Annotated in this window: 216 protein-coding genes, 2 pseudogenes and 1 riboswitch (2 of these 219 only partly in view); of the genes and pseudogenes, 84 read left to right on the forward strand and 134 right to left on the reverse strand. The window is 69.1% G+C overall.

The window, feature by feature from the left end; translation table 11 throughout:
* Positions 1-712, reverse strand: the 5' portion of a protein-coding gene (locus HQ308_RS06690) for an MFS transporter (RefSeq protein WP_027503756.1). 440 nt of this gene lie to the left of the window's left edge; only the first 712 of its 1,152 coding nucleotides appear in the window; it begins with the start codon at positions 710-712; its stop codon lies beyond the left edge, outside the window.
* A 296-nt stretch (positions 713-1,008) separates the two neighbouring features.
* A riboswitch (SAM riboswitch) is annotated at positions 1,009-1,127 on the forward strand.
* Between the two features lie 226 nt (positions 1,128-1,353).
* Here HQ308_RS06690 and HQ308_RS06695 point away from each other — a divergent pair.
* From HQ308_RS06695 to HQ308_RS06715, 5 genes are all read left to right on the forward strand, one after another.
* On the forward strand, positions 1,354-2,709 hold the full coding sequence (locus tag HQ308_RS06695) for a bifunctional o-acetylhomoserine/o-acetylserine sulfhydrylase (protein ID WP_081821014.1): 1,356 nt from the start codon (positions 1,354-1,356) through the stop codon (positions 2,707-2,709).
* A gap of 56 nt (positions 2,710-2,765) precedes the next feature.
* A complete protein-coding gene (locus HQ308_RS06700; RefSeq protein WP_222627242.1) occupies positions 2,766-3,857 on the forward strand; it encodes a homoserine O-acetyltransferase in 1,092 nt (363 codons plus the stop codon).
* 177 nt (positions 3,858-4,034) lie between these two features.
* The gene (locus HQ308_RS06705; RefSeq protein ID WP_222646007.1) at positions 4,035-14,540 is read left to right on the forward strand and encodes a non-ribosomal peptide synthetase; all 10,506 of its coding nucleotides are present in this window, start codon (positions 4,035-4,037) and stop codon (positions 14,538-14,540) included.
* Positions 14,537-15,541, forward strand: coding sequence for an ATP-binding cassette domain-containing protein (locus HQ308_RS06710; RefSeq protein WP_222646236.1), 1,005 nt, complete (start codon positions 14,537-14,539; stop codon positions 15,539-15,541). Before HQ308_RS06705 ends, HQ308_RS06710 begins: the two co-directional genes overlap by 4 nt.
* The gene (locus HQ308_RS06715) at positions 15,538-16,377 is read left to right on the forward strand and encodes an ABC transporter permease (RefSeq protein WP_056447645.1); all 840 of its coding nucleotides are present in this window, start codon (positions 15,538-15,540) and stop codon (positions 16,375-16,377) included. The genes HQ308_RS06710 and HQ308_RS06715 overlap by 4 nt, the downstream gene beginning before the upstream one ends.
* On the opposite strand, the gene HQ308_RS06720 is transcribed toward HQ308_RS06715, so the two are convergent.
* Positions 16,374-16,640 carry a DUF3017 domain-containing protein gene (locus HQ308_RS06720; protein WP_222646191.1) on the reverse strand — a complete coding sequence of 89 codons (267 nt, stop codon included), beginning with the start codon at positions 16,638-16,640 and terminating at the stop codon, positions 16,374-16,376. The two genes, HQ308_RS06715 and HQ308_RS06720, sit on opposite strands and share 4 nt — an antisense overlap.
* Positions 16,641-16,762: 122 nt before the next feature.
* Positions 16,763-17,635, reverse strand: coding sequence for a bifunctional methylenetetrahydrofolate dehydrogenase/methenyltetrahydrofolate cyclohydrolase (locus HQ308_RS06725; protein ID WP_027503763.1), 873 nt, complete (start codon positions 17,633-17,635; stop codon positions 16,763-16,765).
* Positions 17,636-17,689: 54 nt separating this feature from the next.
* On the opposite strand from HQ308_RS06725, the gene HQ308_RS06730 reads away from it, so the two are divergent.
* Positions 17,690-18,154, forward strand: coding sequence for a tRNA (cytidine(34)-2'-O)-methyltransferase (locus tag HQ308_RS06730; protein ID WP_222646008.1), 465 nt, complete (start codon positions 17,690-17,692; stop codon positions 18,152-18,154).
* A 20-nt stretch (positions 18,155-18,174) separates the two neighbouring features.
* Here HQ308_RS06730 and HQ308_RS06735 read toward each other — a convergent pair whose 3' ends face one another.
* Positions 18,175-21,486 carry an error-prone DNA polymerase gene (locus HQ308_RS06735; protein WP_222627247.1) on the reverse strand — a complete coding sequence of 1,104 codons (3,312 nt, stop codon included), beginning with the start codon at positions 21,484-21,486 and terminating at the stop codon, positions 18,175-18,177.
* Positions 21,487-21,697: 211 nt separating this feature from the next.
* On the opposite strand from HQ308_RS06735, the gene HQ308_RS22495 reads away from it, so the two are divergent.
* The 3 genes from HQ308_RS22495 (at position 21,698) to HQ308_RS22500 (ending at position 23,839) form a co-directional block, all read left to right on the forward strand.
* The gene (locus tag HQ308_RS22495; protein WP_261769653.1) at positions 21,698-21,832 is read left to right on the forward strand and encodes a hypothetical protein; all 135 of its coding nucleotides are present in this window, start codon (positions 21,698-21,700) and stop codon (positions 21,830-21,832) included.
* Positions 21,833-22,332: 500 nt separating this feature from the next.
* Positions 22,333-23,403 carry a DUF3644 domain-containing protein gene (locus HQ308_RS06740; RefSeq protein ID WP_222627255.1) on the forward strand — a complete coding sequence of 357 codons (1,071 nt, stop codon included), beginning with the start codon at positions 22,333-22,335 and terminating at the stop codon, positions 23,401-23,403.
* Between the two features lie 304 nt (positions 23,404-23,707).
* A complete protein-coding gene (locus HQ308_RS22500; RefSeq protein ID WP_261769654.1) occupies positions 23,708-23,839 on the forward strand; it encodes a hypothetical protein in 132 nt (43 codons plus the stop codon).
* A gap of 109 nt (positions 23,840-23,948) precedes the next feature.
* On the opposite strand, the gene HQ308_RS06745 is transcribed toward HQ308_RS22500, so the two are convergent.
* On the reverse strand, positions 23,949-24,929 hold the full coding sequence (locus HQ308_RS06745) for a hypothetical protein (RefSeq protein WP_222646009.1): 981 nt from the start codon (positions 24,927-24,929) through the stop codon (positions 23,949-23,951).
* A gap of 262 nt (positions 24,930-25,191) precedes the next feature.
* Positions 25,192-26,610, reverse strand: a complete 1,419-nt coding sequence (locus tag HQ308_RS06750; protein WP_308115701.1) for a hypothetical protein — start codon at positions 26,608-26,610, stop codon at positions 25,192-25,194.
* A gap of 30 nt (positions 26,611-26,640) precedes the next feature.
* Between HQ308_RS06750 and HQ308_RS06755 the strand changes: the two genes are divergently transcribed.
* The 3 genes from HQ308_RS06755 (at position 26,641) to HQ308_RS22505 (ending at position 28,466) form a co-directional block, all read left to right on the forward strand.
* Positions 26,641-27,315, forward strand: coding sequence for a hypothetical protein (locus tag HQ308_RS06755; protein ID WP_222646010.1), 675 nt, complete (start codon positions 26,641-26,643; stop codon positions 27,313-27,315).
* Positions 27,316-27,537: 222 nt separating this feature from the next.
* Positions 27,538-27,891 carry a hypothetical protein gene (locus tag HQ308_RS06760; RefSeq protein ID WP_308115702.1) on the forward strand — a complete coding sequence of 118 codons (354 nt, stop codon included), beginning with the start codon at positions 27,538-27,540 and terminating at the stop codon, positions 27,889-27,891.
* 365 nt (positions 27,892-28,256) lie between these two features.
* On the forward strand, positions 28,257-28,466 hold the full coding sequence (locus HQ308_RS22505; RefSeq protein WP_261775839.1) for a hypothetical protein: 210 nt from the start codon (positions 28,257-28,259) through the stop codon (positions 28,464-28,466).
* Between the two features lie 41 nt (positions 28,467-28,507).
* Here HQ308_RS22505 and HQ308_RS06770 read toward each other — a convergent pair whose 3' ends face one another.
* From HQ308_RS06770 to HQ308_RS06810, 9 genes are all read right to left on the reverse strand, one after another.
* Positions 28,508-29,137, reverse strand: coding sequence for a hypothetical protein (locus tag HQ308_RS06770; protein ID WP_222646011.1), 630 nt, complete (start codon positions 29,135-29,137; stop codon positions 28,508-28,510).
* A gap of 259 nt (positions 29,138-29,396) precedes the next feature.
* The gene (locus HQ308_RS06775) at positions 29,397-29,630 is read right to left on the reverse strand and encodes a DUF2188 domain-containing protein (RefSeq protein WP_222627267.1); all 234 of its coding nucleotides are present in this window, start codon (positions 29,628-29,630) and stop codon (positions 29,397-29,399) included.
* Between the two features lie 959 nt (positions 29,631-30,589).
* The gene (locus HQ308_RS06780) at positions 30,590-32,086 is read right to left on the reverse strand and encodes an LGFP repeat-containing protein (RefSeq protein WP_222627268.1); all 1,497 of its coding nucleotides are present in this window, start codon (positions 32,084-32,086) and stop codon (positions 30,590-30,592) included.
* 503 nt (positions 32,087-32,589) lie between these two features.
* Positions 32,590-33,288 (reverse strand): hypothetical protein, encoded by a 699-nt coding sequence (locus HQ308_RS06785; RefSeq protein ID WP_222627270.1) that lies wholly within the window; start codon positions 33,286-33,288, stop codon positions 32,590-32,592.
* Between the two features lie 536 nt (positions 33,289-33,824).
* Complete coding sequence (locus HQ308_RS06790) at positions 33,825-34,577, reverse strand: hypothetical protein (protein ID WP_222627272.1); 753 nt, start codon at positions 34,575-34,577, stop codon at positions 33,825-33,827.
* Positions 34,578-34,629: 52 nt separating this feature from the next.
* Positions 34,630-35,142, reverse strand: a complete 513-nt coding sequence (locus HQ308_RS06795; protein ID WP_308115394.1) for a DUF4913 domain-containing protein — start codon at positions 35,140-35,142, stop codon at positions 34,630-34,632.
* Positions 35,139-37,139, reverse strand: coding sequence for a type IV secretory system conjugative DNA transfer family protein (locus HQ308_RS06800; protein WP_222646012.1), 2,001 nt, complete (start codon positions 37,137-37,139; stop codon positions 35,139-35,141). Before HQ308_RS06800 ends, HQ308_RS06795 begins: the two co-directional genes overlap by 4 nt.
* Positions 37,136-37,444: a transposase gene (locus HQ308_RS06805; RefSeq protein ID WP_222644318.1), complete on the reverse strand. Its 309-nt coding sequence runs from the start codon at positions 37,442-37,444 to the stop codon at positions 37,136-37,138. Before HQ308_RS06805 ends, HQ308_RS06800 begins: the two co-directional genes overlap by 4 nt.
* Complete coding sequence (locus tag HQ308_RS06810) at positions 37,441-38,574, reverse strand: ATP/GTP-binding protein (protein ID WP_222627278.1); 1,134 nt, start codon at positions 38,572-38,574, stop codon at positions 37,441-37,443. The genes HQ308_RS06805 and HQ308_RS06810 overlap by 4 nt, the downstream gene beginning before the upstream one ends.
* A gap of 235 nt (positions 38,575-38,809) precedes the next feature.
* Between HQ308_RS06810 and HQ308_RS06815 the strand changes: the two genes are divergently transcribed.
* Positions 38,810-39,751 (forward strand): 1-phosphofructokinase family hexose kinase, encoded by a 942-nt coding sequence (locus HQ308_RS06815; protein ID WP_222627280.1) that lies wholly within the window; start codon positions 38,810-38,812, stop codon positions 39,749-39,751.
* Positions 39,752-39,780: 29 nt separating this feature from the next.
* Positions 39,781-40,587 (forward strand): 5'/3'-nucleotidase SurE, encoded by an 807-nt coding sequence (gene surE / locus HQ308_RS06820; RefSeq protein WP_222627282.1) that lies wholly within the window; start codon positions 39,781-39,783, stop codon positions 40,585-40,587.
* A 10-nt stretch (positions 40,588-40,597) separates the two neighbouring features.
* Here the strand turns inward: surE and HQ308_RS06825 are convergent, their stop codons facing one another.
* From HQ308_RS06825 to HQ308_RS06835, 3 genes are all read right to left on the reverse strand, one after another.
* Entirely contained in the window at positions 40,598-41,902 is a 1,305-nt protein-coding gene (locus HQ308_RS06825; RefSeq protein ID WP_222627284.1) for a DUF6297 family protein, read from the reverse strand.
* Entirely contained in the window at positions 41,893-42,516 is a 624-nt protein-coding gene (locus HQ308_RS06830; RefSeq protein WP_222627286.1) for an ABC transporter ATP-binding protein, read from the reverse strand. The genes HQ308_RS06825 and HQ308_RS06830 overlap by 10 nt, the downstream gene beginning before the upstream one ends.
* A 64-nt stretch (positions 42,517-42,580) precedes the next feature.
* The gene (locus HQ308_RS06835) at positions 42,581-42,892 is read right to left on the reverse strand and encodes a DUF6412 domain-containing protein (RefSeq protein WP_261769657.1); all 312 of its coding nucleotides are present in this window, start codon (positions 42,890-42,892) and stop codon (positions 42,581-42,583) included.
* Positions 42,893-43,006: 114 nt separating this feature from the next.
* Between HQ308_RS06835 and HQ308_RS06840 the strand changes: the two genes are divergently transcribed.
* From HQ308_RS06840 to sigJ, 4 genes are all read left to right on the forward strand, one after another.
* Entirely contained in the window at positions 43,007-45,121 is a 2,115-nt protein-coding gene (locus HQ308_RS06840) for an MMPL family transporter (protein WP_204866919.1), read from the forward strand.
* Positions 45,122-45,157: 36 nt separating this feature from the next.
* The gene (locus HQ308_RS06845) at positions 45,158-47,164 is read left to right on the forward strand and encodes an SDR family oxidoreductase (protein WP_222646013.1); all 2,007 of its coding nucleotides are present in this window, start codon (positions 45,158-45,160) and stop codon (positions 47,162-47,164) included.
* Positions 47,165-47,242: 78 nt separating this feature from the next.
* A complete protein-coding gene (locus tag HQ308_RS06850) occupies positions 47,243-47,998 on the forward strand; it encodes an SDR family oxidoreductase (RefSeq protein ID WP_222646014.1) in 756 nt (251 codons plus the stop codon).
* A complete protein-coding gene (sigJ, locus tag HQ308_RS06855) occupies positions 47,995-48,888 on the forward strand; it encodes an RNA polymerase sigma factor SigJ (RefSeq protein WP_222627294.1) in 894 nt (297 codons plus the stop codon). The genes HQ308_RS06850 and sigJ overlap by 4 nt, the downstream gene beginning before the upstream one ends.
* Here the strand turns inward: sigJ and HQ308_RS06860 are convergent.
* From HQ308_RS06860 to HQ308_RS06870, 3 genes and pseudogenes are all read right to left on the reverse strand, one after another.
* The gene (locus HQ308_RS06860; RefSeq protein WP_027503771.1) at positions 48,885-49,325 is read right to left on the reverse strand and encodes a 6,7-dimethyl-8-ribityllumazine synthase; all 441 of its coding nucleotides are present in this window, start codon (positions 49,323-49,325) and stop codon (positions 48,885-48,887) included. The two genes, sigJ and HQ308_RS06860, sit on opposite strands and share 4 nt — an antisense overlap.
* Positions 49,322-49,612 (reverse strand): putative quinol monooxygenase, encoded by a 291-nt coding sequence (locus HQ308_RS06865; RefSeq protein ID WP_027503772.1) that lies wholly within the window; start codon positions 49,610-49,612, stop codon positions 49,322-49,324. Before HQ308_RS06865 ends, HQ308_RS06860 begins: the two co-directional genes overlap by 4 nt.
* Positions 49,613-49,763: 151 nt before the next feature.
* Positions 49,764-50,048 (reverse strand): annotated as a pseudogene (locus tag HQ308_RS06870) (VOC family protein); the annotation flags it as partial.
* A 72-nt stretch (positions 50,049-50,120) separates the two neighbouring features.
* Here HQ308_RS06870 and HQ308_RS06875 point away from each other — a divergent pair.
* Positions 50,121-50,945: a helix-turn-helix domain-containing protein gene (locus HQ308_RS06875; RefSeq protein ID WP_308115703.1), complete on the forward strand. Its 825-nt coding sequence runs from the start codon at positions 50,121-50,123 to the stop codon at positions 50,943-50,945.
* Between the two features lies 1 nt (position 50,946).
* On the opposite strand, the gene HQ308_RS06880 is transcribed toward HQ308_RS06875, so the two are convergent.
* The 6 genes from HQ308_RS06880 to HQ308_RS06905 form a co-directional block, all read right to left on the reverse strand.
* Positions 50,947-51,903: a sensor histidine kinase gene (locus HQ308_RS06880; protein ID WP_027503775.1), complete on the reverse strand. Its 957-nt coding sequence runs from the start codon at positions 51,901-51,903 to the stop codon at positions 50,947-50,949.
* 42 nt (positions 51,904-51,945) lie between these two features.
* Positions 51,946-52,494, reverse strand: a complete 549-nt coding sequence (locus HQ308_RS06885) for a hypothetical protein (RefSeq protein WP_222646015.1) — start codon at positions 52,492-52,494, stop codon at positions 51,946-51,948.
* A gap of 61 nt (positions 52,495-52,555) precedes the next feature.
* Positions 52,556-53,335, reverse strand: a complete 780-nt coding sequence (locus HQ308_RS06890; protein ID WP_222638769.1) for an alpha/beta fold hydrolase — start codon at positions 53,333-53,335, stop codon at positions 52,556-52,558.
* 28 nt (positions 53,336-53,363) lie between these two features.
* Positions 53,364-54,599, reverse strand: coding sequence for a DNA polymerase IV (gene dinB, locus HQ308_RS06895; protein WP_222646016.1), 1,236 nt, complete (start codon positions 54,597-54,599; stop codon positions 53,364-53,366).
* Entirely contained in the window at positions 54,596-56,173 is a 1,578-nt protein-coding gene (locus tag HQ308_RS06900) for a DNA polymerase Y family protein (protein WP_027503778.1), read from the reverse strand. The genes dinB and HQ308_RS06900 overlap by 4 nt, the downstream gene beginning before the upstream one ends.
* On the reverse strand, positions 56,170-56,976 hold the full coding sequence (locus tag HQ308_RS06905) for a hypothetical protein (protein WP_222646017.1): 807 nt from the start codon (positions 56,974-56,976) through the stop codon (positions 56,170-56,172). Before HQ308_RS06905 ends, HQ308_RS06900 begins: the two co-directional genes overlap by 4 nt.
* 186 nt (positions 56,977-57,162) lie before the next feature.
* Between HQ308_RS06905 and HQ308_RS06910 the strand changes: the two genes are divergently transcribed.
* Positions 57,163-58,413: a protein kinase gene (locus tag HQ308_RS06910; RefSeq protein ID WP_308115704.1), complete on the forward strand. Its 1,251-nt coding sequence runs from the start codon at positions 57,163-57,165 to the stop codon at positions 58,411-58,413.
* Between the two features lie 89 nt (positions 58,414-58,502).
* Here the strand turns inward: HQ308_RS06910 and HQ308_RS06915 are convergent, their stop codons facing one another.
* Genes HQ308_RS06915 through HQ308_RS06925 form a run of 3 tightly spaced genes read right to left on the reverse strand, consistent with a single transcriptional unit; the run spans position 58,503 to position 61,401 of the window.
* Entirely contained in the window at positions 58,503-59,459 is a 957-nt protein-coding gene (locus HQ308_RS06915; RefSeq protein ID WP_222646018.1) for an endonuclease/exonuclease/phosphatase family protein, read from the reverse strand.
* The gene (locus HQ308_RS06920; protein WP_037184132.1) at positions 59,456-60,091 is read right to left on the reverse strand and encodes a response regulator transcription factor; all 636 of its coding nucleotides are present in this window, start codon (positions 60,089-60,091) and stop codon (positions 59,456-59,458) included. The genes HQ308_RS06915 and HQ308_RS06920 overlap by 4 nt, the downstream gene beginning before the upstream one ends.
* Positions 60,092-60,093: 2 nt before the next feature.
* On the reverse strand, positions 60,094-61,401 hold the full coding sequence (locus tag HQ308_RS06925) for a sensor histidine kinase (protein ID WP_374198523.1): 1,308 nt from the start codon (positions 61,399-61,401) through the stop codon (positions 60,094-60,096).
* A gap of 149 nt (positions 61,402-61,550) precedes the next feature.
* Between HQ308_RS06925 and HQ308_RS06930 the strand changes: the two genes are divergently transcribed.
* Together HQ308_RS06930 and HQ308_RS06935 are read left to right on the forward strand one after the other, a co-directional pair.
* Positions 61,551-62,822, forward strand: a complete 1,272-nt coding sequence (locus HQ308_RS06930; protein WP_222646020.1) for a PspC domain-containing protein — start codon at positions 61,551-61,553, stop codon at positions 62,820-62,822.
* Complete coding sequence (locus HQ308_RS06935; protein WP_056442488.1) at positions 62,812-63,048, forward strand: hypothetical protein; 237 nt, start codon at positions 62,812-62,814, stop codon at positions 63,046-63,048. The genes HQ308_RS06930 and HQ308_RS06935 overlap by 11 nt, the downstream gene beginning before the upstream one ends.
* A 37-nt stretch (positions 63,049-63,085) precedes the next feature.
* Here the strand turns inward: HQ308_RS06935 and guaA are convergent, their stop codons facing one another.
* The 4 genes from guaA to guaB form a co-directional block, all read right to left on the reverse strand.
* Positions 63,086-64,684, reverse strand: a complete 1,599-nt coding sequence (gene guaA / locus HQ308_RS06940) for a glutamine-hydrolyzing GMP synthase (protein WP_056442621.1) — start codon at positions 64,682-64,684, stop codon at positions 63,086-63,088.
* Between the two features lie 28 nt (positions 64,685-64,712).
* Positions 64,713-66,503 (reverse strand): FAD-dependent oxidoreductase, encoded by a 1,791-nt coding sequence (locus tag HQ308_RS06945; protein WP_051612917.1) that lies wholly within the window; start codon positions 66,501-66,503, stop codon positions 64,713-64,715.
* A gap of 80 nt (positions 66,504-66,583) precedes the next feature.
* Entirely contained in the window at positions 66,584-67,726 is a 1,143-nt protein-coding gene (locus HQ308_RS06950) for a GuaB3 family IMP dehydrogenase-related protein (RefSeq protein ID WP_027503786.1), read from the reverse strand.
* Between the two features lie 69 nt (positions 67,727-67,795).
* Complete coding sequence (gene guaB / locus HQ308_RS06955) at positions 67,796-69,262, reverse strand: IMP dehydrogenase (protein ID WP_027503787.1); 1,467 nt, start codon at positions 69,260-69,262, stop codon at positions 67,796-67,798.
* Positions 69,263-69,549: 287 nt separating this feature from the next.
* Here guaB and HQ308_RS06960 point away from each other — a divergent pair, with 287 nt between their 5' ends.
* Positions 69,550-69,954: a DUF5319 domain-containing protein gene (locus tag HQ308_RS06960; protein WP_027503788.1), complete on the forward strand. Its 405-nt coding sequence runs from the start codon at positions 69,550-69,552 to the stop codon at positions 69,952-69,954.
* 87 nt (positions 69,955-70,041) lie between these two features.
* Here the strand turns inward: HQ308_RS06960 and HQ308_RS06965 are convergent, their stop codons facing one another.
* The 3 genes from HQ308_RS06965 to HQ308_RS06975 form a co-directional block, all read right to left on the reverse strand.
* The gene (locus HQ308_RS06965; RefSeq protein ID WP_222646021.1) at positions 70,042-71,064 is read right to left on the reverse strand and encodes an anti-sigma-D factor RsdA; all 1,023 of its coding nucleotides are present in this window, start codon (positions 71,062-71,064) and stop codon (positions 70,042-70,044) included.
* Entirely contained in the window at positions 71,057-71,635 is a 579-nt protein-coding gene (locus tag HQ308_RS06970; RefSeq protein WP_027503789.1) for a sigma-70 family RNA polymerase sigma factor, read from the reverse strand. The genes HQ308_RS06965 and HQ308_RS06970 overlap by 8 nt, the downstream gene beginning before the upstream one ends.
* 136 nt (positions 71,636-71,771) lie before the next feature.
* The gene (locus HQ308_RS06975) at positions 71,772-72,527 is read right to left on the reverse strand and encodes a hypothetical protein (RefSeq protein WP_222646022.1); all 756 of its coding nucleotides are present in this window, start codon (positions 72,525-72,527) and stop codon (positions 71,772-71,774) included.
* A gap of 298 nt (positions 72,528-72,825) precedes the next feature.
* On the opposite strand from HQ308_RS06975, the gene HQ308_RS06980 reads away from it, so the two are divergent.
* Positions 72,826-73,119 (forward strand): WhiB family transcriptional regulator, encoded by a 294-nt coding sequence (locus tag HQ308_RS06980; RefSeq protein WP_222646023.1) that lies wholly within the window; start codon positions 72,826-72,828, stop codon positions 73,117-73,119.
* Between the two features lie 64 nt (positions 73,120-73,183).
* On the opposite strand, the gene groL is transcribed toward HQ308_RS06980, so the two are convergent.
* From groL to HQ308_RS22510, 3 genes and pseudogenes are all read right to left on the reverse strand, one after another.
* Complete coding sequence (gene groL, locus HQ308_RS06985; protein WP_027503791.1) at positions 73,184-74,800, reverse strand: chaperonin GroEL; 1,617 nt, start codon at positions 74,798-74,800, stop codon at positions 73,184-73,186.
* A gap of 87 nt (positions 74,801-74,887) precedes the next feature.
* Positions 74,888-75,187: a co-chaperone GroES gene (gene groES / locus HQ308_RS06990; RefSeq protein ID WP_027503792.1), complete on the reverse strand. Its 300-nt coding sequence runs from the start codon at positions 75,185-75,187 to the stop codon at positions 74,888-74,890.
* 316 nt (positions 75,188-75,503) lie between these two features.
* A pseudogene (locus HQ308_RS22510) lies at positions 75,504-75,686 on the reverse strand (LLM class flavin-dependent oxidoreductase); the annotation flags it as partial.
* Between the two features lie 233 nt (positions 75,687-75,919).
* Here HQ308_RS22510 and HQ308_RS07000 point away from each other — a divergent pair.
* The gene (locus HQ308_RS07000; RefSeq protein WP_222646024.1) at positions 75,920-77,485 is read left to right on the forward strand and encodes an Hsp70 family protein; all 1,566 of its coding nucleotides are present in this window, start codon (positions 75,920-75,922) and stop codon (positions 77,483-77,485) included.
* Between the two features lie 7 nt (positions 77,486-77,492).
* Here HQ308_RS07000 and tsaD read toward each other — a convergent pair whose 3' ends face one another.
* Genes tsaD through HQ308_RS07035 form a run of 7 tightly spaced genes read right to left on the reverse strand, consistent with a single transcriptional unit; the run spans position 77,493 to position 83,887 of the window.
* Positions 77,493-78,539, reverse strand: coding sequence for a tRNA (adenosine(37)-N6)-threonylcarbamoyltransferase complex transferase subunit TsaD (tsaD, locus tag HQ308_RS07005; RefSeq protein WP_056442507.1), 1,047 nt, complete (start codon positions 78,537-78,539; stop codon positions 77,493-77,495).
* Positions 78,536-79,018, reverse strand: a complete 483-nt coding sequence (rimI, locus tag HQ308_RS07010; RefSeq protein ID WP_027503796.1) for a ribosomal protein S18-alanine N-acetyltransferase — start codon at positions 79,016-79,018, stop codon at positions 78,536-78,538. Before rimI ends, tsaD begins: the two co-directional genes overlap by 4 nt.
* A complete protein-coding gene (gene tsaB / locus HQ308_RS07015) occupies positions 79,015-79,671 on the reverse strand; it encodes a tRNA (adenosine(37)-N6)-threonylcarbamoyltransferase complex dimerization subunit type 1 TsaB (protein WP_222646025.1) in 657 nt (218 codons plus the stop codon). The genes rimI and tsaB overlap by 4 nt, the downstream gene beginning before the upstream one ends.
* A 21-nt stretch (positions 79,672-79,692) precedes the next feature.
* Entirely contained in the window at positions 79,693-80,163 is a 471-nt protein-coding gene (tsaE, locus tag HQ308_RS07020) for a tRNA (adenosine(37)-N6)-threonylcarbamoyltransferase complex ATPase subunit type 1 TsaE (RefSeq protein ID WP_051613037.1), read from the reverse strand.
* Positions 80,156-81,205 carry an alpha/beta fold hydrolase gene (locus tag HQ308_RS07025; RefSeq protein WP_222646196.1) on the reverse strand — a complete coding sequence of 350 codons (1,050 nt, stop codon included), beginning with the start codon at positions 81,203-81,205 and terminating at the stop codon, positions 80,156-80,158. The genes tsaE and HQ308_RS07025 overlap by 8 nt, the downstream gene beginning before the upstream one ends.
* 20 nt (positions 81,206-81,225) lie before the next feature.
* Positions 81,226-82,416 carry an alanine racemase gene (gene alr, locus HQ308_RS07030; RefSeq protein ID WP_222646026.1) on the reverse strand — a complete coding sequence of 397 codons (1,191 nt, stop codon included), beginning with the start codon at positions 82,414-82,416 and terminating at the stop codon, positions 81,226-81,228.
* 40 nt (positions 82,417-82,456) lie between these two features.
* Entirely contained in the window at positions 82,457-83,887 is a 1,431-nt protein-coding gene (locus HQ308_RS07035) for an NAD(P)H-hydrate dehydratase (protein ID WP_222646027.1), read from the reverse strand.
* A gap of 56 nt (positions 83,888-83,943) precedes the next feature.
* Between HQ308_RS07035 and HQ308_RS07040 the strand changes: the two genes are divergently transcribed.
* Entirely contained in the window at positions 83,944-84,312 is a 369-nt protein-coding gene (locus HQ308_RS07040) for a plastocyanin/azurin family copper-binding protein (RefSeq protein WP_037184149.1), read from the forward strand.
* Here HQ308_RS07040 and glmS read toward each other — a convergent pair whose 3' ends face one another.
* Positions 84,313-86,175, reverse strand: coding sequence for a glutamine--fructose-6-phosphate transaminase (isomerizing) (gene glmS, locus HQ308_RS07045; RefSeq protein WP_056442516.1), 1,863 nt, complete (start codon positions 86,173-86,175; stop codon positions 84,313-84,315).
* A 90-nt stretch (positions 86,176-86,265) separates the two neighbouring features.
* On the opposite strand from glmS, the gene HQ308_RS07050 reads away from it, so the two are divergent.
* The gene (locus HQ308_RS07050) at positions 86,266-87,132 is read left to right on the forward strand and encodes a dienelactone hydrolase family protein (RefSeq protein WP_027503804.1); all 867 of its coding nucleotides are present in this window, start codon (positions 86,266-86,268) and stop codon (positions 87,130-87,132) included.
* Here HQ308_RS07050 and HQ308_RS07055 read toward each other — a convergent pair.
* From HQ308_RS07055 to HQ308_RS07065, 3 genes are read right to left on the reverse strand one after another with little or no spacing between them, the layout of a single operon-like run.
* On the reverse strand, positions 87,105-87,341 hold the full coding sequence (locus HQ308_RS07055; protein WP_222646028.1) for a hypothetical protein: 237 nt from the start codon (positions 87,339-87,341) through the stop codon (positions 87,105-87,107). The genes HQ308_RS07050 and HQ308_RS07055 overlap by 28 nt on opposite strands.
* On the reverse strand, positions 87,338-88,933 hold the full coding sequence (locus HQ308_RS07060) for a hypothetical protein (protein WP_222646029.1): 1,596 nt from the start codon (positions 88,931-88,933) through the stop codon (positions 87,338-87,340). Before HQ308_RS07060 ends, HQ308_RS07055 begins: the two co-directional genes overlap by 4 nt.
* The gene (locus HQ308_RS07065; protein ID WP_222627337.1) at positions 88,930-89,274 is read right to left on the reverse strand and encodes a hypothetical protein; all 345 of its coding nucleotides are present in this window, start codon (positions 89,272-89,274) and stop codon (positions 88,930-88,932) included. Before HQ308_RS07065 ends, HQ308_RS07060 begins: the two co-directional genes overlap by 4 nt.
* A gap of 168 nt (positions 89,275-89,442) precedes the next feature.
* Between HQ308_RS07065 and HQ308_RS07070 the strand changes: the two genes are divergently transcribed.
* Complete coding sequence (locus HQ308_RS07070; protein ID WP_222627338.1) at positions 89,443-90,483, forward strand: LLM class F420-dependent oxidoreductase; 1,041 nt, start codon at positions 89,443-89,445, stop codon at positions 90,481-90,483.
* 11 nt (positions 90,484-90,494) lie between these two features.
* Here HQ308_RS07070 and glmM read toward each other — a convergent pair whose 3' ends face one another.
* From glmM to eccCa, 8 genes are all read right to left on the reverse strand, one after another.
* Positions 90,495-91,832, reverse strand: coding sequence for a phosphoglucosamine mutase (gene glmM / locus HQ308_RS07075; RefSeq protein WP_056442532.1), 1,338 nt, complete (start codon positions 91,830-91,832; stop codon positions 90,495-90,497).
* A gap of 113 nt (positions 91,833-91,945) precedes the next feature.
* Entirely contained in the window at positions 91,946-92,431 is a 486-nt protein-coding gene (rpsI, locus tag HQ308_RS07080; protein ID WP_371831715.1) for a 30S ribosomal protein S9, read from the reverse strand.
* Between the two features lie 50 nt (positions 92,432-92,481).
* The gene (gene rplM / locus HQ308_RS07085; protein WP_027503810.1) at positions 92,482-92,925 is read right to left on the reverse strand and encodes a 50S ribosomal protein L13; all 444 of its coding nucleotides are present in this window, start codon (positions 92,923-92,925) and stop codon (positions 92,482-92,484) included.
* 172 nt (positions 92,926-93,097) lie between these two features.
* On the reverse strand, positions 93,098-93,496 hold the full coding sequence (locus tag HQ308_RS07090) for a TraR/DksA C4-type zinc finger protein (protein WP_222646030.1): 399 nt from the start codon (positions 93,494-93,496) through the stop codon (positions 93,098-93,100).
* A 102-nt stretch (positions 93,497-93,598) separates the two neighbouring features.
* Complete coding sequence (locus HQ308_RS07095; protein ID WP_027503812.1) at positions 93,599-93,877, reverse strand: WXG100 family type VII secretion target; 279 nt, start codon at positions 93,875-93,877, stop codon at positions 93,599-93,601.
* A 51-nt stretch (positions 93,878-93,928) separates the two neighbouring features.
* Entirely contained in the window at positions 93,929-94,231 is a 303-nt protein-coding gene (locus HQ308_RS07100) for a WXG100 family type VII secretion target (protein WP_162246747.1), read from the reverse strand.
* Between the two features lie 114 nt (positions 94,232-94,345).
* Positions 94,346-95,782: a type VII secretion-associated protein gene (locus tag HQ308_RS22905; RefSeq protein WP_222646031.1), complete on the reverse strand. Its 1,437-nt coding sequence runs from the start codon at positions 95,780-95,782 to the stop codon at positions 94,346-94,348.
* Complete coding sequence (gene eccCa, locus HQ308_RS07110) at positions 95,779-99,693, reverse strand: type VII secretion protein EccCa (protein ID WP_222646197.1); 3,915 nt, start codon at positions 99,691-99,693, stop codon at positions 95,779-95,781. Before eccCa ends, HQ308_RS22905 begins: the two co-directional genes overlap by 4 nt.
* A gap of 315 nt (positions 99,694-100,008) precedes the next feature.
* Here eccCa and eccD point away from each other — a divergent pair, with 315 nt between their 5' ends.
* Both eccD and mycP read left to right on the forward strand, forming a co-directional pair.
* Positions 100,009-101,487 carry a type VII secretion integral membrane protein EccD gene (gene eccD, locus HQ308_RS07115; RefSeq protein WP_222646032.1) on the forward strand — a complete coding sequence of 493 codons (1,479 nt, stop codon included), beginning with the start codon at positions 100,009-100,011 and terminating at the stop codon, positions 101,485-101,487.
* A gap of 44 nt (positions 101,488-101,531) precedes the next feature.
* On the forward strand, positions 101,532-102,851 hold the full coding sequence (mycP, locus tag HQ308_RS07120) for a type VII secretion-associated serine protease mycosin (RefSeq protein ID WP_222646033.1): 1,320 nt from the start codon (positions 101,532-101,534) through the stop codon (positions 102,849-102,851).
* On the opposite strand, the gene eccB is transcribed toward mycP, so the two are convergent.
* Positions 102,836-104,224, reverse strand: a complete 1,389-nt coding sequence (eccB, locus tag HQ308_RS07125) for a type VII secretion protein EccB (protein WP_222646034.1) — start codon at positions 104,222-104,224, stop codon at positions 102,836-102,838. The two genes, mycP and eccB, sit on opposite strands and share 16 nt — an antisense overlap.
* A gap of 119 nt (positions 104,225-104,343) precedes the next feature.
* Between eccB and HQ308_RS07130 the strand changes: the two genes are divergently transcribed.
* Positions 104,344-105,987, forward strand: a complete 1,644-nt coding sequence (locus tag HQ308_RS07130) for a type VII secretion protein EccE (RefSeq protein ID WP_222646035.1) — start codon at positions 104,344-104,346, stop codon at positions 105,985-105,987.
* Here HQ308_RS07130 and HQ308_RS07135 read toward each other — a convergent pair.
* The 11 genes from HQ308_RS07135 to HQ308_RS07185 all read right to left on the reverse strand — a co-directional run bounded on the left by HQ308_RS07135 (position 105,952) and on the right by HQ308_RS07185 (position 112,641).
* Positions 105,952-106,494 (reverse strand): NADPH-dependent FMN reductase, encoded by a 543-nt coding sequence (locus tag HQ308_RS07135; protein WP_222646036.1) that lies wholly within the window; start codon positions 106,492-106,494, stop codon positions 105,952-105,954. The two genes, HQ308_RS07130 and HQ308_RS07135, sit on opposite strands and share 36 nt — an antisense overlap.
* A gap of 11 nt (positions 106,495-106,505) precedes the next feature.
* Positions 106,506-107,345: a tRNA pseudouridine(38-40) synthase TruA gene (gene truA, locus HQ308_RS07140; RefSeq protein WP_222646198.1), complete on the reverse strand. Its 840-nt coding sequence runs from the start codon at positions 107,343-107,345 to the stop codon at positions 106,506-106,508.
* Between the two features lie 62 nt (positions 107,346-107,407).
* A complete protein-coding gene (gene rplQ, locus HQ308_RS07145; protein WP_027503821.1) occupies positions 107,408-107,995 on the reverse strand; it encodes a 50S ribosomal protein L17 in 588 nt (195 codons plus the stop codon).
* A gap of 39 nt (positions 107,996-108,034) precedes the next feature.
* A complete protein-coding gene (locus HQ308_RS07150) occupies positions 108,035-109,096 on the reverse strand; it encodes a DNA-directed RNA polymerase subunit alpha (protein ID WP_027503822.1) in 1,062 nt (353 codons plus the stop codon).
* Between the two features lie 117 nt (positions 109,097-109,213).
* Positions 109,214-109,819 (reverse strand): 30S ribosomal protein S4, encoded by a 606-nt coding sequence (gene rpsD / locus HQ308_RS07155; RefSeq protein WP_027503823.1) that lies wholly within the window; start codon positions 109,817-109,819, stop codon positions 109,214-109,216.
* Between the two features lie 20 nt (positions 109,820-109,839).
* Positions 109,840-110,253, reverse strand: a complete 414-nt coding sequence (gene rpsK, locus HQ308_RS07160) for a 30S ribosomal protein S11 (RefSeq protein ID WP_027503824.1) — start codon at positions 110,251-110,253, stop codon at positions 109,840-109,842.
* Positions 110,253-110,627, reverse strand: a complete 375-nt coding sequence (gene rpsM / locus HQ308_RS07165; RefSeq protein WP_027503825.1) for a 30S ribosomal protein S13 — start codon at positions 110,625-110,627, stop codon at positions 110,253-110,255. The genes rpsK and rpsM overlap by 1 nt, the downstream gene beginning before the upstream one ends.
* Positions 110,628-110,800: 173 nt before the next feature.
* Entirely contained in the window at positions 110,801-110,914 is a 114-nt protein-coding gene (gene rpmJ / locus HQ308_RS07170; RefSeq protein ID WP_009679193.1) for a 50S ribosomal protein L36, read from the reverse strand.
* A gap of 99 nt (positions 110,915-111,013) precedes the next feature.
* Positions 111,014-111,235: a translation initiation factor IF-1 gene (gene infA / locus HQ308_RS07175; protein ID WP_005140011.1), complete on the reverse strand. Its 222-nt coding sequence runs from the start codon at positions 111,233-111,235 to the stop codon at positions 111,014-111,016.
* Between the two features lie 141 nt (positions 111,236-111,376).
* Complete coding sequence (locus HQ308_RS07180; RefSeq protein WP_056442557.1) at positions 111,377-111,796, reverse strand: glyoxalase/bleomycin resistance/extradiol dioxygenase family protein; 420 nt, start codon at positions 111,794-111,796, stop codon at positions 111,377-111,379.
* 167 nt (positions 111,797-111,963) lie between these two features.
* The gene (locus HQ308_RS07185) at positions 111,964-112,641 is read right to left on the reverse strand and encodes an AraC family transcriptional regulator (protein WP_261775843.1); all 678 of its coding nucleotides are present in this window, start codon (positions 112,639-112,641) and stop codon (positions 111,964-111,966) included.
* 74 nt (positions 112,642-112,715) lie between these two features.
* Between HQ308_RS07185 and HQ308_RS07190 the strand changes: the two genes are divergently transcribed.
* From HQ308_RS07190 to HQ308_RS07215, 6 genes are read left to right on the forward strand one after another with little or no spacing between them, the layout of a single operon-like run.
* Positions 112,716-113,402: a hypothetical protein gene (locus HQ308_RS07190; protein WP_222638143.1), complete on the forward strand. Its 687-nt coding sequence runs from the start codon at positions 112,716-112,718 to the stop codon at positions 113,400-113,402.
* A 3-nt stretch (positions 113,403-113,405) separates the two neighbouring features.
* Positions 113,406-114,356 carry an ATP-binding cassette domain-containing protein gene (locus HQ308_RS07195; RefSeq protein WP_222646037.1) on the forward strand — a complete coding sequence of 317 codons (951 nt, stop codon included), beginning with the start codon at positions 113,406-113,408 and terminating at the stop codon, positions 114,354-114,356.
* Complete coding sequence (locus tag HQ308_RS07200) at positions 114,353-115,132, forward strand: hypothetical protein (protein ID WP_222646038.1); 780 nt, start codon at positions 114,353-114,355, stop codon at positions 115,130-115,132. Before HQ308_RS07195 ends, HQ308_RS07200 begins: the two co-directional genes overlap by 4 nt.
* On the forward strand, positions 115,129-118,989 hold the full coding sequence (locus HQ308_RS07205) for an ABC transporter ATP-binding protein (protein ID WP_308115706.1): 3,861 nt from the start codon (positions 115,129-115,131) through the stop codon (positions 118,987-118,989). The genes HQ308_RS07200 and HQ308_RS07205 overlap by 4 nt, the downstream gene beginning before the upstream one ends.
* Positions 118,990-119,025: 36 nt before the next feature.
* On the forward strand, positions 119,026-122,820 hold the full coding sequence (locus HQ308_RS07210; protein ID WP_222646040.1) for a multifunctional oxoglutarate decarboxylase/oxoglutarate dehydrogenase thiamine pyrophosphate-binding subunit/dihydrolipoyllysine-residue succinyltransferase subunit: 3,795 nt from the start codon (positions 119,026-119,028) through the stop codon (positions 122,818-122,820).
* A gap of 10 nt (positions 122,821-122,830) precedes the next feature.
* Positions 122,831-123,541 carry an AAA family ATPase gene (locus HQ308_RS07215; protein WP_308115707.1) on the forward strand — a complete coding sequence of 237 codons (711 nt, stop codon included), beginning with the start codon at positions 122,831-122,833 and terminating at the stop codon, positions 123,539-123,541.
* A 5-nt stretch (positions 123,542-123,546) separates the two neighbouring features.
* On the opposite strand, the gene HQ308_RS07220 is transcribed toward HQ308_RS07215, so the two are convergent.
* Complete coding sequence (locus tag HQ308_RS07220) at positions 123,547-124,578, reverse strand: beta-ketoacyl-ACP synthase III (RefSeq protein ID WP_027503832.1); 1,032 nt, start codon at positions 124,576-124,578, stop codon at positions 123,547-123,549.
* A 103-nt stretch (positions 124,579-124,681) separates the two neighbouring features.
* Positions 124,682-125,308 (reverse strand): TetR/AcrR family transcriptional regulator, encoded by a 627-nt coding sequence (locus HQ308_RS07225; RefSeq protein WP_027503833.1) that lies wholly within the window; start codon positions 125,306-125,308, stop codon positions 124,682-124,684.
* Positions 125,309-125,377: 69 nt separating this feature from the next.
* Between HQ308_RS07225 and HQ308_RS07230 the strand changes: the two genes are divergently transcribed.
* Genes HQ308_RS07230 through HQ308_RS07240 form a run of 3 tightly spaced genes read left to right on the forward strand, consistent with a single transcriptional unit; the run spans position 125,378 to position 128,730 of the window.
* Positions 125,378-126,961 (forward strand): NAD(P)/FAD-dependent oxidoreductase, encoded by a 1,584-nt coding sequence (locus tag HQ308_RS07230; protein ID WP_027503834.1) that lies wholly within the window; start codon positions 125,378-125,380, stop codon positions 126,959-126,961.
* Positions 126,958-127,797, forward strand: a complete 840-nt coding sequence (locus HQ308_RS07235; RefSeq protein ID WP_056442564.1) for an SDR family oxidoreductase — start codon at positions 126,958-126,960, stop codon at positions 127,795-127,797. Before HQ308_RS07230 ends, HQ308_RS07235 begins: the two co-directional genes overlap by 4 nt.
* A 21-nt stretch (positions 127,798-127,818) precedes the next feature.
* The gene (locus tag HQ308_RS07240) at positions 127,819-128,730 is read left to right on the forward strand and encodes an alpha/beta hydrolase (protein ID WP_222646041.1); all 912 of its coding nucleotides are present in this window, start codon (positions 127,819-127,821) and stop codon (positions 128,728-128,730) included.
* On the opposite strand, the gene HQ308_RS07245 is transcribed toward HQ308_RS07240, so the two are convergent.
* Positions 128,710-129,549, reverse strand: coding sequence for a glycine betaine ABC transporter substrate-binding protein (locus HQ308_RS07245; RefSeq protein ID WP_222646042.1), 840 nt, complete (start codon positions 129,547-129,549; stop codon positions 128,710-128,712). The two genes, HQ308_RS07240 and HQ308_RS07245, sit on opposite strands and share 21 nt — an antisense overlap.
* Positions 129,550-129,629: 80 nt before the next feature.
* Between HQ308_RS07245 and HQ308_RS07250 the strand changes: the two genes are divergently transcribed.
* The 4 genes from HQ308_RS07250 to HQ308_RS07265 are packed head-to-tail and all read left to right on the forward strand — an operon-like array spanning position 129,630 to position 133,088.
* Complete coding sequence (locus tag HQ308_RS07250; protein WP_027503838.1) at positions 129,630-130,601, forward strand: ABC transporter substrate-binding protein; 972 nt, start codon at positions 129,630-129,632, stop codon at positions 130,599-130,601.
* On the forward strand, positions 130,598-131,734 hold the full coding sequence (locus HQ308_RS07255; RefSeq protein WP_222646043.1) for an ABC transporter ATP-binding protein: 1,137 nt from the start codon (positions 130,598-130,600) through the stop codon (positions 131,732-131,734). The genes HQ308_RS07250 and HQ308_RS07255 overlap by 4 nt, the downstream gene beginning before the upstream one ends.
* Positions 131,734-132,411, forward strand: a complete 678-nt coding sequence (locus HQ308_RS07260) for an ABC transporter permease (RefSeq protein ID WP_056442575.1) — start codon at positions 131,734-131,736, stop codon at positions 132,409-132,411. Before HQ308_RS07255 ends, HQ308_RS07260 begins: the two co-directional genes overlap by 1 nt.
* Positions 132,408-133,088: an ABC transporter permease gene (locus HQ308_RS07265; protein WP_027503841.1), complete on the forward strand. Its 681-nt coding sequence runs from the start codon at positions 132,408-132,410 to the stop codon at positions 133,086-133,088. Before HQ308_RS07260 ends, HQ308_RS07265 begins: the two co-directional genes overlap by 4 nt.
* 6 nt (positions 133,089-133,094) lie before the next feature.
* On the opposite strand, the gene HQ308_RS07270 is transcribed toward HQ308_RS07265, so the two are convergent.
* The 4 genes from HQ308_RS07270 to HQ308_RS07285 all read right to left on the reverse strand — a co-directional run bounded on the left by HQ308_RS07270 (position 133,095) and on the right by HQ308_RS07285 (position 136,366).
* A complete protein-coding gene (locus tag HQ308_RS07270) occupies positions 133,095-134,243 on the reverse strand; it encodes an NADP-dependent malic enzyme (RefSeq protein ID WP_374198524.1) in 1,149 nt (382 codons plus the stop codon).
* 347 nt (positions 134,244-134,590) lie between these two features.
* On the reverse strand, positions 134,591-134,848 hold the full coding sequence (locus tag HQ308_RS07275) for a hypothetical protein (protein ID WP_027503843.1): 258 nt from the start codon (positions 134,846-134,848) through the stop codon (positions 134,591-134,593).
* Positions 134,845-135,723, reverse strand: a complete 879-nt coding sequence (locus tag HQ308_RS07280) for a PHP domain-containing protein (protein WP_222646045.1) — start codon at positions 135,721-135,723, stop codon at positions 134,845-134,847. The genes HQ308_RS07275 and HQ308_RS07280 overlap by 4 nt, the downstream gene beginning before the upstream one ends.
* 28 nt (positions 135,724-135,751) lie before the next feature.
* Positions 135,752-136,366 (reverse strand): suppressor of fused domain protein, encoded by a 615-nt coding sequence (locus tag HQ308_RS07285; protein ID WP_222646046.1) that lies wholly within the window; start codon positions 136,364-136,366, stop codon positions 135,752-135,754.
* 60 nt (positions 136,367-136,426) lie between these two features.
* On the opposite strand from HQ308_RS07285, the gene HQ308_RS07290 reads away from it, so the two are divergent.
* Positions 136,427-137,137, forward strand: coding sequence for a metallophosphoesterase (locus tag HQ308_RS07290; protein WP_027503846.1), 711 nt, complete (start codon positions 136,427-136,429; stop codon positions 137,135-137,137).
* Positions 137,127-137,975 carry a hypothetical protein gene (locus tag HQ308_RS07295; protein WP_027503847.1) on the forward strand — a complete coding sequence of 283 codons (849 nt, stop codon included), beginning with the start codon at positions 137,127-137,129 and terminating at the stop codon, positions 137,973-137,975. Before HQ308_RS07290 ends, HQ308_RS07295 begins: the two co-directional genes overlap by 11 nt.
* A gap of 67 nt (positions 137,976-138,042) precedes the next feature.
* Here HQ308_RS07295 and HQ308_RS07300 read toward each other — a convergent pair whose 3' ends face one another.
* The 6 genes from HQ308_RS07300 to HQ308_RS07325 all read right to left on the reverse strand — a co-directional run bounded on the left by HQ308_RS07300 (position 138,043) and on the right by HQ308_RS07325 (position 144,012).
* Positions 138,043-139,203, reverse strand: a complete 1,161-nt coding sequence (locus HQ308_RS07300) for an ABC transporter ATP-binding protein (RefSeq protein WP_056442586.1) — start codon at positions 139,201-139,203, stop codon at positions 138,043-138,045.
* Positions 139,204-139,207: 4 nt separating this feature from the next.
* Complete coding sequence (locus tag HQ308_RS07305) at positions 139,208-140,038, reverse strand: carbohydrate ABC transporter permease (RefSeq protein WP_027503849.1); 831 nt, start codon at positions 140,036-140,038, stop codon at positions 139,208-139,210.
* Positions 140,039-140,041: 3 nt separating this feature from the next.
* On the reverse strand, positions 140,042-140,980 hold the full coding sequence (locus tag HQ308_RS07310; protein WP_027503850.1) for a carbohydrate ABC transporter permease: 939 nt from the start codon (positions 140,978-140,980) through the stop codon (positions 140,042-140,044).
* A complete protein-coding gene (locus tag HQ308_RS07315) occupies positions 140,977-142,350 on the reverse strand; it encodes an extracellular solute-binding protein (protein ID WP_308115709.1) in 1,374 nt (457 codons plus the stop codon). Before HQ308_RS07315 ends, HQ308_RS07310 begins: the two co-directional genes overlap by 4 nt.
* Positions 142,351-142,522: 172 nt before the next feature.
* Entirely contained in the window at positions 142,523-143,014 is a 492-nt protein-coding gene (locus HQ308_RS07320; protein WP_027503852.1) for a general stress protein, read from the reverse strand.
* Positions 143,011-144,012 carry a CoA ester lyase gene (locus tag HQ308_RS07325; RefSeq protein WP_308115710.1) on the reverse strand — a complete coding sequence of 334 codons (1,002 nt, stop codon included), beginning with the start codon at positions 144,010-144,012 and terminating at the stop codon, positions 143,011-143,013. The genes HQ308_RS07320 and HQ308_RS07325 overlap by 4 nt, the downstream gene beginning before the upstream one ends.
* Positions 144,013-144,067: 55 nt before the next feature.
* Between HQ308_RS07325 and HQ308_RS07330 the strand changes: the two genes are divergently transcribed.
* The 5 genes from HQ308_RS07330 (at position 144,068) to HQ308_RS07350 (ending at position 149,302) form a co-directional block, all read left to right on the forward strand.
* Entirely contained in the window at positions 144,068-145,345 is a 1,278-nt protein-coding gene (locus tag HQ308_RS07330; RefSeq protein WP_027503853.1) for a magnesium transporter MgtE N-terminal domain-containing protein, read from the forward strand.
* On the forward strand, positions 145,338-145,955 hold the full coding sequence (locus HQ308_RS07335; RefSeq protein ID WP_081821023.1) for a DUF1003 domain-containing protein: 618 nt from the start codon (positions 145,338-145,340) through the stop codon (positions 145,953-145,955). The genes HQ308_RS07330 and HQ308_RS07335 overlap by 8 nt, the downstream gene beginning before the upstream one ends.
* A gap of 65 nt (positions 145,956-146,020) precedes the next feature.
* A complete protein-coding gene (locus HQ308_RS07340) occupies positions 146,021-147,142 on the forward strand; it encodes a lytic transglycosylase domain-containing protein (RefSeq protein WP_222646048.1) in 1,122 nt (373 codons plus the stop codon).
* 150 nt (positions 147,143-147,292) lie between these two features.
* The gene (locus HQ308_RS07345; RefSeq protein WP_027503854.1) at positions 147,293-148,141 is read left to right on the forward strand and encodes a lytic transglycosylase domain-containing protein; all 849 of its coding nucleotides are present in this window, start codon (positions 147,293-147,295) and stop codon (positions 148,139-148,141) included.
* Between the two features lie 24 nt (positions 148,142-148,165).
* Positions 148,166-149,302, forward strand: coding sequence for an Mrp/NBP35 family ATP-binding protein (locus HQ308_RS07350; RefSeq protein WP_027503855.1), 1,137 nt, complete (start codon positions 148,166-148,168; stop codon positions 149,300-149,302).
* 13 nt (positions 149,303-149,315) lie between these two features.
* Here the strand turns inward: HQ308_RS07350 and tatB are convergent, their stop codons facing one another.
* The 4 genes from tatB to sigE all read right to left on the reverse strand — a co-directional run bounded on the left by tatB (position 149,316) and on the right by sigE (position 152,375).
* Positions 149,316-149,735 (reverse strand): Sec-independent protein translocase protein TatB, encoded by a 420-nt coding sequence (gene tatB, locus HQ308_RS07355; RefSeq protein ID WP_222646049.1) that lies wholly within the window; start codon positions 149,733-149,735, stop codon positions 149,316-149,318.
* Positions 149,736-149,744: 9 nt separating this feature from the next.
* Positions 149,745-151,241 carry a trypsin-like peptidase domain-containing protein gene (locus HQ308_RS07360; protein WP_222646050.1) on the reverse strand — a complete coding sequence of 499 codons (1,497 nt, stop codon included), beginning with the start codon at positions 151,239-151,241 and terminating at the stop codon, positions 149,745-149,747.
* A 9-nt stretch (positions 151,242-151,250) separates the two neighbouring features.
* The gene (locus HQ308_RS07365) at positions 151,251-151,595 is read right to left on the reverse strand and encodes a hypothetical protein (protein WP_056442598.1); all 345 of its coding nucleotides are present in this window, start codon (positions 151,593-151,595) and stop codon (positions 151,251-151,253) included.
* 117 nt (positions 151,596-151,712) lie between these two features.
* Positions 151,713-152,375, reverse strand: a complete 663-nt coding sequence (gene sigE, locus HQ308_RS07370) for an RNA polymerase sigma factor SigE (protein WP_204866810.1) — start codon at positions 152,373-152,375, stop codon at positions 151,713-151,715.
* A 239-nt stretch (positions 152,376-152,614) separates the two neighbouring features.
* Here sigE and HQ308_RS07375 point away from each other — a divergent pair, with 239 nt between their 5' ends.
* On the forward strand, positions 152,615-153,232 hold the full coding sequence (locus tag HQ308_RS07375) for an O-methyltransferase (RefSeq protein WP_027503859.1): 618 nt from the start codon (positions 152,615-152,617) through the stop codon (positions 153,230-153,232).
* 1 nt (position 153,233) lies between these two features.
* Here HQ308_RS07375 and glgC read toward each other — a convergent pair whose 3' ends face one another.
* Positions 153,234-154,448: a glucose-1-phosphate adenylyltransferase gene (gene glgC, locus HQ308_RS07380; protein ID WP_027503860.1), complete on the reverse strand. Its 1,215-nt coding sequence runs from the start codon at positions 154,446-154,448 to the stop codon at positions 153,234-153,236.
* Between the two features lie 77 nt (positions 154,449-154,525).
* On the opposite strand from glgC, the gene glgA reads away from it, so the two are divergent.
* Positions 154,526-155,692: a glycogen synthase gene (gene glgA, locus HQ308_RS07385; RefSeq protein WP_056442603.1), complete on the forward strand. Its 1,167-nt coding sequence runs from the start codon at positions 154,526-154,528 to the stop codon at positions 155,690-155,692.
* Here the strand turns inward: glgA and HQ308_RS07390 are convergent.
* The 10 genes from HQ308_RS07390 to dapE form a co-directional block, all read right to left on the reverse strand.
* Complete coding sequence (locus tag HQ308_RS07390; protein ID WP_222638159.1) at positions 155,671-156,519, reverse strand: methyltransferase domain-containing protein; 849 nt, start codon at positions 156,517-156,519, stop codon at positions 155,671-155,673. The two genes, glgA and HQ308_RS07390, sit on opposite strands and share 22 nt — an antisense overlap.
* Before the next feature lie 108 nt (positions 156,520-156,627).
* Entirely contained in the window at positions 156,628-156,795 is a 168-nt protein-coding gene (locus HQ308_RS07395; protein ID WP_003406247.1) for a DUF3117 domain-containing protein, read from the reverse strand.
* Positions 156,796-156,952: 157 nt separating this feature from the next.
* Positions 156,953-157,516 carry a DNA-3-methyladenine glycosylase I gene (locus HQ308_RS07400; protein ID WP_027503863.1) on the reverse strand — a complete coding sequence of 188 codons (564 nt, stop codon included), beginning with the start codon at positions 157,514-157,516 and terminating at the stop codon, positions 156,953-156,955.
* Between the two features lie 13 nt (positions 157,517-157,529).
* The gene (locus tag HQ308_RS07405; protein ID WP_222638160.1) at positions 157,530-157,853 is read right to left on the reverse strand and encodes a DivIVA domain-containing protein; all 324 of its coding nucleotides are present in this window, start codon (positions 157,851-157,853) and stop codon (positions 157,530-157,532) included.
* 85 nt (positions 157,854-157,938) lie between these two features.
* Positions 157,939-158,886, reverse strand: coding sequence for a glucosyl-3-phosphoglycerate synthase (locus HQ308_RS07410; protein ID WP_222646201.1), 948 nt, complete (start codon positions 158,884-158,886; stop codon positions 157,939-157,941).
* An 11-nt stretch (positions 158,887-158,897) separates the two neighbouring features.
* On the reverse strand, positions 158,898-159,710 hold the full coding sequence (gene folP / locus HQ308_RS07415) for a dihydropteroate synthase (RefSeq protein ID WP_222646202.1): 813 nt from the start codon (positions 159,708-159,710) through the stop codon (positions 158,898-158,900).
* A gap of 106 nt (positions 159,711-159,816) precedes the next feature.
* Positions 159,817-161,589: a long-chain-acyl-CoA synthetase gene (locus HQ308_RS07420; RefSeq protein ID WP_027503865.1), complete on the reverse strand. Its 1,773-nt coding sequence runs from the start codon at positions 161,587-161,589 to the stop codon at positions 159,817-159,819.
* Positions 161,590-161,646: 57 nt separating this feature from the next.
* Complete coding sequence (locus HQ308_RS07425; protein WP_222627391.1) at positions 161,647-162,225, reverse strand: TIGR00730 family Rossman fold protein; 579 nt, start codon at positions 162,223-162,225, stop codon at positions 161,647-161,649.
* Positions 162,222-163,019, reverse strand: a complete 798-nt coding sequence (locus HQ308_RS07430) for a TIGR00730 family Rossman fold protein (RefSeq protein WP_027503866.1) — start codon at positions 163,017-163,019, stop codon at positions 162,222-162,224. Before HQ308_RS07430 ends, HQ308_RS07425 begins: the two co-directional genes overlap by 4 nt.
* A 10-nt stretch (positions 163,020-163,029) precedes the next feature.
* Positions 163,030-164,142: a succinyl-diaminopimelate desuccinylase gene (gene dapE / locus HQ308_RS07435; RefSeq protein ID WP_027503867.1), complete on the reverse strand. Its 1,113-nt coding sequence runs from the start codon at positions 164,140-164,142 to the stop codon at positions 163,030-163,032.
* Positions 164,143-164,196: 54 nt separating this feature from the next.
* Between dapE and dapD the strand changes: the two genes are divergently transcribed.
* The 7 genes from dapD to HQ308_RS07470 all read left to right on the forward strand — a co-directional run bounded on the left by dapD (position 164,197) and on the right by HQ308_RS07470 (position 172,753).
* Positions 164,197-165,147 (forward strand): 2,3,4,5-tetrahydropyridine-2,6-dicarboxylate N-succinyltransferase, encoded by a 951-nt coding sequence (gene dapD / locus HQ308_RS07440; RefSeq protein WP_222638162.1) that lies wholly within the window; start codon positions 164,197-164,199, stop codon positions 165,145-165,147.
* Positions 165,148-165,180: 33 nt separating this feature from the next.
* Positions 165,181-165,738 carry a GNAT family N-acetyltransferase gene (locus HQ308_RS07445; protein WP_222646051.1) on the forward strand — a complete coding sequence of 186 codons (558 nt, stop codon included), beginning with the start codon at positions 165,181-165,183 and terminating at the stop codon, positions 165,736-165,738.
* A gap of 73 nt (positions 165,739-165,811) precedes the next feature.
* On the forward strand, positions 165,812-166,435 hold the full coding sequence (locus HQ308_RS07450; protein WP_222646052.1) for a TetR/AcrR family transcriptional regulator: 624 nt from the start codon (positions 165,812-165,814) through the stop codon (positions 166,433-166,435).
* Positions 166,432-168,069, forward strand: coding sequence for an acyl-CoA dehydrogenase family protein (locus tag HQ308_RS07455; RefSeq protein ID WP_222646053.1), 1,638 nt, complete (start codon positions 166,432-166,434; stop codon positions 168,067-168,069). The genes HQ308_RS07450 and HQ308_RS07455 overlap by 4 nt, the downstream gene beginning before the upstream one ends.
* Positions 168,066-169,052, forward strand: a complete 987-nt coding sequence (locus HQ308_RS07460) for a crotonase/enoyl-CoA hydratase family protein (RefSeq protein WP_235578829.1) — start codon at positions 168,066-168,068, stop codon at positions 169,050-169,052. The genes HQ308_RS07455 and HQ308_RS07460 overlap by 4 nt, the downstream gene beginning before the upstream one ends.
* A gap of 91 nt (positions 169,053-169,143) precedes the next feature.
* On the forward strand, positions 169,144-170,949 hold the full coding sequence (locus tag HQ308_RS07465; RefSeq protein ID WP_222646054.1) for an ABC transporter ATP-binding protein: 1,806 nt from the start codon (positions 169,144-169,146) through the stop codon (positions 170,947-170,949).
* Positions 170,942-172,753, forward strand: coding sequence for an ABC transporter ATP-binding protein (locus tag HQ308_RS07470; protein ID WP_222646055.1), 1,812 nt, complete (start codon positions 170,942-170,944; stop codon positions 172,751-172,753). The genes HQ308_RS07465 and HQ308_RS07470 overlap by 8 nt, the downstream gene beginning before the upstream one ends.
* 15 nt (positions 172,754-172,768) lie before the next feature.
* Here the strand turns inward: HQ308_RS07470 and HQ308_RS07475 are convergent, their stop codons facing one another.
* The 9 genes from HQ308_RS07475 to HQ308_RS07515 are packed head-to-tail and all read right to left on the reverse strand — an operon-like array spanning position 172,769 to position 182,094.
* Entirely contained in the window at positions 172,769-173,953 is a 1,185-nt protein-coding gene (locus HQ308_RS07475; RefSeq protein WP_056447435.1) for an alpha/beta fold hydrolase, read from the reverse strand.
* Between the two features lie 16 nt (positions 173,954-173,969).
* Positions 173,970-174,986, reverse strand: coding sequence for an NADP-dependent oxidoreductase (locus HQ308_RS07480; RefSeq protein WP_222646056.1), 1,017 nt, complete (start codon positions 174,984-174,986; stop codon positions 173,970-173,972).
* Positions 174,987-174,997: 11 nt separating this feature from the next.
* Positions 174,998-176,395, reverse strand: a complete 1,398-nt coding sequence (locus HQ308_RS07485; RefSeq protein ID WP_222646057.1) for an acyl-CoA synthetase — start codon at positions 176,393-176,395, stop codon at positions 174,998-175,000.
* 13 nt (positions 176,396-176,408) lie between these two features.
* Positions 176,409-176,621 carry a hypothetical protein gene (locus tag HQ308_RS07490; protein WP_056447430.1) on the reverse strand — a complete coding sequence of 71 codons (213 nt, stop codon included), beginning with the start codon at positions 176,619-176,621 and terminating at the stop codon, positions 176,409-176,411.
* 56 nt (positions 176,622-176,677) lie between these two features.
* The gene (locus tag HQ308_RS07495) at positions 176,678-177,217 is read right to left on the reverse strand and encodes a DUF6584 family protein (protein ID WP_056447428.1); all 540 of its coding nucleotides are present in this window, start codon (positions 177,215-177,217) and stop codon (positions 176,678-176,680) included.
* Between the two features lie 8 nt (positions 177,218-177,225).
* Positions 177,226-178,314 carry a succinyldiaminopimelate transaminase gene (dapC, locus tag HQ308_RS07500; RefSeq protein WP_222646203.1) on the reverse strand — a complete coding sequence of 363 codons (1,089 nt, stop codon included), beginning with the start codon at positions 178,312-178,314 and terminating at the stop codon, positions 177,226-177,228.
* Between the two features lie 53 nt (positions 178,315-178,367).
* Complete coding sequence (fdxA, locus tag HQ308_RS07505) at positions 178,368-178,691, reverse strand: ferredoxin (protein WP_027503879.1); 324 nt, start codon at positions 178,689-178,691, stop codon at positions 178,368-178,370.
* Positions 178,692-178,702: 11 nt separating this feature from the next.
* A complete protein-coding gene (locus tag HQ308_RS07510) occupies positions 178,703-179,530 on the reverse strand; it encodes a hypothetical protein (RefSeq protein ID WP_155956891.1) in 828 nt (275 codons plus the stop codon).
* Positions 179,527-182,094 carry a bifunctional FO biosynthesis protein CofGH gene (locus tag HQ308_RS07515; RefSeq protein ID WP_222646204.1) on the reverse strand — a complete coding sequence of 856 codons (2,568 nt, stop codon included), beginning with the start codon at positions 182,092-182,094 and terminating at the stop codon, positions 179,527-179,529. Before HQ308_RS07515 ends, HQ308_RS07510 begins: the two co-directional genes overlap by 4 nt.
* A gap of 60 nt (positions 182,095-182,154) precedes the next feature.
* Here HQ308_RS07515 and HQ308_RS07520 point away from each other — a divergent pair, with 60 nt between their 5' ends.
* From HQ308_RS07520 to HQ308_RS07530, 3 genes are read left to right on the forward strand one after another with little or no spacing between them, the layout of a single operon-like run.
* Positions 182,155-182,673: a PH domain-containing protein gene (locus tag HQ308_RS07520; protein ID WP_027503881.1), complete on the forward strand. Its 519-nt coding sequence runs from the start codon at positions 182,155-182,157 to the stop codon at positions 182,671-182,673.
* Positions 182,674-182,729: 56 nt separating this feature from the next.
* Positions 182,730-184,184: a PH domain-containing protein gene (locus tag HQ308_RS07525; protein ID WP_222646205.1), complete on the forward strand. Its 1,455-nt coding sequence runs from the start codon at positions 182,730-182,732 to the stop codon at positions 184,182-184,184.
* Positions 184,181-184,939 (forward strand): uracil-DNA glycosylase, encoded by a 759-nt coding sequence (locus HQ308_RS07530; protein ID WP_222646058.1) that lies wholly within the window; start codon positions 184,181-184,183, stop codon positions 184,937-184,939. Before HQ308_RS07525 ends, HQ308_RS07530 begins: the two co-directional genes overlap by 4 nt.
* Here HQ308_RS07530 and HQ308_RS07535 read toward each other — a convergent pair.
* The 5 genes from HQ308_RS07535 to typA form a co-directional block, all read right to left on the reverse strand.
* Complete coding sequence (locus HQ308_RS07535) at positions 184,912-185,313, reverse strand: hypothetical protein (RefSeq protein WP_027503883.1); 402 nt, start codon at positions 185,311-185,313, stop codon at positions 184,912-184,914. The genes HQ308_RS07530 and HQ308_RS07535 overlap by 28 nt on opposite strands.
* A 28-nt stretch (positions 185,314-185,341) precedes the next feature.
* On the reverse strand, positions 185,342-185,494 hold the full coding sequence (locus HQ308_RS07540; RefSeq protein WP_162246780.1) for a glycoside hydrolase family 6 protein: 153 nt from the start codon (positions 185,492-185,494) through the stop codon (positions 185,342-185,344).
* A gap of 129 nt (positions 185,495-185,623) precedes the next feature.
* Positions 185,624-186,505, reverse strand: coding sequence for an N-acetyl-1-D-myo-inositol-2-amino-2-deoxy-alpha-D-glucopyranoside deacetylase (mshB, locus tag HQ308_RS07545; protein ID WP_308115712.1), 882 nt, complete (start codon positions 186,503-186,505; stop codon positions 185,624-185,626).
* The gene (locus HQ308_RS07550) at positions 186,502-188,256 is read right to left on the reverse strand and encodes an ABC transporter family substrate-binding protein (RefSeq protein ID WP_222638172.1); all 1,755 of its coding nucleotides are present in this window, start codon (positions 188,254-188,256) and stop codon (positions 186,502-186,504) included. The genes mshB and HQ308_RS07550 overlap by 4 nt, the downstream gene beginning before the upstream one ends.
* A gap of 2 nt (positions 188,257-188,258) precedes the next feature.
* Positions 188,259-190,190, reverse strand: coding sequence for a translational GTPase TypA (gene typA, locus HQ308_RS07555; protein WP_037183854.1), 1,932 nt, complete (start codon positions 190,188-190,190; stop codon positions 188,259-188,261).
* Between the two features lie 178 nt (positions 190,191-190,368).
* Between typA and HQ308_RS07560 the strand changes: the two genes are divergently transcribed.
* Positions 190,369-190,539, forward strand: a complete 171-nt coding sequence (locus HQ308_RS07560) for a hypothetical protein (RefSeq protein WP_204866762.1) — start codon at positions 190,369-190,371, stop codon at positions 190,537-190,539.
* On the opposite strand, the gene HQ308_RS07565 is transcribed toward HQ308_RS07560, so the two are convergent.
* Entirely contained in the window at positions 190,540-190,932 is a 393-nt protein-coding gene (locus HQ308_RS07565; protein WP_269320087.1) for a (deoxy)nucleoside triphosphate pyrophosphohydrolase, read from the reverse strand. It lies immediately after the preceding gene.
* Between the two features lie 9 nt (positions 190,933-190,941).
* On the opposite strand from HQ308_RS07565, the gene HQ308_RS07570 reads away from it, so the two are divergent.
* Complete coding sequence (locus tag HQ308_RS07570) at positions 190,942-191,226, forward strand: 4a-hydroxytetrahydrobiopterin dehydratase (protein ID WP_027503888.1); 285 nt, start codon at positions 190,942-190,944, stop codon at positions 191,224-191,226.
* Here HQ308_RS07570 and HQ308_RS07575 read toward each other — a convergent pair.
* Positions 191,174-192,403, reverse strand: a complete 1,230-nt coding sequence (locus tag HQ308_RS07575; RefSeq protein WP_222646059.1) for a mannosyltransferase — start codon at positions 192,401-192,403, stop codon at positions 191,174-191,176. The two genes, HQ308_RS07570 and HQ308_RS07575, sit on opposite strands and share 53 nt — an antisense overlap.
* A 350-nt stretch (positions 192,404-192,753) precedes the next feature.
* On the opposite strand from HQ308_RS07575, the gene HQ308_RS07580 reads away from it, so the two are divergent.
* On the forward strand, positions 192,754-193,521 hold the full coding sequence (locus HQ308_RS07580; RefSeq protein ID WP_222638176.1) for a hypothetical protein: 768 nt from the start codon (positions 192,754-192,756) through the stop codon (positions 193,519-193,521).
* Positions 193,522-193,678: 157 nt separating this feature from the next.
* Here the strand turns inward: HQ308_RS07580 and HQ308_RS07585 are convergent, their stop codons facing one another.
* From HQ308_RS07585 to HQ308_RS07620, 8 genes are all read right to left on the reverse strand, one after another.
* Positions 193,679-194,416 carry a DUF1906 domain-containing protein gene (locus tag HQ308_RS07585; RefSeq protein ID WP_222646060.1) on the reverse strand — a complete coding sequence of 246 codons (738 nt, stop codon included), beginning with the start codon at positions 194,414-194,416 and terminating at the stop codon, positions 193,679-193,681.
* Positions 194,417-194,556: 140 nt separating this feature from the next.
* The gene (locus HQ308_RS07590; protein ID WP_222646061.1) at positions 194,557-195,330 is read right to left on the reverse strand and encodes a site-2 protease family protein; all 774 of its coding nucleotides are present in this window, start codon (positions 195,328-195,330) and stop codon (positions 194,557-194,559) included.
* Positions 195,331-195,348: 18 nt separating this feature from the next.
* Positions 195,349-196,680, reverse strand: coding sequence for a wax ester/triacylglycerol synthase domain-containing protein (locus HQ308_RS22910; RefSeq protein ID WP_222646062.1), 1,332 nt, complete (start codon positions 196,678-196,680; stop codon positions 195,349-195,351).
* A gap of 1 nt (position 196,681) precedes the next feature.
* Positions 196,682-197,161, reverse strand: a complete 480-nt coding sequence (locus HQ308_RS07600; protein WP_222638179.1) for an SRPBCC family protein — start codon at positions 197,159-197,161, stop codon at positions 196,682-196,684.
* Between the two features lie 23 nt (positions 197,162-197,184).
* Complete coding sequence (locus HQ308_RS07605) at positions 197,185-197,550, reverse strand: VOC family protein (protein WP_027503894.1); 366 nt, start codon at positions 197,548-197,550, stop codon at positions 197,185-197,187.
* Between the two features lie 9 nt (positions 197,551-197,559).
* Positions 197,560-198,174, reverse strand: a complete 615-nt coding sequence (locus HQ308_RS07610; protein ID WP_027503895.1) for a bifunctional 2-polyprenyl-6-hydroxyphenol methylase/3-demethylubiquinol 3-O-methyltransferase UbiG — start codon at positions 198,172-198,174, stop codon at positions 197,560-197,562.
* Positions 198,171-198,461, reverse strand: coding sequence for a hypothetical protein (locus HQ308_RS07615; protein WP_027503896.1), 291 nt, complete (start codon positions 198,459-198,461; stop codon positions 198,171-198,173). The genes HQ308_RS07610 and HQ308_RS07615 overlap by 4 nt, the downstream gene beginning before the upstream one ends.
* A gap of 10 nt (positions 198,462-198,471) precedes the next feature.
* On the reverse strand, positions 198,472-199,710 hold the full coding sequence (locus tag HQ308_RS07620; RefSeq protein WP_308115713.1) for an acyl-CoA dehydrogenase family protein: 1,239 nt from the start codon (positions 199,708-199,710) through the stop codon (positions 198,472-198,474).
* A gap of 108 nt (positions 199,711-199,818) precedes the next feature.
* Here HQ308_RS07620 and HQ308_RS07625 point away from each other — a divergent pair, with 108 nt between their 5' ends.
* Positions 199,819-200,985: a lipase family protein gene (locus HQ308_RS07625; RefSeq protein WP_222646063.1), complete on the forward strand. Its 1,167-nt coding sequence runs from the start codon at positions 199,819-199,821 to the stop codon at positions 200,983-200,985.
* Here the strand turns inward: HQ308_RS07625 and HQ308_RS07630 are convergent.
* Positions 200,982-202,892: an alpha-amylase family protein gene (locus HQ308_RS07630; protein WP_222646064.1), complete on the reverse strand. Its 1,911-nt coding sequence runs from the start codon at positions 202,890-202,892 to the stop codon at positions 200,982-200,984. The two genes, HQ308_RS07625 and HQ308_RS07630, sit on opposite strands and share 4 nt — an antisense overlap.
* A 73-nt stretch (positions 202,893-202,965) precedes the next feature.
* On the opposite strand from HQ308_RS07630, the gene HQ308_RS07635 reads away from it, so the two are divergent.
* On the forward strand, positions 202,966-203,160 hold the full coding sequence (locus HQ308_RS07635; RefSeq protein ID WP_037183861.1) for an antitoxin: 195 nt from the start codon (positions 202,966-202,968) through the stop codon (positions 203,158-203,160).
* 8 nt (positions 203,161-203,168) lie between these two features.
* Entirely contained in the window at positions 203,169-204,134 is a 966-nt protein-coding gene (locus HQ308_RS07640) for an SDR family NAD(P)-dependent oxidoreductase (protein ID WP_285188402.1), read from the forward strand.
* A gap of 182 nt (positions 204,135-204,316) precedes the next feature.
* On the opposite strand, the gene HQ308_RS07645 is transcribed toward HQ308_RS07640, so the two are convergent.
* Positions 204,317-204,670 (reverse strand): VOC family protein, encoded by a 354-nt coding sequence (locus HQ308_RS07645; RefSeq protein ID WP_222646065.1) that lies wholly within the window; start codon positions 204,668-204,670, stop codon positions 204,317-204,319.
* Positions 204,671-204,730: 60 nt separating this feature from the next.
* Here HQ308_RS07645 and HQ308_RS07650 point away from each other — a divergent pair, with 60 nt between their 5' ends.
* Positions 204,731-206,233: a DUF222 domain-containing protein gene (locus tag HQ308_RS07650; protein ID WP_222646066.1), complete on the forward strand. Its 1,503-nt coding sequence runs from the start codon at positions 204,731-204,733 to the stop codon at positions 206,231-206,233.
* Positions 206,234-206,240: 7 nt separating this feature from the next.
* Here HQ308_RS07650 and HQ308_RS07655 read toward each other — a convergent pair whose 3' ends face one another.
* Entirely contained in the window at positions 206,241-206,675 is a 435-nt protein-coding gene (locus HQ308_RS07655) for a VOC family protein (RefSeq protein ID WP_056447390.1), read from the reverse strand.
* A 71-nt stretch (positions 206,676-206,746) separates the two neighbouring features.
* Here HQ308_RS07655 and HQ308_RS07660 point away from each other — a divergent pair, with 71 nt between their 5' ends.
* Positions 206,747-207,766, forward strand: coding sequence for an LLM class flavin-dependent oxidoreductase (locus HQ308_RS07660; protein WP_222646067.1), 1,020 nt, complete (start codon positions 206,747-206,749; stop codon positions 207,764-207,766).
* Positions 207,767-207,775: 9 nt separating this feature from the next.
* Here HQ308_RS07660 and ychF read toward each other — a convergent pair whose 3' ends face one another.
* Together ychF and HQ308_RS07670 are read right to left on the reverse strand one after the other, a co-directional pair.
* Positions 207,776-208,855, reverse strand: coding sequence for a redox-regulated ATPase YchF (gene ychF / locus HQ308_RS07665; RefSeq protein WP_027503913.1), 1,080 nt, complete (start codon positions 208,853-208,855; stop codon positions 207,776-207,778).
* A 37-nt stretch (positions 208,856-208,892) separates the two neighbouring features.
* Entirely contained in the window at positions 208,893-209,324 is a 432-nt protein-coding gene (locus tag HQ308_RS07670; protein WP_308115714.1) for a CD225/dispanin family protein, read from the reverse strand.
* A 199-nt stretch (positions 209,325-209,523) separates the two neighbouring features.
* Between HQ308_RS07670 and HQ308_RS07675 the strand changes: the two genes are divergently transcribed.
* The 4 genes from HQ308_RS07675 to HQ308_RS07690 all read left to right on the forward strand — a co-directional run bounded on the left by HQ308_RS07675 (position 209,524) and on the right by HQ308_RS07690 (position 214,308).
* Positions 209,524-211,797 (forward strand): carbon starvation CstA family protein, encoded by a 2,274-nt coding sequence (locus HQ308_RS07675; protein ID WP_056447384.1) that lies wholly within the window; start codon positions 209,524-209,526, stop codon positions 211,795-211,797.
* Position 211,798: 1 nt separating this feature from the next.
* Entirely contained in the window at positions 211,799-211,990 is a 192-nt protein-coding gene (locus tag HQ308_RS07680) for a YbdD/YjiX family protein (RefSeq protein ID WP_051612930.1), read from the forward strand.
* A 12-nt stretch (positions 211,991-212,002) separates the two neighbouring features.
* Entirely contained in the window at positions 212,003-212,914 is a 912-nt protein-coding gene (locus HQ308_RS07685; RefSeq protein WP_308115715.1) for an AlkA N-terminal domain-containing protein, read from the forward strand.
* Between the two features lie 98 nt (positions 212,915-213,012).
* A complete protein-coding gene (locus HQ308_RS07690) occupies positions 213,013-214,308 on the forward strand; it encodes an AI-2E family transporter (RefSeq protein ID WP_082544615.1) in 1,296 nt (431 codons plus the stop codon).
* Positions 214,309-214,312: 4 nt separating this feature from the next.
* On the opposite strand, the gene HQ308_RS07695 is transcribed toward HQ308_RS07690, so the two are convergent.
* Complete coding sequence (locus HQ308_RS07695; protein ID WP_222646069.1) at positions 214,313-217,294, reverse strand: AAA family ATPase; 2,982 nt, start codon at positions 217,292-217,294, stop codon at positions 214,313-214,315.
* Positions 217,291-218,475: an exonuclease SbcCD subunit D gene (locus tag HQ308_RS07700; RefSeq protein WP_222646070.1), complete on the reverse strand. Its 1,185-nt coding sequence runs from the start codon at positions 218,473-218,475 to the stop codon at positions 217,291-217,293. The genes HQ308_RS07695 and HQ308_RS07700 overlap by 4 nt, the downstream gene beginning before the upstream one ends.
* Positions 218,476-218,554: 79 nt before the next feature.
* On the opposite strand from HQ308_RS07700, the gene HQ308_RS07705 reads away from it, so the two are divergent.
* Both HQ308_RS07705 and HQ308_RS07710 read left to right on the forward strand, forming a co-directional pair.
* Positions 218,555-219,733 carry a DNA recombination protein RmuC gene (locus tag HQ308_RS07705; protein ID WP_222646071.1) on the forward strand — a complete coding sequence of 393 codons (1,179 nt, stop codon included), beginning with the start codon at positions 218,555-218,557 and terminating at the stop codon, positions 219,731-219,733.
* A gap of 20 nt (positions 219,734-219,753) precedes the next feature.
* The gene (locus tag HQ308_RS07710) at positions 219,754-220,587 is read left to right on the forward strand and encodes a DUF6542 domain-containing protein (RefSeq protein ID WP_261775844.1); all 834 of its coding nucleotides are present in this window, start codon (positions 219,754-219,756) and stop codon (positions 220,585-220,587) included.
* Between the two features lie 19 nt (positions 220,588-220,606).
* Here the strand turns inward: HQ308_RS07710 and HQ308_RS07715 are convergent, their stop codons facing one another.
* Complete coding sequence (locus HQ308_RS07715) at positions 220,607-221,653, reverse strand: 4-hydroxy-3-methylbut-2-enyl diphosphate reductase (protein WP_222646072.1); 1,047 nt, start codon at positions 221,651-221,653, stop codon at positions 220,607-220,609.
* An 87-nt stretch (positions 221,654-221,740) separates the two neighbouring features.
* On the opposite strand from HQ308_RS07715, the gene HQ308_RS07720 reads away from it, so the two are divergent.
* From HQ308_RS07720 to HQ308_RS07730, 3 genes are read left to right on the forward strand one after another with little or no spacing between them, the layout of a single operon-like run.
* The gene (locus HQ308_RS07720; RefSeq protein ID WP_027503920.1) at positions 221,741-222,364 is read left to right on the forward strand and encodes a lipid droplet-associated protein; all 624 of its coding nucleotides are present in this window, start codon (positions 221,741-221,743) and stop codon (positions 222,362-222,364) included.
* 13 nt (positions 222,365-222,377) lie between these two features.
* A complete protein-coding gene (gene xseA / locus HQ308_RS07725; RefSeq protein WP_222646073.1) occupies positions 222,378-223,619 on the forward strand; it encodes an exodeoxyribonuclease VII large subunit in 1,242 nt (413 codons plus the stop codon).
* A 39-nt stretch (positions 223,620-223,658) separates the two neighbouring features.
* Positions 223,659-223,868, forward strand: coding sequence for an exodeoxyribonuclease VII small subunit (locus HQ308_RS07730; RefSeq protein ID WP_027503922.1), 210 nt, complete (start codon positions 223,659-223,661; stop codon positions 223,866-223,868).
* A gap of 9 nt (positions 223,869-223,877) precedes the next feature.
* Here the strand turns inward: HQ308_RS07730 and HQ308_RS07735 are convergent, their stop codons facing one another.
* Positions 223,878-224,450 carry a DUF4245 domain-containing protein gene (locus HQ308_RS07735; protein WP_027503923.1) on the reverse strand — a complete coding sequence of 191 codons (573 nt, stop codon included), beginning with the start codon at positions 224,448-224,450 and terminating at the stop codon, positions 223,878-223,880.
* A gap of 193 nt (positions 224,451-224,643) precedes the next feature.
* Here HQ308_RS07735 and glpX point away from each other — a divergent pair, with 193 nt between their 5' ends.
* The 3 genes from glpX (at position 224,644) to HQ308_RS07750 (ending at position 227,611) form a co-directional block, all read left to right on the forward strand.
* Entirely contained in the window at positions 224,644-225,684 is a 1,041-nt protein-coding gene (glpX, locus tag HQ308_RS07740; RefSeq protein ID WP_027503924.1) for a class II fructose-bisphosphatase, read from the forward strand.
* 44 nt (positions 225,685-225,728) lie between these two features.
* The gene (locus HQ308_RS07745; RefSeq protein ID WP_027503925.1) at positions 225,729-227,129 is read left to right on the forward strand and encodes a class II fumarate hydratase; all 1,401 of its coding nucleotides are present in this window, start codon (positions 225,729-225,731) and stop codon (positions 227,127-227,129) included.
* Positions 227,130-227,200: 71 nt separating this feature from the next.
* Positions 227,201-227,611 carry a hypothetical protein gene (locus HQ308_RS07750; RefSeq protein ID WP_222646074.1) on the forward strand — a complete coding sequence of 137 codons (411 nt, stop codon included), beginning with the start codon at positions 227,201-227,203 and terminating at the stop codon, positions 227,609-227,611.
* Here the strand turns inward: HQ308_RS07750 and HQ308_RS07755 are convergent, their stop codons facing one another.
* Together HQ308_RS07755 and HQ308_RS07760 are read right to left on the reverse strand one after the other, a co-directional pair.
* A complete protein-coding gene (locus HQ308_RS07755; protein ID WP_027503927.1) occupies positions 227,612-228,478 on the reverse strand; it encodes an acyl-ACP desaturase in 867 nt (288 codons plus the stop codon).
* Positions 228,479-228,624: 146 nt separating this feature from the next.
* A complete protein-coding gene (locus HQ308_RS07760) occupies positions 228,625-229,941 on the reverse strand; it encodes a PhoH family protein (RefSeq protein ID WP_222646075.1) in 1,317 nt (438 codons plus the stop codon).
* A gap of 304 nt (positions 229,942-230,245) precedes the next feature.
* Between HQ308_RS07760 and HQ308_RS07765 the strand changes: the two genes are divergently transcribed.
* Positions 230,246-230,686, forward strand: the 5' portion of a protein-coding gene (locus HQ308_RS07765) for an alpha/beta hydrolase (RefSeq protein ID WP_261775847.1). It continues 384 nt past the right edge of the window; only the first 441 of its 825 coding nucleotides appear in the window; it begins with the start codon at positions 230,246-230,248; its stop codon lies beyond the right edge, outside the window.

A 230,686-nucleotide genomic window follows, 5' to 3' on the forward strand; every position in this document is an offset into this window, starting at 1 on the left:
TCAGCGCCAGGGGCACCGCGGCCTTGGACAGACCGGCCACGTCCGTCAGAGTCGTGGCGATGTAGGTGTACACGGCGAACATGCCGCCGAAGCCCACCATGCCCACGAAGAGGGTCATCCACACCTGCGTGCGCCGGAAGGCGCCCAGCTCGGTCCGCGGGTTCGTGGTGGGCATCGAGTCCAGTCGCGGCAGCCACACCGCGAGGGCGGTGACGGTGAGGGCACCGATGACGGCGACGATGCCGAACGCGCTGCGCCAGCCGAACGCCTGGCCGATCCACGTGGCCGCCGGCACACCGACGACATTGGCGACGGACAGTCCCATCATCACCATGGCCACCGACTTGGCACGCGCACCGGGATCGGCGAGGTGGGCGGCCACCAGCGCTGCCACACCGAAGTACGCGCCGTGCGGCAGTCCGGCGACGAAGCGGGAGGCCATCAGCTCGTGGAAGCTGGGCGCGAACACCGTGCCCAGGTTGCCGAGAGTGAACGCCACCATGAGGGCGAGAAGCAACGTCCGCCGCGGTACCCGCGCCGCGAGCGCGGCGATGACGGGCGCACCCACCACGACACCGACGGCGTAGGCGGAGATGAGGTGGCCGGCGCTGGGCTCGGACACCCCCATCGTGGTCGCCATCTCCGGGAGCAGGCCCATCGAGACGAACTCCGTGGTGCCGATGCCGAAACCGCCGAGCGCGAGCGCCAGCATCGCGACGCGTCGGCGGCGCACCCGCAGCCGATCCGCCGCGGGGTCCGCGGCAGCAGCGGGAAGGACGTCGAACGCGACGGAGGGGGGTGTCACGAGCTCACTTTCGGGTCTGCGCCCGTCGTCGATCGTTCATGATCGATTCAGAAGCGCTCGGGTGGTCAACGACGACGGGCGCCCCGAGAGGCGCCCGATCACCTGACCAGTCTGACCGTCGGCAGGATCATTCGCCAATCGAACGATCGTGAGTTCGGCCACCCTCGTGCCGTCGACACCCGACCCGCTACCATTCCCGCCAAGGTCATGAGTGCCAGCATCGAGCCCCGGCTTGCTGGCCGGCAACCCTCCAACCGCGGTGGGGTGCCCCGGGTGATGACCGGGTTACTCGGCCCGCACGGGCCGAGAGCAAGCGCGGGCCCGTCTCCTCGGGCCCACCGACCGACGATCTCGGAGGTACCCATGTTCACCCACCGACTGTGTTGTAGCCGGCGATAGGCCCCGACCCTTCTCTCCACGAAGATCGGCTCGCCTACTGCGCTCTGCACACGGTGAGGTGCCTCTCGTGCTGCGGGCGTGGCGCTGCCGACGTGGATCCCACTCGAGCACTCCACTCGAGCACCACCCCCACGAGGAGCACGACACCCATGACCGATCACACTTCCGACACCGGTGCCACCGAGGGCGACGTCGTCGACGCAGCCGGAGCACCCGTCGAGGATCCGGCACTGAACTGGAGCTTCGAGACGCGGCAGGTGCACGTCGGACAGGTTCCCGACGTCACCACCCACGCGCGCGCCCTGCCGATCTACCAGACGACGTCCTACACGTTCGACAACACCGACCACGCCGCCGCGCTGTTCGGGCTCGCCGAGCCGGGCAACATCTACACCCGCATCATGAACCCGACGCAGGACGTCGTCGAGCAGCGCATCGCGTCGCTCGAGGGCGGCGTCGCCGCACTGCTCGTCTCGTCCGGCCAGGCCGCCGAGACGCTGGCGATCCTGAACATCGCCGAGACCGGCGACCACGTCGTCTCCAGCCCCCGTCTGTACGGCGGCACGTACAACCTCTTCCACTACACGCTGCCCAAGCTGGGCATCACCGTGTCCTTCGTCGACGATCCGGACGACCTCGACCAGTGGGAGAAGGCCGTCCGCCCCGAGACCAAGGCGTTCTACGGCGAGACCATCTCCAACCCGAAGAACGACATCTTCGACATCCGCGGAGTGTCCGACGTGGCACACCGCCACGGCATCCCGTTGATCGTCGACAACACCGTGGCGACGCCGTATCTGATCCAGCCTCTGAAGCACGGTGCGGACATCGTGGTGCACTCGGCCACCAAGTACCTCGGCGGCCACGGCACCGCGATCGCCGGCGTCATCGTCGACGGCGGTGGCTTCGACTGGACACAGGGTCGCTTCACCAATTTCACCACCCCCGATCCCAGCTACCACGGTGTGGTGTTCGCCGATCTCGGCGCTCCGGCCTTCGCACTCAAGGCCCGCGTGCAGCTGCTGCGCGACATCGGCGCGGCGGTCTCCCCGTTCAACGCGTTCCTCATCGGCCAGGGCATCGAGACACTGTCCCTGCGCCTCGAGCGACACGTGCAGAACGCGACGGCGGTCGCACAGTTCCTCGAGCAGCGCGAGGAGGTGACCAGCGTGAACTACGCCGGGTTGCCGTCCTCCCCGTGGTACGAGCGCGGACAGGAACTCGCCCCGCGCGGAGCGGGTGCCATCGTGGCGTTCGAACTCGCGGGCGGTGTCGACGCGGGCAAGCGTTTCGTGGATGCGCTGGAGCTGCACAGCCATGTCGCTAATATCGGAGACGTGCGTTCACTGGTGATCCATCCCGCGTCGACGACGCACTCGCAGTTGACGCCCGAGGAGCAGCTGGCCTCCGGAGTCACTCCGGGCCTGGTGCGACTCGCAGTCGGTATCGAGGGAATCGACGACATCCTGGCCGATCTGGAGAAGGGTTTCCGGGCCGCATCTTGACACTCGATCTCCACTCGCCTGCCCGTCCGTCGGCATTTCCGCCGGCGGACGGGCAGGTGGGCACCGTGCACATCGGCGACGTTCCCCTCGAAAGCGGACGCGTGGTTCCCGACGCGACGGTCGCCGTGCAGCGGTGGGGCGAGGTCTCGCCCGCGCGGGACAACGTCGTTCTCGTCCAGCACGCGCTCACCGGGGACTCGCACGTCACCGGACCGGCCGGACCGGATCACCCGTCGCCCGGGTGGTGGACCGGCATGGTGGGTCCCGGCGCACCCCTCGACACCGATCGCTGGTGCGTGGTGGCGACGAACGTGCTCGGCGGATGCCGAGGTACCACGGGTCCCGCGTCGCTCGATCCGGACGGTGTCGCGTGGGGATCCCGATTCCCGGCCATCTCCATCCGCGACCAGGTGGCGGCGGAGCGCATGGTCGCCGACGCCCTCGGCATCGACCGCTTCGCGGCGGTCGTCGGCGGCTCCATGGGCGGTATGCGCACTCTCGAGTGGCTGGTCTCCTACCCGGACCGTGTCGCCTCGGCACTGGTGCTCGCCGTCGGTGCGCGCGCGTCCGCGGACCAGATCGGCACCCAGACCACGCAGATCGCCGCCATCACCGCCGACCCCGACTGGCAGGGCGGTGACTATCACGCCTCCGGTCGCGCTCCGCGTGCCGGACTCGCCGTCGCTCGGCGCATCGCGCACCTCACCTACCGCACCGAGCACGAACTCGACGCCCGGTTCGGCAACGAGCCCCAGATCGGCGAGGACCCGCTGAACGGCGGGCGCTACGCGATCGCGAGCTACCTCGAGCATCAGGCGACCAAGCTCGTCGACCGCTTCGACGCCGGGACCTACGTGCTGCTGTCGGAGGCTATGAACCGGCACGACGTGGGCCGCGGGCGAGGCGGGCTCGAGGCGGCCCTGGGGTCGGTCCGCACGCCCACCATCGTGGGCGGCGTCGACTCCGACCGGCTGTACCCCCTGCGGCAGCAGCAGGAGATCGCCGATCTGATCCCCGGGTGCGACGGGTTGCGCATCATCTCCTCGCGCGACGGCCACGACGGCTTCCTCACCGAGCCCGACGCGGTGTCCACGATGCTCGTGGCCACCATGGCGTTGGCCTCCGACGCACTCGCGGCGAAGGACTGACCCTCACGCTCCCCTGAGCTTGGCAACTCTCACAAAGAAACCTGAAGTCCTCGAGGACGAGGGAAATCAAGTTTCTGGTTTGTTAGTGTTCGACATCGTGTGGTCTGCACCGCAGCGCTCGACGCTGCGGTGACCGAAGGGCCCACCGTGGGGATGCGAGCGAGCCGGGGGAACAGCATGTCGGACGATCACCCGGGCTCGGGCGCGGGAGCGGACGACTACACGGAGGTCTTCGATCTCACCCGCGCGCAGCGGGACATGTGGTTGCTGCAGGAACTCGACCCCGAGGTCACCTTCGCCGTCGCGCACTACATGGACATCCGCGGCCCGCTCGACGTCGACCTTCTCGAGCAGGCCATGCGCCTCGCCACTCTCGACACCGGCTCGATGCTCACCCGACTCGTCACGAGTGACGCGCAGGACGAGCGCGTCGACTCCGACTCGCTCCGCCAGCGGCTCGACCTCTCGCTCCTCGACATCGACCTCGATCGCATCGACGTCAGCGACGACGAGTTTCCCGACGAGGCGGCGGCCGAGATCATGACGGAGTTCACCCGTCCCCTCGACATGTATCGGGACGCGCTGGGCTACACCGCCGTCATCACCCTGGCCGAGGACCACCACTACTGGTACGCCCGCGGCCATCACGTGGCCATCGACGGCTACGGAGCCTCGGTCGCCGCCGCTCGCACCGCCGAGATCTACACCGCGCTGGTACGCGGCGAGGATCCACCGCCGTCGCGAGCACGGCATCCCCGAGCCTTCGCCGAGGCCGAGGCGCGCTACCGGGCGTCGTCGCGGTACGAGCGCGATCGAGCCCACTGGGCCGGTCTGCGCGACGTCCTCGGCGAGCCGGTTTCGATGTCCGGGCGGGTCGCGCCGCCGTCCGCGTTCAACCACCGCTGCGACACGCTGCTCGGTACCTCGGCGGACCGGACGGTTCACGACGCGGCGGAGCGTCACGGATCCACCGTCGCGGTCGTCGTCGCCGCCGCGTTCGCCGCGTTCCTCGCGCGTGTCACCGACACACCCGACGTCGTCCTGACGATGCCGATGGCCGCCCGCGTGACGTCGTGGATGCGCGAATCGGCGTCCATGGCCGCCAACGCGGTACCCGTGCCCGCGCACTGCGGCGGCGGCGTCGACATCGGCTCGGTGGTCCGCGAGGTCGGGAACCGCGTCAGCGAATCACTCCGTCACCAGCTGCTTCCCGCCTCGGAGATCGCCCACCTGCTCGGTGCCCCCGGCGTCACCCTCGGTCCCACCATCAACCTCATGATGTTCGGCGAACGTGTGGTGCTGGGCGACATCCCGGCCGATCTCGAACTACTGACCTCCGGACCGACCGCGGACATGGCCGTGACGGTGCACGAGAGCACCACCACGGGTCGCCTGCGGGTGGACCTCGAGGGCAACCCCGCCCTGTACACGGCCGACGAACTGGTCGTCCACAGCGAACGGTTCGCCCGCTTCCTCGTCGACTTCGCCGAGGCCGACGTCGACACACCGCTGCGCGCGCTGTCCCTCGTGACCGACGAGGACCGCGCCGCCGTCCTGCCGGCACTCGATCCGCTGGTGCCGCCGTTCGCCACGTTCGCCGACATCCTCACGCACGGGCTGGTGCTGGGCGAGAAGGTGCCCGCCGTCGTCGACGGCGACATCGCACTCTCCTATCCCGAGCTCGACCGCCGCTCGGACGCCCTGGCCCGCGAGTTGCTGGATCTGGGTGTCGGTCCCGACGTCATGGTCGTGTCCGCGCTCCCCCGCTCCCACGCGTCCGTCACCTCGGCCTGGTCCATCGCGAAAGCGGGCGGCGCATACGTGCCGGTCGACCCCGCCCTGCCTGCCGACCGGATCACCACCATCATCGGCGACAGCGGCGCACTGGTCGGTATCACGACGAGCGCACTGGTGAATTCGCTTCCCGCGCAGGTCGAATGGGTCCTCGTCGACGAGGACAGAGCACCGCTCACCGGCGAGGGCCTCGTGGGAGCACGGCGCCCCGGACCGGACGACCTCGCCTACGTGATCTACACCTCCGGCAGCACGGGGACGCCGAAGGGCGTCGCGGTGACGCACCGGGGCTTCGCCGCGATGACGTACGCGGCCGTCTCGGCGCATCGTCTGCCGCGCGGCGCGCGGGTGATGCACTTCGTGTCACCGGGATTCGACGCCTCCGTCCTCGAGATGGTGCTGGCCTTCGGGTCCGGCGGGACGCTGGTCGTCGTGCCGACCGACGTGCACGGGGGCGAGGAGCTGGCCGAGGTGCTCGACTCCCAGCGCATCGACGCCGGTTTCATCACGCCCTCGGCCCTCGCCACCGTTCCCGTGGCGCCGGGCGCGGGTCCGCGTGCCATCGGAGTCGGCGGGGACGTCGTCCCGGTCGCGCTGGTGGACGAGTGGGCGCCCGGACGCCGGATGGTCAACGTGTACGGGCCGACCGAGAGCACGGTGGCGGTGACGTTCGGTCCCCTGGTCGCCGAACACGAGGTGGAGCTGGGGTCGCCCTTCCCGGGTATCCGCGCCTTCGTCCTCGACAGCTCGCTCGCACTGACACCGCCCGGCTGTGTGGGTGAGCTCTACCTCGGCGGTACCGGCATCGCTCGCGGGTACCTCGGCCGTACCGCCCTCACGTCCGAACGTTTCGTCGCCGATCCGTTCGGACACTCCGACAGGCTCTACCGCACAGGCGATCTGGTGAAGTGGACCTCCCGCGGCACCCTGGTCTACCTCGGGCGCCGGGACAGCCAGGTGAAGGTGCGCGGATTCCGGATCGAGCTCGGCGAGATCGAGGAGGCGCTGCGCGCGCTGCCCGACGTCGCGGACGCCGCCGTGGTGGTCCGCGGTGACGGCACCCTCCGCACCGTCGAGGGCTACGTGCGCATGACGCACGCGGGCGCCGTCGCCGACACGCTGCTCGACGATCTCGCTCTTCTGCTCCCCCACTACATGGTGCCGAACCGGCTCACGATCCTCGACGAGATGCCGTTGACGCCGAACGGCAAGATCGACAGGCGACGCCTCCCCGAACCGCGTGCCCGTGAGAGCCGTCCCGCGCGCGCTCCGGAATCGGAGAACGAACTCCTGGTGGCGAGCGTCCTCGCCGACGTCCTCGGCCTCGACGACGTGGCCGCCACCGACGACTTCTTCGAACTGGGCGGCAACTCCCTGCTCGCGACGAGAGTCGCCGCCCGGATCTCCACGGTGGGGGGCCATGCCCTCGGGGTTCGCGAGGTGTTCCGGCATCCCGTGGTCGAAGCGCTCGCACTGCACCTGGACGACGGCACCCCGTCCACCGGCGATCAGGACGGGCCCGTGCCCGTCGACCGTTCCGTGCCGATCCCCGCCTCGCCGCCCCAGCGCAGCATGTGGTGGATCGAGCAGTACCGGCCGTCGGCGACCTATCACGTGCCGCTCGCTCTCCGCGTCACCGGTACGTTCTCGGTCGAGGCGGCGCGGGCCGCGCTTCTCGACGTCCTCGATCGTCACGAGAGCCTGCGCACACTCTTCGACCGCGACGACGCCGTCGACGGCCCCGTGCAGCGTGTCCTCGACATCGACACGGCCACAGCTCTGTTCGATGTCGACGTGCTCGACTCGCCGGACACGGACGCCGTCCTCCCGGCACTGACGGACGTCGCCTCCCGCCCCTTCGATCTCGCCGTCGACCTGCCCCTGCGCGCCCGGATCGTCCGCGTCGCCGGCACCTCCGGACCGGCGGCCGATCACGTCCTGGCTCTCGTCCTCCACCACGTGTGTGTCGACGGGTGGTCGCTCGGCGTGCTGGCCACGGACCTCGTCGTCGCGTACTCCGCGCGGCTCGAGGGTCGCACCCCGGCGTGGTCCCCGCTGCCCGTGCAGTACGCCGACGCCTCGGAATGGAAGCGGCTGGCACTCGGGTCCGCGGACGATCCGGAGTCGGCTCTCGCGACGTCCGCGGCCTGGTGGGCCGACGCGCTCGCGGATCTCCCCGACGTCCCCACGCCCGGTGCCGATCGCCCGCGTCGCGCGGAACCGTCCGGACAGGGCGCGACGGTGTCCGTCGTCCTCGACGGCGATCGTGGAGTGCACGTCGATGCCCTCGCCCGCCGAGTCGGCCTGTCCCACTTCATGATCGTGCACGCCGCACTGGTCCTGGTGCTGAGTCGGTCCGGAGCAGGCGACGACGTCACCATCGGCACTGCCGTCGCCGGACGCGATCACCCGGACCTCGACGGGGTCGTCGGCATGTTCGTCAATTCCGTGGTGCTGCGCACCGTGGTCGACGGCGCGGCGACCGTCGCCGACCATCTCGACGCCGTGCGGGCGGCCGACCTGGACGCGTTGGCCCGAGCGGACATGCCCTTCGACACCCTCGTCGATCTCCTCGACCCACCGCGCACTCCGGGCCGCCACCCGCTGTTCGACGTCATGCTCACCACCCGCAGCACGCCGGACACGTCGGGCGCGGTGGGCGATGCACGGGTGACCGCCCACGGGATCGACGTCGCGCGGGCGAAGTACGACCTGGAACTGGTGCTCGACGAGTCACCCGGGCATGCCGGCCCCCGGTCGAGCATCGATCTCACCTATGCCACCGACCTGTTCGACGAGCGCACCGCGCGGGCAGTCCTCGATCGACTGCTGGCCGTGCTCGACGCGATCGCCGCCGACCCCGACGCGCTCGTCGCCGACATCGACGTCCTGCTGCCTCCCGAGCGCGCGGCGACGGTACCGATGCGGGAACGAGCGCGAGCTCGGTCGACGGACTCGACCTCCGCGCTCGACGCTCTCGTGGCGCATCACGCCGCGGTCACTCCGGACGCGGTGGCCGTGGTCGAAGGCGACCGGCGGACCACCTACGCAGAGCTCGAGGCACTCGTCGCCCGCGGCGCTGCACGCCTCGTGGACAACGGCGTCTCCGCCGACACGCGTGTGATCGGCCTGTTGCGACGCTCGACCGAGTCGGTGGCCGCGATCCTCGCCGTCTCACGCGCCGGCGGTGCCATCGTGCCGGTCGATCCCGACTACCCGGCGGACAGGCGCTCGTTCATGGTGCGGGACAGCAAGACGCTGCACGCCGTGTGCTCCGATCCCTCGGACGTCCCGAGCGACGGCTTCCTGTGGTCCACGACCGACTCACTGTTCGCCGAGGAGAACGTCCCGACGTGTCCCGACGACGGTGGCTGGGTCGTTCCGCTCGGCTGCACGGCCTACGTCACCTACACGTCGGGAACGACCGGACGCCCCAAGGGCGTCCAGGTCACACGTCAGGGATACGCGAACATCACCAGCGAACTGGTGCGCGCCTACGGGGCGGACACCGACGCCCGCGTGCTCGCCTTCGCCTCTCCCAGTTTCGACGCCTCGATGCTGGAACTGGGCCTCGCCTTCGGATCCGGAGGCGCGCTGGTGGTGGTGCCCCCCGGAGTCGTGGGCGGTACGGAACTGGCGACGCTGCTGCGCCGCCACGACGTGACGCACTGCTTCCTCACCCCCTCCGTCCTGTCGACGCTGTCCGCCGACGACCTCGTCCCCGGCGACCCGGTGCTGCTGTCCGCACTCGGCGTCGGCGGCGAGAACTTCGGCTCGGAACTGCTCGATGCGGTCGCGCCCGGACGCACCGTCATCAACATCTACGGGCCCACCGAGACCGCGATCTGCACCCACGCCAGGACGCTCCACGAGGGTGACGACGTCGCACTCGGGCGCCCCGTCGCCGGGATGCGGGCAACCGTGCTCGACGCCTCGCTGCAACCGGTGCTGCCCGGAGTCGAGGGCGAACTGCACCTCGCCGGAGTACAACTCGCACGGGGTTACCTCGACCGGCCGGGCCTCACGGCGACACGCTTCGTCGCCGACCCGTTCGGCCCGCCGGGAAGCCGGACCTACCGCACCGGCGACCTGGCCCGGTGGACCTTCGCGGCCGATCCCGACAGCACCGAACCGGTCGTCCGCATCACCGGTCGCAGCGACTTCCAGGTCAAGATCCGTGGTCTGCGGATCGAGCTCGGCGAGATCGACGCCGTGCTCGCGTCGGCACCGGGTGTCGGTGGAGCCGTCACGCTGACGACGCCCGGACCGACCGGCGAGACCCTGCTCGTCTCCTTCGTCCATCCCGTCGTCGACGAGCCGGCCGCCCTGCGATCGAACGATCTGCTCCGCCTCGCCCGCACTCGGCTGCCGCGTCACATGGTGCCCACCGCGATCGTCGTCGTGGACGCGTTTCCGCTGACACCGGTGGGCAAGCTCGACCGTGCGGCGTTGCCGATGCCGTCCGTCCTCGTCGACGAGGACGACCGCGCTCCCGGAACCGCCGCGGAGGCAGCCCTCGCGGGTGTGCTCGCGCAGGTCCTGGGTGTCGAGCGGGTCGGTGTCACAGCGGACTTCTTCGCGCTCGGCGGGACGTCGCTGACCGCGACGCGCTACGCCGCGCGCATCACCGAGGTCACCGGTGTGCCCGTCGCCGTGCGCACCATCTTCGATCGACCCACGGTCGCCGAGCTCGCCGAACTGCCCGAGTTCGCCGACGTGACAACAGATCCGGGCACCCTCCCATCGGCCGCCGCGGTGACACCCGCGGAGCGACCCGATCCCGTCCCGCTGACCCCGGCGCAGCTGTCGATGTGGTTCTCGTCGAAGGTGGCGAGCACCGCCACGGCGTACACGATCGTGGCCGGACTGCTCGTGGAGGGTCCGCTCGACGTCGACGCCGTCGGTGCGGCCGTGAACGCCGTGATCGCGCGGCACGAATCGCTGCGCACCGTGTATCCCACGGTCGCGGGCGAGCCGGTGCAGGTGGTCCTCGACGCCGCTCCCGTCTCCGTCGAGCTGGTCACACCCTCCGACTCCGACCTCGATCCGTCGGCGCCCGAGGTGCAGGCGGCACTCGACGAGGTCGCCCGGCGACGGTTCGATCTCGCGACCGAGGCTCCCGTCCGTGCCGTCGTGGTGCGCCTGTCGGAGCACAGCCACGTCGTCGGCGTCGCGGTCCATCACATCGCCGCCGACGGCGAATCGGTGGCGCCGCTCACCACCGACCTGCTGCTGGCCTACGAGGCTCGCCGCACGGGAGTCGCACCGGTGTGGCCGACGGAGCCGGTGCAGTACATCGATCACGCGCTGGCACTCACACTCTCGGTGGGCAGCGCCGACCACACCCGCGCCGTCGACTTCTGGCGCTCCGCCCTGGACGGCGCTCCCCCCGTGCACTCGGTACCGCCGGACAGCCCGCGCCCCGACCGGCCCACCGGCCGCGCCGACGTCGTCGACGCGGTCCTGAGTCCGCAGGTCCGCGAACGCGTGCTCGCCTGTGCGGCCGATCACCGCGGTACCGAGTTCATGGTGGTGCACGCAGCACTGGCCGCCGTGCTGGCCGCGCACACCCCCGGGATCGACCCGCTGCTCGGAACGGCGGACGTCGTCGTCGGCACCCCCTACGCGGACCGCGCCGGAGCCGAGTCGATGGTCGGCATGGCGGTGAACACCCTCGCGCTCCGGGTGCCGGTGTCGTTGGCATCCACCTTCGACGAGATCGTCGAGCTGGTGCGGGACCGCGATCTCGCGGCGCTTGACCATGCCGCGGTTCCGTTCGAGACGCTGGTGTCGACACTGCAGCCCGAACGTCATCCGGCACGCCACCCGATCGTCCAGATCATGCTCTCGGTCCACGCCGCACCGCCGCTGCACCTCGACCTCGGCGGGCGCACCGTCTCCGCGCTCCGCCTGCCCGTGGAGCGATCCGCCTTCGATCTCGTCGTGACCGTCCGCGCCCGGACGGACGGTGGTGCCGACGTGTCGGTCACCTATGCCCGAGACCTGTTCCTGCCCAGCACCGCTCGTCACCTGGCCGACGCCGTGGTGGACACCTTGGACCGCGCCACGTCCGATCCCGCACTGTCGATCGCGAGCCTCACGGGCCCGTCCCGCCTCCCGTCCGAGACGGAGTTCCTGGACGTACTCGTCGAGCGTGTCGCGCGCGACTCCCCGGAGCGCGTGGCCGTCGTCGCTCCCGAGGGCACCCGCACCTACGGTGAACTCCTCACCACTGCAGACGCTCTCGCCGACCGCCTCCGCGCGGCCGGCGCCGGGCCCGGACGCACCGTGGCGCTCGCGATGAGCCGGTCCGCGTCCTCGGTGACGGCGTTCTGGGCCGTCGCGAGGACCGGCGCGACGATCCTCCCTCTCGATCCGACATATCCCGAGGAACGTCTGAGCTACATCCTCGACGACGCGGAACCCGTCCTGGCATTGCGAGCGGCCTCGGATCCCGTGGTCGCGCCGGACGCCGTCAGGTGGTGGACCCTCGACACCGACGGAACGCCCGATCACCCCTCCACGCCCGACGCGGCCCTGCCGGCCGCGGTCCGGCGCAGCCTCGACGACGTCGCCTACCTCGTCTACACCTCGGGAACGACCGGGCGCCCGAAACCCGTCGGCGTCACCCATCGCGGCATCGAGAGCCTCGCCGTCGCCCTCGGAACCGCGTTCGACACCGACCGGACGTCTCGCGTCCTGCACGCGGCGTCACCGGGGTTCGACGCGGCGATCCTCGAGATGTTGCTGACGGTGATCCGCGGATCGACGTCCGTGGTCGCGCCGCCCGCCGCCTACGCCGGCAGGGCGCTCGAGGCCCTGATCGAGCGTGAGCGCGTGGACGTGCTGTTCCTGACGCCTGCCGCGCTGGCGACCCTGGATCCTCACACCGTGTCCGGCGTGCGGTCGGTGGGCACCGGCGGCGAGGCGCTTCCCGCGGCTCTGCTCGAGGCGTGGGCCCCGGGTCGCCGCATGGTCAACGCCTACGGCCCCAGCGAGACCACGGTGGCGGCGACGACGGGCGTCCAGCGCGCCGGCCGCGCACCCCACATCGGACTCGCCGTGCCCGGGACCGCCCTGCGCGTGCTCGACACGACACTTGCCGAGGTCGCCGACGGCGACGTGGGTGAGCTGTACGTCTCCGGACCCGGAGTGGCACAGGGCTATCCGGGACGCCCGGGGCTCACGGCGGCACGCTTCGTGGCCGACCCGTCCGGCCGCCCGGGCGGCCGGACGTACCGCACCGGCGACCTGGTGCGGGTCGCATCCGACGGCATGGTCGAGATGACGGGCCGATCGGACACCCAGAGGAAGATCCGCGGTGTCCGCATCGAACCCGCCGAGGTGGAGGCCGTGCTGGCCGCACATCCGGCCGTGACGTCGGTGGCCGTCGTCGTCGAGGAGAACTCCGTCGGCGCGGCGCTCGCGGCACACGTCACGGTGCACGGCACCGTCGACTCCGCCGCCCTGCGGAGCTTCGCCGCCGAGAAGCTCCCCCGTGCCCTCGTCCCCGCGACGGTCACCGTGCATTCGTCGTTGCCGCGCACCCCGCACGGCAAGGTCGACCGACGCGCACTGCTCATCCCCCTGGGCCGGCTCGAACCGCTGGCTCCGGATCATCTGAGCGCCGCACCTACCCGGACGACCACCGCCACGGCGATCGCGCCCGCCCGGTCGTTGCTCGACACCGTCCGGAGCGTCTTCGCCGACGTGCTCGGGGTGGACGCCGTCGGCCCGGACGACGACTTCTTCGCTCTCGGCGGGAACTCCCTCGCCGCGGTGCGGGTCATGGACGTCCTACGTGAGCGCCTCCGTGCCGACATCGCTACCGACGTCGACCCCGATTCCATCGACGTCACCTGGTTCTTCGACGCAGCCACCCCGGCTGCGTTGTCCGCTCGCTTACAGGAGCTGATCATGCTCGACGACAATCACGGCACCCGAGGCGACGGCGGCAGCCACGCGAACGGTTCCTCCACGAACGGCTCGGGCACGAACGGGTCCGCAGCCAACGGAACCGCCACGAGGACCGGATCACACGCGGCACCCCCGCCCGTCGCCGAGCCGTCCGCTCGCACCCCGAAGCCGCCGGTCCGCCGCACCAGCACCGACGCGGTGCTGCCGTTGCGTGCCGGCGACGACGGTGTGACTCCCCTCATCTGCGTGCATCCGGCGATCGGTCTCTCCTGGAGCTACACCGGACTGCTGCCACACCTCGATCCGTCGATCCCGGTGCTGGGTCTGCAGGCCCGCGGCATCGGCATCCCCGCACCCGAGCCCGCGTCGGTCGCGGAGATCGCGCGCGACTACGTCAACACCGTGCGCGCCCAGTTCCCCACCGGCCCCTACCGACTCCTCGGGTGGTCACTCGGCGGTCTCATCGCCCACGCGATGGCCGTGGAGATCGAGAAGCTCGGCGACGAGGTCGAACTGTTCGTCATGGACGCGTATCCCCTCGCCGGCAGCGACCGCCCGCGCACCGAGATGTCCGTGGCGTCGCTGATGCGTGAGTTCCTTCCTCTCGAGGTGACCGTCGACGACGACATCGATCTCGACGAGGCCATCGCCATGATCCGCGGCGCGGGGGGACCGACCGCCCATCTCGACGAGGGGCAGATGCGACGGCTGTACGAGCGCTACCAGCTTTTCGTCGACCTCGGCCACGACCACACCCCGGCCCGGTTCTCGGGCGATCTCCAGTTCTTCTCCGCGACCGTCGATTCCGATCCCACCCTCACGCCGTGGGCATGGCGGCGCTACATCGCCGGGTCGATCACCGACTACCCCGTCGACGTCCCGCACAACGCGATGGGCACGCCGGACGCGCTGGCCGCCGTCGCACGTCGCCTCGGCGGTGTGCGTCCGGCGCTGCTCGCCGGTGTCCGGTGACCGCCGGACTCTCCGGAGGAGCGACTCTCGCCGTCGACGTCCGATCGTTGGTCAAGGACTACACGGGACGACGTAACACGCACCGGGCCCTCGACGGCGTCGACCTCACGGCCGCTGCGGGACAGGTCACCGCGGTGCTCGGCCCCAACGGCGCAGGCAAGACCACCACCGTGCGGATCGTCGCGACACTGATTCGGCCCACGTCGGGTTCCGTCCACGTCGCGGGCGTGGACGCCGTGAAGGACCCGCGCACCGTGCGTGGGCTCATCGGGCTGTCCGGCCAGTACGCCGCCGTCGACGGTCGGCTCACCGGCTACGAGAACCTCCGTATGCTCGGGCGGCTCTACGGGCTCAGCAGCCGAGACGCACGCGCGCGGGCGCGCGATCTCCTCACCCGGTTCCGCCTCGACGACACGGGAACCCGCTCGGTCTCCACATTCTCCGGCGGTATGCGCCGTCGTCTCGATCTGGCGGGCGCGCTGGTGGCGCGGCCACCCCTCATCGTGCTCGACGAACCCACCACCGGTCTCGACCCCCGCAGTCGGAACGACATGTGGGACATCGTCACCGACCTCAAGGCGGACGGAACGGCAGTGCTGCTCACCACCCAGTATCTCGAGGAGGCCGACCGACTGGCCGACGCGATCGTCGTCGTCGACGGCGGTGTCGTCGTGGCCAGGGGCACCCCGTCCGATCTGAAGTCGCGCGTCCGTCCGCCGTCCGTCGAGGTGCGCCTCGCCGACCCTCGTGACCTGCGCCTGGCAGCGGATCTGCTCCCGCGGATGAACTTCCGCGTGCACCGCGCCTCTGCGTCCGCCGGGTGGTTCACGGTGGATGCGCCGTGGGGCAGCGAATCCATGGTCGACGTGCTGAGTCGCCTGCACGGCACCGGTATCCGTGTCGGCGACGCGCGGGTGAACGTGCCCGATCTCAACGACGTCTTCTTCCAGTCGACCGGTAGCGCGTCCCCCGCCGCCGCCCTCGCGACGGCCACCGCATGACCGCCGAACTGGTCGGTCCCCGCGGAGTCCGGGAGCAGAACGCCTCGAGCTTCCTCGTCGACTGCGTGACCATGACCCAGCGCAATCTGCTGACCATCCTGCGGGTCCCACAGTTGTTGCTCGGAGCGACGATTCAGCCCCTCATGTTCGTCCTGCTCTTCAGCTACGTCTTCGGAGGAGCACTGGGCGGTGCCACCTACCGCGAGTTCCTCATGGGCGGCATCTTCACGCAGACCGTCGTGTTCAGCGCCGCGTTCACGGCCATCGGGCTCGCGACCGACAGCAAGGAAGGCATCGTCGACCGGTTCCACTCGCTGCCGATGTCGCGTCTGTCCATCGTGCTGGGGCGCACTCTCTCCGACATGCTCGTGTCGGTGGTGAGCATCGCCGTGATGATCGGCGCGGGCTACGCCGTCGGGTGGCGTATCCGCGGGAGCGCTCTCGACGCGCTGGGCGCCGTACTGCTGCTGATGTTCTTCGGCTTCGCCATGTCGTGGATCGGCGCCGTGGTCGGATCCGTCGCCAGCACTGCCGAGAGTGCCCAGAGCGCGCTCATGATCATTCTGTTCCCGATCACGTTCATCTCGTCCGCGTTCGTGCCGTCCTCGACGCTGCCGGGTCCGCTCCGCGCTGTCGCACAGTGGAATCCGATCACCTCGGTGGCCCGGTCGACGCGCGAGTCGTTCGGCAATCCCACCGCACCGTCCGTCGCGATCCGCGAACCGATCAACTGGGCGTCGACACACCCGATGCTGTACTCCGTGATCGTCTCGCTGCTGATCCTCGCGATCTTCGTCCCGTTGACGTTACGGGTGACCCGCTCACGCGAGGGCTAGTCCGTCCCGAGCGGATCGATCGAGACGGCGAGCCACACCACCGCGCTGCCCACAGCAGCCAGGGAGAAGGTGTCGAAGGCACGCGACCGCACGGCCAGGATCCCGACACGCTCACTTCCGAGGCATAACCGGCACCCGGCGGCGATCAGGGTCGCGACACCGAACACGAACGCGCCGCGGCGCCACCGGTCGGCGAGCACCAGGACCACGGCGACGACGATCACCAGCACGACGGCGACCACCGGGATGCTGCGCCGGAGCATGTCCCGCGCCGGCCTCCGCCGCGTCGGCTTTCTCACGAACGGCCGGCCTCCGGCCTTCCCGCCCGTCACCGACCGGCCTCCGGCCTTCCCGCCCGTCACCGACCGGCCTCCGGCCTTCCCGCTCATGACGAGACCGACTCCGATGCGGCCAGCATGCGCTCCGCGCGCTCGACGACGTTGCTCAGCAGGAACGCGCGCGTGAGGGGTCCGACGCCGCCGGGATTCGGGGACAGGAAGCCGGCGACCTCGTCGACACCGTCGGCCACGTCGCCCTTCAGCCCGTCGTCTGTGCGTGAGACGCCGACGTCGATGACCGCGGCACCGGGCTTGACCATGTCCGGGGTGATCAGTCCGACGACGCCGGCACCGGCGACGACGATGTCCGCGCGCCGCACCTCGGTGGCCAGGTCACGGGTACCGGTGTGGCACAGCGTCACGGTGGCGTTCTCGGAGCGGCGCGTGAGGATGAGCCCGAGAGGCCGGCCGACGGTCACACCGCGTCCGACGACGACCACATGAGCACCGGCGATGGGGACGTCGTAGCGACGCAGCAGGTGCACGATGCCGCGGGGAGTGCACGGGAGGGTGGAGTCCTCGCCCAGGACCAGTCGGCCGAGGTTGACGGGATGCAGGCCGTCGGCGTCCTTCTCGGGGTTCACGCGTTCGAGGGCGCGGTTCTCGTCCAGGTGCTTCGGCAGCGGGAGCTGCACGATGTAGCCGGTGCAGGCCGGGTCGGCGTTCAGCCCGTCGATGACGGCGTCGAGCTCGTCGCTGGACACGTCCGCCGGGAGGTCGCGCCGGATGGAGGCGATGCCCACCTTGGCGCAGTCGTTGTGCTTGCCTCGCACGTAGGCAGCGGAGCCCGGATCGTCACCGACCAGCACCGTCCCCAAGCCGGGGGTGATCCCACGCTCGCGCAGTGCGGTGACCCGCGCGGTGAGGTCGACGAAGATCTCGTCGCGGGTGAGTTTGCCGTCCAGTCGCGTTGCGGTCACACCGCACAGTTTCCCACGCTCGGGCAGGCGGGTGGGACGTGGCAGGCTGAACGGGTGTTCCGTCTGATGTTCCACGAACCGCGTATCCCGCAGAACACGGGAAACGCCATCCGCCTCGTCGCCGGTACGGGGTGTGAGCTGCACCTGATCGAACCGCTCGGCTTCGACCTGTCCGAGCCCAAGCTGCGGCGCGCCGGTCTCGACTACCACGACCTGGCGTCGGTCACGGTGCACCCGAACCTCGAGGCGGCGTGGGACGCCCTCGCGCCCGAGCGGGTCCACGCCTTCACCGCCCATGCCACCACGTCCTACGCGTCGGTGTCGTACCGGCCCGGCGACGTGCTGCTGTTCGGGCCCGAGCCCACCGGCCTCGCACCGGAAGTACTGGCCGACGAGCACGTGACCGACCGCCTGCGCATCCCGATGCTGGCGGGGCGCCGGTCGATGAACATCACCAACGCCGCGTCGGTCGTGGTCTACGAGGCGTGGCGTCAATACGACTTCGAGGGCAGCGTCTGACGGTCGGGCAGACCGCAGGATCAGCGGAAGTCTCGCGAACGCAGGAGGACGCGGAGGTCCAGCGTCTCGAGCTTGTCGGCCACCAGCGTCACGACGCCCTCGGCGTTCTGCACGATGCCCCGGATGAACAGGGCCTGCGACAACTGCGCCGCCGAGCGGTACTTCTGCCACAGTCCCACCGAGCAGACCACGTTGATCATCCCCGTCTCGTCCTCGAGGTTGATGAACGTGACGCCCGCCGCGGTGGCCGGACGTTGGCGGTGGGTGACCGCCCCGGCCACGAGCACCCGATCTCCGTCGGCCACCGACAGCAGGCGGTCGGCGGGGACGACATCCATCTCGTCGAGCCGCTCGCGCAGGAACTGGGTGGGGTAGCTGTCGGGCGAGACACCGGTGGCCCAGATGTCCGCGGCGGCCAACTCCCACGCACTCATTCCCGGAAGCGACGGCGCGCGGGTGGACGCACCCAGCGCCGGGAGTCGATCGGGGCGTTCGGCTGCGGCGGCACCGGCTGCCCACAGCGCCTCTCGACGTGTCACACCGAAACACGCCAGGGCGCCGGCGGTGGCGAGGGACTCTGCTTGCGTGACGGAGAGTTCGACACGTCCGGTGAGATCGAGCAGAGACGTGAACTGCCCGCCGGACTCCCGCGCCGCCACGATCTTCTCGGCCAACGCCGTCCCGATGGACCGCACGTCGGACAGCCCCAGGCGCACCTCGGTGCCGTCGTTCTCGACCGTGGCATGGGCGAGACTGGCACGGACGTCGGGCCCGTGCACCAGGACACCGTGCCGTCGAGCGTCGGCCACCAACGATTGCGGCGAGTAGAAACCCATCGGCTGAGCGCGGAGCAGCCCGGCACAGAACGCGGCCGGGTGGTGCAGCTTGAACCACGACGAGTAGAAGACCAGTGACGCGAAGCTCTGCGAATGACTCTCGGGGAAGCCGAAATTGGCGAAGGCGTAGAGCTTGTCGAAGATGCGGTCGGCCTTCGCGCCGGTGATGCCGTGTAGGTCGCGCATCCCGTCGTAGAAGCGTTGCCGCATGCGGTCCATCTTCTCCGGACTGCGCTTGGACCCCATGGCTCGACGCAGTTGGTCCGCCTCGGTGGCCGAGAACCCGGCGACGTCGACGGCCATCTGCATCAGCTGCTCCTGGAACAGCGGTACGCCGAGAGTGCGCTCGAGTGCCCGCTCGAGCGACGGGTGATCGAAGGTGACGGGCTCGAGTCCGTTACGGCGCCGGACGTACGGGTGCACCGAATGCCCTTGGATGGGTCCGGGTCTGATGAGGGCGACCTCGACGACGAGGTCGTAGAACTCCCGCGGTTTGAGTCGCGGGAGCGTCGCCATCTGAGCACGTGACTCCACCTGGAACACCCCGACCGAATCCGCGCGCTGCAGCATCTCGTACACCGCGGCCTCGCCGAGGTCGAGTTCGGCGAGATCGACGTGTAGTCCCTTGTGCTCCTTCACCAGGTCGATCATGTAGTGCAGCGCCGAGAGCATGCCGAGTCCCAGCATGTCGAACTTCACCAGTCCCACTGCGGCACAGTCGTCCTTGTCCCACTGCAGCACGGTGCGGTTCTCCATGCGCGCCCACTCGACGGGGCACACGTCGGCGATGGGTCGGTCGCAGATCACCATGCCACCGGAGTGGATGCCCAGATGTCGCGGGAAGTTCTCGATCTGCGCGGCCAGCTCCAGCACCGGCAGCGGGATCGTGGTCTCGCGGGCCTCGGCGGACAGGTCGCGGCCCGGCACGCCGGACCAGCGGGTGATCTGCTTGCTCCACGCGTCCTGCTGCCCCTGCGATGCACCCAGCGCTCGGGCCATGTCCCGCACGGAGGACTTGCCGCGATAGGTGATCACGTTGGCCACCTGCGCCGCGTACCCGCGCCCGTACTTGGCGTAGACGTGCTGGATGGCTTCTTCACGACGGTCGGACTCGATGTCCACGTCGATGTCGGGTGGGCCGTCGCGCTCGACGGAGAGAAAACGTTCGAACAGCAGCCCGTTGCGCACGGGGTCGACGTTGGTGATGCCGATGGCGTAACAGACCGCCGAGTTGGCCGCGGATCCTCGCCCCTGACACAGAATGTCGGCGCGTTTGCAGAAGTCGACGATGTCGTGGACCACCAGGAAGTACCCGGGGAAATCCAACTCGGTGATGACGGTGAGTTCGCGGTCGATCTGGGCGTAGGCCGCAGGTTCGTCCTCGCGTCGACCGTAGCGCCGCTCGGCACCGCGCATCGTCAACTCGTGGAGCCACGTGATCTCGGTATGGCCTTCCGGGACATCGAAGGGCGGAAGCTGCGGCGCGATGAGGTGCAGGTCGAACGCGCAGTCCTCCCCCAGTGCCGCGGCATGGGACACGGCAGTGGGATACGCCGAGAACAGCTGTGCCATTTCTGCGCCGGAGCGCAGGTGCGTCCCACCCAGCGGCGGAAGCCAGCCCGACGCGTCGTCGAGACTGCGCCGCGCACGGACCGCGGCCATGGCCATCGCGAGCCGGCGCCGACTCGGCCGCGCGAAGTGTGCCGACGTCGTCGCGATGACCGGGAGCGAGAGGCGCGCGGCGATGTCCGCCAGGGTGTCGTTGCGATCGTCGTCCTCGGCGACGCCCTGCCGCGTCAGTTCCACCGTCACACGGTCTGCGCCGAACCGGTCCACCAGGTCGCGCAGCGCCTGCTCGGCAGCCGCGGGACCACCCTCGCTCAGCGCGCGACGCACGCTGCCCTTGCGGCACCCCGTCAGGATCTGCCAGTGCCCCCCGGCCGCCTCGGCCAGCGAATCGATGTCGTATCTGGGACGACCCTTCTCCCCACCGGCCAGATGCGCGGCGGCGATCTGGCGGGACAGGCGCCGGTACCCCTCCTGTCCGCGCGCCAGCACCAACAGATGCGTTCCGTCCGGATCGGCTGCGCCGGTGCGTGATTCGGTCGGCATACCTGGATCACCGAGCGACAACTCGGACCCGAAGACGGTCTTCATCTCCAACTCACGTGCCGCCTCCGCGAACCGCACGACGCCGTACATGCCGTCGTGATCGGTCAGCGCGATGGCGTCCAGACCCAGCCGTACGGCCTCCTCGACCATCTCCTCGGGCTGGGAGGCGCCGTCGAGAAAGCTGAAGGACGAGTGGGCGTGCAGTTCCGCGTAGGGAACGGTGTCGCGCGGCCGCACCACCGCACCCTCGTAGGGATCACGCTTGCGCGACCAGGCCGGACTGTCACCGCCGTCACCCATCGCCAGCGGATCGATGACACGAGGCTTGCCCGAGAGCAACCGCTCCATCTCGGTCCACGTGGGCGGTCCGTCGTTCCATCCCATGACGCACCCTCGTCCGCTTGCTGGAGAACTTGTGTTCGAACGTATGTTCCCATTGGACCACCACCTCCACTCCGGCGGCAAGTCGACGGAAACCGTGGTCTCGCCCGGAACCACACCCCCACGGGGGCACCCGGTACGAAAGGTGCCGAACGGTCCGCTTCCGTTGCACACTTCCCCTGGAAGCGACCATCGACGACGAAGAGGACATGCCGTGCGGAAACTCACCCGAACCCTTCTCGGCACTGCAGCAGCGATTCCCCTGGCCCTCGCCACTCCCGGTCTCGCTGCCGCGGCGGAACCCACCGACGTCACCTACGCGTTCGCTGTCGACGGCACCCGCACCTGACGGCGTCCTGCCGCCGCTGGAACCGTTCTCGGGACCGATCGGCGAGGGGGGTACCCGCCACCGGCAGAGCGATTACAACGATCACGTTTCTAGCAGCAACTATGTCATAATATAAATTATCGGCAATGACTATCATTATTGAATATCGAACTCGGAAGGTGCCCAGTACCGACCGTGTGACGGCGGTTCACGGTGTGCGAAGGTCGCTACTGACTGCGTCAGGGCAGAGGCGATGGACCTCGTCCTGGGGCGTTCCGGGGCGGCGGGCCGGAACTGAACTCGGGGCAGCCCCATTCACCCTCTTATGTTACCGGCTGAGCCATATCGTCACCAGTGACCTTTCGCGGGGACCGCGCGGTTGTGGCGCTCAGTCGGAGCAGGACTCGTGATCTCCCCGTAGCGACACCGTGAGCCGAGTCGTAGTCGTCTGGCAGACTCGACGCACGCTATTGAGACGTTCAACTGGAGCGACCTGGCGTCGATAGGAGTCGGGTCTACAGATGGCGCGTCCTCAGCGTTGGGAACTCCTGCTACGCGCGTCGCAGCAAGAGGCCATGCTTGCTGTCAGCTTGTTCAACGATCCAGGTCGAGAGCGAGCACTCGAAGGCTTCATCATTCACATGCACATCGCCTGGCTCTACGCGTTCCAGTCGAAGTGGATGCAGGAGGGCAACAACTACCACGTGCTGCGTTCCGAGCAGCCTCGCCGGTACAAGTACATCAACGGTGAACGCATGTCGCAGCCGCTGGAGTGGTTCGTGAAGGAGGAGTGGCCCAGCGAGAAAGCCACTGTGCGCGCCAACCTTGAGTTCTTCATCAAGCTGCGGAACAAGATCGAGCATCGCCACACCGGTACGGATGTAGCACTCCTGACGATCGTGAACGGGGAGTGTCACTCGATGCTGCTCAACTACGAGGAGTTCGTGACTGGGTTTGCGGGTACCGGCTACTCACTGGCTCACCGGCTGCACTTCCCGGTGTTCATCGGCGGGTTCACTGACCAAGGAAAGGAGGATCTGCTTAAGCTCACCAAGACCCTGCCGAAGGACCTGCGTACCTTCCTCGCGGAGTACGACGCCGGACTCGATGACGCGGTCTCCCGCGACCCCCGCTACTGCATGCGACTCACCATCGTCTTGGAGAGCGGCAACCGTAAGGGCGATCTTTCGCTTCAGTTCGTGAACGACAAGGATCTGTCTGACGAGGAGCGCGCGGTGATGGAAGAAGTTGCTGCGAACAAGGGATACGTCATCACCAAGCAGAAGAAGGTCCCGGTAGCTAATATCGGGAAGCATCGACCAGGGGCAGTTGCGAAGATGGTTTCCGCCGCGATCCCCTATCACTTCGGTGCGTCATCTCAGATGGCCGCCGCGTGGAGGAAGCACGGATGGCGACCAGCCGCCGGCGCAGCAGAACCCGAAGCGACGAAGTCTGAATTTTGCGTCTACGACGACGCTCATAACGATTACCTGTACACCGATTCCTGTGTGAAGTGGCTCATCAAGAAGTGCAAGACTGCGGAGGGGTTCCGAGAAGCCACAGGACATGAACCTCGTATGAAAGCGGAGTGATCAGTGGTGCATGAGAAACGCTGCTAGACAACCATTCGAACGTTACCTGCCATAATAACTATTATCGGCAATGAATACAGATAGCGTTCATCGCACCACGAGCTGCTGGGTGGCGCGTTTCATGGCAACTTAGCGGTCGACGGTGCGATCCACACCCGATCGGTCGACGAGGATGACAAGATTGAAATCGAGTCACTCAGCCGACCGTGCGCTCAGCGATGGGATTCTTTCGGTGTGCTGAAGAGATGGCATTTGAATGACGCGTGCCTGGTGGTAGTCCGACTACCACGGCATCAAGGAACACGTGGAAAACCTCGTGCCGTGGACGACGTACACCGTCCAGCAGGAGTGCTCCGTCATCACCATCGACGAGGAGGCGTTGGCGGAGCCGGTGGTTTCCGAAAACGGCGATCTCAGGGACGCGTTCGGCAGCTAGGAGCCGGGGCAGGGCCGCTCGCTTTCGGCAGATCTAGTGGTGAGCTGGATCAAGTGGGACGATGCAGTGATCTCTTACACCGGAGGTCCGAGGCTGCCGGAATCGCGCTCTATTCTAGGGATGCAACATCCACCAAGGTCTGTCCGCTGACGGGCGAGGCGTCGGTCAACGCATCGAGCCAAGGCAAGGCAATCGGTGTACCGATTGTGGCGCCAGTCCGGAGGTCGTGCTGCGAATATCTGGCATTTCGTCCGGGCACTACCACGTCTACTTTGCCATTGTCTACCGAAGCGACAGCATTGCCTTCAACTCCCGGCAGCGACCACTCGCGCCTGACTATTCCCGCAGCGTCGGACAGGTCAACGCTTAACACCTCTTTGGCGGCGTTGATCCAGTACGCTCTGCCGTCGAGAACGCTCATTGTCCCAGATACGACGCTCCAATCGAGGCCGGCCATGCCCAATGGTGTATCTGTTCTGGAGCCTGTACTGGTGTCGACTCGTGCGAGCGTCAGACCGGGCATACCGTTTTGTGAGTTCGAGGTTGCATTGTCTGCGTAAAGCGCATAAATCGCTTCTCCGTTCGGCCCGCACGCTGCCGTTCGGGAGATGGGCTTGAAATCTGCGGGATAGTCCCAAGCTGCGGTCAGCCGTATGCCATTGCTGTCGGCTCGATACAAGCCGCTTCGTGTTGATTCCTCGCCAACTCCGGTAGCTATATCCTGAATGATTGAATACGCGAGATCCCCACACTGCGCAACGGTGCGAGTTAAGCCATTCACGGTGCCACCGAATAGCTCACCCTGTGAGCTTATAGAGGCGTAGGAGTTTGTGTAGATGCCGGACACCATGCCACTGTTGTACCAATATGTCGCTGTGCCGGCGCGCTTGTCTGAGGTAGATGCTTGGACGATATTCTCAAACCCAATTGCGAATTCGGATTGTCCGCTCGGTGTTGTTAGCGTCAGCTGTTTCGACGACGTGGATGCCAGTTTGTCGCCTAGCGAGGAGACGCTGTTCGCGTAGATGGCGGGCCCGGTTATTGCTCCAACGAGCGATCCCGATGCATCAAAGGTGTAAACACTCGACACGTCGTCGGACTTTATGCCCTCCATAGTCGACGGACCCAGGGCCACGGCAGCGAGAGTGTCTTGGAGTGACGTGAGTTCTTTGGGTTCAATTGCTGCATTGTCTTGCCCGCAGGACGTCACTGCTAGCGCGGCCACCGCAGTGAGGAGAACAAGATGGGGTCCGCGTCTGCTAATCAACTCGTAACTCCTAGAGTGCGTGCCACGACGCGGGCGCCTTTCCCGGCGTTATGAGCAGGCGCCCGCGGGTGACTTGTGCCCGCAGTTACGGGTACAGGGTTGTCCAGTCGGACTTTACTATCTCGTTAGGGAAGATGCCTGAAGGGGTGGCATCTTCGCCGCCGCCTGGCTCTTGGTCTAGATCTACACCACCACCGGACGCTGACTGGAACGCCGCCCAGACCAGGGATGAGCAATTGTAAGCATCGCCGTTGATGAACCGCTTGTTGAAAGCGAAGTTACTGTTGTAGTCCTTCCCGACCTGATTAAGCGCAAAAAACACAGCATTCGCGCGGACACCGCTTGACGTGTTCACGAACATCATCTTGGGGCCGTAGACCGTACGGCGTGTCCCATCAGGATTTCCGGTCGTGTTGTCCGTCAGCTGGACGCCCTTTGTCGGATTGAGCGCCTCAACGGTTTCAGTTGTCGAAATGAAGATGCCGTTGTGCCCGTGGTTGACGTTGGCGGTATCAGCATCTGCGTAAAAGATGTCGCCTGCGCCACGGGCGAAAGGCAGGGTTGTCGGGGAGCCAGTGACCGGATCGGAAGCAAGGGTCTCGATCCGGCCACCTTCGACGGCCTCGAGAATCACGTCAGCGACGTCGAGAGCTCGCTGTTGCGCGTTGAAAATCGCCTCATCGATCATCTCCTGGGCAGTGGTTCCAGGATTCTGGGTTGCGAGCTCGACAGCGTTAGCTCCAGGGGTCTCCAACTTTCCACCCTGAAAGCTCTGCTCAATAGTGACGCCGTTGTCTACCTGTTCTGCGGTCGGGTAGCGCAGTGGTCCAGTCTCGTAACCGACACCAGCCCACTGGTCCAAGATCCTGCCCGTGACCGGCCACGCGCCAGTCGCGGGTGACCAGTAGATGACGCCGTTTTGGAAGCGTGCCATCTGGCCTTGGCCGTCGGGCAGTGTTCGGATGTGGTCGCCTGTGAGGTAGCCGAGGAAGCTGCTGCCGGGGGTGAGTCCGCCGACGCTGTTGTATTTGTCGCGGAGTGGTCCGTTCTGGATGGCGGAGCCGATGGCGTTCTGGAAGGCGACGTAGATGGCGCCGTCCTGGAATTCCTGGCGGCGGCCGCCGTCGGGGAGGACGATTTCGTCGGTGGTGGGGTACTTGAGGTAGCTGCCTTCGTATCCGAGGATGCCCCAGCGGTTGAGGAAGCTGTTGACGACGGGGTGTGCTCCGCCGGCGGCGGACCAGTAGATCGGTCCGTTCATGAAGGTGACGCGTTCGCCGGTGTTGCCGGGGTTGACGATGTTTCCGCTGGTGGGGAGCAGCAGGAAGCTGAACTGTGCGCCGAGGGAGTTGTACTTGTCGCGGATGGCGCCGCACACGTCGAAGTTCGACGGCCAGTATCTCTGGCAGGTCACCGCGGCGCGGGAGGTGCGCTGCTTGGCGAGCAGTCGGGCTTCCCCGATCTCGGCCTGGTCGGCTTCTTCCTTGGTGAACGGCTCGGCCACTCCTCGCGGTCCGAGCGCATCTTGCCCGGAATGAGGGTGCTGTTCGGGTTCTCCGTCGGCAGCCCGGTGTACGGGATCCGCTCACCGGTCGGGGTAGGCGCGGTGGCCTCCGCGCTCGGAGTCAGGCTCGAGGTGGTCGGTGCGGTCGTGCTCGCCGGGGCGGGTGTCGGTGCGTCCGCGACACTCGGTGCCTCGGACGCTGTCGTGGGTGCCTGCGAGGTGGCCGGGGCCGGTGCCGGCACTTCGGCGCAGGAAGTCGGCGTCGCCGGTGTGATGGTGGACGGTGCCGTGGTCGTGGTCGTGGTGGTCGGTGCCGTGGTGATAGCGCACGGGTCGACCGGTGCTGGTGCCTGCTGCTGCAACGCTGTCGGCGCGGAGCTGGTCGGCGTGGCCGGGATGGCGGACGGTTGCGCGGTGGCCACCGCTCCCCCGCCGGTGGCGACGAGGACTGCGATCATGCCGGCGGTCAGAACCGCCCGCGGCGTCGAGGAGAACATCGGTTTCCGCCGTGGCGGCCGAACAAGGGTCGTCATGGATGCTGCTCTCTCGGAGAGGAATACGACCGGTCCGAATGGTGGTCGCCTGAGCATCCTGAAGGCAAACCACGGGATTCACAACTTCACCAGCAGACGCAAACCGCGCAAACAGACCAGGAGGTTACTTACCGTGGCGAAGAACGGGTGTCGCAATTATGGAGGGGCGTAATAACCGAACGATCGACTATGACGCGCCGAGAGCGGTTGTTCTGCAACCCGTTTCGGGGCGCGTAAAGGCGTTCGGTGGTCGAGTCGTTGTGGCGACAGAGGGTCGCCGGCGCTGATAGCGTCCGACAAGTCCGACATCAGACCCCACGGTCTCCCTTTTCGTGATGGCCGGAGTCGACGAACCTGTGAGCTCATCGCACACCCCTGCAAAGGAGCCCTCCTCGTGACCACCACCCCCACCCCCACCCGCCGCAACACCGGCTTTCGTGTCCGTCTCGCCGCCGCTGGCGTTCTCGGCACCGCTCTCCCTCTCACCGGCGCCGCCCAGGCCATGGCCCAGCCCGCACCCACCGCCCCGCAGGCCACTGCGGCAGCGACGTGCGAGTCCTTCTGGCCCAGCCGACACCAGGTCTGCGGTGAGATCCTCGACCTCTACAACTCCCTCGGCGGACCCACCAGCACTCTGTCGTACCCGCAGGGCCCGGAAGCTCCCGCCGGCGACGGCGTCGGCACCCGCCAGGCATTCTTCGGTGGCACCGTCTACTACTCCCCCACCACCGGCGCCTACATCGAATAGCCAGACCAACCGAACGCCACCGGACAGCAAGGAGCACACCGTGCGAATACCCAGACGCGTAGCGATGATCGCAGCCATCGCGGTACCCCTGGCACTGGCGGCACCCGGCAGCGTCTCCGCAGCCGAGCCCTCCGACATCACATACTCCTACGACGTCGTCGGCGATACCGTCACCAACACCATCACCAACACGGCCGACGGCACCGTCCTGTGCACCACAGGCCTGGCATCGGCACCCGAAGGTGTCCTCCCCCCCGGTCGAGACAGTGCTCTCGCAAACGCACGAGTACTACGACACTGGTTCAGTCGAACCCGGCACCACCGCGACTCAGACGGTCACCGACATCCCACCCGGCTCGTACGTCGTGCTGGCCACCTGCACGCTCGGCGAGTTCGACTCCACCGAAGCCTGGTGGTTGTCTGACTATCCCGGCATCAAGGAACACGTGGAAAACCTCGTGCCGTGGACGACGTACACCGTTCAACAGGCATCCGTCGTCATCACCATCGATAAGGCGGCGCCGGAGCCGGTACTTCCCGCGATCGGCGATCTCACAGACGCGTTCGGCAGCTAGATCGAGGCCGGGCCGTTCGCGTCACCCCGGACGCCCCGGCGTCAACGCCACCGGGTTCGCCACGATCCCGGTGGGTCGGCATGGCGCCGATAGATCTCCGTGTGCGGAAAGGCCTTGGCCCGGATGTAGGCGTCCTGCCACAGTTGTTGCGAATCGGTCGAATCCGCGACAGCGCGTTGCGAATCGGTCACCGGGAAGTGGAACCGCACTGCGTCCATCAGCGTCTGCTCCACAGTCAGGATGCGCCGCAAACGGAGCCCCAGACCGTCCAACCAGTCGACGACCGAGAAAACGGGCTGCTCGTATCCAGGGGGGCGCGATCCGTCTCGCGGATGCTCTCCGCCCTCTTCGAAGAACGCCCTCATCTCTGACAGTTCGGTGGCGATGTCGTCGATGTGATCGAGAAGCCGGCCGGAATCGATCACCAGCCGCGCGTAGAACGACGATGCTTCCGCTGCCGTGAGTGCATCTTGTACGTCACCGGACAACCGGTCCAGCTCGCGGGAAGGGACGCCGTTTACGAACGAGTTCGGTTCGCGCGCAACGGCGTCGAACGCCGCCAAAGGTCTGCGCACCGCCACGATCGTGGACCACAGATCCGCAACCGCCCGGGCCGTCTGCTGATTCGCAGTGAACGCGCGGTCTCGTCTGTTCGTCGTGAGCGCGACCACGACGGCGCCGGCTGTCAGAATGGCGCCGACCCAGGCTGCGAGTGGGCCGAGGACTTCGAGCGTGAGTGCCCCGTATGCAGCGGTAGCCACGACAACCGAAAGCACGTAGCCGACTACCAGAACGGTGGCCGCGGCCAGCCGACTGGTCTTGATCCGAGCCCACCGCTCACCGAGGGTTCTGCCCGCCGCCCCTCGACGAGCTTTTGGGGAACGCTGCCGACGCCACTTTCGGCCCATATCGGTTCCTTCGATGGGTAGCTCAGCCCTTCGGGGGGTGCGGATCCTTCTTGCCGATCGTGTCGGTGTTCCTGATCTGGTTGTTGTCCTTGCGGTGGTCCCGTACTTCGCCGCCGCCGCTGCGCTCGGCGTACCCGGCGGCCGCGTCGTGCGCGTCGGCCTGCGTATCGAATCGGCCAGCTGCTCGGGACGCCCCCGCTCGCTTCGCGGTCCAATCACCGGAATCGTGGTCGTACTGCACGTCGTAATCAGCCACCTGCGCTCCTCTGCACGGGAAACCGTCGAACTGGATGTACCGACCGTACCGTTCGGCGTGGTCGCCGACGCTGACTTCCGTCCGTGTCACAGGTAGCCCCGACAAGGACTCGGCCTTTAGCTGACAGAACCCAAATATCGGCGATGGTTGACGTTATTGATGATGTGCCGGGTGTGGTGGTGGTGGTTCGCCATAGGCGCCCATGCGAAGTGCCGGCGTCGAGGCGACGATGGCCACTTGTTTCAAGGAGCCAGCACGTCGACGTCGGCGTTCACATCGACAACGAACCCGTCGGAAGTGTGGACGGTTACGTCGTGAGACGCCACGTTCAAGGACATCGATGATGGTGCCGTCCGGTTGAGATACACGATCGTCGCCGTGGGCGGCAAAATGCGTGCCGGCGGCCTCCCGGCGTCTGCTGCTGGTAGCATAGCTGCCGTATTCAACGGATCACGATCGCAACGGATCAGCGAACGTAAATAGCTTAAGCCTTTGAAAGGCGAATGGGTAAGCGAAAGACTCGTGTCGTAGCTCGAGCCGAGGAGGTTGAGTTTCGTGGATGACCCGTCAGTTAAATACGAAGTTTCGTACGACCCGGCGGCGTTTGCTTCCGACCTCGAAAAACAACCATTTGCGGAAGTTGGCACTGGCTGGCGAATGGAGTTTTTCAGCGCCTTGGTGGCAGCGTTGCGTCGAGGTGAAGCCAAGTCGCAATTTCGGGTCGACCAAATTACTCTGCGCAATTGTATAGTCACTACCGTATTAACGACTTTCGAACAAGGTCGGTATCGCACATACGGAAAGAATGCGGATATCGAATACGTACAATCGAAATACCACTCCTCTGCTTCTGTAGCTGCAGAGGAGTGGTATTCCGATCTATCGAGTCCAAAGTGGGATGCGGCCCGAGTTGTTGATGGAATCTGTTGGCGGGATTACCCAGCAGGGCCCGTGGCGACTCAGTAGAAAGCGTCGATGATCCACTGATCGCATACTGTCATTCCGCCACAGAATGCTACTTCCACGCCGATGGGGTCGCCGGCGGGTAATCCTTTATGAGTTGGCGCGTTCCGTGGGTCGTACACGACGTAGAAGTTGTTCTTAGTCCGACCGTCTAGTAGTCGAATTCGGGTCACAGTCGCACCGAAAAGGTTTCCCGGTACATCAGCATCACGCCTGTCCAGGACCACGCCATTCTCAAACGTGTCGACGATGGGCTCGTATGCGTGTTCACCGTTTTCGCGCTTCACGCCGTGTTTGTTGTAGGCCTTGTCGTAACCCCAACCCACGTCTGAATCCTCATTGTAGTATCCAACCCGCAGGGGCAGTTCGGGACCGTAAGTGATACCTTCTTCGCGCGATGCCGTTGCGAGAACTGATGAGCTGTCGTAATCGTCGTCGTCCTCATCGTCTTGTCGACGCAACTGCGATTCGAGTTCGCTATCGGTGGCGAACGCATTGTCCCCATCGGGGAACACTCCGTCCGGATCGAATCCGACAACGAATCTGGTGCCTTCAATGTCGATGGATATACGCCCCCGTTGAAACGCTTGTTGGGCTCTGACAGCGATCGAGTCGATTACGGACGTCGGCGCCGTATCGACGTCGCCAGTAGGGAACCCCGGGTCGAATCCTGCTGATCGCTCCTGATTCCACGCGTCGAGCAGTTCTGCAGAAATGAACCACGCGCCCGTTACCTGACTCCAAATTATGCTCGACCCGCTCTCGAAAGGCGCGATACGGGCGATATCGTTGTCAAGGACTTGCTCGTCAGAAGTGGGATAAACGTGGGGGCCATCTTCCCGCCCCGACTCTGCCCACTTGTCGCGTAGCGGCTTGAACAGTAATCGCGGACCCGTGGGTCCTGACCAGGTGATGGTGCCGTTGCCGAAGTTGTTGTATCTACCGCTGTACTTCGTGACTCCGATTTCATCGGTTGACGGGTACCCGAGTGGTCCTGATTCGGCGCCGGTAGTGTTCCATTTGTCGCGAATCGCCCCGCCAATGGCGTATGCCTCGTTCAGGCGCCAGTAGACAGCGGCGCCCTGAAATTCTTGCCGCCGTCCGACGCCGTCAGGGTTGACGATCTCGTCCGTCGTTGGATAACCCAGGACTCCGCCCTCCCAGCCCAGACGCTGCCAAGCTGCGAAAAAGTGGTTGACGACGGGGTGTGCGCCACCCTGAGGGGACCAATAGATGGGTCCGTTGATGAATGTTTGTCTGCGTCCGAATCCGTCCGGGTTGACGAGCTCCTCAGAAGTGGGCACGAACAGAAAGCTGAACTGGGCTCCCATCGAGTTGTACTTGTCCCGGATTGCCCCGCAGACCCAGTTTTCCAATGGCCAGTACTGCTGGCAGTCGGGGCCGGGGGCAGGGATCGCGCGGGACGCAGCGCGTCGAAGCTGAATCTGCTGCAGCCGCAGATCGTTGATGCCCTCACCTCCCGACCGGGTCATTCATCGACGATGCGCCGGAATGCGATACTGTGCAACTTATTTCAGCTTGTGTCACGACTTTGGTAGTGGAGTCGTTGTCGCGACAGGGGGTCGTGGGCGCTGATAACTGTCGGACCACCCCCGGCATCAAGGAACATGTGGAAAACCTCGCGCCATGGACGACGTACACCGTCCAGCAGGAGTCCGTCGTCATCACCATCCGGTGCCTGGCCGTCAATCGATGCATCGTCGACCACCACCCTGAGTAGGGGCTCAGGGATCGACCTGCCCCGGCTGACCATCGCGTCCAAACGGACAGTGGTGCGGGGTCGAACGTGCAGTCGAGAATGTAGAACGGTCGGTCTCGCCAGCCAGCACAATTAGTGACATTCGCGGGAAAGTTGGGACCGTGAGCCACCTCTGTAACCGCAAGCTAAGGACGGCGACCGAGTAGACACCACATATATAGCGCTGCTCCGGAACAGGATCCCGTTCCGGAGCAGCGTCTCACACTAGTTCTGTCTCTATCTCACGGGCTCGCCGTCCACCTGCGGAGGTAGGTCAGGCCCCTCCGGCAGTTCTGCCTCGGATCCGTCACCTAGCCCTGTGTTGTTCGGATCGAACGGAATTTCGTTCTCAACTGCGGACACAGCTTCCTGCACCTCTTCGGGCAATCCTGCAGCGACACCGCCGCGTTGCGCGAGTTCTGGATCGAGGTTTACAACATCTGCGGTGTCAACTGGCACTGCACCGACAATGGGGATGAAGTTCTCGGCGGATATTGCCGTATCTAACACGGTCGAGAAGATGTAACTCTGGCCGATGTTGAGTGGGGTATCGCCTTCGGTATAAATTGCCTGATCAGATACAGGGTCGTAGCCCCCTTGCTGATTGACGACTACGTCACCCGCTAGATCACCTTTTATTACACTCAACACCGTTACGGAGAACTGAGTCTCCGGCATTACTGTCCGGTTGACGGTTCCGATCACCTGATTAACTGTCCCCACGAATACAGAATCAGCCGCGCCAACTACCCGTCGCTGATCGTATATGTCGAAGGCCCACGAGGGCTCCAGGTATACAGTCTGGGGCGCAGTTGTAGAACGTAGCTCCTCGTTGGGATTGGTTGCTGGTGCGGGAGATGACGTGCAGGCGGTTGCAACCGCAGTGAAAGCTACGCCTGCGGTGACAACTAAAATCTTAGTAAGGGTGTTGTTCATTTCATCCCCAAAGTCTTCTGAGTGATTCGATATCAATCTGCCCAAGGTCGCCAGTCGGTCCGGAGCCAATGCCCATGAGCTGAGGAACAAGTGTGAGAACGACCGAAAGCGTGCCCGAGTTCATGTGTCACGATCGCTTGGTTCTTTTGGGCCCCAAGTTTGGACATATATGCATCGTTGTAATAGATCTGGTCGACGCCGTTAGGAAACCACGAGTACAGCCCTTGATGGTGCCAGTGCGAACTCTGGCGATAGCCACAGTAGCGACGATCGGGCGCTATGTCTGGTTCTGGACCGTGTGTTGCAACTATTCTCCAGTAGGCGCAGTGTTCCAAATGTCGTTACGGCACGATATTAAGTTGTTGATGAGTCTACGCCGTCCGAAACGGTATATGATGCTGCTCATACCGTAATTTCGCCGAAATTGGATTGTTTGTGGCCGCTGGTCGTTCAACGCAAGCTGGTTTATGTCGCGGATCGGCCAATACTGGCTCCGGCCTTCGCGTCGTGGCCTGTGCGCAGGGCTCTCATCGGGCCTATCTGCCGCCGCGGTCCATGCTGGAATCGAGCTCCCGCCCTCGGTCCCCTGGTGTGGCCGCAGGCGTAGCTGTCGGCATGCGCATGGAGTTGATGTCGAGTGCAGCGGCGTTGGCGGTGTCGGTGAGCAGATGGGCATCGATTGCCTCGGTGTCGAGGCCCGCGATGGTGAGTTGGACTCTGTGTTGTTCCCGGCGTTGCGCGGTGTCCCAAGCAACAGTGCTCAACGGGAGATGTTGTGTTGGCGGGTTGGTTCGCGATCCCGGGTCACCGAGAACTGACCGGTCGGCGTTTTGATCGACCTGGCGTTCGTGTTCGGCACGGTCCGCCAGCTCACGTTCCACGGCAGTTGCGACGAACGCGGTGTTCACGGTGTCGCGCAACGACGTGAGGTCGATGCCCTTGTCGGTACGTAGCCGGTTCTCGATGGTGATCGCTGCCCGGTCGGCGACAGGGGAAGCGTCCTTCCAGGTGTGCGCGATCCGGACGGCGTCAACGATCTGCGCATCCTGGGCAGTGGCCCACCACTGCCGGTCACCCGTGCGGCGCAGGAACGCTTCTGCCGAACGTTGTTCGGCGTTCAGCCGCCCGGCCAGGGCTTGTGAGCGTGACTCCGACGCGGCGGCCGCGGTGCGCAGGGACTGCTCGCGGCGTCGGGCGAGAGCCTCGGCGACCTGCATCGCGACCTGGATCGATGTGCGCAGGACCATGCCGGTCTGGCGGGAGAGCTGTTCGTGTTCGTCGTCTGCCACGAGGGCTCCTCAGGTCAAGGGTGGTTGAGCGAAATCCGCGAATCGGATGACATCAGGCGGGTGGGACGGGTGAATCGGCAGTGTCAAGCGCCAACAGTTCGGCGGGGATGGTGATGCTCGGAAGTGGGTGCACCTGCCGGTGGTCGGGGGTGCAGTCCTTGAAGGTGCCGTCCGGGGACAGCAGTCTCGACATGTGGTGATCAGCGTGGTCCTTCCACCACACACTCATCCCGGTGGCCGGGTCGAGCCGTAGGTACTCCCATGCCCGCCACAGTGCGTCGACGCGGGCGCGGGCTTCGGGGTGCAGGAACCAGCTCGGGCACCACCGCATCGCCGGGTGGTCGACGGTCTTGCGCCGGTACGCGGGGGCGAGGAAGTCGGCGAAGAACCGGTACGCGTTCGGGTAGTACGGGCCCCGAGCCGCGGAATCGGCCCGCTCCCCCGCCCCGCCCGCCTTGTCGTCGTCGGTGTGACTGTCCCGCAGCTCGTCCCGATCATCGGTGGGTGATGCATCACCCGGACAGGCGCTGTCCATGTCGGCGTCGAGGTCGAACTCGTCGCTCACGAGACGGTCACCGCTCCCGACCGGGGCGCTGCGACCGGATGCTTGGTCGGGGACGGGAGCAGCGATGTCGCGTCCGTCGGATCCGGGTCGTCGGCGCTGGGATGTACGGCGGGGTCCTGGCCGGCGCGGATCTGGGCGTCGGCGACGGCGGCGGCGAACGGTCCGGTGTACCAGGGCATCGTCTCGATCAGCGCAGGTGGGCATTTCGCGGCGCGCAGGATCGCCCGCCCCGCGGGCATCGCTTCGAGAGCATCCGCGGGAAGGGTGCGGATCTTCTGCCGCTGCTGCGAACTCGACCGACCGGATGAGTTGGTGGAGACGGTCTGGCTCATCTCCCAGTGATCACCGAGGGCTGCGGAGGTGTTCTCGAGGAACCGGCCGTCGTCGGTCGACCCGCCGCCGCCGTACACGCGGATCGTCGACGCGCCCCACAGTTTCTTCATCCCACCCTGACCGAAGCACTCCTCCCCTTGGGGCCAGGACTGCAGGATGGTGGTGACGGTGATGCCGCGGGAGCCGAAGTGGCTGTACAGGTTCGGCAACTGCCGCCACCGCACCACATTCGCCGCCTCGTCCAGCGCATAGGTCGCCGGCACCCGCAGCCGACCCGCCGGCAGCGATTCCTCCGCGGGTGTGGCGGTGGCACGGTCCACCAGGGCGTCGGTGACGGCGACGGTCAGCGCGGTGACCAGGGCGCCGCACTCGTCGGCGGCGTCCTCCATCGACAAGCAGAACAAGGTGGGGGCGTCCTCGGCGGCGAATCCGGCCGGGTCGAACTCCGGGCGTGTGTCGCGCTCCCCCATCCGGGAGATCCACGGGTGGATCTCGGCGTAGGCGAGGGCGCCGAGCATGTTCGCCGCGGTGGCGAACACTCCCCCGCGTTGCTTGTCGGGGGCGTTGTACTGGGCGATCATCGACTCCGCCCACCGCCCGAACCCGTGCGCTCGCAGCAGCCGCACCGGTTCCTGGTTCTCCGGGGTCGTCGCCCACGTGTAGACGATCGGCAACGGCAGATGCTCCAGCGCGGCGGCGAGGAGGAACCCGGTGACCAACCGTTGCCCCATGGGGTCGAAGAACGGCTCCCGCTTCGTGTTCTCCCCCGTCAACGACGACGCGAAGATGCCGGCGAGGGTCGCGGCTTTCGTCTCCTGCGCCGACTGGCCCATCGTCGCCACAACATCCTCGCCGAGCAGCTCCGCCAGCTCCGTGCGTCGGCTGTCGGATTCGCCTCTGTCGGTGATGCCCTGCGTGGTGGACGGCCGGGCGGAGCGCACCCAGGTCAGCGGGTCGTAGAACCACCGTGGCAGCTCCTGCGCGACTCCTTGTGGGTCGAAGACCCACACGGTGCCCTTCTCGGCCCGGTACGCGCGAGTGGTGTCGACGACGTCCCGTTTGTTGGAGGTGGTCAGCACGGCGCCGCGGGCGGCGAGGAGCTGCGGAATGATCACGCAGCTCGTCTTGCCCATCCGCGGTCCCCAGATGTGGGTGGCGACGTCCTCCGGCCCCGCGTACAGGGTGATACCGAACCTGTTCGGCCCCAGCACCAATCGGCCCAGCGGCGCCGCGACGGGCTGGTCGGCGGCGACGGGGTCTCCCAACCGGGCGATCTCCGCCCGCAGTGCCTTCTCCCCCAGCCGCGCCACCTCCCGGGGGCGGCCGAGGAACCGGCCGGCGTCGTCGACGCGGGTGATCCGCCGGCGCCGCGTTATCGCCCATACCGTTCCGACGACGATCACGACCAGGCCGACGATGCCGAAGGCTACAGCGATGATCGTCGCCCCCACCGGCCACACCAGCGACCCCTTCGCCAGCGCTGCCACCAGAGCGAACGGCGACCCCGGCACGTCCTGATCGACACCGGACAACGGGCCACCGAGCCGCAGCGCTGCTTCGGCGCCCCCGTACGCGAGGGCGGCGATGACGATCGCGCCGCCGGTCAGGGCCAGCGTCGGGTCGACACCGGCGTTCGGGTTCCTCGCGCCTCTCCCTGTGCTCATGCGATGACTCCTTCTCTCGGGTGTGACTGCGCCGAGCCGACGAGGTCGGCGATGAGACGTTGCGCTTCGACCAGTTCCGCCCGGAGCCGAGCGATCTCACCGTTCTGCTCACTCGGCATCAGGGGCCGCTCGTCGGTGACGCCTTGGGCTTGCCGGTACCACCACCGGACGGTGTTGGGGTGCAGGGACAGGTGCGCGGCGACCGCTTCGATGGCCGCCCACGTCGAGCGGGCCGTGGGAAGTCGGTCTGTCACCATCTGCACCGCCCGGGTCCGGATCTCCGCCGGATACGGCTTGCCTCTCATCGCCCGCCGCCGCCGACGTGGGCGAAGCGGGCGTTCGTGTCGTGGTACCCGGCGGCGGCTTCGGTGGCGGTGATGACGGTCTGCAGCACCACCCCGGGTCGGCGGGCGGTGCCGATGCGCAGCAGGAACTTCCCGCGCCCGGGTGGAGGCAGTTCGCGTCCGGTGTCGTCGATGCCGGCCGGGGTGGACCACGACGACACCAGATCCCGGTCCTGTTGCGTGAACGGGATGATGCCGTCGAGCTTGTCCATCTCCTGCGTCGGCAGTCCCCCGACGATGACGGCCCCGGCGCGCTCGATGAAGCCCTTGGCGCGGCTGATGTCGACGGCGGTGGCGAGGGTTTCCAGGTCCGCGACGGTGTGGGTGATCGTCAGCAGCGCCGTTCCCATCGTGCGGGTCAGGCGGGTGAGCTGATCGACGCGCAGCACCATCTGCGAGCCTCCGGCCAGAACCCGCCACAGCTCGTCGAGCACCACCAGGAACGTGCGCTTCTCTCGCAAGCCGACGTCGGCGAGGACGTGGGCGGCTTCGACGGCGCCGAACGCGTCCGACCAGCAGGCGAGCATGATCGCCGCCTCCAGGGTCGGGTCCTCGGTGCCGATGGAGGACACATCCACGCACACCGCCACCGGCGGCCGCTCCCCCGCGAGATCGAGAGCCGTGGTGGTCTGACGGGAGAACACTTCGCCGAGCTCGCCGTCGAGGAGACCGATCAACGTCTCGAGCAACCCCTCGACCTTGGCGGCGTACTTGTCGGGGTCGTCGACGCTGATCGTCTTACGGGCCAGTTCCGGCGACCCTTTCTCGATGAGGGTGAACAGATCCGACAGCAGCGGCGGATGCTCCGGAGTGAACCGGGGGTCGGCGTCGAGGACGCGCAGCGCCACGGCGAGGACGTTCGACTCGGACTGGGTGAGCGGGCCACCGCGTTCGAGCTCGCACAGTCCCGACACCAAGCGACGGCGGCGTTGGAGCACTTGGGCGGCGACCTTGCGCTGCACGTCAGGGACATCGTCGAGCAGCGGGAGGATCGAGCCGAGTGCGCCGACGGCGAGCGGGTTGAGGTAGCCCTCGCCGTGGCCGAGCCGGATCACCAGGCCGCCGTAGTACTCGACCCGTTCGCCCACCATCGCGGCGCCAGGCGATGTGGGTGTCCGACTACCCCGGCTCTGCGGAGTACATGGCCACCGTGTCGCCCTGGACCGTGACACGGTCCAGCAGGCGTCGACGGTGATCACGGTGCCCGAGGCAACACCGGAACCGGCTTTCCCGTCGCTCGACGACCTCGCGGACGCCTTCGGCAGCTGACCTGTCGACCGTTCGACGTCGGGTTTGGGGAACGGACGAATCGGGCACATCACGGCGATGTCGACTGCCGAACACGCGCCCACCGCCACCGTCTTCGCGCCGTCCCCGCTGCTCACCATCACCCTGGACGCAGCGCCGAACGGCGACACCGAACTCCACGTGCACGCCGGCGGCCAAGGCCACTGGATCGCCCGCATGGCCACCAACCTCGGCATGGACGTGACGCTGACCGGCGCGTTCGGCGGCGAGAGCGGCGGCGTACTGCGGGATCTGATCCACCGCGAGGGAATCACCGTGCGTGCCGTGGACATCGGTCACGAGTCCGGGTCCTACATTCACGACCGGCGGGACGGCGACCGCACCGAGGTGGCGACGATCGATCCCCCGCACCTCGCCCGGCACGCGCTCGACGACCTCTACGGGATCACCCTCGAGTCCGGAGCCTCGTCCGACATCGTGCTGCTGGGGGGCCCGCACACCGGGTCGGTGGTGCCCGCAGACTTCTACCGACGGCTCACGACCGATCTGCGATCGCTGTCGAAGCCCGTCGTCGCGGACCTGTCCGGACCGACCGCGACGGCGGCTCTGCAGGGCGGGCTCACCGTGCTCAAGATGAGCCATGAAGACCTCATCGAGGACGGGCGCGCGGAGTCGGAGGACCCCGACGTCCTCATCGAGGCGATGCGCGCCCTGCACGACGAGGGTGCCGACATCGTGGTTCTGTCCCGCGCGGCGGACCCGGCGCTCGCCCTCGTCGACGGCACGGTGCTCGAGGTGGTCACTCCCGACCTGGAACAGACGGACCACCATGGTGCGGGCGACTCCATGAGCGCCGGCATCGCCACCGGACTCGCCCGCGGCATGTCCATCGAGGAGGCACTCGCCCTCGGCGGCGCCGCCGGCACCGCCAACGTAACCCGCCGCGGACTGGGTACAGGACAGGTGGGGCTCGTCGAGACCATCATGTCGACGGTCGAGGTACGCCCCTTCTCGTCCTGACCGGCTGCACCCACTCGCAGGAGGCACACGTGCGCGTGCTCATCACGAACGACGACGGAATCGACAGTCACGGGATCGCCGTGCTCGCTCGGGTCGCCGTCGAGGCCGGTCACGACGTCGTGGTGGCGGCGCCGCACGAGGAGCGCAGCGGTGCGAGTGCGTCGCTGTCGGCGCTCCAGAACCGCGACCAGCTCGTGGTCTCCCGCGCGTCGGTCGCCGACCTGGACGTCGACGCGTTCGCCGTACAGGCCTCGCCCGCCATGATCGCGTTCGTCGCGACGCGCGGAGCATTCGGTCCGCGGCCGGACATCCTGCTGTCCGGCATCAATCACGGTCCGAACACCGGCTCCGCCGTTCTGCACTCCGGCACCGTGGGGGCGGCCCTCACCGCGTCCACCCACGGGGTTCCGGCGATGGCCCTGTCCCTCGCCGGCCTCGACACGGCGTCTCTCGCCGCGCCTGGCGACATCCACGACCAGATCGACCGTGAGGTCGCCTCGGGCGCTCCGAGCTGGGACACCGCCCACCTCGTGGCCCGGCGCGCACTCGACTGGTTCGTCGACCACGGTGCAGCGGACTGGGTTCTCAACGTCAACATCCCCCCGGTCGCGCCATCGGAGCTCCGCGGCATCCGCCCGGCCGACCTTGCAGCCTTCGGCGCCGTCCAGGCGGAGATCGGCGACACCGACGACGAGTTCGTCACCGTCCGCTTCGACGCCATCCACGCGCGGGACGACGACGACAGCGACGCCGGCCTCGTCGCCCGCGGATGGGCGACGACCACTGCACTGCGACCCCCGTCGAGGGTGGACGTCGACCTGGCCGGGTTGGAGTGATCGCGTCCCGTCACAGCAGGAGCAGCACGGCACCGACGAGGAGCAGGCCCGGGCCCCGCAGGACCTGACGAATCACGTCGACCGGCACTGTGCCGAACATGGTCACCACGGCGAGGCCGTCGTAGACACGGGGCGGCGCTGTTCGGGACCGAACCACGGCGACCAGCGTCGTCGACCCGACCACGATGCCCGCCCACCACGACACCGCTGCCGCCACCGTGACGGCGACGGTGAGTGCCACGATCGACGGCACCACGAGGAACGCACCAGTCACAGTGCGGTCTGGCAGGGCGAGCGCGAACCGTAATGCTCTGTCCATCATGATGTCTCGGAATCCGATACTGGCCGCCGACGTCGCCACGTATCCGGCGAGAAGGCCCACGACGCCCGCCCAGTACGGCATCGACACCGCCGACGCGGCGAGCACGAGACCGAGTCCGGTCACCAGAACCGCCGACAGCATCGTGTTCCGGCGGTGTCGTACGACGTCGGAACGCACCAGGGCGCGGACCGGGCCGACCGATCTCCCGGCACGACCCCGCGGACGCACCGCCCCTCGGCGTCGGTGGGCTCTGATCTCCAGCGCGGACACGAGGAACCCGACGTCGAGGAAGGACAGTCCCGCCGACCCGGCCGCCAGCAGATCGGCTCCCGACGTCAGGGACGTCCGGCGAATCCGCCCCAGGCGGGAGACGGCCGCCCACCCTGCTGCGACGGTCACGACGCAGAGCACGACAGCGGACACCGTGGCCGGGGCCGGCGGTAGGAGCGTTGCGACGCCCGCCGATGCGATGATTCCGACCTCGATCATCGGCAGCGCGGACGACCATCCGCGGGACTGCTGCCCCAGCACCGCCAGGCCGACCACAAGCGCACCGGCCGCCGCCCCGACGACGGCCAACGGCCACCAGGACGTCGCACCCGCGACCAGTGCCAGCAGGCGAGCTGCCAGCACTCCGAGTGCGACGAGCGCAACGGTCCAGGCGAGCACTCTGCCGCGTAACAGAGTGCGCCGATCGAGCGGCGCCGACACGAGCCAATGCGTCGTGGCCGCATCGGTACCGATCGGTCCGACGGCGCGCAGGACATGGAGCGCGGCCGCCGCGATGAGGATTCCGACACCCGACGATGCCGACGCCGACAGCACCGGCTCCAGCGTGAATCCCGTCCCACGGCCGGACAGCACCCACAGCGCTACGGCCACCGTCGACAAGGCGCCGCCACCCCAGATCGACAACCGCTCGACCGCACTCTCGGTGCCGCGGCGGCGTCGGCGGAACTCTCGGTGCAGATCGGCGGCGGAGGTCATCGCCATGCATCCGCATCGACGACGACGTCGGCGACCGAGTCGACCATCGCCCTGTCGTGCGAGACGAACAGCACGGCCACTCCGGACTCCTTCTCCGCCGTCAGCGTACGGGCGAGCCACGCGCGCCCGCTCGAGTCGAGATGCTGCTCCGGTTCGTCGAGCACGAGGACGCGACGAGGTCGCACGAAGGCGGAGGCCAAGATCAACCGCCTGCGCTGACCGCTGGACAGGGTGACCGGGAGCTGATCGGCCGCGGCAGACAGGGCGAGTCCGTCGAGGATTGCCGTCACGACGGCCTCCGCGTCGTCGACCTCGTGGGCCGTGGCGATCAGTGTCAGATGTTCGCGCACCGACAGGTGAGGAAACATGCCCCCGTCGTCGAGGACGGCCGCGATCGCCGCGCGGGTGGCGGGATCGGTCTCGTCGAGGTCGGTGCCGTCGAGGAGCACGCGCCCCTCGTCGACGTCGTCTGCGCCGACGGCGCAGCGGAGAAGCGTCGATTTTCCGGAGCCGTTGGCACCGACCACGGCGCAGGCCGAGCCGGGACGAGCGGTGAGGTCGACGTGCCGGAAGACGGTGAACTCTCCGTGGACACGGGTGATGCCGGACAGGTGCAACATGTGGTCTCTCTCCCACGATCCGAGAAGTGAACGGTGTCGTCGGTGCGGAGACGCACGGCGCCGATCAGTTCGGCTGCGCCTCCGCGAGAGCTCCGGGTGCTCGGGGCATGGGACGGCCCGGCGTGGCGGGATGGGACTGACGGCGGAACGATCCGCGCAGGCGGCGTTCGTCGGCGGGAGGACCACCTGCCGACGCGACATCGATCAGCGGTCCGGGTCGCAAGAACACCACAGCGATCAGAGCTGCCGACACGGTGACCGCCACGGCTACGGCGACCTCGATGGGTTGCGGCATCGCGACGATCAGGACGAGTCCCAGGGACAGCATCATGAGTGCGACCGTCAGGCGGCTGAGATGCACGCTCCCTGATCGCATGGCTCGGAACTTTACCGCCCGGACTCTGTCCCCGCTCTCAGAGCTTCCCCAGAACTGTTCACTACAGTCACAGACGACCGTCGATGCTCGACCTGACCGAGATGGGGATTTTCTGTGACTCGCTGGGCTTCGTTCGTGGTGTCGCGGGCACGGTGGGTCCTGACCGCCGCGATCGTCATCGTTCTGGCAGGTGCCACGTGGGGACTCGGGGTCTTCGGCAGCCTCAGCCAAGGCGGATACGAGGATCCCGGCAGCGAGGCCGTGCAGGTCGCCCGACAGATCCAGGGCCTGGGAACCGCCGCACCGGACATCATCGTCATCTACTCCGCGCCCGACGGCCGCACGCTCGACGACATCGGGGCGGACGTCACGCCGGTGCTCGACGCGTTCCGGGCCGAGGTGGGCCCGAACGACATCACCTCCTACTGGACAGCCGGGCCGGTGCAGAAACCGTTCCTCGAGAGCAAGGACGGCACGAAGGGACTCGCAACCGTCACCCTGGGAGACGCCAGCGGCATCACCGTCGCATCGTTCTCGGAGTTGCTGCCGAAGCTCGAAGTCGCCGGCATCGACACGCAGTTCGCGGGCGCCTCCGTCGCGGGGGTCTCCTTCAACACCCAGCTCCAGGAAGATCTGGTCCGCGCCGAGATCATCGCGATCCCGATCACGCTGATTCTTCTGGTCATCATCTTCGGCGGCGTCGTGGCCGCCGCCGTCCCGGTCATCGTGGGCGCGCTCTCGGTGGCCGGCGCGCTGACCGTCCTGCGCCTCTTCACAACGTTCACCGAGATCAGTTCGTTCGCCGTCAACGTCGCCAGCCTGCTGGGTCTCGGCCTCGCCATCGACTACGGACTCTTCATCGTCAGCAGGTTCCGCGAGGAACTCAGGGGCGGAGCCACGTCCCACGAGGCCGCACGACGCACGATGCTGACCGCCGGGCGCACCATCGTCTTCTCCGGTCTGCTGCTGATCTGCGCCTTCGCAGGGATGCTCGTCTTCCCGCAGGCCATCATCAGATCCCTCGGCTTCGGTGCGATGGCGGCTGTCGGATGTGCGGCTCTGCTGTCGTTGACGGCTGTGCCGGCCGTCCTCGCCATGCTGGGTCACCGCATCAATGCCATCACGTGGTCGAGGACCGCCTCGGATCGCGGAGATGCACGCGCACACAAGTTCTGGGGCGGCGTTGTCACGAAGGTGATGAAGCGCCCCATCACCGTCGCCACCCTCATCATCGTCGGCCTGCTGGTCGTCGCCGCACCGCTGGTCAAGGCTCAGTTGGGCGAGGTGTCCTACACCGCGCTCCCCGCCGACGATCCCGCGCGTATCGCGTTCGAGACCCTGTCCTCGGACTTCAGCAGCACCGGCGACAGCGCCACCATCGTGTTGGACGGAGAGTCGGCGCGGCCGGACGGCCCCGCCATCAACGCGGTCACGACGGCTGCTCGCGCGGTGAGCGGTATCGCGAACGTCCAGTTCGGCACGGCCAGCGGCGACTTCGTGGTCATCAACGCGACGTTCTCTTCGGACGTGTCCCAGGAAGCGCAACAGGATGTGGTGCAGCAACTCCGCGCGATTCCGGCACCCGACGGAACCGACCTGACGGTGGGCGGAGCGGCGGCCCTGGTCCTCGACGGCAACAACGCCATCGTGAACTGGCTGCCGGTGATGCTCACCATCATGGTGGTGTCGACGCTGATCCTGCTGTTCCTGGCGTTCGGCTCGGTGGTGCTGCCGATCAAGGCAGTAGCGATGGCGGGACTGAGCATGGCGGCGACGTTCGGAGCTCTGACGTTCATCTTCCAGGAGGGTCACGGGGCGGGCCTGCTCGGCGTCACACCGGCACCGCTGGAGGCGACCTTCGTGGTTCTCATCCTCGCTGTCGTGTTCGGGCTGTCCACCGACTACGAGGTGTTCCTGATGTCCCGCATGGTGGAGGCGCGCACCGCCGGCGCCACCACCGAGGAGGCGGTGCTGATCGGCGCCCAGCGGACCGGCCGCATCGTGACCGCGGCGGCGTTGATCCTGATCATCGTGACGGGGGCGTTCTCGATGTCCGGACTGTCCATCATGCGATTCCTGGGTGTCGGCATGATTCTGGCGTTGATCATCGACGCCACGATCATCCGTATGCTGCTGGTTCCGTCGCTGGTCAAGCTCATGGGCGAGGCCAACTGGTGGGCACCGGCCTGGATGCGGAAAGTCCACGCGAAGGTGGGTATCGGTCACTGACACCGCCCGTTCTTACTGCGCGGTAAGGTGCCCGCCATGAGCGACTACGTGGTCACCGGCGGCACGGGATTCCTCGGCCGGGCGGTCGTGCGGAGAATCCTGGAGCGGGACGCGAGTGCGACGGTGCACGTGCTCGTGCGCCCGGGCTCGGTCGACCGTCTGCGAGCCTTCGCGGACGGGGCGGCAGGCGGCGAGCGGATCAGCCCGCTGGTCGGCGACCTCGAGGAACCCGGCCTCGGTATCGACGCGTCGGCCCTGCCCGACGTCGGCCACGTGGTGCATCTCGGCGCCGTCTACGACCTCACGGCAGGCGACGAACAGCAGGCGACCAACGTGCAGGGCACCGCGGCGGTGGCCGCGCTCTCCGTCCTGCTCGGGGCGACGATGCATCACGTGTCGTCCATCGCGGTGGCCGGAGACCATCGAGGGGTGTTCACCGAGAACGACTTCGACCTCGGTCAGAACTTTCCGACGGCGTACCACCGCACGAAGTTCGAGGCGGAGAAGGTGGTCCGCGAGACTCCGGGCCTCACCTGGCGGGTCTACCGACCGGCAGCAGTGGTCGGTGACTCGACCACCGGCGAGATCGACAAGATCGACGGCCCGTACTACCTCTTCCGGCTCATCTCCCTCCTCGCCGAGTTGCCCTCGGCCCTGCCGATGACGGTGCCCGCACTCGGCGCGACCAACATCGTCCCGGTCGACCACGTCGCCGACGCGATGGTCGCCCTCCTGCACGCCCCGGATCTCGACGGCCGCGTGTTCCACCTCGTCAACCCGCGTCCGCAACCGATGCGGGAGATCTACTCCGCTCTCGCCGACGCGGCCGGCGCACCCCGCGCCGTGGGGAGCATCCCCGGCTCCGTCGTCACGCCGCTGCTCCGCTCGACCAATCGTCATGTCGTTGCCGCCCGCGACGCGGTGTTCGAGAACTACGACATCCCGCCCGTCATGGCCGAGCACCTCACGCTGCCAACCCGGTTCGACTCGACCCTCACCCGTGCCGCACTGAACGAGGCGATGGGCGAGAACGCGGCCCGCGTACCGGAGTTCCGCACGTACGCACCCGCACTGTGGTCGTACTGGCGTGCGCATCTCGACCCGTACCGGGCGCGACGCGACGATCCGGCCGGGCCACTGGTCGACCGACACGTCGTCATCACCGGCGGTTCCTCGGGTATCGGCAAGGCCTCTGCCTTCGCTGCGGCCCGCAAGGGCGCGCGCGTCATCATCGTCGCCCGCGACGAGGCCAAGCTGGCGGCCGTCGTGGAGGAGATCCGGGCGACCGGCGGCGACGCGCACGGCTACGTCTGCGACATCACCGACGACGCGTCCGTCGCCGAGACCGTGGCCGCGATCCTGCGCGGCCACGACCACGTCGACATGCTCGTCAACAATGCGGGCCGATCGATCCGGCGCTCACTCACCCTGTCGACCGACCGTCTGCACGACTTCGAGCGGACCATGGCCGTCAACTACTTCGGGGCACTCCGCCTGATTCTCGCGCTGCTCCCCCACATGCGCGAGCGGAAGTACGGCCACATCGTCAACATCAGCAGCGCCTCGGTGCAGAGCCACCCGCCGCGCTTCGCCGCGTACGTGGCGAGCAAGTCGGCGCTCGACGCCTTCACCTCGGTCGCCGCGTCGGAGACCCTGGCGGACGGTGTCTCGTTCACCACCGTGCACATGCCCCTCGTGGACACCCCGATGATCGCTCCGACCGGCAACAAGAACGTCAACAAGGTCGAGACGCCGGAGAAGGCCGCCGCGATGGTGATGCGGGCACTGATCGAGAAGCCCAAGCGCATCGACGTTCCCACCGGAACCGCCGCGGAGTGGGGCAACCTGCTGATGCCTCGCTCGAAGGACCGCGTGCTGGCGTCGTACTACAAGGCGTATCCGGACAGTGCCGCCGCCAGAGGAATCACCGACACCAGCTCGTGGTCGTCCGGTCCCCGTGCACCGAAGAAGAACCGACGCGAGTTCCGGATGCCCCGGGTCGTGCGGCGGGCCGGACGATGGGTTCCCGGCGCCCACTGGTGATGTCACAGATGACGGCTCTCTCTCGTCCTACTCTCGAACGGGTTCCACCGAGGACTCGCACGAGGGAAGGATGACGCCATGCGGATCGCAGTGGCAGGCGGAACGGGCGCAGCGGGGCGGCACGTGGTGGAGCAGGTGCGGGCGCGAGGACACACTCCCGTGGTACTCGCGAGATCGGCCGGAATCGATCTCGTGCGGCCGACGCCGGAGCTCGACCGGGCACTGACGGACGTCGACGCGGTGATCGACGCCGCGAACGTCACGACGATGTCGGCGCGCGCGTCCGAGAAGTTCTTCGGCGCCGTCACGTCGACGTTGCTGGCCGCCGGTGAGCGCGCGGGAATCCGTCACCACGTGGCGTTGTCCATCGTGGGGTGCGATCGTGTCGACTACGGCTACTACGCCGGTAAACGTCTGCAGGAGAAGCTCGTACGCGAGTCGACGCTGCCATGGACGATCCTCCGTGCGACGCAGTTCCACGAGTTCACCGATCAGGCTCTCGCGATGACTCCGGGTCCGGTCGCGATGGTCCCGACGATGCGGAGTCAGCCGGTCAGCACCGCCGAGGTCGCCGCCCACATCGTCGACCTGGCGGTGGGGACACCGCTCACCTCGATCGTGGAGTACGCCGGTCCGCGCCCGGAGTACCAACCCGATCTTGCCCGGAGGCTGCTGCGCGCGCGTGGATCGAAGCGTCTCGTCCTCCCCCTGCGGCTGCCGGGCGCCGGGGGTCGCGGCATGGCGAACGGTGGGCTCCTTCCCGGTCCGGACGCTGCGCACGGTGACGAGACGTTCGATCAGTGGCTCGCGCGCGTGGGTGCCTCGACCCGGTGAGTGTCACCGACGACTTCGTCCGCGTCCGCCCACGGCTGGTCCGCATCGCCTACGCCGTCCTCGGTTCGCACGCCGACGCCGAGGACGTCGTGTCCGACTGCTGGCCGAAACTGGTCGCGGCCGATGCGACGTCACCCGTTCTCGACGTCGAGGCGTGGGCCGTGGTCGCTGTCTCGCGCGCAGCACTGGACGTGCTGCGGTCGGCCCGCGTGCGACGAGAGACGTACGTGGGACCGTGGTTGCCCGAGCCGTTGGTCGGACCGGCCGACTCGCCGCCCGACCGGGTGACGCTCGACGAGAGCGTGCGCTTCGCGCTCATGGTGGTGCTCGAGACGCTGTCCCCGGCCGAACGCACGACATGGGTCCTGCACGACGTGTTCGACGTCCCGTTCGACGAGATCGCGCGGATCGTGGGCCGCACTCCGAATGCCGTGCGGCAGCTCGCGTCTCGTGCACGACGGCACGTGACGGAGGGGGCTCCACGTTTCGCGGTGTCGCCCGAGCTGCATGCCGGCGCCGTGCGTGACTTCACCCGTGCCGCCGGTACGGGAGTGCTCGCCGATCTGCTGACGACGTTGGACCCCGACGTCGTTCTCGTCAGCGACGGGGGCGGAGTCGTCTCGGCGGCACGGCGTCCCGTGATCGGCGCCGACCACGTCGCGAGATTCCTCCTCGGCATCGCGGCGAAGGCGGGAGACGGTCTGCGGGTGCGTCCGTGCCGTGTGAACGGCAGAACGGGACTCGCCCTCGTGGCGGGCGACGGGTTGGTCGGCGTCGTCTCGTTCGAGGTGTCGTCGACGGGCCTGGTGTCGCGGATCGACATGATCCGGTCACCAGCCAAGCTCGCGCTCGTCGACCCCTCGGTCTGGCAGGACCGACCCGACAGCTAGCGGCCGATCGAGTCGAGGGACGCGAGCGTGCGCACCACCGCGCTCGCCGCCTCGACACCCTTCTTCTCGAGGTGCTCCGCGAAGAAGCTCGTGTGGTCGGCATGCTCGTGGAAGTGGTGCGGGGTCAGCACCACCGAGAACACGGGCACATCGGTGTCGAGCTGCACCCGCATGAGTCCGTCGATGACGGCCGTCTCGACGAAGTCGTGCCGGTAGATACCGCCGTCCACCACCAGCGCCGCCGCGACGACGGCCGAGTACCGGCCCGTGAGCGCGAGTCGCTTGGCGTGCAGGGGGATCTCGAACGCACCGGGCACCTCGAAGGTGTCCACGTCACGCCCGAACTCCCGCACGAAACCCTGGCGCACCCGGTCCACCAGTTCGCGATGCCAGGTGGCCTGGACGAAGGCCACCGAGGGAGTCGCGTCCGTCGTCATCGAACGGGCGCCAGCACGGTCAGCACCGGCGCCGCGGTGACGATCGAACCGAGTTCACTGCGACCCTCGGGCGTCGCCCGGAACGCGCGGTAGGCGGCGTCGGCCTCGACGCTGGCCCAGCTCTCGACGATGACGACGTGCGCCGGATCCTTCACGTCCGCCGTCACCTCGACACCGAGGCATCCCTCGAACGCGCGGGTGGCGACGAGGGTCTCGTCGATGATGCGGTGCGACTCCTCGAGGCGGGCGGGATCGAGACGCAGTTCGAGCAGAGCGGTGATGGCCACGGGACGTCCGTTCGGTCGGGGATCGCTGTCGATGCCAGTTCACCACGCGTGTGGTCAGCCCCAGTTGGCGGCATCCGTCAGGCAGAACGGATGGCCGGCCGGCCGGATCGAGGAGAACGCGCCACGTCTCGCCCGGCTGCGGCTCGGCGAGCGTCGCCCCCAGCTCGATCGCACGGGCCTCGGCCACTGGCATGTCCTCGACCGCGATGTCGAAGTGGAACTGCTTGCTCCCGTCGGGGTTCGGCCAGGCGGGTGGCCGATAGCCGTCCACGCGGCCGAAGCCCAGCGCCGGGCCCCCGTTCGCGGGAGAGAGCATGGCGTAGTTCTCGCCGTCACCCATCGTCTGGGTCAGACCGAGGAACGCCGCCCAGAATTCGGCCACCGGAGGAACCTCGGCACAGTCCAGGGTCGTCATCGCCAGTCGCGTCGTCGTCATGACCTCAGCCTCCCTCACGATCGGCACCGTGACTTGAACAAACGCGCCAGCCCGAGCGGTACGGTTCGCTCCGTGACGGAGGATCCGTTGACCCGAGCAGGCCGACGCGCGCAGTCGGCGATCCTGCACCCCGCGCGTGCGGAGGGTCGGATCACCGTCGGCCGCTCCCGCCCTCCCGACGACCTCTCGACCCTCGTCGACTACTTCTGGTGGGTGGAGTGGCACTGCCCCGAACCGCACGTGCAGGAGGTCGTCCCGCGCCCGGTGGTCCATCTGACGGCGGAATCTCGGGACGGCGCTCCGCGGCTGCTGGTGCACGGCGTGATGCGACGTCGCTTCCAGCGCACCCTCGTCGGCGACGGGCGCACGGTCGCCGCAGCGTTCCGTCCCGCAGGTTTCCGCCCCGTTCTCGGCCGGCCCGTGAGCTCGATGACCGATCGGGTCGGGACCGTCGCGGACGTGCTGGGCACCGACGATCGCCGACTCGCCGGTCTCCTCCTCGACCCGGACGCGGACGTCACCACGTGTGTGGACCGACTGTCCTCGTGGCTGATCGAGCGGACCGCGACGGCCGACCCCGTGGCCGCCGACATCGCGGACCTCGTGGAGCTGGCCGAGACGGACACGACGGTCATCCGGGCGCAGCAGCTCGCGGATCGTGCGGGAGTGAGCCTGCGGACGCTGCAGAGACAGTTCGCCGACCATGTCGGCGTCGGGCCCAAGTGGGTGGTGCAGCGGTGCCGACTCCTGGACGTCGCGGGTGCCGCGCACACCGACGGCACGGTGGACTGGGCGGCGCTCGCCGCCGACCTCGGATACGCGGATCAGAGCCATTTGATCCGGGCGTTCACCGCCCTGGTGGGTGGTCCCCCCGCGCGCTACCGAGCGGACACCTGAGTCACCCGTCCCGCGTGTGCGCCTCCCGCGCCTCGTCGACGAGGCGGTGGATACGGCGTGCGACCTCGTCCAGCTGATCGACGATGTCGCGCCGAAGTTGGTCCACCGCATCCTGATCCAGCGGCACCGCGGGCGCACGATCGGGGTCACCGATCTCGATGAGCAACTCGATGTTGGTGCGCAAGGCGGTGAGCGGCGCCAGCAGCTCGGTACCCGCGTCGACGATGAGGTGGTTCTGTGCGAGCCGCGAGCGTTGCAGGGCCGCCAGCATGTCGTTGAACCGATCGGCGAGATGCGCCAGCTCGTCGTCACCCACCACGGCCACCGGACTGAGGTCGCCGGTCTCGGTGATCCGCCGCGTGGCGCGGGTGAGTCTTCCGACCGGGCGCAGGCCCGTCCGCGCCACCAGGTACCCCGACAGCCCTGCCAGCACCACCAGTGCGCCGCCCACCGTGACGAAGATGAGGAGCAGTCCACTCATCACCCCGTCGAGCGACCGGTAGGACTCTCCGACCAGCACCGTCGACCCGCTCGGCGCCTTCTCGATGGCCACCGCGTAGCCGTTCAGGTCGGTGACGACGCGGTCCGACTCCCCCGCGACCACCGACGCGACCACCGGTTCCAGCACGCCGTCGGGAGAGGCGAACGGAGTGAAACTTCCGGACGCGGAGTACACGTCACCGTCCTCGCTGACGATGCCCACCTGCAGATAGCGTCCCGCGCGAGGTCCGGCAGCGAAACCGAAGGCCGCGGGCGAGAGTCCGGAGGAGTCACTGGCGATCAACTTGTCGGCGTCCCGGCCCACCCGATCTGCGAGCTGCGCACGCAGAGCGTCCTCGGTGACCATGTAGATCACGAAGGAGCAGATCGCGACGGCCAGCGCCGCCACGCTCACCGTGAGAAGTCGGATGCGACTCCGCAGCGACAGCGTCGCCGCGCGGGGCCGGGTGACGGTCATGACACGACGGTAACCGGCGGATCGTTCGGCGGCTGTGCGGTCCTATCGACCGCGTGCGAACCGGTCCCGCACGGCTCGGCCCCAGATCGGGAGGAAGCCGACCGTCATGTAGGCCAACGGTCCCACCGTCCCGCCCCACTTGACGATGCTGAGCGCACTCGACACGGTCGCGGTCGTGTCGGTGATGCGGCGGGTGTCGCGGTGGAGGTAGAGGTTGACGACGTTCTCGGTGATGTCCGCGGTGGCCGCGACGGCCGGGGCGGCGACGAGCACCGCGCGCAACGACCGCGACATGGGAACCAGCTCGGCGAGCCGCACGGCGCCCAGCCGCAGCGCCGCCGCGTAGAGCACCGGGTGGTGGAAGTTGGCGTGGTATCCGTTGGTCAGCTCCCGCGCGGCGCGTGGACTCATCCCGTCGACGACCGACCGGTAGCGCGCACCCGACGGACACACCTGCAGGTGCGCGTAGGCGGCCCCGCCCTGGCCGGTGACCCTCATGAGGCTGAGCTCGGACACGGCGTACATCAGGGCCCGAGCAGCGAGTTCGCCGTCGGTCCGGGTCACGGTGAACTGCTGGGTGGGTGCCGTCATGCGCCGACGGTAACGACTGTGGTCGCCAGGGACGGCGAGGACGTCGTCGGTTCTGGACGCCTCACAGGGCGCGGGGAGTTTCCTGGTGCTCGGCGAGGAACGGGCCGACCGCGGCGTCGAACTCGGCGAACCGATCCCGATGCACACTGTGGCCGCTGTCCACGGCGACGACCCGGCTGCGCGGCACCAGCGCCGTCATCGCCTCGAGGCGCGCGCGGTCGACCATGCCGGTGGGACCACCCACGACCAACAGCACATCACTCTCCATGTGCGTAAGCGCCTCCCACCACAGCGGATCGGGGGCGCGGAACTGGGTGAGCGCGGACGAGGTCATCGACCGATCGAAGGCCAGCACGGCGCGGGGGTGTCGGATCACGCTGGTCGTGGCGTGCAACAGTTCGCGCGCGGACGGGAACTTCGTCGTGATCGACGGGGTCTCGTCACCAGGACGGATGGGGAGTGGGGCCTCCTCGACCACGAGCTTGCGCACCGTCGTCGGACGGCGTTGGGCGACGAGCGTCGCGGCGTGGCCTCCCAGGGAGTGGCCGACGAGGTCGACGCGAGTCAGCGAGAGATGATCCAGGAGCGCCTCGAGGTCGTCGCCGAACTCACCGAACAGGTAACTCCGTGCGCGTCCGCTGCGGCCGTGCCCGCGGAGGTCCGGGACGACGACACGGCGGCCCCGCCGAACCAGCGTGCGCGCGAACGTGTCCCAGGTGTGGCCGTCGCCGCCCATGCCGTGCACCAGCACGACGGGCGACCCCAGCACGTCGGCACCACCGGAATCTCGATAGTGCAGCCGCACGCCCTCGGCGTCCACCACGCCGTCCGTCATGATCATCGAGCCATCCTCCCAGAGGCGCCGACCCTCACTCGTGGAGCATGGCCACCGATGTCTGCTCCTCTCGCCCGAGCAGCACACCGCGCGTGAGCGCGGAGGTGCCGAACCGGCGCTGCACTCCGTCGAGCGCCTCGTCCAGGGCCGTCCGGTCGATGGTCGGATGCTCGTCCTCCGGCGTCTCGAACGGCAGCTCGAGCTGCATCGCGGCGCCGTCCTCGAGATTCGACACCGCCACGCCGACAAGGGTGAGGCCCTGCATCGTGATGGTCGACATCGATGCGCCCAGCAGCGATCGGGCCGCGGTGAGCACGACGTGGGTGTCGGCCGTCGCGCGGCTCAGCGTCGTGGATCGCGTCGCTCGCGTGAAGTCGTCGAAACGCAGGCGCAGCGTGATCGTGCGACCTGCCCGGTGACCCTTCCGCATGCGGTGAGTGACACGGTCGACCAGTCCGACGAGGGCTGCGTCGATGTCCGCCGGGGTCTTGTGACGACGCCCCAGAGCATGTTGGGCGCCCACCGACCGCCGGCTCCTGCCGGTGCTCACCCGGCGCGCGTCGACACCGTTCGACAGGGCGTGCAGGTGCCGACCCGCGGCCGATCCGAGGACGGCGGCCAGCGCGCCCTCGCGGTGCGCGGCGAGGTCACCGATGGTGCGGATGCCCTGCGCGTACAGCTTGTCGGCGGTGATCCTGCCGACGCCCCACATGCGCTCCACCGGAAGCGGATGCAGGAACTCGAGCTCACGGTCCGGCGGAACCTCCAGCAGGCCGTCGGGCTTGGCGACGGCACTGGCGATCTTGGCGAGGAACTTGGTGCGCGCCACCCCGACGGTGATGGGGAGACCGACGTCCTCCGCCACCGTGCGACGCAGGTCCCGAGCGATGTCCGACGGCGATCCGGACAGCCGCGCCAACCCGGTGACGTCGAGGAAGGCCTCGTCGATGGAGATGCCCTCGACCAGCGGGGTGACGTTCTCGAACACCTCGAAGACGTCCTTGCTCGCCTGCGAGTAGGCGGCCATCCGGGGCGGCACCACCACCGCCTGCGGGCACAGAGCGCGCGCCTGCCGGCCACCCATGGCCGTCTTCACGCCGAAGGCCTTGGCCTCGTAGCTCGCCGCCAGAACCACACCACCGCCGACGATGACGGGTCGCCCGCGCAGCGACGGGTCGTCCCGCTGCTCCACCGAGGAGTAGAAGGAGTCGAGGTCCGCATGCAGGATCGTGGCCTCGCCCGTGCGTTCCCGTGCGCGTTCCGCCGTCATTCGTAGATCCCTTCCACGAACCATCGTCCACCGTCGTGCAGGACCAGCAGGGCACGGGTGTCCTCCAGCAGCACCTGCGCCCGTGCCACCTGGCGGGCCGTGGAGGTGGCGCCGAGATCCCACCACCGCTCGTCCGCGGCCCACGGTCCCGCCCAGCCGTGCAGCACCCAGCTCCGCGATCCCCAGTCGACCCGGCCGGGCACGCGATCGAACATGCCGCGCTCGGTGACCTGCACCGCCACTCCCGACTCGTCGGTCACGGCGATCTCCGGACGCGTCGGCATCAGCGCCGAGGGCGACGGGGACGGCAACCGGCCGGGCCACGGAGCGGAGGGATCAGCATCGGGCACCGGCTCGTCGCCCCACGGCAGCATCGTCACGCGCTCACCCGGCCCCCGACCACCGCTGAGCACACCCACCTGGACGGCGTCGCCGCCCAGCAGACCCTGCACCCGCACCAGGGCACGGCGGGCCCGCTCGTCCTCGTCGCCGACTCCGCCCCACAGTCCCAGCTGCAGCGCACCCGCCGACACCACCTCCACCGGCTCGAGACGCAGCAGGACGATGCCGGCGGTCGGCTTGTTCTCACTGCGGCCGGTGAGCCAGCCGTCGAGCTGCCATCGCACGCGATCCGCGGTGCCCTCGGGAGTGAGCGGTTCCGCGCATCGCCACGTGCGGGAGAGGTGTTCACCGTTGGCCGTGGTGGCCTGCACCAGCAACCGGGTGCAGGCCACGGCCGCGGCCGACAGCGTCACGTGCAGTCTCTCGGCCAGGGCGCGACCCGCGAACGCCGCCGCGTCGACGCGATCGATCGGAGGGTCGCAGCGGTACTCGACCTCGAGATCGGGAGGAAGTACCCGCGCCGAGGGCGGCCGCTCCGGCTCACCTCGCGCGCTGCGGTGCGCGAGGACCGCGTCGGTGCCGAAGCGGGAGGCCACGTCCACCGGTGACAGTGCCCCGAAGTCCCCCACCGTGCGCAGACCCAGCCGCACCAGCAGATCCACCAGGTCCACCCGCTCCGGCGCCGCGAGAGACGGTTCCGCCGACAACTCGGCCACCGGGAGCGGAGCCAGGAACTGCGCGCCGCTCCCCCGCGGCACGATCGCGCCGTGCCGAGCCGCGACGACGGCCGTCGACACCTCGTCGGCGATCCCCACCTGGCACTCGACACCGACCGCCGCGACGGTGTCCACCAGTCGCTCCGCCGCGGCCTCCTCCGAACCGAAGTACCGCGCCGCACCGCGCGCCGACAGCAGCAACAGGCCGGGCCGCAGCACCTCGATACCGGGCACCACCTCGTCCACCGCCGACGCGACCGGCTCGAACAGTCGCGCGTCACGATCCGGATCCGCCCGCGCCACATACAGTTCCGGACAGCGGGCCTGCGACTCACGGCGTCGGCCGCCGCGACGGACCCCCTCGGCGCGTGCCGTCGCGGAGCAGGCGACGACACGATTGGCGGAGACCACCGCCACCGGCGACGAGGCCGGGATCTCCGCCGCGGCGGCAGCGGCCACGGCCGGCCAGTCGGGGCACCACAGAGCCAGCACCCGGCTCCGACGGTCGGTGCTCACGACGGCAGCGCTTCCAGCACCGGATCCTGATGCGACACGGCGGAGTCGGCCGATCCCCACTCGACCCCGTCGCCCGTGGACGTCAGGATCAACCGCCCGGTCCGCGGCCGGACGGCACGGCCCTGCACCTCGACGCCCAGATGCACGGCGCGCACCCGGCCGTGACCCGTACGGGCCCCCGAGCCGAGCCCGCCGTACCCGCGGATGCGGGCGTCCAACCGGAGCTCGGCGCCGTCCCAGCGTCCGTCGGTGACGATCAGCGTGGCGCCCTTGTTGCGCGCCCGAGCGACCACCGCCCGCGCTCGCGACGGCGGCACCGACATGCCGCCCAGCCCCAGCACCACCAGATCGATGCCGTCGAGCAGCACGGCGGCGACCTCCACCGGGTCCGGCCCGGGATCCGGGACCAGCGCCACCCGCTGCAGATGCGCCCCCATCTCCGACGCCGCCAACAGTCCCAGCCGCGGCAGACCGATGACGGCGGCGTGCCGTCCCGATCCGGTGACCGACGCCAGGATCCCGAGGAGCAACGATCCGGCGCCGGACACCGAGACCACCGTGCCGCGGGCCAACCCACCCTCGGGGAGCAGCGCCGACAACGCCTCCGGGACCGGGAGAACCGGGCGGACCCGGGCCGGCGCAGGATCCGGGGCAGGCGCGGTGGCCGTGAGGGTGACCGGTGCGGCAGGAGCGGGGGCATCGGCCACACGCGCAGGTGAGGACCGGATACGACGCCGCAGGAACTCGATCCGCTCGGTGCGGGACAGCCCTTCGAGGCCTTCGAGATCAACGGAAACAGGCATACTCACTCCCCGGTCGGGACGGTCGAGACTGCGTTGGAGACCCGGGGGAAGACCGAGAATTCGAACATACTTTCGAACGCTCACACAAGTAAAGCCGCTGCCCGTTCGAACGTCAAGACGCCCGGAAACGTCCTGGTGACAGCCCTGCCCGGCACTCGATCGGCTCGTCCGATAACCTCGAACACCGTGACTGATCACCAGCAGCCCAGCGGAGCGGTGGCCGGCTCGGGGCGCACGCGACCGGTCATCGGACCCGACTACCTCCTCGCCGGTCGCTACCGACTCGACTCCAAGCTCGGCGGCGGCGGAATGGGCGCGGTGTGGCTCGCGAGCGACACGTTGCTCAGCCGCAAGGTGGCCGTCAAACAGGCCACCTCGACCGTGGACCTCACTCCCGAGGCCGCCCGCGAGATCCGCGAACGCGCCATGCGCGAGGGGCGGATGGCGGCCCAGCTGAACAACCCGCACGCCATCGCCATGCACGACGTCGCACTCGACAGCGGCGAGCCCTGGCTCATCATGGAGTACCTCCCCGCCCGCAGCCTCGCGATGGCCCTCAACATCGCCGAGTCGCTGCCCCCGGACGAGGTCATCCAGATCGGTGCCCAGATCGCCGACGCCCTCACCGCCGCCCACGCCGCCGGCATCGTGCACCGCGACATCAAGCCGGGCAACATCCTGGTCGCCGATCGCGGCAGCGCGCTGGGCATGGTCAAGATCAGCGACTTCGGCATCTCGCGCGCCAAGACGGACACGCACGAGGAGAACAGCGCCGTCATCACCGGCACCCCCGCGTACTTCGCACCCGAGGTGGCGCGCGGCGCGGACCCCACCGAGGCCAGCGACGTCTTCTCGCTCGGCGCCACGCTGTACACCGCGACCGAGGGACAACCACCCTTCGGCATCGACGCCGACTCCATCCCCCTGCTGCACCGCGTCGCCGGGGGGCGCATCATCCCACCGCGCAAGAGCGGACCGATGACGGCCACGTTGCTGCACATGCTCGAACCCGACCCCGCGCGCCGCCCCACCATGGCCGAGGTCCGCACCCGCTTCGTCACCCTCGCCGTGGGCAAGAACGGCAACGCCGGATCGGTGATCAACCACCCGCTGCGCGCGGCCGACGGTCAGGTCCCGTTCTGGGCGCTGCGCGGCTCCCGAGTCCCGGGCACCTCCCGGCGAGGCGAACGCATCCACGGCCGCACCATGACGGGGCTCCCGGCAGCGGACACCGCCACCCCTCTGGATCGGGTTCCGCGTCCGACGGCGGCGTCCACCACGCCGGCACCCGGGCCGGCTCCGCGCCCGACGTACTCCCCGCCCGCGTTCGAGACGAAGGAACCCAAGTCCTTCAGCGCCCCCGCCGGGCTGCCGCTCTACCTCGCGATCGGCGGCGCGGTGCTGCTCCTGCTCATCGTCCTGCTCCTGGTGCTCTGACCCGCTCCCGACCCGGCGAATACGGCCGTACTGTCGCGAACATCCACCACAGGACGACAGTTCGGACGTACTCGCGAGATCGAGGTGGGTCAGGGGACGTCGATGGTCGCGACGAGCCCGCGGTGGTCCGATCCCACGATGTCGATGGGCTCGAGGGAGCGCACCTGCGCGTCCCGCACCACGACGTGGTCGATCCCGACCACCGGTGGGTACCACGTGTCCATCGGGTAGGTCGGGATCAGCCCGGCACCGACGGCGTCCGCGGCGTCCACGTATCCACCGGTGAGCAGATCGCGGAACCGCTTGTGCGCGTGCGTGGAATTGAAGTCACCGCCGACGATCACCGCTCCCGGCGACGCCTGCGCCAACTCGTCACCGAGCATGTCGAGCTCCGACGCCCACACCGGGGTGGGTGTCGGCCAGGGCGGCACCGGATGCACCGCGTAGACCCGGAGCGGCTGCGCCGCACCGACATCGAGATCTGCCGTCACGCTCGCGAGCAGGTAACCGGGCAGTTCCCGGCCGTTCGACAGCGGGAACCGGCTGTAGATCGCGGCGCCCGCGCCGCCCTGATACGGCGCCACGAACCGGTAGGGCAACGCGGCGGAGAGCCCGGCGGCGTCGAACACCCCCACCGACTCCTCGGTGAGCTCCTGCACGGTCAGGACGTCGATGCGGCGCTCCCGCACCGACGCCACCAGTGCCTGTGGATCCGCCTCTCCCAGTTTGACGTTCGCCTGCATCACGCGCAGCGGCTCACCGGGGGCGGCATCGGCGACTCCCGCGGCGCCCGGTACGTACAACGGCACCACGACCACTGCGGCCGACCCCAGGAGAACGGCCGACGCCGCGGCGATCCACCACCGCCGCGCGAGCAGGCACACCAGGACTCCGACGACGGTCACGCACAACAGGATCGGCGCCGCGGAAGCGGGACCCACGACCACCATGCTGCGGGTCTCGAGCATCGACGAGACGACGGCCACCAGACCCGCGGCGAGCCCACCGAGGCCGACGACGACGGGCGCGACCGCACGGGCCCTCATTCGATGCGCCGTCGGTGTGCCCAGCGGGTGAGGGCGTTCCTGTTGGACTGCTGCGTCTTCCGCAACACGTTCGAGGCATGGGTCTCGACGGTCTTGATCGAGATGAAGAGCGTCTCGGCGATCTCGCGGTAGGTGTAGCCACGGGCGAGCAGACGCAGCACCTCCATCTCGCGCGGCGTCAGGGAGTCGAGCTCCGGATCGAGCGGCGGTTCCGGTGCCGCGGAGCGACCGGTGAACGAGTCGAGGACGAACCCCGCCAACCGCGGTCCGAACACGGCGTCACCGCCCGCGACGCGGCGCACCGCGTCGGCGAGATCGGACCCCGAGATGGTCTTGGTGACGTAACCCCGAGCACCGGCGCGGATCACGGCGATGACGTCCTCGGCGGCGTCGGACACGCTGAGCGCCAGGCACACCGGGCCCTCCGCGATGGACTGTAGAACGGCGACCCCACCGCCGTCGGGCATGTGCACGTCGAGCAGGACGACGTCGGGACGGATCTCGTCGATACCGCGGACCGCGTCCGCGACGCCCCCGGCCTCACCGACCACCTCGATGTCGGTCTCGCGCCCCAGTTCCGCGCGCACCCCCGACCGGAACACTCCGTGATCGTCGACCAGGAAGACTCGCAGGGTCACGCGGACCGTTCCTCTCTCGCGGTGTCGGGCACGGAGTCCGCGTGCCCGGTGGTACCCGTGCCGCGCACCCGCGGCACACAGATGTGGATCTCGGAACCCTGCCCGGGTGCGGACCGCACCCGCACCGAGCCGCCGCGGCGTTCGATGCGTGCCCGCACACTGCGCGCCAGGCCCTGGCGATCCTGCGGCACGCTGTCCGGATCGAATCCGCACCCGCGGTCGCGGACGAAGACCTCGACGGTGTCGCAGCCCGCCTCGGCGTACAGGTCGACGGAGGTCACCCCGGAGTGCTTGGCGGCGTTGACGAGTGCCTCGCGCGTGGCTCCGAGCAGAGCAGTGGCGACCTCACGGTTCAACCCCGAACTCTCGACCGGCTCGTCCAGAGCCACGTCGCCCACGGTCACGGGATCCACGGTCACACCGTAGTGGTCCTCGACCTCACCGGCGATGGTGGCCAACGCGCGGACGAGAGACGCGTGGTCGTCCCGGTCTCCCCCGAACAGCCACTTGCGCAGCTCTCGTTCCTGACTGCGCGCGAGGCGCATCACCTCGGCGGAGTCGGTGGACTGCTTCTGGATCAGGGCGAGGGTCTGCAGCACGGAGTCGTGCAGGTGCGACGCGATCTCCTCGCGTTCGTCGTTCCGGATGCGTGCCGCGCGCTCGTCACCGAGGGCGCGCCACAACCGCATCCAGAGCGGGACGGTGAGCAGTACCGCCCCGACCAGCGTCACGACGACGGCGAGCAGGGACGACTGCAGCGCCCGCACGTCCACGCGGGCGACGAGCACGACACAGAGCCCGATGATCACGAGCGTGACCCCGGCGACGATGCGCGCCCACCCGAGTACCGACGTGCGTGCGTGCCGAGGCCGGGTGTCCGCCGTCCGGGTCCCGGCCGCGTCGAACTCCCGCCACACCAGCGCGGCGCCGAGCGCGACGACGACGACAGGGGCGATGATCGTGGACGAGCTGCCCGTCAGCCCGGACCCCAGCGCGACGGCGCCGCCGATCCCGAGGGCGATCAGCCCGTACGCGCGACGCTTCTCCGAGCGGTCCGGCCTGCGGACGTCGGTACCCGCGGAGGTGAACATCCACAGCAATCCGTAGGCGACGGCACCGGCGCCGGCCGCCGCGCACAGCACCGCGAAGACGACCCGCACCCGGAACACGTCGACGTCCAGATGGTCGGCGACACCACCCGCGACACCGCCGACGACACGTCCGGCGGCACGGCGACGGAGCGCCGGCGTCGGCAACGGCGGACGGCCGGGGGGCTCCCGCGTGTGCGGAGGCTGTGCGGGCAGGGTGGACACGCCTCGATACTGGCACGGCTCACGGCTCCGCGGTATCGGGGTTCTCCCCCATCTCGGTCGAGTCGCACGACGCGTGGACACCGGCGAAATCAGGGTTCGCCCCGATGTGCCGGGACGCCTCGGCAGCCCAGGATGTATCCATGACCCACGCCACCGCGTCCGCCCAGCTGTCCGAGATCTGGCGAACCCGACCCGTGCGCCTGCCCGATCAGGGCCCCGGTGCCGGTGTCGCCGCCGGAATCGGCCACCGCTACCGCGTCGACCCCGTTCTCGTCCGTGTCGCGTTCGTCGTCTCCACCCTGTTCGGTGGATCCGGCCTGGTCCTGTATCTCGCTGCCTGGCTGGTCCTTCCGCGCCGCGGCGACGTCGTGTCGCCGGCGGAGTCGCTGCTCGGCCGCGGCCGCACATCGGACTCCCACACGACGGCCGTGGTGCTGTCCGTCGCTCTCGTCATCTCGGTCCTCACGGTCGGACCACTCGGAATGGGATCGGGGCTGGTGTCCACCATCGCCATGCTGGGGGCCCTGTACCTGCTGTTCCGTCGGACTCCGAACGCGCCGACACCGGCCGTGCTCGCCGGCGCTCCCCTCTCCGCGCACGATCCGGCCGCACAGCAGTGGAACGCCTACTCGACGCTCCCCGACCAGTACGTTCCGGAACCCGCCGCCCACCGCGCGCCCGTCTCGTTGTCGAAGGACGACCCGGACACACCGTCCACTCCGCCGCCGCCGCCGAGCTGGGATCCTCTGGGAGTCGCTCCGTTCGCCTGGGACCTCCCCGAACCGGGTCGGCCCGTTCTCCCGGTCCCCGCACCGACGCGGAAGTCGCACCTGACGTCCACGGTGATCGGCCTCGCCATCATCGCCTCCGCCGTGACCATCGGCATCGGCGCCGCCACGGGCGCCGCCGTCGTGACCGCTCCCCGTGTCGGCGCGGTGGCGCTGACCGTCGTCGGCATCGGACTGTTCATCGGCGCGTTCCTGCGGCGCGGCTACGGCTTGCTCGTTCTCGCGGCCCCGCTCGCCGGGTTCGTCCTCGTGTCGTCCCTGGTCGACGTGCAGGACCTGCGCGGTGTCGAGTCCCCGAATATGGGCAACGTGACGATCGCGCCCACGTCGATGGCCGCGCTGGCGCCCGCGTACGAGTCCGGTGTGGGGAACTTCGTCCTCGACCTGCGCGGGCTCGACCTCACCGAGGACCGCACCGTGACCGTGGAGAAGGCCGTCGGCAACACCGAGATCCTGCTGTCACCGACCATGAACGTCGTCACCGACTGCAGTAGCGCCGTCGGCAACGCGAACTGCATCGGCGCCGGCGGGGTCGACGGCGGATCCGACGGGACGGCAGGACCGACCCTGACCATCGAGGCCAGCACTGCGCTGGGAAATCTGGAGGTGCACCGTGACCGATGAGACCGGACACGACACGAGCGGTACCGATCGCCGCGGACCCTCACCGGTCCTGCTGATCGCCGGTGTGGCGGCACTGCTGCTGGCGATCCCGACGCTCGTCGGCGCGGACCCCACCGCGATCGTCGCCGGCGCCGCGTCGGGCTGGACCCTGGTGATCGCCGCGATCGTCGTCGGCGTGGTCCTCGTCCTGGCACCCGTCAGGCGCCGAAAGTCCCGCTCGCAGTAGAGCTCGCCGTTCGACCGCAGGCGGTCCGCCGCCGGGCTCACTCCCATTCGATGGTGCCCGGCGGCTTGCTCGTCACGTCGAGCACCACCCGGTTCACCTCGCGCACCTCGTTGGTGACCCGAGTGGAGATCCGTTCGAGCACGTCGTACGGCAGCCGGGTCCAGTCCGCGGTCATCGCGTCCTCGCTCGACACTGGACGCAGGACGATGGGATGACCGTAGGTCCGGCCGTCGCCCTGCACACCCACACTGCGGACGTCGGCGAGCAGCACCACGGGACACTGCCAGATCTGGGAGTCCAGACCCGCCATCGTCAGCTCCTCGCGGGCGATGGCGTCGGCATGGCGCAGCGTCGCCAGGCGATCGGGCGTCACGGATCCGATGATGCGGATGGCCAGACCCGGGCCGGGGAACGGTTGCCGCGCCACGATCTCCTCGGGCAGGCCGAGCTCCCGGCCGACGGCGCGGACCTCGTCCTTGAACAGCAGCCGGAGCGGCTCCACGAGCGAGAACTGCAGATCCTCGGGCAGACCGCCGACGTTGTGATGGCTCTTGATATTGGCGGTACCGCTCCCGCCGCCGGACTCGACCACGTCCGGGTAGAGCGTGCCCTGGACGAGGAAGTCGATCGACTCCCCGTGCGCCGCACTGTCACCCAGTTCCGCGCTCACCGCACCCTCGAACGATCGGATGAACTCGCGGCCGATGATCTTGCGCTTGGTCTCCGGATCCGAGACGCCGTCGAGCTCGCGCAGGAAGGTGTCCACGGCGTCCACCGTCACCAATCGGGCGCCGGTGGCGGCGACGAAGTCCTGCTGGACCTGCTCGCGCTCTCCCGCTCGCAGCAGTCCGTGATCGACGAACACACACGTCAGGCGGTCACCGATCGCGCGCTGCACCAACGCCGCGGCGACCGCGGAGTCGACACCGCCGGAGAGACCGCAGATGGCCCGGCCGTCGCCCACCTGCTCGCGCACCTGCTCGACCAGCGCGTCCGCGATGTTCGCCGCCGTCCACGTCGGCGCGATGCCGGCGATGTCGTGCAGGAACCGGGACAGCACCTGCTGACCGTGCGGGGAGTGCAGGACCTCCGGGTGATACTGCACCCCGGCGAGGCGTCGTGCCCGGTTCTCGAAGCCGGCGACGGGGGCGCCGGCACTGGTCGCCACGACCTCGAAGCCCTCGGGAGCTTCGGTGACGGCGTCGCCGTGACTCATCCACACGGGCTGCGTCGACGGCAGCCCGTCGTGCAGCGTTCCGCCGGAGACGTCGATGTCGGTGCGCCCGTACTCGCGGGTGCCCGTGTGGGTGACGGTGCCTCCCAGCGCGCCCGCCATTGCCTGGAACCCGTAGCAGATACCGAAGACCGGGACGTCCAGGTCGAACAGCGCCGGATCGAGCTGCGGCGCACCTTCGGCGTAGACGCTCGACGGACCACCGGACAGCACGATCGCCGCGGGCTTCTTCGCCGCGATCTCGTCGACCGTCATCGTGTGTGACACGACCTCGGAGAACACCCGTGCCTCACGGACGCGCCGCGCGATCAACTGGGCGTACTGCGCGCCGAAGTCGACGACGAGCACCGGATTCGCGTTCTCGAGGGGCGGGACGGGATCCTGCTGCGGGGAGTCGGTCACGCGCACAGTCTAGAGAGCGCGTCCGCCCTCATGCCGCGCCGGTGCTGCCCGCGTGGCTGGCGACCCGCGTCGAGGACGGCGGCGTACTCGTCGGCGTCCGGATCTCGACGATGGGCAGCACGAGCGCCGCCGGTGCGTGCGCGGGAACCACCGGGCTGCGGGGTGCGATGGGTTCGATGCGCTCGTACGGCAGACCCTGCGCGGGCCGAAGGTCCTTCTCCCCCTTGTTCGGCCACAGCGACGCGGCCCGCTCGGCCTGCGCGCTGATGGTCAACGAGGGATTGACGCCCAGGTTGGCGGACACCGACGAGCCGTCGACGATGCTCAGCGTCGGGTAGTTGTGCACGCGGTGGTACGGGTCGATGACGCCGTTCTCGACGTCCTCGGAGATGACGCAGCCGCCGAGGAAGTGGGCGGTGAGCGGGATGTTGAAGACTTCTCCCCACGTCCCGCCGGCGATCCCGTCGATCTTTTTCGCGATGCGCCGGGTGGCCTCGTTGCCCATCGGGATCCACGTGGGGTTCGGCTCGCCGTGTCCCTGCCGGCTGCTGACGTGGCGACGCCCGAACGGACCACGCTTGGTGAAGGTGGTGATGGAGTTGTCGAGGTTCTGCATCACCAGCGCGATGATGGTGCGCTCGCTCCAGTGCCGCGTGTTCATCATGCGCAGGAACCGGACGGGGTTCTTGACCACCTCGGCGAGGAACTTGAGCCACCGCGGCGTGCGGCCGCCGCCGTCCGTCATGAGCGTCTGCAGCAGGCCCATCGCGTTCGAGCCCTTGCCGTAGCGGCACGGTTCGATGTGCGTGTCTGCACTGGGGTGGAACGACGACGTGATCGCGACACCGCGGGTGAGATCGATGGACGGGTCGTAGGTCAGCTTGCCCGCGCCGACGATGGACTCCGAGTTGGTGCGCGTCAGGCGCCCGACCGTGGGCGAGAGGTTCGGCAGCGAACCCGTGTCGCGGAACTTGTGCATGAGCTGCTGGGTGCCCCACGTGCCGGCGGCGAGGACGACGTGCCCCGCGGTGTAGGTGGCACGGCCCTTACGCAGGCGGGCACCGGTCCGCTCGGTGGACACGACCCACGAGCCGTCCGGTCGCGGTGTCAGGTCGGTGACGGTGGTCATCGGCACGATGTCCGCGCCGGCCTTCTCCGCGAGGCCGAGGTAGTTCTTGAGCAGCGTGTTCTTGGCGTTGTGGCGGCAGCCCGTCATGCACTCGCCGCACTCGATGCAGCCGGTGCGGTCCGGGCCCATGCCGCCGAAGTACGGATCGGGCACCGTCTTGCCGGGCTCGTCGCCGAAGAACACGCCGACGGGCGTCTGGATGAAGGTGTGGCCGACGCCCATGTCGTCCGCGACGGACTTCATGACGTGGTCCGCCGGGGTCATGTGCGGGTTCTGCACGACACCGAGCATCTTCTGCGCCTGCTCGTAGAACGGCGTCAGCTCGGAGTGCCAGTCGGTGATGTGCGACCACTGCTGGTCCTGGAAGAACGTCCGCGGCGGCTGGTAGAGCGTGTTGGCGTAGTTCAGCGACCCGCCGCCGACACCGGCGCCGGCGAGGATGAGGCAGTCACGCAGCAGGTGGACGCGCTGGATGCCGAAACAGCCCAGCTTCGGCGCCCAGAGGAACTTCTTCAGGTCCCAGCTGGTCGCCGCGAAGTCGTCGTCCTCGAACCGACGCCCGGCCTCGAGAACGCCGACCGAGTACCCCTTCTCGACGAGCCGCAGCGCCGTGACACTGCCACCGAAGCCGGACCCCACGACGAGGACGTCGTAGTGCGGGGTGGCGCTCGTCGTGGTTGCGTCGCTCATCGAGACCTCCTGATAGACCCGGACGTGATCGGCACCACGATACCGTACGTGTGAATCCGGGTGACAGGAACTGGTCGCGACTATCCGCGGATGTTGAGGCCCACCTTCTGGAACTCCTTGAGATCGGAGTAGCCCGACTTGGCCATCGACCGTCGCAGGCCGCCGACCAGGTCCAGCGAACCGAACGGGTCCGTCGACGGACCGGACAGGACGCGGTCCAGCGACGGACGGTCCTCGCCGAACGACACGGGCAGGAACGCACCGCGCGGCATCGACGGGTGCGCCGCTGCCGACGGCCAGTACCAGCCGCGGCCGGGAGCCTCGTCGGCCAGGGCGAGCGGTGCGCCGAGCACGGCGGCGTCCGCACCGCAGGCGATGGCCTTCGCGAGATGACCCGATGTCGAGATCCCGCCGTCGGCGAGCACGTGCACGTACCGGCCGCCGGTCTCGTCCAGGTAGTCACGACGGGCGGCGGCGGCGTCGGCGATCGCGGTGGCCATCGGGACACCGATACCGAGGACCTCGCCCGTGGTGGTGGCACCCTCGGTGGATCCGTAGCCGACGATGACACCCGCGGCGCCGGTCCGCATCAGGTGCAGGGCGGTGCGGTGGTCGCTCACGCCGCCGGCCACGACGGGAACGTCGAGCTCGGCGATGAACGTCTTCATGTTGAGCGGTTCCTCGCTCGGGTGTCCCACGTGCTCCGCGGAGATGATCGTGCCCTGCACGACCAACAGGTCGATGCCCGCGGCCACCAGTGCCGGAGTCAGCGACCGTGCGTTCTGGGGACTGACGCGCACGGCGACCGTGACACCGGCCTCCCGCACCTGCGCGACGGCGGCGGCCAGCAGATCCGGCTGCAGGGGTGCGGCGTGAAGCTTCTGCAGCATCTTCACCGGCGCGTCCGCGTCGACGTCCGATTCCGCGAGCTCGACGAGCTGATCGATCACCGACTCCACGTCGGCGTGGCGGCTCCACAGGCCCTCACCGTTGATGACGCCGAGGCCACCGCGCTTGCCCAGCTCGATCGCGAACGACGGAGACACCAACGCGTCGGTCGGGTGCGCGACGATCGGGATGTCGAAGCGGTAGGCGTCCAGTTGCCATGCCGTCGACACCTCCTTCGACGACCGGGTACGCCGGGACGGGACGATGTCCACGTCCTCGAGCTCGTACGTCCGTCGAGCCGTGCGGCCCATGCCAATTTCCACCAGGTCGCGCACGCGCGTCCTCTCTCGTAAGCCTCCCGGACCTCGTGGGTCGGGTGGCGCTCGACTCCGGCCGGAATCGAGTCAGCGGGCAGTGTAGTTCGGTGCCTCGACGGTCATGGTGATGTCGTGCGGGTGGCTCTCCTTGAGTCCGGCAGAGGTGATCTGCACGAACTGCGCCTCCTGCAGCTCCTCCACCGAGTTCGACCCTGTGTAGCCCATCGCGGCCCGCAGTCCGCCCGTGAGCTGATGGATGACCTGGGACAGCGGGCCTCGGAAGGGCACACGCCCCTCGATGCCCTCGGGCACGAGCTTGTCCTCTGCCAGCACGTCGTCCTGGAAGTAGCGGTCCTTGGAGAAGGACTTCGTCGCGCCGCGTCCCTGCATGGCGCCCAGCGAACCCATGCCGCGGTAGCTCTTGAACTGCTTGCCGCCCACCAGGATCAGCTCACCGGGTGACTCGGCGGTGCCCGCGAGCAGGGATCCGAGCATTGCGGTGGAGGCGCCGGCGGCGAGAGCCTTGGCGATGTCACCCGAGAACTGCAGTCCGCCGTCGGCGATGACGGGCACACCGGCAGCCTTGCACACCGCGACCGCCTCGAGGATGGCCGTGATCTGCGGGGCACCGACGCCGGCGACGACGCGGGTGGTGCAGATGGAACCGGGACCCACGCCCACCTTCACGGCGTCCGCACCCGCCTCGACCAGGGCGCGCGCTCCCGAGCGGGTGGCGATGTTGCCGCCGACGACCTGGACACGCTCGCCCACCTCGGCCTTGATCTTGCTGACCATCTCGAGGACCTGGGAGTTGTGCCCGTGCGCCGTGTCGACGACGAGCACGTCGCACCCTGCCTCCGCGAGAAGCATCGCGCGGGACCAGGAGTCGTCGCCGACGCCGACGGCGGCACCGACCAGCAGGCGACCGTCGCGGTCCTTGGTGGCGTAGGGGTGCTGCTCGGTCTTGACGAAGTCCTTGACGGTGATCAGACCGGTGAGCCGGCCGTGTCCGTCGACGATGGGCAGCTTCTCGATCTTGTGACGACGCAGCAGCCCCAGCGCGGCGTCGGCCGTGACACCCTCGCGCGCGGTGACCAGCGGAGCCTTGGTCATGACCTCCGCGACGGTGCGGTTCTGGTCGACCTCGAACCGCATGTCGCGGTTGGTGATGATGCCGACCAGTTCGCCGCGCTCGTCGGTGACGGGCAGGCCGGAGATGCGGAACTTGGCGCACAGCGCGTCGACCTCGGCGAGCGTGTCCGACGGCGAGCACGTCACCGGATCCGTGACCATGCCGGCCTCGGACCGCTTGACCACCTCGACCTGCGCCGCCTGATCGGCCGCGGACAGGTTGCGGTGCAGGACGCCCATACCGCCGGCGCGAGCCATGGCGATGGCCATGCGTGCCTCGGTGACGGTGTCCATGGCGCTGGACACCAGGGGGACGCGCAGCCGGATCTCGCGGGTGAGCTGGCTGGACGTGTCCACCTTGCTCGGAATGAGATCCGATGCGGCGGGTATGAGGAGAACGTCGTCGAAGGTGAGGCCCAGCATGGCAACCTTGTTCGGGTCGTCGCCACCGGTGCGGACACGGGTCGCCTCGACGCGGGCGGTCGAGTCCTCTGCGGCGGTCACGGGCCTGTCGGGGGTACTCATACGGATCGGGCCCTCCTGAGCTGCGGTCGATCGATGTGCGAGCCGGGGACTTCCCTCGTCCGCTCGCGGTACATCGTATCGGTCCCCCGCCCGGCGCAGGTCACCCCGTGCGCCGGAGGCCGCCGGACCCCCGCGGAGCCGTGTAGCGCTGGCGCAGACCGGCACTTGCTGCGTACCGTGGACGTGTGCGCGATCAACTGCCTCCAGGTCTGCCGCCGGATCCCTTCGCCGGCGATCCAGCCGACCCCTCGGCCGCCCTCGACGCCATCGAGCCCGGACAGCCCCTCGATCCCCAGGAACGCCTGGCGGTCGAGGAGGATCTCGCGGATCTCGCCGTCTACGAGGCACTGCTCGCCCATCGCGGCGTGCGAGGCCTTGTCGTGTGCTGCGAGGACTGCCAGCAGGACCACTACCACGACTGGGACATGCTGCGCGCGAACCTGCTGCAGCTGCTCGTCGACGGCACGGTGCGTCCCCACGAGCCCGCGTACGACCCCATTCCCGACGCGTACGTCACGTGGGACTACTGCCGCGGATACGCGGATGCGTCCATGAACGACGCGCTCCAGGGCGACGGGTACGACTCCTAGGACGTCGGCGCGCGACACCACCTCACGACGAAGGCCCGCAGACAGTGTCTGCGGGCCTTCGTCGTGAACGAGAGTCGTGATCAGAGCTCAGTTGGGCACCACGGACGTGTCCGGGGTGACCGCCGCCGTCGTCGAGGGCGCGGGCGCGGGGGCTCGCAGGATCTCGGGCGACAGCGTGACCGTGGTGGTGGGGGCCTGCGGGAAGAACGGCAGGTCCGTCGGCACCGGGAACGGCAACTGGATGTCCGTCGGCAGCTGCGGAATCTCCGTCGGGAACGGGACCTCCGGGAGCTGCAGACTCGGATCGACGGGGATCTCCGGGATGATGTCCTGCGGCACGGTCGGCACCGTGGTGACCGACGTGGTCGTCGGCACCGGCGGCGGAACGGCAGCCGGTGCGGTCAGCTTCGCCAACTCGTCCGACAGGCGCGTCCACCACATCTGCAGCTGGGCGCGCTCGTCCTCGTCGCGGATGCTCTCCGTGCGCTGTGCGGCCTCGGCCAGACGAGTCTTGGCCGTCTCCGCGTCACCGCGAGCGAGCAGATCCTCGACCTCCTGCAGCGCCGACGTGGTGTCGACCTGAGCGACCGTCGAATCGGCCTGCTGAGTGAAGACGACCTCCTTCACCTTCCACAGGGGATCGCCCGGCATCGCGCTGTACGAGAATGCCGTGACACCACCCGCGAGGAACGCCACGGCGGCCGCGGCACCGGCGACGGGACGCAGGAAACGCATGCGGCTCCGCGTGCGCTGACGGTGCAGTGCGTCCTCTGCCAGAGCGAGATCGATCGCCGCGGCGACCTGATCGAGATCGGGACTCTCGGGGAGCGGGTCGGCGAGGATGTCGGAACGCCATTCGGCCAGCAGACTGGCCAGGCGATACTCGTCGGAGTCGACGGTCGCGACGGGACCGTCGCTCGCGATCGCATCGATGAGCGCGTCGTCACGGCGCACGGCCATGATGTCGACGGGGCCGGACGACTCGAGGTCGTCGACGGCTCGGGGATCGACGCCACCTGCGCCGGAGGCGTCGGGGCGGCCGGTGGATCCGTGTCCGGAGGCGCCGTGCCGAGAATCTCCAGCGCTGCCGCGCCACGAGTCCCTAGCCATACTTGTCACCTGCTCCCACTACTTCGTTCTTCAGCTTCGCTATTGCCCGGTGCTGCGCCACACGAACGGCGCCTGCGGTACTACCCACGGCGGCGGCCGTCTCCTCTGCCGACAACCCGACCACCAACCGGAGCACCAGGATCTCGCGGTGTTTCTCCGACAGCGTCGACAGCAGTTCGTTCATGCGGCGTCCTGCCTCCGAATCCAGCGCCCGTTGCTCGGGGCCGTCCTCGATGGACATGACATCCGGTACATCGGCCATCGGTTCGGATTTGTTACGCGACGAGCTGCGATGGGCGTCCGCGACCTTGTGCGATGCGATCCCGTACACGAACGCCATGAAGGGGCGGCCCTGGTCCTCGTAGCGCGGCAGCGCTGTCATGACCGCGAGGCACACCTCCTGGGCGACGTCATCAGCAGACAGCTGACCCCTCTCACCTGCACCGACGCGCGCGCGGCAGTACCGGACCACGATCGGCCTGATGGTTTCGAGGACGACGGAGAGAGCCCTTCGGTCGCCGCGAGCAGCTGCGGCGACGGCCGAGTCCAGCCCCTCACCCGTGGCAATCATCGTCAGAGTGTTTCCCACCTCACATCGGGCCCGCTCCGGAATCGAGCGCGCTTCCTCCCGGTCCCCGACGGCCCGGTGCGGAACCTCTCAAGGATAGTCGCCGCCCGACGCGGCTCGACCGAACCGTACGGTTCGGTCACGAGAATTGCCCACCGCGTGACCGGATCGCAACCTCGAACCCTCGTCGGACAGCGCCGGCGTCGCGGTCACCGCACGCTTCGGACAGGCAGGCGGAGGCCCACGCGAGCGGGAGCAGGTCGGCGGCGACGGCGTCGTCGCGCACCGCGCGCGCTGCCGTCGCGGCGCCCGCGTGATCACCCCCCACCAGCAGGGCCGCGGCGTGCACCACACGGGACTTGACGAGGTGCCGCGGCGACCGGAACTCCCGTGCCGCCCGAACGGATGCCTCCGCCGCGTCGAGGGCGCGCCGCGCGTCACCCGACGCCATCGCCACCTCCGCCCGGACCCACATCACGCGGAGTGACACTCGCTGGTGCCCCGGCCGGGTGGCGAGCACCGACTCCGCCCGGGCGAGGAGGACGTCGGCCCGCGCGAGGCGGCGGGGACCGATGGCATCGGCGGCGAGACCGACGAGGGCGTCCACGGCGGCGTCGACGTCGATCGCCCGGCGCGGACCTGTCCCACGGGAGAAGCCGCTGTCGACGAGCGCCGCGCCGTCACGCACCGCGGCGTCGGTGTGGCGGCCGAGTTGGCGCAGCAGCGACCCCTCGAGGCTCGCGCTCAGGGACCGCACGGCCGGATCGGCGTCGCGCCGCAGCGACCGGGCCCGGGTGAGCGAGGCGGCGTACCACCCGCGGGCCCCGGCGTCGACGGCCTCCGACCACCGTGTCAGGGAGTCCGGACCGGGCACGGGAGGACACGAGGACTGCACGGGAAACAGAATAGTCTTCGGGCGTTATCCAGGAATTTACACACGAAATGTCACGACATTTCCGGGCACAGTGTGTCGGTGTCTTGTCGACGATGTGACAGGGACATTACGAGGACTCCCCTACCGGCTCGACACCAGAGAAAAGTGTCGTACGAGTTAATTAATGCCTGCTCGGAGTATGCAGATCACCACGATCGAGACTGTTGACGGTGAAACTCGCCCGGCTCTACGGTTGCGACAGATCGTGAACTGCACCAGAAGAATTCACGACCGTGCGTGAGAGTCCTAGGAGTACACAATGCCCCAGCCCAATCACCTTCCCGGACCCAATGCCGATATGTGGGATTGGCAGATGCACGGATCGTGCCGCGGCGAGGACTCGTCGATGTTCTTCCATCCCGATGGTGAACGAGGACGAGCGCGAGCGCAACGCGAGATGAAGGCCAAGGAGATGTGCCGCGCGTGCCCCGTCCTCGCCCAGTGCCGGAGCCACGCGCTCGCCGTGAGCGAGCCGTACGGCATCTGGGGCGGCATGTCCGAGACCGAGCGAGAGGTCTTCGCGCGGCGCAACCGTCGCCGTCTGGCCTCCTGACCCCACGAACGAGCGAGGCCCCACCGGACAGTGTCCGATGGGGCCTCGCTCGTCGAGAGGGTGGTCAGTGGTTGTGGCCGTGACCGTGGCCGCCCTCGTCCTCGACGACCTCGGGCTTGTCGACGACGGTCGACTCGGTCGTGAGGATCATCTTCGCGACGGACGCGGCGTTCACCACGGCCGACCGAGTGACCTTGACCGGGTCGATGACGCCGTCGGCGACCAGGTCGCCGTACGTCAGCGTGGCGGCGTTGAAGCCGGTGCCGTCGTCCGCGTCGACGAGCTTGCCGACGACGACGGAACCGTCGATTCCGGCGTTGCTCGCGATCCAGTACATCGGGGCCCGCAGCGCGAGGCGCACTGCCTCGACGCCGATGGCCTCGTCGCCCGTCAGACCGAGGTGGTCCTTCAGGCCGCGGCTGGCGTGCACGAGTGCGGCGCCTCCACCGGAGACGATGCCTTCCTCGACAGCTGCCTTGGCGGCGTTGACGGCGTCCTCCACGCGGAACTTGCGCTCCTTGAGGTCGGTCTCGGTGGCGGCACCGACCTTGATGACCGCGACTCCGCCGGCCAGCTTCGCCAGACGCTCCTCGAGCTTCTCGCGGTCCCAGTCGGACTCGGTCGCCTCGATCTCGCGACGGAGCTGTCCGACGCGGTCGGCGATGGCCTCCGCGGTGCCCGCACCCTCGACGATGGTGGTCTCGTCCTTGGTGACGACGACGCGGCGTGCGCTGCCGAGCAGGTCGAGGCCCGCATCCTTGAGGCTGAGGCCGATGTCGGAGTTGATGACGGTGGCACCGGTGACGATGGCGAGGTCCTCGAGGAACGCCTTGCGGCGGTCTCCGAAGAACGGCGCCTTCACCGCGACGGCCTTGACCGTCTTGCGGATCGAGTTCACGACGAGCGTGGACAGTGCCTCGCCCTCGATGTCCTCGGCGATGATGAGAACCGGTTTGCCCGACTCCGCGATCTTCTCCAGGAGCGGCAGGAAATCGGGAAGGGACGAGATCTTCTCGCGGTACAGCAGGATCTGCGCGTCCTCGAAGACCGCTTCCTGGCTGTCCGGATCGGTGACGAAGTACGGCGAGAGGTAGCCCTTGCCGAACTGCACGCCCTCGGTGATGACGAGTTCGGAGACGAGCGAGCTCGACTCCTCGACCGTCACGACACCGTCGGCGCCGACGCGGGTGAGCGCCTCGCCGACCATCTGGCCGATGACCTCGTCGCGGGACGACACGGTGGCGACCTGCGCGATGGACTTCTCGCCCTGCACGGGAACCGCGGCGGCGAGCAGTGCCTCGGACACGTGCTCGACGGCCTTGGTGATGCCGGCGCCGAGCGCGATGGGGTTGGCACCGGCGGCGACGTTCTTGAGCCCCTGCTTGACCAGGGCCTGCGCCAGCACCGTCGCCGTCGTCGTGCCGTCACCGGCGACGTCGTTGGTCTTGGTGGCGACGCTCTTGACGAGCTGTGCGCCGAGGTTCTCGAAGGGATCCTCGAGGTCGATCTCACGGGCGATGGACACGCCGTCGTTGGTGACGGTGGGACCACCGAAGGCCTTGGCCAGCACCACGTGCCGGCCGCGGGGCCCGAGGGTGACCTTGACGGCGTCGGCGAGCTTGTCGACGCCCCTCTCGAGGCTGCGTCGTGCGACCTCGTTGAATTCGATTTGCTTGGACATGTGGCCTACCAACTCCTCATCAGTACGGCGTGACGCATTCCGCCCCGGGTCCTCGAGACAAGGACACCGGGGCGGAAGGCGTGGGGCTTACTTGGAGATGACTGCCAGCACGTCGCGTGCGGACAGGATCAGGTACTCCTCGCCGGCGTACTTGATCTCGGTGCCGCCGTACTTGCTGTAGATGACGGTGTCACCCTCTTTGACGTCGACAGGGATGCGATTTCCCTTGTCGGTCACTCGGCCTTCACCCACGGCCACCACGGTGCCCTCCTGGGGCTTCTCCTTGGCGGTGTCGGGGATGACCAGGCCGGAGGCGGTCGTCGTCTCGGCCTCGACGGCCTGGACGAGGATCTTGTCCTCGAGCGGCTTGATGTTCACGCCTGCCACGATGAGCCCTCCACTTTCACGATTGTCGGTCCGGGGCTGGTCCCCGGCACGGATTGTGCTGGTGTTCGTCCTGCTGGGTACTGCTCTGGTTCACGACGCACGATTGCGGTGGCCCGTCGTCGCGGGTGCCGGGTCACTGAACCTGTCGTCGACTAGCACTCTATACACGCGAGTGCCAGCACTCAACCTTCACGAGTGCACATTCTCGTGTCGCGTCGAGGACGCCATCGCCTCGCGGACCAGAGGCGCGACCTCGCGGCCCAGAACTTCGATGGAGCGCAGCACCGTCTCGTGGGGCAGCGTGCCGACGCTGATGCGTCAGACGGATGCGCTCGGTCCGCGCCGCGATCGCCGCGAGCACGACGGCAGGCGCGGACGCGGCGAAGTCCTCACGGTGATGCTCACCGACGCCGTACACGTCCAGTCCCACCTCGTCGGCGAGCTGGGCCTCCTCGACCACCTCGCGCAGTCGTCGACCGTGGCCGCGCACCTCCTGCACCCCCTCCTCCGGGTAGGTCTCGGCGAAGGTGGTGATGCCGATCTCGACGCTCGCAGACACGGTGACGCGCCCCTTTCTCACCTTCGTGACGTCTCGTCATTGCACTGGTCAGGAAGGGGTTCGGTGTCCTTCCGCGGGTGGAACCACCGCGGGATGTGCACTATTTCCGGCGGAGTTCGGTAACATTCGTATAACGGCAGCGTAGGAACGATCGCCCGAGGAGGTGCATGCACGTGTCGGACACACAGCAGGAGAGTGTGGTCCCCGAACCCACCATCGGGGTCTCGGCAGGATCCGAGGTGGTGTGCTGCGCCGTCCTCACCACCGCTCCCGACGGTACCGAGACCTTCGACTACCGCACCGTGACCGCCGAGGGCGCCCGCTCCGACATCGGTGACCTGGTCGCCACCTCACTCGATCTCGCGTCCCACCACCTCGTCGACGACGACACCCGCCCCGCCACGTCGGGCGGACGTATCGCCGTGGCGCATCGCGGCGGCCTCGGATCGCGGTCCATTCTGTCGGCGACCCGTCGTCATCACGTGACGGACGACCATCTGGTGACCGACACCGACGCTCTGCTGTGCTGGCTCCGGCACACCGGCGAGGTGGCGCGGTACGGCCACGTCCTGCTCGTCGACGTCGGCGCCTCGGGCACCACCACGACGGTGATCGATCAGGTCGACGGCACCGTGCGCGCGGTCCGGCGCACCGACGAGGTCAGCGGAGCCGTCCTCGACGCGCACCTCCTCGCCCTGACCGCCGAGAGGCTGCCCGCGGTCACCACCTCGGATCGCCCGGTGGTCGCGGCACGTCTGCGCACGGCCAAGGAGCAACTGTCCTTCCACGAGTCCGTCACCGTGGATCTGCCCGGAGCCGAGACGCTCACCGTGACTCGCGCCGAGATGGTCGTCGCCATCGCCGCACCGTTGGCTGCGCTGCGCGAGCTGGTTCTCGAGGTGCTCGACGAGGCCGGCCCGACCGCACGCCCCGAGGCGGCCGCCGTTGTCGGCGGCGGCGCCCACGTGCCCGCCGTGGTCGAGACCATCACCCACGCCGCCGACGTGCCCGCGGTGCCGACGCCCGAACCCGATGCCGCCGTGGCCAAGGGCGCAGCCCTGCTGGCCCGCGACCTCGGCCACTCGGTGCTGCCCGCGTCCACCCGGCCGCCCACCTCGATCGCCGGGGGCCTGCGAACGGTCGGGCTGCTCGCCGCGGCGTGCGCGGCCATGGCCGTCGTGCTCGCGTACGGCGTCCAGGCCCTGACCCCGTCGAGCGAGCCGGCCGTCACCACGGTGGCCACCTCGGAACTCCCGAACTCGACCACGGAGGAGACGGCCACCAGCGCGTCGGCACCCGAGGCGGCGCCGCCGGCTCTGACCGGTGGCTGGGAGGACGACGCTCCGGAGCCCACGGCCGCGGAACCGTGGCCGACGACCGACTACACCTACACCCCCGAGGTGCGTCCCTACCCGACGCGCTCGTCGTCACCGTCGGCCACGGCGACGACGACCGTGGCGCCGCCGACGTCCACCACCCCGACACTCCGCCCGGCTCCCGATCTTCCGGTCATCGTCCTGCCGGACGTTCCCAGCATCCCGCCGTGGTGGACGGACCTGACCAGTGTGCTGCCGACCCCGCCGGTGACGACGCCGGAGAGCACGCCCGAGTCCGGATCGACACCGGTGTCGCCCGCGCCCGGTGCCGTGGTGCCGGAGTCCGTGCTCCCAGAGGGCCTCGTTCCCGTACCGACCACGTCCGCTCCGGCGGTCACACCGTCGACTGCACCGCCCGCCTGACGGGCCGTCAGACGACCTGGCTGACCGAGACGGGCAGGCCCGGATCGGTCGCCGCCGTCAGTGGTGACGGCTCGGCTCCGGATGCAGCGATGTGCGCCCCGAGCGTGGCGATCATGACGCCGTTGTCGGTGCATCGACGCGGAGTGGGCACGCGCAACGTCACCCCGGCCGCGGCGCACCGCTCCTCGGCGAGCGATCGGATACGCGAGTTCGCAGTGGCACCGCCGCCCAGGACGAGGGTGCCGATCCCCCGGTCGGTCACAGCGCGCAGCGCCTTCATCGTCAGGACATCGGCGACGGCCTCCTGGAACGACGCGGCCACGTCGGCCACCACGATCGGACGGCCGGCGCGCTGCGCCGACTCGACGTGGCGAGCCACCGCGGTCTTGAGGCCGGAGAACGAGAAGTCGTAGCGGGAGTCGCGTGGTCCGGTCATGCCGCGAGGAAACGCGACGGCGCGCGGATCACCCTCTGCGGCGAGCGCGTCGAGCACGGGACCGCCGGGATACCCGAGTCCGAGGAGCCGGGCGACCTTGTCGAAGGCCTCTCCCGCCGCATCGTCGACGGTGCTGCCCAGTTCGACGATCGGTTCGGCGAGGGAGGACACCTCGAGCAGGTGCGTGTGTCCGCCCGAGACCAGCAGCGCGACACACTCCGGCATCGGGCCGTGCTCGAGGGTGTCCACCGCGACGTGACCACCGAGATGGTTGACCGCGTAGAACGGCACGTTCCACGCGGCCGCGTAGGCCTTCGCCGCCGCGACACCGACGAGGAGCGCTCCGGCGAGGCCCGGTCCGATGGTGACGGCGACGGCGTCCGGGCGACGGATGCCCGCCTGCGCCAACGCTCGTCGCATCGTGGGCACGATGGCCTCGAGGTGTGCGCGCGATGCGATCTCGGGGACGACACCACCGAAACGGGCGTGCTCGTCGACACTGGACGCGACCTCGTCGGCGAGCATCTCGCACGTGCCGGTGCCCGACGCGTCTCCGGTGTAGCGGACGATGCCGACACCGGTCTCGTCGCACGAACTCTCGATCCCCATGACGATCACGGGTGACCACCTCTCGTAGTCGGGGCGGGCCTGGTCATGGTGTACGCGTCCGCACCGCTGGGCTGGTAGTAGCGGCGGCGCGTCCCGACGATGTCGAAGCCCGCACGGCGGTACAACTCGATGGCCGGCTCGTTGTCGGTGCGCACCTCGAGGAACACCGGACCGCCGTGCAGGTCCGCCTCGTGCAGCAACGCGTCGAGCAGTGCCCTGCCGATACCGCGACGCTGCGCGGCGGGATCGACGCCGATGGTGTGGACCTCGGACTCGGTGTCCTCGCCCTTGCCCAGCAACGCGATCCCGGCGTACCCGACGGCCCGACCGTCGTCCTCTCGCACGACGAAGTACCGCACGTGCGGGCCGCGCAGTTCCTCGACGAAGGCCGATGCGGGCCAGGGCCCGTCGGTGGGGAACAGCACGGCCTCGAGCTCCGCGCACCGGTCCGCGTCCTCGACGCGCATCGGTTCGACCGTGCCGATCATGCGCGGGTCTTCGCCGCTCGATCGGCCGTCGCGACCGCGTCGGGACGCCGGAGATACTGCGGCACCAACAACGTCGGCTCCGCGCCGGAGCGCAGCGCCTGCGCGGCCACGGCGACGAGGCATTCCGGGGACGGACTCTCGACCGGTTCCACGGGCAGGTCCACCAGATCGACGTGCAGTGCCGATCCGGCCACCACCGTCGACTCCCCCACGACGATGTCCGCGGCGGGCGAGACGAACGGTCCGGCGACGCGCTCGGCGCCGCGGAACCGTGCCCAGTACACCTCCCGGCGACGCGCATCCGTGACGACGAGGACCTCGCGATCACCGGGCACGGCCGCGGCGATGGCATCGAGACTGCCGACACCGTGCACCGGGATGCCGAGGGCGTCACCGAAGGCGGCTCCCGTCGCCATGCCCACGCGCAGACCGGTGAACGGCCCCGGTCCGGTGCCGACGACGACAGCGGACAGGTCGTCCGCGCTGATGCCGGCGTCGGCGAGGCACTCGAGGATGTGTGGGGTGAGAACTTCGGCGTGCTTACGGGCGTCGACGGTGACGCGCGTCGCGAGCGGCTGCGGGCCGGTGTCGTCGAGCCGCACCACCCCGGCCGTCACGGCGGGAGTGGAGGTGTCCACGGCGAGTATCAGCACGGGGATCCAGATTACCCGTGCTCACCCGATCCACTGCCACGTGGCGGTGCGGACGTCGGACTCCGGCTCGCGCCGCAGCCGGATCAGCAGGTGCCGGTCGGCGAGGGCCTCCGCGATGCCCTCGCCCCACTCCACGACGACGACGGAGTCCGCCAGCTCGGTGTCGAGGTCGAGGGCGTCGAGCTCGTCCATCGCCGAGGCGCCGGTTCCGAGCCCCAGCCGGTAGGCGTCGACGTGCACGAGCCCGGGGCCGGTGTCCCCGCCGGCGCGGTGGGTGCGCGCGATCATGAACGTCGGCGAGCTCACGCGGCCGAGCACGCCGAGTCCGCGGGCGAGACCCTTCGTCAGCGTCGTCTTACCTGCGCCGAGGGGTCCGTCGAGCACTACGACGTCGCCCGCTTCGAGCTCCGCGGCGAGGCGCTCGCCCAGGAGCTCGGTGTCCTCGGCCGTCGAGAGGACGGCCTCCCCCTCGACCGGCACCGCGTCAGCCAACGGTTCGCCTCGTCGGTTCGGCGCGGACCCGTCCGTCGCGTGCACGCTGTACCAGACGGTCCAGGGCGTCGTTCACCTCGTCGGGGAACTCGAGCTGCACCAGGTGACCGGCGCGGCGGACCCGGACCATCTCGGCGTGCGGGAGCGCGTCGGCCAGCTGCTCCGACTTGTCGAACGGGATGACCCAGTCGTCGTCGCCGCACAGCACCAGGGTCGCCGTGTCCGCGATGACGGGCAGCGCCTCCAGTTCGTCGTGCAGCTCGAGCGCCTGGAGAAAGTTGACCATCGTCACCACCGAGGTGTCGTGGATCATCTGCTCGGCGAACGCCTCGAGGGCGGGACTGACCGCGGTGCCGAACGACGCCGCGCGCAGCACCGGGGCGATGACCCCGCGCACGACACCGCGGCCGAACTGGACCGCACCCGGAGCGGTCCGCACCGCGAGCCGGAACGCGTCGACGGCCGGATTCTGGAGGTTCCGTCCGAGACCGGTACGCGCGAGACCCGCTGCGGTGGTGGACATCAGCGCGACTCCGACGACCCGCTCGGCCACCGCGTCGGGGAACTGGCGAATGGCCGCGAGCACCGACATGCCGCCCATCGAGTGGCCCACCAGCACCAGCGGTCCACGCGGTGCGACGGCCCGGATCACGTCGGCGAGATCGATGCCGAGGCGGGCGATGTCGCACTCGTCCGGCGAGACGTCACCGGATCGGCCGTGACCGCGCTGGTCGTAGAACACCATCCGCACGTCGTCGCCCCACCGGCGGGCGAGCTCGCGACGCTGGTAGTGCCAGCACTCCATGCGCAGGCAGTATCCGTGCACGAACACCACGGTCAGCGGCGCCTCGAGTGGACCGACCTCGCGCACCGCCAGCGGCACTCCGTCTCCGCTGGCGACGACGCACCCGCGATCGAACTCCATCGACTCGAAGTCCTCACGCCGACCGGCGTCGGGCACCGGCGGGCCCACCCGGCGCCGCACCGCCGTGATGCCCGCCACGGCGGCCACGGCCGCGATACTCGCTGCGCCCCCGGCCATTCCGGCGAGACGGGCGCTGATCACGAGACCCCTCCGGCGAACGTCCGTCGTACTCGACCGCGGATACCGGTCACCACCTCGTAGTTGATCGTGTCGAGCGTCTCCGCCCAGTCCTGGGCCGTGGGCTCCCCGTGGTCGCCCGGTCCGAAGAGGTACGCGGTGTCCCCCTCGGCGACGTCGGGACGGCCGGGTCCGAGGTCGACGACGATCTGGTCCATGCACACCCGGCCCACCGCCGGATACCGCACGCCGTGGATCGACACCTCGTACCGGTTCTTCAGCGCACGCGTGATGCCGTCGGCGTAGCCCACGGGCAGCAACGCCACCGTCGTGTCGACGGGAGCGATCCACTCGTGGCCGTAGGAGACGCCGTCGCCGGCAGCCACCCGCTTGAGCAGGATCACCGTGGCGCGCAGCGTCATCACGGGGCGCAGTCCGAACCATCCGAGATCGGGTGCCGGGGACAGGCCGTACAGCGCGATGCCCGGTCGGACCATGTCGTAGGCCAGGTCGGGGCGGGTCAGGGCACCGGCGGAATTGGCGATGTGCCGTACCTCGGGTGCCACGCCCGCTCGGGCCATCGCGCCTGCGGCGGCGTCGAAGCGCTCCTTCTGCCGGTCGTTGATCGGATCGCCGGGCACATCCGCATCGACCAGATGGGAGAACAGGCCGCGCACGCGCAGCGCGCCACCACGCTGCTCCGCCACCAGGGCGTCGACGGCCGCGTCGAACTCGTCCGCACCCACCCCGTTGCGATTCATGCCGGTGTCGAGCTTGAGGGACACCACGGCGGGACGGCCGACACGGCGTGCGGCGTCGGCGACCTCCGCTATCTGACGGGGCGAGGACACGCCGATCTCGACGTCCGAGTCGATCAGTCCCGTGAAGTCGGTGCCGGGGGCGTGCAACCAGCACAGCACCGGCGCCGTGAGACCCGCGGCGCGCAGTCCGAGCGCCTCCGCAGCCGTGGCGACACCGAGTTCGCGAGCACCGGCCGCGAGCGCCGCCCGCGCGACCTCCACTCCGCCGTGGTTGTAGCCGTCCGCCTTGACGACGGCCATCACCGCAGCATCGCCGGCGTGCTCGATCAGGATGCGGGTGTTGTGCGCGACGGCGTCCAGATCGATCAGCGCCTCGGCCTGCGGGCGAGAAGTCGGAGCCGGTGCGACCGGACTCGTCGGCACCTCCTGCGCGCTGTTCACCGGCGTCATTCTGCCATCGACACCCCGCACCGACGTGCGGTGGCGGGTGTCAGGCCTGTGCGCGGAGGTCGCCGACCGCGTCCGGAACGGCGAGGAGCAGCGGTGAGGCGGAGATGGGAGCAGCGGTACGCCGACCTCGATCGGTGGCGGCGAGCGCGGCCGCCCGCGAGTGCGCGCGAGCGCCCATGACGGCGGCGGTGCGGGCCGGCACGCCCGCCGCGAGGAGCGCTCCGATCATGCCGGACAGCACGTCGCCGGACCCGGCCGTGGAGGACCAGGACGACCCCGCGTCGTCGACGGAGACGGCGCCGTCGGGATCCGCGATCACCGTCGCTCGCCCCTTGAGCAGCACCGTCACGTTCCAGTCGGCCGCGAGGGCGCGGACGGACCGGACACGATCGGGTCCGGGCGCGGACCCGGTGAGTCGCTCGAACTCTCCAGCGTGCGGTGTCAGCACGGTCGCCGACGACCGTCCGCGCACCAGCTCGGGTCGCTGCGACAGCACGGTCAGTCCGTCGGCGTCGACGAGGACCGGGACGTCGGACTCCAGGACGGAGCGCAGCCGGTCGGCCGCGTCGTCGTCGGTGCCGAAGCCAGGCCCCACCACCCAGGCCTGTACACGTCCTGCCTCGTCGACCGAACGGGCGGTGACCACCTCCGGGTAGTGATGCACCACCTCGGCGCCGCCCTGCCCGACGTAGCGGACCATGCCGGACGTCGCCGCCACCGCAGCGCCCGTGCACAGCACGCCCGCGCCGGGATACTTCTCGCTGCCCGCCATTATTCCGGTGACGCCCTGGGAGTACTTGTCGTCCGCAGGTCCGGGTACCGGCCACGCGCGGCCCACCTCGACGTCGTCGGGAGACGTGATCGTCGCGGCGGCCGGAACGAGGCCGATGTCGATCAGGTGCAGCTCGCCGCACCACGCGCTCGCGAGCACGTGCACCGGCTTGTAGGCGCCGAACGCCACCGTCACGGCGGCACGGACGGCGGGACCGTCGACGTCGCCCGTGTCCGGGTCGACACCCGACGGCAGGTCCGCAGCCACGACGGGGGCGGTGAGTCCGTCGACGATCGCGGCCGCGTCCGGTCGGAGCGATCCCCGCGCGGACAGGCCGACGATGCCGTCGATCACCAGATCGGGGTCGCCGGCCAGCGTCACCACACGTCCCGTGGCGGCCCGGAACGCCGCCAGTGCGGCGGGGTGGGCGCGATCGGGGCGGAGCAGCAGTGCCTCCACGGCAACGCCGCGCCGCCGTAGTTCGGCGCCGGCGAACAGCGCGTCGCCGCCGTTGTCCCCGGATCCGGCGAGAACGAGCACCCGTCTGCCGACCACCCCGCCGGTGCGGGCCCGGAGTTCACGAGCGACGACCGTCGCCAGTCCGTGGGCCGCGCGGCGCATCGCCGCGTACTCGGGCAGTCGGGCCAGCAGCGGGGCTTCCGCCGCTCGCACCTCGTCGGCGGTGTGGAAGTGACGCATGCGTCCCACGGTAGCGCCGACAGGCCACGATGCACGGCAGGTCTACCGTGGGAATCATGGCTCGCCTGACAACACTCGCGGCGACGATCGGAGTCACTGCCGCACTGGCACTGTCGCTCACATCGTGCACCGAGGACGCCCCCACCGCCGAACGTCCGACCGGGCCGAACGTCGTCACGGTCGCCGCGATGGCCTACTCCCCTGCCAGCGTCACCATCTCGCCCGGCGACACCGTCACGTGGTTCTTCGACGACACCGGTGTCGCGCACAACGTGATCGGCATCGACGCGGCGTCCCGTCTGCTGCACAGCCCGATGATCTCGTCGGGTCAGTTCAGTCAGACGTTCGACGACCCCGGCACGTACCCGTACTTCTGCTCGGTGCACCCGAACATGACGGGCACCGTCATCGTCCGAGAGAGCTGATCACTCGACGGTGACCGACTTCGCGAGGTTGCGCGGCTTGTCCACGTCGTAGCCGCGCGCCTGCGCGACCTCGGCGGCGAACACCTGCAGCGGCACCGTCGACAACAGCGGCTGCAGCAGTGACGGTGCGGCCGGAATCTCGATGAGGTGATCGGCGAACGGCCGCACCGTCTCGTCGCCCTCCTCGGCGATCACGACGGTCCGGGCGCCGCGCGCCTGGATCTCACGGATGTTGCTGAGCATCTTCGAGTGCAGCACCGCTCGGCCCTTCGGCGACGGCATCACGACGATCACGGGCAGGTCGTCCTCGATGAGGGCGATCGGACCGTGCTTGAGCTCGCCAGCGGCGAAGCCCTCGGCGTGCATGTACGCGAGCTCCTTGAGCTTGAGCGCACCCTCGAGGGCGACCGGGTAACCGACGTGGCGACCCAGGAACAGCACCGTCGGTGACGACGCCAACTCGCGGGCCAGAGCGCGAACGGGCTCGACCGTCTCGAGCACCTTCCTCACCAGGTCCGGCATGGCCTCGAGATCCGCGTACTCCCGTGCGACCTCGTCCGGGTACTTGGTACCGCGAGCCTGCGCCAACGCCAGACCGACCAGGTAGTTGGCCGTCACCTGGGCGAGGAACGCCTTGGTCGACGCGACACCGATCTCCGGTCCCGCCCGCGTGTAGAGCACCGCGTCGGCCTCGCGCGGGATCTGGGAACCGTTGGTGTTGCAGACGGCCAGGACTCGGGCCTTCTGCTCCTTCGCGTGCCGGACCGCCTCCAGCGTGTCGGCGGTCTCGCCCGACTGGGAGATGGCCACCACAAGTGTCGAGCGGTCGAGAACGGGGTCGCGGTAACGGAACTCGCTGGCCAGCTCCACCTCCACGGGGAGGCGGGTCCAGTGTTCGATCGCGTATTTCGCCAGCAGCCCCGAGTGGTACGCGCTGCCGCACGCGACGACGAACACCTTGTCGACGTCGCGCAGCTCCTGATCCGACAGTCGCTGCTCGTCGAGGACGATGCGACCGTCGGTGAAGTGTCCGAGGAGGGTGTCCGCGACCGCCGCGGGCTGCTCCTGGATCTCCTTCAACATGAAGTAGTCGTGACCGCCCTTCTCGGCGGCGGCGAGGTCCCAGTCGATGCGGAACGGACGCCCCTCGGCCTCGGACCCGTCGAAGTTCATGACGTCGTAGCCGTCGGCGGTGATCACCACGACCTGGTCCTGCCCGAGCTCGACCGCGTCGCGCGTGTGCTCGATGAAGGCGGCGACATCGGACCCGACGAACATCTCGCCCTCGCCGACGCCGACGACCAACGGGGTGGAGCGACGGGCCGCGACGATGGTGTCGGGGTGATCGACGTGGGTGAACACGAGCGTGAAGGCGCCTTCGAGGCGCTGCAGCACCGCGAGGGCGCTCTGGACGAAGTCTCCGGCCGTGGGGCCCTCGTCGTAGGCGGCGGCGACCAGATGGACGGCCACCTCGGTGTCGGTGTCCGACTCGAACTCGACGCCTGCGTTCTCGAGCTCGGCGCGCAGCGGCGCGAAGTTCTCGATGATGCCGTTGTGCACGACGGCGACGCGGTCGGCGCGGTCGCGGTGCGGGTGGGCGTTGCGATCGGTGGGCCGTCCGTGGGTGGCCCACCGGGTGTGGCCGATCCCGCTGGTGCCGACGAAGGTGTCCCGCCCGAGTTCGTCCAGTTCGGCCTCGAGGTTGGCCAGTTTCCCGGCCTTGCGCTCGACGGCCATTCCCCCGGACCCGTCCAGGACGGCGATGCCGGCCGAGTCGTATCCGCGGTACTCCATCCGGCGCAACGCCTCCACCACCACCGGTAGCGCTCGACGATGTCCGACGTACCCGACGATTCCGCACATGGGACGACAGCCTACTTCGGCGCGGACGGCGCTCCGGCCGCCCGCACGTCGACGGCATGGCGAACTGCCGCGTCGACTACGGTCAGTGCTGTGCCGAAGACACAGAAGTTGGTCGCCGACCTGACCAAGCGGGGTCCCCATCGCGTGCTGCGCGGTGACCTCGCTCTCGCGGGCCTGCCCGGTGTGATCTACACGCCCAGTGAGGGCACGGGACTGCCGGCGATCGCCTTCGCGCACGGCTGGATGACCGGCGCCTCGCACTACGACTCCACGCTGCGGCACCTCGCGTCGTGGGGCATCGTCGTCGTCGCGCCGAACACGCAGCGCGGACCTGTGCCCTCCCACAGTGCCCTGGCGCAGGATCTCCTCGTCGCGCTCGACGTGTGCACCGGCATCCGTCTCGGCACCGGCGACATCAGCGTGCACCCCGCCAAGCTCGGCCTGGTGGGCCATTCCATGGGCGCGGGCGCCGCGGTGATCGCCGCGGCTCAGCGATCGGACGTCGCCGCTCTCGGTGCGCTCTATCCGGCGCCCACCTCTCCGCGCGCCCTGTCGCCCGGCATCGCCGACGCGGTCACGGCGCCCGCTCTGGTTCTCGGCAGTCCCTCCGAACTGAACTCCCTCACCGCTGAGCCCGTCGCGCTCGCCGATGCGCTCGGTGGCCCCACCCTGCTCCGCGTGATCGACAAGTCGGAAGGTGACGGCATGGTCGAGGGCCGGAAGCTGCTCAGCTTCCTCGGCGTCGGCAACGCCCAGCCGAAGACTCGGCGCTCGGTGCAGGCACTGCTCACCGGCTTCCTCCTGCACCGCCTCGCGGGCGACGACACGTACTCCGACTTCTCCGATCCCGACGCCGTCGTCAAGGGCACCGAGGTGGTCGACCCGAACGCGCCGACCGCGGACGCCCCCAAGAAGGTCAGCGCGATCCGTCAGCTGAGCCACCTCGCCGGTCGCTGAGGCGCCCCCGGCGGAGCCTCGTCGCCGGCCACCGCCTCTGTGGGCGATCGCAGGATCACTCCGGCGCGACGCGGCACCACCCGCGCGGCCTCCGAGCGCTTCCGAGCCTCCTCGTCGATGGCCGCGAGGCGGGTCCGCACACGTCGCGTCGCCCGCCGGTGCTCCCGCACGACGGCGTCGATGATGTCCGCGGTGTTCTGCGAGTTCACAGCGGACCGGCTTCCGCGAGCTCGGGTCGCGCCGGCTCGCCAACCGTCGCTGCCTCACCGATCGGGTCCGTGACCGGTTGCGGCGCAACGGGTTCCGTGACACCGCCGGATTCCGCAGCAGTGGGAATGCAGTCCGGTGGTGCGACGACCGGTGGTGCGACGACCGGGGCCTCGACGACCGGGGCCTCGACGACCGGGAGCCCTTCATCCGCTGCCTCCTGTTCGACTGCCTCCTGATGCGGCTCGTCCCGTTCCGCTGTGTCCGGGGTCTCGGACGACGGCTCCGAAGGCTGTTCCGATTGCGGCGCCGCCTCGTCCATCACCTCGGTGAGGACGGGCAGTCCGAGAGGCCCGGCAGCGAGAGCGAAGTGATGGGACTCCCCCGCCGCGTCGTGGGTGCGGATGTCCACAGCCCCGTCCGCGCCGAGGGCGACACTCACCCCGCGACCGTCGAGCTCGGCCTCGAGGTGACCGCGCTCGACGTCCTCGGCAGGCGCAGTCAGCGCCGCCTCCGGTGAGATCTGCGCCTCGGCGGGCGGTGGGTCGCACGGCGCCGCAGTCGACACCACCTCGGTCACCGCGTCCCGCACCGCCCGACCGATCAGTTCGGCGAGCGGTGAGCGATCCTCGACGGGAGCGACAGGCAGCGTCGTGGGCGGCTCCGCGACCACAGGAGAGGGCGCGACGGCGAGCGACGGCGGCTCGGGTGCAGCGGCCGGCGCCGTCACCGACGCCGGCGCGGTCGCTGCAGCCGGCACGGCGCCTTCCGCCGGCACACACTCGCACGCGTCGTCCTCGACGAACCGGTGACCACTCGGCCACGGCGAGCCGTCGATGTCCGCCGCAGCGGCGCAGAGTGCCGCGTAGATCTCGGACACGGCGGTCTCCGTCGAGGTGCACAGTTCCTCGAATGCGGCCACACGCTCGGTCATCGCCGGCACGAACACGGTGTCCAACCACTCTCGGCATCGGGCTGCGACCGGTTCGAGGACCTCGGCCTGCCGCCGGCCGGGATCCGACGCGGACAGCAGCATCGCCTCGAGGCCCGGGAACACCGAGGCCAGCGTCCGCACCGCGTCGGGTGCGGATGCACCTCCGGCTCCGGCGATGGTGGCCGCGACCTGCGCTGCATCGCGACCGCCCACGTGGTCGGTGCGGAACGCGGAGGCGGCGATCGACTTGTCCTCGACGATCGCGTGCAACCCCGCCGACGCGGAGGCCATCGCTGAACCGATCGCCTCGAGCTGATCGGCGTGGCCGGCCGACCTCGCGCACTGCCGTCGAAGGAGGTCGAGCGCGGCGTCGGCGGCATCTCCCGACCAGGCCTGCCCCAACGACTCCGCTGCGTCGGACTGACGCCCGATCTCCGCGCGCGCCTCGGCCGCCGCGGCGCCGAGCCGGTCGGCGTCAGCCCGGAGAGCCTCGGTGTCGAGTCCGCGTTGCTCGTCGTAGCGAGCGCAGAGCACGACGTGGGTCGTGGTCATCGGCGCGCCGCTCGCTCCGACCAGCGGGAGGAACGTTGCGAAGAACGTCAGGCCCTCACTCCCGAGATCCAGCAGACCGTCGATCGTCGACGGCACCGGTGCGGTCACCGGTCACCTCGCTGTGCCGGCACACCCGGCGCCGCGACGCGCAGGGCGGTGACATCGTCGAGCGACACCGAGCCGTCGATCGACGCCCGCAGGGCGGCCGACGTCGCAGCGGTGGCGTCCGACCAGGACCGCAGGCCCTCCGACAACCGCCCGAGGCTGTCCTGCAGGGCGGCCGCCTCCGCCCGGTGGTTCCGGCCCGCCGACTCGACACCGAACAGACCGCCCACACCGCGCTCGGCGGACCTTCGTACGGCTGTCGCGGACTCCTCGAGGGCCGCGATCGCCGCCCGGGCTGCCCCCTCGTCCAGCGTCGTTCCGCCTCGCGACGTTCCACTGGCCATGTCGTCCCTTCCGAAGTGATGCTCGAGAGCGCGATCCCCACAGATCAGACGCACCGCCGCTTCCCCGCGTTCCCGCGAAACGGCAGCCGTCGGTGGGCACGGCCGGTAGGACCGGTAACCTCCGAATTCACAGGTGAGTAACACACACTTCGGCGATCAGGGAGCCCCATGCGCATCGGTATGCAATTGAACTACTCGGGCGGGTTCAGCGAGACGGTCGAGGAGGTCGGGGCCCTGGAGAGGGCGGGAATGGACATCGCGTTCATTCCCGAGGCGTACTCGTTCGACGCGGTGAGCCAGATCGGCTTCCTCGCGGCGAAGACCTCGACGATCCAGCTGGCATCGGGCATCTTCCAGATCTACACCCGCACGCCGTCGCTGCTCGCGATGACTGCCGCCGGTCTCGACTACGTCTCCGGCGGACGATTCGTGATGGGTATCGGCGCGTCCGGCCCCCAGGTGATCGAGGGATTCCACGGCGTCAAGTACGACGCCCCGCTCGGCCGCACCCGCGAGATCATCGAGATCTGCCGCCAGGTGTGGCGCCGCGAGAAGGTGCAGTTCGAGGGCAAGTACTACCAGATTCCGCTGCCCGCCGATCAGGGCACGGGTCTGGGCAAGCCGCTCAAGCTCATCAATCATCCTGTGCGAGCCGACATTCCGATCGTCATCGCGTCACTCGGACCCAAGAACGTCGCGCTCACCGCCGAGCTGGCCCAGGGCTGGGAGCCCATCTTCTTCCATCCGGAGAAGGCCGAGTCGGTGTGGGGCGAGTCGCTCGCGGCCGGTAAGGCGAAGCGCGACCCGTCTCTGGGTGAGCTGGACGTCTACGCCAGCCCCGCCGTGGCCATCGGCGACGACGCCGACCAGTTCCTTCCGTGGATCAAGCCCCAGCTCGCGCTCTACATCGGTGGCATGGGCGCCAAGGGCAAGAACTTCTACAACGACCTCGCGGTGCGGTACGGGTACGAGGCGGAGGCAGAGAAGATCCAGGACCTCTACCTGGCCGGCAAGAAGGAGGAGGCCACGGCCGCCGTTCCCGACGAGCTGGTCCGGTCGATCTCGCTGATCGGCACCGAGAGCTACGTCAAGGAGCGCCTCGCCGCCTTCGAGTCCGCGGGTGTGACCACACTGAACATCCACCCCATCGCAGCCGACACCGCTGGCCGCGTGGGTCAGGTGGAGCAGCTCAAGGCCCTCATCGGCTGACGGCCGAGACGTCAGCCGACGGCGCCGACCACATCCGCGATGTGGTCGGCGAGCCGGCGGGCGGTGTCTGCAGTGTCCGCTTCCACCATCACGCGGACGAGCTGCTCGGTTCCCGAGGGACGCAACAACACTCGCCCCTCTCGTCCGAGTTCGTCCTCTGCACGGGTCACCGCGTCCTGCACGAGCGGAGCCGACGTCGCGGCGGACTTGTCCTGCACGGGCACGTTGATCAGCACCTGGGGCAGCGTGCGCATGACGGACGCGAGGTCCTCGAGGGTGCGTCCCGTCTCGGCCATCCTGGCCATGATCTGCAGGCCCGTCAGCACACCGTCACCGGTGGTGCCGAAGGCGGGCAGGACGATGTGCCCCGACTGCTCACCGCCGAGTCCGTAATTGCCGGCGCGCAGTTCTTCGAGAACGTAGCGATCGCCGACAGCGGTGGTGCGCACCGTGATTCCGGCGTCACGCATCGCGATGTGCAGTCCGAGATTGCTCATGACGGTGGCGACCAGCGTGTCGTCGGGAAGCTCGCCGCGCTGGTGCATCGCGATCGCGAGGATCGCCATGATCGCGTCCCCGTCGACCACGGCGCCGCTCGCGTCCACTGCGAGACAGCGGTCCGCGTCGCCGTCGTGGGCGAGTCCGAGGTCTGCGCCGTGCTCGACGACGGCCTTCTGCACCACGTCGAGGTGAGTGGACCCGCATCCGTCGTTGATGTTGAGGCCGTCCGGGTCGGCGTTGATGGCGATCACGGTCGCACCCGCGGCGCGGTAGGCGTCCGGCGCGGCGGTCGAGGCGGCTCCGTGAGCGCAGTCCACGACGACGGTGATGCCGTCGAGGCGTCGGGTGACGATGGTCGCGAGATGGCTCTCGTAGCGGGCGAGAGCGTCCGGGGCCTGTCGCACGCGGCCGATGGCGGCACCGACGGGGCCCGTGGCGGGCGCGTCGAGCAATGCTTCGATGCGGTCTTCCTGGTCGTCGTCCAACTTGTGGCCGCCGGCCGCGAAGAACTTGATGCCGTTGTCGGGCATCGCGTTGTGCGATGCGGAGATCATGACGCCGAGCTGCGCGTCGTAGTCGTCGGTCAAGTAGGCCAGGGCCGGGGTGGGGACGACACCGACCGTGAGGACGTCGACTCCGGCGGAGGACAGTCCGGCCACGATCGCGGCTTCGAGCATCTCGCCGCTCGCGCGCGGGTCCCGTCCGACCACGGCCAGGGGGCGGGTGGTCGACGAGGCGACCTCGCCGAGCACCGCTGCGGCGGCACGGCCGAGTCGTAGTGCGAGGTCTGCCGTCACCTCCTCGTTCGCCAGTCCCCGAACTCCGTCGGTACCGAACAACCGGGCCATGACAGTTACCTCTTCCGAGCAGGTGGAGCGAATGCAGGTGCCGTGACACGAAGCAGGCGCCCGCGGCGGTCCGAGGACCAGCCGGAGCGCCTGCTTCTCCAGAAGTGCTGAGATCAGCGCTTCGAGTACTGCGATGCCTTACGAGCCTTCTTCAGGCCGTACTTCTTGCGCTCCACGGCACGCGGGTCACGCGTGAGGAAGCCGGCCTTCTTGAGGGCGGGGCGATCGTCCGGGGTGACCTCGATGAGGGCACGGGCGATGGCGAGACGCAGGGCGCCTGCCTGGCCGGACGGGCCGCCACCGTGCAGGAGGGCGACGATGTCGAAGCCGTCCGCACGCTCGACGGTGACGAACGGGGACTTGATGAGCTGCTGGTGCACCTTGTTGGGGAAGTAGTCCTCGAGGGTGCGGCCGTTGAGCTTGAAGTCGCCCGAGCCGGGGGTCATGCGCACGCGCACGACGGCTTCCTTACGACGACCGACCGTGGTGACGGGGCGATCGATGTAGATAGCGGGACGAGCGGCTGCCTCGATGTCGGCGACGACCTCGGGCTCCTCGACGGAGACGAACTCGTCGGCGATCTCGACGGAGTCACCGATGGGGACGGTCTCTTCGGCCGTCTCGGTCACGACGTTCTCTTCGGGAGCGGTCACTGGGACACCTGCTTGATCTCGTACGGGACGGGCTGCTGAGCCGTGTGGGGGTGATCGGGACCTGCGTAGACCTTGAGCTTGCCGGCGATCTGGTTGCCGAGCTTGGTCTTGGGGATCATGCCCTTGATGGCCTTCTCCACGACGCGGTCGGGGTTCTTGTCCAGAACCTCACCGATGCTGCGCGCACGGAGACCGCCCGGGAAGCCCGAGTGGTGGTAGTGGAACTTGTCGGTCCGCTTGTTGCCGCTGATCGCGACCTTCTCAGCGTTGATGACGATGACGAAGTCTCCGCCGTCGAGGTTGGGGGAATACGTGGGCTTGTGCTTGCCACGCAGCAGAGTTGCTGCCTGGACTGCGAGGCGGCCGAGAACGACGTCGGTGGCGTCGATCACGTGCCAGGTCCGGGTGACATCCCCGGCCTTTTGGCTGTACGTGGACACAGAACTTCCTTGTCTCATCGCTGATGGTGCTGGCCAGGCGCGTGGTCGATCGTCTCGGCGGCCAGTGGAGACCCGAGGGACCGGTATCGGTCGTGCATGACGACTCGATGTACCGAACGCCAACGGTGTACCTTACCGGCCCACGTACTGGCAGGTCAAAACCCCTCGACCGTCATCGCCGACGAGAGGTGCAGTCGATGCAGCGGCGAGCAGTGGGCAGCGCCTCGAGGCGGGGGTCGGAGATCGCCCCGCCGCACACCTCGCACTGTCCGTAGGTGCCGCGCTCGATCCGCATCTCCGCGTCGTCGAGTTCGCGCAGTTCCTCCCGCGCCTCTCTCGACATCGATGCGATGGTGGCGCGCTCGAACGCGATGGTCGACCCCTCGGGATCGTGCTCGTCGTCGTCCGTGGTCCACCGGGACCCTTCGACGATGGCCTGGTGCTGTCGTGCGAGCGACACGATGCGGGCCTCGGTGAGCGCACGTTCCGCCGCGACCCGGCTGCGGGCGATCGCCCGAGCCGCGTGGTCGCGGTCGCTCGGGTCCGTGACGGGCTGATCCGGCTGTGTCATGACGACGTCCAGTATCCGCCCCGCGCCGACCGGAGTCGTACGGACCGTCGGAGATGGGCAACCGGACACCCCCCGCGCCCCGGTTGCCCACCTCGTCCGTGATCAGGCGAACATTCCCCGGTTCGCCGCCTCGCGTGCCTGCATGTCGGCGTTGCCCTGACCGACGGCACTGCCGACCGCCTCGAGAACCTGATTGAGCTCCAGGGCGGCCGAGTCCCACTGGCGCTGCTTGTCCTGGTACGACTCCGACGCCGTGCCTTCCCATTCCGCCACCAGCGGCGAGATGATCTGGCGCAGTTCGTCGAGCTTGCTGTTGAGAGTGGCCTGCTTCGCGTCGATCTGAGCAGTGACCTGGTCGATGGCACCGAACACGTATCTCATGGTGAACGTCCTTCCTGACGTGAGTGATGGGCAGATCAGATAATCGGCGGGTCAGAGGTTGAGCGAACCGCCCGCGGCGGTGACGGTGCGCGTGTTGTCGTCGTCGGCAGCGCCGTAGGCGGTCCCGCTCGACTTGATGGCGTCCCCGATCGAACCCAGCGCGAGTTGCAACTTGTTCGCGCTGCCGTCCCAGCTGGTCATGACGTTCTGGAACGCGATCGCCGCCGCGCCTTCCCAACTCCCTCCGACGGCCTGGACGTCGCCACGCAGCTGGTCCAGCAGCGCCTTGATCTCGAGCGTCAGCTGGTCCACCTTCCCTGCGGTGACGTGCATCGTCTCGACGGTGGTCTTCATCTGCGACATGGTCTCTCGATCCCCCCTCGGTGTGGTCCGGGCCGGTACCCGGAATTTCCCCTGCACCTCCTTCGACGCGACGACTCGGCGAACGGTTCCGTCTCCGCCACCGCGTCACCCGACGACGAGGGATGCGAGGACCGCGGTGCAGACCTCCGCCATCACGGGGTTCGCGGCCTCGGTGCTCTGACAGCCGAGACTCGTCTGCTCCCCCGGTGACACGATCACCGTCCACGCCACCGTCGAGCCGTCGGACGCCTTCTCGGTGTAGACGAGCGCGGGACGATCGGATACGTCCGACCGTCGATCGAGCCCGCCGAGTCGATCGGGTGCGGCGTCGACCCCGGCCGACAGGGTGGCCTGCACGTCGGGGAGTCCGACGCCCACACCGAGTTCGCGGACCACCAGCACCAGTCGCATGCCGGCGGGTGCGTCGGGACGGATCTCGACCCGCTCCGTACCCGGCTCGACATGCCACCCCACCGGCACGATCAGGTGTGTTCCGGCGATCGAGAAGTCGGTACCGGCGGGGGCGCTCGTCGTCGTCGCGGCGGCCGGCTCGGTGGTGGGCGCGGTGGGTCGAGTGGGCCCGGCCGGGACCATGGACGGTTCTGCGGCTCGTGGTCGCTCCGTCGCAGGCGCGGGCGACTGTCCGCTGGTCAGTGCCGCGACGCCGATGCTGACGCACACCACCGCGGTCGCCACCGCTGCCACCAGGACCGGCCGTCGGGTCGTGCGCCGACGGTCCACGGCCGCCGCGGCGGCTCGTTCGGCCAGCCACGCGCCCGTCCTACCGGGCGTGAGCTCGGCCGGTACGGACGTTGTGACGGGCGGAACCGGGAGGGGACTCGCGCCCGCGCTCGGGACCACGGCTGCCGCCATCTCCTCGTCGTCCACCGTCACCACCGTCAGATCGCTCATCTCGTCGAGTACGGCTCGCGGCAAGGTGTCATTCGTGCCGTGCACGACGAGTCGGCAGGCCGGCGCGGCAGCAAGAACTCCGTCCACCGCGGCACGGGTGCGCGACACCGTCAGCTCGTCGTCCCCTCCGATCGTGGGGTCGGTCAGAACACAGTCCACGACGTCGCTGCTGATGGCCGTACTCACCACGGTCGACACCGTGGTGCGGTGCGGTGTGCGGTCGAGAACCACTGTTCGGCAGCGTGATCCACCGCACGGGCAGGGCCGGGCCGACTGCGCCGCGTCCCGCGCGACGAGCGCCGACGACACGAGGAGGACGTCACGCGCGAGGGGGCGCGCGGCCGCGGTGAGGACGCTGCAGCGCACGGCTCCCCAGTGCGGTGGGTGCACCAGCACAAGGTCGTGGTCCCCACCGTGCACCCCCGCATCGCGCAGAGCGTCGGTGAACATCTCGGACACCGTCGTCGACACCTCGACCTCGTGTCCGTCGGCGAGAGTGACGACGCGGTCGTCGATGTGGCCGAGGACGTCCACGGACGCGGAACCGTCTGCGGGAGTTCTCGACAGCACCCCGAACCGTGAACACCACACCGCGTCCACGGTCGTGACGAGCCCGACGGGCGACGTCACCGCTCGTCCGGCGCGGTCTCGCACAGCGCGGTCTGCACCAGTGTCGCCGTTCCGCGCCCGACCAGCACACCGCGTCCGGGTGGGAGTTCGGACGGACGGACGGAGCCGAGCAGGACGCCCTCCTCTCGGCTCCCGCTCATCACCAGTCCCGGTGATGCCAGGTCCTTGAGTCTCGCGAGGACCGGTTCGTACAGTGCCCGAGCGGATCCGCCGCATCGACGTGCGACGACGAGATGCAGACCGACGTCCCGCGCCTGCGACAGCAGTTCCAGCAACTCGGTCAGCGGGTTTCCGTGCGGCGTGACGACGAGGTCGTAGTCGTCGACGACCACGACGATCTCGGGACCGGTCCACCAGGATCTCGCAGCGAGTTCGCGACGAGTGGTGTCCGGTCCCGGACGGCGGGCACGAAGGTAGGTCGCGAGTTCGGCGACCATCGTCGTGGCCTGCTCGGCCGTGGACGCGTGACCGGCGAGCCGATCGGACGGGATGTCGCCCAGCAGGGTTCGTCGGTAGTCGACGGCGAGGATTCTCAGTGACGTGGCGTCGTTGGCCTGCGCGAGCGAACGGCAGATCGATCGCAGCAGACTGGTCTTCCCGCAGCCCGAGTCGCCGAGGACGAGAAGGTGCGGATGCTCGGCCAGATCCAGAACGACCGGCGCGAGATCGTTCTCGTCGACACCCACCGGCACGGTGGCGACGAATGTCCCCGAGGCGGACGGTGGCCACCACGCCGACACGGACGACAGAAGGTCGTCGCGCTCGAGTCGACGCGGCAACAGTCGCACCGGGGGCGTCGGTGCGTCACCCCGCCACCGGTGGACCGACTCGGCGATCGCGCGGTCGGTCCCGTGTCCGAGATCGTCCGTGTCGGCGATGCCGTCGACACGCGGGAGCGCGACGAGCAGATGCAACCCGTCCGGGGTGATGCCTCGACCGGGCCGACGCGTCGGGACGTGCATCGCCCGTGCTCGGCCGATGTCCGAGTCCGACGGATCACCCATGCGCAGTTCGACTCTCGTGGTGACGGCATCCTTCACCGCGGGACGGAGCTCGGCCCACCGACTCGCGGCGAGGACGACGTGCACCCCGTAGGAGAGTCCGCTCGACACCAGCTGATGCAGGGACGGTTCGAGGGCCTCGAACTCGGCTCGGATCGTGCTCCACCCGTCGACGACCAGAACGATGTCCGGCACCGGCGGTGCACTGTCTCCACCCGACTCTCGCCTGCGCCGCGCGTCGGCCATCGACCGGATCTCGCCGGTGCGGAACAACTCCTCGCGGCGTCGAACGGTTCCGACCACGTCGGCGACGATGCGTCGCACGGCGTCCGCCTCCGAGCGGACCGCGACGGATCCGACGTGAGGAAGGCCTACCAGCCGTCCGACGGATCCACCGCCGAAGTCCAGGACGTGGAACTGCACGTGGTGCGGGGAGTACCGCAGAGCCAGATCGAGGACGAGCGTGCAGAGCGCGGTGGACTTGCCGGACTGCGGTCCCCCGACGATCGCGACGTGCCCGGACGCACCGGTGAGGTCGAGTTCGAGTGCATCGCGTCGCTGGTCGTACGGCCGGTCGACCAGTGCGACCACGGCGCGCAGTGACCCCGCCGCGTCGGGCCGGTCACCGCCGAGCGCCGTGTCCGGTGACACCGAGTCGAGTGTGACGGGCCGGTCCAACGGCGGTAGCCACACCCGGTGCGCGGGACGCCCGTGACCGCGCACTCGCGCGACGACGGCGGAGAGGACGGTGCCGCCGTCCGACGACTCGGACGGAGACGGCGGTTCGACCGCCGGTTCGAGGGCGGTCTCGTCGAGCAGCGGCACCGGCGCCGCCGTGAAGAGACGGGGCCCGGTCGAGCCTGCGCCGACCGAGAGCGCTGCGGGCTCGTCGCTCCGCAGACGGGGACCCGAGACGTACATCGCGGTGAAGCGCACCAGCTCGCTGGAGTCCGTTCTGAGGAACCCCACTCCCGGACCCCCGGTCACGTGATGCGCGTCGGCGACACCCAGAACCGATCGAGATTCGGAGGCCGAGAACGTCTTCAGACCGATGCGGTAGGAGAGATGACTGTCGAGTCCGCGCAACCGACCCTCGTCGAGCCGCTGGCTCGCCAGCAACAGATGGATGTGCAGCGAGCGCCCGAGTCGCCCGATCGCGACGAAGAGCTCGGCGAACTCCGGGAACCGGGTGAGCAGTTCGGAGAACTCGTCGACGACGACAAAGAGCGCCGGTAGAGGCTCGAGTGCGGCACCACCCTCGCGCGCACGGGTGTAGTCGGAGACGTTCGCGTAATTGCCGGCGGCCCTGAGCAGTTCCTGCCGTCGAGTCATCTCGCCCGCGAGCGCGTCGCGCATCCGCTCGACCATCTGCGCTTCCTCGGACAGATTGGTGATGACGGCCGCGACGTGAGGCGCCGATTCCAGTCCGAGAAACGTGGCCCCACCCTTGAAGTCGACGAGGACGAGATTCAGGACGTCGGGCGGGTGCGTCGCGACGAGTCCGAGCACCAGCGTCCGCAACAGTTCCGACTTTCCCGATCCCGTGGCGCCGATACAGAGTCCGTGCGGTCCCATACCCCCCTCGGCGGCCTCCTTCAGGTCGAGCTCGACGACGCGACCGTCGTCGTCGAGTCCGAACGGGACGCGCAGTCGCGACCGCCCGGAACGGGAGGACCAGGCGACGCCGGGATCGAGACTGTCGGGAGACGTCATGCCGGGCAGGTGTTCCCATGCTCGGACGCGCGGGCCACCCTCCGCCCGCACGACGGTGTCGCCCGTCCGGAATCGAGCGAGTCCTCGCGCCACGACGGCGGCGGTGACCACGTCCACACCGTCCGCGGCACCGAACATCTCGACTCCGGCCGCGCTCCGTGCGCCGAGCGCAGGCCTGTCCGCGCCGTCGCCGACGACCAGGACGAGTGTGCGATCCGCGGTGCCGTCCCGGCCCGCACCGGACACGGTCAGGACCGTCACGTCCCCGCCCCTCGTCACGGTCTCCCATGTCTCGGCATCCTCGACACCGTCCTCGGCACCGCGATCCACGACCACGATGCGATGGGGCCGCGCACCGGTCGACGAGTCTGCCGCCGGGACGGCGAGGTCCCGCGCTGCCTCCGCCGGCGATCCGAAGGTCAACCGCCGTCGCCCGCCACCGTCCGACGCGGTCTCGTCCCCGTGGTGCGGCAACCACTTCGTCCAGTCCCACGTCCCCGCGGTGCGGTCGTCCACGACGACCACCACACTGATGTCGTCCGGACTGTGAAAAATGCATGCCTGCAACACCATCGAGCGCACGAGCGCTCTCGCCGCCTCGACGGGGCCGTCGACACCGATCACGGAGAACGCGCGCAACGAGACCGCGGTGGGAAGGTCCGACACGATGGCATGGGTCCGGACGAACGAGCGCAGGAGGGCGGCCGACACCGGCTCGAGACCCTCGGGCGGACCCGTGTCCGGTGTGACGAGGCGAGTGGCGAGTCGTTGGTCGCCCACGCCGACCCGCAGATGGACGAAGTCGTCGTCTGTCGACCGCCTCTCCCACATGCGTGAGGTTCCGGCGAACGAGGACAGCGTCGACGGATCAGGATGGGAGAAGGCCAGTGCCTCGTGCTGCGCCGACGCCGTCGACCGGACTCGCTCGCGCATCGCACCGAGGTACGTCAGATAGTCCTTGCGCGATTCGTCGAGTTCGGCCGTCCGTGGCCCGCCGCCGCGGCCCCCACCGGCGAACATCCCCAGCATGGACACCACCATCATGGCCGGGAACAGCAGCGTCATCGGGTTGGCGGCCGCGCCCGACGTGATCATGAGGGCCACCATGCCGACCATCGCGACCACCATGACCAGAGGCAGCATCTTCAGGAGCGGGTTCCCCGGGACCACCCGCGGAATCTCCGGTGGCGGCTCCATCTCGACGGTGCCGCCCGGCACCCGCGGCGCGTCCTCGCGCGGCGGTCGACCATGGACCACCCGCGTGTCCACCGCCGTCGCGTACTCGCCCTCACGTCCGACCACCACGTCCACCCCCCCCAGTGGCTCGCCGCCCCGTTCGGCGAGTCGGGTCAGACCGTAGCGCCGGACGCCGACGACCGGGAGGGAAGACGACGAGGGTTGTGGACGAACCCTCGTGCCTGTGCATATCGCGAGGCGATGTCACCGAACTGACCTATAGTGCTCGCACGACCCGCGGTGCGACCGCGGGAAGAGAGTTCGGGGGGACTTTCGATGACCATCGCGCCGACCGCTGCGCCGCTGTCCACGACGCGCGCATCCGCGGTACGCCGGATCGAGCCGGCCGTGCTGCGCATCACCGTGATCACGGGGGACGTCGAGGTGGACGTCTCGGTTCCCGGCGGAGTCGCCGTCGCCGCGACGGTGCCCGCTCTGACGGCGCTGATCGACGAGCGCGCGGACTCGGATCGTTCGCCGGGCCCACGGTCGCTCTCGACGATGGTGGGAGTGCCGCTCGACGCGCGTCTCTCGTTGCTGGACAACGGTGTTCGGGACGGCGACGTGCTGGTTCTCCACCGCGGACGAGAGTCCTCCCCGCCGGTCTTCGACGATCTGACGGAGGCGGTGGCCGTTCTCTGCAACGGCCACTCGTGGACCCGGTCCGACTCGGTCGTCGCAGCCACCGTCGTGTCGACGGCGGCACTGGCGACCGCGGGATGGACCGCGACGAGAACGAGCGGAGTCCCTGCGGCAGCGAGTCTCGCCGTCCTCGCGCTGCTCACCGTCGTGGCCGCGTGTGTGTGCACCGCGGCGCGCGTCCCCGCGGCCCTGAGCTTCGGTCTCAGGTCGACCGGGTGTCTCCTCGCGTTCGCCGCGGGCACGATGCTCGTTCCCGGCCAGGATGCCGCGGCCGACGCAGTGCTCGGATTCGCGCTGAGCGCGGCGGCGTCCGTCGTCACCTCGATGGTCGCCGGCCGCGAGGGACGCGCCACGTTCACCGCGGTGTCGACCGTGAGCCTCGTGGGCGCCGTCGCCGCTGCTGTCGAGGCGCTGAGTGACGTGCCCACCGTGACGATCGCGGCGGTCACCGCCGGCGTGTGCACCCTGGCGCTCACCCGCGCCCCGCGACTGTCGGCCGCACGAGCCGGAATACGCCTTCCCCCGGTACCACTCGCCGATGCCGGCGCTCGTCTCGACCACCCGGGACACGAGGGACCGCCGACGCGGCCGTCGGAAGCCGCCCTCGTCGCCGCACACGAGTCCGCTCTCGCCGACGTCGACGTCGTCGCGGAACGTGCTCGCACAGCTCAGCAGTACCTGACCGGCTACACGACGGGGTTGTCCCTGCTCGCCTCGATGGGGGCGATCGTCGTGGCCACGCACGACATCGCCGCGACCGTCGATCCGGGCAGACTCGCTGCCGCTGCCGCGATCGCCTCCGTCCTGTGCTGCCGGGGCCGCGTGGGTGTCGATCGTCTGCGCTGCGCCGTCGCTGTCACCGCGGGTGTCGCGGTCGTCCTCGTCGTCCTCGCAGTCGGTGCGTCCACACGTGCCGACCTGTGGCCGTGGTGGGCCGGGGCTGCGGTGGCGGTCGGCGTCCTCGCGATCCTGATCGGTGTCGTCGCGCCGGGTCGGCGATTCTCCCCCGTCGCGCGCCGGGCGGCCGAACTGGCCGAACTGGCCGTCGTGGTCTCGATCGTTCCTCTCGTCTGTCTCGTCGTCGGGGCCTACTCGGCAGCGCGCGGCCTGTGACGGCTCAGCGACGAGCAGGGGTGACCGCATGTCTCGTCGCAGCAATGGTCGTTCTGGCCCTGCCCACGACGGGTACGGCAGCCGCGGACACACCGTTGATCGATCCCGGACTGCTCCCCGAGCCGGCTGCCGCGGCCCCGTCCGAACCGACCGAGCAGCGCACCCGGTGCGCGGCCGTCTCCGAGGCGCCCGTGACGGCGGTGGTACCCGCGGCTCAGAGGACGCTCCGGTTCTCGGACGTGTGGGGCCTCACCCGAGGCGCAGGTCAGATCATCGCCGTCATCGACACCGGGGTCGCACCACATCCGCTCCTCCCGACTCTGCGCGCCGGCGGCGACTACGTCTCGACGGGCGACGGGCTCGAGGACTGCGATGCACACGGCACCGTCGTCGCCGGACTCATCGCTGCTCGGCCGGTCCCGGGATCCGGCTTCGCCGGCGGAGCGCCGGACGCCACGATCCTCTCGATTCGTCAGTCCAGTGCAGCCTTCGCCGCGACGTCCTCGGAGCGGGAGGCCGACGAGAACGGTTCCACCTCGGCGGGGTACGGCGACGTCGAGTCGATGGCCGCGGCGATCCGCACCGCTGTCGACGCGGGCGCGGACGTCGTCAACATCTCGGAGGTCGCCTGTGCGAGCGCTGGATCGTCGATGGGCGACGGCGCACTGGGAGCCGCCGTGCGGTACGCCGCGGTGGACAGGGATGCCGTGATCGTCACAGCTGCGGGGAATCTGGACGGCCGTCGGTGCCGGACGCAGAACGACCTCATCCGCGGCATCGACGGACGAGACACGGCGTTGCCGGTGACTCTCGCGTCGCCGGCGTGGTTCGACGAGTACGTCCTCACCGTGGGGTCGCTGGACCCGGACGGGCGGCCGTCGTCGTTCAGCTTGAACGGGCCGTGGGTCGACGTCGCGGCTCCGGGTACCGAGGTCACGTCCCTCGGTGCCACGGGTACCGGTCTGGCCGACGGCACCCTCGACGACGAGGGGCGCCGAACAGCCTTCACGGGAACGAGTTTCGCCACACCGTTCGTCTCCGCGACGGCCGCCCTGGTGCGGGCGCGTCATCCGGAGCTGTCCGCGGCAGATGTCATCGACCGCATCGTGACGACGGCGCACTCACCGGCAGGTGACTGGGACTCGGCTGTCGGCCACGGCAGTCTGGATCCGGTGGCGGCGGTGACGGGCAGCGCGGTCGCACGGGGTGAGGACGCGTCCGTGCGACTGCCCCCGCGCACGACACCGCCGGTCACCGACCGTCGCGACGCACTACTCGCCCTGGCGTCCTCCGTCGGGATCCTGCTGCTCGTGTCCGGCGCACTGGCGGTACGCGCGGTGGTCCGGCGTCAGGACCCGTCGTGACCCACACGGGCCGCATCGACGGTCAGCGCCGGACCGGGCGGCAGCAGTCCCACGACGGGCCACGGCGCCGGTGCCGGATCGCCGAGTCCGAGTGCCTCCGCGTCCTGCGTGAACGGGACGCCGAAGCGGGCTCCCGTGTCGGCGACGTAGAAGGCGGAATCGCGGCGCGGGTCGTCGGCGGCCTGCCCGGTGGTGGCGACGTACAGCCCGGGCCCCGGTGCCACGAAGAAGGTGTCCAGCCCATCCCCTGCACCGTCCGCCCCGGCCAGCGCCACGGCGCGCGAGTCGGCAGTCGCACCGATCGTCATCCTCGTCTGCGCCCCGCGCCCCGTCGACTCGTCCGGCCCGACCCACTCCACGCAGGTGGCGTCGCCGCCCGTCACGATGATCGGTGGTCGCTCCGGAAACGTGTCGACCGCCAGAGGTGCAGCGGTTCTCGGAGCCCGGGCGATCACATCGGGCGGGACGGCGTCGACACCCACCCGGCCGGCCGAATCGGAGAAGCGCAGCAACTGCGCGGTGGCCGCTCCGATCGCCTGCACGCCGTCCTGCAGAACGACGTAGTGCTCGCTGCGATCCCCGAGATCGACCGTCACCACGGATCCGACGGGCCGACCCCCGATCGGGTACGGGGCAGCAGCGCCCGACCCGATCACCGTGGGGGTCACGATCTCCGGCGCTTCGGGCACCGCGTCGAAGAGCCCCGCCGACACCGGAGTGGGTACCGCGTCCTCCAGGCCGAGGGCTCGGGTCACGGCGGTGTTCTGCAGGTCCACCCGCGCGCGCACCTGTCCGTGCACCAGGTAGTCGACGCCGTCCCGACGCCACACCAGCGCGTCGTCGGGGTCGAGTGCGCGACGCGGTGCGACGGACTGCGTCCCCACCGGTTCGACGGTCACATCGGTCGTGCCGTTGTCCGACTCCTCGCACACGGACCAGACCATCGCACCGGTCGTGACCGGAAGCGCCTGCGGCGCACCGCCGATACCGATCGCGGCGCCTCGGGCGCGTCGAGCGATCTCGTCCGGACCGACCGCGGTGGGCTCGTCCGGCCGACCGGCGAACAACCGGGCGGACGCCAGATCGGACGCGGGGTGGAGCGTGTCGTCCTCGACGACGTACAGAGCGCCACTCTCGTCGTCCAGCACGATCACGGCATCACCGATACGTGCGGCCGGTCGGACGAAGGCGAGTGCGGCGCAACCGGCGAGGATCAGGACCGCCACGACGACGCCGACCGCGGAGGCCCGCGCCGTCGATCGCAGCGGTTCGTGCCGCATCGACGTGTCGCCCAGGACCAGTGCGTGATCGAGCCGTCTCACAGAGAACCGATGCGCACCGATCTGCCATCGCGTGGTCGGTGTTCCTGCCATCGATATCCCCTGCCCTCGGTGCCGCGGCGACGCGGCCCGGCCCCCCGCCGGACACGCCGGACCCGATGGAGGGGTCCCGCGTGAGGGCACAGTACATCGACCGCAGAGAAGGAGCCATAGTGTCCGAGACTCGCCCGGGGATGACGGCCGCACGCGACGTCGTGGTGTCGCAGGCAGTGGCGCTCGGCGTGGCCGTCGCGCTCACGACGTCGGGAGTGCCTGCACGATGGGCGGTCACGGCCGCAGTGGTCGTCGTGATCGGACTCTGCCTCCCCCGGGACGGGCGTCCTGTTGTGGGTCACCTCTCGGCGTGGCCACGGCTTCTCGCGCATCGACCGGTACCCGCGCGCACGGTGCTGTCGTTCGATCGTCCCGGCGGTCCGATCGGTGTGGTGTGGAACGGATCCGACCTGACGATCGTCGCGGAACTCCACGTCGAACCGGCTGCGGCCGGATGGTCGACGGTCGGCTCACGCGGTGCGACACCCGACGCCGTGGTGCCGCTCCGCGACCTCGTCGACCGACTGTCGCAGGGCACGGACACGCCCACCGACCTGGGCGTCACCTCCGTCGGCACGCGTCCGGCACGGGGTCGCCGCGCCGCGGACTGCTACCTGTCCATGGCCGGACCGCTCGCGTCGGTGGCGCGGCGGCGAACCTTCCTCTCCCTCTCGACCGACGTCCACGAGGGTGAGACGGCCGCGGGGCGTCGGGGCGGAACTGCTGCGGGGTCGGTGCAGATGCTCGCCACGACCATGGCCCGACTGCAGCACGTCCTGCGCACCCACGGTCTCGTGGGCAGCCTTCTCACCGCCGATCAGATCCGTGCGGCGGATCTTCTGGTGACGAGTGGGGTTCCCCTGCGTCACGTCCGTCCGCAGTGGCGCTTCGCCCGGCTCGGCGGATCGACCTGGTGCTCACGGCGGCTCGCACCGTCCGCCTGGACCGCGGCGGCGATCGACTCGATCGGCGATCACGACGCGGACGTCACGAGTCTCGCCGTCCGGGCGGCTCTCTCGACCACCACCGAAGCGACGGCGACGGCCACCTACGGCTATCTGTCGGCCGAATCGCCGCAGCGCCGATCGATCCGGGTCGCGGGATCCAGCACGCTCGACGGCCTGCATCGACAGGGCCTGGAGGACGTCCTCGCGTCGACCGCCCGGCCGGCGACGCCCACGCACCCCGTCGAGGGAGCGCAGTGGAACACCCTCGTGCTGCCGGTCGCGGGATGCGGTCAGGTCGTCGGTGTCGACTCCGACGGAACCACGGTCACCGCACGTGTGTTCGGGAAGGACGTCGACACCGTCGACGTCCACGGCGAGCTGTACGTGGTCCACCAGATCGTCTTCCGCGCCGTGGCCGTCGGTGCGGTGGTCCTGGTGATGACCGACCGACCCCATGCGTGGCGCCATCTCGCCGTCGCGGTCGCGGATTCGGGCACCCTCTCGGTGGTGACTCCCGTGTCGGATGTCGAGTCCGGCACCGCGGTGGATCTGGTGGTCGCCGATCATGCCGGAGACAGACCGACTCCGGTACCGGGAACGGTGCTGCGGGTGAACCCTGCCTCGTCGACCGGCGGGACCGACATCGTCATCGACCAGTCCCCGGACGTCACCGACGAGGTGTCCCTGACGATGGCGTCGCGGAGCATCACCCTGCGCCTCGTCACCACCGCGGCCGAGACCGAGGCCATCGGTCGACCGCGGGGTCTCCCACGACCGGGCTCAGCCGCGCGGGTAGGGCTGCCCGGCGCGCTCTGACCACCACAGCAACTGATCGATCATCCGCTGTGCGCCATCGATCGCGGCACCGTCGGACGTCTCGCCGTGCGCGTCGAACGCCTTCTTCACTCGGGGGAACAGCACGGCGTCGCGCACGGATGCCATGTGCAGCTCCGCGACCACCAGACGCAGCTGCTCCACGGCTCGCACTCCCCCGGCCGTGCCGCCGTAGGAGACGAAACCCACCGGCTTGCCACGCCATTCGAGCTTCACCGAGTCCAGTGCCAATTTCAGCGATGCCGGGCAACCGTGGTTGTACTCGGGAGTGACGAGCACGAAGGCATCGCAGCCGTCCAGCCAGCGGGTCAGCTCGTCGACACCGGGGCCACCCGAGAGATCCATCGGCAGAACGACATCCGCGAGGTCGAGTACCCGGACCTCGAATCGCCCGTCCGCCGAGGCGCGGCGCACGAACCACTGAGCCACTGTGGGGCCGACACGCCCCGTCCGGACCGAGCCGATGATCACGCCGAGAACAGGAGCCATGCCTGAAGAGGCTAGCCGCAGCAGGCACCGGGCAACGATCGCGTGGCCCGGGTCGTGCGACTGCGATCGGCCAGCTCCGCTTCGACCGGGTAGTCGACACGCACCAGCGACAGGCCGTGCGCCGGGGCCACGGTGATCGAACTCGACCTCGCACCCGCCCCCAGCAGGCCGCGTACCCACGTGAGGTCACGGCGTCCTTCGCCCACAGCCAGCATCGCCCCGACCAGGGAACGCACCATCGACCAGCAGAACGCGTCCGCGCTCACGTGCGCGGTGAGATCGTCTCCGTCCCGTACCCAGTCGAAGCGCTGCAGCTCCCGCACGGTGGTGGCACCGTCACGGCGCTTGCAGAAGGCGACGAAATCGTGGAGGCCGACGAGGGTCGACGATGCCTCCTGCATCGCCGCCACGTCGAGTGTGCGGGTCCACGGCACCACGAAACCCGCTCGGAGGGGCGGAGTTCCGTAGGGCGCGGTGGACAATCGATACTCGTAGTGCCGCCGCAGTGCGGAGAACCGGGCGTCGAAATCGTCGGACACGAACGTCACACGCAGGACGCGGACGTCCGTCGGCAGGAAACGCGCGAGTCGCCGCACCAGCAACGACGGGTCGGGTGCGCGGTCGGGATCGCGAGGATCGATGCGGGCCAACGCGGTTCGCGGCACGTCGACGTGGGCGACCTGGCCCTCGGCGTGCACGCCGGCATCCGTCCGCCCGGCCACGGTGAGCTCGAGTGGGGTACCGAAGATGGCAGACAGTCGCTGCTCGAGCACACCGCACACGGTCCGTTGGTCGCGTTGTCTGGCCCAGCCGGCGAAGTTCGTTCCGTCGTAGCCGACGTCGAGACGCAAACGGGCGAGCCCGCCACCCCCGGAAGGGGTGACGGGCTCGCCCAGAGAGTCCGAGGACACTCTTACTTCTTGTCTGCCTCATCGGCGTTGGCCGCGTGAGCGTCCTCTGCCTCGACACCCTCGATGACGGCGTCTGCATTCTCGACCTGAGCGTCGGTTGCCTCGGCCTCGACGGCCTCGACGACGTTCTGATCGGATGCAGCCTCGTCAGCGGCGGTCTCGTCGTTCGTGGCGGCAGGCGCGGCCTGCGATGCCTGGACACGACGAGCACGGTCCGCCTCGTTGGACACCGTCTGCTCGCGAACGAGCTCGATGATGGCCTGAGGAGCGTTGTCACCCTTGCGGGGGACGGTCTTGATGATGCGGGTGTAGCCGCCTGCGCGCTCGGCGAAGTGCGGGCCGATCTCTGCGAACAGAGTGTGAACGACGTCCTTGTTGCGGATGTCCTTCATGACCTCACGACGGTGAGCCAGCGAGCCGGCCTTCGCGTGCGTGATGATCTTCTCGGCGTAGGGGCGGAGGCGCTTGGCCTTCGACTCCGTGGTGGTGATCCGTCCGTGCTCGAACAACGCCGTGGCCAGGTTGGCGAGAATCGCCTTCTGGTGCGACGCCGATCCGCCGAGACGGCGACCCTTGGTGGGCTTGGGCATGTCAATCTCTCCTGATCAAGAGCTCGGGACGCGAGTGCGTCAGAGCTGTTCGGTCTCGGCGTAGTCCTGCTCGGCGCCGTCGGCATCGCTCACGGCGGTGTCGGTGTCGCTCCAGGTACCGGTGGCGGCGTCGTATCCGGCGACAGTGCTCGGATCGAACGTCGCGGGGCTGTCCTTGAGCGAGAGGCCGAGCGAGTGCAGCTTGACCTTGACCTCGTCGATGGACTTCTGTCCGAAGTTACGGATGTCCAGCAGATCCGACTCGGTACGGCCGACCAGCTCGCCGACGGTGTGAACACCCTCGCGCTTGAGGCAGTTGTAGGACCGGACGGTGAGGTCCAGATCCTCGATCGGCAGACCGAAGGATGCGATGTGATCGGCCTCGGCGGGCGAGGGTCCGATCTCGATGCCTTCTGCTTCGACGTTGAGCTCACGGGCAAGCCCGAACAGCTCGACCAGGGTCTTGCCCGCCGAGGCGAGCGCGTCCCGCGCGGTGATGGAGTTCTTGGTCTCCACGTCGAGAACGAGCCGATCGAAGTCGGTGCGCTGCTCGACGCGGGTGGCCTCCACCTTGTAGGTCACCTTCAGCACGGGCGAGTAGATCGAGTCGACCGGGATACGGCCGATCTCGGCGCCCGACGCCTTGTTCTGAACAGCCGGAACGTATCCGCGGCCACGCTCGACGACGAGCTCGATCTCGAGCTTGCCCTTGTCGTTCAGGGTCGCGATGTGCAGATCCGGGTTGTTCACGGTGACGCCGGCCGGAGGAACGATGTCGCCTGCAGTGACAGTGCCGGGGCCCTGCTTGCGGACGTACATGGTGACCGGCTCGTCCTCTTCCGAGGACACGACGAGACCCTTGAGGTTCAGGATGATGTCGGTGACATCCTCCTTCACGCCGGGGACTGTGGTGAATTCGTGCAGAACGCCGTCGATACGGATGCTGGTGACAGCAGCGCCGGGGATCGACGAGAGAAGCGTGCGGCGAAGCGAGTTGCCGAGGGTGTACCCGAAGCCAGGCTCGAGGGGCTCGATGACGAACTTCGAGCGGTTGTCAGCGATGACCTCTTCGGTCAGCGTGGGTCGCTGAGAAATGAGCATTGATGTCCTCCTGGGAAGAGCGTCCGCTATTTGACGCTCGTGGTGGGGCGGTCAACGCCCCGTGCGCCTCGCGTGTTCCCGCAGGGGGAGGTCACGTGAGGCGCACGGGCCGATGGCCTACTTCGAGTAGTACTCGACGATGAGCTGCTCGGTCAGCGGGATGTCGATCTGCGAACGCTCCGGCTCCTGGTGGACCAGGATGCGGAGACGGTTCGGAACGACCTGCAGCCAACCGGCAACGGGACGATCGCCGTAGGTCTCGCGGGCGATCTGGAAAGGCAGCGTGCTCAGCGACTTCTCTCGAACGTCGATGATGTCGTACTGCGAGACGCGGTAGCTGGGGATGTCGACCTTCTTGTTGTTGACCAAGAAGTGGCCGTGCGTGACCAGCTGGCGTGCCTGACGACGCGTGCGAGCGAGGCCCGCACGGTAGACGACGTTGTCGAGACGCGTCTCGAGGATGCGGAGCAGGTTCTCACCCGTCTTGCCCTTGAGGCGGTTCGCTTCCTTGTAGTACAGCGAGAACTGCTTCTCCATGACGCCGTAGGTGAAGCGTGCCTTCTGCTTCTCCTGCAGCTGGAGCAGGTACTCGCTCTCCTTGATACGCGCGCGGCCGTGCTGGCCGGGCGGGTACGGGCGACGCTCGAAGGCCTGGTCGCCTCCGACGAGGTCGACGCGCAGTCGACGCGACTTGCGGGTGATGGGTCCGGTATAACGAGCCATGTTCTGTTACTTCCTTCCCGCTAGACGCGACGGCGCTTGGGCGGACGGCAGCCGTTGTGCGGCTGGGGGGTGACATCGGAGATGGTGCCGACCTCGAGGCCTGCCGCCTGGAGCGAACGGATCGCGGTCTCGCGGCCGGAGCCGGGACCCTTCACGAAGACGTCGACCTTCTTGACGCCGTGCTCCTGCGCCTTGCGCGCGGCACTCTCGGCAGCGAGCTGAGCGGCGAACGGAGTCGACTTGCGCGAGCCCTTGAAGCCCACGTGGCCCGAGGACGCCCACGAGATGACGTTGCCCGACGGGTCGGTGATCGACACGATCGTGTTGTTGAACGTGCTCTTGATGTGAGCGCTGCCGTGCGGGACGTTCTTCTTGTCCCTGCGGCGCGTCTTCTGGGTCTTCTTCGGACCGGAGGTGCGTGACTTCGGGGGCATTACTTCGCCTTCTTCTTGCCGGCAATGGTGCGCTTCGGTCCCTTACGGGTGCGCGCATTGGTCTTCGTGCGCTGTCCACGGACGGGCAGACCACGACGGTGGCGAAGGCCCTGGTAGCAGCCGATCTCGATCTTGCGACGGATGTCGGCCTGTACCTCGCGGCGCAGGTCGCCCTCGACCTTGAGCGACTCCTCGATGTACTCGCGGAGCTTGGTCAGGTCCTCGTCGGTGAGGTCCTTGCTCCGGAGATCGGGGCTGACGCCCGTGGCGGAGAGAATCTCCTGCGAACGGGTACGGCCGATGCCGTAGATGTAGGTGAGTGCGATCTCCATGCGCTTCTCGCGCGGAAGATCCACACCGGCTAGACGTGCCATGTGGCGTTTTCCTTCATTCGTGCGGAGGTCTGCTCCCAGTCCGTCCCCATACATGTGGTGCTCGGGGCCCCGGCCTCCGCGGCCGGGGGTGTACTACCCGCGTGTGGGCAGCTGGTGCTGGGAGGTCTTCTTCTGGCATGTGGAGCCAAGTAGATCTTCGAGAGGGGGGTTGATCAGCCCTGACGCTGCTTGTGGCGCAGGTTGTCGCAGATCACCATGACCCGGCCGTTACGGCGGATCACTTTGCACTTCTCGCAGATCGGCTTGACGCTCGGCTTGACCTTCACGTCTGTTCGATCTCCTGGTCGCGTCCGAGGATCACGCGCGAACGCGTCGAACCTCGGACATGGTTGATCCCCGGCTCGCGAGGAACCGGGGACTCTTGACTACTTGTAGCGGTAGACGATCCGCCCGCGTGTCAGGTCGTAGGGAGACAGCTCGACCACGACGCGATCCTCGGGGAGGATGCGGATGTAGTGCTGCCGCATCTTGCCGCTGATGTGAGCGAGCACCTTGTGACCGTTCTCCAGCTCGATGCGAAACATCGCATTGGGCAGGGGTTCGACTACTCGGCCCTCGACCTCGATTGCGCCGTCCTTCTTTGCCATATCCTCCGCGATCCTGGTTTGCACACCTGATTGACGTCTCGTAACCACACTTCGTGCAGGCACGCGTGAACGCACCGACGTTCCATGTTACCGGGTCGGAGCGAGCAGGCCAAACCAGCCGTCCACAGGCGCGGAGCACCCTCAGCCCGAATGGCCCCGATAGGTGCCGAAGGACCAGTGCACTCCCTCGGGATCGAGGCAGGTGAAACCCTGGCCGCCGTAGTCCTCGTCGCGCAGGGGTTCCACGATACGGGCGCCGGCCTCGCGCGCGCGATCGTGCAGTCGCGTCAGTTCGTCCTGTCCCACGGCAACGTAGACGGCGCCGACTCCGGGCGGCAGGCCCGCGATGGTGCTGTCCGGTCGCGCCGAGCCGAGCATGACGGCTCCGCCGCCGGGGCGGACGAGCTCGGCGTGGTCGACGCGCTCCCCCTCGCCGTACACGGCGGCCTCGGTGAAGCCGAGGACGTCGACGATAAAGGCGATCGCGGCACGCGCGTCGTCGTAGCGGAGTGCGGGCCAGACGACGGTCGGGGTGGTCTCGGTGTGCTGTGTCTCGGTCATGCCGTCGATCCTGTCGCCGCGGAGGTGCGCTCGTCTTGTACGGATGCGAACACCTCGTTCGCACGCCACACCGAGGGCGCCGATCCCGCCAGCGCGCGCCAGTCCCGTGCCATGTGTGCCTGGTCGAAGTAGCCGCAGACCGACGCCACCTCGGCGAGCCGGGGCGGTTAGGCCACCCGCAGCATCGCGTGCGCTCGGGCGAACCGCCCCAGCCGGACCGCGTCCCGCGGCGTGACGGCGTACTCGGAGGCGAACGCGGTCTCGAGGCGTCGACGGCTCCATCCGACCTCCGCGGCGACCTGCTCCACCGACATCGCGGTGGGACCGGTGGTCCGCGCCCACGCCCGCTCCAGCCGGGCATCCGGTTGCGGGGCCCGGCCCAGTCGCGCGCACAGCGTGCGGTCCAGCAGCGCGAATGCCTCACGCCATCCGGTCGCTGCGTGCACGCCGTCGAGAAGCCGAGCGGCATCGCGCCCGAGCAGGTCCTCCAACGGCACGATGTACTGGCGCAACTCGGCGGGCGGGACGTGGAGCAGCGCGCTGCACCCCGCCGGCGTCACCGTGATCTGGACACCGTGCTGCTCGCCGTCGTGCTCGATCACGACGGGTTCGGTCCCCAGACCCGACGCGAGGGCACCGAACTCCCCCGGCCGCTGATCCGCCATCGCGGTGCGGGAGATCGTGAGCGGTAGCCCGATCGGCAGAATGATCGTCAGGTCGACGGACGGCATGCCGACGTGCGAGCCCGGCGCGAAGCCGGAGAGGCGGTACCCCTCGTAGCGACGCACGAGGCCGCGGAGTGGCCGCGACGGCACCGCGGTCGCGCCGTCCGACACGGCTGTCATGGGCACACGGTAGAACGGTACGAGCGAGGCCGCACGGCATTCGTGCACACGCTGCGGACGAGGAGGACCGATCGATGGCCGAGGATCCAGGACGCGTCGAGAAGGCGTTGGTGTCGATCCTCGACAACGGGAGCCGACTGCAGGGCCCCGCCGTCGAGAAGTACGTCTGGCGAATTCGCCGCGCGCATCCCACCGAGCCGCCGGCGCAGATCATCGGTCGCCTGGAGAAGACGTTCCTGAACGCCGTGACGGGAAGCGGCGGGGCTGCCGGGGCCACCGCCGCGGTGCCCGGCATCGGCACCGTCGCGTCGGTCGCTGCCGTCGGCACCGAGACAGCCTTCTTCGTCGAGGCCTCCGCACTGCTCACCCTGTCGGTGGCCGCTGTCCACGGCATCGCCGTGCACGACCACGAACAGCGGCGTGCGCTGGTGCTGGCGGTCGCTCTCGGTGAGTCCGGCCGGGAGATCGTCGGCAGGACACTGGGCCGCGGCAACGTGGGCCGCGTGCTCACCGCCGGGATCCCCGGCGCAAACCTCGGCAGTCTGAACAAGCGGCTCGTCCGCAAGTTCGTCGCCAAGTACGCCGCGAAGCGAGGGGCGGTCATGCTCGGCACGCTGCTGCCCGCGGGCATCGGAGCCGTCATCGGCGGAGCCGGCAACCGCGCCTTGGGCAAAGGCGTCGTCACCAATGCACGCGACGCCTTCGGCCCGCCGCCGGCGCGGTGGCAGGACGCACCGGGCGTCGTCGAGCCGGACGCCTGACGCGTGCACGTCACCACCGAGACCAGCCCCGGACACGCGCTCGAGGCGCGCGACCTCACCAAGACGTACGGAACAGCGGTCGCCGCCGCGCGGATCGGGTTCGTCGTACCGCGCGGATCGGTGACCGGGTTGTTCGGACCCGTCGGTTCCGGCACGTCGACCACGCTGCGAATGCTCCTCGGGCTCGTACAGCCCGACGAGGGTGCGGCGCTGGTGGAGGGCCTGCCGTACGCGGCACTCGTCGAGCCGGGCCGCACCGTCGGTGCCGTGCTCGGCGGCGGCGGCGCGCACCCCCGCCGCACGGCGCGCGCACACCTGCGCACCCTCGCGCCCGTCCTCGGTGTCGCCGCCTCCCGTGTGGAGGAAGTGCTCGCACTCGTCGGTCTGCACGACGTCGCCGGTCGCCGCGTCGGCGAGTTCTCTCTCGGGATGCGGCAGCGCCTCGCGCTCGCGGCGGCACTGCTCGGCACACCTCGCATCCTCGTGCTGGACGAGCCGACCGACGGTCTCGACCCCGGCGGCATCGTGTGGCTCCGCGACTTCCTGCGCGGATTCGCTCGTGCGGGCGGCTCCGTTCTGGTGTCCGGCCACGTCGTTCGCGAGCTCGAGGCGGTCGTCGACCACGTCGTGATCCTCGACCGCGGCTCGGTCGTCTTCCACGGCAGTATCGGTGAGCTCCGCGGTACCCGTCCCGCCCGAATCCTGGTGCACAGTTCGAACCCCGCCGCCCTGGCACTGGGCCTCGCCGCGTCCGGCCACACCGACGCCGTGCTGGGTCCCGACGGCCGACTCGTGGTCACCGGTGTCGGCGAGGCCGTGATCCGGTCGACGGCGCACGCGTCCGGGGTGACCGTCCACGGAACCGTGGTGTCCGCCGTGAACCTCGAGCAGATCTACCTGTCCCTCACGACCCCGGTCGGTCCGCATCCCGCCCTCACCGGAGCTCGGCGATGAGCCCCACGGCAGGCGGTCTGCTCCGAGCGGAGATCCGCCGGGTCGGATCGTTGCGGTCGTGGTGGGCACTGGGTCTACCGCCCGTGCTGATCGGCGGATTCGCCAGCGCCGTGTACGCCGCCATCGCGTCGTCGGACGCGCTCACCGGCGTCGACGACGCGAACCGCGTCGCCGCTCTCATCGGGCTGTACGTCACCGTGGGCGTGTCGGTGCTGTTCGCCGCCGTGTTCGGCGCGGTGCACGCCGCGACCGACCTGCGCCACGGCGCCGCGTCCACGACCTTCCTCGCCGCGCCGCGTCGCGGTCAGGTGGTGGCCGCCAGGATTCTCGTCTCGGCCGCCGTCGGTGCCGCGTACGCCGTGGTGTCCGTCCTCGTCAGCGTGGCGTCGCTCGCACTGTTCGGGGGCAACACAGTGGTGGACGACGGACTGGTGATCGCGGTCTGTCTTCTCGGTATCGTCGTCTCCGCGCTGTGGTGTGTCCTCGGCTGCGGGCTCGGGCTGCTCACCGGCTCCCCTGCCATCGCGGCGATCGTCGTGGTCGCGTGGCTACCGATCGGAGAGCTCGTCGTGATCGCGGTGCTCAGCGGCATCGGCGCGGACGCGGTCGCCGCCCTGCTCCCCGGAGCCACCACCGTCGCGATCATGGCAGCGGACAAGGGGACGGACGGCGACATGCTGCTTCCGTTCTCCGCTGCCGTCATCGGACTGCTGCTGTGGACCATCGGCATCGCCGGAGCCGGGTGGCTGCGCACCACTCGCCGAGACGTGACGTGAGCACTCCCGATTCGCGAGGGTGGATCCGCAGGCTGGCGTCGGACTGCTTCGCTCATCGCCGCGTCGCGGTGGGCGCACTCGCGGTGACCTTCGTGGCCGCTGCCATCGACATCATGTTCCCCCTCCTCACCCGCGCCGCCGTCGACGGCGCGTCGGCCAGCCGCACCGACCACATCGCCACCATCGCCGCGGCCATCGCCGGACTGGCCGTCGTCCGCTTCGCGTGCCAGTTCGGGCGGCGCCTCCTCGCCGGCGCCCTGTCCATCGACGTGCAACACGGACTGCGCCAACGCCTGCTCGCGTCGCTGCACCGCCTCGACGGCGAGCGGCAGGACGAGGTGCAGGTCGGTCAGGTGGTGTCGCGCTCGATCACCGACCTGCAGCTGGTGCAGGGTCTGCTCGCGATGGTCCCGTTGTCGGCGGGCGCCCTGCTGCAGTTCGTGCTGGCTCTCGGCGTGATGGCCTATCTGTCGCCGCTGCTCACCCTGGTGGCGCTCGCCGTCGTACCGGCCATCAGCGTGCTGGTGGTCCGCATGCGCCCCACGCTGTACGCGGCCACCTGGTCGGCCCAGCAGCAGGCCGCGGAACTCGCCGGGCACGTGGAGGAGACGGTCACCGGTGTGCGCGTTGTCAAGGGCTTCGGCCAGGAATCGCGTGCCGTGGACACGCTGGAGCGCATCGGCCGGCGGCTGTACGCCGAGCGCCTGCGCGCCGCCGTCGTGAACTCCCGATTCGCCCCCGGCATGGCGGCGCTGCCGCAGCTCGGTCTGGTGGGTGTGGTGGCCCTGGGCGGATGGTTGGCTCTGTCCGGTTCCATCACCGTCGGCACGTTCCTGGCCTTCGCGAGCTACGTCGCCACGATGGCCGCCGTGACCCGGACACTCACGTCCGTCGTGGTCATGGCCCAGCTGTCCCGTGCCGCGGTCGAACGGGTGTACGGCGTCATCGACACCCGGCCGGCGCACGAGGAACCCGAGAATCCGGTACCGATCCCGGACGGACCACTGGGGCTGCGTCTGCGCGACGTCCGATTCGGTTTCGACCCCGACGCCCCCGTGCTCGACGGGCTGGACCTCACGGTCGCGCCGGGCGAGACGGTGGCGGTGGTGGGCCCCTCCGGCAGCGGCAAGTCGACCCTGTCCATGCTGCTGCCGCGGTTCTACCGACCGTCGTCGGGCAGCATCGTGCTCACGTCCGAGAACGGCGACGTCGACATCGCCGACCTGTCCGCCGACGACCTCCGCGCGGCGGTGTCGGTCGCGTTCGACGATCCGTTCCTGTTCTCCTCCAGCGTCGCGCGCAACATCGCCCTCGGTGCCCCCGACGCGTCGGAGGCGAGTGTCCGCGACGCGGCCACGCGCGCCATGGCCGACGACTTCGTCCGCGACCTGTCCGACGGTTACGACACCACGGTGGGTGAGCGCGGGCTCTCGCTGTCCGGTGGCCAACGCCAACGCATCGCGCTCGCGCGGGTCCTGCTGTCCTCCCCGCGCGTTCTGGTCCTCGACGACGCCACCTCGGCCGTCGATGCCCGCACGGAGGCAGCGATCTTCGACCGGCTGCGTTCCGGTCCACGCCGGACGACGGTGGTGCTCGCGCACCGTAGGTCGACGCTCGCGCTGGCCGATCGCGTCGCCGTCCTGGACCGGGGGCGCATCGTCGACATCGGCACCGAGGCCGAACTCGACGAGCGTTGCCCCTTGTTCCGCGCGCTGATGTCCGGCGCAGGCGAGAAGTCCGAGCCGGCGCAGGACGACGTGCCCGCCGACTCGCTGTGGCCGGACGACGGCGACTCCACCGAGTTCGCGTCCTCACCCGCCTCCCGCGCGAGCGCGGACGGCGCGGCTGCCGGCGGCCCTCCCGGTCCGGGCGGTCACATGGCGTCGTCACTCGGCGGCGCCGTGCCCACCGAGGCCATGACCGAGATCCTGGCCCGACTCGCCCCGGCCGACGAGGACCCGCGCGTCGACACCGCTGCCGCTCGGCGGGACGAGTCGACGTTCACCCTGCGGCGCACCCTCGCCCCCGTCGCCGGACTGCTCGCGGTGGTCATGGTCTGCCTGGCGTTCGACTCGGCCGTCACCATCGCCTTCCCGTCGATCGTGCGGTTCGCCGTCGACCACGGTGTCGCCGAGAGGTCCACCGGAATCCTCGCGGCGGTGTCGGGCATCGCGCTGGCGCTGGTGATCGTCGACTGGCTCATGGTCCGCACCATGACGGTGGTGACCGCGCGGGCCGGTGAGCGCGTGCTCTTCGGGCTCCGCGTCCGCAGCTACGCACACCTGCAGCGTCTCGGCCTCGACTACTACGAGCGAGAACTGTCCGGCCGGATCATGACCCGCATGACGACCGACGTGGACGCGTTGTCGACGTTCATGCAGACGGGTCTGTCGACGGCCGTCGTCAGCCTCCTGACGATCGTCGGCGTGTCGGCCGCATTGATCCTCACCGACGGGGCCCTCGCCGCGGTGGCCCTGTCGGTCGTCCCGATCCTGGTGGTGGCGACGCTGGTGTTCCGTCGCATCTCCGCTCGCGCGTACTCGACGTCACGCGAGCGCATCTCGGCCGTCAACGCGGAGTTCCAGGAGAACGTCACCGGACTACGGGTCACGCAGGCGTACCGGCATCAGACGGCTGCGGCACGCTCGTTCCTCGCCCGCTCCGAGTCGTACCGCCGCAGCCGGATGCGGTCGCAACGGGCCATCTCGGTGTTCTTCCCGTTCATCGCGTTCCTGTCGGACCTCGCCCTCGCCGCCGTGGTCCTCGTCGGTGCGTACCGCGTGGCCGACGGGCGCACCTCGGCCGGCGCCCTCGTCGCCTTCGTGCTGTACCTGGGTCTGCTCTTCGGCCCCATCCAACAGTTGTCCCAGGTGTTCGACGGCTATCAGCAGGCGTCCGTGGGTCTCACTCGCATCGGTGACCTGTTGCGCACCCGCAGCTCGATCGAGCAGGCCGGGTCGTCGACACCGGTCTCGGTCCCACCGCGACTGCGCGGCGACATCGTGCTGAAGGACGTCACCTTCCGCTACACCGGGGCTCCGCGGGATGCGCTGACGTCGGTCGACCTGCACGTTCCGGCGGGATCGACGGTGGCACTGGTGGGTCGCACCGGCGCCGGCAAGTCGACCATCGTGAAGTTGATGGCGCGGTTCTACGACCCGACCACCGGGGACGTCGTCGTGGACGACGTGCCCGTGCGGTCGTACCCGCTCGGCGACTACCGCCGACGTCTGGGAGTCGTTCCGCAGGAGGCGCATCTCTTCAGCGGCACCATCGCCTCCAACATCGCTTTCGGGCGTCCGGACGCGACGCGCGCCGACATCGAGAGCGCGGCCCGCGCCGTGGGGGCACTGCCCGCCATCGCCGCACTCCCCCTCGGCATGGCGACGCCCGTCGGAGAACGTGGCCGCGGCCTCGCGGCGGGAACCCGGCAGTTACTGGCGCTGGCGCGCGCCGAGCTGGTCGATCCCGACATCCTGTTGCTCGACGAGGCGACGGCGACCCTGGACCCGGCGACGGAACGAGCCGTCCTGGACGCCGGCCGCACCGTGACCACCCGTCGGACATCGGTGATCGTGGCGCACCGCCTCGCGACCGCCGCGCGGGCCGATCTCGTCGTGGTGGTCGACGACGGGCGCATCGTGGAGAGCGGAACCCACGAGAACCTGGTGCGCTCGGACGGTTTCTACGCCGAACTCTGGGAAACCACCGAGGGCCGTACCACGGCTGCGAGTGGCGCGGGTCACGCACCCGGCGACGGCACGACCACGCCACACACCGGTGAAGCCGATCACAAGGGTGATCCGGACACACGGCCGCGGACCGAAAGGTCTAACCTTGATCGTGCCGTGCGCTGAGCGAGAACGAAGAAGGAAACGAGGCGAACACCTGCCGTGAGCAGCAGCTCTACAACACAGTTCGGACAGAATCAGTGGTTGGTCGACGAAATGTACCAGCGTTTCAAGACCGATCCGTCGTCGGTCGACGAGAGCTGGCACGAGTTCCTCGCCGACTACACGCCCGAGCAGAACGGTAGCGGCGATCCCGCCACCGACACCGAGACCACCACAGCCGCACCCGCTTCCGCGAAGGCAGCTGCGCCGAAGGCCGAGAAGCCTGCTGCGCCGAAGACCGAGAAGCCTGCCGCGCCGAAGGCCGACAAGCCGGCCGCCGCGAAGACCGACAAGCCGGCACCGAAGGCGGAGACCAAGCCCGTGACCACAGCTGCCCCCGCGAAGTCGACCGCCGCCGCCGGGCCGGCCGAGAAGAAGTCCGCGGCCGTGCCGCCCGCACAGCCGGAGTCGGACGCGCCGAAGGAGGACACGACCAAGGTGCTCCGCGGCGCCTCGGCCGCGGTCGCAAAGAACATGGCCGCCTCGTTGCAGATCCCGACGGCCACCAGCGTGCGCGCCATCCCCGCGAAGCTGATGATCGACAACCGTCTCGTGATCAACAACCACCTCGCGCGCACCCGCGGTGGCAAGATCTCGTTCACTCACCTGCTCGGCTACGCCATCGTGCAGGCGGTCAAGTCGTTCCCCAACATGAACCGGCACTTCGCCGAGATCGACGGCAAGCCCAACGCGGTCACCCCCGCGCACACCAACCTCGGCCTCGCCATCGACCTGCCGGGCAAGGACGGTTCGCGGTCACTCGTCGTCGCCGCGATCAAGGGGTGCGAGGAGTTCACGTTCAACCAGTTCCACACTGCCTACGAGGACATCGTCCGTCGTGCGCGCGACGGCAAGCTCACCGCCGCCGACTTCAGCGGCGTCACGATCTCGCTGACCAACCCGGGCACCATCGGCACCGTGCACTCGGTTCCACGTCTGATGAACGGCCAGGGCACCATCATCGGCGCCGGCGCCATGGAGTACCCCGCAGAGTTCCAGGGCTCCAGCGAGGAGCGCATCGCCGAGATGGGCGTCGGCAAGCTGATGACGCTCACCTCGACGTACGACCACCGCCTCATCCAGGGCGCGGAGTCGGGCGACTTCCTTCGCACGATCCACAACCTGCTGATCAGCGACGAGTTCTACGACCAGATCTTCCACGGTCTGGCCATCCCGTACGAGCCGATCCGCTGGCGTCGTGACCTGCCCACCGGCGGCGTCGACAAGAACACGCGCGTCCTCGAGCTCATCGCGGCCTACCGGAACCGTGGCCACCTCATGGCCGACACGGATCCGTTGATGTTCACCAAGGACAAGTTCCGGATGCACCCGGACCTCGACGTGATCAGCCACGACCTGACGTTGTGGGACCTCGACCGCGAGTTCCAGGTCGGCGGCTTCCACGGCCAGGACAAGATGAAGCTGCGCGACGTGCTCAGCGTGCTGCGCGACTCCTACTGCCGGCACGCCGCCATCGAGTACACGCACATCCTCGAGACCGACCAGGTGGCGTGGCTCCAGGAGCGCGTCGAGGCCAAGCACGTCAAGCCGACGGTCGCTCAGCAGAAGTACATCCTGAGCAAGCTCAACGCGGCCGAGGCGTTCGAGACGTTCCTGCAGACGAAGTACGTCGGACAGAAGCGCTTCTCGCTCGAGGGCGCGGAGTCCGTCATCCCGATGATGGACTCGGTCATCGACCAGTCCGCCGAGCACGCCCTCGACGAGGTCGTCATCGGCATGCCGCACCGTGGACGCCTGAACGTGCTCGCCAACATCGTCGGCAAGCCGTACTCGAAGATCTTCACCGAGTTCGAGGGCAACATGAACCCGGCCGCCGCACACGGGTCGGGCGACGTGAAGTACCACCTCGGTGCCGAGGGCAACTACATCCAGATGTTCGGCGAGAACGACATCAAGGTGTCGCTCACGGCCAACCCCTCGCACCTCGAGGCGGTCGACCCGGTCCTCGAGGGCCTGGTCCGCGCCAAGCAGGACATGCTGAACAAGGGCGACTCGTCCGACGGCTTCTCCGTCCTGCCGCTCATGCTGCACGGCGACGCGGCCTTCGCAGGCCAGGGCGTGGTGGCGGAGACGCTGAACCTCGCGCTGCTGCGCGGGTACCGCACCGGCGGCACCGTGCACATCGTCGTCAACAACCAGGTCGGCTTCACGACGGCGCCGGAGCACTCGCGCTCCAGCGAGTACTGCACCGACGTCGCGAAGATGATCGGCGCACCGATCTTCCACGTGAACGGCGACGACCCGGAGGCGTGCGCCTGGGTGGCTCGACTGGCGGTCGACTTCCGTCAGAAGTTCCACAAGGACGTCGTCATCGACATGATCTGCTACCGCCGTCGCGGCCACAACGAGGGTGACGATCCCTCGATGACGCAGCCGGCGATGTACGACGTGATCGACACCAAGCGCAGCGTCCGCAAGAGCTACACCGAGTCGCTCATCGGTCGTGGCGACATCAGCCTCAAGGAGGCCGAGGACGCACTCCGCGACTACCAGGGCCAGCTCGAACGCGTCTTCAACGAGGTGCGCGAACTCGAGAAGTACACCCCGGAGCCGAGCGAGTCCGTCGAGCTCGACCAGCAGCTGCCCGCCAAGCTCACCACCGCGGTGGACAAGTCGGTTCTGCACCGCATCGGCGACGCGTTCGTCAACGTCCCGGACGGTTTCACCGTGCACCCGCGCGTGCAGCCCGTCCTCGACAAGCGTCGCGAGATGGCCTACGAGGGCAAGGTCGACTGGGCGTTCGGCGAGCTGCTCGCACTCGGCACGCTGATCGACGAGGGCAAGCTCGTGCGCATGTCCGGCCAGGACACCCGTCGCGGCACGTTCACGCAGCGGCACTCGGTCATCATCGATCGCAAGACCGGTGAGGAGTACACGCCGCTGCACAACCTCGGCAGCGACGATCCGGGCAAGTTCCTGGTCTACGACTCCGCGCTGAGCGAGTACGCGGCGGTCGGCTTCGAGTACGGCTACTCCGTGGGCAACCCGGACGCGCTGGTGCTGTGGGAGGCGCAGTTCGGCGACTTCGTCAACGGTGCCCAGTCCATCATCGACGAGTTCATCTCGTCCGGTGAGGCCAAGTGGGGACAGCTCTCCGACGTCGTGCTGCTGCTGCCGCACGGCCACGAGGGCCAGGGCCCCGACCACACCTCGGGACGCATCGAGCGGTTCCTGCAGCTGTGCGCCGAGGGATCGATGACGGTCGCGGTACCGTCCACGCCGGCGAACTACTTCCACCTGCTGCGTCGTCATGCACGTGACGGCATCCAGCGGCCCCTGGTCGTGTTCACCCCGAAGTCGATGCTGCGCAACAAGGCTGCGGTCAGCAACATCGAGGACTTCACCGACGGCAAGTTCCACTCCGTCTTCGACGAGCCCACCTACGACTCGGGCGACGGTGACCGCAAGAAGGTCGAGCGGGTGCTCATGGTCAGCGGCAAGCTGTACTACGAGCTGCTCGCCTTCAAGCAGAAGAACAAGCGGGACGACGTCGCCATCGTGCGGGTCGAGCAGCTCTACCCGATCCCGAGTCGCCGCATCGCGGAGGCGCTGGACGGCTACCCCAATGCCACCGAGTACCGGTGGGTCCAGGAGGAGCCGGCCAACCAGGGTGCGTGGCCGACGTTCGGTCTCGCGTTCCCGGAGCTGCTGCCCGAGCGTCTGTCCGGCATCAAGCGCGTCTCGCGGCGTCCGATGTCCGCACCGTCGTCGGGTTCGAGCAAGGTCCACGCGGTCGAGCAGGCCGAGATCATCGACACGGCCTTCAACGGGTGATCGTTCACCTGTGACGCTGCCACTGAGCCGGGTCGAGTTCACTCCACGGAGGGGATTCGACCCGGCTTCGTGGTATCTGCAGGTACCCGTGGTCGCCGAGATCGTGCGCACCGGGCTCGACTTCGACAGTCCTGTGACCGTGATCGTCGGGGAGAACGGAACCGGGAAGTCGACGCTGATGGAGGCGCTGGCCGCGTGCTGGGCCTTGGGTCTCGGTGCGGCCGACGCGATGTGGTCACCCGGCGGCGGGGCGCAGGACACCGACCTGCACAAGCACCTGACGTGCCACGGTGCCCGACCGCGGCCGCAGGGCGGGTGTTTCCTGCGCGCCGAGACGATGCACGGATTGTTCGAGTCCGCGGACGCACGGCGAGTCCGCGACACCGACGTCGTCTACAACGCGCTGTCCCACGGACAGTCGTTTCTGCGCTATGTTGCGGATCGCCCTGTCGCAGTCGGACTCTGGTTGATGGACGAGCCCGAGGCGGCCTTGTCGTTCCAGTCGTGTCTGGCGTTGATCTCGGTGATGAAGGAACTGGTCGAGGAGGGCTCACAGATCGTGATGGCGACGCACTCGCCGGTGCTCGCGGCCATGCCGGGAGCACGCCTGCTCGAACTCGGCGAGGACGGTCTGTCGTCCACGACGTGGGAGGAGGCGCAGGTCGTCCGGGACTGGTCGGCGTTCTTCGACGCCCCCGACCGGTTCCTGCGCCACCTCTGACACGACTAGGCGGTCGGGGCCTCCGGCAACGTGACGACCTGGCCGGCGAACGACAGGCCGGCACCGAAACCGAGCAGCAGAGCGGTGTCGCCCTTCTTCGCCTTGCCGGTGCGCAGCACCTCCTCCACCGCGAGCGGGATCGAAGCGGCCGAGGTGTTGCCGGCCTCGGCGATGTCGTGTGCCACCGGGATGTCCTCGGCGAGCTCGAGGCTCTTCGCCAGCAGATCGGTGATGCGGGAGTTCGCCTGGTGCGGCACGAAGACGTCCAGCTCGGAGGCCTTGACGCCTGCCTTGTCGAGTGCCTCGCGCGCCACCTTGGCCATCTCGAACGCCGCCCAGCGGAAGACCGCGATACCGGTCATCGCGATCCACGGACGATCGGCGTTCGGATCCTCCTTCAGGTCCGCGAAGTACTGCAGCCAGTCCTTGTCCTGCTTGATGGCGTCGGCCTGCGAGCCGTCCGAACCCCAGACGACCGGTCCGATGCCGGGCTCCTCGGTGCGGCCGACGACCATGGCGCCGGCACCGTCGCCGAAGATCATGCGCGTGCCGCGATCGTCGGGTCGCGTCGTGACGCTCAGGTGCTCGGTGCCGATGACCAACACCTTGTCCGACGTGCCCGCGCGGACCATGTCCGAGGCGAGTGCGAGGCCGTAGCAGAAGCCCGCGCAGCCCGCGCCGAGGTCGAAGGCGCCGGGGCCACCGGTGCCGAGTGCGTCCGCGATGATCGACGCGGCGGGCGGTGTGAGCAGCAGGTGAGTGGACGTCGCGATGATGACGCAGCCGATCTCGGCGGCATCCACGCCGGAGTTCTCGAGGGCGCGGCGTCCGGCCTCGATCGACATGGAGACCACGTTCTCGTTCTCCCCGGCGAAGCGGCGGGACTCGATGCCCGTACGGGTACGGATCCACTCGTCGCTCGAGTCGATGGTCTTGCAGATCTCCTCGTTGGTGACGACACGCTCGGGCCGGTAGGCCCCGATACCCAGGATTCCCGAGTGTCGCGTCTCGGTCGGGATACTGATCTGCGCGCCCATCGAAGGCCGTCCTCTCGTGCTGCCGACCGCCGCTCGTGCGCCGGTGTACGCCCTCACGTTACTGGTGCGGACCCGTCGATCGAAGGGGGTGTCGCTCGAGGTGTCATCCCGCGTCGGCACTCGCCCACGACAACTCGGTCGTGTCCGCCGTCGGCAGCGCCACGGCAGGCAGCGCGTGCACCAGCAGTTCGATCAGCTCGTCCCGGCTGAGGTCCTCCTGGTTCAGCCAGGTGATGGTGACCTCCTCGCAGAACGCCACCCAGCCGCGGATGGCCAGCGCGATCCGCGGGGTGCGCTCGACACCGAGCAGCGGGAGCTGCGACACCGTCCGTTCGACCATGACGTCGCGGGTGCGCTCGAAGACGGCCCGCATGTCGGGATCCCCGCTCGCGGTGCCGCGCAGCAGCGAGACGTAGCTGGAGCGGTGCTCGGTGACGTAGTCGACGTAGGACGCGAGTGCTACGGCGAGCGTCGTCAACGGGTCGAGCCCGACGGGCGGCTCGGTGGCGTCGAGCATCTGTCGGCTGGTGTGCTCGACGATCGCGACGTGGAAGTCGTGCTTGGACGAGAAATAGTGGAAGAGCAGCCCACGCGACACGCCCGCCTGGTCGGCGATGTCCTCGACCGAGATGGCGTCCAGCGTGCGCTCCGAGAGCATCTCGACCCCCAGGTCGATGAGCTGGGCCCGCCGCTGTTCCGGACTGAGCCGCGTTCGCTTCACGCTGTCCATGCGCTCCATACTACTGAACGTTCGTCAGTAACTGTTGACCTGCGCTCAATAAGGACCTAGTCTGGGTTCATGAGTCTTCCAGTTACAGATACCGACGCTGTCGCTGCACGCTACGTCGACACCATCATCATCGGCAGCGGTTTCGCAGGACTGGGCGCCGCGATCAAGCTGAGCCAGCAGGGAAGCACCGATTTCCTGGTCCTCGAGCGCGGCAGCGACGTCGGTGGCACGTGGCGCGACAACACCTACCCCGGTGCCGCCTGCGACGTGCCCTCGCACCTCTACTCGTACTCGTTCGCGCTGAATCCGGACTGGACCCGCTCGTTCTCCCGTCAGCCGGAGATTCAGAAGTACATCGAGAGCGTCGCGCGGCAGTACCGCGTGTACGACCGCCACGTCTTCGACTGCCACGTCGAGTCGGCTCGCTGGAACACCGCCACCTCGCAGTGGGACATCGTGACCACCCGGGGGAACTTCACGGCCAAGAAGGTCGTGTCCGCCGTCGGCGCCTTGTGCGAGCCGAACCTCCCGGACATCGCCGGCATCACCGATTTCCAGGGCGAGATCTTCCACTCGGCCCGCTGGAACCACGACGCGAGCCTCGAGGGCAAGCGCGTCGCCGTCATCGGCACCGGCGCCTCCGCGATCCAGATCGTCCCGGCCATCGCGCCCACGGTCGCCCATCTCGACGTCTACCAGCGCACCGCCCCGTGGGTCCTCCCGCGCTTCGACCGCGAGTACACCCGCATCGAGAAGCTGGCGTTCAAGTACCTACCCGGCTACCAGCGTCTCTCACGCACCGGCATCTACGCCGCGCGTGAGACCCAGGTCGTCGGCCTCACCCGCGTCCCCAAGCTCATGAAGGCGTTCGAGTTCATCGCGCGCCGACAGATCGCGAAGGGCATCCGCGACACCGAGCTGCGCCGCAAGGTGACGCCGAACTTCCGCATCGGCTGCAAGCGCATGCTGATCTCCAACAACTACTACCCGGCACTGGATCGACCGAACGTCGACCTGGTGACCGACGGTATCCGTGAGGTGCGGGCGCACTCCATCGTGACGGCCGACGGAACCGAGCGTGAGATCGACGCCCTGGTGGTCGCCACGGGATTCCACGTGACCGACTCCCCCACCTTCCAGGGCATCTTCGGCAAGGACGGCCGCTCGCTCGCCGAGGTCTTCGACGAGCGCGGACAGCAGGGATACAAGGGCGCCACGGTCGCGGGCTTCCCCAACCTGTTCTTCCTGGTCGGACCCAACACGGGCCTGGGGCACACCTCGATGGTGTTCATGATCGAGTCGCAGCTGAACTACGTGATCGACGCGCTCAACACGATCGACAAGCACGATCTCGGTGTCGTCGAGGTGCGCCGCGAGGTGCAGGACGAGTTCAACGCCGACCTGCAGACCAAGCTGAACAAGACGGTGTGGCTCAACGGCGGGTGCGCGAGCTGGTACCTCGACAAGCACGGCAACAACACGACGCTGTGGCCGGACTTCACCTTCGAGTTCCGCCGCATCACCCGCAACTTCGACCTCGAGGCATACGACGCCCTCGCGGCCGGCGACGTCACGAGGCCTGTGAGCGCCGTCGACGGCACCCCCACCCCTGCGACGACCGACAACGACGACGAGAAGGCGATCTCCCGATGAGCGAGTTCCGTGGACGAGTGGCCGTGGTGACCGGAGCCGGATCGGGGATCGGCCGTGCGCTGGCTCTCGAACTGGCTTCGCGCGGAGCACGACTCGCGCTGTCCGACGTCGACTCGGTCGGCCTGGCCGCCACCGTGGCGGCCGTGGAGCAGCGCGGCGGAGAGGTCCGCAGCGACCACCTCGACGTCAGCGAACGCGGCAGCGTGCTCGACTACGCGGAGACCGTGCGTCGGCACTTCGGTGTGGTGAACCAGGTCTACAACAACGCCGGCATCGCCTTCCACGGCGACGTCGAGAAGACCGAGTTCAAGGATCTCGAGCGCGTGATCGACGTCGACTTCTGGGGCGTCGTCAACGGTACGAAGGCATTCCTCCCGCATCTCGTCGAGTCGGGAGACGGTCACGTGGTCAACGTGTCCAGCCTGTTCGGCCTCCTCTCGATCCCGTCCCAGTCCGCGTACAACGCAGCCAAGTTCGCCGTGCGCGGCTTCACCGAGGCGTTGCGCCAGGAGATGCTGATCGCCCGCCACCCGGTGCACGTCACGTGTGTCCACCCGGGCGGCATCAAGACGGCGATCGCCCGCAACGCGACCGTCGCCGAGGGCCAGGACCAGAAGTCGGTGGCCGAGTTCTTCGACCGTCGCCTCGCGAAGACCACCCCGGAGCAGGCCGCCCTGGTGATCCTGCGCGGAGTGGAGAAGAACAAGGCCCGCGTGCTCATCGGCAACGACGCCCGCGCGCTCGACGCCCTCGCCCGCATCACGGGATCGCGGTACCAGGACATCATCGTCAGGCTGTCCTCGCGCGTCCTGCCGCGGACGACCACCCAGCGGTAGGGCTGACGGTAGGTTCGGGCAATGCGACCGATGACTCTGCCGTTGCCCGTGGTGTCGCGAGTTCTGAAGCCCGTGTTCCGGGTGATTCTGAATCCGCGCCTCCCGGTTCCGGTGCAGCGCACACTGCTCGAGGTCGCGGCCCGGTCGCTACCGCTGCCGGACGGCACGGTGATCCGCAGCGAGACCGTGGGCGGTGTCCCGGTCGAACGGGTCACCGTCGGTGCCACCGTCCGCCGCACCGCCGTGCTGTATCTGCACGGCGGTGCGTACACGCTGGGGTCGCCGCTGACGCACCGCGTCGTCACGTCGTCGCTCGCCCGCGACAGTGGCGCCGTCGTGGTGGCGGCGCACTACCGTCTGGCTCCGGAGCATCCCTGCCCGGCCGCGCTCGAGGACGCACTGGCCGTGTTCGACGGGCTGGTCGCCGACGGTGTCGCGGCCGATCACATTGCCGTGGTGGGCGATTCGGCCGGCGGCGGTCTGGCCGCGGCGACGACACAGGCGCTCGTCGACCGTGGCACACCACCGTCGTGCGTCGCGATGATCTCCCCGTGGGCCGATCCGGCGGACCAGGACTTCCCGGCGCCGCGCGACTTCCTGCTCGACGCTCGCTGGTTGCGGAACTCGGCGCGGCAGTATCTGGGCGACGGCGACCCGACCGATCCGCGCTACGCCCCCGCGCGTGGCACGTTGACCGGCTTCCCCTCGACGTTGATCCAGTACTCCGCCGACGAGATCCTGCGGCCCCAGATCCTTCGCTTCGTCGACGCATTGACCGAGGCCGGTGTCTCCGTGCGGTGCACCGAACTCACGGATCTGTGGCACGTCGCCCACCTGCAGGCCACCCTGCTGGCCGAGGCGGCGACAGCGGTCCGGGAGATCGGCGCCTTCGTCCGCGACGCGACCGCCCACTCAGAACGACTGCGTCCCTAGCCAACTCGCGGCGACCGCGCCCGGATCCTCGCCGCCGCGGACACGGTCGACCATCTCCGCGAGATCCGCGGTGGTGAGTTCACCGGCGATGATCTGCAGCGGACGGTCCAGTGTCTCGTCCACGGAGCCCTTGCGGACGAGGGGGACGAGGACGTCGGCGGTGAGGCCGTCTCGATCGTCGGCGAGCACCACGTCGGTCGCATCGACCACGGCGACCCGGTCCGTGGCCCGGACGATCGTCACCTCGGTGGGGCCGGCAGGAGCGAACGCACAGTCGTAACTCTCGGCGAGGGCCCGTGTCACCGCGGACGCATCGACGGCCGGGTCGACGGCGGCGGACAGGCGGGAACACTGCGGAGACAGAGCCGACAGAGTGGCTTCGGGGAGAGCCGATCCCGCGGCCGCGGTGACGGACACCGTCGGCCCGTTCTCGGCGAGACCCTGGTCGGTGACCGCCAGCCACTCCGGCAGTGCACGCGCCAGATCGGCGTAGACGTCCTCGGGCGCCCGCGCGGCGGACGACGGATCCAGTTGCGCCAGAAACGATCCGGTGAAGCCGGGGACGAGCGCGACCGAGGCGTCGTCGAGGCCGGCGAGCGCGCCGGGGAGACCGTCGACCGTGTCCACCCGAGCGGCCGCTCCCCCGCGTGACAGCGCGTCGGCGTACAGGTGCGCCAGCACCGCCTGCACCGGAGTTCCGGTGTCGGCGACCACCAGCGGCTGCGGGCGCGTCGTCCCCTCGGGGCCGCCGGTACTCGAACACCCGGCCACCATCGAGGCCGCGAGCAGCGCCGCGACGGCCGACCTGCAGACCCGCATCGACCATCCTCTCGAACCCGGTACCGGCGTTCCGGCGCCGAAAGCGGGCCGGTGTCGGGGCCTATCGTTACACTCGAACAGTGAACACGACACGTCGCACCACCTCACGTTCCGTGCGCGTCGCCGCCACCGCTCTGGTGGCCGCTGCAGCACTCACCCTGTCCGCCTGCGGCGGCGACTCCGATCCACTGAGCAGCGGCGGTGAGGGTGGTAGCGGAGGCGATCCGAACACCATCGTCGTCGGTTCCGCGAACTTCACCGAGTCCGAGATCATCGCCAACATCTACGCCGACGCGTTGAAGGCCAACGGTTTCGACGCCAGCACACGCCTGTCCATCGGCAGCCGTGAGGCCTACATCCCGGCCGTGCGCGACGGCTCCATCGACCTCATCCCGGACTACACCGGAAACCTGTTGCTTTACTTGGACCCCGAGGCCACGGCCACGGCGCCCGACGAGGTGAACACCGCCCTCACGGCGGCACTGAGCGACGATCTCCTGGCATCCACGCCGGCCCCCGGCGAGGACAAGGACGCCGTCGTCGTCACGCGGGACACCGCGACGCGCTGGAACCTGACCAACATCGCCGATCTCGCGCCGTACGCGGGTGAGGTCAAGTTCGGTGGGCCGCCCGAGTTCGCCGAGCGTCCCGTCGGCCTGCCCGGCCTGCGCGACAAGTACGGCGTCGACATCCCGGCCGCCAACTTCGTCCCGATCTCCGACGGCGGCGGCCCGGCCACCGTGGCCGCCCTCGCTGCGGGAGACATCACCGCGGCGAACCTGTTCACCACCACGCCCGCGATCGTCGAGAACGACTTCGTGGCACTGGGCGACCCGGACAACAACTTCCCGGCGCAGAACGTGGTCCCGGTCTACAACTCGTCGAAGAAGTCGGACAAGCTCACCGCCGTCCTCGACGCCGTGTCGGCCAAGCTCACGACGGTCGAGTTGCTGGCGCTGAACCAGGAGGTGTCGGGCGACGCGAAGACCGAGCCCGCCGCCGCCGCGAACGCCTGGGTCGTCGAGCAGGGTCTGGACAAGCCGGTCTCGTGATCTCGTTCGAGGGAGTCACCAAGCAGTACCCGGACGGAACGCTCGCGGTCGACTCTCTCGATCTCCGGATCGAGGACCGGTCGTTCACCGTCTTCGTCGGCCCGTCGGGCTGCGGCAAGACGACCTCGATGCGGATGATCAACCGGATGATCGAGCCCACGTCGGGCACGATCAGCGTCGATGGTCGAGACATCTCGACCGTCGACGCCGTCAAGCTTCGGCTGGGCATCGGTTACGTCATCCAGAGCGCCGGCCTGCTGCCTCACCGCACCGTCGTCGACAACGTCGCCACCGTTCCGGTGCTGACGGGTCGTTCACGCAAGGAGGCCCGTCGCGACGCGATGGAGGTCCTCGAGCGCGTCGGCCTCGATCTGTCGCTGGCCACCCGGTACCCCGCTCAGCTGTCGGGCGGCCAGCAGCAGCGCGTCGGGGTCGCGCGTGCCCTGGCGGCAGATCCTCCGATCCTGCTGATGGACGAGCCGTTCAGCGCCGTCGATCCGGTGGTGCGCGAAGACCTGCAGACCGAGATGCTCAGGCTGCAGGCCGATCTGAAGAAGACCATCGTCTTCGTCACGCACGACATCGACGAGGCCATCAAACTCGGCGATCGCATCGCCGTGTTCGGCACCGGCGGAACGTTGCAGCAGTACGACACCCCGGACGTGGTGCTGTCGGCTCCCGCGACCGACTTCGTCGCGTCCTTCGTCGGTCGGGACCGCGGCTACCGTGGACTGTCGTTCCGCCACGGTGACGGGGTGTCCCTGCATCCCATCACGACGGCGTCGGAACAGGACGCGGCGTCGATCCGTCTCGACCAGGGCCAGTGGCTTCTCGTCGTCTCCGCCGAGGGCCGTCCGCGAGGCTGGATGGACGTCACCGGCCTCGAGGCGCTCAAGTCCGGCGCCAGCATCTCGGACAGCACCTCCGCGGGCGGTTCGCTGTACCCGCCGTCGGGCGATCTGCGACAGGCGCTGGACGCGGCCATCTCGTCGCCGTCCGGCGTCGGCGTGGCGGTCGACGCGAACGGCGCCGTCCTCGGCGGTATCGACGCCACCGAGGTGGTGGCGTTGCTGGCGGACCAGCGTCGAGCCGAGGACCGCGAGCGCGGCCGCCAGTACTTCGAGAAGCCCTGATGCGCTGGCTGATCGACAACATCGACATCGTCCTCGAGCTGACGCGGACCCACCTGTACCTGTCGCTGGTGCCGCTGCTCGTCGGACTGGTCGTCGCGGTGCCCGTGGGCGCGGCCGTGCGCACGGTCGGCTGGCTGCGGCGTCTGACCCTGGTGGTGGCGAGCGTCGCGTTCACGATCCCCTCGCTCGCACTGTTCGTCACCATCCCGCTCATCGCGGGACTGCGTGTCCTCGATCCGTTGAACGTGGTCATCGCGCTCACGGTGTACTCCACGGCGCTGCTCGTTCGCGCAGTGCCCGAGGCACTCGACTCGGTGTCCCCCGCCGTCGTCGACGCGGCCACCGCGGTCGGCTTCGGACGGTTCCGCCGCGCCGCGACCGTCGAACTGCCGCTGGCACTTCCCGTGCTCGTCGCGAACGTCCGCGTCGTCGCGGTCACCAACATCTCGATGGTGTCGGTCGGGTCGGTCATCGGCATCGGTGGTCTCGGACAGCTCTTCACCCAGGGTTACCAGCGCGACTACCCCGACCAGATCCTGGCGGGCATCATCGCGATCGTCGTGTTGGCCCTGGTCTTCGACGCGCTGCTGTTCCTGCTCGGGCGTGCGTTGACGCCGTGGACCCGCGCCGGTGCGCCCTCGACGCGCCGGCGACGAGTGACGGAGGCCCGCGCATGAGCATCTTCTCCGACGCGATCGGCTACATCCTCGACGGCGCCAACTGGTCCGGCGGCACCGGCATCGCGACGCGTCTCACCGAGCACGTCTGGTACAGCTTCCTCGCCGTACTGTTCTCCGTCGTCGTGGCGGTTCCGCTGGGACTGCTGATCGGGCACCTGCGCCGCGGCGAGGTGGCCCTGGTCGGCCTGGTGAACAGTCTGCGCTCGCTACCGACGCTCGGCGTGCTGACGTTCCTCGTCCTGCTGCTCGGGCTGGGCCTGGTGCCACCACTGATCGCCCTCGTGCTCCTGGGCATTCCGCCCATCCTCGCCGGGACGTATGCGGGTGTGGCCAATGTCGACGCCACCGTCGTGGACGCGGCACGGGCGATGGGCATGACCGAACGCCAGGTGCTGCTGCGGGTGGAGATTCCCAATGCGCTGCCGCTGCTGCTCGGGGGCATCCGCAACGCCACCCTGCAGGTCATCGCCACCGCCACCGTCGCCGCCTTCGTCAACCTGGGCGGCTTCGGGCGGTACATCTTCGACGGTCTGGCGCTCTACAGCTACGACCGAGTGGTGGTCGGCGCGATCCTGGTGGCCGTGCTGGCTCTCGTGGCGGACGGCCTGCTGGCCCTCGCCGTGTGGGTCTCGGCGCCCGGGACGGGGCGGCTGCGCCGCGCGCCCCGTCTCTGAGACCTCTCAGGCGACGCCGTCCGCATTCGCAGCCGCGGCCACTGCCGCCGCGACGGCCGGAGCGACCCGCGGGTCGAGTGGGCTGGGCACGATCATGTCGACGCTCAGATCGTCGCCGACCACGGACAGGATCGCGTCCGCGGCGGCGAGCTTCATGTTCTCGGTGATGCGCCGCGCGCCCGCATCGAGAGCACCGCGGAACACACCGGGGAACGCGAGCACGTTGTTGATCTGATTGGCGAAGTCGCTGCGTCCGGTGGCGACGATGCCGGCGTACTTCTTCGCGTCCTCCGGATGGATCTCCGGGTTCGGGTTGGAGAGGGCGAAGACGATGCTGTCGTCTGCCATCGAGGCGATGAGTTCGTGCCCGATCTTCCCCGCGGAGACCCCGAGGAACACGTCCGCATCGGTCAGGGCGTCGGCGGCCGTCCCGGAGAGGCCGCGCGGGTTGGTACGCGAGGCGAGGTCGACCTTCACGGGATTGAGGTCGGCGCGATCCGCACCGACGATGCCCTTCGAGTCGAGCACCACCACGTCCGAGATGCCCGCGGCGAGTAGGATGTTCGCGCACGCGACGCCCGCGGCTCCCGCACCGGAGATGACGACACGCAGACCTGCGAGCTCGCGCTTCTGCACTGCCACAGCGCCTTTCAGCGCAGCCAGGACGACGATGGCCGTGCCGTGCTGGTCGTCGTGCATGACCGGGCAGTCGAGTGCCTCGACGACGCGCTTCTCGATCTCGAAGCACCGGGGTGCCGAGATGTCCTCGAGGTTCACGGCTCCGAAGCTGGGGCGCAGGCGGATCAGCGTCTCGACGATCTCGTCGACGTCGTTGGTGTCGAGCACCAGCGGGATCGAGTTGAGGCCGGCGAACTTCTTGAACAGTGCCGCCTTACCCTCCATGACGGGCAGCGAGGCGCGCGGGCCGATGTCGCCCAGACCCAATACCGCGGAGCCGTCGCTGACCACCACCACGAGTCGCTCGGTCCAGGTGTACTTGTTCACCAGCTCCTGATCGGCGGCGATCGCACTGCTCACCTTGGCCACCCCGGGGGTGTACGCGATGGAGAGGTCGCGCTTGGTCTCGAGCGGCGCGGTGAGCTCGACGGACAGCTTGCCGCCCACGTGGCTGAGGAAGATCTCGTCGTCCGTGATGGTCGTGAGGTCGTCGCGGGCAGGCCGGAGGCCGGTCGTGTGTTCGGTCGGATCTGTTGCGGCGGCCACTGGGCGCTCCTTCATCGTCCGCACGAAGGGTGCGGATCACAGGCGTGAGGGGAAGTCGGGATGCGCGCCCGGGGGATGAGAACCGAGGGCAGGCGACATCTCGATGCGTGCGCGGCGGGTGAGCCGACTTCGCGCGCCACCGACGAGCGGTGACCGGGGTCGATCACCACGGGGTGGCGGTGATCGCGAGTGGAGCCAGTGTGCCACCGCCGGTTCCTCGGGAGCAAACAGGTGCCGGTCAGCCTCACCCTTGTCTCGTCAGCCCCACCCCTGGCTCGTCAGCCCCACCATTGCGTCCACAGCAGGGCTCCCGCGACGACCAGCACGCCCAGTGAGCCGAGGAACGACACCCCACGCGAGCGATGGTCGGCGATCCGCTGGAGCAGGAGCGCCGCGACGACGGCGGCGACGTGCCACGCGATGGACGCGGTGCCGGGGCCGGGGAATCCCCGATCACCGCCGACGACGGCGGCGGCGATGACGAGCGCCGTGAGGACGACGAGACCCGCGGTGATCGATCCGCTGAGCGCCTTCACCGGCGGCCTCCGGGTACGACGAGCGGCACGCCCGTCGCCCGGCTCACCAACGCGTCGAACTGGTCCTCGGCGGTGGTGCGGGCCGCGATCGGCGTCGTCTTGTTGGTGCCGTGGTAGTCGGAGGATCCGGTCACGACGAGATCGTGCTCGCGCGCGATGTCGCGCAGGACGTCCGCGTCCTCGGGGCTGTGGTCGGGGTGATCGACCTCGAGTCCGCCGAGTCGCCCACCGGCGGCGAGCTCCAGAATGTGGTCGGTGTGCAGGAGTCGACCTCGCGTGCGCGCGCGGGCGTGGGCGATGACGGGCACTCCCCCGGCGTCGGCGATCAACTCGACGGCGAGGTCGAGTGGGGTGTCCGCCTTCTCGACGTAGTACGTCCCACCGGTCCGCAGCAGGTCGGTGAACGCGTCGTTCACGGTCTCGACGACTCCGGCCGCGACGAGTGCACGGGCGAGGTGCGGGCGGCCCGCCGACGGACCTGCCGCGGCGAGGATGGTGTCGGCGTCGACGTCGTAGCCGTCGGCCGCCATACGGTCGATCATGCTGCGCAGACGCACTTCCCGCTCCCCACGTAACCGGCTGCGCTCCTCGGCGAAGGCGACGTGCCCGGGGTCGAAGAGGTACGCGAGCAGATGCACCGTCACCGGGTCACCGTCGGCTCCGCGGCCCTGGCACGACATCTCCATGCCACGGACCAGGGTGGGCGCACCGGGCGTCGCGGTCACCGCGGCCACGGCCTCGTCCCAGCCGTGAGTGGTGTCGTGGTCGGTCAACGCGATCACGTCGAGGCCCGCGGCGGTCGCCGTGGCGATCAGCTCGGTGGGCGTCTCGGTTCCGTCCGACGACGTGGAATGGGTGTGGAGATCGATCAGCACGCGCCCAGTCTGTCAGGTGCGCGAGCGCTCAGGTGGGCGGGCGCAGCGACGCCGCCGAGCGCCGCGGGTCGGCGATGTCGATGCCCGCCTCGGTCCACGCGTCGCGCAACGCATCGGCTCCGCGCAGGCGCACCCACGCGGCCTCGGTGCCGGTGATCGGGACTGCCCGCAGGAACCGCACCGGCTCGTACGGTTCGGGCAGCTCGAGGTCGGCCACCCCGGACTCGGCCGTCAGCAGCACCGCCGTGAACGGAGCGCCGGGCCAGAGAGGCTCGCCGGCGTCCAGCAGGGCGTCGGGCACCAGCACGATGCCCTCCACCGCGGGCGACGCGGCGAAGACGGCGAGCGTGCGCCAGACCTCGGCGACGGACTCGTCGACTCCGCGCAGGGCCAGGATCAGCTCGGCGCGCGGGCCTCGCTGCGAGTCGGTGACCATGTCGGACGGGTCGGCCATCGGATGCCGCGAGCACCCGAGAGTGGTGAACCGCACGACTCCCTCGACGTCGGCAGCGAACAGCAACACCTCCAGCGGCTCGAGGCCCAGGAAGGTCACGGACGCGCTGGACGGGTCGTCCTGACCGAGCACCGTCTGCAGATGGGTTCGCACCTGCGCTGTCACGTCGCTCCCACTCACACCGTCCATCCAACCCCACGACGTCCGTACCGGCTCCGACGGGACCGGCGTGCCGGTACGGTCCTGCGTGTGGTGACTGTGCTGACCGTGTCCGACGAGGTGGTCGAAGGCCTGTGGAACGCCCGCACACTCCCGTTCGACGTCGACCTGGTCCTCGGTGCGGGCGACCTGCCCTTCGAGTACCTCGAGCACCTCGCCGAGGCCGCCGACGCCCCGTGCGTCTTCGTCCCCGGCAACCACGACGCCGACCTCACCGGGTACTCGGCCGGTCGAGCCGGCTGGATGCGTGCCGGGCTGCCGTCGAGCTGGCCCGGTCCGGACGGCGCCGTCAACGCCGATCGACGGATCGTCAGCGCCGCCGGTCTGCGGATCGCGGGGCTGGGCGGGTCCATCCGCTACCGCGACGGACCCAACCAGTGGACGGAACGGCAGCAGAAGCGGCGCTCCGGCTCCCTGATCCGGACCCACACCTGGCACCCGCTGCTGCGACGCGGAGCCGACGCACACGGGGTCGACGTCCTGCTGACCCACAGCCCACCCTTCGGTGTCGGCGACGCCGAGGACGCACCACACCGCGGTTTCCGGTGTCTCGATCCGCTCACCGAGCGGTTGCGGCCTCAGCTCCTCGTCCACGGACACATCCACCCGCACGGCACGAGGCCGGCCGACCGACAGCTGCACGGAGCCACGGTGATCAACACCGTCGGCTACGCCCTGATCGACATCACCCCGGGCGGCGACACCGCGCCCATCATCGAGAGGCGACGTCATGGCTCGTGACACCGGATTCCCCGCTGCCGACGCGCAGAACGACTTCTCCCGCCAGCGCCGGCGCGCGGACGTGGCGCGGTTGGTCGGCTGGCTGCGCCGTCAACCGGACGACATCAACACGATCCTGCCGTTCGACGAGGTGGTCGCCGCCCTGGGCAAGGTGCGGGAGCGCCGCGTCGGACTCGAGGTCATCCGGGTCGACTCGATCGTGGGCAGCGTGGATCGCACCCGCGACTTCGACCGGTACTTCCGCCCGACGTCGACGCGGACACGCGAACGCTGGCAGCGCCTCGCCACCGCCTGGCGCCGCGGCGAACCGATGCCGCCCATCGAGGTGTATCGCGTCGGCGGCATGCACTTCGTCATCGACGGGCACCATCGCGTGTCCATCGCCTGCGCGATGCACAGTCTCACCATCGAGGCCTACGTCACCGAGATCATCACCCGCATCTCCCCCGACGGCATCTCCACGAGGGGCGATCTCCTCGTGAAGGATCACCGGCGCATCTTCCTCAGCCGCGTCCCCCTCACCGGGAAGTCGCGCGAGGCGATCGAGTTCACGGATCCGTGGCAGTACGCCGAACTCTCGGATGCGGTGGAGGCCTGGGGTTTCCGGCTGATGCAGGAGCTCGGCGAGTTCGTCGACCGGCGCACCGTCGCCCGCCGCTGGTTCGGTGAGGAGTTCCTGCCGGTCGTCCGGATGGTGCGGTCCGTCGGGGGCATGTTGACCCGCCACACCGACGCCGAGGCCTACATGTGGGTGGCGCGCGAGCGTTACCGCCTGGTGCGCAGCCACATCTGGAACGACGAGATCATCGCGCAGCTCAAGGAGGCCGCCCCGAACTGAGACGGGCGCCGACCGAGACGGCGACGGCCCCCACCGTGCGGTGGGGGCCGTCGTCGCGTTCGAGCGGTCAGAGCGTCAGGTTGGCACCCGACTCGACGTCGAACACCGACACGCGCTTCTGGTCGAACCACAGCTCGATGGACTCACCCATGCGAGCGGCGGACTCGGCCGAGAGTCGAGCGACCAACTGGCCGCCGTCCGCGCCGGAGTCCGCGGCCAGCTCGTCGAGTTCGCGCGAGGTGACCTTGGGGCCCTCGGCGGAGAAGTAGATGTACTTGTCCGACCCCATCGACTCCAGCACCTCGACTCGCGCCGAGAACGTGCTGCCGTTGATCTTCTGGTACGACTCGACGAGCGAGGCGTCCTCGAGATGCTCGGGGCGGATGCCGACGACGACGTCCCCCTTCGCGTTCTTCGAGGCGATCTTCTGCCGCGCCTCGTCGCTCAACCGGATCTCGCCGAGCGAGGTGGTGACCCCGCCGTCCGTCAGACGACCCGACACGAAGTTCATGGACGGCGACCCGATGAAGCCCGCCACGAACAGGTTTCGCGGGTGATCGTAGAGCTCCTGCGGCGAGCCGATCTGCTGCACCAGTCCGCCGCGGAGCACGACGACGCGGTCGCCGAGCGTCATGGCCTCGGTCTGGTCGTGCGTCACGTACACCGTGGTGGTCTCGAGACGCTTCTGCAGCTGGGCGATCTCGGTCCGCATCTGCACGCGCAGCTTGGCGTCGAGGTTCGACAGCGGCTCGTCCATGAGGAACGCCTTGGGGCTGCGTACGATCGCGCGTCCCATCGCGACGCGCTGACGCTGACCACCGGAGAGGTTGGACGGCTTGCGGTCGAGGTGCTGGCCGAGGTCGAGGATGCGGGCGGCGTCGTCGACCTTCTTCGCGATGTCCTCCTTGCTCATCTTGGCGAGTGTCAGGGGGAAGGCGATGTTGTCGCGCACCGTCATGTGGGGGTAGAGCGCGTACGACTGGAACACCATCGCGATGTCGCGATCCTTCGGTGCCCGCTCGTTCACGCGCTCACCGGCGATGCGCAGCTCGCCGCTCGAGATGTCCTCGAGGCCGGCGATCATGTTGAGCGTGGTGGACTTTCCGCAGCCGGAGGGTCCGACCAGGATGATGAACTCGCCGTCGGCGATGGTGATGTCGACGTCGCTCACCGCCGCGGCACCGTCCGGGTACAGCTTGGTCACTTTGTCGAGAACGATTTCGGCCATGGACTTATCCCTTCACTGCGCCGGACGTCAGGCCCGCCACGATACGACGTTGGAAGAACAGGACGAAGATGATGATCGGGATGGTGATGACCACGGCCGCAGCCGCGATCGAGCCCGTCGGTTCCTCGAACTGCGAACTACCGGTGAACTGTGAGATCGCTGCCGGCACCGTGACCGAACGCTCGGTGGCCGTCAACGAGATGGCGAGCAGCAGGTCGTTCCACGCGAAGATGAAGACGAGGATCGCCGCGGTGACGATGCCCGGTGCCGCGAGCGGTGCGATGACCTTGCGGAACGCCTGTCCCGGGGTGGCACCGTCCATCTTGGCGGCCTTCTCCAGCTCCCAGGGGATCTCACGGAAGAACGCCGACAGCGTGTAGATGGCGAGCGGGAGCGCGAACGTGATGTACGGGATGATCAGGCCCGGCCAGGTGTCGAACAGGCCCAGCGCACGCTCGATGTCGAACAGCGGTGTGACGAGCGAGATCTGGGGGAACATCGCGATGAGCAGCGCGGCGCCGACGAGGAGCTTCTTGCCGGGGAAGTCGAGACGAGCGACGGCGTAGGCCGCCATCGTGCCGATGACCACCGCGATGAGCGTGGTGATGAGACCGATGCCGATGGAGTTGATCAGGGCGCTGGTGAACTGGGACGTCTGGAAGATGCCCTTGTAGTTGTCCAACGTCCACGTCGTCGGGATGAACTTGCCGTCGGCGATGTTCGCCACCGGCTTGAACGACAGGCTGATGATCCACACGAGCGGGATCAGTGCGTACAGCAGGACGAGAAGGTTGACGATGGACCAGCCGGCCTTCGTCTTCGTGGTGGCTGCCATGGGTCAGCGTCCTTCCGCGTCGGAGCCGGGTGCGGAGGCCCCGAACAGTTTGATGAAGACGAAGGCGATGATGGCCACGCAGAAGAAGATCAGCACGCTGATGGCCGACCCGATACCGAGGTTGAACGCCCCGAAGAGGTTGTCGTACCCGAGGATCGACACCGAACCGGTGCTGTTGCTGCCCTTCGTCAGAACGTAGATGTTGTCGAAGATGCGGAACGCGTCGAGCGTGCGGAACAGCAGCGCCACGAGGATGGCCGGCTTCATCAACGGGATGATGATGCGGATCAGTCGGGTCCACGCGCCGGCGCCGTCCACCTGGGCCGCCTTGAGCAGATCGTCGGGAACGAGCGCGAGACCGGCGAGCAGCAGCAGTGCCATGAACGGCGTCGTCTTCCACACCTCGGCGAGCACGACGATGGCGAGCGACGGAAGCTGCTGCGTCAGAGGCGCACTGCCCTCGGGAAGCAGGTTGGCCAGGTAACCGGTCTGCGGTGTCCACGCGTAGTACCAGCTGTACGCGGCGGCGACGGTGACGATGCCGTACGGGATCAGCACGACGGTGCGGACGACGCCGCGCCCGAAGATGGTGCGGTGCATGACCAACGCGACCGCGAGGCCGAGGACGAACTCGATGATCACCGAGATGACGGTGATGCCCACGGTCACCGCGAACGCCGTCCACCAGTAGCCGTCGGTGAGGACGGAGACGTAGTTGGACAGGCCGACGAATTCCTTGTCGTCCGGGAATGCCAGGTTGTACTTCTGCAGACTCAGCCAGAAGGCGTAGATGATGGGATACGCGGTGACGGCGATCATCAGGATCGCGGCGGGAGCGACCAGCAGGAGCCCCAGTCGGCGCTCCGCCTTCTTGCCCTCGGACACCGCCTCGGCCGCCTTGGCGTGCTTCTGCGGGCGTCGGGGCTCGTCGGTGACGGTCATGGGATCAGCCCTTCGGAGTTCACGGCCTGGCGGACCAGATCGGCGAGCCTGTCGACGTCTCCCACGGGATCGATGTCCTGCGGGGGGTTGAGCGCGTCGGTCAGGAGGATCGAGATGGACTGGTACGCGGGCGACACCGGTCGGACCGCGGCACTCTCGATCGAGCCGAGAACGCCCTCCCATGCCGGGTAGGCGGCCTGGAACTCGGGATCGTCGTAGAGCGAGCGGATCACCGGCGGCACACCGCCGTCGACGGCGTTGTTGCGCTGGTTCTGCTCGTCGGTCAGGCACGCGACGGCGGCCCACGCCTCGTCGGGATGCTCGGTGGTCTTGGCGACACCGATGTTGAACCCGCCGATGGTGACCTTGGCGGGCTCACCGGGGTTCACCGAGGGGTACGGCGCGCTGCGGAACACCTCGTTCACCGCCGCGTCCTGCTGGTCGGCGGGAACGGTGGACAGGTCGAGGAAGGACACGCCGCCCGCGGCGGCGTTCTCCTTGAGTCCGGGGAGCACGAACGGGTAGTTCACCTCGGCGAACATGGTGCCCGCCTCGACGCCGAGACGTGCTGTGCCCTCGTCACTCTGGGAGACCGAGGGGTCGGCGCCCGGAGCGGTCGCGACGCTCTTGATGATCGAGAGAGCCTTCTCGGTGGCCGCGCGGTGCTCGGGGGTGTCGTTCAGTGTCACGGTGGTGCCGTCCTCGCCGACGACGGATCCGCCGGCACTCTCGAGGAGGGTGTTGAACCAGACCATGAAGCCCTCGTACTGCTTCGCCTGCACACCGATGGCCGCGGGCTTGCCGGAGGCGGCGTTCTCGCCGGCGGTGGCGATGAGGTCGTCCCACGTCGCCGGCGGCTGGCCGTTCGGCACCATGTCCGGGCGGTACCAGAGCAACTGGGTGTTGGAGTTAAGCGGGACCGCGTACAGCTTGTCCTTCTGCTCCGTCTCGGGATCGAGCCACTCGGCGGTGGCGAGCGGGCCCTCGAGCACCGATCCGTCGCGCAGCTTCGCCTCGAGATCGTCCGGAACCGGCAGTGCCCAACCGGCTTCGGCGAACTCGGCGGTCCAGACCACGTCGAGTGTCATCAGATCGAGCGTGCGGTCGTTGCCCGCCAGACGGCGAGCGAGCTGCAGGCGCTGATCGTTGGCGCTCTTGGGGAGCGTGCGCTGCTCCACCCGGTACGCGCCGCCCGACTGCTCGGTGCACGCCTGCGTTGCCGCCGCGTACTGCTCTGCGCCGTCGGCTGCGGTGTAGAAGCTCAACACGATTCCGTCGTCGGAGGATCCACACCCCGCCAACAGACTTCCGGCCACCACCGCGGCGGCCCCTGTCGCTGCGAGTTTCCTCGCCCTGTACCTCTTCGGCACGACCGCCTCCTCTGCCGCAAGAGAAGGCGCCACAGTCGGCCCGACTCCGCAGCGTGTGCTTCGTTGGACACGCATTCCCTGCGAAGTGGAACCTAGTCGAAAGCTGAGAGGAAAACGGTGGCTTGTTGCAATCCCGTGATGCTTTCGGTACCGACGGGTCGGTGGTGAGAGGTCAGATGGCGAGACGCGCCAGCAGATCGCGCGCCTTCTCGGCCGTCTTCGGCTCGCACAGCACGTCGTACCGCCCCGCGACCAACTGCATCGTCGACGCGAAGTCGCGCTGCCCCTTCGTCGCCGCGTAGGGAATGGTGGCCGAGATCAGTCCGAAGACGATGCCGCCCAGCACACCGACGAGGAGCGCGCTCAGGTAGTTGGTGTTCGTGATGATTCCGAGAACGAGTCCGAGGAAGACACCGAGCCAGGCGCCCGAGATGATGCCGCCGCCAATCACTTTGGCCCAGGTGAGGCGACCGATGACACGCTCGACCTGCATGAGGTCGACACCCACGATGGTGACGTCCTGGACCGAGAACTCCTGATCGGAGAGGTAGTCGACCGCGCGCTGCGCCTCGGCGTAGGTGGGATAGGAACCGATGGGCCAGCCCGACGGCGGGGTGGGGAGGCCCTGTCCGGGGCGGCCGGACTGCGACATGGGGTTCGTCATGACTCCATTGTGCCTGCTGGCGGGTCGGTCGTGGGGTCCGGTGCGGGCCGCGCACCGCTGCGCACCATGCCGGCCGCGTCGGCGGCCTCGACGAGGGCCCGAGCCATTCGATGACCCGCCTCGTCGACCATCTCGTCCCCCACCATGACGGCCCCGCGCGCTCCCCCGTCGACGGAGAGGTACCGACGGTAGGTCTCGACGATGTCGTGGGCGCGGTCGACGTCGGCCTGGCGCGGCGAGAACGTCTCGTTGGCGATGTCGATCTGCGAGGGGTGCAGCACCCACTTGCCGTCGTAGCCCAGAGCCGCGGAATGCCGGGCGGCGCGGGTGAACCCGTCGGTGTCGCGGACCTGCACCCAGGGTCCGTCGATGGCCTGGAGCCCGTGGGCCCGCGCCGACAGCAGGATCGTCATCAGCACGTGGTGGTAGGCGTCGCCGCGCTCGTAGCCGGGCGGCTGCTCACCCACCGTGAGGGTGCGCATGCCGACGTCGGCCATGAAGTCACCCGGCCCGAACACCAGGGTCTGCACCCGCGGCGAGGCCGTCGCGACGGCGTCGATGTGGAGCAGACCCACGGCGTCCTCGATCTGCGGCTCGATCCCGATGCGGCCGACGGGCAGGTCCGACTCGCGTTCGAGTTGTGTCAGAAGCAGATCGAGCGCCTGCACCTCACCGGCCGAGCGCACCTTGGGCAGGACGAGGGCGTCGAGGTGGGCACCCGCCCGTCCGACCACCTCGAGCACGTCGCGGAACGTGGCCTCCGTCGTCCAGTCGTTGACCCGCACGAGCCGGAGCTGCGTGCCCCACCCGTCCCATCCGAGCGCGTCGGCGACGTCGATGCGCGCCTGCGCCTTGGCGGCCGGCGCGACCGCGTCCTCGAGATCCAGGAAGACGGCGTCGGCGGGCAGGCCCAGAGCCTTGCGCATCATCTTCGGACTGCTGCCCGGCACGGCGAGCACGGAGCGTCGGAGGCGGGCGCGCGGCACTGTGGTGGTCACCACGGCACACTATCGGCCCGCACCGCGTGCGAGGCCCCCGTCTACTGTTGCGCCCATGGCAGCAGTGAACAAGGTGTTCGCCGCCAGGCTCGCGGGCCTCGTGGTGCTCGGACCCGACGGTGAGAGCATCGGCCGCGTCCGCGACATCGTCGTGACCGTGCGCGTCGGTCGCCAGCAACCCCGCGTCCTCGGCCTCGTGGTCGATCTGGCCACGAGGCGCAAGATCTTCGTTCCGATGCTGCGCGTGACGGCCGTCGAACCGACGTCGGTGACGCTGACCACCGGCAACGTCAGTATGCGCCGCTTCGTCCAGCGACCGGGCGAGGTGCTGGCCCTGGCCCAGGTCCTGGACTCGCGGGTGCGGACCGACGATCCGGACGCCGAGGACCTGCACGGTGTGGACTGTGTCGTCGTCGACCTCGGCATCGAGCAGACCCGCACGCGGGACTGGGTCATCGCGCGCGTCGCCGTACGCCCCCACCGCACCCGGCTGGGTCGGCGCGGCAGCATCCACGTGCTCGACTGGCAGAACGTGCAGGGCCTCACCTGGTCCGATCTGTCCCTGCCGGGTCAGGGTGTGTCACAGCTCCTCGCCCAGTTCGAGGGACTCCGGCCCGCCGACGTGGCCGACGCGATCCGCGACCTCCCGGAGAAGCGGCGACTCGAGGTCGCCTTCGCCCTGGACGACCAGCGCCTCGCGGACGTCATCCAGGAGATGCCCGACGACGATCAGATCGACCTGGTGCAGGCGCTCGCCCCCGCCCGCGCCGCCGACGTGCTCGAGGCCATGGACCCCGACGACGCAGCCGACCTGCTCGGCGAGTTGCCGGAGCCGGAGGCCGAATCGCTGCTGCGCCTGATGGATCCGCAGGACTCCGAGCCGGTGCGACGTCTCCTCGAGCACTCCCCCGACACTGCGGGTGGTCTGATGACACCGGAACCGGTGGTGCTGAGCGCGTCCGCGACGGTCGCCGAGGCGCTCGCTCGTGCGCGCAACCCCGACCTCACGCCCGCCCTCGCGTCGCTGGTCTTCGTCGTGCGACCGCCGACGGCCACACCCACGGGCCGCTACCTCGGCTGCGTGCATCTCCAACAGTTGCTGCGCGAACCGCCCGCCAGTCTGGTCGGCGGCGTGATCGACACGACACTGTCGACGCTCTCCCCGGACGACAGTCTCGCCGCCGTCACGCGATACTTCGCGGCGTACAACCTGGTCTGCGGACCGGTCGTGGACGCCGAGGAGCATCTCATCGGCGCCGTGACCGTGGACGACGTCCTGGACCACCTTCTTCCCGACGACTGGCGCGAACAGGAGCACGTGGGACATGAGTGAGAAGTCGGCGGCGACCGCCAGACAGCGCCTCGACACTCCACGCGGATCCCGACGGTTCAAGCTCGACATCGACGTCGACTCGGTCGGCCGGACCGGCGAGAACGTCGCGCGATTCCTCGGTACGGGGCGATACCTGGCGATCCAGACGGGGATCGTCATCGTGTGGATCCTGCTCAACGTCTTCGCGGTGAGCCTGCAGTGGGACCCCTACCCCTTCATCCTGCTCAATCTGGCGTTCTCGACGCAGGCCGCCTACGCGGCCCCGCTGATCCTGCTCGCTCAGAACCGGCAGGACGACCGCGACCGGGTGTCGCTCGAGGAGGATCGCTCGCGCGCCGCGCAGACCAAGGCGGACACCGAGTTCCTCGCTCGTGAGCTCGCTGCGCTCCGGATCGCGGTCGGCGAGGTCGCCACGCGCGACTACCTCCGCCGCGAACTCGACGACCTGCGCGCGGCGCTCCTCGATCCCGCGCAGGCGGCGGCCGAGGAACAGAAGGCGCGCAAGAAGTCTCGCAAGAAGTCGGTCGACGAGGACTCCACCTCGTTCGCCGCCGCCCCTTCCGTCGAGGAAACAACTCGTTTCGACCACAGCGAGGACACGCGACGGTAACCTCGGTCACACTGCGCGTCGGGTCTCGGTGAGTGCGCAGCCGAGTGTTCGTGGGGGTTTGTCGTATGCGCGTCGGTCGAGACTCTCGACTCGGAGGTGCACTGAGTGCCTCGATTCTTCTTCTCAGCGCGGTCACGCTGGCCGCCGGCTCGGTGACGCCGAGTTCCGCGCACGGTTCCGTCGCGATGGCGGCCGCCGAATCGGTTGCGGCGCCCACACTCCCACCACGGGAGCGCGCTGTCGGCCTGGTCGAGCCCGCCGATCGGCAACCGGTCGCGTTCCGGTCCCCGAAACCAGCCGTCGCCGCGCCCGCGGGCGCCCCGGCCGCTGCTGCGGCGCCGCTGTCCGCCGTGCTCGTCGGCGCACTCGGCATTCCCGAACTCGTCCTGCAGGCCTACCGCTCCGCCGAGGCCCAGCTCGCCACCTCGACACCGGGCTGTCACCTGCCGTGGCACCTGCTCGCCGCCATCGGGCGCATCGAGTCCGGCCACGCGGGCGGCGGCCGCACCGATGCCGCCGGCACCACGATCACGTCCGTGCTGGGCCCGGTGCTCGACGGTCGATCGGCCGCGGACGCGGTCATCACCGACACCGACGGCGGCGCGCTCGACGGGGACGCGGGGCACGACCGTGCGGTCGGGCCGATGCAGTTCATCCCCGCCACCTGGGCCGGCTACGCCTCGGACGGCAACGGCGACGGTCGGAGCGATCCGAACAACGTCTTCGACGCGGCTCTCGCCGCGGGCAAGTACCTGTGCTCGGGCGGCCTGGACGTGACGAATCCGGCGCAGGCGACCACCGCCGTCATGCGATACAACAACTCCGCCGCGTACACCGCCAACGTGCTGGCCTGGTCCGCCGCGTACTCCGGCGGCGGCACCCCTGTCGTCGGACGGATCGGCGAGGCGGCGCCCTCCCCCGCGGACGCGCTGGCCGTCGCCGCGGCGGCCGCCGCGGGCGGCGAGGTCACGGATCCCACGACCGCGGCCCCGACGACCACCGCCACGACCACCGCGATGCCGGACACCTCGCTCACTCCGGTGACACCACCGCCGGCGTTCGGCATCCCCGGACTGCCGCCGCTCCCGGTCATCGAGCTCCCCACGATCCCGTGTCTCCTGTGCCCTCCTGCACCAGTGGCACCACCCGCCCCACCTGAGCAGGACACGTCCGTCACGACACCGTGACCTGTCGTGGCTCACATCACGGGCCGGTAACGGATCGGCAACGGATCAGGTAGCCTCGCTCCGACAGCAAAGGTCGGAAGCGCCCCGGAACGGGGCGGGAACAGTCGTCGCGGATCACGAGTCTCGCGGGGGCGAGGAGGTTGTGTATCCGTGGGTCGGCACCGCAAACGATCGTCTTCCACTCTGCGACGGAACACGGTCATCGCGCTGACCGGTCTGATCCCCGCGGGAGCGATCACCGTGGCCAGTGGCTACGGCGCCAGCGCCGACATCCCGTTCCTCCGCACGCACACCACGGCCAGCGAGTCCGCCCTCGAGCCCACCGACGTGGCCCCGGCGGTGGACGTCGCGCCCGCACCCACCACGCAGTCCGCGCCCGAGCCCGTGGCACCGCCCGCGCCGGAGCCCGCTCCCGCCCCCGCGCTGCCCGAGTCCCTCGCGGCCGGCCCGCTCGGCGTCCCGGGCATCAACGTCGCCGCCTACAAGAGCGCCGAGACCCTCCTGGCGCAGACCACCCCCGGCTGCTCGATGAACTGGGCACTCCTCGCCGGTATCGGCCGGGTCGAGTCCACCCACGCGAACGACGGCAAGGCGGGTGCCGACGGAACGCTGTTCGAGCCGATCCTCGGGCCGGTCCTGGACGGCAGCCTCGCCGGCAACAACGTGATCATGGACACCGACGGCGGCGAGCTCGACGGCAACGCCACGTACGACCGCGCCGTGGGGCCGATGCAGTTCCTGCCGGCGACGTGGAAGCACTACGCCACGGACGGGAACGGGGACGGCAGGGCCGACCCGCAGAACCTGTTCGACAGCGCCGCCACCACCGGGAAGTACCTGTGCGACGGCGGCCTGAACATGGCGGATCCGATCCAGGCCACACAGGCGATCCTGCGCTACAACAACTCGATGGCCTACGTGGCCAACGTGGTCGCGTGGTCGGTCGCCTACTCCACCGGCATCGCCCCCTCCGAAGCGGACCTGCCCCGAATTCACTGACGCGGTACCGCATACCATGGAGAGATGCCCGTAGCCACCGAATCGGACGTTCGCAGCGCCCTCGCGCGCGTGAACGATCCCGAGATTCGCAAGCCCATCACCGAACTCGGCATGGTCAAGAGTGTCGCGCTCGGTAACGACGGATCCGTGGACGTCGGCATCTATCTGACCACCGCCGGGTGCCCGATGAAGACGGAGATCTCCGACCGGGTACGCAAGGCCGTGGCCGACGTCGCCGGTGTCGGTGAGATCCGCGTCGAGCTCGACGTCATGAACGACGAGCAGCGCACCGAACTGCGCAAGTCGTTGCGGGGAGATTCCGCCGAGCCGGTCATCCCGTTCGCTCAGCCCGGCTCCCTCACCCGCGTGTACGCGGTGGCGTCGGGGAAGGGCGGTGTCGGCAAGTCGTCCGTCACCGTCAACCTGGCCGCCGCGATGGCCGCCAAGGGACTGTCGGTGGGCGTCCTCGACGCCGACATCTACGGCCACTCGGTGCCCCGCATGCTCGGTACCGACGCTCGCCCCACACAGGTCGAGCGCATGATCATGCCGCCCGTGGCGCACGACGTGAAGATGATCTCAATCGCGCAGTTCACGCAGGGCAACACGCCCGTCGTCTGGCGCGGTCCCATGCTGCACCGCGCCCTGCAGCAGTTCCTCGCCGACGTGTTCTGGGGCGACCTGGACATTCTTCTGCTGGACCTGCCGCCGGGCACCGGCGACGTCGCCATCTCGGTGGCCCAGCTCATCCCCGGCGCCGAGATCCTCGTCGTGACCACCCCGCAGCAGGCCGCAGCCGAGGTCGCGGAACGTGCCGGAGCCATCGCCCTGCAGACGCGTCAGCGAGTCGTCGGGGTGGTGGAGAACATGTCGTGGCTCGAGCTGCCCGACGGATCGCGGATGGACATCTTCGGTTCCGGCGGCGGCCAGGCCGTGTCGGAGCGACTCACCACCGCGGTCGGCGCGAAGGTCCCTCTGCTGGGCCAGATCCCGCTCGACACCGCGGTGCGCGAGGGCGGTGATTCGGGCGTTCCGATCGTGCTCAGCGATCCGGAGTCGCCCGCGGCCAAGGCCATGATCGAGGTGGCCGAGAAGCTGTCGGTCCGCAGTCGCGGCCTCGCGGGCATGAGCCTGGGTATCGACACCACCCGGCACCTCTGACGGCCGGAAGGACCTAGGTCGCGTCGGGGTCGACCGGGGGACGGTCCCCGGTCGGCAACGGCGCCGACCCGCTGGACTTCGTCATGTTCGGCGTCCCGGACTGCGGGGTCGACGACTGTGTCCCGGACTGCGGCTTCTCGTCGAACTTCCCGGTGAAGATCGAGTCGTCGCCGTCGAGCAGGTGCTTGGTGATGACCGCGCGCGGGGTCATGCCGCGGAGTTGGTTCAGGTCGGCCAGGGGCTTGCGAAGATCGTCGAAGTCCGTCCCCAGCTCGTCCTTGAGTTGTTGGCTGGCCCCACTGGCATAGTCACGGACCTGCCGGAGCGACCGGGTGGTCCACGTGATGGCCCCGGGCAGACGCTCGGGACCGAGGATGACGAGTGCGGCGACGAGAAGAACCATCATCTCGCCCCAGCCGATGTTCGAGAACACGTCTACACCTTACGCATCCGACACCGGAGTGACCGTCACGTCGACGGTCCGCCCCGAGCGGACGAGTTGCACCTGCACCGGCGTACCGATCTCCTGCTCCTGGACGGCGACCGTCAGCTCGTCGGCACCGGAGACGGTGCGGTCGCCGACGCGGACGATCACGTCGCCCTCCGCGATACCCGCCTGCTGAGCGGGGCCACCGGCGGTGACGTTGGCGATCTGCGCACCGCTGAGCGCGTCGTTGACGACGGACCGCGCGTTGACGCCGATGTCGGGATGATTCATCGCGCCGGTCCGGATGAGGGACTGCGCGACCTCGGTGACGTCGTCGATGGGGATGGCGAAGCCCAAACCCACCGATCCCCCGCTCTCACTGCGGATCGCGGAGTTGATGCCGATGACGCGACCCTCGGCGTCGATCAGGGGACCGCCGGAGTTACCGGGGTTGATCGCCGCGTCGGTCTGGACCGCGTCGATGACGGCGTCGGTGTCCGTGCCCTCCCCGGACAGTCGCACGGGACGATCGAGCGCACTGACGATGCCGCGGGTGACCGTCTTGCTCAGTCCCAGTGGAGATCCGACGGCGACGACGTCGTCGCCGACCGCCACGTCCGACGAGCGGCCCAGTCGGGCGACGCTGAGGTCCGCGACGTCCGTCTTCAGAACGGCCAGATCGGTCTTGGTGTCACGGCCGACGATCTGCGCGGGCACCTTGGTGCCGTCGGAGAACGTCACGTTGAGCGTCGCGCCCGGGTTGGTCGCGGCCATCGAGATGACGTGGTTGTTGGTGACGATGTAACCGGCTCCGTCGATGACGACTCCCGAGCCGGTGCCGGCGTTGCCGCCGAACGTCTCCTGGACCGACACCACGGACGGCAGGACGGCCTCGGCGACCCTGGCCACCTGGCCCTGCGGGAGTTCGCTGCCGCCTTGTTCCAGGGTCACGCGCGAGCTGGTCAGCGAGCCGCCCAGATCGGCCGCGACACTGCCGACGACGCCGCCGAGCAGGCCGATGACCAGTGCGACACCCGCGAGCGAGGCGAGAGCGCCGGCGGAGACGCGGCGGCCGAACAGTACTTCCCGCGCACCCAGTCTCGTGCCGGGCGTCAGCGGCGCGGGTTCCGGTTCGTCGAGCGCGGGCGAGACCGTCGTGACAGCCGACGAGGGCACGCGCCACGGGTTCTGAGGTTCGGGTTCCTGCTCGACCTCGGGCGCCTCGGGCTCGCGCACCAGGGATTCGGCGACACCGGGCGGCCGACCGAAGGCCTCGGTGAGGACGGGATCGGGCGCCGCGACGCGGATCGACGAACTGTCCCATCGCCGGGTCTGCGCGTCACCGAAGGAATCGCGGATGCCGTGGGGGCGACCGAACGCCCGCACCACGTGCGCGTCGATGGTGGGCCGGTAGAGCGGACGCGGAGGAAGCCGCGGCGCATCGTCGTCGGGTGCTCCCCCGTCCGCCGAAGAAGCCGTGGGGTCCGGTCGGTACTCGTCGGCTGGAGTCACCTCTGCACGCTACCGGCGCCGGAAACGTGACCCGACGACCGACCCCAGGCCATGACGCAGGCCGGAGCCGATGCCGGGTTCGGATCGGCCGGGCTCGGGAGACGTGCAGTGCGGGATCTGGTGCAGGAGACCCAGGAGTGAGGACGGCATGGACATCTCCGGCGAGCCCTGGAGGGCGACACGGGCCTGCTGCTGCGCCTGGACCTCGTCGGCACAGGAAGCGCATTCCGACACGTGCCGCGCGGCGCGCAGATAGGCGTTCATGCGCAGTTCGCCGTCGACGTAGGCGGCCACCGCCTCACTGGCGAGGTGGTCGGTGGGGCTGAACTGCCGAGGATCACGAAACCGAGTCATGCTGCCTCCACTTCATGCCGTGCCGATGTGCGGATCGTCCCGGGGTGAAACGCACGGCACCGGCCGGAAGTTCCCGGCCCGCATTCGTTCCCCACAGAACGGTACTCGCGTCGGCGGCTACTCGGCCGAGGTCAGCGACTCGCGGGTACGCCGACTGGCGGCGAGGTGGTCGCGCAGCGCCTGGCGGCCACGGTGGATACGGCTACGGACGGTGCCGAGCTTGACCCCCAGGGTCGCGCCGATCTCCTCGTAGGACAGACCCTCGATGTCGCACAGCACGATGGCTGCACGGAATTCGGGAGCGAGCGAGTCGAGCGCCGCCTGCAGATCCGGGTCGAGCCGGGCGTCGTGGTAGATCTGCTCGGGATCGGGGGTGTCGGACGGCACCCGGTCGTAATCCTCCGGCAGCGCCTCCATGCGGATGCGGTTGCGGCGACGCACCATGTCCAGGAACAGGTTCGTCGTGATGCGGTGCAACCAGCCCTCGAAGGTGCCGGGCTGGTAGTTCTGCAGCGAGCGGAACACGCGGATGAAGGTGTCCTGCGTGAGGTCCTCGGCATCCTGCGCGTTGCCGGACAGCCGGTAGGCGAGGCGGTAGACGCGGTCACCGTGCTCGCGGACGAGTTCGTCCCAGGACGGCATCGACGTCGCGTCTCCGGTCGCGTCGAACACTGCGGTGCCGGACAGCTCCTCGGGACCGTCGACGGTCTGTTCGGACTCGGCGGCGGGGCGGGAGGTCGGGGACGTGAGGGCAGCGTGTTCGCGCGGGCTGGTGATCATGTGGATCGTTCAATCCTCCTACTCGGGCGATCATCGCGGCGTGGTGTCGACGTGCGATGTGGTGTTACCCGTGTTCGGCGCGACCGAAGCGTGAGGACGATCCGACGAACCCGCGTAAGGAAACTATGTCGCGGGCAGGTGTGCGACCCGTGTGAGAAGGCTGAGTGTGGGCTGAGAGTCTGGACGCGAGGAGTTCGTGGGCGGGTTAGGGTCCCTTCGTGACTGCCGACGCCGCCAAGATGCTGCACTACGCCGAAGCCTCCGTCGTGGAGGACGAGATCCTGCAGGCCGCGCGCGAGCGCGCCGTGGATCTGGGCGCCGCGCCGATACCGGCGTCCGTCGGTGCCGTGCTCAGCATGGTCGCGCAGTTGTCCGGAGCGCGCACGGTGGTGGAGGTCGGAACCGGCGCCGGTGTCAGCGGGCTGTGGCTGCTGGACGGGATGCGGCCCGACGGGGTCCTCACCACCATCGACACCGAACCGGAGCATCAGCGCGCCGCCAAGGAGGCGTTCCGTTCCGGCGGCATCGGGGCATCGCGGACCCGGTTGATCAACGGCCGCGCCCTCGACGTGCTCCCCCGCCTTGCCGACGCGTCCTACGACCTGGTGTTCGTCGACGCGACGCCGCGGGACCACGTCGGATTCGTGACGGAGGGCGTGCGGATGCTCCGCCCCGGTGGCGCCCTGATCCTGCACAACGCGTTGCTGGGTGGACGCGTCGCGGACGCCTCGTCACGCGACGAGGCCACCGTCGCCGTCCGCGCGGCCGCCCGCGCCATCGCGGAGAACGACAGCCTGACAGCGGTCGTCCTTCCCCTCGGCGACGGCCTGCTGTGCGCCTCGCGCGTGCCGGAGTGACCTAGATCCAGACACCCTTGCCGACGGCGACCACGCCGTTGGCGCTCACGTTGAACCGCTCGCTGTCCCGCTCGCGGTCGACGCCGATGATCTCGCCGTCGTTCACCACCACGTTCTTGTCCAGGATGGCGTTGCGGACGACCGCATTACGACCGATGCGCACTCCGGGCATGATGACGCTGCCCTCCACGGTGGCGCCCGCGTCGATGATCACCGACGAGCTCAGCACCGAGTTGCGCACCGTCGCGCCGGACAGGATCGATCCCGCTCCGACGATCGACTCCTGAGCCAGACCGCCCTGCACGAACTTGGCGGGCGGCAGGTTGTCCGCGGCGCCGCGGATCGGCCACCGCTTGTTGTAGAGGTTGAAGATCGGGTGGACCGACACCAGGTCCATGTGCGCGTCGTAGAACGCGTCCAGGGTGCCGACGTCGCGCCAGTAGCCCTTGTCCCGCTCGGTCGCACCCGGGACGACGTTGTCCTTGAAGTCGTAGACCGATGCCTTCCCGGCCGCGACGAGCGCGGGAATGATGTTGCCGCCCATGTCGTGATCGGAATCCGAGTCCTCGGCGTCGGCACGGATGGCATCGACGAGCACCTTGGTGGTGAAGACGTAGTTGCCCATCGACGCGAACGTCATGGTGGGGTCGTCCGGCGTTCCGGGCGGGTCCGACGGCTTCTCGAGGAACTCGGTGATGTTGCCCGAGGCGTCGCTGTCGATGCAGCCGAATGCCGTTGCCTCGGCGCGCGGTACGCGGATGCCGGCCACCGTGACACCGGCACCGGAATCGATGTGCTGCTGCACCATCTGCTCGGGGTCCATGCGGTACACGTGGTCCGCTCCGAACACGACGATGTACTCGGGATCCTCGTCGTACACGAGGTTCATGGACTGGAAGATGGCGTCGGCACTGCCGGTGTACCAGCGGGGCCCGAGCCGCTGCTGCGCGGGCACGGGGGTGATGTACTCACCCGCGAAACCCGACAGCCGCCAGGTCTGGGAGATGTGCCGGTCGAGCGAGTGCGACTTGTACTGGGTCAGAACGCACAACCGCAGATAGCCGGCGTTGACGAGATTGCTCAGCACGAAGTCGATCAGGCGGTACGCACCACCGAACGGGACCGCGGGCTTCGCGCGATCGGCTGTCATCGGATACAGGCGTTTGCCCTCACCTCCGGCGAGCACGATTCCGAGTACATGCGGCTGGGTCCTCACAACAGCCAACCTATCCGGTTGTGACGAGCAATCGCTACGTATAGGCCGAATGCACACCGACGCGTTACGTTCCTCTCATGCGAGTGGCGATGATGACGAAGGAATATCCCCCCGAGATCTACGGCGGCGCGGGCGTTCACGTGACGCAGCTGGTCGACCGTCTCCGCGCACTGTGCGAGGTCGACGTGCACTGCATCGGCGCGCCGCGCGAGACCGCCGTCGTGCACTCGCCGGACCCGGCCCTGGTCGACGCGAACCCGGCCTTGACCACGCTCTCCACGGGACTGCGGATGGCGAACGCCGCCGGCGGCGCCGACGTGGTGCACTCGCACACCTGGTACACCGGCCTCGCCGGCCACCTCGCGGCCGAGCTGTACGGGATTCCGCACGTGCTCACCGCGCACTCGCTGGAACCGCGCCGCCCCTGGAAGGCCGAGCAGCTGGGCGGCGGCTACCGCATCTCGTCGTGGTCCGAGCGCAACGCCATGGAGTACGCCGACGCCGTCGTCGCGGTCAGCGACGGCATGAAGGCCGACGTGCTGGACTGCTACCCACGCATCGATCCGGACCGAGTTCACGTGGTGCGCAACGGCATCGACACCGAGGTGTGGCACGCCGGCGGCCCCGCGGACGGCGCGCCGTCCGCGCTCGAGGCGATCGGCGTGCGCACCGACGCCCCCATCGTCGCGTTCGTCGGCCGCATCACCCGGCAGAAGGGCGTGGGGCACCTCATCGCCGCGGCCCACTCGTTCGATCCGTCCATTCAGCTGGTGCTGTGCGCGGGTGCGCCCGACACCCCGGAGATCGCGGTCGAGACCGAGCGCGCCGTCACCGCCCTGTCCGAGAGCCGCGGCAACGTGTTCTGGGTCCGCGAGATGCTGCCGACCGAGCAGATCCGCCAGATCCTCTCGGCGGCCGCCGTGTTCGTGTGCCCGTCGGTGTACGAGCCCCTCGGCATCGTCAACCTGGAGGCGATGGCCTGCGAGACGGCCGTCGTCGCGTCCGACGTGGGCGGCATCCCCGAGGTCGTGGCCGACGGCCGTACCGGGGCTCTCGTGCACTACGACGCCGCGGACACCGCCACGTTCGAGGCGGACCTGGCCGCCGCGGTCAACGACCTCGTCGCCGACGAGAGTCGAGCAGCGCGGCAGGGTGTCGCCGGTCGCGAGCGCGCCGTCGCCGAGTTCTCCTGGGAGTCGATCGCGCAGCAGACGATGGAGGTCTACGCCGCGGCCCGCGCGTAGACACCGAGGGTCACCGACACGGTGACCTCGCGCGCGGGCGGCATCTCGTCGACCCGCGCGCGCAGATCCGCCGCCGGGATGTGGCGCGCCGACGGCCCCATGCTCACGACGTCGACGATCTCGTCCCGCGTGAGCGTGGTCGAGTAGGTGATCGGGACCCGGCGCACCCGCTCGAACCGGCCGCCGAGCGTGTCGCCCAACCTCTGCGTCTTGTTCTCGTCCACCCGGACGAGACCCAGATCGTCGACCAACTCGACGAGATGGCGCTCGGTGGGGGTGAGCACCACCAGCACCCCGGCCGGTGCGAGCACGCGCGCGAGTTCCTCGGCGTTGCGCGGCGAGAACACCGACAGGGCCGCGTCGATCACGCCGGAGCGGACCGGGATGCTCTGCCAGACGTCGGCGACCACCGCGGAGGCCCGAGGGTGCGATCGTGCGGCGCGGCGCGCAGCCGCCTTGGACACGTCGAGACCGACGCCGACGGCATCGGGGACGCCCGCGTCCAGCACGCGGGCGAGGTAGTGCCCGGTGCCCACTCCGACGTCGAGCACGCGGCGCCGGTCCCCCACGGCGTCGGCCACGGCGTCCATCAGCGGGTCGTAGTGCCCGCGGTCGAGGAACTCGGCGCGCGCAGCGACCATCTCGGTGGAGTCGCCGACGATCTTGCCGCCGGACCCGGAGAGCAGGCTGACGTATCCCTGGCGCGCGACGTCGAACGTGTGCCCGCGGTCGCACAGCAGCGCGGCAGCTCCCGAGTCCGGATCGTCGGCCTCGAGGTCCGACCCGCAGTGTGGGCACGCGAGCAGGGCCACCGCATCGTCGTTCACGGTTCCTCCGCTCGTCGTGGTGGGTCGCTCGTTCGGTCGGGACGAGAACAGCCCCACCGGTCAGGGTCGGCCGGTGGGGCTGTTCTCACGGTGATGACAGGAGTGGTGTCAGCTGGTGACGCCCTTGAGCTCGTCGCCCAGAGCGGCTGCCTCGTCGGGAGTCAGTTCGACGACCAAGCGTCCTCCGCCTTCGAGTGGAACCCTCATGACGATTCCTCGTCCCTCTTTGGTCGCCTCGAGCGGACCGTCCCCGGTCCGGGGCTTCATGGCCGCCATTCTCTGCTCCCTCCAGATCTGCGCTGCCCTGCATCGCGCGCTGCATCAATTCGGTCGCGCCTCGCCGGGGTCCGACGAGGCTCGTGCACTTATTGTTCCCTATCCTCCGGATCCGTGGGCAACGGACACCCTCGAACGAGCGGGACACGGGTGTGTACTAGCGCGCGGGAACCCAGCATCCGGCGAGGTGATCGTCGACCATTCCGGTCGCCTGCATCAGCGCGTACGCCGTGGTGGGACCGACGAACGCGAAGCCGGACTTCTTGAGAGTGCGCGCGAGAGCGGTGGACTCGGGTGTCACCGCGGGAACGTCCTGCAGGCTCGTGGGGCGACCGCGGCGCGGCGGTGCGAACGACCACAGGAGCGCGTCGAGATCGAGGTCCTGATCGACGATGGCCCGCGCATTGCGCACCGCTGCAACGATTTTCGCGCGGTTGCGGACGATTCCCGCGTCACCCATGAGGCGTTCGACGTCGTCGTCTCCCCACCGTGCGACGACGGTCGGATCGAAGTGCGCGAACGCCGCTCGAAAGGCGTCCCGCTTGCGCAGAATCGTGATCCACGAGAGCCCCGACTGGAACGCCTCGAGGGTGATCCGCTCGTAGAGCGCGTCGCGGCCGTGGACGATGACGCCCCATTCCTCGTCGTGGTACCGGGCGTACAGCGGATCGGTCGTCGGGTCACCGGCCCAGAGGCAGCGGGCCCGTCCGTCCGAACCGATCCGGAGACCGGACTCAGACGTCGTCACCGGGCGCGTCCTCCACGACGGCTTCCGACGGCTCGGCCTCGCGCAGGCGTAGCCGCAAGCTGTCGATCTCGACCGCGAGTCGATCGAGGGCCCAGTCGACCTCGCGGGCGTCGTACCCGCGCAGCGTGAGGGAGAAGCGCAGCGCGCGCACGTCACGCCCGGAGATGCCACGAGCGGGCAGCGCGGTGGCCGTGGTCCCCTCCGGCAACGGTTCCATCTCCTCCCCACGGCCGAAGACGACGGACGCGAGGAGGAACAGGGCCGCGGCCACGACCGCGATCACGACGACGTACAGCAGGATCGTCACCATGACGCGAATCCTGTCACGACGAGGCGACAGGATCCGCGGCGGTGGTGCGCCTCTGCCGGCCTGGACTTCTCAGCCCCCCGACTTCTCAGCCCCCCGACTTCTCGACTCCCGACTTGCCCGCCCACGGCCGCACCGTGCGCATGGGCGGCCGGTCGGCCAGCGAGACGTCGGTGATCGAGGGCACGAAGGTCTCCCCGTCGAGGACGAACTGCGTGAGACCGGCTCCCGAGTCGGCGATGCCGGCGCGCGCCAGCATGGTTCCGACGATCTGACGGCTCATGGCCCCCAGCTCCACGAGCGGCCGGTTGCGGTGGCGCCGGACTCCGAGGTTCACCTGCCCGATCGCGTCCATGCCCAACCGGTCGTACGTGTCCATCAGCAGACCGATCTCCACGCCGTACCCGGGCGCGAAGGGCACCGAGGACAGCAGTTCGCGGGTGCCCGCGTACTCCCCGCCCAGCGGCTGGATGACCCTTCCGAGCTCGGGACGCAGCGCGGCCAACAGCGGTCTGGCCACCAGTTCGGTCACGCGCCCACCACCGTGTGCTTCGGTCGACCCGCTCAGCGGCCGGCGGTAGTAGCCCTTGACCAGATGAATGCCGTCCCCCATGAGCAACGGCCCGAGGAGCTTGGGCACGAACTGCGGGTCGGGATCGATCAGGTCGGAGTCCACGAACGCGATGATGTCGCCCGTCGTGGCCGCGATCGCGCGCCACAACACCTCCCCCTTGCCGGGAGCGGGGGCGAGTTCGGGAACCGCCTCCTCCCGGGAGACGACGGTGGCACCGGCGGCCGTCGCACGCACGGCGGTCCGGTCGGTCGACCCGGAGTCCAGCACCACCAACTCGTCGATCAGTCGCCCGAGGAGCGGCGAGATGGTGTCGAGGACACCGGCGACGGTCTCCTCCTCGTTCAGTGCGGGAAGCACGACCGAGACGGTCCGGTCACCCTTCGCCGCCTCGAGCTCCTCGAGGGTCCAGGAGGGTGATTCCCAGCTGTTCTCGCGATCCCAGTCGGTCGCGGGGGTGAGCATGCCTGCGAGTGTCATGCCAGACCCCGTACCGTCCGGGCGGGAGCCCTGGTGCCTGCTATCGCTGCCACCATGTCGACCACCCGTCTCGTCGCTGCCACCTCGTGCACCCGGAACATCCGAGCACCCTGTGATGCCGTCAAAGCTGTCGCGGCCAATGTTCCCTCCAACCGTTCGGCAAGTCCTACACCCAGAGTCTCCCCGATGAAATCCTTGTTGCTCAGTGCCATCAGGACAGGCCATCCGGTGTTTACAAGACTGTCGATCCGACGCAACAGTTCGAGCCCGTGATAGGTGTTCTTGCCGAAATCGTGGGTCGGATCGATGATGATCCCGTCCGCTCGCACGCCCGCGGCCAGAGCGTTCTCGGCCGATCGAGTCACCTCGGAGAGCACGTCGGCGACCACGTCGGGGTAGCGAACGCGGTGCGGCCGGGTCCGGGGAACGGCTCCGCCGGTGTGCGAACAGACGATGCCGGCACCGACCTCGGCGGCGACGTGCACGAGCTCGGGATCCGTGCCGGCCCACGTGTCGTTGATCAGATCGGCGCCCTCGGCGCACGCGAGCCGAGCGACCTCGGCCCGCCAGGTGTCCACGCTGATCACCAGATCCGGGTACGCGGCGCGAATGGCGGCGACGAACGGCACGACCCGTCGGGTCTCCTCGGCGGCGTCGACGGTGGCGCCGGGTCCGGCCTTCACACCGCCGATGTCGACGAGGTCGGCACCCTCGTCCACCGCACGGCGGACCGCGTCCATCGCGGCGTCGTCCTCGAACGTCGCGCCGCGGTCGTAGAAGCTGTCGGGGGTGCGGTTGACGATGGCCATGACCAGCGCACGGTCGGTCACGACCGGTCTACCGCACAGGGTGTCGGCGGGGACGGACGTCTCGGGTGCGCTCACACCACCATGATGCCCGTCCCCGGGGGCCACCTCAGCCCTTGGGCAGCTTGCCGGCACCGACCTCGTCGACGTACTCGTCGTAGCTCTCGACGTAACCGCCGGACTTGCCCTTCAGGACGAACAGGTCGCCGTCGCCGTCGCCGTAGCCCACCTTGCGGAGCTCGACCTTCTTGCTCTTGAACGTGGACGTGGCCTCGAGCGAGTCCACGACGCGGATGAACAGCGGCACGGCGTAGCCGGGCAGGTTCTTGTAGGCGTGCTCGGCAAAGCTCGCGCCGTCGAAGCTCTTGTCGTGGCGCAGGGTCACCGCCGCCATGCCCGCCTTGCCGTCGGTACCGGGAACGTCGACACCGAAGACCACGGCCTGATCGACGTCGGGGTGCGAGTTGAGCGCGCCCTCCACCTGGGTCGTGGCGACGTTCTCGCCCTTCCACCGGAAGGTGTCGCCGAGACGGTCGACGAACGCCACGTGCCGGAAGCCCTGCTGACGCACCAGGTCTCCGGTGTCGAACCAGCAGTCGCCGTCCTTGAACCCGTCCTTGAGGAGCTTCTTGTTCGTGGCCTCCTCGTCGGAGTACCCGTCGAACGGCGCGCGGTCGGTGATCTTCGACAGCAGCAGGCCCACGCCGCCGGACCCCACCTTGCGCAGCCGACCGTTGTCGTCCCGCTTGGCCTTGCCCGTCTCGTCGTCGTACTCGACGACGGCGTACGGCAACGGGCAGAAGCCTGCGGTGCGGTCGATGTTGAAGGCGTTGATGAACGCGATGTTGCACTCGCTGGCGCCGTAGAACTCCGCCACGCGCTCGATGCCGAAGCGGGTGGTGAACTCCTCCCAGATCTCCGGGCGCAGCCCGTTGCCCACGATCAGCTTGATCGTGTTGTCGGAGTCCTGCGGGGTCTCGTCCTGCGTCAGCAGGTAGCGGCACAGCTCACCGATGTAGGTGAACGCGGTGGCCTCGTTCTCGCGTACGTCCTTCCAGAAGTTGGACACCGAGAACTGCTTGCCGATGGCGATGGTGGCGCCGGACGCCAGCACGGACGACAGGGACACCGTCAGCGCGTTGTTGTGATAGAGCGGGAGGCAGCAGTAGAGGACGTCGTTCTTGTCCAGACGCACGCCCATGCTGCCGAGACCGGACATGGACTTCATCCAGCGGAAGTGGCTCATCAGGCTGGCCTTGGGCATGCCCGTGGTGCCGGAGGTGAAGATGTAGAACGCCTTCTCCTTGGCCTGGACCTCGGCCGTGGTGGCAGGGTTCTCCGCGCTCGCCGACGCCGCCTTCTCGTCCAGCTCGTCCGCGTGCAGGATGACCTTCTCCGGGAGCGCCTCGTCGAGGGACTCGAGGGCCTCGACGCAGTCGCCGTCCACGACGAGGACGCGCGCGTCGAGGATGCCGAGACTGTGCTCGAGCACGTCGCCGCGCTGATTGAAGTTCAGCATTCCGGCCGTGGCGCCGAGCTTGACGGTGGCCAGGGCCACCAGCAGCGTGCGCATCGAGTTCTTGGCCAGCACACCGACGACGTCACCGCGCCGGACGCCGCGGTCCGTGAGCACGCTCGCGTACCGGTTCACCAGATCGTTGGCCTGGCCGTACGTGAGGGTGTCTCCCTCGAAACGTACGAACGGGTGGTCCGGCGTCTTCGCCGCGACGCGCTGGAAGATGTGGCCGATCGACTCCTTGTCGTCGGGCTTGCGCAGGAACCCGGGCACACCCCGGAGGACACTGGGCAGCGCCGCCGTCATCTTCGGAAGTGTGGCGGCGATGTCGAGCAATCCGACCTTGTGACGAGCCTCGGCACCCATGCTGTGGTTCCCTCCCCTGGCGAGCCGGCTGCGTCTCCGGCTGTGACGACGCTTACCTTACTGATTGGTAATGTTCACGGTGCGCGTGCCCTGCACGAGCCCACACGCCGTCAGAGCCGTGTCCACGTCCGCCGTGACGACCAGGCGATCGAGCGAGCGCTCGGAGACGAATCCCGTCCCGACGAGCGAGCGCATCCAGTCGAACAGCGGTGTGAAGTGGTTCACGGGATCCAAGACTACGACCGGTTTGTCGTGCATTCCCAGATATCCGGCGGTCCAGGTCTCGAACAGTTCCTCGAGCGTGCCGATACCGCCCGGGAGCGTGATGAACGCGTCCGCCCGGTCGTCCATGATGCGTTTGCGCTCGCGCATCGTCTCGGTGACCACCAGATCGTCGGCATCGATGTCCGCCACCTCGCGGTGCACCAGGGCCTGCGGGATGACTCCCACCGTGAATGCCCCCGCGGCGCGTGCGGCCGCGGCGACGGCGCCCATCATGGAGACGTTGCCGCCCCCGGACACCAACGTGCCGCCGCGACGTCCGATCTCGGTGCCCACGGCGGCGGCCAGATCGAGGTGATGCTGCTCCACCGGGCCGGACGCGCAGTAGACACAGACCGCGATCGACCCGGTCACTGCTCGGTCTCGCTCGCCCGCGACTCGGTCGCCGCGATCTCGGCCGCCCGGCTCTCGTCGACCCAGCGGACCACCTCCGCGACACTGTCCGTGCAGCGGATCAGCTCGAGATCCGCCTCGGACACCGTGCCGGCGGCCACCAGCGTGGTGCGGATCCAGTCGAGCAGCCCGCCCCAGAACTGCGTGCCGAACAGGATGATGGGGAACCGGGTGACCTTGCGGGTCTGCACCAGCGTGAGTGCCTCGAACAACTCGTCGAGCGTGCCGAATCCGCCCGGCATGCAGACGAAGGCCTGCGAGTACTTGACGAACATCGTCTTGCGGACGAAGAAGTAGCGGAAGTTGACGCCGAGGTCCACCCACTCGTTGAGCGACTGCTCGAAGGGCAGCTCGATACCGAGGCCGACCGAGAACCCGCCCGATTCGCAGGCCCCCTTGTTGGCGGCCTCCATCGCGCCCGGTCCCCCGCCCGTCACCACGGCGTAGCCGGCGCCGGCCAACGCGGTGCCCAGTTCGACGCCGAGCGCGTACTCCGCGGACTCGCGCGACGTCCGTGCCGACCCGAACACCGTGACGGCCCGAGGCAGTTCCGCCAGTGCGCCGAAGCCCTCGACGAACTCGCTCTGGATCCGCAGCACACGCCACGGATCGGTGTGCAGCCAGTCGGCGGAGCCCCGCGAGTCGAGGAGCCGCTGATCGGTGGTGGACCCACCGAACTCCCGTCGGTCCATGACGGGCCCGCGGTAGTTCGTGGACCTCTCGCCGGCGTTCTCCCGGCTCTCGTGCGCTCCCATGAGGGAGAGGCTAGTGGGCGTCGGTGGCGGTCAGATACCGGCGCAGGACGTCGGCGACATCGGTGATCTGCTGCACCGGTACACGCTCGTCGCGCTTGTGCGCGAGGTTGGGATCGCCTGGACCGTAGTTCACCGCCGGGATGCCCAGCGCGGAGAACCGGGAGACGTCGGTCCAGCCGTACTTGGCGCGGAACTCTCCCCCCGCCGCCGTGACCAGCGCCGCCGCCGCCGGTGCGGCCAGACCCGGCAGCGCGCCCGGCGACCTGTCGGTCACCTCGACGGTGAGATCGAGATGCTCCGCGTCGGTCGCCTCGCGCACGTGCTCGATCGCCTGCTCCACACTGCGGTCGGGGGCGAAGCGGAAGTTGACGTCGACGAATGCCTCGTCGGGGACCACGTTCCCGGCGACGCCGCCGCTGACACGGACCGCCTGCAGTCCCTCCCGGTACACGCAGCCGTCGATGTCCACGCTGCGCGGCATGTACGCGGCGAGCCGGTCGAACAGCGGGCCTAACTTGTGGATCGCGTTGTCCCCCAGCCACGATCGGGCCGAGTGGGCGCGCGTCCCCGTCGCGGTGAACCGCATGCGGAGCGTCCCCTGGCACCCCGCCTCGATGTAGCCACCCGACGGCTCACCGAGGATCGCGACATCTCCGCGCAGCCACTCGGGCATCTCCCGCTCGATGCGACCCAGACCGTTGGCCGACGCCTCGATCTCCTCGCAGTCGTAGAAGATCAGCGTCAGGTCCGCGGTGGGCTCAGCGACCGTCGCCGCCAGGTGCAGGAACACCGCGTCCCCCGACTTCATGTCGACGGTTCCGCATCCGTGGAGGACGTCGCCCTCGGCGTGCCCGCGCTCGCGACGACTCGGCACGTTGTCGGCGATGGGGACCGTGTCCAGGTGACCCGCGAGGATCACCCGCGTCGGGAGCCCCCGGTTCGTCCTGGCCAGCACGGCGTCGCCCGAGCGCACGATCTCGAATCCCGTGGTCTGCTCGCGCAGCGCCCGCTCCACCGCGTCGGCCAGCGTGGCCTCGTCTCGCGAGACGCTGGGAACGTCCACCAGCGCCGCCGTGAGGTCGACGGGATCGGCGTGCAGGTCCAGGGAGATCGGTGCGCTCACGCAGCCGACCTTACGTTCGCCCGGCCGTCCGGTCGTCCTCTAGGCTCGGTCCCCGTGACCACAGGAGCATCGGCAGTCGGCATCGCACACATCACCCCGTCGGGAACGGTGCTGGACACCTGGTTCCCTGCTCCCGAGCTCGCCGAGGTGGCCGAGACCGGCACCGCACGGCTCGACGCGGCGGACGTTCCCCCGGAACTGGCCGCGCTGGTCGGACACGACGACGCCCGCGACCTCGACATCGTCGCGGTGCGCACCACCATCTCCTCCCTCGACGACGCCCCGGTCGACGCGCACGACGTCTACCTGCGCCTGCACCTGCTCTCGCATCGCCTCGTCCGGCCGCACGGCCTCAACCTGGACGGCCAGTTCGGCCTGCTGTCCAACGTGGTGTGGACCAACCACGGCCCGGCGGCCGTCGACGGCTTCGAGGCGACGCGCGCCCGTCTCCGTGCACGGGGCGCCGTCACCGTCTTCAGTGTCGACAAGTTCCCGCGACTCGTCGACTACGTGCTCCCCACCGGTGTCCGCATCGGCGACGCCGGTCGCGTGCGCCTCGGCGCCCACCTCGCATCCGGCACGACGGTCATGCACGAGGGTTTCGTGAACTTCAATGCCGGCACGCTCGGCTCGTCCATGGTCGAGGGCCGCATCTCCGCCGGCGTCGTCGTCGACGACGGCTCCGACGTGGGCGGCGGCGCCTCGATCATGGGCACTCTGTCCGGCGGCGGCAAGGCCGTCATCTCGGTGGGACAGCGTTGCCTGCTCGGCGCCAACGCGGGGCTCGGCATCTCCCTCGGCGACGACTGCGTCGTCGAGGCGGGCCTCTACATCACCGCGGGCACCAAGGTCACCGGCCCGGACGGCACCGTCGTCAAGGCGGCCGATCTCAGTGGGCAGTCGAACATGCTCTTCCGTCGTAACTCCGTTTCCGGTGCCGTCGAGGTCGTGCCGTGGAAGGGTACGGGCGTCGAGCTCAACTCGATCCTGCACGCCAACGACTGAGCGATTCGGCGGCAGGCTGCGTCCGGGGGGACCGTGAGCCAGGAAGCGATACAGCAGGAACCGCGACTCGAGTCGGTGATCACCGACGATCTGGGTGACGCGGACGCCCACACGTGCGAGGGGCTGGTGCGCGGCGCCTTCGGCGAGCGCTTCACCCCGTACGACTGGCAGCACGCCCTGGGCGGTACCCACGTGATCCTCCGCGACGGCGACCGCATCATCGGCCATGCCGCCGTGGTGCCGCGCCTTCTCCACCACGGCGGCGACGAGTTCGACGGCGGCTTCGTCGAGGCCGTCGCCCTGGACCCGGAGTTCCGGGGCACCGGGCTGGGTGCGCGGCTCATGGCCGCGATCGAGGAGCAGATCGAGTCGGACGACGTGGTCGGCGTGCTCAATTCCCTTCCCGACGCCGTCGGGTTCTACGAGCGGCGCGGTTGGGTGCTGTGGCGCGGACTGCTCGGCGGCATCGGCAACACGGAGGAGCCGACACCGCCCGAGGAGGACGACGCCGTCATGGTGTTCCGTCCCGAGTCCCGTCTCGATCCGGACGGCACGCTGCTGGTCAACAATCGCGTCGGGTCGCGCTGGTAGTCCTGCCCTCCCGAACATGTGAATCACCGTTCCGTCCTTGACACCAGTGCGGAACGGGCGTTCACTTCTTGCCATGGTGTACCGACGGACCGCTGCGGTCCAGGAGCGGCTCGATGCCGCCCGATCTCGAATCGTCACCGCTGCACTGTCTCTCGTGGCCGAGCGGGGGTACGCCGCATGTTCGATGGCCGACGTGGCCGCCCGCGCCGGCATCGGTGTCGGCACCGTCTACCGCTACTTCCCCGGCAAGGGCGAACTGTTCGCCGAGGTCTTCCGCGACGCCTGCAGCCGCGAGGTAGCCGCCGCGACAGCGGCGGGTGTGCGCGCCGCCGCGACCGGCACCCACACCGACAGCCTGCTCGCCTCGGTCCGCACCTTCTGCGATCGCGCCTGTCGCGCACCGACTCTCGCGTACGCGCTGCTGGCCGAGCCCATCGACGCCCTCGTCGACACCGAGCGTCTCGCCTTCCGGCAGTCGTTCGCGGACGCGTTCGCCGCCGCCATCCGTGCCGCCGTCGAGGCCGGTGAACTCCCGGACCAGGACGCGCCCCTGACGGCGGCGTGCATCGTCGGCGCCATCGGCGAGGCACTTGTCGTCCCACTCGCCCGCGGCGAGGCCGACGCTCGCGTTCTCGCCGCACTCGAGACCTTCACACTCCGCGCCCTCGGCGCCCCGACCGACAGGAGAGCGTCATGACCCCCACGCACACCGTCACCAATCAGGTTCCGCCACTCATCGGCCACGACGTCGCCGAGCACCCGGTCGTCCTGGAGGCCCTGCACCGCGAGGGCGCCGACGACGCACTCGACGAGCTGCACCGGCTCGGTCGGCTGGCCGGGAGCGAGCAGGCGCAGCGCTGGGGCGATCTCGCCGAGGAGCACCCGCCCGTCCTGCACACGCACGACCGCTACGGGAACCGCATCGACGAGGTGGTCTACGACCCGGCGTACCACGAGTTGATTCGCACGGCAGTCGAATTCGGCATGCACGGGGCGCCGTGGCGCGACCCGTCACCGCACGCGCATCTGATCCGCGCCGCGAAGTTCAGCGTGTGGGGCGCGGTGGACGCGGGGCACGGGTGCCCGATCTCCATGACGTACGCCGTCGTTCCCGCACTCCGAGCGAACGCGGAACTGTCCGCGCTGTACGAACCGCTGCTCACCTCGTCGACGTACGACCCCTCGTACCGTCCTCCCGCGACCAAGACGGGTCTGATCGCGGGCATGTCCATGACCGAGAAGCAGGGCGGTTCCGACGTCCGGGCGAACCGCACGACGGCCGTGCCGCAGCCGGACGGCTCGTACCGGATCACCGGCCACAAGTGGTTCACGTCGGCGCCGATGTCGGACGTCCTGCTGGTCCTCGCGCAGGCGCCCGGAGGCCTGTCGTGCTTCTTCCTGCCCCGCGTCCTCCCGGACGGCACTCGCAACGCCATGGCGATCCAGCGCCTGAAGGACAAGCTGGGCAACCATTCCAACGCCTCGAGCGAGGTGGAGTACGACGACGCGACCGCCTGGCTCGTCGGCGACGAGGGTCGCGGCGTGCGGACCATCATCGAGATGGTCAACATGACGAGGCTCGACTGCACCCTGGGGTCGGCCACGGGAATGCGGGCGGGCACCGCTCAGGCCGTGCATCATGCGGTGCACCGGCAGGCGTTCGGGAAGAACCTCGTCGACCAGCCACTCATGCGGAACGTCCTGGCCGATCTCGCGATCGAGTCCGAGGCGTCGACGACCGTCGCCCTGTGGCTCGCCGCGCTCACCGATCAGGCAGCTGCGGGCGACGAGCGTGCCGCCGCACTGCGGCGCATCAGCCTCTCCGTCAGCAAGTACCTGGTGTGCAAGCGCGGCCCGGCGCATGCGGCGGAGGCCCTGGAATGCCTGGGCGGCAACGGGTATGCGGAGGAGTCGAGGATGCCGCGGCTCTACCGGGAGGCTCCACTGCTGTCGGTGTGGGAGGGTTCGGGCAACGTCGCGGCGCTCGACACCCTGCGCGCCGTGGCACGACAGCCGGAGTCGCTCGCCGTGTTCTTCGACGAGCTCGACGGCTGCCGCGGAGCCGATGCGGCGCTCGACGCCGCGGTGCGGTCGCTGAAGGACTCCTTCACCGACATCGCCACCCTCGAACAGCGGGCACGCCGCGTCGTCGGCGAGATGGCACTGGCACTGCAGGGCTCGCTGCTCGTGCGGCACGGCCACCCCGCGGTCGCCGACGCGTTCACGACGAGCCGACTCGGCGGCGACTGGGGCAGCGTGTACGGCACCCTGCCGACCGGGGTGGACACGGCCGCCATCATCGAGCGATCGACGCCGAAGGTTCCGGCGTGACCGACGCACCCGCCCCGTGGCGGGAGGGGTGGGACGAGGGAGCCGACTCCCCCTTCACCGGCCGGACTCCACAGCAGGACTCCCCGACGTTCCGGACGCTCACCTACGAGGTCGACGGGCGGGTCGCCCGGATCACCTTCGATCGACCGGAGCACGGCAACGCCATCACCGCGGACACCCCCGTCGAACTGGCGGCGGCCGTCGAGCGGGCGGATCTCGATCCGCGAGTACACGTCATGCTGCTGTCCGGTCGCGGCAAGGGGTTCTGCGGCGGCTACGACCTGTCCATCTACGCCGAGAATCTCGATCGGGGCGACAGCGGGGCCGTGGACACGACGGGGACGGTTCTCGACCCCGTCGTCCAGGCCCGCAACCACGATCCGTCGGGCCAGTGGGACCCGATGATCGACTACGCGATGATGAGCCGATTCAACCGCGGATTCGCCAGCCTGCTGCACGCGAACAAGCCGGTGGTGGCCAAGCTGCACGGTTTCGCCGTGGCCGGCGGTACCGACATCGCGCTGTACGCCGACCAGATCATCTGTGCGGACGACACGCGGATCGGCTACCCGCCGACCCGCGTCTGGGGCGTTCCCGCCGCCGGGATGTGGGCACACCGCCTCGGCGACCAGCGCGCCAAACGACTGCTGCTGACCGGTGACTGTCTCACCGGGGCGCAGGCGGCGGAGTGGGGTCTCGCCGTCGAATCGGTGCCCGCGGATCAGCTCGACGCCCGCACCGAGGAACTGGTCGCACGGATCGCGCGCATGCCGATCAACCAGCTGATGATGGTCAAGCTGGCGCTCAACAGCGCGTTGATCAGCTCCGGCGTGCACACCTCCACGATGATCAGCACGGTCTTCGACGGCGTCGCCCGGCACACCCGGGAGGGCTTCGCGTTCCAGACCCGCGCTGCCACCGTCGGATTCCGGCAGGCCGTCCAGGAACGCGACGAACCGTTCGGTGACGCGAAGCGGAGGTGACGTGAGAACGGGGGGAACAGGCCCCGCGATAAATCGGTTGGCTCCGAGTACGGCTCGATGAGACAGTCGAGCGGTACGTGAGGAGTCGTGTGTGTCCACCGGAGTGCTCGATCGCGGAACGAGACGTGCGGTCGAGGCGTCCTCCGCGACGGTGACCTCGTCGCTCCGCCGCTTCGCCCCGTTCCTGGCGCCGTATCGCTGGTACTTCGTCGGGTCCATCGTGGTCTCGCTGATCGCCACGCTCACCGGCCTGGTGATCCCGCTCGTCATCCAGAGCATCATCGACGGCCCGATCACCCGCGGCGACGTCGCCGGCGTGTGGTGGCCTGCGGCGCTGGTGCTGCTGCTGGGAACGATCGATGCCGCCGGCATCTGGATCCGTCGCTACCTGGTGTCGGGGCCGTCGAGTCAGTTCGAGATCACGGCCCGCGCGCACGTGTTCGCGAAACTGCAGCACGTGTCGGTGGCCGCGCACGACAGCTGGGAATCGGGCCAACTGCTCTCCCGCGCCATCTCCGACCTCTCCGCGCTGCGCCGCTTCGTCGCCTTCATCGGACCGTTCATCATCATCAACGCGGTGACCCTCGTCGTGGGTCTCGGTGTCCTGCTCTCCCGCGCATGGCAGTTCGGCGTCATCATGCTCGTCGTGGCGATTCCGCTGGTGTGGGCGTGCGTCCGGTTCGAGGAGCTCTATCGCGTCGTCGCACGCGACGCCCAGGACCAGGCCGGCGACGTCACCACCACCGTCGAGGAGTCCATCCACGGCATCCGGGTGCTCAAGGCGTTCGGCCGCAGCGCCCACCTGGGACGCCGCTTCCTCGCGCAGGCCGCGACGCTCCGCACGACCGAGCTCACCAAGGTCCGGTACCTGGCGATCCTGTGGACCGTCATCGTCGGACTGCCACCGGTGGCCGTCGGCGGCATGCTCGCCTACGGGACGTACGCCATCGTGACGGGGACCCTGACGGCCGGAACTCTGGTGGCGACCATGGCCGTCGTCGCCTTCCTGCTGTGGCCGATCGAGTCCTTCGGTTTCCTGCTCGCCGAGCTGAACAACGCACGGACGGCGGCGGATCGGTACTGGGAGATCATGGACACCCCGGACACCATCGTGGATCCGGTCTCCCCCGTTCCCCTGCCCGACCCGGTGCGGGGGCACATCCGCGTCGACCACGTCTCCTTCGCATTCCCGGACGCATCCGACCACCTCCTGCACGACGTCACGTTCGAGGTGCGTCCGGGCGAGACGGTGGCTCTCGCCGGCAACACCGGAACGGGGAAGTCCGTCCTGACGACGCTGATACCTCGGCTCTTCGACGTCGACGGTGGCGCGATCACTCTCGACGGTGTCGACGTCCGGTCGATGCGGCTGGCGGATCTGCGCTCGGTGGTCTCGGTCGCCTTCGAGGAGCCGGTGCTGTTCTCGGCCAGTGTGCGCGAGAACGTCGCGCTGGGCCGCCCCGACGCCACGGACGAGGACGTCGCGGAGGCACTCGAGATCGCGCACGCGACGGATTTCGTCGAGAAGCTGCCGTGGGGCCTCGACACCCGGATCGGCGAGCAGGGACTGAGCCTGTCCGGCGGTCAACGCCAGCGACTGGCGCTGGCGCGGGCGGTGCTCGGCCGGCCCCGCGTGCTCGTGCTGGACGATCCGCTCTCCGCACTCGACGTGGACACCGAGGCGACGGTTCAGCGCAGGCTGCGCACCGTGCTCGCGCACTCCACGACCGTGCTGGTGGCACACCGCCCCTCGACCGCCGCGCTCGCGGATCGCGTCGTGCACCTCGGCCACGGCACGGTGATGGAGACCGGGACGCACGAGCACCTGCTCGCCACCTCGGCGGCGTACCGCGACGTGATGGGCTCGATGTCGGGAGCGGAGCGAGATCATGGCTGACACCGACTGGCGCGGCGTCGGCGGTGAGGACACCGACGTGGACCGGGCAGGCAACCTCGTCCTGGCCGGTCGCTCACGTCGACTGCTCTTCTCGCTGCTGCGTCCGCACCGCCGCCGCACGGTCCTCGCGATGGCGATCATCTTCCTGGACAACCTGGCGTTCGTCGCGGGACCGCTGTTCATCGCCCACGCTCTCGACACGGGCGTCGCCGCTGCCGTCGACGGACGATGGGCGCCGCTGGTGTGGACCGTGGCGGGATACGTCGTGGTCGGGTTCCTCGGCGCCGCCACCACGTACGCGTTCCTCATGGTCTCGGGCCGCCTGAGCCAGGACATCCTGTTCGATCTGCGCGAGCGGGTGTTCCGCCACGCGCAGGCACTGTCGCTGTCCTTCCACGAGAAGTACACGTCCGGCAAGGTGATCTCGCGGCTGACCAGCGACGTCGAATCACTGCAGACGCTTCTCGAGAGCGCGCTCAACGATGCGTTGACCGCGATCCTGTCGATGGTCTCGATCGCGATCATCCTGTTCTGGCTCGACGTTCCGCTGGCCCTCGTCGTGCTCGCGGGATTCGTTCCGCTGCTACTGATCACACGCTGGTCGCAGCGCCGCCAGCGCCGCGCCTACCGACGCACCCGGGTGTCCATCGCGCGCGTCGTGGTGCACTTCGTCGAGTCGATGGTCGGCATCCGCGCCGTCCAGGTGTTCCGCCGCGAGCGCCGCAACGACGCGATCCTGCTCGCGGAGGACACCGAGTACCGGGACGCCACCACCACTGCGCTGCGCGGAATGGCGAGCTACACCGGCATCGTGCGCTGGATCGGCAACGCCACCCTCGCCGTCATCGTGGTCGTGGGCAGCATGCGGGTCATCGGCGGTGCCCTCGACATCGGCGTGCTCGCCGCCTACGTGCTGTACCTCCGCCGCTTCTACGGGCCGCTCGACGAACTCGCGCAGGTGTTCAACGCGTACCAGTCGGCCGCGGCGGCGCTCGAGAAGATCTCGGGCGTGCTCGAGGAGGAACCGACCGTGGCGCCTCCCACCACCCCGGTGCCGATCGGAATCGCGGCCGGCGACGTGGAGTTCGACCGGGTCTCGTTCGGCTACGCCGCGGACGCGCTGGTGCTGCAGCCCTTCTCGCTGCACGTGCCGGCCGGACAGGTGGTCGCCATGGTCGGCGCCACCGGTGCCGGCAAGTCGACGGTGGCCAAGCTCCTCGCGCGGTTCTACGACCCCACGGACGGCCGGATCCGTCTCGACGGCATCGATCTCCGCCACCTGGCCGACGACGACCTGCGTCGCAACGTCGTCATGGTGACGCAGGAATCGTTCCTGTTCTCCGGATCGATCGCGGACAACATCCGACTCGGCCGACCGTCCGCGACCGACGACGAGGTGCGGGCGGCCGCCGACGCCGTGGGCCTCACCCCGTTCCTGGCCGCACTGCCGCGGGGCATCGACACCGACGTGCGCAAGCGCGGTGGACGTCTGTCCTCCGGACAGCGACAGCTGGTGGCCTTCGCGCGGGTGTTCCTCGCCGCACCGTCGGTGATCGTGCTCGACGAGGCCACGTCCAGCCTCGACATCCCCGGCGAGCGCCTGGTCCAGCGCGCCCTCGAGACGATCCTGCACGGTCGGACCGCACTGATCATCGCGCACCGCCTGTCGACGGTCGCGATCGCGGACCGCGTTCTCGTCATGGCCGACGGACGGATCGTCGAGGACGGCACCCCGGAGGCCCTCGTCGCCGGCGACGGCAGGTTCGCGCACCTGAACACGGCGTGGCAGGAGAGCCTGGTCTGACGCGGGACGGTGGTCTCAGGCCACCGTCTCGTCCGGCTCGGTGACGTCGTCGATCTCGGCCGGTGTCGCGTCCGCCATGAGTTCGGTGAGGACGTCGAGCACCCGCGGATCCGACAGCAGCGCGAGGTGCCCGGTGCCGACGAGCGTGTGCAACTCCGTCATCGGCCCCCGTGCGCTGCGCAGCGTCACCAGTCCGTCTCCCACGGCGTCGGCCCACCAAGCCGTGTCGTCGGCGGCCAGGGTGGCGGCGACCGCGACGTGCCGGATCCCGGGGGCGAGCGCCACGTCCGTGGCCAGTCTCAGGTCGTCCACGCCGCGGCTGCGGACGTCGAGCAGGTCCGCCCACACCGCCGTCTGCCGCACCTTCCGCAGAGCACGGGAGAGGTGGTACACGCCCGTCGCGAGCGGTGCGCCCTCGTGCGGGGTGCCCAGGTAGCAGGCCGTGCGCACCAGCGGCAGCCAGGTCGCCCTGCTCGCCTCGACCGCACAGGCACGCCGCACCACGAGACCGCCCATCGAGTGCCCGACGAGGTCGATCCGCTCGACGGGGACGGGCCAGACCGCGATCAGCTCGTCGAGGAGGCCGGCCAGTGCCGCCCCGTTGTCCTCGATCCCGGCGCCCGTGTTGTACCGCAGACAGACCGCGCTGATGCCGTGCGCGGCCAGCGCCTCGCCGTAACTGCCCCGCCCGTCGTGGCGGTAGTACCAGGCCTGCTCGGTCTCCCCCAGCCCGTGTACGAGCACGGCGACGTGACCCGTGGCCTTCGGATACGCGGTGGTCAGCATCGCGGTGTCGTTCCCGACGATGCGGCGCTCGTGATGCGGCCCGAGTTCCACCGTCAGGTCGTTGCCCTCGGCGGCGAGCCGGTCGCCCAGCAGCCCGTTGACGGCGCCGACCACGACCGATCCGGCCGCGGTGGACGTGACCGCGTGGGACACGCGGTCCTCGGGCAACAGCCGGGACACCGCGGTGACGGCCTCGGCGGCCGCCACACCGCCCCCGCGCACAGCCTCGTAGACCAGGTCGGCGATGCCCTCGTTCAGGATGCGCACGGGTGCCGCGGAACGGCCCAGCACCCCGAACACCACATCGTTGATCGCGCGGTGGGTCCCCTGGACAGGGCGGCTGAGGATGTCGATGGCCGTGGCCACGACGTCGGCAGCGCCCGCTACTTCGTTCCGATCGCGATTCGAGTGCACACGTGTACTCTAACCGTCACGCCACCTTGACGACGAGCTTGCCGAAGTTCTTGCCCTCGAGCAGCCCGAAGAACGCGTCGGGAGCGTTCTCGAGACCCTCGACCACGTCTTCCCGGTAGCGGAACGACCCGTTGTCGATCCACTCGGCGACCTCGCGCAGGAAGTCCTTGTAGAGCTCCGGGACGAATTCGCTCTGGATGAAGCCGCGGATTGTCAGGCTCTTCGTCAGCACGCGCGTGAAGAAGCCGGGCAGCCGATCCGGACCCTCCGGTGCCTGCGTGTCGTTGTACTGCGCGATGAGACCGCACACCGGCACGCGTGCGTAGAGGTTGAGCCGCGGGAGCACCGCCTTCGCGACGGCGCCGCCCACGTTCTCGAAGTAGACGTCGATGCCGTCCGGAGTCGCGGCCTTCAACTGATCCTCGAAGTCCGGGGCGCGGTGATCGACGGCGGCATCGAAGCCGAGCTCGTCGACCAGGTACGCACACTTCTCGGGACCGCCGGCGATGCCGACGGCGCGCGCACCCTTGATCTTCGCGAACTGGCCGACGGCCGAGCCGACGGGCCCACTGGCCGCTGCGACCACGACGGTCTCCCCCGGCTTCGGCTGCCCGATCTTCGTCATGCCGGAGTACGCGGTGAAGCCCGGCATCCCCAGCACGCCCAGCGCGGTGGACACGGGCGCCTTCTCCGGATCCAGCACTCGCACGGACGACGCGTCGACCACCGCGTGCGACTGCCACCCCGTGTAGCCGAGCACCACGGCGCCGACCGACACGGCGTCGCTTCGAGACTCGATCACCTCGGAGACCGTGGCGCCCACCATCGTGTCGCCCACCTCGACGGGCTCCGCGTACGACTCGGCGTCGCTCATCCGGCCGCGCATGTACGGGTCCAGCGACAGGTACAGGGTCTTCAGCGAGACCTGACCGTCACCGACCTCGGGGAGATCGACCGTCTCGGTCCGGAAGTTCTCGGCAGTGGGTGCGCCGGTGGGACGAGAGGCCAGGACGATGCGAGTGGAGGAGGTCATGTCTCCCGACGCTACTCCAACAGGTTCTTGCGGACCTTGCCCATCCCGTTCCGCGGCAACGAGTCCACCACGCGTACCTCACGCGGCCGCTTGTGCACCGAGAGCTGTTGTGCCACAGAGTCTACGACTGCTCTCGGCTCCACCTCGTCACCCACGACGAACGCCACGATGCGCTGGCCGAGATCGTCGTCGGGCAGTCCCACGACCGCCACCTCACGCACTCCGGGAACACCGAGGATCGCCGTCTCCACCTCGCCCGCGCCGACGCGGTACCCACCGGTCTTGATCAGGTCCGTCGACTCCCGGCCGACGATCCGATGGAAGCCCGCCGGGTCGATCGCCGCGACGTCTCCCGTCCGGAACCACCCGTCGTCCGTCCAGCAGGCCGCGGTGGCCTCCGGCTTGTTCAGGTAACCGTCGAAGAACCGGCCGCGCACCTCCAACGAACCGATGGACTCCCCGTCGCGTGGGACCTCCGACCCGTCCTCACCGCGCAGCCGAGTCTCGATGCCGCGCACCGGAACTCCGACCCAACCGGGTCGTCGCTCACCGTCGGCGCGCGTACTCAGCGTGATGAGGGTCTCGCTCATGCCGTAGCGCTCGATCGGCTCGAGACCCGTGAGAGCGGCGATCTTCTCGAACACCGGCACCGGCAGCGGGGCACTGCCCGAGATCAACAACCGAGCGTGCGACAGCGCCGCGGCGGACTCTGGGTCGGCCGCCACTCGCGACCACACGGTGGGAACCCCGAAGTACATCGTTCCCCGCGCCGCGGCGTACCGCTCCGCGGAGGGCTTGACGGTGTGGATCACTCGACTGCCGAGTCGCAGCGGACCCAGGACGCCCAGCACGAGCCCGTGCACGTGATAGAGCGGGAGTCCGTGCACCAGAGTGTCGTTCGCCGTCCACCCCCACGCCTCGGCGAGCGCGTCGATGCCGGCGGCGAGCGCACCGCGGCTGAGGATCACGCCCTTCGGAGGGCCCGTGGTTCCCGAGGTGTAGAGCACGAGACCGGTCGCGTCGTCCGACGGCTCCGCGTAGCTGTGCCAGGACCGTGCGTGCATGCGGACCGGGACGACGGGCAGACCGCCGTCGTGCTCGGGCGCGACACCCAGCCACCCGCGGGCACCGGAGTCCGCGAGGATGTGGTCGAGTTCGGTCGGCCCGGAGTCCGGGGGCACCGGCACCACGGCCACTCCGGCGATGAGCGCACCGACCACGGCGACGACGGTGCGGGCGGTCGGTTCGGCGAGGACGGCCACCCGGTCGACGCCCATGATGCGCTCGGCCACCGACGTGGCGGCCCCGAGCAGATCGCTTCGAGAGAGGACGACGTCACCGACGGTGACCGCGTCGTCGACGTCGCCGCCGTGGGTGATCGCGTACGAGTTCAGAGACCGGAGCAGCACACCGAGCAGTCTCTCACGACGCCCGCAGCTGCTCCGTGACCTCGATGCACGTGCAACCCCCGGCGACCGCGGAACAGTCGACGACGAGGGTGTGCCGGACGGCGTGCAGCAGAACACAGGCATCGTCGGTGCACTCGACCGCACCGTGCAGGTGGACGACGAGCGTGCCGTGACAGTGGTCGAGAGCGCCGAGACACTCGACGCATCCGGTCAGCGAATCCTTCATGACTCCATCTGTACCACCGGCCCCCGACACGTCCTCGGCCTCGCGGCGGCGCGTCGTCAGAAGAAGACGGTGAGAACGGTCGCGATGGACGCGGTGCCGATCATGGCGACCACGAGGACGGCGGCGACCATCTTCACACCGGACCGGGACGCGGCGGGAGCGTCCGACCACTCGTCGAACGCTTCGACGTCGACGCCCTCCTGCGCGAAGTAGTGCACCTCGCCGGGCGGCTCCCACTCCTCGCCGCTGGCACGCACCCGCGACTCGAGCACGGCCAGCCGCTCGCGCACGCGGGGCGGATAGGCCCGCGACGGCGCGTTGATGGGCAGTCGGCGCGCGAGCACCAGCGGTGTCGGGCACGCGGCGACGAACGAGTCGAGCGCGTGCCGCACCAGCGGGTCGGCGTCGTCTCGATCGGTGAGGAACCAGGCCGCACCGGCACCGGCCGGGTCGTCCATCGCCAGGCACGCGTAGCCGAGGAGGTCGAGCGCGGGTTGCGAGGCGGCGTCCTGATCCAGCAGCGCTGTCAGGCGCTTGCGCGCACTCCATGGTTCCCCGCGGGCCAGATCCTCCTGCGCGCGGTCGAGCGCTCCCACGGCCGGGCTCAGACCGTGAGACGGGCGACGGCAGCGGCGATGCGCTCGTCGGTCGCCGTCAGCGCGATGCGGACGTGGGTGCCGCCGTCGGGACCGTAGAACTCCCCCGGAGCGACGAGGATGCCGCGTTCGGCGAACCAGCGCACGGTGTCCCGGCACGGTTCACCGCGCGTGGCCCACAGGTACAGGCCGGCCTCGGAGTGATCGATGGTGAATCCGGCCGCCACCACGGCGGCGGCGAGCGCGGTCCGACGATCGCGGTAGCGCTCGCGTTGCACGTTCTCGTGCTCGTCGTCGCTCAGCGCCGCGGTCATGGCCGCCTGCACCGGAAGGGGAACCATCATGCCCGCGTGCTTGCGGACCGCGAGCAGTTCCGCGACCAGGGCGGGATCGCCGGCCACGAAGCCTGCGCGGTAGCTCGCGAGGTTCGACGTCTTGGACAGCGAGTGCACGGCCAGCAGGCCGGTGGTGTCCCCGCCGCACACCTCGTCGTCGAGGATCGAGACGGCGCGTCCCTCCCAGGTGAGTCCGAGGTAGCACTCGTCCGACACGACGATCGTGCCGCGTTCGCGGGCCCACTCGACCACCTTGCGCAGGTGGGCTACACCGAGCACCCGGCCACTGGGATTGGACGGCGAGTTGACGAACATCAGGGACGCGCGTTCGGGACCGAGACGCGACACCCCGTCCGCGCGCAGTGTGCGGCATCCCGCGAGCAGGGCCCCGACCTCGTAGGTGGGGTACGCCAGTTCCGGGATGACGACGAGATCGTCCGGGCCGAGCGCGAGCAGGGTCGGCAACCAGGCGATGACTTCCTTGGTTCCGATCACCGGCAGGATCGAGCGTTCGTCCAACCCACCGACGCCGTAGCGGCGTGCGAGCGCACTGACGGCGGCCGCCCGCAGCTCGGGTGTGCCCACTGTCGTGGGGTACCCCGGCTGCGCGGAGGCCGCCGCGAGAGCGTCACGGACGACGTCGGCGACCGGGTCCACCGGCGTACCGACGGACAGGTTCACGATGCCGTGCGGATGCGACCGCGCCAGCGCGGTGACGTCGGCCAGCGTGTCCCACGGGAACTCGGGCAACAGGCTCGCCACGGATCGACGAACAGCGGGCGACCGACGCGAGACGACGGGTGCGTCCGTCACGCTCAGTTCTCACCCATGGGGGGCAGAGCCTTGATGAACGGCGGGTCGTAGTCGGTCTTGCCGACCTTGGCCGCGCCACCGGGTGAGCCCAGTTCGTCGAAGAAGTCGACGTTGGCGCTGACGTAGGCGGACCACTGCTCGGGGACGTCGTCCTCGTAGAAGATCGCCTCGACGGGGCACACCGGCTCGCAGGCACCGCAGTCCACGCACTCGTCGGGCTGGATGTAGAGCATGCGTCCACCCTCGTAGATGCAGTCGACAGGGCATTCCTCGATGCATGCCTTGTCGAGGACATCGACGCACGGTTCAGCAATCGTGTACGGCACTGAGGTTCTCCTTAGCCTTTCCGAACTCTGAGCGTGTCGCGGCCCCGCGGGGACGCGTTCGACGCGGACGTGCTGTTCTGCTCGACCCACCGGCGCCCCAGCTTCGCAGCTCGGGACAGTGCGCCGCGCTCGCCGAAGTACCCGGCGACCGCACCGACCACGGGCAGGTTACCGAGCCATCTGTAAACGGTACGGCTGCGGGGCCGCTTGTCCAATTCGTCGGTGACGGCCTTGAGGATCTTGGTGACCGACCACAAGGTCGACAGCAACGCGAACGGGGACCGGGACAAGCGACCGGACGGCTCGGTGACACGGCTGTCGTCCGTGACGCCGTCGACGTCGGGTTCGGGCGCGTGGATGCTGGCACCCTTCGGCAGCTCGCGGTTGCACAGCACCGATGCCAGCAGGCGGACCTGCTCGTCCTGCTCGGTGATGCCGTACTCGCGGGCGACGGCCACCAGGACGATGGCCTGGTTCGCGAACCCGAGGACGTCGCCGAGCGGGAGTCGGCGAGCGAGTACACCGAAGATGCCGGGGAACGCCACCGCCACGGTGCCGATCCCGCCGACGCGGCCGACCCACCACGAGACGCGCTGGTCGACGGTCATCGACTCCCACGCCTTGGTTCCCGGTGTGTCGGCGGCGTCGAACACCGACGCGACGGCGTTCAGCGCCGCGTCGACCTTCGTGCCGCTCGCATCCGCCTGCTCGCGGAACGTGCGCTTCTTGAGGCCGAGCGGGTCACGGTCCGCGAGCAGTTCGAGGACCGGCACGATCACGCGCACTGCGGCCTTGAGAACTCCGGCGACGCGCTCGTCGCCCAATCGATCAGCGCTCATGCTGCTTCCGTCCGGTCTGCGTAGGCGGTGGTGCGCTCGACTGCGCGTCGTCCGATTCCCTCGGCGATCGCGTGTAGTTCCTCGACGGTCTTCTCCGATCCGTGCTGCGATCCCGCCATCCGCGAGATCGTCTCCTCCATCAGCGTGCCACCCAGGTCGTTGGCGCCGCCGTTCAGCATCACCCGAGTTCCCGTCACGCCGAGTTTCACCCAGCTCGTCTGGATGTTGTCGATGCGGCCGTGCAGCATGATCCGCGCCAGTGCGTGGACGGCCCGGTTGTCGCGCTGCGTCGGTCCGGGTCGTGACGCCCCCGCCAGGTACAGCGGCGAACTCTGGTGCACGAACGGCAGCGGCACGAACTCGGTGAAACCCCCGGTGCGGTCCTGGATCCGCTTGAGCACGTTCAGATGTCCCACCCAGTGCGAGGGATTGTCGACGTGGCCGTACATCATCGTCGAGCTCGACCGCAGTCCCACCTCGTGCGCCGTGGTGACGACGTCGATCCACGTCTGGGCGGGCAGCTTGCCCTTGGTGAGCACCCAGCGGACCTCGTCGTCGAGGATCTCCGCCGCCGTCCCGGGGATGGTGTCCAGCCCGGCCTCCCGCAGTTCGGTCAGCCAGTCGCGCACCGACTGGCCACCGCGCGAGGCCCCGTTGACGATCTCCATGGGCGAGAAGGCGTGCACGTGCATCGACGGCACCCGCGCCTTCACTGCGCGCACCAGGTCGGCGTATCCGGTCACGGGCAGCTCCGGATCGATGCCGCCCTGCATGCAGACCTCAGTGGCGCCGAGGACGTGCGCCTCCCAGGCCCGGTCGGCGACCTCGCTGGTCGACAGCGAGAACGCGTCGGCGTCGCCCTTGCGTTGGGCGAAGGCGCAGAAGCGGCACCCGGTGTAGCAGATGTTGGTGAAGTTGATGTTCCGGTTCACGACGTACGTGACGTCGTCACCGACGACGTCACGGCGCAGCTGATCGGCGAAGGCGGTCACCGCGTCGAGCGCCGCGCCCTCGGCGGTGGCCAGCGCCAGGTACTCCTCGTCGGTGCAGTTGCCGGGATCCTTCTCCGCGGCGCGAAGGGCGGCGACCACGTCGCGGTCGACGCTGTCCAGGGTCGCGAGGTGCGCCACCTGCTCGCGGATGGACTCCCAGTCGCCGAACGCGCTGCCCATGTCGCTGCGCGTCTCGGTGTTGCGACCCTCGGTGTCGATGCCGGTGTTGAGGTCGACGCGGCCGGTGGACTCCCACACCTCGTCGGGTTCCTGCCACGGCAGACCGGACGGGATCGTCTCGGGCACCGCCAGCCCGGTCGCGTCGTCGGCGAGCGCACGCACGTGCGCCGAGATCCGCGGATCGATCCACGGTGAGCCCGCCAGGACGTACCGCGGCTGCACCGCCGTGCGTTCGGTCAGCGTGAAGCCGGCGTCCGCGGACAGCTGCGCGAGAGTGTCGAGGTTCGGCCACGGCCGCTCGGGATTGACGTGATCGGGGGTGAGCGGCGAGACACCGCCCCAGTCGTCGACGCCCGCGGCGAGCAACGCCGCGCACTCCTGCGCGGACACCAGATTCGGCGGCGCCTGGATGCGCATGGCCGGGCCGAGAAGGATGCGGGACACGGCGATGGTGGCGAGGAACTCCTCCAGGCCGGCATCGGGTGCGGACCGCATCGCGGTGTCGTCCTTGGCCAGGAAGTTCTGCACGATCACTTCCTGCACGTGACCGAATGCCTTGTGCGACTTCCGGATCGCCATGATCGACTCGGCGCGGTCACGGATCGTCTCGCCGATGCCCACGAGGATGCCGGTGGTGAACGGAACGGTGAGACGACCGGCGTCGGTGAGCACGCGCAGACGCACCTCGGGCTCCTTGTCGGGGCTGCCGTAGTGGGCCTGCCCCTTCTCCTCGAACAGTCGACGCGAGGTGGTCTCGAGCATCATGCCCATCGACGGTGCGACCGGCTTGAGGCGCGACATCTCCTCCCAGCTCATCACTCCGGGATTGAGGTGCGGGAGCAGACCCGTCTCCTCGAGCACGCGGATCGACATCGCCCGCAGGTAGTCCAGCGTCGAGTCGTAGCCGCGCGCGTCCAACCACTCCTGCGCCTCGGGCCAGCGAGCCTCGGGGCGGTCGCCGAGCGTGAACAACGCTTCCTTGCATCCCAGTTCGGCACCGCGCCGCGCGATGTCGAGCACCTCGTCGGCCTCGAGGAACATCCCGTGCCCCTCGGCGCGCAGCTTGCCGGGGACCGTCACGAACGTGCAGTAGTGGCACGTGTCCCGGCACAGCCGGGTGAGGGGAATGAACACCTTGCGCGAGTAGGTCACCGTGCCGGGGCGGTTCTCGGCGAGCAGTCCCGCGTCCCGCACCCGCGCCGCGGACGCGCACAGATCGGTCAGGTCGTCGCCGCGGGCGTGCAGCAGCGTGGTCGCCTCGTCGACACTGATCACCACACCGTCGCGGGCACGGCGCAGCGCACGCCGCAGCGCCGATGCGGTCGGTGCCGGGCTGTCGGGAGGCGTCACTCGGGTGTCGGCGCGCGCGGGAGTACTCGGATCGGGCAACATCGTCACCGTTCGATCATGCGCCCTCCGGCCGGAGGCGTGCCACAGCAGGGGTGATGCGACGTGTCCGACAACAGTCCCGGTGTGGTCCTCACCGATCCCGCGCATCGCCCCGATCCGCGGGCGAAGATTCTGTGGGCCGTGGCAGCCGCCCTGCTGTGGCTCCCGGTGGTCGTCGCCGTGATCGTGTGGGCCGTGGTGCTCGCGGTGAACGTCGAGCGCCCGTCCTGGACGCCCGTGGTGGCCGCTGCCGTCGCCGTGGTGGTCCTCGCGGGAGCGCACGTGACCATCGCGCCGCAGTGGCGCTATCGGGTGCACCGCTGGGAACTGAGCGACACCGCCGTCCACACGCGCACCGGCTGGGTGACTCAGGAACGGCGCATCGCTCCCCTGTCCCGAGTGCAGACCGTCGACACCGAGCGCGGGCCGCTCGACCGGGCACTCGGACTGGCCACCGTGACGGTGACGACCGCGTCCTCCGCGGGAGCTCTGGAGATCGCGGGGCTCGACCTCGCGACCGCCGATCGCACCGTCGCCGCCATCACCGCGGCGGCCGCACGCTCACGAGGCGACGCCACGTGACGCAGGACGCCGGCCTGCGCGTCGACGAGTTGCCGTGGCTGCGACTCGACAAGCGCATGCTCCTGATCCACCCGGTCACCGAGCTGGTCCGCCTGCTGCCGGTGCTCCTGCTGTCCCTCGTTCTCGGATCGCAGAGCGGCACGCACGTCTGGGGCCTGATCGTCGTGGTCCTCCTCGTGGGCGCGGCGATCCTGCGCTGGTTCACCACCGGGTACCGCATCGGCTCGGACGACGTCCAGCTGCGCCGCGGGCTCTTCCAGAAGAAGGTGCTCTCCATTCCGCGTGGTCGAATCCGCAGTGTGGACGTGCGAGCCGGGCCGCTGCACCGACTGCTGGGACTGTCGATCCTCACCGTGGGCACCGGTCAGCAGAAGTCGGACAAGGCCGACTCGTTCGAGCTGAACGCCCTCGCCTCCGACCTGGTCCCCGCCCTGCGTGAGGAGTTGCTGGCGAGCACCGGCCGGACGGTGGGAGTGGATCCGGTCGCAGTGACCAAACCCGCCGTGACGCCCGAACGTGAGATCGCCCACTTCCGTACCGGCTGGGTTCGATTCGCCCCCTTCACGGCCACGGGCATCGTCGTCGTCGGTGCCGGATTCGGGCTCGTGTTCCAGTCCGGGTTCGCCGGTGACATCGCCTCTTCGCCGGCCCTCGACGACACCTATCAGGCCGTTCTGCGCCTCGGCATCGTGGTCGCGGTGGTCGTCGCCGCGGCCCTGCTGCTCGTCGTGTCGAGCATCGTCTCCGTGGTGCGCTACCTGGTCGTCTACGGCAACCTCTCCGTGACCGACGACGGCACCAGGCTCCGCGTCGGCCACGGACTGCTGTCGACGCGACACACGACGCTGGACCGCGACCGCCTCCGCGGCGCGACGTTGCGTCGACCGCTGGTCCTGCGGTGGGCGCGCGGAGCGCGCCTCGACGCAGTCATGACCGGGGTGTCCGCTTCGGAGAAGGAGTCGTCGCTGCTCCTGCCACCCGCTCCCCTGCCGGCCGCCCGCCACACGATGGACGACGTGCTGGCGGGTCTGCCGGAGAGCGCGCCGGCCACGGTGACACTGCAGAAGCACGGACCGGCGGCTTTGCGGCGCAGGCTCACCCGCGCCGTCGGGCCGGTCCTGCTGGTCGCTGTCGCACTCCTCGTGGTCCGGTCGACCGGCCGGGACGTCCCGATCGCCGCGTGGATCGGCGTCGCGCTCCTCGTAGTGGCCGCCGTCGCCCTGGCGCTCGATCGGTACGCCGCCCTGGGCCACCGTGCCCACCCGGGAGTTCTGATCACCGAGCACGGCAGCCTCGACCGGCGACGCGTGGTCCTCGACACCGGCGGCGTGGTTGCCTGGGGTGTCCGGCAGACCTTCTTCCAGCGACGGGCCGGTGTCGCGACCATCGTCGCCGCCACCGCGGCCGGCACGGGCCGCTACACGGTCCTCGACGTACCCGCCGACCACGCGTGGTCGATCGTCGAGAGCGCTCAGCCCGGTGCCGGCGACGTGTGGGTGGAGCGCCCGTGACACCCGCCTCCGGTACACCCCGGAGCATCCCCGAACTCGATGTGGCGGTGTCGGAGTGCCGCGCGTGTCCGCGCCTGGTGGAGTGGCGTGAGCTGGTGGCGCGCGAGAAGCGTGCCGCGTTCCGTGACGAGACCTACTGGGGCCGACCGGTTCCGGGTTTCGGCCCCGTGGACGCTCGGCTGCTGATCGTCGGCCTGGCGCCGGCGGCTCACGGCGCGAATCGCACCGGGCGGATGTTCACGGGCGACCGCAGCGGCGACGTTCTCTACGCGGCCATGCACGCCGTCGGCCTCGCCACGCAGCCCACGGCGACCCACATCGCCGACGGCCTCGAGTTGATCGGCACGCGCATCACGTCGCCGGTGCACTGCGCTCCCCCGGCCAACAAGCCGACACCGGAGGAGCGCGACCGGTGCCGTCACTGGTTGGAGACGGAACTGCACATCCTGGCGCCGACCGTTCGGGCAGTGATGGTCCTGGGCGGATTCGGCTGGCAGGCACTGCTTCCGGTCCTCGACGGCGCGGGGTGGACGATCCCCCGACCGCGCCCGAAGTTCGGCCACGGTGCGCACGTCGTGCTGACGTCACCCGAGAAAGAGTTGTCGGACCTGCATCTGTTCGGGTGCTTCCACGTCAGCCAGCAGAACACCTTCACCGGACGGCTCACGCCGGCCATGGTGGAGCAGGTGCTCGCCGCGGCGGCCGATGCCGCCGGAATCGACAGGAGTCAGCCGCGTCCGAGTTCGGCGAACTGACCCATGCGCAACGCGAACAGTTGCACCACAGCGGGAAGCAACCCGCCTGCCACGAGGACCAGGGTGCGCCAGTCGGCCACGACGAGCACGTCTCCACCCGGTCCCCCCAGCATGGCCAGCACGAGACCCACGAAGAATCCCGCGACCGGGAGAGCGGCGCGGGAGACGTTGTGCGTCACCGAGAACGCGACCCGCACGAGGATCACGTTGACGATGCCGGCGAGGACACCACTGACGGGGAACGGAGTGCTTCCGAGATACAGCGGGAGGAACAGCACTGCGGTCACGGCGCACAGGAACCCGTCGAGCACCAGTGCACCGACGATCGACGCCTTGATGCCGGACACCACGCCCTCCCCGGCGTGGCCCGTCATCGCGCCGATCCTGTCGGCGCCGTGAACGTCAGCGAGGAGGGAACCCGATCGACGTGAGGTAGTTGCTCACGAACGTCGCGAAACCGCCCACGGAGTTCAGGTAGATCTCGCGCTGCAGATCGGCTGTGGGTCGCAGGGAATCCACGAACGCCACGATGGCGTACTGAAGATCGAAATTCATGGGAAGAGCTCCTTCGAGTCGAACTCACCGGGTACGTCCGACCCCGTCCGGTGATGCCGCTCACAGCATAACCCGGCACCGTGCCCGCTTCGGACCCGCACACCGTCCGTGCGCAGACACTGGGGGCCGTCACACGATTCCCGCGAACAGGTCGGTCTCGCGCCCCGACGAGTCGACGGGTCCGAGTTCTCCACGGACGAGGATGTACTGCTCGTCCTCGAGCACCGGCTGCGCGATGTCGTTCGACAGGGCGTAGACCCGACCGGACTCCGCGACGGTGACCTGAGTTCGGTGCGCGCGCAACGCGAGTCGCTTGAGATCGAGCACCGGGCGGACGTCGACGGACGTGGTGATCGTGTCGTCGGGCACGCTCGGCAGCTCGCCCTCGACAGGCATGCGCCACTGCTGGGGGACGTCGCCGAGGTCGCTCAGGCCTGCGGTCAACTGATGCAGACCGGTGACCGTCCAGTACATCTTGTCCACCGACCAGGCCGGCCCCGTCTCGGCGAACCGGGCAGGGTCCTCCGCCGCCTCGACGGCCAGTCCAGCCAGCCGGTGCACCTGCATGTGGTCCGGGTGGCCGTAGCCGCCCTCGGGGTCGTAGGCCACGAGGACCTGCGGGCGAACGTCACGGATGACCTCGACCATCGCGCCGACGGCCTCGTCCGGGTCGGCGTTGACGAAGGCACGCGGGTGGCGTGCCGCGGGGGTTCCGGCCATGCCCGAGTCGCGCCAGTGCCCGGCACCGCCGAGAAACCGCGGCGGCCGGCATCCGAGCGCCTCGAGCGCCACGGTCAGCTCGTGGATGCGATACCCGCCCAACTGATCCGCGCGATCCGCGACCAGTCCGGCCCACGTCTCCCCGATCACCTCACCCTCCTCGCCGAGCGAGCAGGTCAGGACCGTCACGTCCACGCCCGCCCGCACGGCGCGGGCGATGGTGCCGCCGGTGGTGATGGTCTCGTCGTCGGGGTGCGCATGGACGACCAGCATCCGGGGCCGCTCCGTCACGGCGTCACCCGCATCCAGTCGTCCGCGTCGCCGAAGACACCGAGTTCGACGGGCCCCGCGAGCGTCGCGCCGCTCACGCCGGGACCGACGGCGACGACGGAACTGTCCTGCGCGATGGGGAGCACGGTGTGCAGGTTCCACAGCTGCGGCTGCGCCGCGATGACGGCCTCGGTCGGGTTCACGTCGCCTCTCAGGCTCTGGTCCATCACCGGCTCGAGCGACGGATCGCAGACTCCGGACAGGTTGCTCGCCGCCACCGGGTCGGCGTCGGAATCGGGTGCCGTCGTCGTCGACGTCGCGAGATCGGTTGCTGCACATCCGTAGCGCGACGACCAGGCGGTGGCCACATCGGTACCCACGTGGCTCCACCCGACGACGGCGTCGACCGTGCCCTCGAGCAGCGCGGTGCCGTACAACTCCTCCGGATCGGTGGGAGCGACGCTGGCGTCGACGCCCGCGTCGCGGAGTTGATCGGCGGCCGTGTTGGCCACCGCGACCGCGACCGCGTCGTTCTCGGGAGCGCCGATCACGACGGTCAGCGCGCGCGTGCTACCCGGCACCGGCGTCGTCGTCGCGGTGGGTTGGCCCGAGGTGGGAGCCAGGGCCGGCGGCAGCGGCACCGGCACGAATCCCGCGTCGGCGAGCAGCTGCAGTGCCTCGTCCCGCGGGAGAGTCTGCGGAGCCGTGGGGACGTAGCCGGGCTGGGACGGCGAGAGAACCTGCGCGCGAACGGTGTTCGCGGCCGTGCCGGTGCCCGACGCGACGGTGGACAGCAGGTCTACGTCCAGCAGACCCATGACGCCGCGGCGCACGTCGGCGTCCGCGAGTTCCGGCACCCGGCCGTTCAACGTCAGTTCGAGGGTCCGCGAACGGAACCGGGTGTCCGTACGGACGTTGGGGATGGCGCCCAGTTGCGCCAGTGTCGCCGAACCGCCACGCACCTCGGCGATCTGGGCGTCACCGGAGCGCATCGAGTCGGCGAGCTGGGCGTCGCTGCCCCCGCGTCGGAGGAGGATCTGATCGGGCGTGGACGGTGACCCCCAGTAGCGGTCGTTGCGCTCGAGCAGGATCTCGTCGCGGCCACGATCGATCGACTCGATGCGGAAGTGTCCGCCGGAGACGGACACGTTGTCGCGCAGTCCGCGCTCGAAGCCGCCCAGCGAGTCCTTGAGCAGATGGGAGGGCAGCAGATTCTCGAAGAGCTCGCGCCACGCGGGGTACGGCGTCGCCATCGTGACGGTGACGGTCTTGCCGCCGTCCGAGGACGCGATGTCGTCGATCGCCTCGTAGCCTGCGGGATCCACCACGCCGGGCGCGTCGATCATCTGTTGCCACAGGTAGCGGAAGTCCTCGGCCGCGATGGGCGCACCGTCCGACCACTGCGACTCGTTGCGCAGCCGGTAGGTGATGGTGAACGGGGCCTGTGACGTCACCTCGGCCGACAGCACCAGCGACGCGTCGGGCAGCCACTCGACTCCTGTCCCCACCGACGCGGGGCGGAAGGGGCTGGGGAACACCAGTGTGGACACCGCAGTGTTCGCGGGCGACTGGTCGGCCAACAGGTGCGGGTTGAATCCCGTACCGACGTCGTCGATGGCCACCACGACCGGATTACCCGTGGCCGCCGGCGCTGCGGGAGGCGTCGTCGTGGCCGTCTCGGTGCTCTGGATCGGCGGCGGTGGATCGGCCGTGCACGCGGACAGCGCGAGCAGGGCAGCGGCCAGCGCCGCACCCACCCGCGCCACCGACATGATTACAGAGCAGCCTTGTCACGCGACTTGCTGCGCGAACGCTCACGCGCACGCTCGTTCGAGTCGAGGTGCACCTTGCGCACGCGGACGACCTCCGGCGTGACCTCGACGCACTCGTCGCCGGCACAGAACTCCATCGCCATCTCGAGGTCGAGCTTCTTCGGCTTGGCGAGGGTCTCCATCACGTCGGCGGAGGACTGACGCATGTTGGTCAGCTTCTTCTCGCGGGTGACGTTGATGTCGAGGTCCTCCTGGCGGGGGTTGATGCCCACGACCATGCCCTCGTAGGTGTCCGCACCGGGCTCGACGAAGAACGTGCCGCGGTCGGCCAGCTGGATCATGGCGAACGGGGTGACGCTGCCCTGACGGTCCGAGACGAGCGAGCCGGTGTGGCGCGCGCGGATCTCGCCGGCCCACGGTGCGTAACCGTGGAAGACGGCGTTGGCGATGCCGGTGCCACGCGTGTCGGTGAGGAAGTCCGTGCGGAAGCCGATGAGACCGCGCGAGGGGACGATGAACTCCATACGAACCCAGCCTGCGCCGTGGTTCGTCATCTGGACCATCTTGCCCTTACGGGCGGCGAGCAGCTGCGTGACGCCGCCGAGGTACTCCTCGGGAGTGTCGATGGTGAGCTCCTCGAAGGGCTCGTGCAGCTTGCCGTCGACCTGGCGGGTGACCACCTGCGGCTTGCCGACGGTGAGCTCGAAGCCTTCGCGGCGCATCTGCTCGACCAGAATGGCGAGCGCGAGCTCGCCACGACCCTGGACCTCCCACGCATCGGGGCGACCGATGTCGAGGACCTTGAGCGAGACGTTGCCGATGAGCTCCTGGTCCAGACGCGACTTGACCATGCGGGCGGTCAGCTTGTGGCCGCTCACGCGTCCCACCAGGGGGCTCGTGTTGGTACCGATGGTCACCGAGATGGCCGGCTGATCGACGGTGATGCGCGGCAGGGCGACCGGGTTCTCGAGGTCGGCCAGCGTGTCACCGATCATGATGTCCGGGAAGCCGGCGACGGCGACGATGTCACCGGCGACACCCTTCTGACCGGGAACGCGCTCGACACCGATGGTGGTGAGCAACTCGGTGATCTTGGCCTTCTGAACGACGGGCTCGCCGTCGACCTCGCGCATCCAGCTCACGGTCTGACCCTTGTTGAGCTCACCGTTGTGGATGCGGACCAGGGCGAGACGGCCCAGGAAGGCGGAGGCGTCGAGGTTGGTGACGTGAGCCTGCAGCGGCGCCTCGACGTTGCCCTTCGGTGCCGGGATGTAGCTGAGCAGGATCTCGAACAGCTCGTCGAGGTTCTCCGCGTCGGGAGCGTGTCCGTTCTCCGGCTGCTTCGTCGACGCCTTGCCCTCACGGCCGGAGGCGTACAGAACGGGGAGGTCGAGGGCCAGCTCGGCAGCCTCGGAGGCCTCGTCGTCGAGGTCCGACGCCAGGTCGAGGAGCAGGTCGTGGCTCTCGGAGACGACCTCCTCGATGCGCGCGTCGGGACGGTCGGTCTTGTTGACCACGAGAATGACGGGCAGCGACGCGGCGAGCGCCTTGCGGAGCACGAAGCGCGTCTGCGGCAGCGGGCCCTCGGAGGCGTCGACGAGCAGCACGACACCGTCGACCATGGACAGGCCGCGCTCGACCTCGCCACCGAAGTCGGCGTGGCCGGGGGTGTCGATCACGTTGATGACGGTGGTGCTGCCGTCGGCGTTGCGCTTGTGCACGGCCGTGTTCTTGGCCAGGATCGTGATGCCCTTCTCCTTCTCCAGGTCACCCGAGTCCATCACGCGGTCGATGGCCTCGGCGCGTTCCTCGAAGGCACCGGACTGGCGCAGCATCGCGTCGACGAGCGTGGTCTTGCCGTGGTCGACGTGCGCGACGATGGCGACGTTGCGGAAGGTGGTGGGTACGGTCTGACTGGCGGTGGGGCTGGTCACGCGTGAAATCTCCTGGGTCGAATGCGGGGTGAAGAGCGAGCGGCTTCCTCTCCCAGAGAGCGCGCTGCGTCGCCGACGAGAAGCGCGACCGGATCAGTTTACTCGGTCGGCTCGGGTGACGGCGGTCACGCAGGCCGGGACGGTCGGCACGGGCTCCACCTCAGGGTACCCTCACCCGATGTCCTCGGCATCGAAGGTCGCTCGCGGCAAGGCCAAGAAGAAGTGCTGCCGCAGCAAGACTCGCTGTCTGACGTGTCCGGTGGTGATCATGCGGATGAAGAAACTGGAACAAGCAGGTGTCACGGGCAAGGACCTGAAGAAGGGTCTGAAGAAAGCCCGCGCGGCCTGACTACAGCAGCGCCGCGAGATCCGGCAGCCACGCGGCGTCCGCCGGCACCAGATCGACTCCGTGCAGATCCGCCGCGTCGACCCAGCGGAGGGCTTCGTGCTCGAGCGCCGTCGCCGTCCCGGAGAACCGTGTGACCGCGTAGGCGCGCAGTGTCAGCGACGCCGAGAGTGCGACGTCGACACCGACGGGCTCGCCGACGGTCACCTCGATACCCAGTTCCTCGCGCAGTTCCCGGACCAGTGCGTCCTCGGGGGTCTCGCCGGGGTCGACCTTGCCGCCGGGCAGTTCCCAGAGTCCCGCCAGTTCCGGTGGGAAGGCGCGACGCGCGAGCAGCAGGCGCCCGTTCTCGACGAGGGCGCCCGCGACCACCAGCGCGGGCTCGGGAACTGGCACCATCGCAGTATGGCCGACTTGCTGAACGACACGGAGATCGACGACGCACTCACCCGCCTGACCGACTGGCAGCGAGACGGGGACACCCTGGTCCGCACCGTCGAGTCGGCGAGCTTCCTCGAGGCGATCGACCTCGTCCGGCGCGTCGCGGAGGAGGCAGAATCGGCGGACCATCATCCGGACATCGACGTCCGATGGCGGTCGGTGACCTACCGGCTGTCGACGCACTCCGCGGGTGGACTCACCGGGAAGGACGTCCTGCTCGCGGCCGCGATCGACCGCCTGGCGAGGTGACGCGGCGGCCCACCACCGCGATCCAGACGAACAGTGCCAGGGTGCCGACGGCGTAGACCGATCCCGCCAGAGCGAGTGGCCACGGGCGCGAGATGTCCCAGATGGACGGTTGTTCGAAGCTGAGGATCCACGGCACGCCGATCAGGGTGACCACGAGCCAGTACCCCGCGAGCACGCGCGCTCCCGGCGCGCCCGACAACGGACCGTGCATCAGCCAGATCGACATGGGCACCACCCAGACCCAGTGGTGGGACCAGGAGATCGGCGAGATCATCAGGCCCACGAACGAGACGACGACGAGCGTCCCCAGGCGATCGTCGCGTGCCAGCGTCCGCCAGGCCAGGAATGCCGCGGCCAGCACCACGGCCGCCGCGACCAGCCACACCGGCCCCTGGCCGACGTCCTGCCCGGCCACGCGTGACAGCGCTCCGCGCAGGGACTGGTTCCACACCGAGCCGACGGGACCGATCCGGTCCGCGTCGCCCAGCAGGGTGGTGAAGTACGTCGTCGCGGCGGACCCCACGAGCAGGAAGCTGATCGCGACCGTCGCCGCGAAGGCGACGGCGGAGAACGCGGCGGCCGCCCACCGACGCTGCGCCAGGAAGTAGAGGCCGGTGATGGCGGGGGTGAGTTTGACGCCTGCCGCGACGCCGACCAGGGCACCCGACTGCCACCAGCGGGCGCTGCGGGCCGCGAGCATCGCCAGCAGAACCAGGAACACGTTGACCTGGCCGTAGTCCAGGGTGGTGCGCATCGACTCGGTCCACAGGCCCACCGTCGTCCAGAGCAACGCCGCCCGGTGTCCGGACCAGAGGCCCGACCCGACCATGCCCTGTGCGAGCCGGACCACCGCGTACAGCGCGGCGATCGTGGCGATCATCCAGGCAGCGCCCACCACCGGGAACGGCAGGAAATGCAGCGGATAGAACACGAGCGCGGCGAACGGTGGGTACGTGAAGGGCAGGGGGAAGTCGGGAGTCTCCTCCGAGTAGGTGAAGTCGTAGAGGTCGCCGCTGAACAGGCGGGCCGAACCGTCGACGTACACGTGGAGATCGACCCAGTTGCTGCCGTTGGGGGTGGCGACGGTCCACACCACACGCAGGATCAGCGAGATCACGAACAGGGCCGGTGCTGCTGCCAGCAACGTGCGCCCGGCCGATCGCCGTACTTCACTCACGAGTGTTCTTCCGATCGACGGGGGTCGAAGCCAGAGCGCAGCCTATCCGCACCGTGCGACGTGACTCTTCTGCACCACGGGGCCGCCGCGTTGTCACGCGACACGGCTCACAGCAGTAACGATCGCATCACTGTTCACTCTGGCAACACCAGACACTCTATTAACGGACTACCGTTCGAATCGGAGCGAGCGACACGGGTCGATCGACCGGTGAGCTGCTGTACAACCGTCACTCCGTGTACATAGAGTGACCCCGCGCCCGACTGCCTCGCACGGCGGTGACGGGCAGATAGTGCATCGTGGGTCGCCTCGGAACGGTTCGAGGCGGCCGGAGGAGAAACGGGGACATCATGCGGGACATCGGGACAACGGGAACGCGCGTCGCAGCGCGACGTGTTCTGAGCGGAGTGGCCGTCGCCGCCGCCTGCGCCTTCGTCGCACCCGCTGCGGCGGGCGCAGCACCCGCCCCAGTCCTGCCGCTGCCCGCCGAGGTTCCGGTGATGCCGGGCTACGAGGCACTGGCCGCCCTGGCCCCCACCCTGCTCGACGCCGCGGAGCGCGACGCAGCGTCGCCGCAGAGCGATCTGTTGGTGCGCGCGAAGGCGCTGCTGGCCACGGCCCCGCTGTCGGACCAGGCGAAACGCATCCTCACCAGCATCATCACGTTCCTCGACGGCAGCGGTGGTGGCGGCCCCGAGATCCCCCAGAACGGCCCGGTCATCTCGCAGTTCTTCTACCCCACCGTCGGCAAGGGCTGCATCTCGGCCACGGCCGACTCCGTCGCGAGCGCGCTCGCGGTACCCGGCCCGGCACAGTTGCCGCCTCCCGGACCCGCAGCCGGTCAGGCCGGCTTCGTCTTCACGGCACTCGGCACCGCACCGCTCGCCGACGTGCAGGCAGCGCCGCTGACGGCGAACTGGGTCAACGTCGACACGGGTCGCACCGGAGCGACCGTGCTCACGGGTGCCGCGGGGATCAACCCCGACGGCCCGGCCACGCTCTCGGCACTCGCGGACACCGGGACCGGTCGCGTCCTGGCCGCCGTCTCCGGGTCGATCAGCACCGAGGCCGGCATCACGTGCAGCTTCCTGCCGACCATCGGTGCCTTCGTCGTCTGACGATCGGGACGAGACCGGCGTTCAGGAACCGAACGCGGTCGAGATCTGGGTGTAGATCGCTCCGGCGATCGCGTACAGGTAGTCGATGAACTCCATGGTGGTGCCCTCCGTAGGTGTGACTGCTGTGACAGGTGTGTCGTGAGAAGTCGCCGCCGCGTTACGCGGACAGGCTCCACTGCCCGTAGTCCTCGCGCAGCACGGTGTTGACGTCCACACCCACTCCGTCGATCGCTCGCTTGTCGATCTCGATCTGATGCAGGTGGGCAGCCGGGTTCACGTAGCCCTTCGGCGTCCCCCAGTTGTGCTGCCAGTACCAGGCACCGAGTCCCGCTGCCGCCGCGAGGTCGATGGTCGGCGAGTTGGCGTACACGCCCGTGTTCTCGGCCCCGACCACCGACTGCCAGCCGAGCAGGTACGGCGCGATCATCGCGGCGAACTCGACCGCGGTCGGGTTGTCGTCGATCGACGCGTAGATGGGCCGGTCCGCCGGTCCGCCTGCCTCCGTGTGCAATTCGAGGCCGCGCGTCGCGTGCTTCACGCCGGCGGCGAATCCGCCACGCCAGTCGGCCGTCGCCCCCTTGCCGAACTGGTAGCACGACACCACCTGGAGACCGGCCGCGGTGAGCTCGTCCACCTCGGCGGCGGTCATCGGCTTGCCCGTCATCCAGGCGGCACCGGGTCGACGGTCCGAGACGTAGCGGATGGCGCCCAGATGGCCGGCGGCGGCGATGGCGGAGGCAGACGGCACTCCCCCGGCGTAGTCGACGATCGTGCCCAACGCTGCGGGTGCTGAGGGCGCGGCAGAGGCGACGCCACGAGCGGCGACACCGGTGACCCCGACCGCGACGGAACCGGCGGCGGCATAGCGGAACAATTGACGACGCGACACGTGCACTGGGGTCTACCTCTCGATTCGCCCGGCGCGCCTTCCTCGACATGACGGCCCGGGCTGGTAACTTCTCACGATTTCCGGCGCTATTGCACCACAGACCTCAGGGACCCCGCTAGTCCCGTGAGTCCCCTCGTCCCCAGCGATCAGTACCACTGCGTCCAGAACCGCGTGAGCACGCCGCCGCTCTGGGCCCACCCCGCGGGGACGCCGGACAGCTCGTACAGGGAGTACACCGCGTCGAAGAAGACGCGGTTGACCTGCGGCACGAACAACAGGGCCACCACGATGAGAACCCCGTAGGGCCCGATCTGCGCGAACGACCGCCGCGCCCCGGTCGACAGATGCGGCTCGATCGCGCCGAACCCGTCCAGGCCGGGCATCGGGATCAGGTTGAGGACCACCGCGACCACCTGAAGGAACGCCAGGAAACTCGTGCCGAACCAGAATGCCGCGTGCTCGCTGCCCGGTGCCCACACCGCGACGATCGTCAGAAGGATCACCGCGAGAACGAGATTGGCGAACGGGCCGGCCAGGGACACCGTCGTCCGCTGCCGCCTGGTCATACCGCTGGTGTTCAGCCACACGGCGCCGCCCGGCAGACCGATCCCGCCCAGCGCGACGAAGATCAGCGGCAGCACGATCGACAGTCCGGGCACCGTGTACTTCAGGGGGTTCAGCGTGAGATAGCCGCGCGCGGCGGTGTCGTGATCACCGAAGCGCCAGGCCGTCACCGCGTGGGCGAACTCGTGGAGACACAGGGACACCACCCATCCACCGATGACGAGGACGAAGACACCGGCGTACGACAGGACGTCGCCCGGCCTGGTCGAGTTCCAGGCCAGAACACCGCCGATCACGGCGACGGCGACGACCGCGAGGAAGACGGGGCTGGGTCGTACCGACGTGGACAGTGCCATGTCAGCAGCGTAGGCGGGTCACCTGAGCGCTTCCCGCACTCGATAGACGGCCTTCCGCAGGCAGTCGGTGTACGCGTCGGCGTCCATGACGTCGTCGCTCGTCACGATCGAGAGGGTCACCACGTCGCCGATGCCGTGCACTCCGTGCGTGACGCCGACCGTCGGCGAGAGGGCCGGGAACCCGGCGCTCAGCACGACGGGCCGACCGCTCAGCGTGAGGTCGGCGACGCCTCGGTTCACACTGGAGACCACCGTGTGACCCGCCACCGTCGTCGGCGCCACCGACAGGTCGGCGCGGTCGACGTCGCGCCGGACGATCACCGCGGGAACGGTCTCCGTCGCACGATCGCCGACCCCGAACGCGGGGTGTTCCAGCCGTCTTCGCCGATCTCGCAGGGAGTCGTCGATCGCCCGTGCCCGAGCGCGGAGATCCTGCACGGACGGGTGCAGATCCACCCCCGCGTTGTGAAAAGCGTTGGCAGCAGCGGTGGTTCGACTATCCCCCGGTATGGCGATCATGACCTCGGCCCCGAGGTCGTCCGGAACCGGCTCGCCCAGGGACGCGAGATGCCGACTCATCGCGTCCGACACCACGACGAGCGCGGCCACGGTGACACTGACGGTGTCGGTGCGGAGGTCCGACGCCGGGCACACCACGCACCGGATGCGGGTGGTCCCGCCTGCCGGGCGGGACAGCAGCGTCGGCGCTCGGGGAAGCGGCGGGCCGGGGATGACGCCGGCTGCCGTGTCGGCCGTGCGCCGACGATCGGCCACCACCGCCTCACGTGCCCGACGCATCATGCCGATCACCCGCGCGGGAAGCTCGACGGCACCACGCGCGACCGCGAGGGGCGCCGGCACCACCGTGCGCACCGCCGCTGACAGCTCGTCCGACAGCAACGCGCGAGCCAGCGCCGACACCCGCCCGCCGTCCCCGAGAGCGTGCGCGATCTGCAGGACGAGCACCGTCGCCGACCCCGTCGTGCCGGGCACCCCGTGGACGCACGGGTACAGATGCACGCGCCACGGCTCGCGGCGCGGCTCGACCTGATCCCCGAAGGTCTCCGCCACCCGGTCGAGGCAGTCCTGCCACGTCCCGCCGGCGTGGACGCGGACCCGGTCGCGGGTCACCTCCGTGGGCACCCAGTAGGGGTAGTCGGCCGTCCACCGCGTCTCGCGCAGACGGACCGACAGCCCGCCCACCGCACGCGCCCGACGCACGAGTGCCGTGGCGACGGCGTCCGGGTCGTCGAGCACACCGTCGAACGCGTAGAGCAGGAACTGGTCGCTCGGCAGGCGCCGCGACAGCCAGTACATGCGGGCGTCGGTGGCCGTGAGCCGACCGGTCACGTCAACGGTCCTGCTGCTCCGCCTGCAACTTCAGCGCGGCGAGTCCCTTCTCGAAGTCCCTGCCGATGAACCTGTCCATCGGCACGATCCTGCCGACGAGACGCGCGACGAGGTTCTGCTGTCCCGTCATTCGCCACGTCACCTCGGTGCCGCTTCCTGCCGGCGACAGCAGGAAGACAGTCACGTTCGTGGCCTTGAACGGTTTCGTGAACAGCAGATCGAGCACGACACGATCGTCCGTCGAATCCACGATGGTCATCGACCCGGCACCGGCCTTGCGATTACCCGACCAGGCGTAGGACGCCCCGACCCCGGACTCCGAGCCGCTGTAGGTGCGGGACAGATCGGGGTCGCTGCCCTCCCACGGCGACCAGGACGTCCACCGGTGCAGATCGTCGAGGAAACCGTGCACGGTCGACGCCGGAGCGTCGACGAGGACGGAACGTTCGATCACGAACTCGTGGACCCTGTCGGTGGTCATGGGGTGATGGTAGGGCGCAGCAGTCAGTCGCGCCTGCACAGGCAGAAGAGGTGACCGACGGGATCCTGCAACACGCGGAAACCCGGGTGTTCGCCGTCGTCGTCCAGCACGCGGGCACCCTGCTCCACAGCGAAGGCCTGCGCCGCTTCCATGTCGTCGACCACGAGATCGAGGTGGATGCGGATGCCCTCCCGGGGCCAGTACAGCGGGACGAAGTCGGGCGCCTTCTGGAAGGCCAGACGCGAGCCGCCGGTGCCCTCGATCACGGTCCAGTCGGGATCGTCCTGCACCACCTTCCACCCCAGCAGAGCGGTGTAGAAACGCCCGAGCGCCACCGGATCGGGACAGTCGAGAACCGTGTAGTCCATGTCGATCGTGGGTCGTGTCATGTCCGAATTCTAGCCAGGCGTGCCGATGCCCGAGAGACTTCCCGCTTGTCGGTACCCGGTCAGGACAACCCATTCCGCACCCTCGCGCCACGGTGCCACCGACCAGGTGGAGAAGCGCTGCACGGCCGTGAAGCCGGCGTCCCGGACGTCTCGTTCGGCCCGGTCGGCGGTGTACTCGCGGTCCGTCGCGAACCCCAGGATCACCACCCCGCCCGGGACCACCGCGTCGTGCCAGCGCCGGAGCACCGTCGACTCGGTGCCCGGGGCGAGGAAGACCATGACGTTGCCGGCGGCCACGATCGCGTCGAACGACTGCGGCTCCAGATCCATGGTCGCCAGGTCGCCCTCCACCACCGTGATGCCGTGCTGTCGACGCGCCTCCTCGACCAGGACCGAGTCGAGATCCACGGCGGTCACCGTGTGTCCGCGCCGCGCGAGTTCCGCGCCCAGTCGTCCGGTTCCGCATCCTGCGTCGAGGACACGCGCGGCCCGGGGCAGCACGGCGTCGACGAAGCGGGCCTCCCCGTGCATGTCCGCGCCCGACGCCTCCAGTTCCCGGAAGCGCGCGACGTAGGCGTGCGAGTCCTCGGCGCTGCGCTCGGCCGACCACCGGGTAGCGGTCACCGGTCGAGGTAGAAGCGCGCGGTCTCGGTCGCCACGTCGGACACCGCGGACGCCAGCCCGGGCTCGAGATCCAGGGCATCGGCGAGTTCGCTGCCGCGCAGCCCCTGCGAGCGCAGCAGGTCCCAGGCCTTCTCCACCAGACGTACCGACGTCGCGTGATCGAGTTCCGGCCGGTTCGAGCGCAGGGCCGTCGCCGCCCAGTCCGCGTCGAACGTGCCGTTGGGCGGACCGAACACCCGCTCCCCCGTGGAGTAGGGCTTCGGGTCGGTGCCACCGGCGTGTGTCATGCCCGTGACGCTATCCCCTGCCGGTAGCGGGCGCCGCGATGCTCGTCTTGTTCCCCGCCGACCAGGCGTAGGGCAGGTCATCGCCGTTGAGCAGGTGAGCACCCACCGAGCGCAATTTGTAGAGCACCGGGTTGTGCACGGAGATGGTGCGCGCGTTGCGCCAGTGCCGATCGAGGGCGAGGGTCTCCGACACGATCGATGCTCCGCCGACCTCGAACAAGTGGGTCGTCGCGTCCAGCACGAGGTCGACGACCACGGCCTGGGCGTGCGACGTGCTCAGCTCGGCCCGGTCGAGCGATGCGTCGTCGCCCACCTCGACGGCGCTCTCGACGTCCGCGGCCGCCGACAGGACCAGGGCGCGGGAGGACCAGGCGGCAGCTTCGAGCCGCCCGACGAGCTGCTGCACCACCGGATCGTGTCGCGGCAGGTCGGCGGCGGCGTGGGTGTAGCTGCGGGTGCGGGCGCGGACCCACGCGGTGATGTCGTCGGCGGCGCGGCGCGCGATGCCGGCCAGGACCGCGAGCTGGACCAGCTGCAGGTACGACGTCGCGTACGTGCGTCCGGGTGCGCCGTACCCCGGTCCGAGCAGGCGCGACTCGTCGACGGCGACGTCGGTGAACGTGGTGGTGCCGCTGACGGTGAGCCGCTGCCCGAAGCCGTCCCAGTCGTCACGCTGCACGACGCCGGGAGCGTCCGAGTCGACGAGCACGGACACCCGCTCGCCGTCGAGGTCGGCAGCGACCAGGATGTGGTCGGAGTAGAGACTGCCCGTGCTGTAGAACTTCTCGCCGTTCAGACGCAGACCGTCCGGGCCGCGCGTGACCGTCGTGCGGTAGTGGTCCACCGCCCCGACACCCGGCTCGGTGATCGCGTTGCCGACGAGAGTGCCGTCGGCGATCGCCCGCAGCCACGCGTCGCGGTCGGGTCCCGGTTCTGCCGCCACCTGGTCCTCGACGAAGCTCCAGTGCACGCGCAGCGCCTGCGGCAGATTCGACTCGGCGGCCGCGAGATCGACCAACAGCGAGAACAACTGCGTCACCGAGGCGCCGTAGCCACCGTGCTCGACCGGCACGCGCAGTGCGCCGAAGCCGGCCTCGCGCAGCAGCGCGATCTCGTCGTGGGCGAGCCGTCTGTCCTTCTCGCGGGCCACCGCGCCCTCGGCGATGCGGTCGAAGACGGGCTGGAAGCGGGCGCGGAGGGCCTCGTCGGTCGCCGGGCCGTCGGTCACTCGGTCGTGTGTCGTCGTCACGGGAGACGAGACTGCTCGTCGGCGCCGTCGGCCGACACCGTTGGACTCGAGGAGATTCTTGCCACGCCCGCTGCCCGAGGCAGTACGGTGACCCGAACGGGGGGAACCATGGCGCTGTCGCGCAGCATGAATCGACTGATCGCGGGGCGGATCACACCAGAGATGGCGGCGGATCCGCACGCCGCCATCCTGCCGACCCCCATCGCCGACGACTCCTTCTTCGACATGCCTGATCACGGCCTGTCACCGGGTGTCCTCGTGCGCCACCGCGATGCGACGGGATGGTTCCCGCGACCACGAACCCGCCTGCGCCAGTTCATGGTCGGCTCCACCGACGCTCTCGGGCGTCCGGTGCCCGTCACCGCCACGCTGATGGAACCGAGGAGGCCGTGGCGCGGGTCGGGTACCCGGCCCGTGGTCGTGCACAACGTCGCGATCGACTCGCTCGGCACCCGGTCGACACCGTCGTATCGCATCGTCCACGGCGTCGGCCAGGACTTCCCCACGGTGGTTCCGCTCTGGCTTCAGCGCGGGTACGCGGTGCTGATCCCGGACCATCAGGGACCGCGTATGGCCTACGCCGAGGGGACCATGGCAGGGCACGCCGTGCTCGACAGCATCCGCGGACTCGTCGCGCTCGACCCGTCCTACGCGACGAGCCCGACCGCCCTCTACGGCTACAGCGGCGGTGCCATCGCGACGGCCTGGGCCGCGCAACTGCACCCCTCCTACGCGCCCGAGCTCGTCCTGCGCGGCGCCGTGGCCGGAGGATCACCGGTCGACGTCGGCTTGCTGCGCGGGACCATGAACGGCACTCTCGGAGCCGGCCTCTTCGGGGCGGCGATCATCGGCATGGCTCGCGAACACCCAGCCCTGGTCGGGCAGTTCAGCCCCACCGGCATCGTTCTCGCGTCGATGATCAAGGACCTGTCCGTCGTCCCGCTGGCCCTGTCCGGGCTGGCGCGGTTGCGACTGGAACGGCTGTCCGTGGACCCGGGCGTGTTCGAGTCCGCCACCGCGCGCGCCGTCATCGAGGCGAACACTCCGGGGGCGGACGCGCCCGTCGTACCCGTGGCGTTCTATCACGGTGCTGCGGTGCCCCGGTTCGCCGATCGGTGGATCCCCGAGCAGGGCGTCCTGAACCTGGTCGACGCGTGGCGCGGACGCGGCGCGGACGTGGAGTACCGGCCTGTGTTCGGCGACCACTTCGTGGGCGCGCTGTCCGGTCTGCCGTTCGCGATGCGGTGGATCGACGCGAGGTTCCGGGACGGCTAGCCGTCCACCACCCACCAGGCGGCGTACGGCGGGAGCCAGACGGTGTCGTCGTCGACCGACCCGACGCCCGTCAGCACCTCCCGCGGAGCGACGATTCCCGAGCGGCCGAGGACGGACACCGCCACCGGGCGGTGTGTGTCGCTCACGTTGAACAGGGCGACGAGTGTGCCGCTCGGGTGCCGACGGCGGACACCCAGCACTCCGTCGTCCAGATCGCCCAGAACGTCGACCGGCGCCTCGGCATGCAGCATGGGCAGATCCGACCGCACGCGGGCGATGTGCGCGATGCCGTCGAACACCCGCTGCGCGTCGGAGCCCTGCTCGTGGCGACGCGCCCTGTCGGCGTCGGTCACGCGCGGTCGGTGCACCCACCGGTTGTCGTCCTCGTGGCCGGGTTCCGCCGCCCAGTCGGGATCACCCGGCGAGCCGATCTCGTCCCCGCTCCACACCACGGGGATCCCGCCCCAGACCGCGACGAGGGCGTGGGCGAGGAACAGCCGGGCGAACGCGCCGTCCGGATCCCGTCGCTCCGCACCGAGGCCCGAGAGCGCCGCCGCCGTCCCGCTGATCCGACGGTCGCCGGTGTCTGGATTGTGTTGGAACACCAGACCTTCCGCCCACGACTGCGGGAACTCTCCGGAATACCAGTCGGCGAGGAAGTGTCGGTGGCCGGCGCCGGACAGACCCATCGCGGCCGCGTCGCCGTCGTCGATCGCCCATCCGATGTCGTCGTGGCACCGCACGTACGTCACCCACGTCCCGCCCGGCGGAGTCGGTGGCAGTGTCGACAGGGCGTGGCGCGCCAGCTCGGTGCTGCCCGAGGCCAGCATCGACCACACCTGGACCATGAGGCTGTTGTGGTAAGCGATGTCGGACACCCGACCGGTGTGCGATCCGGTTCCCAAGTAGGGCAACAAATCTCGTGGTCCGACGATCGCCTCGGCCTTGAACAACAGCGCAGGCGAGGCCATGCGCGCCGTCGCCCGCAGGATCTGCGTGATCGCGTGCACCTCGGGCTGATTCTGACAGTTGGTTCCCAGCCGCTTCCACAGGAAGGCGATGGCGTCGAGACGGACCACCTCGATGCCCAGGTTCGCGAGAGCGGCGACGATGTCGACGAACTCGACCAGCACCGCGGGATTGGCCCAGTTCAGATCCCACTGCCACTCGTTGAAGGTCGTCCAGACCCAGCCGTCGACGCCGTCGTCCCACGTGAAGTTCCCCGGTGCGAAGTCGGGGAACACCTCGGGCAGCGTGCGCTCGTAGGCGTCGGGCGTCGACCTGTCGGGATGGATGTGGAAGTAGTCGCGGTGGACTGCGTCGCCCTGTTGCGCCAGTTCCGCCCACTCGTGTTCGCGGGCAACGTGATTGAGGACCAGGTCGATCACGGGACTGATCCCGCGCTCGCGCAGGGTGGTGGCGAGCGCCCGCAGATCGTCGACCGTCCCGAGGTCCTCCCGCACCGTGCGGTAATCCATGACCGCGTACCCGCCGTCGTTGTCGCCCGGACGCGGCGTGAGCAGCGGCATCAGGTGCAGGTAGGTGACACCGAGATCCGTCAGGTGGTCCAGCCGATCCGCCAGACCGGACAGAGTGCCACCGAAACGGTCGACGTAACAGGCGTACCCGAACATGGTGGGCTGCTGGAACCAGTCCGGCTCCAGCAGTCGCCGCTCGTCGAGCCGGTGCAGCTCGTCGGGCCGGTCCGCGAACGCGTGTGCCGCGCGCTCGACGAGGATGCGCGCCACCGCATCGGGCTCCGCGTACAGGGCGGTGACGGCCTCGTGGAGATCGGGCCACCAGCGCTCGACACGGAGAGTGAAGGTGTCCCGCCGGTGCGGCGGGAGGGGGGCGAGTGCCGCACCGATGATGTCGTGGATCGCGTCGGGTACGGCGGTGCGCGGCATGGTCGGGATTCTTCCACGCCCGGCAGTGGGTAGCCTCGAAGTGCAGCTCACACGATCAACGAGAGGACGTCCGATGGTGAACTTCGGCGAGATCAAGCGCAAGCTCGACCAGAACGAGGAGAAGGTCGAACAGGCACTGGACAAAGCGGGCGACGCGGCCAAGAAGAAGTTCGCCGGGCACGACTCCCAGATCGACGGCGCGCTGGACAAGGCCAAGGACGCCATCGGCGAGAAGAACAGCGACCGCACCGACGGTCCTCCCGCCTAGTGGTCGCGGTGGGGAACTTTCTGACAGGAGTGCTGGACGAGGCGCTCGACCGGACGGTCGTGCCCGGCTACTCCCGTATCGGGTCGGCCGTCCGTCGTCGATTCTGGGCGGCCGATCCGGCCCCGTTCCCCGCCCCCATCGACGTGATCGTCACCGGCGGCAGCTCGGGTCTCGGCGCAGCTGCCGCCCGACAACTGGCCGTCCTCGGTGCGCGGGTGCACCTGGTCGGGCGTTCGGCGCGGCGGCTCGACGCCTCCGCGACCGAGATCCGCCACACCGTGCCCGGCGCCGAGCTCGTCGCGCACGAGTGCGACATGAGCGACCTCGATGCCGTGGCTGCGCTGGTCACCACCCTGACCGCTCAGCTGACGTCGATCCACGCGGTGGTGCACTGCGCCGGCGTCATGCCGCCCGAGCGCACCGAGACGGCACAGAAGCACGAGATGGCCTTCGCGACCCACGTGCTCGGGCCCGTCGCGCTCACGGTCGGGCTACGCGAGCTGTTCGACGCGGGGTCTCGCGTGGTGTTCGTCTCCAGCGGCGGCATGTATCCGGTGCCGCTGCAGACCACCGACGTCGAGTTCGCTCACGGCGACTACTCGGGCCTCACCGCCTATGCCCGCACCAAGCGCATGCAGGTGGTGATCACCGAGCAACTGGCGGAGCGCCTCACCGGGCCCGACGATCCCGTCGTGCACAGCATGCACCCGGGGTGGGCGGCCACACCCGGTGTCACGGACTCCATTCCGATGTTCGGCTCGGTGATGAAACCGATCCTCCGCACCGCCGACGACGGAGCCGACACCATCGTGTGGCTCGCGGCCGCCGATCAGCCACTCGCGTCCACGGGGATGTTCTGGCACGACAGACGACCGCGCCCCACGCACTACCCGTCCTGGCGGCGGGACTCGCCGGAGGCACGGGACGCACTGTGGGGCGCGGTCGTGGAGGCCACGGGTATCGACCTCGGCTGACGTCTCCGTCAGAGGAGATCGGTCAGGTTCGACACGATCGAGGACCAGACCCACGGTTGATTCCAGATCCAGAGCGAAAGCATGGCGGTAGTCCTCACTGCAGGGAACATCTGTCCCCGACAGTCAAGACGCGTCGTTGCAGGCGTGCACCTCGGACGGCGGATGTCGGTGACGAGTCACTGTCACGCTCGGTGCATCACGACATTCACGACGTTTCCGTCACGAGCGCGCACGAGGAATCGTCGGACTCCCCAATCCTCCGTGGTGAGCGGATGCACGATCTCGTGACCGCGACGGACGGCCTCCTCGTACGCCGCATCGACGTCGTCGACGTGAACCGACATCGCCGACTCCACCGGACTCGTCGCATCTCGCGTCACCAGTTGTACGTGCGCACCGGTCTCCGGTGACGTGAAGCGGGCGACCCAACCGAGATCGAACTCCTCGACCGCGAGTCCCAGGAAATCGGTGTAGAACGACTTCGCCTCGGCGATGTCCTCGACCGGCAGGTTGGTGGTGATGCGCTCGACTCGCATGGTGCGCATTCTGCCCCTCTCGGCCTGTTCGTGTCGGTGCCCGCTGCTACCTTCGCACACATGTTCGAACAGGGGTGGGCGACGCGCGATCCGGAGGCCATGGGCCTACCCGGACACCTCGCCGATGTCACGGTCGACGGCGTCCTCGGCGCACTCACCCACGCCACCGCCGGCGCCGCGTACCTCGAATGGACCCGCTACCGGGCCGCGGCGGAACTGCACACCCGACTGGTCGCACCACTGGACACCGCCGACCGCCGCCGCTTCGACGCGACCACCCACTGCGCCGCTCGCATCGCCGCAGTCCTGTCGATCACCCAGGGCGCAGGCGAGGGCATACTCACCCGTGCCGTGGCCCTGCGAGATCGTCTGCCCGACGTTGCCGCCTGCCTCCGCGACGGCCTCGTGACCCCCAAATACATCCACACCATCATCGCCCGCACCGACCTCGTCGACGGCACCGACCATGCCCACCTGGTCGATGCCGAGATCGCGGCGGCACTACGGCGACGCGGCTCCTGGTCCGCCGGCCGGATGCGCGACATGGTCGACCGCATCGTCTATCGCCACGACCCCGACGCCGTCCGCGAGCGTCGTACTCGCGCGAAGGACGACCGCGGGTTCTGGATCGACCCCGCACCCGACGGCATGGCGTATCAGTGCGCCACCATGCCCGCCGAGAACGCCGTCCTCGTCGCCGCTGCTGTCGACGACCTCGCCGGACGCGTCTGCCCGAAAGACCCGCGCAGTGCCGGCGCCCGGCGCAGTGACGCCCTCTTCGCCCTCGCCACGCGCACCCCCTACGAGTGCCAGTGCGACGACGACGACTGCAGTGCCCCCGGTTGGACCGGAGAGGACGGTCTCCTGACCACCGTCATCGTGCACGTCGTCGCCGACGCCGCCACCGTGAACGGGGACACCACCTCCGCACAGCAGGGCAACCCGGGTTTCCTCGCGGGCCACGGCGTCATCTCCCCAGACCACGTCGCCGACCTCGCCGCGCGCCCCGACGCGGTTCTGAGGCCGGTCGCCGCCACCAACCCCGCCTCGCAACCCGCGGATCCCTACCGCCCGTCCAGTGCCCTCGACACGTTCGTGCGCATCCGCGATCAGTACTGCACCTGGCCCGGCTGCAGCAACGCCGTCTGGACCGGCGACCTCGACCACATCACCGAGTACGACCACGACAGCCCCGCGGCCGGCGGTCAGACGACCGACGTCAACCTCGGCGCCAAGTGTCGCTTCCACCACAATCTGAAGACGTTCGGCGACTTCGTCGACGACCAGTACCTCGACGAGGACACCGGACGCGTCGTCTCCACCATCACCACACCCGAGGGATGCGTGATACCGGGACCGGCGCACGACGGGTACGACCTGCACCCCGGACTCGCCGACATCACCTTCGAACAGCCGGCGCAGGACCCACCGGATCCCCCGCGCACATCACCGACCAGGCGAAGAACCCGCCTGGCAGACAAGCATGCCCGGCGGCGGTCCGAACGCTCCCGAAACCGACGCAGACGAGAGTTCGCCGACAACGACGACCCACCACCGTTCTGACAGGACGTCAGTCCAGGCAGAACTCGTTGCCCTCGACGTCCTGCATCACCATGCAGGACTCTTCTCCGTCGCCCGCGGGCAGGAGCCGCACTCGCGTGGCTCCGAGGTCGACGAGGCGTGCGCATTCCGCTTCCAGAGCCCCGAGGCGCTCGTCACCGACCATGCCGACGCCCACACGGACGTCGAGGTGGACGCGGTTCTTGACGGTCTTCGCCTCGGGTACGCGTTGGAAGTACAGGCGTGGACCCACCCCGTTCGGGTCCACGCATGCGAAGGCCGACCCCTGTTTCTCGGCGGGGAGCGAACGGTCGAACTCCGCCCAGTCGGCGAAGCCCGCGGGCGCCGGCGGCACCACGTATCCGAGAACCTCGCACCAGAATCGGGCGACTCGCTCGGGGTCCGCGCAATCGAAGGTGACCTGCACCTGTCTCACCTGAGCCATGGAACCACGCTAGGCGACAGTGGCAGCCGTCGGAAGGGAAATATTCGGGCGCCCTCAGCGTTCTCCGGTGCATGAAGAACATCGGGTTCCTGTCGTTCGGGCACTGGTCACCGTCGCCGCACTCGCAGACGCGCTCCGCATCGGACGTGTTGCTGCAGTCGATCGACCTCGCGGTCGCCGCAGAGGAACTCGGTGCAGACGGCGCGTACTTCCGCGTTCACCACTTCGCGAACCAGCTCGCGTCGCCGTTCCCTCTGCTCGCGGCCGTCGGTGCCAAGACCAGTCGCATCGAGATCGGCACCGGCGTCATCGACATGCGCTACGAGAACCCGTTCTACATGGCCGAGGACGCCGGGTCCGCCGACCTGATCTCCGGCGGGCGGCTGCAGCTCGGTGTGAGCCGGGGATCGCCCGAGCAGGTCATCGACGGCTTCCGCTACTTCGGCTACGCCCCGGCCGAGGGCACCGACAGCGGAGACATGGCCCGTGAGCACACACGCATCTTCCTGGACCTGTTGGAGGGCAAGGGCTTCGCGGAGCCGAACCCCTCCCCCATGTTCCCCAACCCGCCCGGCCTGTTGCGCCTCGAGCCGCACTCCGACGGGTTGCGTGAGCGCATCTGGTGGGGTGCAGGTACTCGTGCGACCGCCGAGTGGACGGCGCAGCAGGGCATGAACCTCATGAGCTCGACTCTGCTCAGCGAGGACACCGGCGTGCCGTTCCACGAGCTGCAGGCCGAACAGATCGAGCGCTTCCGCAAGACGTGGTCCGACGTCGGCCACTCATTCGAACCGCGAGTGTCCGTGAGCCGCAGCATCTTCCCGATCGTCGACGACGTGGATCGTGCGTACTTCGGCCGCGAGGGCGGCAGCGGCGATCAGGTCGGCTACATCGACGGCGGCATCGCTCGTTTCGGCAAGACCTACGCCGGCTCACCAGACAAGCTCATCGCGGAGCTGGCGAAGGACGAAGCCGTCGCCGCGGCCGACACACTGCTCCTGACCGTGCCCAACCAGCTCGGCGTCGAGTATTGCGCACACCTCATCGAGTCGGTGCTGACGCACGTGGCGCCGGAGTTGGGCTGGCGGTAGCAGTCCCGCTCAGACGTTGAAGCGGAACTCCACCACATCCCCGTCGGCCATGACGTATTCCTTGCCCTCGATGCGGACCTTGCCGGCCGACTTGGCGGCGGCCATGGATCCGGCGGCGACGAGGTCGTCGTAGGACACGACCTCGGCCTTGATGAAGCCCTTCTCGAAGTCGGTGTGGATGACACCGGCGGCCTGGGGTGCGGTGTCGCCCTGATGGATGGTCCACGCGCGGGACTCCTTCGGCCCCGCCGTGAGGTAGGTCTGCAGTCCGAGGGTGTGGAAGCCGGCGCGGGCCAGGGCGTGCAGGCCGGGCTCGGTCTGGCCGATGCTCTCGAGCAGCTCCATCGCGGATTCGTCGTCGAGTTCGACGAGCTCGGACTCGATCTTGGCGTCGAGGAACACGGCGTCGGCGGGTGCGACAGCAGCCTTCAGCTCGGCGACCTTCGCGTCGTCGGTGAGCACCGACTCGTCTGCGTTGAAGACGTAGAGGAACGGCTTGGTGGTGAGCAGATTGAGCTCACGCAGTGACGACGCGTCGAACGTGTCCTTCACCGAGTACAGCGTCGTGCCGCTGTCGAGAATCGTCTGCGCTTCCTTGGCCGCGGCGACCATCGGCGCGCGATCCTTCTGCGTGCGAACTTCCTTCTCGAGACGCGGGATCGCCTTCTCGAGGGTCTGCATGTCCGCGATGATCAGCTCGGTCTCGATGACCTCGATGTCGGCGGCCGGATCGACCTTGCCGTCGACGTGCACCACGTCGTCGTCGGCGAACACGCGCACGACCTGGCAGATGGCGTCGGCCTCACGAATGTTCGCGAGGAACTTGTTGCCCAGGCCGGCGCCCTCGGACGCGCCCTTCACGATGCCGGCGATGTCGACGAACGTGACGGGCGCCGGAAGGATCTTCTCGGAACCGAAGATCTTGGCCAGCTCGTTCAGCCGCGGATCCGGCAACGGTACGACGCCCTCGTTCGGCTCGATGGTGGCGAACGGATAGTTCGCCGCCAGCACGTCGTTGTTGGTCAGCGCGTTGAACAGGGTCGACTTACCGACGTTGGGCAGTCCGACGATTCCGAGGGTGAGGCTCACAGGGAGGAGAGTCTACGTGCCGCCCCCGACCGCCCTGTCAGTACGTGTAGTCGGTGCCCGATCCCGCCGAGATCGCGAAGGCGATGAGCAGCACGTAGAAGAGGATGAACAGCGCGAAGAGCCCCACGAAGATGTAGAGCGAGTACTTGCCCAGCTGCTTCGTGCGCTCCGACGCGTAGTGCGCACCCTGATAGTCGCCCAGCGACCACCGCGGGAACACCGAGCTCGAGTGGTTGAACGCCGAGAACGCCAACGGCCAGAAGAAGATCAGCGCGGCGGCGGCCCAGCCGGCGTTGGTCGGCGGCAGCGGCGGCGGGCCGTACTGCTGCTGGGGATAACTCGGCTGCTGCTGCTGCGGGAAGGCTCCGCTGGTCGGGAACGCTCCGGTGTCCGTCGGCCCCTTCGTCAGGTCGGGCTCGTACGACGAACCGGTGTACGGCTGCTGCGGGTACTCGGGGTGGTCTGACACACGAGCATCGTAGGCAGTCAGGGCGCGCGAGTGGGGTCTCGTTGTCATGTCGTGACGTTCGGCGACGGTCCCGGACCGCTCGGCGCAACGATCCGCACACGCCAGGCTCACAACCGCACGAAATGTCGGTCGGTCTGCTTACAGTGACTGCGATCACACGATGATCGCCGCCCCTCCACCGCATGCCAGGAGCCCGCAGATGACTGCCGTGTCCGACAGGGGGAACTCGCACGTCGAGTTCCTCAAGACCGACGACGACCTTCCCCCCGTGGGCGTCGTCGACCGCTCACCGATGACGGTGCCCAAACGCATCGTCTTCGTCATCATCGGTCTGCTGGGCGCCGTCGCCTGGACCGTCATCGCCGTGATCCGCGGCGAGCAGGTCAACGCGGTGTGGTTCGTCGTCGCGGCGGTCTGCACCTACATCTTCGCGTTCCGGTTCTACGCACGCCTCATCGAGAACCGCATCGTCCATCCGCGGGACGATCGGGCCACACCCGCCGAGATCCTGGAGAACGGCAAGGACTACATGCCGACGGACCGTCGGGTGCTGTTCGGCCACCACTTCGCCGCGATCGCGGGCGCCGGTCCCCTCGTCGGTCCCGTCCTCGCTGCGCAGATGGGATATCTGCCCGGCACCATGTGGATCATCATCGGCGTCGTCTTCGCCGGCGCGGTGCAGGACTTCCTGGTGCTCTGGATCTCGACCCGCCGACGCGGCCGCAGCCTCGGTCAGATGGCCCGCGAGGAGCTGGGCGTGGTCGGCGGTATCGCCGCCCTCATCGGCGTCTTCGTCATCATGATCATCATCATCGCGGTGCTCGCACTCGTCGTCGTGAACGCACTCGCCGAGAGCCCGTGGGGCGTCTTCTCCATCGCACTGACCATTCCCATCGCCCTCTTCATGGGCGTCTACCTGCGGTACCTGCGCCCGGGCAAGGTCTCCGAGGTCTCCCTCATCGGCGTCGTCCTGCTGCTGCTCGCCATCATCTCGGGCGGCTGGGTCGCCGAGACCGAATGGGGCGCCGACTGGTTCACGCTGTCCAAGGTCACCGTCGCGTGGTTGCTCATCGCCTACGGTCTCGCCGCGTCGATCCTCCCCGTGTGGCTGCTGCTCGCCCCGCGTGACTACCTGTCGACGTTCATGAAGATCGGCACCATCGTGCTGCTCGCCGTCGGCATCCTCATCGCTCGACCCGTCCTGCAGATGCCGGACATGACGTCGTTCGCCAGCGAGGGCAACGGACCCGCGTTCTCCGGATCGCTCTTCCCGTTCCTCTTCATCACCATCGCCTGCGGCGCGCTCTCCGGTTTCCACGCGCTGATCTCCTCGGGCACCACGCCGAAGCTTCTCGAGAAGGAGAAGCAGATGCGGATGATCGGCTACGGCGGCATGCTCACCGAGTCCTTCGTCGCCATCATGGCTCTGGTCACCGCCTGCATTCTCGATCAGCACATCTACTTCGCGCTCAACGCACCGACCGCACTCACCGGCGGAACACCCGAGACCGCCGCGGCGTACGTCAACGGGCTCGGACTGTCAGGCGGGGACGTCAGCGCGGCCGAGCTGTCGCAGGCCGCGACGGACGTCGGTGAGGAGTCAATCATCTCGCGCACCGGCGGCGCCCCCACGCTCGCGTTCGGCATGTCCGAGGTGCTGCACCAGGTCTTCGGCGGCGAGAGCCTGAAGTCGTTCTGGTATCACTTCGCGATCATGTTCGAGGCGCTGTTCATTCTCACCACCGTCGACGCAGGCACGCGTGTCGCCCGCTTCATGCTGTCGGACTCGCTCGGCAATCTCGGTGGCGGCGCGAAGAAGTTCCGCGATCCGTCGTGGCGCGTCGGTGCCTGGATCTGCTCGGTCATCGTCGTCGCGGCCTGGGGCGCCATCCTGCTCATGGGCGTCACCGATCCGCTGGGCGGCATCAACACGCTCTTCCCGCTGTTCGGCATCGCGAACCAGTTGCTGGCCGCCATCGCGCTCACGGTCGTCCTGACCGTCGTGGTGAAGAAGGGTCTGCTGAAGTGGGCCTGGATCCCCGCGCTGCCGCTGGCCTTCGACCTCGTGGTCACCATGACGGCGTCGTACCAGAAGATCTTCTCCGACGTTCCGGCCATCGGCTACTGGGCGCAGCACAGCGACTTCAAGGAAGCGAAGTCGCAGGGCCTCACCGAGTTCCGGTCCGCCGCCACACCGGAGGCCATCGACGCCGTCATCCGCAACACCTTCATCCAGGGCACGCTGTCCATCGTCTTCGCGGTGCTCGTCCTCATCGTCGCGCTCGCCGGATTCGCCGTCTGCTTCAAGGCGATCCGCGCCGGTGGACTGCCCAGCAGCGAGGAGGCGGACGTACCGTCGAAGCTGTTCGCGCCCAGCGGTTTCCTCCCCACCGAGGCGGAGAAGTCGGTGCAGGCGGAATGGGACGTGCTCATCGCGGACGGCACGGTGCGCCGGCCGGGAACGGGCCACTGACATGAACGCCGTCCTGAAGTCCGTTCGCGCCGCGACGTGGTGGATCACCTCCGTCATGGGTGATCACGACTACGAGCGTTTCGTCGAGCACCGGAACCGGGTCCATCCCGGGCATCCGGTGCCGTCCGAGCGCGAGTACTGGAAGGCACGTCATGCGGAGGCGGACGCGAATCCGGGCGCACGCTGCTGCTGAGATCATGACGGGGTGACGTCGCCGCGCTGGACCCTCGACACCTCCGAGCTGCCGTACTCCGCTCCGTACGACACGGGGTGGATGCGGTGGTTCCTGGCGGGTCACGCGGTTCCGGGCATGGAGACCTTCACGGACGGCGTCTACCGCCGGGCTCTGCGCCTCGATCACGGCCCCGCCGTAGTCACCTGCCGGTTCGTCCCGGGTGACGGCGGCGCGGGAGTCGTCCGGGTGGAGACGCGAGCCCGGGACGAGTCGGACGTCCCCACCGCGCTGTCCCGAGTGCGGCGGGTACTGGCCCTGGACGTCGACGCGGCTCCCGTCGACGCTGCGCTCGCGGCAGATCCTGCGCTCGCCGCGTCGGTGGCCGCGGCCCCGGGGATCCGCGTTCCCGGGGCGTTCGATGCCGCGGAGGTGCTTCTTCGCACGATGATCGGTCAGCAGATCTCGCTCGGTGCCGCGGCCACGCACACCGCCCGGCTCGTCGCGGCCCTCGGAGATCCTGTGGGCGACGACGAGGGCGAAGCCGACCACGGCATCACTCGTCTGTTCCCCACACCCGAGGCCGTGGCCACACACGGCACCGAGATCCTCACCGGTCCGGCGCGGCGGGTCGCCGCGATCGCGTCGACGGCCGACGCTCTGGCATCGGGCGCCGTGGACGTGCGCCACGACGGCGACGCGGCCACCCAGGAGCGTGCACTGCTGGCACTGCGCGGTGTCGGCCCGTGGACCGCCCGCTACGTGTCGATGCGGTTGCTGGGCGACCCCGACGTGCTGCTCGACACCGATCTGGTGGTCCGGCAGGGCGCGGCCCTCCTCGACATCGATCTGTCGGACACCGCCCACTGGTCACCGTGGCGGTCCTACGCCTCCATGCACCTGTGGCGTACTGCCCTTCTCGCCCGCGGGCTCACCATCGGGTAGTCCCTCCGTCGCCATGCGTGCGGAATCGGCTTCCCGGGTACAGTCACAGCGCGTTCGACTCTGCGTTCGCCGCATCATCGTCAGACGAGAGGACACACGTGAGCGAGAACGCGCCCACCACTTCCGCAGGCTCCGCGTCGGGCCGTGATCGCAGCGACCTGTTCGGCGCCGGCGGACTCTGGCTGGCCAAGTGGTCGGCCGTGCTCCTCGTCGTCTCGGCAGCGCTGTGGATCGCCGGCTGGCTGGTCGGCCAGCTGTGGGTGATCATGCTCCCGGTTCTGCTGGCACTGGTGGTCGCGACGGTGCTCTGGCCGCCCACCAGGCTGCTGCGCCGCATCGGCTTTCCGCCCGCGCTCGCCGCGTTGACCACACTCCTCGGCTTCCTCGCGGTACTCGCCGGTGTGGTCGCGTTCATCGTCCCCTCCGTCATCAGCCAGGCTCCCGATCTCGCAGACAGCGCCACCCTCGGCGTCTCGCAGGTCCAGGAGTGGCTCGAGGGTCCGCCCATCAATCTGGACGACGAGCAGATCGACAGCGCCGTCGAAGCCATCGTCACGCAGCTGCAGGACAGCGGCACGGCGATCGCCTCGGGCGTCTTCGCCGGCGTCGCCACCGCCGGGTCGATCCTGGTCACGCTCGGTCTGGTGCTCGTCCTGAGCTTCTTCTTCATCAAAGACGGCCCGCGCTTCCTCCCCTGGCTGCACGGACTGGCCGGACGCAAGGCCGGTGGTCATCTCGCCGAGGTACTCCGACGGGTGTGGGACACCCTGGGTGGCTTCATCCGTACCCAGGCCATCGTCAGCGCGATCGACGCGATCTTCATCGGCATCGGCCTGGTGATCCTCGGCGTGCCGCTGACCCCGGTGCTGATGACGCTCACCTTCCTCGGTGGCTTCATCCCCATCGTGGGTGCCTTCGTCGCCGGTGCCCTCGCCGTCCTGGTCGCGCTGGTGGCCAACGGGTTCACCACCGCGGTCATCGTCCTGGCGATCATCCTGGCCGTGCAGCAGATCGAAGGCAATGTCCTGCAGCCGATCCTGCAGAGCAAGTCGATGAACCTGCATGCCGCGATCGTGCTGCTGGCCGTCACCGCCGGCGGTTCCATCTTCGGCATCATCGGGGCGTTCCTCGCGGTCCCGGTCGCTGCGGCCACCGCGGTGCTGCTGCGCTACATCAACGAGCAGATCGAACTTCGGTCCGACGAGGATCCCGGCGCGAACGACATCGCCGAACGCATCCACGACGATCTCGGCACACCCGGTGACGACGCGCCCGTCGTCGTCCACGACGAGAAGACCCGATACGCGCCGGCGCCCTCGGACCAGTCCGACGACGTGGCACCGACTCCGATCGACGTCGACACGCACGAGGACGACGAGAAGAAGGACGACTGAGCGGTCACACTCCCGCGTGCACTCGTACCGTGGATCCGTGACGTTCGCGGATCACCTCGAGGCGTGAGGGGACCCGGTCACGGATCTCGTCGACGTGACTGACGATGCCCACCGTGCGCCCACCGGACCGGAGTTCGTCGAGGACTCCCATGACGGCGTCCAGTGATCCCGAGTCGAGGCTTCCGAACCCCTCGTCGATGAACATCGTGTCCAGGGTGATGCCGCCCGCCTCGGCCGCGACGACGTCGGCGAGACCCAACGCGAGCGCGAGCGACGCGCAGAACGCCTCGCCGCCCGACAGGGTGCCCGCCGACCGGACCACCCCGGTGTAGTCGTCGCGTACGTCGAGACCCAGCCCGCCGCGGGTGCCTCGGGGGCCCACGTCGTCGGAGTGCACGAACTCGAACCGGCCCTGCGACATCAACCGGAAGCGCACGGATGCCGCAGTGGCGACGTCCTCGAGCCTCGCGGCCAGCACGTAGGACCGCAGCGACATCCGGCGCGCGTTGGCGCCCTTGCCGGCCACCACCTCCGCCAGCTGCTCGAGTTCCGCGTGCTCGAGGTGGGCAGGTCCCAGACGGTCCGCAGCGGCCCACAGTTGGGCGACGAGGTCCTCGAGCATGCGTAGCCGACTGTCGGCGTCTCCGGCCGAGGCGATGGCCTCGTCCAGCAACCCCCGCAGTCGGATCTCCTCCGCATCGACGGCAGCGGTGTCGACGGTCTCCCCCACCATCGCCTCCGCCACGTCCGGCTCCGCGAGCACGGCCGCAGCCGCGGAGCGCTGCTTCTCGGCGTCGAGAACGGCGTTCTCCAGCACCGCGCACCGGGCCCTGTCACGGACCGCCGCCAGAGCGTCGGTGACCTCGGTGAATCCGTGCTCGCGCGCGCACTCCACCAGGTCGGTCTCGAGCCGCATCACCGCCTGATCGGCCGAGTCGGCGTCGCGGCGAGCATCGCGCCACGCCACCGCGGCTGCGATGGCCGCGTCGAGTGCGGCACGCCGTTCCGCAACGGTGGACGTCGTCCCCACGGCGGCCGTGATGCGCGCGGTGGCCTCCGCGATCCGAGTCTCCAGCGCCTCCGTCCGCCCGCGAGTGACGCCCAGTTCGGCCGTGATCGCGTCGGTCCGCACCCGCAGACCGGCGGTCTCCTCGTCCAGCGCCGCCAACGCGGAGTCGATCGCCGCGAGACGGTCCGCGGCACGCCGCGCCTCCGCCAGTGCCGTCGTGGCCGCGTCCAGTTCGGCCGCGAGTTCCGCTGCGGTGCGATCCGCGCACCGGGTCGCGAGCTCGTCCACACGCTGTCGGCAGCGCTGCACCGCGGCGTCCGCCGTGGTGCGTTCCGCCTCGGCTGCACCGACCCGCTGTCCCGCGCGGTTCTCGTCGTCCCGGGACACCCGCCCCGCGGTCGGAGATGCGGGCGCCGGATGTTCCGTCGCGCCGCAGACTCCGCAGGGGGCGCCGTCCTCGAGTCCCGCCGCGAGCTCCGCGGACATCCCCTCGAGACGGCGTTCCCGCAGGTCCAACCATTCGGTGCGCAGATCGTCGTAGCGGGTCCGGGCACGCTCGGCCGTCGTGACGGCCGCAGCAAGGCGCTCGGACTCGCGGGCCCACTCGACGTGTGCGCGTGCCGCGTCCTCGGCGCCGTGATGCCGCGCCTCCAGGCCGGCGAGACCCGCACGAGCCGCGACGGCTACTCGATGCTCGGCGTCCAGTGCCGCGCGCTCCGCAGGTACCGCGTCGAGACGTACCCGTACCGCCCGCAGGTCCGTCTCCAGACCGCGCACCCGGGCGACGGCGCGTTCCCGATCGGCCACCGCCGTCCTTCGATCGGACTCGTCGCCCGCGACACTGTCCAGCACCGCGCACTCGCCGCTCCACCGGTGCACCGCGGCATCGAGCACCTCCGCATCGGCAGGACGGGGCGGCCAAGACAACGTCCCGACCAGCACGGAGGCCTCGGTCTCGGCAGCCGCCCGCTCCCGGCGCCGCATCGTCGCGGCGGCGGCGGCCGCGCGCTGACGGTGCTGGTCGAGGGTGACGGCGCGATCGCGCACCGGCAGCGCCCGACGCGCACGGTCCAGCTCAGCGATCTGCTGCGCGCGCTCGGCGTCGCCGTCCGCCAGCACCGTGAGTCGCGCTGCTGCCGCGGCCCCCCGTTCGCGTGCCTCCCGGCGGCGGTGCGCGATCCGAGCGTGCTCACGAGACGCGGCGTGCTCGGCGCGCGCTGCCCGCAGATGCTCTGTGCGCACACGGGCCAGCTCTCGGGCACCGCCCAGAAGATCGGTCCCCCACTCCACCACGTCGGTGCCCGTGAAGAGGTCCACGCCGGCGGCGGTGGCCACCTGGGCAGCCAGTCTGTCGACGGACTCCGATCGCCCGGCGAGACGCTCCGCGCTGGCGCGACGCTGATCCTGGAACCACGTCTCGATGTCGCGGAACCGATCGGTGTCGAACAACTGCTCGAGCAGCGCACCCCGTTCTTCGTTGCGCGCCCGCAGGAACCGCGCGAAGTCCCCCTGCGGCAGCAGGACGACCTGGAAGAACTGGTCCACCCGCATGCCGAGCAGGCGCTCGACCTCGAGCGCGATCTCGTCGATGCGCGTCAGGTTCTCGCCCCGGCCGTCGTGCCACGTCAGCGTCGCCTTGGCGTTCTGTTTCGTGGTTCCCACCCCGCGCCGCTTGGGGCGCAGGAACTCCGGCTGCCGGACGATGGTGAGGCGGCGGCCACCCAACGTCGCGTCGAGTTCGACGCGCGGAACCACACCCGGCGCAGCGTGATCCGACAACAGGCGTCGACTCTCTCGGCGCGAGCCGGGGAGAACGCCGTAGAGAGCGAAGGCGATGGCGTCGAGAACGGACGTCTTTCCCGCTCCGGTGGGGCCGTGCAGGAGGAAGAGGCCGTCGGCCCCGAGATCGTCGAAGTCGACGTCGACCGTGCCGCCGAACGGCCCGAACGCGGTGACCGACAACGCATGCAGTCTCACGCCGAGCGCACCCACTCGTGCTCGACGGGCGATGCGGACGTCGAATCCCGTTGACCCGTGACGTTCTCGACCGCACGATCGAGCAGCTCGACCTCGGACGACGAGGGCGCGCTCCGCACGTCCGCGAGAAAGCTGGTGAGCACCTCACGGTCCGACCTACCCTGCACCTTCTCGCGATAGCTCCCGGAATCGACACCGGCCGGGCGCTTCCACTCGAGGTGCACCGCGTGGGGAAAACGCTCCTGCAGACGGCGCATCGCGTCGACGGGCCGCACCGCATCGGTGAGCACAGCGGAGACGTAATGCTCTGTCGCGGAGTCGAACCGGTTCTCCGTGCAGAGCTCCTCGAGCGTTCCCTCCAGGACGGACAGGCCCCGCACCACCGGCAGATCGACGCGCGTGACGACGCGGCCACCCGAGCCGTCGATGTCGACGAGCCACGCAGCCTTGCGATGCGAACGCTCGCCGAACGAGTACGGCAGCGGCGATCCCGAGTACCGGATGTGGTCGTCGATGGTCTGCGGAGAGTGCAGGTGGCCCAGCGCGACGTAGTCGATACCGCCGAAGATCGAGGCCGGCACGGTCTCGACGCCACCGACGGAGATCGAACGCTCGGAACCCGTACCCTCGCCGCCGATCACGAAGGCATGAGCCAGCACCACCGAGCGGACCGACAAGTGCCGCGTCGCCAGATCGGCCGCGATGCGGCCCATCGCCGCCTGCAGCACCGCGGCGTGCGAACGAACGCCGGGTACCCCGAGCTCGGCGCGGGTGGCGTCCGGCTCGAGGTACGGAATGCCGTAGAACGCCACGTCACCGTGCTCGTCCGCCAGCACGACCGGTCGGTCGACGGCGTCGACGGTGGTGAACAGATGCAGACCGCCGGCAGCGGAGAACGCCGACCCGGCACCGAGCCGGGCGGGCGAGTCGTGATTGCCCGATGTGGCGACGATGACGGCCCCCGCGTCACGGATGGCCTCGAATGCCTTGTTGCACAGCCGGACCGCGTCCGCATTGGGCACCGCACGGTCGTAGATGTCCCCGGGGACAACGACGACGTCCACACTCTGTTCTCGGACGACGGTGGCGAGAGCCTCCAGAGCACGACGCTGATCGGCCAGCAGGTCGACACCGTGGAAGGTGCGCCCGATGTGCCAGTCCGAGGTGTGCAGGATTCTCATGTCGCCGACGCTAACGGAGACCTACGACAAAGACGCTCGGGCCGAAGGTGTGTCGGTACCCCGGTTCATAGTGAGCCTCATGACCGCCCTCACTGCCGTGACCACTCTCGTCACCCTTCTCGTCGGCCTGGGGTTGGGCTGGTGGTTGCGGGCCGCACGCGGCGACGTCGAACTCGCCCGTGCGGGTGAGCGGCTCGCGGTCTCCGCGGACAACGAGGAGATGCTGCGGCGGTCGTTGTCGCTGCTCAACGAGGACTCCGCGCGGCGCCACTCCGGCGCCATCGGTCAACAGGTCTCCCACCTGGTCGACCCGCTGCGGGAGGCGGTCGACGCACTCGAGGAACACCTACGGCTCGTCGAGCGCGACCGTGTTCACGCGTACGCGGGACTGACCGAGCAGGTCGCCGGGATGCACCGCGCCTCGCGGCAGTTGGCGTCGCAGACGGACCAGCTCGTCACCGCGCTGCGGGCGCCACAGATTCGTGGCCGGTGGGGCGAGATCCAGCTCGAGCGGGTCGTGGAGCTGGCCGGCATGACGCGCCACTGCGACTTCGACACCCAGGTCGCCGCACCCGGCGTGCGCCCCGATCTGGTGGTCAAGCTCGCCGGTGGCAAGCGCATCGTCGTCGACGCCAAGGTTCCGCTGGTCGCCTTCCTCGACGCGAGCGCCGAGCAGGATCCCGAGACCATCGATCGGCATCTCGAACGCCACGCCAAGCACCTGCGCACACACGTCGACCAGCTCGCCGACAAGAAGTACTGGCACGCGTTCGACCCGTCGCCGGAATTCGTCGTCCTCTTCGTTCCGGGCGATCCGTTCCTCGATGCCGCGCTGACGCGCGACCGCGGCCTGCTCGAACACGCCTTCTCCCGGAACGTGGTGCTCGCCACCCCGACCACTCTCATCGCCCTCCTGCGGACCGTCGCCTACACGTGGAAACAGGACGCACTGGCCGAGGACGCCGCTCGCGTGCGCGTGCTGGGCCGTGAGCTGTACGAGCGCCTCGGCACGGTCGGAGCCCACGTGGATCGCTTGGGATCACAGCTGGGCAAGGCCGTGGACTCGTTCAACGCGGCGGCGGGATCGTTGGACGCCCGGGTCTTCGTCACAGCACGCAAGCTGCACGAGATGTCCCTCTTCGACGGCGAACCGCCGCAGGTCACGAGTGTGGACCAGCGGCCACGAACCATGACCACGACTGCGATGGAGGGCACCTCGTCGACGTGTCGCGGGCATGCCGACGACGCAAGTCGTTGAATCAACGCTAACCTCGCTGTGTGTCTTCCCCCCAACGCGCACGCTCGGGAGTGCCTCTCGACCAGCGCTCCGCTGTGCCGTCGGTACCCGGAATCCCCGCATGGGGCGCCGTCGCGGTGGCAGTGGGCGCAGCCGTCCTGGGCTTTCTCGTCGATGCCATGCGTGGCGACGAGCTGGGATCGACGTTCGCCGTCCTGTACGTGCTCGGTGCACTCATCGCCGTCGTCGCGGTCCGCCATCGTGGACTCTTCACCGCCATGGTGCAGCCGCCGCTCATCATGTTCCTCGGCGTCCCCATCGCATACCAGATCCTCACCGACGGAGCGGGCACCTCGATCAAGGACATCGTCCTGACCGTCGCCGTGCCGCTCGTCGATCGCTTTCCGCTCATGGCGCTGACCACGCTGTTGGTCCTCGGCGTCGGTGGCGCCCGGCTCGCGCTCGATCGTCGCCCCACTCCGGTCCGGAAGCCGGCGCGCACAGCGCGACCGGCCGCGGCAGCGCGTGACGCCGCACCCCGACGGTCGCGCTCCGAACGTCCCGCCACTCGCGAGACGGCGGGACGGGCGGAGGAACGCCGCAGGACCCGCCAGGAACCGCGGACGGACGCACCCGACGCTCGACACGACCGCACCCGGCGTGCACGGCCCGCCGCACCGCAACCGCGCGAGGAGTCACGCGCTGCTCGGCCCGCCCCGCGCGCCTACGAGGGCCAGGTCACGGCTTCCGACAACAGTCGCCCACGGGAAGCTCGCCCCCGGTACGAACCCACGCCGTACGAACCCCGGCGAACCGGTGCGGAGAATCTGTCGCCGTACCCCGCACCACGGGTGCGCTACCGCGACCGGGACTGATCTCCCGGCCGCGGTCGGCTCACACCCGGCTGGTGGTCCGCAGCTCGCGAGGAAGCGCGAAGACCAGCGTCTCGTTGGCCGTCGTCACCGACTTCACGTCGCCGAAGCCATGTGTCTCGAGCAGGTCCAGCACTCCACGCACCAGCACCTCCGGCACGGATGCGCCGGACGTGATGCCCACCGTGCGGACGCCCTCGAGCCAGGCGAGATCGATGTTCTTGGCGTAGTCGACCAGGTAGCTCGCGCGCGCGCCCGCAGCGAGGGCGACCTCGACCAGACGGACGGAGTTCGACGAGTTCGTCGACCCGACCACGATCACGAGATCGCATTCGGGCGCCATCGCCTTGACGGCGACCTGACGGTTCTGGGTGGCGTAGCAGATGTCGTCGCTGGGCGGATCCTGCAGGTTGGGGAACTTCTCCCGCAGTCGCGCGACAGTCGTCATGGTCTCGTCGACACTCAACGTGGTCTGCGACAACCAGATGACGCGGTTCTCGTCCCGGACGGTGACGGCGTCGACGGAATCCGGCCCGTCCACGACCTGCACGTGGTCCGGGGCCTCGCCCGCGGTGCCCTCGACCTCCTCGTGACCCTCGTGGCCGATGAGCAGGATGTCGAAGTCGTCGCGAGCGAACCGCTTGGCCTCCTGGTGCACCTTCGTCACCAGTGGGCACGTCGCGTCGATGGTGCGCAGGTTCTTGGCGGCCGCGGACTCGTGGACCGCCGGTGATACACCGTGCGCGGAGAACACGAGCAGTGCGCCGTCCGGCACCTCGTCGGTCTCGTCCACGAAGATGACGCCCTGATCGGACAGCGTCTCCACCACGTGGCGGTTGTGCACGATCTCCTTGCGCACGTAGATCGGGGCGCCGTGCTTCTCGAGCGCCTTCTCGACCGTCTCCACCGCTCGATCCACACCGGCGCAGTACCCGCGCGGCTCGGCGAGCAGAACGCGCAGCGGGCCGTCGTAGACCTCACCGGTGACCGCCGGCCGGGCGATACCCAGCTCGAGCGGGATGGCGGAGGAGGTGGTGGAGGACGAGGACACCGGAAGAGCCGAAGACATACCACGAGGATACGGGTAGTCGGGTGGGCGTCGCTTCCCGCGCACGTCGACTGGGAAAAATGCGCGACGTGGGGCACTCTGTGAGACATGATCCGTCCACCCTTCGCCGCCCGCGTCGCGCTCGGAATCGCCGTGACCGTCGTCGAGGAGGCTCGGCGTCTCCCCACCACCGCCATCTCCCTGCCGATGACCGCCGTGAGCGAGGTCCTCCAGACCGCGATGCGTCTGCAACAGACCGTCACCGAGCTGGCCATCAAGGGCGACCAGGTGTTCTCCCTGATCGGCTCACGCCCGGTCGAGACCGCGGAGTGGGCGACCTTCGACGACGACGCGGACGTCGCACCCGCGCGGTACACGCAGGTGCCGCTGTCCACCGAGCCCGAGCCGGTCGGTGACCCGGCCGGAGAGATCGACGTGCCGGAGCCCGGTGCGCCCGCAGGGCGGTTCGCCCTCTACTCGACCCCGCCGTCGGAGATCGAGACGACCGAACCCGTTCCGGCCCCGGCTCTCGCGACCGCGCCGACCGCGACTCCCGAGATCGTGGAGTACCTCGACTACGACGCCCTGACGCTGGCTCAGTTGCGTGCCCGTCTGCGGTCGCTGTCGGTCGAGGACCTCACGTCACTTCTCGAGTACGAGACGTCGGCCTCGGACCGCGCGCCGTACCGGACCATGCTCGAGAACCGCATCACCACCGCCCGAGCGAAGTGATTCTCGGACCACGATGACCACGGCCGCCACCAGCACCGCCGAGAACCCGCTCCCCGTCCGCACGGTCGCGACGAAGGTCGCCGGGTGGATCGATCGCCTCGGCAGCGTGTGGGTCGAGGGCCAGATCACGCAGATCTCGGTGCGTGCGGGAACGCGCACGGCGTTCCTGACGCTCCGCGACCCGTCCGCCGACATGTCGCTGTCGGTGACGTGCTCACCGATGCTCATCCAGAACTCTCCCGTGCCGTTGACCGAGGGCGCTCGCGTCATCCTCTACGGCAAGCTCAGTTTCTTCACCGGTCGCGGCACACTGTCGTTGCGCGCCGCGGAGATTCGAGCGGTGGGAGTCGGCGAGCTGCTCGCCCGCATCGAGCGCCTGCGCGGTCTTCTCGCGGCCGAGGGACTCTTCGATCCGCGACTCAAGCGGCCGCTCCCCTTCCTGCCCCGCGTCGTCGGGCTCGTCACCGCACGCGCCAGTGCTGCCGAACGCGACGTGCTCAGCGTCGCGGAACGGCGGTGGCCGGCGGTGCGCTTCGAGGTACGCAACACTCCCGTGCAGGGCCCGTCGGCGGTGCCCGGCATCCTGCGCGCGCTGGCCGAGCTGGACGAGGACCCCACGGTCGACGTGGTGATACTCGCCCGTGGCGGCGGCAGTGTCGAGGATCTGCTGCCGTTCTCCGACGAGGCGCTCTGCCGCGCGATCTCCCGTGCGACGACGCCCATAGTGAGCGCCATCGGACACGAACCGGACAGTCCACTCAGCGATCACGTGGCGGATCTTCGTGCGGCCACCCCCACCGATGCCGCCAAGCTCGTCGTGCCCGACGCCGTGGCCGAACGGGAACTGGTCGCCGAGCTGCGGAGCCGCAGCGCCGCAGCGCTCCGCAGTTGGGTGCAGCGCGAGGCGCGCGCACTGGACGCCCTGCGGCACCGGCCCGTGCTGGCCGATCCCCTCTCCGCGGTCGCCCGCCGCGAGGAGGAGATCGCCGAGATGCGCCGCGTCGTCCGCCGCGACGTGGAGCGCGCGGTGTCGCGAGAGGCGACGACGGTGGAGCACATGCGCGCGCGTCTGACCACGCTCGGACCGGCGGCGACTCTGGCGAGGGGCTACTCGGTGGTGCAGCGCATGGTCCCCGGATCCGACCCCGAGGTGCTCCGGTCGGTCGACGACGCCGCGCCGGGTACGCAGCTCCGGGTCCGCGTCGCGGACGGCGTGGTCACGGCCGTCACGATGGGTCGCAGTTCCGCCACCTGACTCCGCCGCTGTCGGACTCTCGAGGCAGCATGGGGACTCATGAACGAGACACCGATCGCCGAGCTGGGCTACGAGGACGCGCGCGACGAGTTGGTCGACGTGGTCAAGCTGCTCGAGCAGGGCGGCCTGGATCTCGATGCCTCACTGGCGCTGTGGGAGCGCGGCGAAGCACTGGCGACGCACTGCGAGCAGCACCTGGCCGGCGCGCGCACGCGCATCGAGAAGGCGCTGGCCCGCGACGAGGAGTGAGCGAGCGCGTCAGCGCTTGTCGAGTACCGGAGCCGTCGCCGTGGCGGATGCCAGCGCGACGAACTCCTCCTGCGACCCGGAACCGGTGAGCATCGCGCGGGTGTCGCCGAGATCGGCCACCCAGTACGGTTCCGTGTCGTCGTTGCCGTAGACCACCCAGTTCAGCCCGGCGATGGCCTCCGCGCCGCCGGCGGACACCCGTGATCCCTCGGTCTTCGAGCGGACCAGCTCGTCCTCGGAGGCGTCGCTCTGGGTGAGCGAGAGGAAATTGCCGTTCTCGGTGACGAAGCCGACGGTGCTGGACTGGAACTCCGAGCCCGAGACAGGGCCACGGTTCGCCGAGTTCGGGATCCACTGATCGGGCACGTCGGGACTGCGCACCGGGAAGGTCAGCGCATTCGCGTCCGCCTGCAGGGACGCCCCCAGATCGATGCGAGGAACCTCACCCGCCTCGGGGCCGCCCACACGCAACGAACACTGACCGGCGATGGCCGCGATCACCAGGCATGCGAGAAGAAGCGGGATCAGGGACCAGGCCATGTCCTTGTTGTTCTGCAGGTACCTGGGTTTCTTGTCGGCCACCTCTCCAGTATCGCACCGAGCGCGCGGGGGCTCGCCATCCGCGCAGCTCCGCGCTTCCCCCGGCAGGCCGGGGCCGTGCGACTAGTGCGACAATCACGCCGAGTCTTTTTCGCCCGAGTCGATGTTCATTCCGTGCGGACGACGCCCGTCAGTCGGGCTGCGAACCGCGCCATGTGCAAGGAGGCACAGCCCCATGACGGCCAACACCGACGTTCCCACGCAGATGGCGCCGGATCGAAACCTCGCGCTCGAACTCGTCCGCGTCACCGAGGCCGGGGCGCTCGCGTCCGGGCGCTGGGTCGGCCGCGGCGACAAGGAGGGTGGCGACGGCGCTGCCGTGGACGCCATGCGCCAGCTGGTGAGCTCGGTGTCGATGCGCGGCGTCGTGGTCATCGGAGAGGGCGAGAAGGACGAGGCGCCCATGCTCTACAACGGCGAGCAGGTGGGCAACGGCAACGGTCCCGAGGTCGACTTCGCCGTCGATCCCGTCGACGGCACGACGCTGATGGCCAAGGGCATGCCCAACGCGATCTCCGTGCTCGCGGTGGCCGAGCGCGGTGCGATGTTCGATCCGTCGGCCGTGTTCTACATGGAGAAGATCGCCGTCGGCCCCGACTACGCCGATGCCATCGACATCACCGCTCCGGTCGCCGAGAACATCGCCCGGATCGCGAAGATCAAGAAGGGGTCGTCCTCGGACGTCACCGTGTGTGTGCTCGACCGTCCCCGCCACACCGAGCTGATGCAGCAGATCCGCGACACCGGTGCCCGCATCCGGTTGATCTCGGACGGTGACGTCGCCGGCGCCATCGCGGCCGCCCGCCCCGATTCGGGCACCGACATCCTGATCGGCACCGGCGGCACGCCCGAGGGCATCATCGCCGCGGCGGCCATGCGCTGCATGGGGGGAGCACTGCAGGGCCGGCTCGCCCCGACGGACGACGACGAGCGCCAGAAGGCCGTCGACGCAGGCCACGACCTCGATCGCATCCTGAACACCAATGATCTGGTCGCCGGGGAGAACGTCTTCTTCACCGCGACCGGCGTCACCGACGGCGATCTGCTGCGCGGAGTGCGCTACTCCGGCGGCGGTGCCCACACGCAGTCCATCGTCATGCGCTCCAAGTCGGGCACCGTGCGGATGATCGACGCGTACCACCAGCTGAACAAACTGCGGGAGTATTCGTCCGTGGACTTCGACGGGGACACCTCCGGCGCCGTCCCGTCCTTCTGACGCGCACTCCGACTTCCCGACCCATCTACCGAGGCACGAGGTACATGACAGACAACGATCAGCAGTTCCGCATCGAGCACGACACCATGGGAGAGGTTCGCGTACCCGTCGACGCGCTGTGGCGTGCGCAGACACAGCGCGCCGTCGAGAACTTCCCCATCTCGGGCCGCCCCCTCGAGCGCACCCAGATCCGCGCGATGGGGCTGCTCAAGGCCGCATGTGCACAGGTCAACAAGGACCTGGGTCTGCTCGATGCGGACAAGGCCGACGCCATCATCGCGGCGGCCGGCGAGATCGCGGACGGCAAGCACGACGATCAGTTCCCCATCGACGTGTTCCAGACCGGCTCGGGCACCAGCTCCAACATGAACGCGAACGAGGTCATCGCGAGCATCGCGAAGAACGCGGGCGTCGAGGTGCACCCCAACGACCACGTCAACATGTCGCAGTCGTCCAACGACACGTTCCCCACCGCGACGCACGTCGCCGCGACCGAGGCCGCGGTCACCAGCCTGATCCCGGCCCTCGAGTACCTGCACACCGCTCTGGCGGCCAAGGCGACCGAGTGGAAGACCGTCGTGAAGTCGGGCCGCACCCACCTCATGGACGCGGTGCCCGTCACGCTCGGCCAGGAGTTCGGCGGCTACGCACGTCAGATCGAGGCCGGCATCGAGCGCGTGCAGTCCACGCTCCCCCGCCTCGGCGAACTCCCCATCGGCGGCACCGCCGTCGGCACGGGTCTCAACGCCCCCGACGGCTTCGGCCCGAAGGTCGTGACCGAGCTGGTGAAGTCGACCGGTGTCGACGCCCTCACCGCGGCGAAGAACTCGTTCGAGGCCCAGGCGGCTCGTGACGGTCTGGTCGAGGCGTCGGGCGCGCTGCGCACCATCGCCGTCTCGTTGACCAAGATCGCCAACGACATCCGCTGGATGGGGTCGGGCCCGCTCACCGGTCTCGGCGAGATCCGGCTCCCCGACCTGCAGCCCGGCAGCTCGATCATGCCCGGCAAGGTCAACCCGGTTCTCCCCGAGGCGGCCACCCAGGTGGCGGCGCAGATCGTCGGCAACGACGCGGCGATCGCATGGGGCGGCGCAGCCGGAGCCTTCGAACTCAACGTCTACATCCCCATGATGGCGCGCAACCTGCTCGAGTCGTTCACGTTGCTCGCCAACGTCTCCCGCCTGTTCGCCGACAAGTGTGTCGACGGCCTCGTCGCCAACGAGGAGCACCTCAAGCAGCTCGCCGAGTCGTCGCCGTCCATCGTGACACCTCTCAACAGTGCGATCGGCTACGAGGAAGCTGCGGCCGTCGCCAAGCAGGCCTTGAAGGACAAGAAAACCATTCGCGAGGTCGTCCTCGAGCGTGGACTCGTCCCCGAGAAGTTGTCGGAAGAAGAACTCGACAAGCGCCTCGACGTCCTGGCGATGGCCAAGGTCCAGGACTGACCCAGCACTCCCCGCCCCGCATCACGGCGAAACGCTGTGGTGCGGGGCGATCAGGAGGAGTGTGACGTGTCATGACACGAACTGCAGTGGCACTCCTCGGCGGCGCCGCCGCGATCGGCGCGGCGCTGGCCGCCCCCGCACTGGCGTCCGCCGGACCCGTTCCCGACGGCGTCTACGTCGGCACCACGCCCGACGGCGCTCCCGTCCCGCTGTGGGACGGCAAGACCATCACCGGCGACACGACGGTCAACCGACTTCTCGGCGTGAACGCGATCCCGGGCGACGTCTACCGCGCCCCGAGCATCGCGACCGGGGCCGACGTGGTCCACGTCGACTACTCGCGCCTGTCCCCCGCCTTCGGAGCCGTCTTCCACGACGAGATGACGCGCGACGCCGTGAACCCGAACCGTTGGAACGGCACCGTGTACTTCGTCGGTGCCGGTCAGCCGGTGGTGGTGGGCGGGTTCGCGATCACGCGCTGATCAGGACGCGGCAGTGGCGAGTGCGCTCTCGAGCTCCGCGCGGGCCGCGAGGCCGTCCTCGCCGAGGCCGTCGAGGGTGAACACGTTCCACGCCTCGAGCAGGGGCTTGATCACCTCTTCGGTCTCGATGGTGCGGTCGTAGAGCCCGATGCCGGCGAGCAGTTCGGCGCTGCCACCGCGGCCGGGGAGATCGACGGTGGGGACCGAGAAGGACGCGACGGTGTCGGCGATGGCGCGGACGGCGCCGTCGGCATCGACGCGGATCGCGGCGGAGACCAGGTCGGTGAAGAGCGTGGTCTGCAGCTCGTCGTCCTCGGCGATGCGGTCGAGGATGCTCGACAGGAGAGCGTCCTGCGACGATGCGGAGGCGCGACGGTGGCGCACGGCCGCTGCGCGCTCGTCGAGGGCGAACTTGGCGAGGATGTGCAGCACGTGCAGAGACGGTGCGGAGTAGCCGGTGGTCATGTGCTCGATGCGCACACGCTCGAGATCCACCGGATCGACCGCGCGAGTCGTCATGAGGTAGTTGCGCAGCACGATGGCGTGCCGGTTCTCCTCCGCGGTCCACCGGCCGATCAGCTTCCACCAGACGTCGCTGCTCCGGAGAGCGAACGCCAGGTCGCGGTGGTACTCGGGCAGGTTGTCGGCGACCAGCACGCTGACGGTGGCACCGACTACCTCGGCGTCACCGAGCGTCACCTGCTCTGGAGACCAGTCCTCGCCGCCGAGGAACGCGAAGTTGCGACCCGAGTCCCACGGAACGTAGTCGTGGGGCTGCCAGTCCCGAGCAGCGTCGATGTGCTTCTGCAGCAGGTGCGCGGCATCGGCTTCGAGCTCGCTCAACAGGTCCTGGTCACTCTTCGGCATCACAGCAGCATAACGGCCGTAGGTGTCCACTCCGAACCTTCGGACCGCGCGACGCGGATTCCGGTGATCTCCCTGACAAAGAGGTCGGTGATAGTTCGGCGTCACATCGCGCCGGGCGGTCCGTGCCGCCCGGCGCGAACGGTGACTCAGGCCGGCCCGAACTCCTCGAGCATCTCGGTGACCAGTGCGGCGATGGGCGAGCGCTCCGAGCGGGTCAGCGTGATGTGGGCGAAGAGAGGGTGCCCCTTCAACTTCTCGATCACGGCGGCGACACCGTCGTGGCGTCCGACCCGCAGGTTGTCGCGCTGTGCCACGTCGTGCGTGAGCACCACGCGTGATCCTGTGCCGAGCCGCGAGAGCACCGTCAGCAGGACGTTGCGTTCCAGCGACTGCGCCTCGTCGACGATGACGAACGAGTCGTGCAGCGACCGTCCGCGGATGTGCGTGAGCGGCAGCACCTCGAGCATGCCGCGTGCGGTGACCTCCTCGATGACCTCCGGACTCGCGAGACCGTCGAGCGTGTCGAACACCGCTTGCGCCCACGGGCCCATCTTGTCGCTCTCGCTGCCGGGGAGGTAGCCGAGCTCCTGGCCGCCGACCGCGTACAGCGGCCGGAACACGACGACCTTGCGATGGGTCCGTCGTTCGAGCACCGCGTCGAGGCCCGCGGTGAGCGCGAGCGCGGACTTACCGGTGCCGGCCTTCCCGCCGAGCGAGACGATGCCGATGCTCTCGTCGAGCAGCAGATCCAGGGCGACGCGCTGCTCGGCGGACCGGCCGTGCAGGCCGAACGCCTCACGCTCGCCGCGCACCAGCTGCACCTGCTTGTTCGCCGTCACCCGACCCAACGCGCTGGACGTGCCGCCGAGCAGTCGAACACCGGTGTGGCACGGCAACTCTCGCGCTTCGTCGATGTCGGCGAATCCCTCGGCGAACAGGCCGTCGATGGTCGCGCGCGACGCCTCGATCTCGGCCATGCCCGTCCATCCCGACGGGACGACGTCGTGAGCGTGGTACTCGTCGGCCGGCAGACCCACCGCACCGGCCTTGACGCGCAGCGGGATGTCCTTGCTGACCAGCACCACGTCCTTGCCCTCGGCGGCGAGGTTCAGTGCGCACGCGAGGATCCGCGAGTCGTTGGAGTCGGTCCGGAAGCCGACGGGAAGAACAGCGGGGTCGGTGTGATTGAGCTCGACCTGCAGGGTGCCGTTCTCGGTGCCGATGGGCACGGGCTGATCGAGGCGCCCGTGGCGGATCCGCAGGTCGTCGAGCATCCGCAACGACTCGCGCGCGAACCACCCCAGTTCGTGATGATGCCGCTTGCCCTCGAGCTCACTGATGACGACGAGTGGAAGGACGATCGCGTGCTCGGCGAACCGAGTCACGGCCCAGGGGTCCGAGAGCAGAACCGAGGTGTCCAGCACGTAGGTGCGGACGGTAGAACCGGAGCGAGCTGCAGTCACGTGGGGCTCCTAAGGACGCGCGGTCACCGCGCATCCGTCGATCGCTGGACCGGTCGATCCCGACACCGCAGGGACCGGGGCCGGCCCCTCCCGACCGAATGACTCAGTCATGTGTGAGGACCTCCCGTACGGACGGCTTCCCCGCCACCCGCACTGCTGACGCTAGACCGGATCGGGGGCGCAGGCTCGTCGACACGTGGGGACGTGTGGGTGAACTCTGCGTTACACGCCCGTGCGCCTTTCGCGCATCCAGGAGTACGCAAAAGGCGCACGGGGCCGAAGGCCACGGTGTTAACTTCGGCCGATGCAGAACGCGCAGGAAATGCAGCAGCTCAGGGGAACCCACGGCACCGTCGCCTACCGTTCCTGGCCGTCCACCACGCCGGGATTCGTCGCGCTGCTCGCGCACGGATACGGCGAACACTCGGGTCGCTACGGCCACCTGGCGTCGACCCTGACGTCGGCCGGAGCGGCGGTGTACGCCCCCGACCATCACGGGCACGGGCGGTCCGACGGGACGCCCGCCGAGATCACGGACGTGGACGGCATCGTCGCCGATCTGCACTCGATCGCGGACATCGCCCGCGGCGAGCACCCCGATCTACCGGTGATGCTGCTGGGCCACTCGATGGGCGGTCTCATCGCCACGCGCTACGCGCAGACCCACCCCGGCGAGCTGGCGGCACTCGTGCTGTCCGGTCCGCTGGTCGGGCAGAACCCGGCCTTCTCGATGCTGCTGTCGATG

The organism is Rhodococcus sp. BP-241, assembly GCF_019836145.1.
Classification (GTDB): domain Bacteria; phylum Actinomycetota; class Actinomycetes; order Mycobacteriales; family Mycobacteriaceae; genus Rhodococcoides.

What these genes read in the sequence shown, in the direction of transcription:
- HQ308_RS06695 (WP_081821014.1), top strand. Translation starts at nt 1,354, where the DNA reads ATGACCGATCACACTTCCGACACCGGTGCCACCGAGGGCGACGTCGTC.
- HQ308_RS06705 (WP_222646007.1), top strand. Translation starts at nt 4,035, where the DNA reads ATGTCGGACGATCACCCGGGCTCGGGCGCGGGAGCGGACGACTACACG.
- HQ308_RS06715 (WP_056447645.1), top strand. Translation starts at nt 15,538, where the DNA reads ATGACCGCCGAACTGGTCGGTCCCCGCGGAGTCCGGGAGCAGAACGCC.
- HQ308_RS06720 (WP_222646191.1), bottom strand. Translation starts at nt 16,640, where the DNA reads ATGCTCCGGCGCAGCATCCCGGTGGTCGCCGTCGTGCTGGTGATCGTC.
- HQ308_RS06735 (WP_222627247.1), bottom strand. Translation starts at nt 21,486, where the DNA reads ATGGGATGGAACGACGGACCGCCCACGTGGACCGAGATGGAGCGGTTG.
- HQ308_RS06740 (WP_222627255.1), top strand. Translation starts at nt 22,333, where the DNA reads ATGGCGCGTCCTCAGCGTTGGGAACTCCTGCTACGCGCGTCGCAGCAA.
- HQ308_RS06755 (WP_222646010.1), top strand. Translation starts at nt 26,641, where the DNA reads ATGAGGGTGCTGTTCGGGTTCTCCGTCGGCAGCCCGGTGTACGGGATC.
- HQ308_RS06780 (WP_222627268.1), bottom strand. Translation starts at nt 32,086, where the DNA reads ATGACCCGGTCGGGAGGTGAGGGCATCAACGATCTGCGGCTGCAGCAG.
- HQ308_RS06785 (WP_222627270.1), bottom strand. Translation starts at nt 33,288, where the DNA reads ATGAACAACACCCTTACTAAGATTTTAGTTGTCACCGCAGGCGTAGCT.
- HQ308_RS06800 (WP_222646012.1), bottom strand. Translation starts at nt 37,139, where the DNA reads ATGAGCACAGGGAGAGGCGCGAGGAACCCGAACGCCGGTGTCGACCCG.
- HQ308_RS06805 (WP_222644318.1), bottom strand. Translation starts at nt 37,444, where the DNA reads ATGAGAGGCAAGCCGTATCCGGCGGAGATCCGGACCCGGGCGGTGCAG.
- HQ308_RS06810 (WP_222627278.1), bottom strand. Translation starts at nt 38,574, where the DNA reads ATGGTGGGCGAACGGGTCGAGTACTACGGCGGCCTGGTGATCCGGCTC.
- HQ308_RS06815 (WP_222627280.1), top strand. Translation starts at nt 38,810, where the DNA reads ATGTCGACTGCCGAACACGCGCCCACCGCCACCGTCTTCGCGCCGTCC.
- HQ308_RS06825 (WP_222627284.1), bottom strand. Translation starts at nt 41,902, where the DNA reads ATGGCGATGACCTCCGCCGCCGATCTGCACCGAGAGTTCCGCCGACGC.
- HQ308_RS06830 (WP_222627286.1), bottom strand. Translation starts at nt 42,516, where the DNA reads ATGTTGCACCTGTCCGGCATCACCCGTGTCCACGGAGAGTTCACCGTC.
- HQ308_RS06835 (WP_261769657.1), bottom strand. Translation starts at nt 42,892, where the DNA reads ATGCGATCAGGGAGCGTGCATCTCAGCCGCCTGACGGTCGCACTCATG.
- HQ308_RS06845 (WP_222646013.1), top strand. Translation starts at nt 45,158, where the DNA reads ATGAGCGACTACGTGGTCACCGGCGGCACGGGATTCCTCGGCCGGGCG.
- HQ308_RS06850 (WP_222646014.1), top strand. Translation starts at nt 47,243, where the DNA reads ATGCGGATCGCAGTGGCAGGCGGAACGGGCGCAGCGGGGCGGCACGTG.
- HQ308_RS06860 (WP_027503771.1), bottom strand. Translation starts at nt 49,325, where the DNA reads ATGACGACGGACGCGACTCCCTCGGTGGCCTTCGTCCAGGCCACCTGG.
- HQ308_RS06880 (WP_027503775.1), bottom strand. Translation starts at nt 51,903, where the DNA reads ATGACCGTCACCCGGCCCCGCGCGGCGACGCTGTCGCTGCGGAGTCGC.
- HQ308_RS06885 (WP_222646015.1), bottom strand. Translation starts at nt 52,494, where the DNA reads ATGACGGCACCCACCCAGCAGTTCACCGTGACCCGGACCGACGGCGAA.
- HQ308_RS06890 (WP_222638769.1), bottom strand. Translation starts at nt 53,335, where the DNA reads ATGATCATGACGGACGGCGTGGTGGACGCCGAGGGCGTGCGGCTGCAC.
- dinB (WP_222646016.1), bottom strand. Translation starts at nt 54,599, where the DNA reads ATGACGGCGGAACGCGCACGGGAACGCACGGGCGAGGCCACGATCCTG.
- HQ308_RS06905 (WP_222646017.1), bottom strand. Translation starts at nt 56,976, where the DNA reads ATGCCTGTTTCCGTTGATCTCGAAGGCCTCGAAGGGCTGTCCCGCACC.
- HQ308_RS06915 (WP_222646018.1), bottom strand. Translation starts at nt 59,459, where the DNA reads ATGAGGGCCCGTGCGGTCGCGCCCGTCGTCGTCGGCCTCGGTGGGCTC.
- HQ308_RS06930 (WP_222646020.1), top strand. Translation starts at nt 61,551, where the DNA reads ATGACCCACGCCACCGCGTCCGCCCAGCTGTCCGAGATCTGGCGAACC.
- HQ308_RS06945 (WP_051612917.1), bottom strand. Translation starts at nt 66,503, where the DNA reads ATGAGCGACGCAACCACGACGAGCGCCACCCCGCACTACGACGTCCTC.
- guaB (WP_027503787.1), bottom strand. Translation starts at nt 69,262, where the DNA reads ATGCTGGGCCTCACCTTCGACGACGTTCTCCTCATACCCGCCGCATCG.
- HQ308_RS06965 (WP_222646021.1), bottom strand. Translation starts at nt 71,064, where the DNA reads ATGGCTAGGGACTCGTGGCGCGGCAGCGCTGGAGATTCTCGGCACGGC.
- HQ308_RS06970 (WP_027503789.1), bottom strand. Translation starts at nt 71,635, where the DNA reads ATGATTGCCACGGGTGAGGGGCTGGACTCGGCCGTCGCCGCAGCTGCT.
- HQ308_RS06980 (WP_222646023.1), top strand. Translation starts at nt 72,826, where the DNA reads ATGCCCCAGCCCAATCACCTTCCCGGACCCAATGCCGATATGTGGGAT.
- groL (WP_027503791.1), bottom strand. Translation starts at nt 74,800, where the DNA reads ATGTCCAAGCAAATCGAATTCAACGAGGTCGCACGACGCAGCCTCGAG.
- rimI (WP_027503796.1), bottom strand. Translation starts at nt 79,018, where the DNA reads ATGATCGGCACGGTCGAACCGATGCGCGTCGAGGACGCGGACCGGTGC.
- HQ308_RS07025 (WP_222646196.1), bottom strand. Translation starts at nt 81,205, where the DNA reads ATGGCCGGGGGCGCAGCGAGTATCGCGGCCGTGGCCGCCGTGGCGGGC.
- alr (WP_222646026.1), bottom strand. Translation starts at nt 82,416, where the DNA reads ATGACGCCGGTGAACAGCGCGCAGGAGGTGCCGACGAGTCCGGTCGCA.
- HQ308_RS07035 (WP_222646027.1), bottom strand. Translation starts at nt 83,887, where the DNA reads ATGCGTCACTTCCACACCGCCGACGAGGTGCGAGCGGCGGAAGCCCCG.
- HQ308_RS07040 (WP_037184149.1), top strand. Translation starts at nt 83,944, where the DNA reads ATGGCTCGCCTGACAACACTCGCGGCGACGATCGGAGTCACTGCCGCA.
- glmS (WP_056442516.1), bottom strand. Translation starts at nt 86,175, where the DNA reads ATGTGCGGAATCGTCGGGTACGTCGGACATCGTCGAGCGCTACCGGTG.
- HQ308_RS07065 (WP_222627337.1), bottom strand. Translation starts at nt 89,274, where the DNA reads ATGGCCAGTGGAACGTCGCGAGGCGGAACGACGCTGGACGAGGGGGCA.
- HQ308_RS07070 (WP_222627338.1), top strand. Translation starts at nt 89,443, where the DNA reads ATGCGCATCGGTATGCAATTGAACTACTCGGGCGGGTTCAGCGAGACG.
- glmM (WP_056442532.1), bottom strand. Translation starts at nt 91,832, where the DNA reads ATGGCCCGGTTGTTCGGTACCGACGGAGTTCGGGGACTGGCGAACGAG.
- HQ308_RS07090 (WP_222646030.1), bottom strand. Translation starts at nt 93,496, where the DNA reads ATGACACAGCCGGATCAGCCCGTCACGGACCCGAGCGACCGCGACCAC.
- HQ308_RS07095 (WP_027503812.1), bottom strand. Translation starts at nt 93,877, where the DNA reads ATGAGATACGTGTTCGGTGCCATCGACCAGGTCACTGCTCAGATCGAC.
- HQ308_RS07100 (WP_162246747.1), bottom strand. Translation starts at nt 94,231, where the DNA reads ATGAAGACCACCGTCGAGACGATGCACGTCACCGCAGGGAAGGTGGAC.
- eccCa (WP_222646197.1), bottom strand. Translation starts at nt 99,693, where the DNA reads ATGGAGCCGCCACCGGAGATTCCGCGGGTGGTCCCGGGGAACCCGCTC.
- eccD (WP_222646032.1), top strand. Translation starts at nt 100,009, where the DNA reads ATGACCATCGCGCCGACCGCTGCGCCGCTGTCCACGACGCGCGCATCC.
- mycP (WP_222646033.1), top strand. Translation starts at nt 101,532, where the DNA reads ATGGTCGTTCTGGCCCTGCCCACGACGGGTACGGCAGCCGCGGACACA.
- eccB (WP_222646034.1), bottom strand. Translation starts at nt 104,224, where the DNA reads ATGGCAGGAACACCGACCACGCGATGGCAGATCGGTGCGCATCGGTTC.
- HQ308_RS07135 (WP_222646036.1), bottom strand. Translation starts at nt 106,494, where the DNA reads ATGGCTCCTGTTCTCGGCGTGATCATCGGCTCGGTCCGGACGGGGCGT.
- rplQ (WP_027503821.1), bottom strand. Translation starts at nt 107,995, where the DNA reads ATGCCCAAGCCCACCAAGGGTCGCCGTCTCGGCGGATCGGCGTCGCAC.
- HQ308_RS07150 (WP_027503822.1), bottom strand. Translation starts at nt 109,096, where the DNA reads ATGCTCATTTCTCAGCGACCCACGCTGACCGAAGAGGTCATCGCTGAC.
- rpsD (WP_027503823.1), bottom strand. Translation starts at nt 109,819, where the DNA reads ATGGCTCGTTATACCGGACCCATCACCCGCAAGTCGCGTCGACTGCGC.
- rpsK (WP_027503824.1), bottom strand. Translation starts at nt 110,253, where the DNA reads ATGCCCCCGAAGTCACGCACCTCCGGTCCGAAGAAGACCCAGAAGACG.
- rpsM (WP_027503825.1), bottom strand. Translation starts at nt 110,627, where the DNA reads ATGGCACGTCTAGCCGGTGTGGATCTTCCGCGCGAGAAGCGCATGGAG.
- infA (WP_005140011.1), bottom strand. Translation starts at nt 111,235, where the DNA reads ATGGCAAAGAAGGACGGCGCAATCGAGGTCGAGGGCCGAGTAGTCGAA.
- HQ308_RS07180 (WP_056442557.1), bottom strand. Translation starts at nt 111,796, where the DNA reads ATGACCGAGACACAGCACACCGAGACCACCCCGACCGTCGTCTGGCCC.
- HQ308_RS07185 (WP_261775843.1), bottom strand. Translation starts at nt 112,641, where the DNA reads ATGACAGCCGTGTCGGACGGCGCGACCGCGGTGCCGTCGCGGCCACTC.
- HQ308_RS07190 (WP_222638143.1), top strand. Translation starts at nt 112,716, where the DNA reads ATGGCCGAGGATCCAGGACGCGTCGAGAAGGCGTTGGTGTCGATCCTC.
- HQ308_RS07200 (WP_222646038.1), top strand. Translation starts at nt 114,353, where the DNA reads ATGAGCCCCACGGCAGGCGGTCTGCTCCGAGCGGAGATCCGCCGGGTC.
- HQ308_RS07220 (WP_027503832.1), bottom strand. Translation starts at nt 124,578, where the DNA reads ATGGGCGCGCAGATCAGTATCCCGACCGAGACGCGACACTCGGGAATC.
- HQ308_RS07225 (WP_027503833.1), bottom strand. Translation starts at nt 125,308, where the DNA reads ATGGACAGCGTGAAGCGAACGCGGCTCAGTCCGGAACAGCGGCGGGCC.
- HQ308_RS07230 (WP_027503834.1), top strand. Translation starts at nt 125,378, where the DNA reads ATGAGTCTTCCAGTTACAGATACCGACGCTGTCGCTGCACGCTACGTC.
- HQ308_RS07235 (WP_056442564.1), top strand. Translation starts at nt 126,958, where the DNA reads ATGAGCGAGTTCCGTGGACGAGTGGCCGTGGTGACCGGAGCCGGATCG.
- HQ308_RS07240 (WP_222646041.1), top strand. Translation starts at nt 127,819, where the DNA reads ATGCGACCGATGACTCTGCCGTTGCCCGTGGTGTCGCGAGTTCTGAAG.
- HQ308_RS07245 (WP_222646042.1), bottom strand. Translation starts at nt 129,549, where the DNA reads ATGCGGGTCTGCAGGTCGGCCGTCGCGGCGCTGCTCGCGGCCTCGATG.
- HQ308_RS07260 (WP_056442575.1), top strand. Translation starts at nt 131,734, where the DNA reads ATGCGCTGGCTGATCGACAACATCGACATCGTCCTCGAGCTGACGCGG.
- HQ308_RS07265 (WP_027503841.1), top strand. Translation starts at nt 132,408, where the DNA reads ATGAGCATCTTCTCCGACGCGATCGGCTACATCCTCGACGGCGCCAAC.
- HQ308_RS07285 (WP_222646046.1), bottom strand. Translation starts at nt 136,366, where the DNA reads ATGGACGGTGTGAGTGGGAGCGACGTGACAGCGCAGGTGCGAACCCAT.
- HQ308_RS07295 (WP_027503847.1), top strand. Translation starts at nt 137,127, where the DNA reads ATGGCTCGTGACACCGGATTCCCCGCTGCCGACGCGCAGAACGACTTC.
- HQ308_RS07300 (WP_056442586.1), bottom strand. Translation starts at nt 139,203, where the DNA reads ATGGCCGAAATCGTTCTCGACAAAGTGACCAAGCTGTACCCGGACGGT.
- HQ308_RS07305 (WP_027503849.1), bottom strand. Translation starts at nt 140,038, where the DNA reads ATGGCAGCCACCACGAAGACGAAGGCCGGCTGGTCCATCGTCAACCTT.
- HQ308_RS07310 (WP_027503850.1), bottom strand. Translation starts at nt 140,980, where the DNA reads ATGACCGTCACCGACGAGCCCCGACGCCCGCAGAAGCACGCCAAGGCG.
- HQ308_RS07320 (WP_027503852.1), bottom strand. Translation starts at nt 143,014, where the DNA reads ATGACGAACCCCATGTCGCAGTCCGGCCGCCCCGGACAGGGCCTCCCC.
- HQ308_RS07330 (WP_027503853.1), top strand. Translation starts at nt 144,068, where the DNA reads ATGGCAGCAGTGAACAAGGTGTTCGCCGCCAGGCTCGCGGGCCTCGTG.
- HQ308_RS07335 (WP_081821023.1), top strand. Translation starts at nt 145,338, where the DNA reads ATGAGTGAGAAGTCGGCGGCGACCGCCAGACAGCGCCTCGACACTCCA.
- HQ308_RS07340 (WP_222646048.1), top strand. Translation starts at nt 146,021, where the DNA reads ATGCGCGTCGGTCGAGACTCTCGACTCGGAGGTGCACTGAGTGCCTCG.
- HQ308_RS07350 (WP_027503855.1), top strand. Translation starts at nt 148,166, where the DNA reads ATGCCCGTAGCCACCGAATCGGACGTTCGCAGCGCCCTCGCGCGCGTG.
- HQ308_RS07365 (WP_056442598.1), bottom strand. Translation starts at nt 151,595, where the DNA reads ATGACTCGGTTTCGTGATCCTCGGCAGTTCAGCCCCACCGACCACCTC.
- sigE (WP_204866810.1), bottom strand. Translation starts at nt 152,375, where the DNA reads ATGATCACCAGCCCGCGCGAACACGCTGCCCTCACGTCCCCGACCTCC.
- HQ308_RS07375 (WP_027503859.1), top strand. Translation starts at nt 152,615, where the DNA reads ATGCTGCACTACGCCGAAGCCTCCGTCGTGGAGGACGAGATCCTGCAG.
- glgA (WP_056442603.1), top strand. Translation starts at nt 154,526, where the DNA reads ATGCGAGTGGCGATGATGACGAAGGAATATCCCCCCGAGATCTACGGC.
- HQ308_RS07395 (WP_003406247.1), bottom strand. Translation starts at nt 156,795, where the DNA reads ATGGCGGCCATGAAGCCCCGGACCGGGGACGGTCCGCTCGAGGCGACC.
- HQ308_RS07405 (WP_222638160.1), bottom strand. Translation starts at nt 157,853, where the DNA reads ATGGTGACGATCCTGCTGTACGTCGTCGTGATCGCGGTCGTGGCCGCG.
- HQ308_RS07410 (WP_222646201.1), bottom strand. Translation starts at nt 158,886, where the DNA reads ATGCTCACCCCCGCGACCGACTGGGATCGCGAGAACAGCTGGGAATCA.
- folP (WP_222646202.1), bottom strand. Translation starts at nt 159,710, where the DNA reads ATGGCCATCGTCAACCGCACCCCCGACAGCTTCTACGACCGCGGCGCG.
- HQ308_RS07420 (WP_027503865.1), bottom strand. Translation starts at nt 161,589, where the DNA reads ATGGGTGCCGAGGCTCGTCACAAGGTCGGATTGCTCGACATCGCCGCC.
- HQ308_RS07430 (WP_027503866.1), bottom strand. Translation starts at nt 163,019, where the DNA reads ATGGGAGCGCACGAGAGCCGGGAGAACGCCGGCGAGAGGTCCACGAAC.
- HQ308_RS07450 (WP_222646052.1), top strand. Translation starts at nt 165,812, where the DNA reads ATGGTGTACCGACGGACCGCTGCGGTCCAGGAGCGGCTCGATGCCGCC.
- HQ308_RS07455 (WP_222646053.1), top strand. Translation starts at nt 166,432, where the DNA reads ATGACCCCCACGCACACCGTCACCAATCAGGTTCCGCCACTCATCGGC.
- HQ308_RS07470 (WP_222646055.1), top strand. Translation starts at nt 170,942, where the DNA reads ATGGCTGACACCGACTGGCGCGGCGTCGGCGGTGAGGACACCGACGTG.
- HQ308_RS07480 (WP_222646056.1), bottom strand. Translation starts at nt 174,986, where the DNA reads ATGACCTCCTCCACTCGCATCGTCCTGGCCTCTCGTCCCACCGGCGCA.
- HQ308_RS07490 (WP_056447430.1), bottom strand. Translation starts at nt 176,621, where the DNA reads ATGAAGGATTCGCTGACCGGATGCGTCGAGTGTCTCGGCGCTCTCGAC.
- HQ308_RS07510 (WP_155956891.1), bottom strand. Translation starts at nt 179,530, where the DNA reads ATGAGCGCTGATCGATTGGGCGACGAGCGCGTCGCCGGAGTTCTCAAG.
- HQ308_RS07515 (WP_222646204.1), bottom strand. Translation starts at nt 182,094, where the DNA reads ATGTTGCCCGATCCGAGTACTCCCGCGCGCGCCGACACCCGAGTGACG.
- HQ308_RS07525 (WP_222646205.1), top strand. Translation starts at nt 182,730, where the DNA reads ATGCTCCTGATCCACCCGGTCACCGAGCTGGTCCGCCTGCTGCCGGTG.
- HQ308_RS07535 (WP_027503883.1), bottom strand. Translation starts at nt 185,313, where the DNA reads ATGACGGGCCACGCCGGGGAGGGCGTGGTGTCCGGCATCAAGGCGTCG.
- HQ308_RS07540 (WP_162246780.1), bottom strand. Translation starts at nt 185,494, where the DNA reads ATGAATTTCGATCTTCAGTACGCCATCGTGGCGTTCGTGGATTCCCTG.
- HQ308_RS07550 (WP_222638172.1), bottom strand. Translation starts at nt 188,256, where the DNA reads ATGTCGGTGGCGCGGGTGGGTGCGGCGCTGGCCGCTGCCCTGCTCGCG.
- HQ308_RS07560 (WP_204866762.1), top strand. Translation starts at nt 190,369, where the DNA reads ATGTCCTCGGCATCGAAGGTCGCTCGCGGCAAGGCCAAGAAGAAGTGC.
- HQ308_RS07570 (WP_027503888.1), top strand. Translation starts at nt 190,942, where the DNA reads ATGGCCGACTTGCTGAACGACACGGAGATCGACGACGCACTCACCCGC.
- HQ308_RS07580 (WP_222638176.1), top strand. Translation starts at nt 192,754, where the DNA reads ATGCGGGACATCGGGACAACGGGAACGCGCGTCGCAGCGCGACGTGTT.
- HQ308_RS07590 (WP_222646061.1), bottom strand. Translation starts at nt 195,330, where the DNA reads ATGGCACTGTCCACGTCGGTACGACCCAGCCCCGTCTTCCTCGCGGTC.
- HQ308_RS07600 (WP_222638179.1), bottom strand. Translation starts at nt 197,161, where the DNA reads ATGACCACCGACAGGGTCCACGAGTTCGTGATCGAACGTTCCGTCCTC.
- HQ308_RS07605 (WP_027503894.1), bottom strand. Translation starts at nt 197,550, where the DNA reads ATGACACGACCCACGATCGACATGGACTACACGGTTCTCGACTGTCCC.
- HQ308_RS07615 (WP_027503896.1), bottom strand. Translation starts at nt 198,461, where the DNA reads ATGACACACGCCGGTGGCACCGACCCGAAGCCCTACTCCACGGGGGAG.
- HQ308_RS07625 (WP_222646063.1), top strand. Translation starts at nt 199,819, where the DNA reads ATGGCGCTGTCGCGCAGCATGAATCGACTGATCGCGGGGCGGATCACA.
- HQ308_RS07630 (WP_222646064.1), bottom strand. Translation starts at nt 202,892, where the DNA reads ATGCCGCGCACCGCCGTACCCGACGCGATCCACGACATCATCGGTGCG.
- HQ308_RS07635 (WP_037183861.1), top strand. Translation starts at nt 202,966, where the DNA reads ATGGTGAACTTCGGCGAGATCAAGCGCAAGCTCGACCAGAACGAGGAG.
- HQ308_RS07645 (WP_222646065.1), bottom strand. Translation starts at nt 204,670, where the DNA reads ATGCGAGTCGAGCGCATCACCACCAACCTGCCGGTCGAGGACATCGCC.
- HQ308_RS07650 (WP_222646066.1), top strand. Translation starts at nt 204,731, where the DNA reads ATGTTCGAACAGGGGTGGGCGACGCGCGATCCGGAGGCCATGGGCCTA.
- HQ308_RS07655 (WP_056447390.1), bottom strand. Translation starts at nt 206,675, where the DNA reads ATGGCTCAGGTGAGACAGGTGCAGGTCACCTTCGATTGCGCGGACCCC.
- HQ308_RS07660 (WP_222646067.1), top strand. Translation starts at nt 206,747, where the DNA reads ATGAAGAACATCGGGTTCCTGTCGTTCGGGCACTGGTCACCGTCGCCG.
- HQ308_RS07675 (WP_056447384.1), top strand. Translation starts at nt 209,524, where the DNA reads ATGACTGCCGTGTCCGACAGGGGGAACTCGCACGTCGAGTTCCTCAAG.
- HQ308_RS07680 (WP_051612930.1), top strand. Translation starts at nt 211,799, where the DNA reads ATGAACGCCGTCCTGAAGTCCGTTCGCGCCGCGACGTGGTGGATCACC.
- HQ308_RS07700 (WP_222646070.1), bottom strand. Translation starts at nt 218,475, where the DNA reads ATGAGAATCCTGCACACCTCGGACTGGCACATCGGGCGCACCTTCCAC.
- HQ308_RS07705 (WP_222646071.1), top strand. Translation starts at nt 218,555, where the DNA reads ATGACCGCCCTCACTGCCGTGACCACTCTCGTCACCCTTCTCGTCGGC.
- HQ308_RS07715 (WP_222646072.1), bottom strand. Translation starts at nt 221,653, where the DNA reads ATGTCTTCGGCTCTTCCGGTGTCCTCGTCCTCCACCACCTCCTCCGCC.
- HQ308_RS07720 (WP_027503920.1), top strand. Translation starts at nt 221,741, where the DNA reads ATGATCCGTCCACCCTTCGCCGCCCGCGTCGCGCTCGGAATCGCCGTG.
- xseA (WP_222646073.1), top strand. Translation starts at nt 222,378, where the DNA reads ATGACCACGGCCGCCACCAGCACCGCCGAGAACCCGCTCCCCGTCCGC.
- HQ308_RS07730 (WP_027503922.1), top strand. Translation starts at nt 223,659, where the DNA reads ATGAACGAGACACCGATCGCCGAGCTGGGCTACGAGGACGCGCGCGAC.
- glpX (WP_027503924.1), top strand. Translation starts at nt 224,644, where the DNA reads ATGACGGCCAACACCGACGTTCCCACGCAGATGGCGCCGGATCGAAAC.
- HQ308_RS07745 (WP_027503925.1), top strand. Translation starts at nt 225,729, where the DNA reads ATGACAGACAACGATCAGCAGTTCCGCATCGAGCACGACACCATGGGA.
- HQ308_RS07750 (WP_222646074.1), top strand. Translation starts at nt 227,201, where the DNA reads ATGACACGAACTGCAGTGGCACTCCTCGGCGGCGCCGCCGCGATCGGC.
- HQ308_RS07755 (WP_027503927.1), bottom strand. Translation starts at nt 228,478, where the DNA reads ATGCCGAAGAGTGACCAGGACCTGTTGAGCGAGCTCGAAGCCGATGCC.